This window comes from Rhodococcus sp. B50, assembly GCF_013602415.1.
GTDB lineage: Bacteria > Actinomycetota > Actinomycetes > Mycobacteriales > Mycobacteriaceae > Rhodococcus.
The window spans coordinates 288,054-518,739 of sequence record NZ_WPAG02000003.1; the positions used below are offsets into that span (position 1 = coordinate 288,054).

Sequence of the window (230,686 nt, forward strand, 5' to 3'; positions counted from 1 at the left end):
GCGCAGTGCTACTACTGCGCAGCAGCAGACACGTCGAACTGACCCCCGCCGGCCAGATCCTGCTCGACGAAAGCCGCCGGCTACTTGCGAACGCCGAACGAGCGATCAACCTCACCCGCGAGGCCGCCCACGGCATCAGTACCCGCAAACTGGTCATCGGCTTCCAAGGCAACGCAGCTGCCGAGCTCACACCCCATATCCTCAGCACATTCCAGTCCCTGCATCCAGACATCCAGGTCCAGATGCACTCCTACGACTTCTCCGATCCATATGTCGGGTTGGCCGACGGATCCTCCGATGTAGCCTTCGTCCGGCCCCCGCTGCTGATGCAGGACTGGCTGGGCATGGAAACCCTGTTCGTCGAACCCCGCGTGATGGTCGTGTCAGCCAATCACCCGCTCGCCCAGTTACCCGAGGTGAGCGTCCAACAAGTCACCAACGAGTTCTTCGTCGCACGGAAAGCACCCGAGAACTGGCGAAACTACTGGCTGGCCACAGAGTCACGACAAGGCGAACCCGTCCGGGTCGGCGCAGACGTCGCCACAGTCGACGAATGCTTCGAAGCGATCCTCGCCGAGCGCGGCGTCGCATTCTCGCAAGCATCGACACAACGCTTCTACAGCAGACCAAGCCTGGCATTCGTACCGGTGACCGACATCCCACCCACCGCCCTGTCCATCGCCTGGCGTACCGATGTCGCATCGAAGGCCGTGCGCGATTTCATCGACACAGCACATGCCGTGGCCTCACTCCACACCGTGCCCGGGGCGTGGTCCACCCGGCCTCACGACTCCCTCACCGATGTTGCTCACCGCACGACAGGCTGACTTCACCTGAGCCGTCGAGCCAGCGTTTCGGTCAAGATAGTGCCTTCTCGCAAGCTCGGTGCTCGATGCGCGAGACCTGGACCCACCGTGAATCCCCACCGGTCCTTCTTCGAGGCTCCCTCCGCCACCGGATTCGCCGAATACGACTACTCCGCCTCGTTCGACGGCTGTCGCGTCTCCTCGAGGCGTTGCCGCTGCCGGACCCCGTATGCCGCCTCTCTGACGGCGGCGTCGTCCTCGAGACCCGACCCGAGGGCCCCACCGATGGTCGCGATGGACGCCAGCAGCCAGGCGAGCGTGAGGTAGTCGGAAAAATTCACCCCGTGCCCGAGAATGCGGGACAGCAGTTCCGAGGGAAGAGTCAGACACGCGGTGAACAGCAGCAGGCCGAACAGGGCCACGTGGAGGACGATCACGCCGATAACCAAGGTGACTATGGTCGCGGTGTTGTACAGCACCGAGCGATTACGCTCCTCCGGCGACTTCGGCCGTTCCCACAGTTCGTGTTCGATGATCAGCCAGAGAATCATCGCCACGATCGACAGGACCGTCACCGCACTCATACGCCATGGGCCCATGGTGTCGGCGAACAACCAGATCGTGTTGGTGGCCAGCGCGATCGCACCCGTGGCAAAGGCCCCGACAAGCACCTTCGACAGTCCGGTGACCAGTCGCCACGGCCGATTCGCCCGCACCATCCCCGACAGCAGCCGCAGTCGCCGCAATCCCGAGGGCGCCAAGTACCGGAGACCATCCTCAGTCTGCACACACGGGAACCGTCGCGCCGCGCCAGGGGGCATGAGTTCCGGTTCACCGAGAACGCGGGCGATCGCGAGTTCGGTGACGGTGCGCACGCGGCGCTCGATGTCGATACCACCCACTCCGGCGACCGAGATGAGCGCGAATTTGTGGTCTGCACTGACGTCCGCCACCACCGGCAGGGTGTCTTCGCGGCGCGGCAGATCGGTGAGGTACACGACGATGTCTTCCTGTTCGGAGGACGGATCGACCGTATCGATGACATCTGCGAAATCCGCTTGCTCATCGGGGAGGTAGGGTTCGTTACGCACGTACGTCGTCCACTGGCGCTCGAGGCGGCCAGAATTGCGCAGGCGTTCCGGCAGGTCCTCCGCAATACGTTCGGCGAGCGCCGCTGGTTCGCCCGGATCCGCGATCAGCAACACCGAAACCTGCTCACCCCCGGTGCCGGAGCGCGATCCCTGCACGTGCTCGTTCGCCGTCACCGTCCTTGCGTACCCGATCGAAATGCCTGCAAACTCCAAGCAGGGAGATGCGTGTCGCATCGCAGCGCAGCCACGACGTCGGCTGCCCCCAGACAAACCCGCCAGATTTCTGCGATTCGAAATCTCCATCAAGAATCCTGGGCAAGGGCCGACGTTGCTGTGGGCGAGTGACGGCAGGACTCACCGGACACCGACATATGAGGTTGTACCCGGCACTGTCACGTGCACGTACGGGTGCACGCGGACATCCGGTCGCGGAGCAGTCGGGGTTCCGACTGGGTCAGCGTGTCACCGATTCGTATTACTTGGCGTAGTGCGGCCGCAGTGAGCTCCCTCAGTAATCACGAGATGCGCATGGCGCGGCACCTTGCGGCGATACACTATGAAAGATTTGCTCGCACAAAGGAACTGATCCAGATCAACATCGAAGATCTCGACCTGGCCGATCCGAGTCACCTATTTGTTACCGGCGAGCAGGTGAGCCACCCGCGAAATTGCCTGTTCGGATGACACGCCGTAACACTCTGATCTCGTGACCGATACACAAGCCGTGGCCCGATGACCCCCGCTATTGTCGGGCCACGCCTGGGCGCCCCCGCTCCTCTCCCCTGCAGGAACGGGGGCGGTCGGCTATATACACGGCTCGGCTCCCGCCGCAGTGTTATCCGAGGCCGCGGCGATCCATCTCCGCCCGACAGTCCTTGATCGAGTGGGCAATCTCCTCGAGTGTGGCGTCGTCGGCGTCCTCATCGGCGGCCGTAAGCAGCGCAGCGCGCAATCCGAGCAAATGAGCAGAGAGCTCGTCGTCATCCAGATCTCGCGGTGAGATGTCCACCGGTCGAGCATGATCGTGTGACACACATGTTTCAAGGGCTAATGGCTATCCCCGGTGCCGGAGTGCCCTACGCCAGGCAGAGCCCTCCGGCCGCGCCCTCACCAGGGTTCAGGACTCCAGAACAACCCGGACCCACCCACAGGGCGTACGCCAGGCCTTGCCGATGCCCAGATCCCGCGCCCCTGCCGTCGCGGAAATCTGTCCGCGACACTCCGTCCGCGACCGGTCTCGGATCAACGCCCAATCCCTCACTGAAAACACCTATCCCCATCTGTCCCGGGGCCTCGTTTCCAAGCGTCGTATGGCCTCATTTCGAGCGTCGCCGACAGGTGGTGGCCGCCCGGCCCGCCGCACTGTGCATATCCTCGGGCGTACCCTCCGACCGCAGTTTCACCCATCCACTGCCGACGAGCAGACCTACGACCGGGTGCCTCCGCCACCGGTCCCTTTTCAGACCGAAGATCGCTTCGAAACTGCGCCTGTGCACGAGCGGCCACCGCCGCCGAGTATGTTGCACCCTCCATATATACGCACAAGTGCGAGGCCGACACGATCGACTTCGGCAATGGAAACGTTCATGATGTGGCGCTGTCCCTCCCGGCATGCATCCGCGCACCACGCAGGGCCACAGCTGCAACTGCCCCGACCCCGAGAATCCACGGTCCGCCCACGACAAGCGGATCCATCCACTGATGAGCGGTGTCGACGCGCCGCCCTCCGAGGCGCGAGCGGACCCCTGCGTGCGTGAACTCGCTTCGGATGCCGGTCTCGGTGATCGGATTGTCCGGACGCCGGGATACGAACGACGCCAGGTGGGATTCGACGGCGTCGATCCGGTCGGCACCGAGGAGCAGCAGCCAGTGCGCAGCGCGTCCTTCACTGAATCGGCGATAAGCGTACTTGCGGACGATTCCCGACAGTCCCTTCGGTGGGCAAGAGGTGCCGAACACCGGGGTCAGAAAGGCATGTTCGACCGAGCGTTCGCGGGGCCAGTTCTCTTCCTGCCGGTCGGGGAAGTCCCAATGGGCTCCCGTGATTTCCGGCGCGAAACGCTCCTTCGGCACAGCCGGCCGGTCCTTCGGATCGAGGTCAACTCCCCATCCCGGTATCCGGGCTCGTAGATCGTCGGGGTTCCTACGCGATGGGGGGCTTGCGGTATATGCGGCCGGTGTCGACGACTTCGTCATCACACAGTCCTTTCATGCAGCGGCCGGCACGATGACCGGCTTGATGCACTCGTCGAGTTTCGCGGAGAAGATGTGATAACCCTCGGCAATGTGCTCCAGCGGAATCCTGTGCGTGACAATATCATTAGGCTTGATCACACCGTTCCGAATGTGCTCGAACAAGCGTGGCCACTGGCGGTGCACCGGGCACTGGTTCATCCGCAACGTCAGCCCTTTGTTCATCGCGTCCCCGAATTTCACGGCGCTGAACATCGGCCCGTAAGCTCCCATCACCGAGATCGTCCCACCTTTGCGGACCGAATCGATGGCCCAGTTCAACGCGATGGGTGACCCACCCTGCAACTTGAGTTTGGCCGAAGTCACATGCTGTAGGAGATTGCCGTCGGCTTCGGCGCCGACAGCGTCGATGGCCACGTCGGCCCCGAGATAATCGGTGGCCTTCTTCATCTGCACGACGATATCGTCGTACTCACCGAAGTTGTAGGTCTCGGCGTGCGCGAAAGTGCGCGCCTTCTCAAGCCTGTATTCGAGATGGTCGATGACGATCACCCGTCCGGCACCCATGAACCACGAACATTTCGCGGCGTACAACCCCACCGGGCCGGCGCCGAACACCACCACAGTGTCACCCTCGACGATGTCACCGAGTTGCGCCCCAAAGTATCCGGTCGCGAGTGCGTCGGTGCACAGCAGCGCGTCCTCCTCATCCATCCAATCCGGGATCTTTTCAGGCCCGACGTCGGCGAACGGCACACGTACGAACTCTGCCTGTCCGCCGTCGTATCCGCCGCATGTGTGCGAGTACCCGTAGATCCCCCCGACCGCGGTGGCGTTGGGATTGACGTTGTGGCAATTCGAATACAGGCCACGCGTACAGAAATAGCACGAGCCGCAGTAGATGTTGAACGGCACCATCACCCGGTCGCCGGGTTGCACGTTGCGGACGGACGGCCCGACTTCGTGCACCACCCCGATGAACTCGTGACCGAAGGTCATGCCGACCCGCGTGTCGGGCATCATGCCGTGATAGAGATGCAGGTCCGACCCGCAGATCGCCGCCCGCTGTACCCGCACAATCGCATCGTTGGGATGCTCGATGCGCGGAATGTCCTTTTCTTCTACCCGGACCTTGTACGGTCCTCGGTATACCATCGCCTTCAACGTGCCTCCCAGGGTCGGAGTTGACCTCGTTCTCGGACGCGTACCCGCTTCGGCTTCACCCGAAGCATGTTTCCGCCCTCCGGACGGCCCCCGGCCGTCACCTAACCAATCGGACTCCAGAAGTGCCCGGCAAACAAGACGAATAGGAACCGAATTCGGCCCGCAACAGGAGCCCTGCGACATCACCGATGGTACGCGGGTGCGCGGTCGCGACAGCGCCGGGTGGGCAGTAGTCCACAGTTGCGGTCGACAATCCCCGCCGGAGCTCGACCACACGTATCCATGTCCACTACACCGAACTGTCACCCTCGAACGCACCGAGCGCACCACCCAGCTCGACGGAACTCACGCAGTCACGCTCGAAACACTCTCTATCAGTGAGTTCAAACCCCGACTACACCACCGTCGCCGTACGCCTGTGTGGCATCTGGGACGAGGTGCTTCGCGCGGGCACCTTCGCTGTCATCAGCAACTTTGTTGATCCAGAGAAGTCCACTCGCGTCCTCGCACTTGACACACCACGTCCGCGACCTCGCTGAGTCCGCACTGCACCTGATCGATTCCCGAGGAGTACTTGGTCACGGTACCCACCATCGGAGCGGGCTTCGAATCCACGCTCACAGCCATGGGGATCGCGCAGCCCTCCGACGCGGTCAAACATGGATGGCGTAGGACCCCATAACGCAAAGGTCGTTCAGAGGGCCCTGCGCACGGCCGATAGCAATCCTCTTCGCCGAAGTGCCCTCTCCGGTTCCTCTCCTGCTACCGCAGGCGACGGCAAGCGCCCCTCCGCCTGGAAGGCCCTGACCACCAACCGCGACCTCATGCTGCTCTCCCTCGCCGGATTCGGATGGTCCTGGGGCACATACGGATTCGTCACCTGGCCCAACGCCCTGCTCATCAAGGGACGTGATGTCTCCGGCATCACCGCCGGGTTCATCGTGGCGATCTTCGCGGGCGTAGCGGTCGTCAGCAAACCACTCACCGGAATGCTCGGCGACCGGATAGGCAGTGCCCGAAAGCCAGCGATCGTCATTCTCGCGCTATTCGCCGTCATCCTGATCTTCTTCGGCACGCTGGACAACGTCCCCGCGCTCCTCATCGCAGCACCCATCCTCGGTCTGGCGGGTTACGGATACCTGCCCCTGATCGTTGCGACGATTCCCCGCCTGGTCTCGAGCCAGGTCACCGGTACCGGCGCCGGCGCGTCCAACGCCTTCTGGCAGATCCCCAGCACCCTCGCCCCCTCGCGAGCGGCGCGGTCTTCTCGGCCACCGGCCGTTCCTGGCAGCTTTCGCGGCCCTCGCCGTCGGACCGATGATCGGCGCAGTCATCCTGTACTTCGTCGACGAGAACGGCGGAAAGATCACCGCCGCCGACCCGGAACCGGAAACTCCCGACACCACCACATCCTGATCCCCACATCCCAAACGACACGACGGCCTCCCGAGGGAGACCGTCGTGTCGTTGATTGTGCGGTACACACTGCGGTACACACTGACGTGACCGACCGCGCGGATCACTGGATGTTCTTGGGACACAGCGCCGCGGGCTAACCTCGGTGCAGCCGAGTAACAGCCCCGGGCCTGGGCGTGCCCTGCCTGGACCGGGGTGACACCGCGAGTGGGTCGCCCTACGACAACCGGCCGTTCACCCGGCGGGGGATACCCCACGGGTTCGCATCGACGAGAGCAGGAGGCAGGTGCTCTTCGGGCACCGCCTGATAAGCGACCGGACGCAGGAACCGCCGAATCGCGGTGGCTCCGACGGAAGTGTGTACCGAGTTGGTGGCCGGGTAGGGGCCACCGTGGTGCTGAGCCCAACCGACGGCCACGCCGGTGGGCCATCCATTCCAGATGACGCGCCCCGCACGGTGTGCAAGCGCACCGAGCAGTCCCGCAGCATCGGGGTCGTCTTCGGTTCCGTGGACGGTCGCTGTCAGCGTGCCCGGCAGGACGGTCATCGCCGCGTACAGCTCCGCGATCGATGTGTAGGTCACGATCAGTCCGAACGGACCGAAGCATTCTTCGAGCAGGTCCTGGGGGTTTCGACGCAACGCCCGAGCGTCGGTCACGCCGATGACCGGGCGCACCGACAGATCGTCCAGACCACTCTGTTCGGGCGCTGCTACCGACCGAACATCGCGATGGTCGAGGATCTCCTGGGACACCTCGAGGAACGACTGTCGGATCCCTGCGTGCAGCAGACGGAACGAATCATCCGTGACCGCACTGCGAACGAGCCACTCGATCGAACTCTGCTCGGGAACGAACAGCAGCCCCGGCTTGGTGCAGAACTGACCCGCGCCGAGGAGTAGCGATTCGAGGAACTCGCCGGCGATCTTTTCCGACCGGTCCTCGGCGGCGGCGGGTGTCACGAACACCGGGTTGGTGCTGCCGAACTCACCGTAGAACGGGATGGGATCCGGTCGACCGGCTGCCAGATCCGCCAGCGCCCGGCCACCCGATGTCGAACCGGTGAACCCGACGGCGGTGATACGCCGATCCTGGACGAGCTGACGTCCAATCTCGGCGCCCTGCACAACTCCGAAGGTGCCGTCCGGGGCGCCGCACGCCTGCAGTCCCTCGTCGATCGCCCGTGCATAGGCGGCGGTCAATCGTGGCTGAGCAGGGTGAGCTTTGGCCACGACGGGGCAGCCGGCAGCCAATGCCGAAGCGGTGTCTCCGCCGCCGAGCCCGAACGCGAACGGAAAGTTGCTCGCACCGAACACTGCGACAGGTCCGGTGGGCACGAGCATCCGGCGCAGATCGGGACGCGGAGCAGGGTGCGCATCCGGATCGGCCGTGTCGATGAGCGCTTCCAGCCAGGAGCCCTCCTCAACGACCTCGGCGAACATCCGCAGCTGCGTCGTCGTCCGCGTGACTTCGCCGCGCAGGCGCGGCTCGGGCAGTGAGCTGTCGGCGGCCGCCAGCGGCACCAGTTCCGAAGCTGTGGCGTCGAGCGCATCGGCCACCGACCGCAGAAGGTGCGCTCGCTCGTGCAGGTCCGTACGAGCAAGAGGCGTCGCGGCGGCGTCGGCGGCGTCGAGAATCCGCTCGTAGTCCTGCGCGGTGGTGTCGGGGAGAATTTCTGTCGCAGTGGTTTCCATTGCTGTCCTGTCGAATTCGGAGCATCGCGTGCTGAGTGTGTGGATCTCAGTGTGCGGGAGAACCGATGTGATGCGACATCTCCACATGGAGATGGTGTGAGTGCAGTCACCGCCTCCAGGATGGGCATCACACGAGATACCGGATGACTTTGGAGGACGACGATGACCGCAACGACAGGACCACTCGCGGGGGTTCGGGTACTGGATATGACACGTCTGGCGCCCGGCCCGTACGCGAGCATGCTGCTCGCGGACCTCGGCGCAGAAGTGATCGCAATCGGTGGTGGTCGTTCCGGGCTTCCGGTGCCCGCGCTGTCGCGAGGCAAGGAATTCATCTCGCTCGATCTCAAGACCTCCGACGGCCTCGACGCCCTGCACACCCTCGTTTCGGAAGCCGACGTCTTCATGGAAGGATTCCGCCCCGGGGTGGCAGACAAGCTGGGCGCCGGCTACGCGGAACTGTCGGCCCTCAATCCCGGACTCGTCTACTGCAGCGTGACGGGCTACGGCCAGAACGGGCCCATGGCGCAGCGCGCCGGGCACGACATCAACTACCTGGCCATCGCCGGTGCCCTCGGAACCTTCGGCCCCTCGGATCAACCGCCGACACTGCCGCTGAACCTGGTCGCCGACTTCGCAGGCGGCGGATTGCTGTCGGCATTCGGCATCATGTCCGCCCTCTACGACCGCACGCGTACAGGCAAAGGCCGGTACATCGATGCCGCCATGGTCGACGGCGTGCTGTCGATGATGGGAATGAACTTCGTCGATTGGCAGACACCGACACTGCCCGGCCGTGGACACGGCGTACTGACCGGATCGATGCCGTTCTATCGGTGCTACCGCTGCTCCGACGATCGCTACGTCGCAGTCGGAGCCCTCGAGATCGCCTTCTTCGAACGATTGTGGACCACCCTCGACCTCGGTGCCGTTCCGAACCATTTCGACGAGTCCACCTGGGACCACATCGAAAAGTCGCTGACCACAGCATTCGAGACGAAGACGATGGCGGAGTGGACCACGGTGTTCGCCGACGTCGATGCCTGCGTGACACCGGTGCTCGAACCGCACGAACTGGCCACCTTCGATCAGATCGTGGCCCGGGACCCGGACTTCGCACTGGATTCGGTCCCTGTGGTCCCGGTGTTCTCCGACGGCCCGACACGGCGCGCCACCGACACCCACGTCAAGACCGAGGAAGTGCTGCGCCGTGCCGGTGTCGCTGAAGACCTCGCCCACCGGGCGGCCGCAGACGGTATCCCCTCGTCCGTGACCGGCCTGAGCTGGCCCCCACTGTGACCGTCGAACTTCCGAATCATCACCTTCCCCACACAGACCAGGAGTAATTCATGAGTATCGAATATCGCGAATTCCGCGAGAGCGTCCGCAAACTCGCGCAGACCAAGATCGCACCGCACGCCGCCGATGTGGACGACAAGGAACGATTCCCCTCGGAATCCTGGGCAGCCCTGCGAAGCAACGACCTGCCCGGACTCGCCTACCCCGAAAGCCTCGGCGGCAGTGGAGCCGACCTGCTCGCCCAGGTCATCGCTGTGGAAGAAGTCGCAGCCTCCTGTGCAAGCACGGCGCTGGTCATGCTGGTCAACTGGGCCGGCACCTCCACCGTGCTCCGCCAAGGCTCCGACGAACTCAAGCAACTGGTGGTACCGAATGTCGCGTCGGGCGCCGCCGGCGCCGCATGGTGCATGACCGAGCCGCGCGTGGGCTCGGACCTGTCGGCGATCGCAACGACCGCTATCCAGGATGGGTCCGACTGGATTCTCAACGGTCAGAAGCGGTTCATCAGCAATGCGCCGTGGGCCGACTGGTACGCCGTGCTGGCAAAGACCGGCGAGAAGTCACTCGGCATCTTCATCGTGCACAAGGACGACGCCGGCGTCAGTTTCGGCGCGCCCGAAAAGAAGATGGGTATGCGCGGCAGTCCCACGACCGACGTCATCTTCGACGAGTGCCGACTGCCCGCAGTCCGCGTCGTCAACGACCCCTACCAGGGGTTCGCGTACATCTCCGAGGAACTGAACGTCAGCCGGGCACTCATCGCCGCGCAGGCCCTGGGCATCGCACAGGGCGCATTCGACGCCGCCGTGTCGTACACGACCGACCGCGAGCAGTTCGGCCAGTCCATCTCCCGCTTCCAGCTTCTGCGAGGCATGGTCGCCGATATGGCCGTCAAGATCGAGTCGGCCCGCGCGCTGCTGTACGACGCAGCCCGTCTCATCGACGACGGGGAACCGGCGGGACGGACGAAGGCGGCCATGGCGAAGCTGCTGTGCAGCGACACCGCCATGTCGGTGACCACCGATGCGCTCCAACTGCACGGCGGATACGGCTATGTCCGTGACTATCCGGTCGAGCGGATGATGCGCGACGCCAAGATCACCCAGATCTACGAGGGCACCAACCAGATCCAGCGGCTCATCATCGCCAAGTCGGTTTACGGAAAGTAGGCGCACCGTGCACCACCCCCAGCAACAGCAAGCGCTGAGCGGCATCCGGGTACTCGATCTCGGCGAGATCATGCAGGCACCCGTGGCGGCGCAGGTTCTCGGCGACCTCGGCGCCGAAGTGATCAAGGTCGAGCGCGGTGTCAACGGAGACATGCTGCGAGGCCTCGATCGCGAGTCACTCGACGAAGGTCGCCCCAGTGCCTACTTCGCCGCGGTCAACCGCAACAAGCGCAGCATCGCACTGAACCTGAAAACTCCTGAGGGGCAGGATATTCTCCATCAGCTCCTCGCGGAGACGGATGTACTCATCCACAGCTACCGGACCGCGGCAGTCGAACGACTGGGCTTGACCTACGACGATCTGCACGAGCGCTATCCCCGGCTCGTCTACGGTACCGCGACCGGATTCGGCGAGACCGGACCGTACGCCCACAAAGCAGGCCAAGACATGCTCGCGCAGGCACTGAGCGGAATGGCACGCGCGTGCGGTGACCCGTCGATCTCGGCATACGTACATCCGGTACCGACCGTGGACTACGCCTCGGGTATGGCCCTTGCCCAAGGAATCTTGGCGGCACTGTTCGAACGCGAGCGTTCCGGCCGCGGCCAGAAGGTCAGCGTCAACCTCTTCGATACAGCACTGGCCCTGCAGACTCTCGAAAGCTCCACACTGCTGGCGTACCAGCGTGAGACCAACTGGGTCAGCGACTGGTACAGCGGCATCTTCGAAACGAACGACGGCCTGCTCCTGGTACTCGGCCTGTTCCGCGAGAACGCTCTGCGTCTGGCATGCAAAGCCCTCTGCATCGACGATCTGTCCGTCCAGCCGACGTTCGCAACACCACAGCTCCAGGCAGAGAACAAAGAGGCCGCCAACGCGGTTCTGCGTCCGCTGGTCGCACAGTTGAGCACCGCCGATGCGGCGGAGTTGTTCGACGGGGTCGATCTGCTGTGCGCACCGCTGCTCACCCTGCAAGAAGCGCTCGATCATCCCCAGACGCGTCACAACGGCACGCTCGTCGACGTCGATATCGAAGGTGTGCGCACCACCCGGCTGATGGGCAACCCCGTCACGTTGTCCCGTACACCCGCCCAGGTGCGCCGAGGGGTGCCGGCGGTCAGTGAACATGCCGACGAAATCCTCCACGAGCTCGGTATCTCCGAGTCCCATGTCCAGACCTTGCGCAGTAAGGGAGTGATCCGATGAGTAATGCGATGCAGACGGACCCGACGAGCCCGACCACCGGCACCGCCACCGCCACCGCCACCGCGATGGTGCTCGAAGGCTTCGGACAGACCATGACCGCGACAACATTTCCGCACGTGACCCCCGACGCCGGCGCGGTCGTCGTCGACGTCACGCACGCGGGAATCTGCGGAACCGACATCCACCTGCAGCAAGGTCGCCTGCCCATTCCGGTACCGATCATCCTCGGACACGAGGCGGTCGGTCGCGTACACGCCCTCGGCGAGGGAGTCACCACCGACGCCCGGGGCGAGCAGCTGCACGTCGGAGACGCGATCTCATGGGCGTCCAACATCCCCTGCGGGCACTGCTACTACTGCCAGGACCAGCACGAACCGTCCCTGTGCGAGACCCGCAAGGTGTACGGCATCAACCAGTCCTCGGCCGACTGGCCCCATCTGTCGGGTGGGTGGTCCGAACAGATCTACCTCCAGCCCGGCTCGACGATCATCCGCATCCCGTCCTCGGTGACCCCGCAACAGGTGATCGCACTCGGCTGCGCCGGCCCAACCGCCGTCCACGCCGTGAACGATATCGCCAAGCCGCAGACAGGCGATGTCGTCGTGGTCCAGGGCAGCGGACCGGTCGGTCTGGCCTGCGCCATGTACGCCACACTCGCCGGCGCGGCGAAAGTGATCATCGTCGGCGGGCCGGCCAACCGTCTCGAGGTCGCGCAGGCCGCCGGCATCGGCGACATCCACATCGACATCTTCACCGAGACCGATCAAGAGGCCCGCCTGGAACGGATCCTCGCGCACACACCGGACGGGCGCGGCGCCGACGTCGTCATCGAGGCCACCGGCGTCCCGACCGCAGTAGCCGAGGGCATCGACCTCACCCGCCGCGGCGGCAAGTACCTCGTCGTCGGGCAGTACACCGACCACGGCACCACCCCGATCAACCCCCACTACATCACCAAGAAGCAGCTGCAGATGCTGGGAAGCTGGGCGTTCTCTCCGCAGAACCACCTCGAATACGTCGAATCACTCCCCCGGCTGACCGCCCACTTCGATCTCGCGTCGATGGTCACCGAATACCCGCTCACCGAGGCGGACGACGCCATGGCCGATATGCGGGACGGGCGCACGCTCAAGTCGGTCCTCACCACCGGAGGTCGGTCGTGACCACCTCCCGGTACACCGCGGCCCGGTACACCGCGGCGATCGAGGCGATGCTCGAGCGGATCGACTCGACCGCCAAGCAGACCGACGGCACCTTCCCGCACTACGGTGACATCGAGTCCGGCGAATGGACCACCACCGCTGACGGAAACTGGACCGGAGGATTCTGGGGTGGCCTGGCCGCACTCGGCTTCGCCGCCTCGGGTGACAAGCGCCTGGCGCACCTCGCCGACGACATCACCGCACAGATCCTGCCCCGGCAGAGTTCCGACACCGCCTTCCGCGGCTTTCTCTTCTGGTACGGGGCGGCAGTCAACCACCTCGTCACCGGAAGCGACGACGCGGCGCAGACTGCATTGGCAGGTGCCCACGGACTGCTCTCCAGCTTCAACGATCGCGCCAGCATCATCCCACTCGGAGCAGAAGCAGAAGAAGCAGAGGCGGTCGGAGAAGGCGCAGCGAACATCGACGCCGTCCCGGGCACCGTCGCGCTGCTGTCGTGGGCCTCGGCACATACCGGCGACCCGCGCTTCCACGACGCCGCGATCCGCCACGCGCAGCGGCATATCGAACTGTGCATCCGAACCGATGGCTCGGTCTGTCAGTCGGCACGATTCGACACATCCAATGGTGCACTGCTGGATCGCTATACCCACAAGGGCATGAACGCCGACAGCACCTGGGGCCGGGCACAGGCGTGGGCGATGGTGGCATACGCCCAGGCGGCACAGTGGGCATCGCCGTCCTTCCTGCCGACCGCCGTGCGCCTGGCCGAGTGGTGGCTCGACCGCACACCGAACGGCGCCATCGTGTCCTGGGACTTCGATGCCGGCACCGGTACCGATGTTCCGATCGACACCTCCGCCACGGCCATCGCCGCTGCCGCGCTGCTCAAGCTCGATCGGCTCGTCCCTGAGCGGACCGACTTCCGGGACCGGGCCGTCGCCCACGTCGAGGCACTCCTCGATCACCTCACCCCCACCGGACCGCACGACAGCAGACCGGCAGGGATCCTGATGGACGGTTGCTTCGACAAACGCCGCGACTTCGCGACCCGAAACGAACTGATCTGGGGCGACTACTTCTTGCTCGAGTGCCTGATCAACCTGAACAACCGGTCCGATACGCTGAAGTTGTGACCGAGCCACCATGACGGGTCACCCGAGACCCCGGGAAGAAGATCGAGGAAAGCCGGTGTCGGAAAATACACCTACTGCAGCTCACGAGTTCACCCACTCGGACCTCAAACCGTCGATCCTCGACAATCTCGCACTTTCGCGCGCCGAGCTGCTGGTTCTGACCGACGAAGCGTCGGCGATGACCACGGCAGGCCAGCGGATCCGGGAGATCGGCGACTTCGACATGTCGCTCATCGGGCGCGTCGAGGTCGATGGGGTGATGGTTCACCGCAGTTGGCAGGGCACGAAGAGCAACGCTCTGCACCGACTGGTGGTGCCGGAAGGGATCGGGCTCGGCGGCAAGAGCATCATGCTCCAACAACCCGTCTGGGTACGGGACTATCTGTCCGACCCCGGAATCACCCACGACTTCGACGCGCTCGTGGAACAGGAGTCACTGCGAGGAATGCTTGCCGTGCCCATGGCCTACGAAGGTCATGTCCTCGGCGCCATGTACGTCGGCACCCGCGAATATTCGTCCTTCGGTGATCGAGTCATCGCAGAGATCCAATCGATCGCCGACACGGCCGCCGTCACTCTCCTCAGCGCCCAAAGGGCCGCGACCCAGACAGAACTCGCCCTCGAAGCCGAACGGAAACGGCTCGCCGAATCCCTGCACGATTCCGTGAGCCCAGTCCTCTTCCGGATCGGCGCCGAACTGCAGAGCCTGCGCGCCCTCGGTGACGCGCAGGCGATCCACGATCGCCTGCAGGAGATCACCGAACAGGTACACGCCGTCAATGCTTCCATCCGCAGATCGCTGACCGACCTCACCGCGCGGCCTCCCGAACGAAATCTTCCGGTCGGCATCGAGGAGGACTGCCAGGCATTCACGCTCCGGACCGGTATCCCGGCCCGTTTCGTGCCCCTGACCGAATCTCCCGACCTCGATGCCAGCCGCGTCGAGGCCCTCCAGCGCCTTGTTCGCGAAGCGCTGGTCAACGTGGAAAAGCACGCCGACGCGTCCACCGTGGTGGTCAGCTTGTCGGTGCGGTCGGGCAGGGTGACGGTCGTCATCAGCGACGACGGCCGGGGCGTCGACGGCACCGAGGATCCGATGCGAGGAAGCCAGCTGGGGCTCGGATTGGCTGCAGGGCGCCTCGAGCGGCTCGGGGGCGGCATGTCGGTCGTCAGCGACGACGAAAGCGGCACCACCGTGCGCGGCTGGGTAGACGCTCTGGAGGGACCGAACACATGACCGCGCCACCGAAGACCATCCGCATCCTCGTCGTCGACGATCATCCGATCGTGCGTGGCGGTGTGGAACTTCTCGCCCGCGAGGACACAGACCTCGAAGTCGTAGGAGGTGCACTGACCGGCGCTGCCGCGGTCGAATTGGCCCGCACCCTGCCCGTCGACGTCATCCTCCTCGATCTTCGGCTCCCCGATATCCCTGCGCCGGAACTGATTCCGCGTCTTCGGCGAGCCGCGCCGCACGCGCGGATATTGCTGTTCACCGCGTTCGCCGATCACGGTGCCATCGATCTGCTGATGGAAGCAGGCGCCGACGGCTGCCTCGTCAAGGACATCAGCGGACAGGACTTCGCCACAGCCATTCACCGTGTGTCCAGCGGAATTCGGGTGGTCGACCCGAGGTTGACGGGGCCACGAAAAGTCGTGACCTCCGAGGCGTTGTACCGGGCCGGCCTGACCCGGCGCGAGTACGAAGTGCTGCGTTTTGCGGCCATGGGTCACAGCAATCCCGAAATCGCTCAGGAACTGTCTCTCACCCGCAACACCGTGAAGACCTATCTGCAGAGCGCCATGCAGAAACTGAACGCGCGCAATCGCGTCGAAGCCATTGCACGCGCTCACGAACTTCGCTTGCTCTGAACCGAATTCGCATTCCCCGGAGCGCACTCCACCTCTCCACATGGAGATGTTGTGTGTTCTGGGTCACCCATATATTCGAGCCGCAGAAATCATCTCGCGCTCGCGGCAACGGAGGCCCCACATGCCAAAAATGTCCCAAACATCGAAAGTAGGATTTGCCAGCGGTGTCGGCACAACAGTCGAATGGTACGACTTCTTCATCTACGGCACCGCAGCCGGACTCGTCTTCAACAAGATCTTCTTCCCCGAGTTCGACTCTCTGATCGGCACTCTGCTCGCCTTCGCCACGTTCTCCGCTGCCTTCGTGGCGCGCCCGCTCGGCGGAGTGGTGTTCGGTCACTTCGGTGACCGGATCGGACGCAAGTCCATGCTCGTCATCACCTTGACCATCATGGGCTTGACCACTCTCGGAGTCGGGCTGCTCCCGAGCTACGAGACCATCGGCGTCGCCGCACCGATCATCCTCGTCACCTTGCGTTTCGTGCAGGGTCTCGCACTCGGTGGTGAGATCGGCGGGGCAATTCTCATGGCCGTCGAACACGCTCCCGCCGACAAACGCGGCTACTACGGCAGCTGGGTGCAAATGGGCGTGCCGGCAGGATTGATGCTCGGCAATACGGTCTTCCTGTTGATGGCCGGACTGTCTCCCGCAGCGTTCGAATCCTGGGGATGGCGAATTCCCTTCCTGATCGGCGGCGCATTCGTCGCGATCGGCCTGTTCGTCCGACTGCATGTCGGCGAAAGCCCGAACTTCGACCGCGTCAAGAAGAACGCACAGCTGGAAAAGCTGCCCATCGGGGTGGTCCTTCGCCACTACCCCAAGCAGGTCCTCCTAACCTGCGGCGCCTACTTCGCCATCGGCGTCACCTTCTACGGCACTACGGTATTCGGCCTCAGCTACGGCGTCACGCAGGTCGGCTACACCCGAAACCAGATGCTGACACTCGTCCTCGTCGCCATGGCGGTCACGTTCGTCGCACTACCGTTGTTCGGCAAGCTGTCAGACGCCTACGGCCGAAAGCCGGTCTTCCTCGCCGGGGTTCTCGCCATGCTGCTGTTCACCTTCCCCTGGTTCTGGCTGGTCAACTCCGGATCCTTTGCGCTGGCGATGATCGGGTTCGTGGTGTTCTGCCTCGCCTTCGCAACCTCCTACGGTCCCCTCGCAGCCTTCTTCGCCGAAGCCTTCGACACCCGCATCCGCTACACCGGAATCTCCTTCGGCTACACGATCGGCACCCTCGCCTCGAGCGCTCCCGCACCGATCGTCGCCACGTACCTGCTCGATCGCACCGGCTCGTACGTCGCCGTGGCGCTGTTCATGGTCGCAATGTGCGCCATCTCCGTCGTCTGCGTGATCGCCATGCGCGAGACCTACCGGCAGGACCTCTCCGACAACGACGAAACCTCCGGACAGGAACAGCTGTCACCGACCTCTCACTGAGCACGCTCACGCACCGGTCCCCGGTCGACGACACGCCCGCCCCTTCGGCCGGCCGTCGATCCGTCCGCGCATGATCCCACGGCCGTGGACCTCGACAGACATCCATCCCACCCCGATTCCCGGGGGCGCGGAACGCCTCCCCCCGCGCCCCCGGCACCCTCGAAACGAGTCCAGATGAGCATCGCCGAACCGTCGCTGCACCCGTTGGCTCTGCCCACCACCTCACTGCGTGTCCTGGTCACCGGCGTCGAACAGAACGAAGGTGCCCACGTGGCCCGAACGTTGGCGGCAGCCGGACACCACGTGTTCACGCACAGCTTCACCCTCGATGCTGCCGAACACCTCGCCGACCGAATCACCGATGACGACGGAATCGCTCATCCGGTCGCGGCCGATCTGACCCTCGAATCCGACGTCGACAACATGTTCACCCACCTCGAGCGACGACACGGCGGCATCGACGCGCTCGTGCACACCGCATGGCTACCCGGTCCGGAAACCGCATGCCACACGCTGAGCAGGATCCGCCCCGCCGACTGGGGCCGGTTCACCTACGACCACATGGCCTTGTTGTTCCACACAACCAGACGTGCTGCAGTATCCCTCCACCGCACCGGCGACATCGGATCGATCGTCACCGTCACCGGCCTGGACACGCTCCGCAGAATCACCGACACCGATCGAGGACCGGCGCGAGACTCCATGGACGGCGCAATCGAATCCTTCGCTCTCGCCGCCGGACGTGAACTCGGCAGTAACCTCTTGCGGATCAACAACATCCGTCTGGTACCCACCCCGACTCCGGAGACAAGTGTCACCGCTGCCGCCCCCATACGCCTCGAAGCGGTGCTACCGGAGCTGATCGACCCAGCATCCGATATCGGCTCCGGTGGCATCTTCACTGCCTACACCTCGTTCCCTGCACCTGTACGGTGACCGGCGTCGGCCCGATGTCCCCATTCGTTGTCATTGGCGCGTCGAATGTTGCCCGGCTCGTGTGCGCCTCGCTCACCCAACGCCGCTTCGATGTTCTCCACCTCGATGCACCCGACGACCCGGAACTTCTGCAGATCCCCCAGCACGATCCGGCTGGGGTCGCCGTCGTCACCCACGACGACGCGGTCGCCGTACGCTACGCCCTCGCCATCGCCCACATCAGTCCCCACGTGCCGATGGTCGTGACCATCTTCGACCGCACTATCGCCAACCAGCTCACCCGGTTGATTCCCCACTGTCAGGTCACCTCACCCGCAGAGCTCGCAGCCCCCTCGCTAGCCGGACCGTGTATCGCCCCCGCAGTCGACGCGGCGTACACCGGGCCCGACGGCACCGCGCGCGTAATACAACACCACCCCCACGGCGACCAACCGACCTGGCTGCCTCTACCCCACAGCCGCACCAGCAGAATTCGCCGCCGGTTCGTCCACTCCGTGGGCGCACTGCGATCCCACGACGCCGGCACCCGCATGCTGCTCACCGGCCTGACCGGCCTGCTCGCCATACTCCTGCTCGACTGGACATGGCTCACGTTCGGCAAAGGCCACCACTGGGTCGAGTCCCTCAAGGAAGCAGTCCAGGTCGTTGCCACCGTCGGTCCCGCCCCGGTTTCACACGGCGACCACGCCTACGACACATTCGCCGCCTTGGCGATGTTGGCGGCGATGGTGTTCACGGCCATGTTCACCGCCGGGATAATCGAACGTCTACTCGGAGCCAGCCTCATCGGCTTGATCGGTCAACGGGTTCTACCTCGCCGCAACCACGTCATCGTGGTCGGCTTGGGGCAGGTCGGACTCCGGCTGTGCCTTGAACTCCGAAAACTCGGCATCCCCGTCGTAGCCATCGAACGAGACGATCGAGCCCGCAACCTGCGCCTGGCCCGAGCACTGAACATCCCCACCATCGTCGGGCACGGCACCGACAGAACCCTCCTCGAACGCGCCCGCCTCGACCGAGCCCTCTGCCTGGCCGCCGTGGGCTCCGACGACCGCGACAACATCGCCATCTCCGTAGCAGCCCACGGCGTACATCCCGCAACCAGGCTCGTCCTCAGAGCCGGCGAAAACGAAGCCCTCACCGACACCGGATCCCTGATCCCGCTGGGGATTACCAGGAATGTCGCAATGATGAGCGCGACCTTCGTCGTCGCGCGTCTGCTCGGTCTGGACGCCCATCGAGTCGTAGTTGCGAATAGCACAATCCACCTCGAACTCAACGGGACTTTCGAACAGTTCGTCCTCTCCGCACGACACCATTGCCCCCACGTCACCAGAACAGATGCTCACTACCCCCTCATTTGAGGTGCGTCTTCGAAAGGCACCACGAGGTAGCGAACATCAATATGGCACGCATCCGGAACGGACAGGCCTATGCCCTGGTGATTGCCGAGTCATGCGGCCCTGTGCGATCTTTTCTTCGTTACGTCGTGACCGCCACCAGCATCCGGAACCCCTCGCATCCCTTATGTGAGCGCACCGCTCGTTTCGGCCCCAGTCGCCTTGTGCCCCGGTGCACCCTCAAGAACAGGAACGGTGGGCGCATCCAAGTACACCGTGCTGCCGGCGGCCCGGAACCGCGCGGACATGTGCTGCGTCCCGGCGACGGCGGCTTGGTCGGCGCCGTCACCGAACCTGGCCCGAATGTCTTGGGAGATGCGCATGGAGCAGAACTTCGGCCCACACATCGAGCAGAAGTGCGCGGTCTTGGCCGGTTCAGCCGGAAGGGTCTCGTCATGGAACTTCTCGGCCGTATCCGGATCCAGTGATAGAGCGAACTGATCCCGCCACCGAAACTCGAAACGCGCCTTCGACAACGCGTCATCACGCTCGACCGCACCCGGATGGCCCTTGGCGACGTCGGCGGCGTGAGCGGCGATCTTGTACGTGATAACTCCGGTCTTCACGTCGTCCCGATTCGGCAGTCCCAGATGCTCCTTCGGGGTGACGTAACACAGCATCGCCGTGCCGTAGCGGGCGATCTCGGTAGCCCCGATCGCGGAAGTGATGTGATCATAGCCCGGAGCAATGTCGGTCACCAGCGGCCCCAGTGTGTAGAAAGGCGCTCCATGACATAACTTCTGCTGCCGCTCCACATTTTCCCGCACCAGATGCATCGGAACATGGCCAGGACCTTCGACCATCACCTGAACGTCATAAGCCCAGGCACGGGTGGTCAGTTCGGCAAGGGTGTCCAACTCGGCATACTGCGCGGCGTCGTTGGCGTCGGCGATCGACCCGGGCCGCAACCCGTCGCCGAGGGAGAATGCGACGTCGTAGCGACCGAAGATCTCGCACAGTTCGTCGAAGTGGGTGTAGAGAAAATTCTCTTCGTGATGGGCGAGACACCAACCGGCCATAATCGAACCCCCTCGGGAGACGATGTCGGTGAGCCGCTCGGCCGTCAGCGGTACGTATCGCAGCAGCACCCCGGCGTGGATGGTCATGTAGTCCACGCCCTGCTCACACTGCTCGATCACGGTGTCGCGGAAGATCTCCCACGTCAGCGCGTCGGCCTGGCCGGCGACCTTCTCCAGGGCCTGGTAAATCGGCACCGTGCCGATCGGCACCGGGGAGTTGCGGATGATCCACTCTCGGGTGGTGTGGATATCTTCGCCGGTGGACAGGTCCATCACTGTGTCCGCGCCCCAGCGGGTGGCCCAGCGCATCTTGTCGACTTCGTCGACGATGGAGCTGGTCACCGCTGAGTTGCCGATGTTGGCATTGATCTTCACCAGGAAGGACTTGCCGATGATCATCGGCTCGGACTCGGGATGGTTGACGTTGGCCGGGATGATTGCCCGCCCTGCCGCCACCTCCGAGCGCACCAGTTCCACGTCGCAGTTCTCCCGCAGTGCCACGAACCGCATCTCCTGGGTGACGATCCCGGCCCGGGCATAGTGCATCTGCGTGACCGTCCGGCCGGTCTTCGCTCGTACCGGGACAGGTCGGGGCCCCTTCCACTCCCGGGACGCCTCTCCACGCCGCACCGCCGAGCGGCCATCGTCGAGCAGATCCCGCTCTCGCCCCGAGTAGTGCTCGACGTCGCCGCGAGCAGCAATCCAGTCGGCGCGCGCCGGCGGGAGCCCGACCAGCGGGTCGCTGCCGGGCCCTGCAGTGCGGTAGACCCGCAACGGCGGGTTCGGCACCCCGCCGGGAGAGTCGTCCAAACGGATCTCCGTGACAGGCACACGCACGTCGTGTTCCTCGTCGTGGACATAGCTCAGGGCATGCGAATTGGATGCACTCATCGGAATCGTTCCTACTTCCTTCGCCGGCATTACCCGGGCAGGTTCGACGGTCGCAGGCTGCCTCAGCCCGATCTCAGCCCCTGCAATAGGGCTCCCGTGGGGACGGCACCGACCCTAACACCCGCCTCGTCCCACTGCAGATGTAGCTGCCCCTGCCCTCCGAGGCCGCGAGCTCGGCCCCTCCTTTACGAGCTGCAAGGAGGTACTCTTCTATATGTCATTGACTGCTGACTCGAGGAGACCGGGACCTTGTCCGCACAGCTGGCCTTCGATGCCCTCGCCGACCCTGTACGGCGAGCCATTCTCACTGTGCTGGCAGAGCGCGATGAATGCAGTGTGAACGAACTGGTCGAACAGATCGACAGCGTGGGACGCACCGGGGTCTCGAACCACCTCCGAATCCTGCGGCATGCGGGATTGGTCACCGAACGTAAGGTTGGCCGCTTCCGCTTCTATTCGGTCGACCCCGCCGGTCCCGCCCGGGACGTCATCGCGATGTTGCACGACTTGTTCCGAGGAGCGCTGGCAGATGCCGTGGAGGCCGCAGACCGCACCGCTATCACCGACACAACCTTGCGACGCGCATAGCTTCCAGGGAACACGGTGACCCAGCTCGTACTGCACGCGGAAGAGTGGACCGCATCCCCACCCTCGGCGGCCTACAGTCTTTTCGGAGCAGGCGCGGAGGCGGGATGGCTGTTCGGCGCGGTATGCGATCGGGTCGAACCCGGTGCCGCCGTGCGTATGGCGGTCCACCTCAGCGGTTCCGGAGCAAAGCCGATCGAAATCCTCGGCCGTATTGCTGCCGCACGTCCGCATGCGTACCTCGATATCGTGCACGACCAGCCTTGGCGAGGGCGTATCAAACTCCGTTTCGAAGCCGCAAATGGTGGCACGAGGGTTCGGCTTATCGCCGAACTCGACCAGCCTGGATTGGAATGGCTGATGCGCCGTCGAGGGTTCCCCACCTCTCAAAACGCCTCTTCCCGTCCCCGTTTGGGCTTGTTGACGTCGAAATCCGGACCCGGCAGTCTTTTCGCCACCTCAATCGACAACGCTGCCATGCTGGCACTGGAGGAAATCAATGCTGAGGGCGGTATCCACGGCCGTCCAGTCGAGTTGATCGTGGGTGATGACGCCACAGACCCGGAGACCGGCGTCATGGAAGCGCGGCGACTCGTCCAGGCAGGTTGCCGGACCATCCTGGTCGCCGCCACATCGGCTACCTACACCGCCGTTGCCGAGGCACTCAGCGATGCACCCGTGCTGCTGGTGCAGCCGGTCATGAACGAAGGAGGGAGCGGCGATCGTCTCCGTCTCCAGCTCGGTGAGCGGCCGGACGACCAGTTGGCAGCAGCCGTGAAGCCGCTCATGCGGATGGAGGGGGTGCGACGATGGTTTCTGGCCGGTGACGATTATTGTTGGCCCCGCACGACACACGGCTTGGCTCGCCAACTGTTGCCCCGGTACGGCGCCCGAGTCGTCGGAGAAAAGTTCGCGTCCATGGGGACTCGAGACTTCGCCCCGATCATCGAAGCGATCCAGAAATCGGGTGCCGACATCGTACTGTCGACCTTCGACGGAGCTGATGCTGTTGCCTTCGAACGGCAGTGCTATGCAATGGGATTGCGGGATCAGTGCATTACACTTGCGCCGGCCTTGGAAGAGTCCACGCTGACGTATATCGGCGACGAAGCGGCCCGTGGCCTCTACACCGTCTCGGGGTACTTCCAAAGATTGCAAACGGATGGCAACGCCTCGCTTCTGAAGAGGTACCAGGCGGAGTTCGGTCCTTGGGCACCGCCGCTGTCGACGTTGAGCGAGTCTGTATTCGAGGCAGTTCACATATGGTGGCAGGCGGCCCGGAAAGCCGAGTATAGCGAGCGGATCGCCGCAGCAATGCGTCACGGCGAGTTTCAGCTACCTCGGGGCACCGTTACTTTGAGCGAGGACCGACTCAGACAGCAGCTCTATTTGACGAAAGCGACTGGCACGGAACTGTATCCCGCCATCGGGTAAGTTCGAGACCACGATTTCTGGTACCGAAGTCCAGGGTATGCGTCTTGATCACCTCGACGTGGTTGCGTCCGCCTACCGCTTCGATCTTCGGCGGGCGGATGCGAAACCTCCGGGACCGCCGTGTGCACCTCTCAGGTCGTCTATGCATCAGTGTCGTCAGGATTGCTTCCGACTACGATCAGGCTCCGCGTCATCGCTGTTTGGCGCGATGTCGATCCCGGTCAAGGCGACGATGACGGCTGCCAGATCCTCCTCTGTCGGATCGGGACCGGATGCGGAGGTCGAGACTTTCTGCCCCGGTGAGGTCTGGTTCCCTCTCGGGGGTGGCTCTGGCTTCATTCTCCATCCTCCTTTGTGCACGTCTCACTGCGGCACATCTGGCCACAGTTCAGCATCTTATGAGATACCTCCGAATGCAGACGGTTCACCGCTCCTTCCGACAGGAATAGACGAGCGTCTTCCAGTAGCCGAAGCGGGCAGCAGTGTGGTTGAATTTGTTGCCGTCGGCGCTGTCGACGGCAGAATGAATGCGCAGCAATTGAACTCAGGTTGGCGACCAACTGCTGGGCTGTCCATAGCGCGTCGGGGCAATACAAGCAAGAACAAGAATGACTGCCACAACGCTGTGCCGACACACGCGAGTGCGGCGCTCCACTGTACGCAGCCCGTCCACAGGATCGGTCTCCAAGATCGCGCCTCCAAACGGCTGACGGGGAGGTTCACTTCCTCCACGGAGCGACTCGCGCTGACGCCGCTACGTCCGGACAGCCCGCAGCTCGGATCGCCCTGTCCGGCGGTAACAAAACGGTACACGTCATTAGGTCATGACGTATTGACGCATTAGGCGAGGGCGCATAGGGTTGGTGACTCACGGCACAAGGAGAGCATTTCATGGATGGAATCCACGATCTCGGTGGCCGCGCCGGCCTAGGCCCCGTCAACCCCGAATCCGATGAACCTGTTTTCCACTCCGATTGGGAGCGGTCAGTTTTGACGATGTTTCCGGCGATGGCGCTGGCCGGCGCGTTCAATCTCGACCAATTCCGGGGCGCGATGGAACAGATTCCCCCGCACGACTATCTGACCTCGCAATACTACGAGCACTGGATGCACGCGATGATCCACCACGGCATCGAGGCAGGCATCTTCGATCCCAACGAACTCGACCGCCGCACCCAGTACTACATGGACCATCCGGACGAAACGACCCCCACGCGGCAGGATCCGCAACTAGTGGAGACGATCTCGCAACTGATCACCCACGGAGCCGACTACCGACGCCCAACCGACACCGAGGCCGCATTCACCGTAGGCGACAAAGTCATCGTGCGGCCGGACGCCTCACCGAACACCCACACCCGCCGCGCCGGGTACGTCCGTGGCCGTGTCGGCGAAATCGTAGCGACCCACGGCGCGTATGTCTTCCCGGACACCAACGCACTCGGCACCGGCGAAAGCCCCGAACACCTGTACACCGTGCGGTTCTCGGCGACCGAATTGTGGGGTGAACCGGCCGCCCCGAACGTCGTCAACCACATCGACGTGTTCGAACCGTACCTGCTACCGGCCTGACCAGGTCATCCGGTCCACCCAGCGAGACGACCCTTCACCACCGACAGAAACGAGTCCACCCCGATGACCGCCCACAATCCCGTCCAGGGCACGTTGCCACGATCGAATGAGGCGATCGCCGCACGCGTGAAGGCCATGGAGGCCATCCTCGTCGACAAGGGCCTGATCTCCACCGACGCCATCGACCACATGTCGTCGGTCTACGAGAACGAGGTCGGTCCTCAACTCGGCGCCAAGATCGTCGCCCGCGCCTGGGTCGATCCCGAGTTCAAGCAGCGCCTGCTCACCGACGCCACCAGCGCCTGCCGCGAAATGGGCGTCGGCGGCATGCAGGGCGAAGAAATGGTCGTGCTGGAAAACACCGACACGGTCCACAACATGGTCGTATGCACCTTGTGCTCGTGCTATCCGTGGCCGGTTCTCGGCCTGCCACCCAACTGGTACAAATACCCCGCCTACCGCGCCCGCGCTGTCCGCGACCCCCGAAGTGTGCTGGCCGAATTCGGATATACCCCTGACCCTGACGTCGAGATCCGAATATGGGACTCGAGTGCCGAACTTCGCTACTGGGTGCTGCCGCAACGCCCAGCTGGCACCGAGGAATTCACCGAAGAACAACTTGCCGACCTCGTCACCCGCGACTCGCTCATCGGCGTATCCGCCCCCACCGCACCCACCAAGGCCTGACATGTCCCGACTCAACGAGCAACCCCACCCGGATCTCGAAGACAGCCTCGGCGACCTGGTGCAGAATCTGCCGTTCAACGAACGAATCCCTCGCCGCTCCGGCGAGGTCGCCTTCGATCAAGCCTGGGAGATCCGCGCCTTCAGCATTGCCACCGCCTTGCATGCCCAGGGCCGATTCGAATGGGACGAATTCCAGTCCCGCCTGATCGAGTCGATCAAACAGTGGGAGGCCGAACACGCCACCACCGAGCAGTGGAGCTACTACGAGCGTTGGATGCTCGCACTCGAAGAGTTGATGCGCGACAAGGGATTGGTCGCTGGCGAGGAGCTCGAGCACCGTACCGAGCAGGTGCTGGCAACGCCCGCCGGCGCCCATCACCAGCACGCCGTGCGTGATCCCATCGCCGTGCACGCCACCGGCACACCCACCTCTGACTCCAACGGGTAGCCCGGAGCCTCGTCGTCGCGAGTTCAACGGGTTCACCGACGTCGAGTCGTTCGCGGAGGCGCGTTCCGCGTAACAGCGACTGTTGGTGTGAAGCCCCGGACGCCGCGACGTCGGCATATTCCCGGTCTTCAGACCCGGCTCCGCCGCGGACCGACGGCGCATCGCCGGTACAGCAGCTCCAACCGGGCCGGATCATGTCCGCACCGCACACGCGGACACCCCGAACATTTCAGCCTCAGGCGTATCCAGAAACGCTGCGAATCATCTGAAGGACAAGCGTTTGACCAGCACCACCATTACACCGCACCACATAGGTGGTGCCTGGACTCGAACCGAGCGTCGACGGCTGGCGTCCGTTGTCGGTGCCATCGTGATCCTGCACTTTTTGGGCGTGGCGCTGTACTTGGGATACTCGGGCAACCCGGCAGCTGCCGGGGGCCTCGCCGGATCCGGTGTGCTCGCCTACGTGCTCGGCGTCCGTCACGCATTCGACGCCGATCACATTGCGGCAATCGACGACACGACACGCCTGATGCTATTACGCGGACGCCGTCCCGTCGGAGTCGGATTCTTCTTCGCGATGGGACACTCGACCGTCGTCGTTGTTCTTGCTCTGGTCGTGGCACTGGGCGCCAGCGCCCTGACCTCAAGCGAACTCGAAGGGGTACAGGAGATCGGCGGGTTGGTCGCCACGATCGTCGCCGTCACCTTCTTGTTGATCGTTGCAGGACTCAACAGTGTGGTCCTACGCAATCTGCTTTGCCTGTCCCGACGGGTGCGGGCCGGGTCGGACATCACAGGCGATCTCGAGAACAGACTCAGTGAGCGCGGGCTGTTCACCCGACTGCTGGGCAACCGCTGGCGCGGAGTGGTTCGATCGTCCTGGCACATGTATCCCGTCGGCCTGTTGATGGGACTGGGGCTCGAGACCGCCTCCGAGGTCACCTTGCTCACCCTCACCGCCTCGGCAGCCACAGGGGGCACGTTGTCGATAGCCGCTGTGCTCAGCCTCCCGTTGCTCTTCGCCGCGGGGATGAGCACGTTCGACACGGCGGACTCTCTGTTCATGACCCGCGCATACTCCTGGTCGTACCAGGACCCCCAGCGTCGGCTGAACTTCAACATTGCGACGACCGGCACCACCGTGGTCATCGGCCTCTTTGTAGCCGGTATCTACGTATGTGCACTACTGGCACACCTGCCCATCTTCGCTGCACTGTCGCCGATCGGCAACATCTCCGATAACTTCGAATTCCTCGGCTATGCCGTCGCGGCCGCCTTCATCCTCACCTGGACAGGTGCTTTGCTGTTCAATCACCTGAAACCCCAACCGGACTGACGGCGCCCACTATCACCCCGGACACCCAGATGCCATAGCGCTGACAGACACGCACGACACAGCGCACCACCGAGCGATCCCCCTCCATCCCTCCCCCACTCGATGATGCTGTTCACATATGCGGAAGGAACCCCATGTCTTCGTTGACTCCACCCAATTCCCACCGAATGTCGGCACTGAACAACCACTTCCGATTCGGTCTGACGACACCGGAACTCAAGGAGTTCGCACCGGCCCTCGAAGCGACGCTCGCGTCCTCCGAAACCGTCGAACGCCTCTACGAGCGCACCGCGCCCGAGCCGCCTCAGCGGTCGTGGACCTCGCCCCCGGCGGATGAGAACCCACTGAGCGCCTGGTACGTCACCACCTCGATCAACGAAACCGCAGAAGGTCCCCTCGCCGGGCGAACCGTCGCCGTGAAAGACAACGTCGCAGTCGCCGGCGTGCCGATGATGAACGGCTCCCGAACCGTCGAGGGCTTCACCCCACGCTACGACGCCACCGTCGTACGCCGATTGCTCGACGCCGGCGCAACAATCGCCGGTAAATCGGTGTGTGAAGATCTCTGCTTCTCCGGCGCCAGTTTCACATCCCAACCCCAGCCGGTCCGCAACCCCTGGGACGAAAGCCGCATCACCGGCGGCTCGTCCAGCGGCAGCGGCGCCCTGGTCGCCAGCGGCCAGGTGGACATGGCAGTCGGCGGCGACCAGGGCGGTTCGATCCGCATCCCCGCCGCGTTCTGCGGCATCGTCGGACACAAACCCACCCACGGACTGGTCCCCTACACGGGAGCATTTCCCATCGAACGGACCATCGACCACCTCGGTCCGATGACACGCACGGTCAGCGACGCCGCCGCGATGCTCACCGTGCTCGCGGGCACCGACGGCCTCGATCCCCGACAGATCCACCAGATCGAACCGGTGGACTACCTCGCGGCGCTGACCCAACCGGCATCGGGTCTGCGCGTCGGTGTCGTCACCGAAGGCTTCGACACCCCTGTCACAGACGCTGCCGTCGACAATGCCGTACGCACCGCCGTCGACGTACTACGCTCGGCCGGACTTACCGTCGAAGAGGTCTCGATCCCCTGGCACCGCGATGCGATGGCAGTCTGGAATGTGATCGCCACCGAGGGAGCGGCCTACCAGATGCTCGACGGTAATGCCTACGGCATGAACACCGACGGTTTCTACGATCCCGAACTGATCGCCCACTTCTCCCGTCAACGACTCGAGCACGGTCACCAACTGTCGAAGACGGTCAAACTCGTCGGGATGTCCGGGCGCTACACATTCGAGGTAGGCGGCGGCAAGTACTACGCCATGGCCCGCCAACTCGTCCCCGAAGTCCGCGCCGCCTACGACGCAGCCTTGGCGCGGTACGACGTGCTGGTGATGCCCACCCTCCCCTACACCGCCACCAAGATCCCGACCACGGACATTCCGTTGGCCGACTATCTGGACACCGCACTGTCGATGATCATCAACACCGCACCATTCGACGTCACCGGTCACCCCGCCTGCAGTGTCCCCGCTGATCTGGTCCACGGTCTTCCCACCGGAATGATGATCATCGGCAAGCATTTCGACGACGCAACGGTGCTGCGCGTCGCCAATCTCTACGAACATGCAGTCGGCAACTACCCTGTCCCGCCGGCTGCAGCCAGCACCCTCGCGTAACCCATTCGCCCGACCGTAGGAGACCATGCACTGCGGACTCGTGCGGTCGGGCCGGAACCGGTGACTGTCGGACACCTCCCTCCCTCGACCCGGGCGCGCGTTCGGGGAGTGAGGACACTCAGGTCACCGTACATCCCTGCTCTGGAAGGACTTTCCCGAGGAAGGGCACCATTGCCGAGCGAAGGACCCAGCATGCAATCTTGCGAAGAACGCGTAGAGAACAGCATCCTGATGCTGCGCCCGATCGGCGTGCTGCGCGGCGCCTCGTCGGCTCGGCTGCGGCAGCGCCTGGACCGAGCCCTGGCCGACAATACCGATGTTGTCGTCGATCTCGGGAGCGTGACCGCTGTAGATTCCACCGGTCTCGGTGTGATGATCCATGCCACCAAGACGGCACGGACGCACTGTCGTTCCCTGACATTCGCCGCGCCCAGCAGCCGGGTCAAGGCGATGATCGAACGGACCCGCCTGCAGTCGGTAATCACACTGTCGCCGTCGGTCGAGGCAGCCATGGAACGCATCCGATGATCCGCCACGCTCGAGCAGGAACAGAAGCTCACCGCTGCAGATCTGCCGGACCACGGCCACCTCTGCACTCCGTCCGAATCATGGAATCAACAGCAAAACCCATATTCTCGAAAGACGCCCGTGGGCAGTTCACGTCGACAACTGTCACCGGTGCACCCGCGTCGACGCAGCTCGTCGACCGCACGCGTTCGACCTGCGCACCTGTCGATATCCCGATGCTCACCCGTCGAGTCGGGAAACCTAAAAATCTCGGGGAGGCACCAATATGACCTGGATGCGACTCGCCTGTGTGTCGGCGATGCTTCTGGTCGTGGCCCTCGCGAGCGCGTGCACCATCCCCGGACCCGGTGCGGCATCGCCAGGTGAGGAAACAAGCGCGCCGACCTCCGCCCCGTGGGTCTCGTATGCTCACCCGCTGCGGGTGACCACCACCGGCGGTACTTTGCATCTCGACGGTCGACCCTGGTGGCCGACCGGCTTCAATGCCTATCAACTGGCTACGGACTGGACGGTCAATGCTGGTTGTGGAGCGATGGTCGATCTGGATTCCTACTTCTCGTCCCGCCAGCCGGGGACAGTGACCCGATTCAACGCCTTTCAAAGTCTGGCCGTGGACAAGCGCAACGGGAAGCTGAACTTCGAACCGATCGATGCGGTGTTCGCGGCCGCCGAACGGCACAGGCAATTACTCATCCCGGTGCTCGCCGCCCAGGACGGCGCTTGCGAGGACGAGCAATACAAGACGCGCGAGTGGTATCTCGGCGGATGGAAGGAGGCCACGGACATGCCGCTGAGCTACAGCGAGTGGGTTGCTGCCGCCGTCGATCGCTGGGCCGGATCGCCTTCGATCGCGGCATGGGAACTACTCGGTGAACCCGAGGTCGGCGTCTGCACCATCCCCGACTGCGACCTGCACCAACGTCTGTGCCCGGAAGACTCGGCGCAGGTGCTGCGTGACTGGGTCGATGCGGCCGGGGCGGTGGCTCGTGAGCATGATCGGCGACATCTGCTCACGCTCGGTCTGCTCGGGGGCGAGCAATGCGGTCTCGCCGACGGCGGTTATGCACTGGTCGCTGCCTCGCCCTATCTAGACGTGGTTCAGTACCACGACCACGACGATGCTGCGCTCCTCCCACTGCGGCTCGAACAGACCGAAAAACCTGTGCTCGTCACCGAGTTCGGGATCCGTGCTGGAAGTTGCCTGCCGCTGACCGAACGCGCCGCCCGAGTCGGTTCCCAGATCGACCGGTATTACACGATGGGCGCTGCCGGGGCGCTGTTGTGGGCCTTCGTACCGGATCCTCGACCACAGGAATGCACGTACGACATCGGCCCCTTCGACCCCATCCACGGCTTGCCCCAGATGAGATAGGGACGCGCCCCGGGCCGGCGCGTCGGGGTGACAGTCGTCTCGGAGGCCACGGAACCGATTGCTCGGGCCGGCTTCCGCCACACTCACCCATGGTGAAGGTGATGAGTACCCGGCAGCCGCGGATGCCGGTATTCTGTGTCCGGGCTCGACGCCCCACCGCGTGAAGTCGTCTTCCCTCATTGCACGAATCGAACGCGATTCCGAAATTGTTTGTGCACTAGTACTTCTGATTGAAGTCGATTAGGTCGTATCGGGAGGCACCGTCGGTGCCCGCTTAGATTGTCGAGGCGGACACCGACGGCTCCCGTACCTGTCGCCGACAGGGGGCGGCGACGGTTCGTCGCAGAGCGACGAAACGGGGTTCTCGTTCTCGGTACTGCGCAGCGACTCGGACATAGTCGCGTAGCAACTCGGAACAGCAGGGGCGAGGTTCCAAGCACGGAGAACAGAATGTTGAAACAAGGCCCCGTCCTCCCCGATAGGGTGGCTCGCTCCAACACGCAAAGACTAACGAAAAACTATTCGTAACAGCAAATTACATGACTTTTCATCCGTTCCGACACTGCAGCGCCCGGAGCAACCGACCATGAGCACAGGTGACACTCCGCCCGGCTCCGATCTCCCGGACAGGTCACATCTCCCGCCAGCACCGCCGGCGACCGGCCCCGCCCATCCCGGAGTCCGGCACCAAGCACACTCCCGCAACAGTGGGTTCGGGCCGAACAGACACGGACGAGTTCCGAACACCTGGATCAGTGCCACGCGGCCGACTTCACTGCGGCCCGAACCCCGCCCCGTCACGAAACCCACTGGTAGCTACGCAACTCGTGGTCACGTGCAGGAACCCTGTGATATACACATACAGTTCACGGAGCATTGATGGTCGACAGTAGGCGTCACACTGCCAACCAACAACTTTCGTGACGCTCCAGCGTCGTTCCAGGAGAACACGGTGCGAACGGACGCGCGCAGACGCACAGCCTCGTCGACAGTGCCAACGCAAACCTCCCCGCCGTTCACTTCCGCCGGCTCAGCCGGACCGATCGCCTGGAATGGCATCGGCCGGAACGGCCCTGGTCCTGCAGAGGAGATGGAACGCTGCACGATGAATAGCATCGTGTTCCGCCACCGTGTGGATCGACAGGCCCTCGAGACGCCGGTGAACACACTGGACAAGGTGCGCACGCACCGAAGACAAGTCCAGAAGTTCCCGGTGTAGCGTTCTGGGACACTCCGAACCGGTGTCACCTCGTTTGCATAGAGTCCGTTCTCGCCGTGAGGTCTTCGGAGGTGGATGTGTGGTAACCGACCGGTTCCGTGAGCAAGCAGAAGAACACGGTTCCGACAGATGCGAGAATCTCATACCGAAAATGCGGCCGGAGATCGAACAGTCCTGGCGCCGCTGCCGCGCAATGGGAGTGACACCGGACGGTTCTCGTCTGCGTTATATCGACGACGCCCCCGCCGACTCGAAGCTTGTGCGTGCGGCGCGGCCGGTCCTCGATCGGTTGGCCGATCAACTCGCCGATGCGCCGGTGACGATCCTGCTCGCCTCCCAGGATGCGACCATCGTCGACCGGCGGGCCGGGCAGCGGTCGCTGCTCGGTCGTCTCGACCGTGCCCAGGTCGCCCCGGGGTTCATCTTCGCCGAGGAATGCGCCGGAACCAACGGGATCGGCACCGCCCTCGAAGAACGCAAAGCGTTCCGGGTCCGCGGGGAAGAGCACCTGCTCGAGTCGCTGCATCCGCTGGCCTGTGTCGGCTCACCGATCGTCGACCCGGTCTCGCGTGCGGTGACCGGCATCGTCGACATCACCTGCGAGGTCGACGATGTCAACGAGCTGATGGCACCGCTGGTCCTGTCGGCGGTACGCGACATCGAAGAACGACTGTTCGCCCTGTCCGCCCGCAGCGAGCAGAGCCTGCTGCGCGAATACATGCGCAGCAAACGCCGCGGCCACGCCGCGGTGGTAGCGATGAGCCGGGACACGGTGATCGCGACCCCGACGGTGTCACGGTTGATGGATTCGACCGATCAGATGATGATCTGGGACTGGATCAGCACCCATCTGGCCGCCAAGGACGAATGGGAAGGACCGCTGCGCTTCGCCGAGGGGATCGACGTGCGGGTCCATGCCCGCCGGGTCGGTGAGCCCACCGATCCGCTCAGCGCGATCATCGAACTGCGCCCGCTGGCCTCACCGGCCCCGCCGCGCCCCCGCGCCCGCCTGGCCCCCGCCCCGCCCGCCGGTGCGGCGCCGGCGGCGCGTATCGCCGGCCGCAGCCTGGCCGCGCACCGGCTCCAGGACCGGGTCGACGAGATCGTCGGCACCGTGGCGCCGGTGCTGATCGTCGGCGAGTCCGGTGTCGGCAAAACCCACCTGGCCCGTCAGATCCAGCACCGCTGGGGCCACCACACCCCGGTCCCGAGCGTGGACGCGTCGACGTTGACCCCCTCAAAGGTGGCCGAGCTGCGGGCGCGTCTGTCCGGCAGTTTCGCGTGCATCCTCGAGCACCTCGACGAGGTCCCCGACGATGCTCTCGCCCCCACCCGGCGGTTGCTCGACGCCGCCGTCGAGCTGGGTGCACCGGTGATCGCCACGGCCACCTCGAGCACCCCCGACGAGCTTGGTCATCAGGTGCAGACCCATGTGCGGCGCAGCGTGTGCATCCCGCCGCTGCGTCAGCGCATCGAAGATCTCACCGATCTCGCGCGTGAGTTGCTCGCCGCCGAGTTCCCCGACCGCCCGACTCCGCAACTGCAACCGGCCGCGCATCGGGCGTTGATCGACCATCACTGGCCCGGCAACCTGCGCGAGCTCGCCTCGGTGCTCAGTACCGCGGCGGCGCGGTCGATGGGATTCGACATCAAACTCGAACACCTGCCCGCCGACTACCGCACCCTCGGTGCCGGCCGCCGGTTGACCTCCCTCGAACGCACCGAACGCGAAGCGATCGTGCGCGCCCTCGACGAGTCCGACGGCAACAAATCCCTCGCCGCCCATCGGCTCGGTGTGGCCCGCTCCACCCTCTACCGCAAGATCCGCGCACTGGGCCTGGAAAACGAAAAGTTCGGATCCTGACCCCCGAAACACTCTGTCGCATAACGGGACATCCTCGCCGCTGAGTCTGCCGGGACACCCTCTTCCTCACGCCGAGCGGACGTCTCCCCACCTCTGTTCGGGACACCAATGATGCCGTTTGTACCTCGTCGTTGTGCACGGACGGTGTTGCAAAATAGGACACTCGCTGCGGCATCCGACGCCCTACCGTTCTCGAGTACGTATTCCATGAGGAGTACGCGCGTCGTTTCATGACCGTATCCCCCGAGGAGTGACCATGGCCCTGTTCGCTGTTATCTGGTCGTACACCACTGACGCATCCGTCAAAGAGGCCGCCCATGCCGACCACCTGGTCTTCGTCAAGGACGCGGCCGCCAAAGGCGTGCTACAGGAAGCGGGCGCCTGGGCCGACGGAGCCGGCGCGCTGCTCGTGTTCAAGGCGGACAGCGAAGACGACCTGCAGGCCCTGCTCGCCGAGGACCCCTATGTCACGCAGGGTGTTGTCGTCGACCAGAGCATCTACCAGTGGAAGCCCGTCATCGGACCCCTCGTGGGAATCTGACGACGAAGCGGCATGCCTAGCTTCTGTTGGTCACAGCATGCAGCATTTTTGCAGTTGACCAGACGACGGGACGCACAGTGTGTGCATTCGACGAAGGCGCGGATCGTATGTGGGGCCAGGAATTGCGTCACGTGACGTCCTGAGGCGACCGTCGATACATGGTGGAGTGAACGCGCAGACGGAGATGCAGCCGGCCGATCGAGTGCTCGCCTGATCGGGTCCAACCAGATCCACGGGTTCGAGAGACAATCAGCGCAGGGTGCGGCTGTCGATTCACACAACCGACGTGTCAGCGGAAACCGGTGTGACACGGCAATCTTGGAATAGATCTCTCTATCCTTGACGTGGACGCTACGCCGGAAGTCAGCCACGGCTGTTCCCGCGCCCTCACACTCGGTTTCTATGCCACCATCGCCCTTCAGCATGTCGCGCCCAGCGATCGCCGGGTCCTCGAAGCCTTCGGGATACCTGGGCGGGAGATCCGGGAGGCTCTGGCCAACGGAAACTGGACGTGTTCAGTAGATGTGCGCGGATGGTGCACGGCGAAGCCTTGGCCACCGAGCACATGGTCGAGACTCGGGTAGGAACTGTGCTCCACGCTCCGAAGCCACTGAACGAGCATCCAGAAATGATGGGGTGGCAAAGTCACGCAGTAGTGAACAGTACTGTTACATATATTGATTGAGCAGGTATCTTCCGTCGACAGTCATGCGGTCCAGAAACAGCGAACTACCTGTTGACGGTTCGTCTCATGAACATCCACCGAAAACCACGTGTCGGCCGATGGTGCGTATGCGGCATGGGCGAGGCGGCGTGCCTCCGCCACTGGGCACGGGCAGATCCCACCTGCTGCCTGTGCTCGGGCTGCCGGGACCCTGCTTCGGTGATCAAAGGCGATGATCGAAGCAGGGTTCTCCGTCCTCGATAGAACACCCCCTTCGCCGGCGAGCTGTTTGCAGCATGTCGACGTAGCGACGGATCGCCGCAGTGGTGTTCGTACTGGCCCATCCACGACCTGATTCGCTGACGCCGGTCAGAGTCGTCCTACCGATACCCATCGCGGTGTACGTTGCTGTCGTCGGCTCCGTATCGATGTGCTTACCCGGATCCGGCTTCATATCTCCAGTGAGAGAACGTATTCGCGCCGATTCCAAGCAGACCGAACACAAAGTGATCCGAGCTCGCCGGCCCGTCGCCGGAGATGGCGCTGAGTCAGTAACGACAGGAGGTCGTCCACACGATCATATGACAGGGGTCGTAGTGAAGGAGCAGATGCACGATGACCTTGTCCGGTCCGCACCTCGGGGTAATGCCTTCGGTTTGTCGTTCTCAACCTGAGTCCGGTTCCGACACCGCACCTGTCCATACGGCGGCGTCCCAGCGGAGCAGGACGGACGCCGCGGACCCGCGCGCAATTGCGTCCAACATCAATCCAGGAGAAGCTGAGTCGAATTCGGATATTCGGCGAGAGTCGGAGTTCGATGCTGCAGGGTTTGTCGAGTTCGCCGAACGTCACCTCGAGTGGCTCGATCGGCTCGACAGTGCCGAAACCGTCGCGTGGCACGAGGTGAGGTCCCGGGGTGGTCGGATATACACGTGTGTGCCTATGAACCCCGATGCCGAAGTCACCGAGCCGATCTGTATCGACCTTTTCAGCGGGGAATTATTGACATCACCGGCGCGCGAACACATTCAGGTTGCCACTTCTTCGCCGGCGATCAGGAAAACCTACGATCGCTGTGTCGCCACGATCGAGGCCGAACTTCCAGCCTATGACGTGCCCAATGCTCTCAGGTTCTCCACGATACTGAACACCTATTTCGGGTACGCCTGTCAGACCGACTTGGTTCCCCTCCTCGCGCGTATCCCGCCTGCAGTGTGCCCGAATCCCGCGTAAGCACCGGGGTCGACTCGGCCGAGATCAGCCCTTGGACCCGATACTTCTGCGGCAGTCCTCCTCACACTGCCGGGCCGCCCTTGTAGCCTACGTTCGCAGTCGCAACTACCGAAGTCGACTTGCCGTCGTGAAACTCCTCGAGCGTGGTCACGTTGCACGCCATGTACAGGGTGCGGAGATCGTCACCGCCGAATGCACAGGTGACCGACCAGGCCCCATCGATCGCAACCTTGTCGGTGATCTCTCCTCCCTCGACAACTCGGTAGAAGCCACTGTCCGACTCGAGGGTCAATGCGTTGCCGAACCACACACCGCCGTCGGCGTCGAGTGCGATGCCATCCGGGTGAACGGAATCGTCGAGCTGGGCCCAGATTCGCTCGTTGGCCAGGCTTCCGTCTTCCTGGATGTCGAACGCCGTGATGCAGTGCCGCCATGTCTGGGCGGTGAGAAGAACTCTGTCCGGGGTGATCGCCATGCCGTTCGGGAACAGAACTTCACCACCGACGGGGTTGATGGAGCCGTCTGCGGACACATGGACCAAGCGTGTTGTCTTCGGGTCTTCCTCACCGAGAGCGAAACCGAAGTTTCCGACGTACGCATCACCTTTGCCTGTGACGATCATGTCGTTGCCGATGCCACCGGCGTACTGGCTGAAGTCGGCGTGCACCGACTGCGTACCGTCGGGTTCGATCCGCACGACGGTTCGATCCATCTGTGACACGACGAGGACCGAACCGTCATCCAGGAAGCCCAGTCCCGATGGCGAGCCTTCGACCTCGGCGACGTCGGTGTACGAACCGTCGGCGTTGAACGTCTTCACCGTCTTGCTGAAGAAGTCACTGGCCCAGAGCTTGCCATTGTGCCAGCGAAGACCTTCGAGGAACTGGTGACCGGTCGAGAAAACGGCCGAGTGGTGCTCTCTCATGGTGTTCTCCATCCCGCCGCGAGGGATTCACGGCGATGGTCATTGCTCGAGGAATGAAGGGGGCTTGTGTCCGATGTGTCGGGTCCACTCAACGGTGGACTGTGCCTTTGGCGCGGTCCGCCGCGAGCTCCCGCAATTTGAACTTCTGGATCTTCCCGCTTGCCGTCCGCGGCAACTCGTCGACGACGATCAGGCTTTCCGGGAGCTTCTGCCGTGCGATGTTGCGTTCGATCAACCATCCGGTGAGATGCTCGAGCTCGATCTCGACTTCGTGCTCCGGTACAACGATCGCGCAGACTCTTTCTCCGAGGACGGGATCCGGCGATCCGACGACCGCGACGTCGGCAATCATCGGATGGGCGAACAGGTGGTCCTCTACCTCTTTGGCACTGAGATTCTCGCCGCCGCGGATGATGATGTCCTTCTTGCGGCCGACGATCTCGAGGTAGCCCTCGGTGTCGAGACGCCCGAGGTCACCGCTGCGGAACCAACCGTCCGCGGTGAACGCACTGTCGTTGAGTCGGTTGTCGAGATATCCGAGGAACATCTCCGGCCCGCGCAGCAGAATCTCGCCGGGAACCCCTGGGGTCACGTCCTGCATGTCGTCGTCGACGATTCGGATCTCCGCAGACTTGATGGCCCGGCCATCTGTCGTTGCTCGTTTGGTCAAGGGATCGTTGCGCTTGCCGGCCGATGCCGTCGGAAACTCCGTCGATCCGTAGACACGTGCAACCAGTGCATCGAGGGTGTCGGTGGCCTCGATGACCAGGTCAGGGGGAACATCGGCGCCACCACAAAGGAAGTTCCTCATCGAGGAGAGGTCATGTGACGAGCCGGTCGGGTCGTGGACGATCCCGTGCAGGAACGGAGTCGCAGCGACCGTCGTGGTGCAACGGTGCTCATCGATCAGACGCATGCCCGCCTGCGGACTCCAGACGTCGAGCAGCGCCACGCCGCTGCGCAGCATCGGTGGTAGCTGGATCCCGTACAGGATTCCGGTGATGTGTCCGACCGGCGACGGCATGAAGATCACATCGGATTCGCTCAGTTCGAGAAGGTCGGCGATGCTGCGGTTCTCGTAGTTGAGAGTGTTGTGGCTGTGCATCGCGCCCTTGGGATCGGATGTGGTTCCCGAGGTGTACAGCAGTAGCACCACATCGTCCGGTGAGCGGTCGACACGGTTCGGCTTTTCCGCACCGTCGACGAAGGCGTCGTACCGGATGGCGCCGGCTGGGCTCCCCTCACCGACTACTACGACGGTGGGTGGTTCGTCCAGTTCACGAGCGATCTCGCAGGCCATCGCCGCGTAGTCGAAGTTCCGGAAGACCGACGGGACAAAGACGATTTTCGAAGCAGACTGTCGCAGAATGAACGCGGTCTCGGTATGCCGGTAGATCGGGATGATCGGGTTGCTCACAGCACCGATACGTATGGCAGCCAGATGGACCACGCACGCTTCGATCCAGTTCGGTAACTGCCACGACACGACATCGCCAGGCGCAATGCCATGCGCTTGCAAGGCGCTTGCCAACGCGTTCACTGCTGCGTCGAACTCGGCGAAGGTCAACGATCGGGTCGGCTCGGCCAGTGCCATCCGGTCCGGTACCACGGCGGCTGCGGTCGCCAGATAGTCGTCGATGAAGGCGCCGTCCCAATCCCCGGACGCCACGTAGTCGCGAGTGGGAGCGACATTTCCACCTCGTGGGATCATCAGACCGCCTTCGTCGTGCTTGCGTGTTCTGTGGTCTGCGCCAATGCTGCCGCACCGACCATCTCTTCCAATGCCCGGGTATCGCCGTACCAAGGCCGTAGGGCGAGCGCTCGTTTGTAGAACCAGTGCAGATCGACCTCGGCGGTGAATCCGATTCCGCCGTGCACCTGGATCGCGTCCTGGCAGACCTCGACGACCACCTTGGAAGCGTGCGCCTTCAGCACAGCTGCGTCGACCGCTGTCGGCGCTCCGCTGTTCACCGTGTCCGCGAGTACGGAATCGCAGAGGTTCCGAACCGAGGCGGCATGTACATGCATATCGGCGATGATGTGCTTGATCGCCTGGTAAGACCCGATCGGCCGACCGAATTGCTCACGCTCCTTCGCGTAATCGATCGTGGTGCGTACGCAATGGGTTGCGATTCCACTCAACTCACATGCGACGAGCGTTCTGACCCACGAACGGATTTCTTCGATCAGCCTCGGCGCTGCAGACGGATCAGCGAGCGGCGTGCCTGCGACGCCGTCCAGACCAACCGAGGCGAAAGACGAGAGCGGATCTGCGTTGGCATCGGTCTGGATCATCTCGAGGCCTCCCGCATGGGGATCGACGAGCCATAACTGCTGATCATCCGAAACGACGACCAGCTGCGTAGCATCACCACCGAACCGAACGAGGTGACAGCGTCCGAAGAGTCTGCCGTTGCGGACGGTGATCGATCCGCCGTCCCAGTCTCCGGCGGCGTGCGGATCGACGAGGGCCAACTGTCCGTCACCGCTCATCGCTGCCTTGAACACTGCGCGGGCGGTCTCCGGTGCATCAGCGGCCAGAACAGCAGGAAGTAGCGAGTTCTCCAGCAACGGCCCCGGTACCAGGTACCTGCCGTACAGGGTGAACAACGGTCCGAGCGACGCCATCGGAAGCCCCAGCCCGCCGAACACCTCGGGTACAGAGGTAGCGAACACTCCCATCTCGCCGAGAACACCACCGAGCTCGGTGACCCTCCTCTCCGAGAGCACTGCGCGTCGGGTGGCGGAATCGTAACTGCGAGCGAGGAACTCTTCCAGGCTGTTGGCCAGTTCTGCAGTAGTGGTGTCGTCAGCCACGAGGGAGTCCTAGCAGTCGTTCCGAGATGATATTTCGCTGAATCTGAGAGGTGCCGCCATAGATGGAGGTCGCCCGCGAATAGAGGTGGTCATGTGCCCACCGATCTGATGCCAGCCCCAACGGCCGACTTTCCTCGACGGCCCGGTATGGACCGAGAAGCTCGGCGATCTCCCCGAAAATTATCTGCTCGACCTCGTTGAGCAGAAGCTTGTCGACGGAATCCTCCGGAGTCGGGACCTCTCCCGCAGCGAGTCGCGCGACCGTTTTCTGCGTTTGCGCGCCCAGGACTTTCAATGCAACGTGTGCCTTGCCGATCGCTATGCGTACACGGCGTCCGAGCCCGGTTTCCGGCGCGGGAAGCCCATGATCTCGAAGCGCAGCGACGGCGTCTTCGAACGCGATCTCGTAATCGACTCGCCGGCGCAACGTGTAGGCGGCGCGCTCGATGCCGAGAGTGTGCGTCGCAACAGCCCAACCGCCGTTGAGCTCTCCGACAAGATTCCGCCGCGGAACGCGCACTTCGTCGAAGAAGACCTCACAGAATTCGCGGTCGCCCGTCATCTGCTCCAGTGGCTTCGGCGTGATTCCCGGCGTGGACATATCCACTAGCAGGTAGCTGATTCCGGCGTGCTTGTGTGCCGCAGGGTCGGTACGAACGAGCAGCGCACACCATTGCGCCTTGTGCGCCCAGCTGGTCCATACCTTCTGGCCGGAGATGACGAACTCGTCACCGTCGAGCACGGCCCGGGTGCGCAGCGAGGCAAGGTCCGACCCGGCCCCGGGTTCGGAGAAGCCCTGGCACCAGATGTGCTCACCGGAGAGCAGCTTCGGTAGGAGTTCTTCTCTCTGCCACTGCTGGCCGAACTCGTCGATCGACGGTCCGACGACGTCGAGGCCGATCAGACCGATAGGCATCGGCGCCCGGGCATAGGCCAACTCTTCAGCGAACGCTAGTTGGTGCAGATGGGACAGCCCTTGGCCACCGGCCTCCTTGCTCCAGCTGATGCCCAGCCCTCCGGCTTCGAACAGCACTCGCTGCCAGTCGCGCAGAACATCGAATCGCTCGTCGAGATCGAGGGGAACGGTGGGAATGTCCGCGTCGGCCAGCCACGCGCGGACCCCGGACCGATACTCGGCCAGATCCGTCGTCATCCAGGTCACCTGCCCGTGTAGTGGGGAGTACGACGTTCGAGGAAGGCGTTGACTGCTTCCTTGGAGTCCTCGTAACCGGACAGTTCACCGGTGAGCGACTGCTCGTACTCGTAGCCGGACTTGAGGTCCATGTACTCGATGGTGTTCATACTCAGCTTCGCGAAGCGCAGTGCGGCCGGGCTGTGCCGGGCAAGTGAATCGGCGAGAGCCTGGGCACGAGTCATCAGCTCGTCGTTCGGGACGACCTCGACGATCCCACCGAACTTGTAAATGTCTGCGGCCGGCACCATGTCACCGCTCAGATGCATCAAGCGGACCATGCCTTGTGGGACGAGACGCGAGAGATGCTTGGCGCCACCCATAACCCCCACGTTCACTTCCGGCAATGAAAATCGCGCGTTCTCCGCAGCCACGACCAGGTCACACGAGGCTGCAATACACAGGCCCGTACCGACAGCCGCACCCTGCACCGCTGCCACCGTCGGCTTCGCACTGTCCCGGATCGAGAAGAACGCCTCGCGCACCTGCTTCATGCGTGCGGGCGAGTTCTCCGGCGACAGGGTCTTGAATTCTTCCAGGTCGTTGCCACCGCAGAAATGCTTGCCGCGGCCTGCGACGACGACGACACGCGCGTCGGGAAGGTACTTGTCGACATTGTCGAAGAACTGCTTCAGTTCGACGTACATGTCCTGGCTGACTGCGTTGGCCGGCGGGCGGTTGAGCCAGACCGTCGCAGTCGCTCCGGACTCCTCGAACTCGATAAACTCGAACGTTTCCATGCTGGTCCATCCTGTTCTGAACACCGTGAGCAAGCCTGCAGCGTCCGACATTAAGTCTATGAATGCTAATCTCTAGCCGGATGCTTGCCTCGTGAGATGAGAGCACATTAGGGACCTTATCCGCATTTTGTCAACGGCTACTAATTTTTCACCCCGCGCGGAGCACAGATGCAGTCTGCGTAGCCGCGCATCTCACTCCGGATCGGAATGCCCGCTCGTGCACCACCTTTCGTCCACAAGTCGCAATACGCACTACGAAGCCGCAGTGCGGCACAGTAGGCAGCGCGGCAATACATGCAGCCACCGGTCGGGTCGGCCGCTCCTTGCTCGACCGACCCGCTTCACCACCACTTCCCCACACAGCGTCATCCACGTCACAGCATGATGTCAAGGGACACTAACTTCAGGACCCTCTCCCAGTGCCACGCAATGGATCCACATACGTCGACGCAGACATCCCGAGCGGCCGGCAAAGCCCCAGCGGCGCCCAACAATCGCCGAGGACTTCTCCCCTAGCAGCGATGATTCGCGAAGAAACTCCGCCCCACCAGTGACAACAAGTCATCAAATGCTAAGAAGATCTCCTAAACCGACTCGAACCCCTCTCCTCGATCCCGAGAAGTAGACCGCTCACCGCTCGCGCAACGGCACACGGTCAGCATCGAGGAGAGGCGTGTCTTGAGATCGACGCTGGCGGTCTTTACGCGGCAGCCTGGACGATCCGGTTCTCCGCACGCCCACGAAACCGTCGTCCTCGACCCGTCGAGATTTCGGGCGCCTCGTCGTGAACCAAGAATCACTTGTCGGACGCTGCGAACCGATCAGCTCCATGCGCTCCGAACGATATTGGGAGGCTATGTAGGTCTCGATAAGGCCGGTCGGTGGGAGACCAACCCCTGACGCATCCGCGATACGCGGCGGGTGCGAAGAAGTTCGGGACCGGTCGACGCATTCCACCCGGCACCATTACGGGTTGACTCGGCACACCGTATGCGGGTCACGCTTTAGCGCGGGGTCTCGGGCCATCCCGGTGGACACCGGTCGCCACTTCGAGATCCCCGAGCCGCCTATGAGCTCAATTAAGTTAGCAATGATTACCAACAGCGAACGCTGCACCGTCCATACTTCGAGTCCGAGGCCGGCGACTCGCAGCCCACCGTGACCAACGACCTTGGAGGGCACCTATATTCACCACAGTCGTATGGACGCGTCGGGAAGGCGCGGGTACCAGATCATCGCAAACACGAATTAGTGATTCTTGACATATTTTGACGACGGGGGCACCATCGTCCCATTCGGAGAGTGCGCGTTAGCGCTCGATGACATTCGTGAACTCGGGACATCGAAGGGTGCCCGCTGCGGCGTCCGACATCGACTTTGTCCAGACCTGCGATCGATCAGATGAATCGAACAGCCCGAGGCTTCAGATCCAAGGTGCGAAAGGAATACACAATGGTCTCCCTACTCGAGGACACTCGTCCCGTAACCGAGGAGCTCGACGTGCTGGTAGTCGGCGGGGGGTTCGCCGGCGTCTACGCGCTCGAACGCCTGCGCGCGTTGGGGTTCACGGTGAAGCTGTACGAAGCAGGCTCCGAGGCCGGCGGTGTCTGGCACTGGAATCAGTACCCCGGCGCCCGGGTCGATACCGAGGCCACGGCGTACCAGTTTTCCGACGAGCGCATCTGGAAGGAGTGGGACTGGTCGGAGATGTTCCCCGGTCAGGAGGAACTGCAGGAGTACTTCCGCTTCGTGGTCGACAAGCTCGAACTCGGTCCGGAGATCAACTACAGCACTCGCGTGGTCGCAGCCCGATTCGACACCAGTCGCGATCAGTGGGTTGTCGAGTCCCGCAACGAGAATACCGGTGAGACCTTTCTGACCCGGGCACGGTTCTTCCTTCCGATGCTCGGTACGGGTTCCAAGATGCTCATCCCGAACATCGCGGGGCGCGACACCTTCGAGGGTGACATCTTCCACACCGCCGAGTGGCCCAAGGGCTACGATATGCGCGGCAAGCGCGTCGCGGTGATCGGCACCGGCGCCAGCGGTGTACAGGTCATCCAATCGATCGCCCCGCAGGTGGAGTCGATGACGGTCTTCCAACGCACGCCGTCGATGACGCTACCGATGTATTCGGCCAAGCTCGATCATGCCGCGAACGAGGAGCTACGCAAGAGCTACCCGAAGTTCTTCGAGTTCCGCAACCAGACGTTCGGTGGTCTCGCCTACGACCTGGTCTACAAACCGACAGCCGAGATGACCGACGAGGAGTTCACCGAAGGACTAGAGAAGCTGTACGCCGAAGGAGGCCTACAGATCTGGCTGGGCGGTTACGCCGATCTGTTCTTCGACGTCGAGGTCAGTAACCGAATCTACCGTTTCTGGCGCGACAAGACCCGCGGCCGGATCAAGGATCCCGTCCTCGCCGAGAAGTTGGTTCCGACCGAGCCTCCGTATCCCTTCGGCTCCAAGCGATGCCCGCTGGAATACACATACTACGAAGCCTTCAACCAAGACAACGTCGAACTCGTGGACGTCAACGACAACCGCATCGATCACATCTACGAGAACGGCATCGTCACCGCTGATGGTGTCGAGCGCGAATTCGACGTCATCGTCCTGGCGACCGGATTCGACTCATTCACCGGTGGCCTCTGCGACATCGACATCGTCGGCACGAACGGTGAGACCTTCGGCGAGACCTACGCGAACGGTGTTCACACCTTCCTCGGTCGTGCCACCTCGGGTTTTCCGAACATCCTCTTCGTCTACGGACCGCAGAGCCCGTCGGCTTTCTGTAACGGACCGACCTGTGCAGAGCTCGAAGGAGACTGGGTGATCGACTGCCTGGTCAGTATGCGTGAGCGGGGCCTGACCCGGATCGAAGCGACGCCGGAGGGCGAGAAGGAGTGGCAGCAGCACTTCGAGGAAGTCACCGCCGCCACGATCTTCCCGCTCGCGGACTCCTGGTACATGAATGCCAATGTGCCCGGTAAGAAGCGTGAACTGCTGGCCTACCCCGGTGGTCTGGCCCAGTATCTGAAGAAGAACCAGGAGTCGGCAGACAACGATTACGCCGGTTTCGTCCGCACCTGAACACAGTGATGTGATGGCACGGGTGCTGGGGTCGGACAACCCCAGCACCCGTGCCGTCACTGTTGAAGTAGATGGATGCGCCGCTCCACTGTGTGAGCTCGACGTTCGATCCCGACGTCACCGAATACTCGATCACGGCGACGAACACTGTGCTCGAGCAGTTCTCGGAACCTCGGCAGGTCCTCCGATCCAGACGACACGGTCGGGATCTGGCGGCATCCGACCGACGTCGACTACGCCCTCATGTCCGAACGCACCAACATGGACGACGTCGACGCCGATCTGTCACGTACGGCCCACCAGGCGGTCGTCACCAGCTCCGGTGCTCCGACCGGTCGAGAGCGGGAGAAGGGTCCGGTTCGAAAACCGACCTACGGATCGGAAGGCAGAGGCGTGCCTGACCCACGCGTCCCCAGCACGCCGGTCGACATCAGTCTGCAAACAGGGCATGCACTACCCGATCGAGCTCGGATTCGAAGTCCGGGGAGCGGAGGAAATGGGGAATCCGAACCAAGTCGTGCACCACGGTGACCGCGATGCTCACGAGCGACTGCGCGGCCGCCGGGTCGACATCCGGCCGGACCGAGGAGTACCACCGGCGCAGTTCGGAGACAAAATCGTCATTGATCCGCTCGAAGCGCTCACGATCCTCGTCTGGAAGGTAATGCCCTTCGGTCAGTGCCACGGCGAGGAGATCCACGGCCTCGATTCCGAGACGCACGTACCCGGAAATCAACGCGGACAACACTTCGGCCGGATCAATGGAGGTGCGCAGCGCTCGAACGACCTCCAATGCTCGCCACTCGGCGAATCGCTCCATCAATGCGACGAGGATGCTCGATTTGGTCTTGAAATACCGGTAGATCGCCGGACCGGCGAACCCGACATCCGCTCCGATATCGTCGATGCTGACGCCGGCATATCCGCTGCGACGAAAGGCTGCCGCCGCGGCCGCGAGCAACTGCTCGCGCCGCGCCATCGGCACGTTCTCGACAGTCGGCGTCTGCCGGCGACGCACAGGCTCGACTGTCGGCGCAGCGATGATCCGTTCGCATGCCGTTGCCATCACGGTAGCGAGACGAGACCGCGAAAGCGCGCTGTCGTAGAACGCCGGGCTGGTCAAGACGCTGACAACCGCCCAACTGCGAACATCGGTTGCGAACGCGCCGAGGCCGGGGTGGCACGGACGGATCAGTCGACCGGCAACGTTGTCCGAGATCCACACTGCCCTGCTTCGTACGGTTCGGAAATCATCCTCGTCGAGATGGCGTGCTTCACGCTGCCACAGCACCGACAGCCGGCGACTTTCGATACCGACACGCGCCAGGTAGTCGAGATGCCGGGCCAGCTCCTCATCCGACTCGACCTCTGAGATCGAATCCAGAGCGTCGATCCAACGCTGTTGATCCTCATCGATGATGCGGGCGAGGAGTTCCTGCTTGTTCCTGTAGTGCCGATACACCGCACGCGCGGTGACTCCACTCGCCTCGGCGATATGGTCTACGCGAACGGCGTGAAAGCCCCTGAGTGCGAACAGCTCGCGTGCATTGTTCGCGATCTGAACATTGCGGTCCTTCGGCCGACGTGACGTCGGTGCGACTCGGGCTTCAGCCCCCATGGGTCTCTCCGTTCATGACGGGCTCAGCTCCGGACCTCGCCTCCGGTAGACACGTCGCGTCGCTGTTGAGCATGTCGGTCCAACTACGCCCCAGCCAGGGCGCTCCCCCGTCGGGTCGTGCGAGACTGCTACGTCGCTCCGGTTGAACGAGCACAGACCTCCTCCAATCTTCCGGAGACACTTCGCAGCCACACACCGACCACGACAAGTTGTTACCTCAGGTTACCTAATTTGCGCCTGCGACCCGACATGAACCACCCGCAAGCACAGATCATGCAGGTTGTTTATCTCAGATGAGAGGTCAAACCACCATCTGGTGACGATCACTGACAGTTATGGTCCATTGACTTACCGTTCTATCGGTCAATAGGATCGGCCGAATGGACGTCCGAAGACCGAAGGCTGAAAAGTGAAGCTGCTCGGTATTCCCACACCGTCCTGGTCCGTCCGTTCCCGAGACAGACAAGATGCCAGAGGCGTCCTTCCACCGCCACAACCATCCCGAGCGGCACACGGTCAGCGTGAATCACCGCCCTGACCCGGCACCCTCAGATCCGGATTCTCGCTGACGATGTCGAGAAGAACCTCGATGACGGCCTGCACCCGTGCCAGGCGAGCCAGTTCTCGCGGAACAACCAACCAATAGGTTCTCTCGGCCACGAACTTGTCCGGGAGTACGGGCACGAGATCGGGATCGGCATTACCGATGTAGGTCGGGAGCGGCGCGATACCCACCCCGTACCTGACAGCCTGATAGTGGCCGGTGATGTTGTTCGTCTGGACATGCGCGCGATCTTTGGGCAGGAGACGCTCGAGTCGACGTAGCGGCTCGACGTCCAAGATGGCGTTCACGTACCACACCAACGTGTGGTCCTCGAGGTCGTCGAGGGACTCGATGGCACTGTGCGAGTCGAGGTAGCGACGTGATGCATAAAGACGCAGGTCGTAGTTGGCCAGCTTGCTGACGGACACCGATCGTGGTGACGGCCGTTCGAGAGTGACTGCGAGGTCGAAGTCGCGACCGGTCACCAGATCGTGCGTGGTCGACGTACGCAACTCGGTGAACAGGTCAGGGTGTCTGTCGCGCACCATGCCCAGTCCCGGAACCAACACATAGGCGCCGAAGCCGTCCGGAGTGAGAATCCGGACAGTGCCGTGAAGACTGCCGGATCCAGCGGACGATGTCGCGTCGAGTGCAGCCAACAGAGTCGATTCGACCGCTTCTGCGTACGGCACCAGACGCCGGCCGGCCTCGGTCAGTTGCCATCCCGCCGATCCCCGGTCGAACAGTCGCGCTCCCATGTCTTTCTCGAGTCGGGTGATCCTGCGCGACACCGTGGTCTGATCGACGTCCAGACGTTTGGCCGCGTCCGCGATCCGCCCGGTCCGTGACAACTCCAGCAGAAAACGCATGTTATCGGCGGTGAACATCCCACTCCCTCGCTGCTGCAAAATTGCAGTTCTCACTGCGAAGATACTCGTTGACCGCGGCACATCTGCACGGACAGACTCGAGAAAACCCCAGAGTCACAGGAGCACATAACCATGACCGTCATCCCACACTGGTTGGACAACAAGCCCTTCACCGGCACCAACGGCACATCGGCCCCGGTCACCAACCCCGCCACCGGCGCAGTGACTGCAGAAGTTGCACTCGCGAGCACAGACGACGCCCGCACGGTGATCGAGGCAGCCGCGGCGGCGTTCCCCGCATGGCGAGATACCTCGATCGCCAAGCGCACACAGATTCTGTTCGCATTCCGTGAACTGCTCAACGCCCGCAAGCAGGAATTGGCTGCGATCATCACCTCCGAGCACGGCAAGGTGCTCTCCGACGCGCTCGGTGAGGTCTCCCGCGGCCAGGAGGTCGTCGAATTTGCCTGCGGCATCGCCCACCTTCTCAAGGGTGGGATGACCGAGAACGCGTCGACCAAGGTCGACATGGCGTCGATCCGCCAGCCCATCGGGCCGGTTGGCATCATCTCCCCGTTCAACTTTCCCGCCATGGTTCCGATGTGGTTCTTCCCCATCGCGATTGCCGCCGGGAACACCGTGGTCCTCAAGCCGTCGGAAAAGGTTCCCACGGCAGCGCTGTGGATCGCCGAACTGTGGGCCGAGGCGGGCCTGCCTGCCGGCGTGTTCAACGTCCTGCAGGGTGACAAGACAGCCGTCGATGAACTACTCACCAATCCGGCGATCAAGGCCATCTCCTTCGTCGGGTCGACCCCCATCGCGAAGTACGTCTACGAAACCGCAACCGCCCACAGCAAGCGCGTCCAGGCACTCGGCGGCGCGAAGAACCACGCCGTTGTTCTGCCGGACGCCGACCTCGATCTGGCCGCCGACGCGATGGTGAACGCGGGCTTCGGCTCCGCCGGTGAGCGCTGCATGGCGATCTCCGCACTGGTCGCGGTCGGGGATATCGCCGATGAGCTGGTTGCAAAGATCAAGGATCGCACCCTGAGCCTGAAAACCGGCGACGGCACAAAGGACTCGGATATGGGTCCATTGGTGAGCAAAGCACATCGTGACAAAGTGTCTTCCTACATCGACGCCGGCGAAGCTGCCGGCGCCACCGTCGTAGTCGACGGCCGGGCCGTGCAGGCCGATGGCGGAAGCGACGGATTCTGGCTCGGACCGACCCTTCTGGATCACGTCACCACCGATTTGAGCGTCTACACCGACGAGATCTTCGGCCCCGTCCTGTCCGTCGTACGGGTCGGGACCTATGACGAAGCCCTCGAATTGATCAACTCGAACCCCTACGGCAACGGCACCGCCATCTTCACCAACGACGGCGGCGCAGCCCGCCGCTTCCAGAACGAAGTCGAGGTCGGCATGGTCGGCGTCAACGTCCCCATCCCCGTCCCCACCGCGTACTACAGCTTCGGCGGCTGGAAGAACTCCCTCTTCGGTGACACACACGCCCACGGCACCGAAGGTGTGCACTTCTTCACCCGCGGCAAGGTCGTCACCACCCGATGGCTCGACCCCAACCACGGCGGCATCAACCTCGGCTTCCCGCAGAACGACTAAGAGCATGTCTCATTTGGCAAGTTTCTTGAAGCAGGTCAACGCCGCAGCGAGTTGGAGAAAAGCGGCGAAGTGCTCACCGTGACGTTCGTAGCGAATGGTCAGCCGCCGGTAGCCGGTCAGCCACGCCAGGGTGCGTTCGATCTTCCACCGGTAACGTCCCAAGCGTTCGCTGCTGTCAACGCCGCGACGGGCGATCCGCGGAACGATGCCCCGTGCCCGCAGCCACCGGCGGTGTACGGGATAGTCGTAACCCTTGTCCGCCCGCAACCGGCCGGGCCGGCAGCGACGCGGACCACGACGCGATCGCACCGCTGGAATCGCAGTGACCATCGGCTGCAGCATCACACTGTCGTGGGTGTTTGCCGAGGTCACCGCCGTGACCAGTGGAATGCCGTCGGCGTCGGAGAGGATGTGGATCTTCGAGCCGTTCTTGCCTCGATCGACCGGGCTGGGACCGGTCAGAGAGCCCCCCTTTTCGCCCGCACGTGCGCGGCATCGAGGATCGCGGCAGACCAATCCAGGTCCCCACCGGCGCCGAGCCGATCGAGAACCCGGCGGTGCAGCTCGTCGAACACCCCAGCCTTGACCCAGGTCGTGAACCGTCTATGCGCGGTCGGAACACTGACTCCGAACGACGGCGGCAGGTGTCGCCAGGCACAGCCGCTGGTGAGCACGTAGACGATCGCGGTGAACACCGCCCGATCATCGATCGCCGCCCGGCCGCCGCCTTGCGGCCGCGTCCGGAAGCCGGGCAGCAACGGTTCGACGATCTCCCACAACGCATCCGGTACCAGCCGGGAAGACAACGCATCGACCACGACGGTGCATTATGCCGCACAAACGATCTAGCCCATAAGAGACATGCTCTAAGGACGGCACCATGAGTATCCAAATCGCCTTCCCACGGTTCATGCGAATCGGCGGGGGCACCATCAACGAAATCGGCGACGTGATCCGCCAACTCGGATTGCAGCGCCCGGTACTGGTGACCGACAAGTTCCTCACCTCGACAGGCGCATCCGAACGGATCTTGACCCTCCTGCGCGAAGCACGCATCACACCAGCCCTGTTCGACGACACCGTTCCCGACCCCACCACCGACTCCCTCGAAACAGGGCTCGCCCTGCTCGCCGATCACAACGCCGACTCGGTGATCGGCTTCGGTGGCGGCAGCCCGATGGATACTGCGAAGGCGCTGGCCGTCCTCGGAGTCCGCGGGGGCCGGATGCGGGACTACAAGGTCCCGCACGTCTACACCGGACCAGCGCTTCCCGTCGTCGCGATCCCGACCACCGCCGGCAGCGGCTCGGAGGCTACGCAGTTCACCATCATCAGTGACAGCGTCACGGACGAGAAGATGCTCTGTCCAGGCCTGTCCTTCCTGCCCATCGCAGCAATCGTGGACTTCGAACTGACAATGTCCATGCCCCCTCGCCTGACTGCCGATACCGGAGTCGATGCACTTACCCACGCAATCGAGGCGTATGTGAGCCGAAAAGCCAACCCTGTCTCCGACGGCCTCGCGCTCGCAGCCATGCGCACCATCGGCCAGAATCTGCGCACCGCGTATGAAGACGGCGAGAACAAGCAGGCACGAGAAGCCATGATGCTCGCCGCCACCCAGGCCGGCATGGCGTTCTCGAACGCAAGCGTGGCCCTCATCCACGGAATGAGCCGCCCCATCGGCGCGCACTTCCATGTCGCGCACGGACTGTCCAACGCCATGCTGCTCCCGGCGATCACCGCCTTCTCCGTCAAAGGCGCCGAGTCACGATACGCAGACTGTGCCAGGGCCCTCGGTGGTGCCACCGAAGCCACCGGTGACGGTATCGCCACGCAGTCCCTCGTCGACTCCCTGGCCGAACTATGTCATGACCTGGCTGTTCCCACTCCCCGCGACCACGGCATCGACCGAGCTCGCTGGAACGATCTAATCCCACTGATGGCGCAACAGGCGCTCGATTCGGGTTCGCCGGGCAACAACCCGGTTGTGCCCACTGTCGACGAAATCGCCGAACTGTACGTCGAGGTCTACGACTAGCGTGGATGCAATCCACACCCCGCGTCCTCCGACAAGTCAGAGGTGAGAGCTCGAGCGGCAGGACCCTTTCGGTCCTGCCGCTCAGCGGCCCCATCGCCGGGGAGCTCGCACCCCGGCGATGTCACCGTCATCAAGAACTCATGCACTCAGTCAGGACGTGAACGTCCCGAAACAGCATCGAGATAGGCAGAAGCTGTACCCGTGATCCGCGTACCCTCAACGATCATCGGCCAGGTCCCGTCCATACCGGCGTCGACGGCAGCACAGCTGAGCTGACGCTCCCAGAACGCAGCGGACCCGAACTCCGAACGCCACTGCAACGCAGGCAGGGTGAGCCGGTGGAGGGTGTGCTCATGGGTGGTGCCGATTGCACCGTGCACTTGGTGAGTGTTGCGCACCGCCACCGCCAGCGCTTGTGAGACCACACTGCGGGCCACCGCGACACGAAAGGCCGAGAAGTCGCCAGCAAGGTCGTCGGTAAGAGCGTCTGCGAGAGCGGTGTCAACGGCGGCACGGGCAAGGACGGACTCGGCTGCAGTGTCGACTACGAGATTCTGCACGGACTGGAACCGCGCCAGAGGGCGCCCGAACTGAGCGCGGTCGGTGGTATGTGCAACCGCCGAAGCCAGCATGCCCTCCATAGCGCCGACGCACTGGACCGCACGGATGAGAGCGCCGCGCAGGACGTAGCCCTCGACGGCACGGGTGTCCACCGGTGACCAGGTGACGTCACCGTCGACCTGGACCGACCCGAGGGGCACCTCGGAGATCCCCTCGACCGCCTCGACGGTCAACCGATCGGTGGGCACGTCCGCGATCTCGTAGCCCGCATCGACCCGACGCACGCAGACAACGGACCCGGTGGCACCAGCCCAAGGCACACGTCGCGCGAGGCCGTCCGCCCCCAGGACGGCGACGGTCGCTGTGTCCGACGACGAGTCGTCGAGGCCGGCCGCGCGCCGCAAGGGACCTGCCAACAGATCGGTCTCGGCGAAGGGCACGGCCACGCCACCAGCGGCGGTCGTGCGCAACAGAGCAGCGGCCTCGACCCAACCCGCGCCACTGCCCCCGGCCTCCTCGGGTGCGGTCAGCCTGGCCAGTCCGACCGCACCCAAGGTGGCCCACACAGCGGCCGGATCCGGCTCGATGTCCGGCCCAGAGTGCCCAGCGACAAGATCGTCCATGAGGTCCTGGAGATCCCGGTCTACGGCAAGATCGATTGTGATCGCGGTCGTGGTCATCAGCGCATCCCCAGTCCCCGCGCGATCACGCCGCGCAGGATTTCGTTGGTACCGCCGCGGAGCGTGAACCCCGGACGCTGGTGTAGTCCGGCCCTGCACAGAGCCTCGATTTCCGCTTGTCCGTCCATGGTCTCGTCGCCCAGCCGATCAGAGACGTACTCGACGAGGTCGCCTTCCATGCTGGTACCGAGGAGCTTGACCAGAGCGGCGGCGGTGTCGGCCTTCTCACCCCGCTGAAGGGCCCCGGCGATGTTCTGGCTCAGGGCGTGCAGTCCGACCGTCCGAGCCACAGAACGTCCCAGTTCGGTGCGCTCGGGCAGCAGTCCCTTTTGGACCGCGCCGATCTCGGCGGCCAGGAGCCGGAAGGTCGAAAGGAAACGCTCGGGTCCACTGCGCTCGAAGGCAAGCTCCGAGTTGACCTGTTCCCATCCATTGCCCAGAGTGCCGAAGACCATGGCGTCGGGAACGAAGACCTCGTCCAGAACGACCTCGTTGAAGTGGTGGTCGCCGGAGAGGGAAATGATCGGCCGGATCGTCACGCCGCGGGAACGGAGGTCAACGATGAACTGACTCAGTCCCGCGTGGCGGTGTGCCGTGTCGAGTGGTTCCGTGCGGGCCAGCACGATGAACGCCTCAGCGTGTTGGGCACCCGAGGTCCACACTTTGGTGCCGGTCACGGTCCAACCGCCGTCCACGCGGGTGCCGCGGGTCCGGACACTGGCCAGGTCCGATCCTGAGTCGGGCTCACTCATTCCTATGCCGAAGAAGCACTCGCCCGCCGCGATCCGGGGAAGGTAGTCGTGCTTCTGCTCTTCGGTGCCGTATTTCAGCAGTGACGGTGCAATCTGGCGGTCTGCCACCCATTGCGCTGCAACCGGAGCGCCTACCGCGAGCAGCTCCTCGGTGACAACGAAACGCTCGAGGTGAGTCCGGCCGTGCCCGCCGTACTCGGTCGGGATGGTCATTCCTACCCAACCGTGCTCGGCGAGGCGGCGGGTGAAGTCCTCATCCCAGCGGGTGAGCCAGGTGTCGATGCCCGGTGTCAGTGTCCCTGCCGCGGTTTCCTTCTCGAGAAAGGTGCGTACCTCGGCGCGTAGAGCATTCATTTCATCAGTGGTCACCGTCGTCAGCGGCGCGACCGAGGGATTCATAGTGCCTCCATAGGAAGTTCTGTGGAAGTTCTGTCCGGGGCGACGCCCGACATGCTCTGGTGAACTTCACCGCCGCCGAGTAAGTGGCGGCCGGTCGGATCGGGGGCGAACGCTGGCCCCATCTCGAGTGGACACTATCCAGTTCTAGACATCTACGCAATAGCGAATTATCTTACGTAATTATGTATCAGTTGAGGGGGTCCTCCCTGTTGATAGGCTCACGAAATGGCTGACACTCCTGGGTCCCCCGGAGCCGTGCCGGTCGAGAAGGTTCCCGGCCGTCCCCGGCACCGCATGGTCGATCGGGTGGCGTCGATCCTCGAACTCGTAGCCCGGTCCGAAAACGGCCTCACCCTCACCGCTATCGCAAGGGCACTCACCGCACCCGTCAGTTCGGTCCAGGGCCTGATCAACGGTCTCGTCGCCGTCGGCTACCTCGACGAGCGCGACCGGATCTACACCCTCGGCACCGCGCCCTACCTTCTCAACGTCATCGCCGGCAGACCCCCGGTCACCTCGATCGGCCATGATCAACTCGAGCAGGTCCATGCCGAGACCGGGTTGACCACCACACTGTCCACGTCCGTCGGTGACGACCTGTTCTACGTCGATCACGTCTCTTCCGACCCGCATTACGCATACCTGGCAGAAAACCGGGTGCGCCGATCTCTCCTGCGCACCTCTGCAGGATGGCTCTTGCTGGCCGATCGCGATCAACGTGACATCTGGGCGTATCTCAACTCTCGACCATCCTCCGATGCCGACTTCGTAGAACGCTTCCTGCACTCACTCGATGAACTCGAGAACACCGGCGTATGCGTGGCACCCGGTGTGGCCGTTGAACATGCAGACGGGGTGTCGGTCGCCCTGCGGGAACGCGGCCGGACCATCGCCACCCTCGGTGTGGTCGGGATGCGGGAGACCATCGTCGAGCGGCAGGACGAACTCGTCGAGATCTGCCTGCGGTACGCCACCAAGTGGGGCTTTCGCTAGCCTGCAACACGGACACTGGCTCCTCGATGAGTTGGTCGACCCGGGTCGACGACCGTGTCGACCGACGCCACTCCACCGCCATCCCCGCCTGACGTAAGAACAGACAGGGGTCGTCTCGGTCATTCTCGATAAGCGACCGCTTCCGTGAGCAACACGCGACGGTCAGGTGGCTGCCCTCGGGCGACCGTGACCCCTCACATCGCGATCAGACCCGCCTGCTCGATCTCTCGACCTGCCCTAACAGATGATCGACTCCAGGTGCGCCGCTCGGCCACCGGATCCATCGGGGGCGCGCTTCACGCGGCGCGACTTTCCGAAGCGAACGCCGCAGACCGTAACGGGCGGCCGGATCCAGCAGACGCCTTCGATCACAGCGGAGGGAACGTGCGCCTGAACATGTCTCGCACCCCGTAGCCACCATCCAGACTGCCGACATGCTCCGAATATCCGGCCGGCCGTAGGGGAAGGTCGCGCAAGCACTCCACGACAGCGGGTTCGCTTCGCTCACGTCGTCGCCGTAGCACCGTCTGCGAAATCGGGCGGAACCCAGGGTCCCGCACTCGTCGACGTGCCGCCGGCACCAAGCAACTCGGCCTGCACCCACCCGAGTGTCCATTTCCCCCGGTAACCACGAAGACCCCGTCCTGACATGGGCTCCCTTCGCTTCAGAAGACGCGCGGACATCGTCGCAGAGTCGGCTTCGTTATACGCATTTAGGTAATCTTATTTCTAGTTGCGGATTTTTTGATGGGTCGCTATTGTCGATTCATTCCATCTTCGTGACCCATGCCACACCACATACGCAACGAGGTCGCAACTCCGACAGGCCGTTTGACTTTCGGAAGCAAAGCCAGACACAACGCCCCGGAATTCTGCCCGCACCTCAGTCTCGGAAAGGTCTAGGCCCATGACATCAACCCATCTCCCTGAGCACGCCACGACGGAAACGCAGGATTACGACGTCATCGTGGTCGGCGGCGGTTTCGGCGGGATCTATCAGCTGCGCCACCTTCGGGACAGAGGGTTCTCCGTAATCCTGCTCGAAGCCAGCGGAGGCTTCGGTGGGGCCTGGAGCCTCAACCGCTACCCAGGCGCACGCGTCGACAGCCACGCACCCGTCTACCAGTTCACCGACGAATACCTTTGGAAGGACTGGAACTTCTCACAGATGTTCCCGGACCACGAGGAGATGCGCAGTTACTTCAACTACGTCGACTCCAAACTGGACCTGAGCAAGGACTCGCGCTTCAACACCAAGGTCGTCAGCGCGACGTTCGACGAGGACCAGCGGATGTGGACCGTCGTCTCACAGAACGACGAGAGCTTCCGCGCACGCTTCGTCGTGTTCGCAACGGGATCGACTACCGAACCCTACATCCCGAACATCCCTGAAATGGACGCCTACCGAGGTGAACTCGTCCACACCGCGCGGTGGCGAGACGATATCGATATGACCGGCAAACGAGTTGCCATCATCGGCACCGGCGCCAGCGCAGTCCAAGTAGTTCAGGAAGCCGGCCCTGTCGTCGAGAAACTCACCGTCTTCCAGCGCACGCCGAACCTCTCGTTGCCCATGCACCAGGAATACCTCACCGACGAGAGGCAGGCAGCCCTGAAAGAGACCATGCCGGATGTAGCGGTAAAGTGTCGCGAAACATTCGCTGCGATCGACTACGAGTTCGATCCCCGAAACGGCGTCGACACATCCGAGGAAGAGCGTCTCGCACTGTTCGAACGCCTGTGGAACCAGGGCGGATTCGCTTTCTGGCTCGGGAACTTCTCCGATTACCTCTTCAGCGAAGAAACCAACTCGATGGTCTACGAGTTCTGGAAGAGCAAGATCAAGCCGCAGATCCTCGACCCCGTCAAGGCCGACCTGCTGGTGCCTGACGTAGCTCCGCATCCGTTCGGAGCCAAGCGGCCGGCCCTGCACCAGAACTACTACGAGGTGATGAACCAGGAGAACGTCGAACTCGTCTCCATCCAGGAGTCACCGATCACCGGGTTCACGGCAACCGGAATTCGCACATCCGATGGTATCGAGCACGGAGAATTCGACATCATCGTACTTGCAACCGGATTCAACAATAATACCGGTGCGCTCACTTCGATGGAGGTCCGCAACTCCGCTGGCGTTACCCTCGGCGAGAAGTGGCGCAAGGGCGTCGACGCATACCTCGGCGCATTCACCGCCGGCTTTCCCAACGCCATGTTCGTGTACGGTCCGCAGAGCCCCGCCGCCTTTGCGAACGGGTCCACGAACGCGGAGCTTCAAGGTGAGGTCATGGTCGAGTTCCTCGAATTTCTTCGTTCGGAGGGCCTTACCCGGTTCGAATCGACTCCCGAAGCCGACCAGACCTGGACCGATCACATCAACGGTACCGATGACATGGCGCTGTTCAAGCATGCAAAGTCCTGGTACAACGGCAGCAACATCCCAGGCAAGAAGCCTCAGATGCTTCAGTATCTGAATGGGCTGCCCATGTACCTGGATTTCTGGCACAAGGAAAAGGCGGCAGGATACACCGACGGACTGCGGGTATCGTGAGGTTTCGCTCAATCGGATTCAACCTCGGAAGAAGTGAATAATGCCTGTCATCAACAGCATTGAACGTGAACGTTTCTTCATCGACGGCCAATGGCGCAAAGCGAGCACCTCCGATCTGGCACCGGTGTTCGAGGCAGCAACCGAGCGCCCTCTGGGTGTTGCTGCGATGGGCGGACCCGAGGAGATCGATGCGGCTGTGCACGCCGCACGGGCCGCACTCCAGAAAGGACCGTGGGGGCGCAGCACCCCCCACGAGCGAGCTGCAGTGATGCGGCGCTTCGCCGACAGCCTCGAGCGTCGAGGAAGATCGACTGCAGAGCTCGTAAGCCGGCAGACCGGAATGATTTCCTCCTTGTCGGTGAGCACAAGCGCAACAGCTCCGGTAGCGATCCTGCGGTCGATGGCAGATCTCATCGAGACGCGTACATTCGAGACACGCCGTCCCAGCAGCATGGGCTCTACCATCGTTCGAGAAGAACCCGTAGGAGTTGTCGGCGCGATCACTGCCTGGAACTATCCGCAGCTCTTGGCCATGGCCAAGATCGGGCCGGCACTGGCTGCAGGATGCACTGTAGTTCTCAAGCCGGCGCCGGAGACGTCACTCGATGCATATGTACTTGCAGAGGCAGCCGAGGAGGCCGGTCTACCACCTGGCGTCCTCAACATCGTTGCTGGTGGCGTTCATGCAGGCAAAGCTCTTGTAGCCCATCCCGATGTCGACAAGATCGCCTTCACCGGTTCTACTGCAGCAGGTCAAGCGATCGGTGAGGTCGCCGGCCGCAGTTTCAAAAGAATCTCCCTGGAGCTCGGAGGAAAATCCGCAGCCATTGTGCTCCCCGATGCCGACCTCGGCGTCTTTGCCAGAAGCCTCAAAGACGCCGTGCTCAAGAACGGGGGACAGACTTGCACCACCAATTCCCGCATCTTGGTTCCCCACGGTAGGTCCAGCGAGATCATCGACGTTCTGGCGTCCTACGTAGACGGCTTGGTCATGGGAGACCCACTCGACGAGTCGGTAACCATGGGCCCCATGGTAAGCGAGCAGCATCGGGAGCGGGTGAGGAGTTACATCCGCCTGGGTCAGTCCGAGGGATTCCGAACGATCCGTGGCGGAACCGACTCCCCTGAGCAATGTCCCCGCGGCTGGTTCGTGTCTCCCACCATCTTCGAGGGTGTCGATAATCGCAGTCCGCTGGCACAGGACGAGATTTTCGGACCTGTCATCTCCGTCATCCCTTATGAGACCGAAGAGGACGCCATCAGCATGGCGAACGACACACCATTCGGTTTGGGAGGAGTCGTCTTCACGGAAGACACCGAACACGGCTTGGACATCGCGTCACGTATTCGATCCGGAACCGTGGGAGTGAACTACTACTCCCTCGATACCGGCTCCCCGTTCGGCGGCGTGAAGAACAGCGGAGTCGGCCGCGAATTCGGGCCCGAGTCCCTGGACTTCTATCTCGAGTACAAGTCGATATACGTCTAGGATTCGCAACGCCCGCAGACCCTCCATATCGCCCCCGACAGTGCGTCCAGCCTGAGACTTCATCCGATGGAAGGACCGAGTAGCTACACGGGGCATGCCCGTAGCCTTCAGCCTCGCTGACTATGGGCAACTACCGGCGGTCGATGCAGGTCAGCGATGGCTGAAGATACCCCGTTCATGCTTTGTCCTTCCCTCCGGAGGCCAGCGACTTCCAACCGCACAGAATGAGTAATCATGCCTGAATCCTCATCTGCCATCCTCCCGGCCGAGACTCGAGAATCCGCATCCGAGACTCTACGTCCGCGGACCGGCGCACTCACCGACATCCGGGTCGTCGATCTTTCGCGGGTGCTGGCCGGCCCGCTGTGTGCGCAAGTGCTTGCCGATCACGGTGCCGACGTGATCAAGGTGGAGCCACCGACTGGTGATGACACACGCAGCTGGGGACCACCTTTCGTCAAGGATGACCACAGTGCCTACTTCGATGGCTTGAACCGCAACAAGCGGAATATCAGTGTGGATCTGCGTACCGAGGCCGGCCAACAACTGTTGCGCACCATGCTTGCCGAAGCCGACGTCGTCATCGAAAACTTCAAGGCAGGCACACTTGCGAAGTGGGGACTTGCCGACGACGTACTCGCCGCTCAATTCCCACAACTCGTGCACTGTCGAATCACCGGGTACGGAGTCGACGGGCCGCTCGGTGGTGCCCCCGGCTACGACGCAATTCTCCAAGCCTTGTCGGGGCTGATGAGCATCAACGGTGAGCCCCACGGTGATGCCATGCGGATCGGGATCCCTCTGGTCGACATCATCACGGGTCTCAACGCTGTGAACGGCATCCTCATGGCACTCCACGTGCGGCAAAAGACCGGACGCGGGCAACTCGTGGATCTGGCACTACTCGACAACGCTGTGTCGATCCTGCACCCACACGCTGGCAAGTGGTTTGCCACCGGCGTCGCGCCGGAGCGGACGGGCGTGGCACACCCGACGATCTGTCCCTATGAAACGTTCACCTGCGCCGATGGCCCCTTCTTCATCGGTGCCGGCAACGACCGGCAATTCCGCGCTCTGGTCGTGGCGCTCGACGCTTCAGACCTGGCCGACGACCCGAGATTCGTCACCAACTCCGACCGGATGGCAAACGCAGCTCAACTGCGTGACATCCTCGGCGGCCTCGTCAAGACCTGGCAGCGCGAAGCTTTGGCGGCCCGGTTACGTCGGGCCGGGGTGCCGTCGGGGTCGGTCAACAATGTCGGAGAAGCTCTTTCGCTACCGCAGGTCCGTCACCGCGAGATGGTGGTCGAGTGTGACGGCTACCGGGGTCTCGGCGTACCCGTCAAACTCGCTGAGTCCCCCGGTGCTGTGCGGTTCGGGCCACGCGACCGTGGCGCCGATACCGATGCTGTACTAACAGAACTCGGACTTCTCGAAGACGATATCGAGCAACTGCGCACTATCGGGGCACTGCCCGAGTAGCGGCCACCTACACGGCGGTCCTCGGCCACCTCTACCAGCAGAGCTCGTTCCACACACAGCTACCGGCAAGGGCACCGACCGTATGCAAGCCACACCGTCGTCCGGCCGTTCAACGCCGATCGCGTTCTCTCCGTTCTATATTCGCCGTCGTTCACCAACAGGTGTTGCAAAATAGGACACTGGTGACCTCATCCCTGCTTCTAGCGTTCTAAAGTGCGCATTCTCCTGAATATCCGCACCGTTTCACATCCCGTATCCCACTCAAGGAGTGACCATGGCCCTGTTCGCTGTTATCTGGTCGTACACCACTGACGCATCCGTCAAAGAGGCTGCTCATGCCGACCACCTGGTCTTCGTCAAGGACGCGGCCGCCAAAGGCGTGCTGCAGGAAGCGGGCGCCTGGGCCGACGGGGCCGGCGCGTTGCTCGTGTTTAAGGCGGACAGCGAAGCAGACCTGCAGGCCCTGCTCGCCACGGACCCCTATGTCACGCAGGGTGTTGTCGTCGACCAGAGCATCTACCAGTGGAAGCCCGTCATCGGACCCCTCGTAGGGATCTGAGGACGACCCGGCTGCTCCACCTCGATGGAAAGAAGTTGCAGCATCTCTACATTGAGTTGCAATCAGCACTCTCCCAGTAGCGTCGGCACAAACGACCCACACAACTTGCATCTGTGCGTTCGCATAGTGAGCGACGGATGCGAAAAGTTCGATCAACGACATCGCGGAACCATCACATCACCGCCTCGACGGCGCAAGCCTCGACGCCGAACCGATGTGGCGATCGATGAGTACCGACATTTCGACAATCCAAGGCAATCGTTGACCTTCCCTAGCGGCCTTTTCTGATCAGCCGACTGGGTGGGGTGACACCGTGCGTACGCGATACACCAGCTTCACGCCTTCCTGATCAGTCAATCTCCTTCTCGACCGGTGATGAAAGTGAGCAACACATGTCCGTGAGCAAAGAATCGCTGTTCCTCAACGACCTGTACTCGTCCTGGCTTCGACGGTCCGAAGGTATGGATCTCGCAGGTCAGCGAGACATGTTCGAAGAATGGCATCTTCCCACCATCGAACCCACCGATGTCACGTATGAAGAAGTGACAGCCAACGGTGTGCCGGCAACATGGGCCAAGCCGCTGGGCGCCGCCGAAGACCGGGTGATCGTCTTCACGCACGGCGGCGGATTCGTGACAGGTTCACGCTTTTCCCATCGCAAGCTTGCCGCACACCTCGCCAAGCTGGCAGGAGTTCACGCACTCGTGGTGGACTACCGACTCGCGCCGGAGGCAAAGCATCCAGCACAGCTCGAAGACTGCATTGCCGTGCACAAGTGGCTCCGTACGCAGGGCTACAAGGCAGAACATACGGCGACGGTCGGCGACTCGGCAGGCGCACATCTCGCCATCTCGACAGTGTTCGAACTTGCGGGTATGGCACTTCCCATTCCGGCCGCCGTTGTCGCTCTTTCGCCGTGGCTCGATATGGAGATCAAGGGGTTGACGATCGAATCGAACGACGCAGTCGACGTCCTGGCCAAGAGGGCAGTCCTCGAGATGATGCGGGAGAATTTCCTGACCGACCTCTCGGAAGCGACGGACCCGCGGGCAAACCCCCTGCTCAGGGACTACACAGACTTCCCTCCCGTCTATGTATCGGTCGGCGGCTATGAGACTCTGCTCGACGACTCGCGCCGGGTCGTCGAGTTGATCGAAAAGGCAGGGAGCGAAGCCGTGCTCGACGTGGTCGACGAACAGCAGCATGTCTTCCACTTCAACGCGGGACGAGCACCCGAGGCGGATCAGGCACTGAACCGGATCGCCCAGTGGCTACGGCCGAAGTTGGGGCTCGCCTGAACACCGCATGTAGGGCGTGCAACTGAAAGCAAAGCGCGCCGACGAAAGAGGACGTGTCTCGGCGGCGGTCTGCTTCGACCAGACCGCCGCCGAGTCCGTTCGCATGCCAGTCAGCAGTGCACTATCCGAACCATCGATTGCAGTGAAGATCGGGAAGACACATACATGGAAAATCCAGTTCTCGTAGAACGCGACGGATTCATCGAAACGTGGACGATCAATCGGCCGGCTGAACGTAACCCAGTCTCAGGGATGGATGTCGTCGACGCATTGGTCGCATGCGTGGATGCCGTCAACGCCGATTACGGGGTACGCGCTGTCATTGTCACCGGCGCGGGATCGACCTTCTCCGCCGGCGGCAACGTCAAGGACATGGCGAATCGCCGGGGACTGTTCGGCGGGAAGCCTCACGAACAACGCGATGGCTATCGCGCCGGGATACAACGGATCCCACGAGCGATGTACAACTGCGACGTACCTTTGATTGCAGCGGTGAACGGCCCTGCAATCGGTGCCGGGTGCGATCTTGCCCTCATGTGCGACCTCCGAATCGCCAGCGAAAAAGCGTTCTTTGCTGAGAGCTTCGTCAAGCTGGGCATCATCCCGGGTGACGGGGGTGCGTGGCTGTTGCCCAAGGCGGTCGGTATGGCGCGGGCGGCCGAGATGATTCTCACGGGTGACCGTGTCGACGCAACACAGGCTCTCGAGTGGGGATTGGTCTCGAACGTCGTTCCTCCCGATCAGCTGCTCGACGAAGCTCGTGCTCTCGCCAACAGGGTGGCCGCCAATCCTCCGCACTCGGTACGGATGGCCAAAAAACTCCTGCGTGAAGGGCAGCACCAGAGCCTCGACAGTCTCCTCGAACTGTCCGCTGCTCTGCAGGCGCTGGTTCAACAGACCACCGATCACACGAGAGCAGTCAACGCCCTCATGGAGAAGCGCACTGCCGCATTCACCGGCGAGTGACGATGCCTCACGTAGCAAGCTCCTCGATCAGCGGTGCGGACACGTGGACGTTCGGCAAGACAATCGCATCAACAGGAACGATGTCGTGAAGTTCGACGAGTCCTCTTCGATCGAGCACTGGTCTACTGACTGTTACCTCAGTGCCAGGGGCAGGACGAGGAGCATGTTGTTCACCCGCCCGAGTTCGGACGTCTCGACCTCCCTGAGTTGCCCGAAGAGGAACCGGACGACCGTATTCGTGTCTCGTGCACATCCAGCGCTCGAAGATTGTGTGCCGGCGGGCCCGCCACTTCGAGGAGCCCGCCGCTGGACCAGGCATGGGCTCCACGAGGACCTGAGTGCAACACGCCGGCGGGCACGCGCTGAGCGAGCAACGGGCGGCTGTGCTCGTAGCACATGACTGCGGCACAGCCACCGGTTACTCGTACTCAGCGAGCGAACTGTATGCCGAGGAATTCGACAACCGCGCTGTGCAATTCAGCGCTGCGCGGAACTGCACCGGTCATCCAGTACACGCCATGGACAAGACCGCTATACAGTTCGACCTGGACCGGGACACCCTGTTCGGTCAGCATCCGCCCGTAGTTCAGGCATTCGTCGCGGGTGACCTCGTACTCGTTGACCAACATCAGCGTGGGAGGAAGCCCCGCCAAACTCTTCGCCTTGGCCGGCGAGGCGTACGGGTTCTCGGCGTCTTCCAGTGTGGCCAGGTACTGCTCCCAGAACCAGCCGATTGCTGCCGCGGTGATCAGGTATCCCTCGGCATTCTCCTCCCATGACGGGAAGCGTGCCGTGCCGTCGATAACCGGATAGACCAACACCTGAGCGCATAGGGCCGGTGAGCCGGTATCACGTGCCCGAAGTGCGGTGACGGCGGCGAGATTGCCACCGGCACTGTCGCCCATGATGGCGACACGCGTCGCATCACCACCGAAGTCGGCGACGTTGTCGACTACCCAGTTCAAAGCAGCGAACGCGTCTTCGGGTGCGGCAGGGAACTTGTGTTCGGGGGCGAGCCGGTAACTCACGGCGGCCACGATGACTCGGGCGTCCGCGGCCAGCGCGCGACAAGGCTGCTCGGTAACGTCGAGGCTGCCCGCAACCCACCCGCCGCCGTGGATGTACACCACAACCGGCAGGGGCGCATCGGACTCCGGAATGTACAGACGCACGGCCTGGTCGCCATCCGGTCCGGGGTAGACCGTGTCGACGACACGAGCAAGATCCGCTTTCGGCGCCTGCAGTCCGCTGAAGGATTCGATGACCTCACGGACTTCAGCGACACTCATCTGCTCGAACGACTTCAGTCCCTGCTCGTTCAAGGTGTCTATCAACTGCTCGACTACAGGATCGAGTGCCATGGTGATCTCCTTGATGTGATAGGCGGACTTGGTCAATCGCCGATTCGGTGGAGTCACACTACGAGGAGGTCAGAGCGGACGAGTGTCCGAAAACAACACAACTGTCCGTCTGTCCCGGTTCTCGTAGATGTGTGTTGCACAATCGGACACACCGAAGGTCCATCACTGTTCTACCGTCACCCAAGTGACCCACAGACGGCCAGAATCTCACCATCACCGTTCGATGACGCGCCCGGCACCGCGAGGGACCCACCGGAGAACGGGTTCAACCTCGAGGTGCTCTCGAGAAATGGGTTCCTCTGTACGTCCGCGGGCTGCGGGGAGGAATTTTCGGTCGCCGCACGTCATGGTGAGGACACATCAGCGGCTCTGAAAAACGTGCCGCCCACTTCGGGTGTCGAGCTCGAATTATGCTTCCAGAGAGGAATTATCATGTTGCATCACGTCGTAACATTCATATGGAAGAAGGACATCACCGACGAGCAGGTCGAATCGTTCCACAAGGCTCTTGACGCGATATCGGCGAGCATTCCCCAGGTCGTCGAGTTTCGTTACGGAAGGGACCTCGCCCTCAAGCCCGGGATCGGCGACTATGCAATATCTGCGATTTTCGAAGACGTCCCCGCCTTTCGCGCATATCTGGCCCATCCCGATCATGTGCGCCTCGTTGAAGAATTTATCTCGGCGATGTCCGAATCGTACTCGTCGATCCAGTTCGAGTTTGCCTGACGACAGTGCCGGCCGCACGCTCACGAACGAAATGCCGGTCGACATGGTCGCTCGTTGCGGAAGGTTGTGATCAGTGGTGAACGCTGACGGTGTCGGGGGTGCCCTTCCTGGCGATGCCTTGAGTCGCCCTGTGGCGCTACGTGACGATGCGACCGCGCAGACTAGGGCATGGCCGGATGCGCGGCTGCTTCGCGTGAACGGTGCCGGTCAGGTTCGCATCATCGATGGACAACTGCTCCTCGAGTCGGCTGCCGACTATTGTTCCCAACCTCCGACACACGCGGTCTTGTTGGGAGTTGTTGGTACAGTGCATCAATGGGCTATACGGGACGAGTTTCTCACGGATGCCCCCATGGAGAGCGCGGGCATCGAGTTCGGCGACCTGCGGTCACACGGAGCGTTTCTCGATGCTGTTGATGCCGAACGGTATCTCACCGCGCAAGCCCTGCTGATGTGGCAGGACGAGTCCCACTTCTGCGCCAAGGACGGGGCGCCGATGACGATCACCTCGGGCGGTTGGACGCGTGTGTGCACTGCGTGCGGCCGGGAGGAGTACCCGCGGACCGATCCTGCGATCATTTGTCTGGTACATGACGGGGCGGACCGCGTGCTGTTGGCGCGACACGCGGCGTGGCCGGCGCGGAACTTCTCGACGCTGGCGGGATTCGTCGAGGCCGGTGAGTCGCTCGAAAGCTGCGTGGCGCGGGAGGTTGCGGAAGAGGTCGGTCTCGTTGTCTCCGACGTGGCCTACGTCGGAAGTCAACCATGGCCGTTTCCGCGTTCGCTCATGCTCGGCTTCCATGCCATCGCCGATCCTCGCGAAGCGCTCATCTTCAGTGATGGTGAGATCTGCGAGGCTGTATGGTGCTCCCGCGCGGAGGTGAAGGAGGCCCTCGCCGCCGGCGACTGGGCTAGTTCGGTCGATGCGCCCGTGTTGCTGCCGGGGAAGGTCTCGATCGCACGGCGCATGCTCGAGGCATGGGTGCGAACTGCTGGCTGAACGTCCGGATTGATCGCCGCCGTCCTGTCATCGGCCAGCGTGGCTTCGAAGGGATCGGCCTTTGTCGGGGTTCCGGGCCCGGCTCGGGGGGGACCTCCATGTGGCTGCCATCGTGATGTAAGGGTCGCTTGTGGACGACGATCCGGAGTCGCATGGCGAAAGGGCACGCGCTGCGACAGTCCTGATCTGCATCGTGCGCCCTTTTCCTCGGGTGTGTCGGTGCTGAGCCCTGTCAGCCGCCGCTGACATACTCCCATCGGCGACGATTGGCCGCTCACCCAAGGGGAGGTGATGCAGCTCAGCGGACGATAGGCGAATACTTGTGTTGTAGAACGCAATTGAGTACTATATTTGCGTCGACAGTATCGTGGTTGCCGGCTGGCGCGGCCCACCTGTCGGCGGTTCGTCCCACGAGCATCCACCGCGGGCAACATGGTCGCCCCGCGGTGTGCATGCAGTGGAGGCGAGGCGGCGTGCCTCCATCTCCGGGCACGGGCAGATCCCGATATCCCCCCTGCGTTCGGGCTGCCGGGTTCCCGCTTCGGCGATCGACCGATAGTCGAAGCGGGGCCTTCCGTCCACTTGTCGATGCCGCCTTGTCGGCGACCTTCGCTCGATCCCCGACACGTAAGCGCGGCTTGGGGCTCAGGGCTCGGAGGACCGGTGGTGTTCGTGGGCGGATCGTCGGGCGCCGGGATCCCGTGAGCCAGGGCTACGGGTGTTTCGATCTTCCCGCGATATCGACGGAACATCTTCGCTGCGATTTGCCATAGAAGCCGATGATGCGGGCTCTGCTCTGTCCGCCGCCCTGACGGTGTTACCGACCCGGCGACCAGCAGATCATGTATACGACTGCCCACTCGATGTCCCGGCGCCGGCCGGGCACCGCCGACGGGTGGGCCGGTTGTCTTCGGCCCTGGGAAATCGCAAGTCCCGGTGGCATCGGTCGCTGCCGCGACCATCACTGATGGCCGACACGATCGACCGGATCAGCCGGATATACCGCGACGACGGTGCCCACTTCGCGGCGGAGGAAGTTGACGACCTCGCCGGGATGCGTGCCGAACACCGCAAGGCTGCGCCCACCATCCGGTGCACCGGCACGAGAAGAGGGCAGCGGCTCCGTAGCGGGTGTGTGTGAGGCGCGTGCCCCACGAAGCTCTGACAGCAGATGAAGGCCCACCTCTGCCTCCACATCAGGCCGGTCCCGTCGTTCCGTCACAGCGCCTTCTTGCACGTCAGGGTCGTGGCAACACCCTTCCAGGTCCGTCATCGGTTCGGTTTGAACCAGAACTCTGGACAGTCGCAGATCCCGCTTGGGCGATCCACGTCGTGTTCGTGCGCTGCCGTTTGATTCGTCTCGCGTACATCGCGACCGCATCACCGATGCTCGCGCCCGCCTCGCCTATGGCGAAACCTGCTCGAAGACAATGCTCTCTCAGTTCCATCACTGCCCCATCGACGCAGTCGATGTCCATCGGGATCAGGGCAGCGAGCCCCGTCGAATGGATGCTTGGGCTACTGGGGACCCAGTAGCCCAAACGCATCCGTCTCGTCAGTCGGTCCCGTAGGTGTCGTAACCGTTGGCCTTGATTTCTTCCCAACGCGCAAAGTACTGAGGGACTCCCCCTGAGTAGTTGAGCATCTGCGCCGGCTTACCGGGCACGTTTGCACCCCAGTACCAGGAACGTGCCTTCGTGAACATCGAGTTCACGAAAAGCTCGTCGACGTGTGCGCGCCACTGCTTCTCGGACTCTTCGGTGTTCTCGAACCGTGTCGCCCCTTTCTCGCGCAGGTACTCGAGGAACTCGACGACGATTTCACCTTGGTACTCGGCAGATGTCGGGCCGTTGCAGAACCCGGACGGGCTCTGAGGTCCGTACAGGAACATCATGTTCGGGAATCCGCGGGTTGACAGGCCCAGGCACGTGTCGACACCGGACTTCCACTTGTCCTGAATCTTCAGGCCGTCGACGCCGGTGATATCGATGGCCATGATCCCACCACGGTTGTTGTCGAACCCTGTTGCCAGTACGAGGAGGTCGCATTCGATGACACCGTCGTCGGTTTCGACACCATGGGGCAGCACCCGCCGAATCGGCGTGACGTTGGAGTCGATGACATCGACGTTGTCCTGATTGATGACATCGAAGTAGTCCTGTTCGAGGGAGGGACGCTTGACGCCGTAGGGATGCGGAGGCGTCTCCGGTGCGACGATTGCCGCTTTCTTGGGGTCGGTGACCCGCTCGAGGACCTTGCCACGCCAGAAGTCGTAGAACGTGCGGTTGGCCTCCTCATCTACAAGGATGTCCTGGAAGTTTCCGAGCCACAGCTCGAAACCACCTTCTGCCCACATCTTCTCGTAGATCGCGTCGCGCTCTTCCTTACTCAGGTCGGTGGCGTTCTGCGGAATGAAATCGAAGTCGAAGCCGGCAAACGCCTTGTAGCGCTTAGCAAACCGCTCGGGCAGTCCCTTCCGGAAGTGATCGTTGTCGTCATGGGTGAGTTTGCGTTGTTGCATCGGAAGTGCCAGATTCGGGGTGCGTTGGAACACGGTGACGTGTTCGGCGACATGACCTGCCTCCTGGACGACCTGTACACCGCTGGCGCCGGTACCGATGACGACAACTTTGCGGCCACTCATATCCACGCCCTCTTGAGGCCAGCGCGCAGTGTGGTAGCACTCACCGGCGAAGGAATCGAGCCCTTCGAGATTCGGATACAGCGGCTTGGCGCCGAATCCTGTGGCAACAATGACCTGCCGTGCCTTCTGGGTCTTGCCGTCGGCGGACCGTACGGTCCACTGGCGGGTCTCCTCGTCCCACGTGCATGCTTCGGCGAAAGTGTCGAACACGACGTCGCGGGTGAGGTCGAGCTGTGAGTCGACGTAGTTGAAGTACTCACGGACCCCCTGGTGGCCCGGATACAGTTCGGTGAAGTCGTACTTCTTCCACAGGTCCTTGTAGGAGAACTGGTAGATCTGTCCGGTGCTGTCGGTACGGGCTCCGGGATAGCAGTTCCACCACCAGATTCCGCCCAGTCCACCCGCGGCGTCCCAGACTTTGACGGTGAAACCGAGATCGCGCAGTCGGTCCAATGCGTACAGGCCGGAGAATCCTCCCCCGATGATCAGAACATCGAGTACGTCATTGTTAGAGTGTGAGCCGCTGCGGGTCGCTGTGGCGACCTGGGATTCGGTCATGTGGTCCTCCTGGAGATTTCCCGGGACGGGTGTTTCCGCCCGGACATCTACGACGGTAGAAGCGAACATGTGATGTGAAGTGTCCGAAATCGAGTCAAGACAATCCGATACGACACATGTATTGATAAGCAGCACAAACTAATTCGCTTACCGTTCGACATTCGAACCTGCTGCACTCACGACAGAACGATCGGTACTCGACTCCGAGATCAGAAACCCAGATCGCGACCGATCAGTTCTTTCATGATTTCGTTCGATCCCGCCCAGATCTTCGTGACCCGGGCATCCCGCCAGGCTCGTGCCACTCGGTACTCGTTCATGTAGCCGTATCCCCCGTGCAGTTGCACGCAATGATCGAGGATCCGGTTCTGGATCTCTGCAGTCCACCATTTCGCCTTGGCTGCATCGGTTGGTGTCAACGTCCCCTTCGAGTGGGCTTCGATGCAGCGGTCGACGTATGCCTGTGTGACGTCGATCTGTGTCACCAGTTCGGCAAGCAAGAACTTGTTGTGCTGAAACGTTCCGATTGACTGCCCGAATGCTTTTCGTTCTCGGCAGTAGTCGATCGTCTCGAGCAGAATCTGCGCAGCGTGCGCGAGATTGGCTATGGCGCATCCGAGGCGTTCCTGGGGCAGGAACGACATCATGTGGATGAATCCTCGATCGAGTTCGCCGATCACGTCGTCATCGGTGACGCGCACCCGGTCGAGGAAGAGTTCAGCGGTGTCCGCTTCGTCCTGGCCGACCTTGTCGAGTTTTCGGCCACGCTCGAATCCGGGCAAGGAGGTGTCCACGCCGAAAAGGGTTATTCCCTTGGCCTTCTTCGATGGAGAGGTACGTGCAGGAATGATCACCAGGTCTGCCGAGTAGCCATTGGTGATGAATGTCTTGGCACCCGAGAGCAACCACCCGTTGCCGTCCCGTACTGCGGTGGTCTTCAGTGCGGCCAGATCCGATCCCCCACCGGGTTCGGTCATTCCGATGGCAGTGAGCACGTCACCGGAACACAGTCCTGGAAGCCACCTGGCCTTTTGTTCCTCGGTGGTCAGATGCACCAGATACGGCGCCACGACGTCACAGTGAATACTCACACTCGACGCCAACGCGGCGTTCATCTTGGCCAATTCCTCGATGAGGACCGCATTGAAGCGATAGTCACCTGCCTCGACACCTGAATATCGTTCGGGTACTTCGAGCCCCAACAGGTCGTGCTTGCCTGCGGCAAGCCAGAAATCTCGCGGCAATGCCCTGTCGGCACGAACGTCGGCGGCCAGGGGCTCGAACCATCGAGCGAGAAACTCGCAGACAGAGTGTCGGTAAGCCTTGTGATCATCACCGTACACCGTTCGCTTCATGATGGGTCATCCTTCGGATCGGGTGGACGTCACCATCCAGACGGACGGTGTGAGGAGGCAGGGATCGTGATTGCCTACCCCATCTCATCGTCTCGTGCGGCGCGCCGTGGGGGATGTCCCGTTATGCGACAGAGTGTTCCAGGGTCAGGAACCGAACTTTTCGTTTTCCAGGCCCAGTGCGCGGATCTTGCGGTAGAGGGTCGAGCGGGCCACGCCGAGCCGATGGGCGGCGAGGGATTTGTTGCCGTCGGACTCGTCGAGGGCGCGCACGATCGCTTCGCGTTCGGTGCGTTCGAGGGAGGTCAACCGGCGGCCGGCACCGAGGGTGCGGTAGTCGGCGGGCAGGTGTTCGAGTTTGATGTCGAAACCCATCGATCGTGCGGCGGCGGTGGTCAGCACCGAGGCCAGCTCACGCAGGTTGCCGGGCCAGTGATGGGCGATCACGGCGCGATGGGCCGCCGGTTGCAGTTGCGGAGTCGGGCGGTCGGGGAACTCGGCGGCGAGCAACTCACGCGCGAGATCGGTGAGATCTTCGATGCGCTGACGCAGCGGCGGGATGCACACGCTGCGCCGCACATGGGTCTGCACCTGATGACCAAGCTCGTCGGGGGTGCTCGAGGTGGCCGTGGCGATCAGCGGTGCACCCAGCTCGACGGCGGCGTCGAGCAACCGCCGGGTGGGGGCGAGAGCATCGTCGGGGACCTCGTCGAGGTGCTCGAGGATGCACGCGAAGCTGCCGGACAGACGCGCCCGCAGCTCGGCCACCTTTGAGGGGGTCAACGTCGACGCGTCCACGCTCGGGACCGGGGTGTGGTGGCCCCAGCGGTGCTGGATCTGACGGGCCAGGTGGGTTTTGCCGACACCGGACTCGCCGACGATCAGCACCGGCGCCACGGTGCCGACGATCTCGTCGACCCGGTCCTGGAGCCGGTGCGCGGCCAGGCTGCGGCCGGCGATACGCGCCGCCGGCGCCGCACCGGCGGGCGGGGCGGGGGCCAGGCGGGCGCGGGGGCGCGGCGGGGCCGGTGAGGCCAGCGGGCGCAGTTCGATGATCGCGCTGAGCGGATCGGTGGGCTCACCGACCCGGCGGGCATGGACCCGCACGTCGATCCCCTCGGCGAAGCGCAGCGGTCCTTCCCATTCGTCCTTGGCGGCCAGATGGGTGCTGATCCAGTCCCAGATCATCATCTGATCGGTCGAATCCATCAACCGTGACACCGTCGGGGTCGCGATCACCGTGTCCCGGCTCATCGCTACCACCGCGGCGTGGCCGCGGCGTTTGCTGCGCATGTATTCGCGCAGCAGGCTCTGCTCGCTGCGGGCGGACAGGGCGAACAGTCGTTCTTCGATGTCGCGTACCGCCGACAGGACCAGCGGTGCCATCAGCTCGTTGACATCGTCGACCTCGCAGGTGATGTCGACGATGCCGGTCACCGCACGCGAGACCGGGTCGACGATCGGTGAGCCGACACAGGCCAGCGGATGCAGCGACTCGAGCAGGTGCTCTTCCCCGCGGACCCGGAACGCTTTGCGTTCTTCGAGGGCGGTGCCGATCCCGTTGGTTCCGGCGCATTCCTCGGCGAAGATGAACCCCGGGGCGACCTGGGCACGGTCGAGACGACCGAGCAGCGACCGCTGCCCGGCCCGCCGGTCGACGATGGTCGCATCCTGGGAGGCGAGCAGGATCGTCACCGGCGCATCGGCGAGTTGATCGGCCAACCGATCCAGAACCGGCCGCGCCGCACGCACAAGCTTCGAGTCGGCGGGGGTATCGATGTAACGCAGACGAGAACCGTCCGAAGCCGCCCCGATGGCACGGCAGCGGCGCCAGGACTGCTCGATCTCCGGCCGCACTCGTGGCGAAGCATTGTCATACCTGTCGGAGTCATACCCGTCGGAATTGCGATCGTCTACGTGCATGCGAAGCCGCTCGGTCACGTCATCACCACCTCGAACACCTCATGGTCAGTACGAACATTATGTAATAGAGGTCACATGGGCCATGAGTGTCCCAGAACGCTACACCGCAGACTTCTGGGCCCACATCCGGCGCATACGCACCTTGTCAAGTTTGCCCACTGATGTCTTGGGGACCTCGTCCACCCGCACGAACGTGTCCGGGAGCCAGAACTTCGGCAAGGTCACCGCCAAGTGGGCCCGAAGCTGATCGTCGGAGACCTCCCCCGAAGTCCGAACCCACGCCACGGGGCGCTCCTGCCAGGTCTCGTGCGGTACCGCGATGACAGCGGCCTCCACCACCGCCGGATGCAGGAGCAGCTGGTTCTCGACCTCAACGGAAGAGATCCATTCTCCCCCGCTCTTGATAAGGTCCTTGACCCGGTCGCGGATCTCCAGCCGGCCGTCCGGATGAATCACCGCGACGTCGCCGCTGCGCAACCAGCCGGCGTCGAACGCCTCGGCGGCGCGGTCGTCGTCGAAGTACGTCCCGGTTACCCACGGCGAACGAACCTCCAGCTCGCCGGTGGTGAAGCCATTCCACGGCAGCTTCCGACCCTCCTCGTCGACGACACGCACCTGGAACAACGGCAAGGGCCTACCTTGGCATTCGGCCGAGTTGCTGAAAGTACCCATAGGGGAGGTTTCGGTCATCCCCCACCCGTTGACGGTCACCACTCTCCGCTCCGCCCACCACCTCACCAGCACTGGTGGCAGCACCTGCCCGCCCAACCACATGGTCTGCAAACTTCCGAGGTCGTAACGCTCGGGATCGGCATCGAACTGTGCACGCATGAGCGCTGCCACAGCCGGAGCGCCGACGAAGACATCGGGTGTCTGATCCGTGATGATGCGCAGAAGCTCCGCCGGCGAAGGGTGCGGCCCGGGGAGGACGAGACGTGCGCCCTGCAGCACCCCCGCGTACGGAACACCCCAACTGTGTACATGGGACATCTGCGTGGCAAGTAAGTACGAGTGCCTACCGTCGATCGCGACGCCCCCGGAAGCACTGATCGCCATCGCGTGCAGCACCGTACTTCGATGGCTGTACACCACCCCCTTGGGCAGCCCGGTGGTACCCGAGGTGAAGCAAATGGACGATGCGGTCGCCTCGTCGAACTCCGGGAATTCCTCGATCGGCACGGCATCGAGCAACAATCCGTCGAACGACCACCATGTCACCTCTGCAGATACCAAATACTCGGCCTGCTCGAGATCACCGATGACCACCACATGCCGGATCCGCGGGAGACGCGGGAGAATCTCGAAGAGAACGGGCAACAGATCAGCGTCAATCAGCACCACCTCGTCCTCGGCCTTGTCCATTGTGTAGGCGATGTGCTCGGGCGACATCCGATGGTTGACCGTATGCAGCACTGCCCCGCACGCAGGAACTGCGTAGTAGGCGACAAGATGCTCGAAGGTGTTCCATGCCAACGTCGCGACCCTGGTTCCGAACCCGATGCCCAGGTTCCCGAAGGAACCAGCAAACCGGCGTGCGGTCGCACCGAGATCGCGGTAGGTGAACTCTCGGTCTCCGCGGGTTGCGTCGCACGAGACTCCGACCCGGTCGGCAAAGACGTTCTCAGCACGCCACAGCAGCGAGCTGATCAGCAGTGGACGATCCATCATCGTGGTGAGCATGGCGCATTCCTCCGGATCAGGTGAGCGAGGGTACGACCAGCCTGCACACCAACCCTCGCACCGAACCGTCCGAATTTGCGACAGCGCCCGATGAACTCGTACGCACTGTTGCGTTGTGGGACACCTCGACTGCCGTGAGGATCCCGAGACTGGAGCCACCTCACCCGCATGGGCGCCCGGCCGACACCGGCCGAGCCCAGCGGGCAACGAGCGCCGGAAGAAAGGTACTCCCATGACAAGTCGTCCAATGACGGAAGTCGCAACAGGATTCACCTACACCGAGGGACCTCGGTGGCATGAGGGCCGACTGTGGTTCGTGGATTTCTACACCCACTCGGTCAATGCCGTGAACGCCGACGGATCCATCGAACAGGTCTGCACCGTCGAACACCAGCCGTCCGGACTCGGATGGCTTCCCGACGGGCGCATGCTCGTTGTCTCGATGAAGGACCGCAAAGTCCTGCGCCGCGAATCCGACGGCTCGCTCGTCGAGCACGCCGACATCTCCGAACACTGCCACGGTCACGCCAACGACATGGTGGTCGCCGCGAGCGGGCAGGCATACGTCGGCGAGTTCGGATTCGATCTCATGGGAGGAGCCGACCACGAGCACGGCGTTGTCGTCCTCGTCGACACCGACGGCACTTCCCGAGTCGCTGCCGAAGGATTGTCCTTCCCGAACGGTATGTGCATCTCCCCGGACGGAAGAACGCTGTACGTCAACGAACTGTTCGGCAACCGCGTCTCCCGATTCGACATCGAACCGGACGGCACACTCGGCCCCCGTCAGGACTTCGCCTCATTCGGCGATCTCGGCGACGAGGCGAGCGTGGAGAAGCGGCTCGCGGCGTGCACGATCGCGCCGGATGGTCAGGCCCTTGACGCTGAAGGTGCCATCTGGATCGCCGACTGCGTCAACCAACGTGCCGTCCGCCTGGCCGAAGGCGGAACCATCCTGGACGAGGTGAGTACGGCTCCGCTGGGAGTGTTCGCGGTCGCGCTCGGTGGCGATGACGGTCGCACACTATTCCTCTCGGTCGCACCGGATTTCGACGAAGCCAAGCGCAGCGCTGCGCGTGAAGCCAAGGTCCTCTCGACGAGAGTCGACGTTCCGCACGCAGGGAGGCCGTGATCGTGCTGCGCACACGTTTCACCGACACTTTCGGGATCGAGCACCCGGTGGTGTGCGGTGGCATGACCGGGGTCGGCACCGCGGAGCTGATCTCCGCGGTGGCCAATGCCGGGGGTTTGGGGTTTCTCACCGCGCTGACGCAACCCACCCCCGAAGCTCTCGTCGCTGAGATCGCCCGGTGCCGGGAGATGACCGATAAGCCGTTCGGTGTCAATCTCACCCTGCTGCCCACCGTCACTCCCGTGCCGTACGACGACTACCGGGCCGCGATCATCGACAGCGGCATCACCATCGTGGAAACCGCCGGCAGCAACCCCCAAGAACATGTGGCGGCGTTCAAAGCCGCCGGGATCAAGGTCATCCACAAAGCGGTAGCGGTCCGGCATGCGATCAAAGCACAGTCCATGGGTGTCGACGCCGTCAGTATCGACGGGTTCGAGTGCGCCGGCCATCCCGGCAACGAGGACGTCCCCGGCCTGATCCTCATCCCCGCCGCAGCGCGCGTGCTCGCCATCCCGATCATCGCCAGTGGCGGATTCGCCACCGGCGACGGATTGGCCGCAGCACTGGCCCTCGGCGCATGCGCAATCAACATGGGCACCCGGTTCGTGGCCAGCGACGAAGCTCCCGTGCATCCGAACGTCAAGGCCCAGATCGTTGCCAACGACGAACGCCAGACCATCCTCGTGTTCCGAGAGTTCCGTAATACCGCACGTGTGGCCCGCAACTCCATATCCGAGACGATCGCAGCCCTCTCCGCCCGCCCTGACGCCACGTTCTCCGACGTCGCACACCTCGCCTCCGGGGTACGCGGCCGAACGGAAGTGCTGGAGAAGGGGAACATGGAAGGGGGCATGTGGTGGGCCGGTCAATCCCAAGGTCTCATCGATGCCGTGCTTCCCTGCAAGACGATCATCTCGGACATCGTGAGCGATGCCGAAGCCGCCATCCGCAGGATTGCCGCCGACCTCGCCTGACAGGCAGACGGGAGAAGTCATGGAATACACCACCCTTCGCCACGAAGTCGAGGACGGCATCCTCACCGTGGTCCTCAACCGTCCCGACCGTCTCAATGCGTTCACCGTCGAGATGGCCGACGAACTCGAGCACACCTTCGTATCGGTGAATGACGACGACACGGTCCGGGCCGTGATCGTCACCGGAGCAGGGCGCGCGTTCTGCGCCGGCATGGACCTGTCGAGTGAAGGGAATGTGTTCGGGCTCGACGAGTCGAAACGCCCCACTCTTGCCGACATGAAGAATCTCGACGACCCCGAATTGCGCCGGATCCGCGACACAGGCGGCCGCGTCACCCTCGCAATCCATGCCTGCCGTAAACCGGTGATCGCCGCAATCAACGGTGCGGCCGTCGGAATCGGTGCAACCATGACGCTGGCGATGGACGCGCGCCTGATGTCGACCCGAGCGCGGTTCGGCCTGGTGTTCGGCAAACTCGGAATAGTGCCCGAAGCGTGCTCGACATGGTTCCTTCCCCGGCTCGTCGGCATGCCCACTGCGCTGGATCTGGTCTATAGGGCAGAGATCCTCAACGCCGAGGTCGCATACATCGGCGGGTTGGCGCAGGCGGTCCATGAACCCGAGATGTTGCACAGCGAAGCGCGCGCGTTGGCGAATGCCTGGACCCACGACCGCTCATCGGTCTCTGTGGCCCTGATGCGCCAGATGCTGCTGCGAAACGCGGCCGCTGCTCACCCCGCAGATGCCCACCGCGTCGATTCGCTGGCCATGTTCTACACCAGCATCGGCGACGGCGCCGAGGGAGTGCAGGCCTTCCGCGACAAACGCCCGCCCGAGTTCCACGACAAGGCCTCAGCCATGCCGCCGTTCTACGAAGAGTGGATCGAGACAACGACGCCGTGAACACCTACTGCATCCCCGCTCCAATCAACCGAACAAAGAAAGTCTCATGAAGTGCACTGTCCTTATGCATGAACTCCGCCAGGAAATCGGACTACCGCTCGGCGACGGCATCCCCGCTGATTCGTCCGCATCTCTGATGGTCTCAGCCGATGCTCTGAGCGCGTGGGGCGCAGAGACCGAAGCGGCCGCAACACGCGGGTTGGCAGCGATGCTCCATCAGTGTCTCTGAATACCGAGCCTTCCACTTCACCACCTCGGCTCGTGATGATCGGTTCGTGCAGGGCATCGAACTCTCAACGGATCAGGACTGGAGAAGCCCCGCGCCCGGTTGGAGCCCCCTTCCCGATCACGGGGAAAGTGGCCCGCCGCACTTCGCACGGAATGCGCCCGTGTGCGAGTGTTCGACGTCTCCTACCCGAAACACGTACTTACATCGGGGCTACTGTCCGTCGGCCGAGGAATTCGTCGAGCCCTTTCCTCACGCCCGCGGTGGGAATGGTGGTTGCGAACCATGCGGCCTCGACAGCGAGTCCTTCGTCGATGGGCACGTTGAGGCCGCGGGTGACGGCAGCGAGACAGGCATGCACTGCGGTCGGTGCGTACCGCCAACTCCAACGCGGTGGACAGCAGCTCGGTGGCCGGGACGACGTGATTGATCAAACCCATCTCGTAGGCGCGGTGGGCATCGACCGCGTCGCCGGTAAGGATCATTTCGAGGGCCCGTTTGCGGCCGATATGACGTGGTAGCCGTTGTGATCGGGAGTGTCGCTAGCTCCTCTGTCAAGCAGCAACGTCCATAAGTGATGATTGGTCCGCGACCATCGCTCGGAAGACGACGTCCGACAATCGGCGTTTGAGGACGCGGAGTGCTTCCATCCCGCCATCTCCACCTGCCTTTCGGCGAGCCAAGAGAGCGCGTGCGTCCTCGTGGCACCGTGCCTGAGTGAGCGCGATCCGGTGTATCGCGGCGTTGAGTTGTCGGTTTCCGGTGCGCGAGAGTCGATGTCGGGCATGATTCGATGACCACACCGGGATCGGTGCAGTTCCGTTGTGCCGGGCGAAGGAGTCCTTGGAACGGAACCGGTCGATACCGGCGGTCTCACCGATGATCTTCGCCGCCGTCAAGGCGGCGCAGCCGGGGATCGCCAGCAACGACGGCGCCAGCATCGTCGTCCGGGAAGTGATCTCTGCAGCGAGCTCATCGATCTCGACGGTGAGACGACGCAGGTGGTCGACGAGACGGACAGCCAGGTCCGCGACCAACCCGGAAAACGTCGCAACGTGCACCCCGATCTTGTCGAAAGCGCTGGTCCGATCCAATTTTGTGGGCGGTCGCCAGGCTGGGTCGAGCTCGTGCAGATGCCACCGCAGTCGGGAGATGATGCGGGTGCGTTCGGCGACGAGGTCCTCCCGGTGGTCGACCAGCAATCGAATCTCGCGGTCTGCGCCGTCGAGGCGGGCTATAGGTAGATCCGGCTCGCGCAGTGCTGCGCGGGCGACCGCGAGAGCATCGATGGGATCAGACTTGCCGTAGGTGCGGGCAGCATCACGCGAGTTCGCCATCAGTTTCGGCGATACCCGGACCACTCGCTCACCGGCGGCGAGCAGATCTCGTTCGAGACGGCGGCTCAGGTGCCGGCAATCCTCAATCGCCCAGAGGCGGTCGTTGCCTTGTCCGGTCGCCCATTGCAGCAGTGTCAGGTGGTCTTTGCTGGTGGTGCCAATGGTTTTCGTCGATAGCTGCCGACCTGCCTGATCGGCGGCGACAGCGGTATGAGTGCGCTTGTGTGCGTCGATTCCGATGACCATCATGATGGTATGTCTCCCTCCCAGCGACGGGTCGGTGGCATAGACCGGTCGATCGGCATATCCCAGTGGGGGCGACGCCACGCTCCTCTCAAGCCAGATCGGCCGGTCCGCTTTGTATCGACCGGCCGCACTACGGACACAAGCCACGAAGGCGTAGATAACGGTGGAGCGAACCGGTCGACCCCATCAAGCGTGACACTGGGATAACGGTTGATCCGGTTTTGGCCGACACGCGACGCGGCGCCCGGACTCGCCGACCAGGTGAACCTGCGTGGTGGAGACCACCGCGGACGAGCACGACCGCACGGGCTTGCTTGGCGAGAAGGCACCATCATGACCGAAACACTCGATCCCATGGATCAGCCGAAGATCGATCCCCAGCAGCTGGCGCAGCAGTTGCTCGCCCAATCCAAAGCCGACGGCGTCGAGCTGGTCGGCCCGAACGGCCTGCTCAACCAACTCACCGCCACCGTGCTCGAAACCGCCCTCGAAGCGGAAATGGATGAGCACCTCGGCTACGAGAAACACCAGGTCGAAGGGAGAAACAACGGGAATTCCCGCAACGGCCGGCGCACCAAGACCGTGCTGACCGAGATCGGCCCCGTGCAGATCCAGGTCCCGCGAGACACCGATGCCTCCTTCGACCCGCAGATCGTCAAGAAACGCCAACGCCGCCTGACCGGAGTCGACGAGATCATCTTGTCGCTGTCGGTGAAAGGGCTAACCACCGGTGAGATCGCCGCGCACTTCGACGACGTCTACGGCGCAACGGTGTCGAAGGAAACGATCAGCAAGATCACCGACAAGGTGCTCGCCGAGATGGCCGAATGGTCGGCCCGTCCACTCGACTCGGTCTATCCGGTGCTGTTCATCGATGCCATCCACGTCAAGATCCGCGATGGGCAGGTCGCCAATCGGCCCGTCTACGTCGCCGTCGGTGTCACCACCGCCGGTGAACGCGACATCCTCGGCTTGTGGGCCGGCGACGGCGGTGAAGGCGCGAAGTTCTGGTTGGCGGTGCTCACGGAGATCAAGAACCGCGGTGTCGAGGACGTGTGTATCGCCGTCTGCGACGGGCTCAAGGGTCTGCCCGAGGCGATCACCACCGTGTGGCCACCGACGGTGGTGCAGACCTGCCTGATCCATCTGCTGCGCAATACCTTCCGGTATGCCGCCCGACAGTACTGGGACGAGATGTCCCGGGATCTGCGGCCGATCTACACCGCTCCGACCGAGGCAGCGGCGAAGGAACGGTTCGGCGAGTTCGCCGGTAAGTGGGGACCGCGCTATCCGGCAATCGTCCGGATGTGGGAAACAGCTGGTCGGAGTTCGTGCCCTTCCTCGACTACGACGCCGAGATCCGCCGGGTGATCTGCTCGACGGATGTAATCGTCAAGGGTTCTGCAGGTTTCGGTGGGTTTCGCCTTGTTGAGGACGGTGGGTGCGGGCATGTGCTCATCGAGGGTGATCGTGTCCCGAAGTCAGGGCTGGCCGGCAGGCCACCGCGGAGCGGATCGCCTTGACGCAGGGCGCGATCACCCTAGGCTCGGCGGGGTCGAACACCGAAGTCGGCGGTGCCGGTGTGCGCGGGCCGGCGGGGCTGCCACCCGGCGATGAGGGTCTCGTAGGCGCGTTCGGCGACCTCGATGACTTCCCGTTCGTGCCGACGCAACTGTTTGTCGTTGTAGTCGTATCCGGGACCACGGTGGGCGTGTGCGCGAGGTGCGCCCGCGGTCAGCATTCGGTCCGGTGCGGTCATCCGACCGCCGCGAACTGTTGCGCCCCCGGGTTCAGTGGAGGCTCTCGACGACCCGCTCGGTTGTTCCGATTCAACTCCGCATGGACCTTGTGGGCTCCGTAGACGATGTCGTTTTCGCGGGGACTCGGTGGATCTACTTGTTAAGTCGCCGTCGCGAACCGTCCTGCCGTCAACATCGCGGGGCCTGGGTGCCACTCGTCCTGCTCGGGGTCGGCACGCTCTGCCTGCTCGCCTGGTGGCTGCACCCGAAGGCCGGTGAGCAGAACCCTGCGCACATGCGCCCTGGCGCCGAGCAGCGACGGTAGGACCAGCACCTCCCTGTTATGACTATGATTATCGCCATAACGCAAACATAGGCCTACTGTTCTAGCCATAGAGGACAAGGAGGAATGATGGCCGGGTACAAGATCGACCGACAAGTCGCCGCCTTCGGCGAGCACGTGCGCGGCTGGCGCATGGTGCTGGGCCTTACCGCCCAGCAGGTCGCCGAGCGCGCCGACATCACCCGCGACACCCTGCGCAAGATCGAGACCGGCGATCCGGGCGTGAGCTTCCGCAATGTCGTCCAAGTACTCCGGGCACTCGGCGTGCTCGACCGGACCGTCGACGCGATCGACCCCCTGAACAGCGACATCGGGCGGCTCCGGGCAGGCAACCTCACCAAGAAGCGCGCCCGATGACCACGGTCGAGGTCTTCATCGACGAAAAGGGCAGCGTCCGGACGGTCGGCCAGGCGCACGTCACCCGAAGCCGTGGCCGGATCTCCACGACATTTCTCTACGACCCCCAATACCTCTCGGGCGATGGCATGAGTATCGACCCAGCGCTTCCGCTTGTGGCAGGATCGCAACACCAAAGCGGCCTCGTGCGAGCCTTCGCCGACAGCGCTCCGGACCGGTGGGGGCGAAACCTGATCGAAAAGGGCGAGCGCGCCCGCGCCCGCGAGGAGAGCAGAACACCGCGCCGCCTGGACGACCTCGACTTCCTGCTCGGAGTCAGCGACGATACCCGCCAGGGCGCACTGCGCTTCAGGCTTGCTGGGGATAGAGCGTTCCTCGGAAAACCCTCGACCGTCCCTCAACTGGTGTCGCTACCCGAGTTGCTGCACGCGGCTGATGAGGTCGCCTCCAATGAGGATCCTGCACAAGCGATCAAGCAACTCCTCGACACAGGCACGACAGGCCTCGGCGGCGCACGTCCGAAGGCGTCGATTCGACTCGAGGACGGAGCACTGGCAATCGCGAAGTTCCCGCACGGCAGCGACCAGTGGGACGTGATGGCATGGGAGGCCACGGCGCTCGATCTGATGGAACGCGCCGGGGTCCGCACCCCCCACAGGAGGCTCACCCGCGTAGGAGAACGCAGCGTCCTGATCCTGCGCAGGTTCGATCGCACGAACGAGGGGCACCGCATCGGGTACATCAGCGCAATGACGGCCCTCGGCGCATCCGACGGCGAACACCGCGACTACGCCGACATCGCCGAGGCGATCCGGGACCTCTCCCGTTCCCCTAGGGCGGACCACCACGAGCTTTTCGACCGCGTCGTCGCCAGCGTGGTACTGGGCAACACCGACGACCATCTGCGCAACCACGGCTTTCTCGCAGACCACCGCTCGTGGACCATCAGCCCCGTGTTCGACGTGAACCCGACCCCGGACCCGTGGCGAGCACGGTCGACTTCGATCATGGGAGCCGACACGCATCCCGAAGAAGCCGAAACCCTGCTGGCTCTCGCGGAGGACTGCAGCCTGAACGCCGCACAGGCCCGAGAGAAGATGCGCCGCGTCGCTGGAGCACTGTCCAGCTGGCGCGACGCCGCGCGCAACAATGGCCTCCACACCCAGGAGATCACCATGATGGCCGAATCGATCCAGCCGCGGCTGGAGGCCGTGCTTGCAGCTGCAACCACCGGAGCAAGCACATGAACGGAACGCAGATCGGAGCAGACGACAGGCGAGACGGAAAGTCGTCCGCAGCACACCTTTCCTCATCCGTCAGCGCTCGTCATGCTCCATCCGCAACAACGACCCGCCCAGCGAGCGCGGAGCTCCCACCTCTGCCCATCCCGCCAGCTCCGCCCATCGCCGGAGATCCTCGACTTCACCGTGAAATGGGCACTGTTTGATGACCGTGGCGACGAACATATCCCGACCACCTTCGGCATCAGCGGACCAGCTCCGTCATGCGGATGTCACGGTCGAGACGAGCAGCGGTCGCAGCGCGGGGGTCGCCGACGAAGCCGGCTTCCTCGAGAACATCGGCGTCGTGGCGGGACGAGGCCGGCACCACCCGTCCCACCGGTGGCGAGACTGTGCAGGATCTGAAGGAAGTCGTCGCGGCCGAAGGGAACGCCGATCACCTTGCACAGGGCATCCGCGAAAGGGATCGCGCTGTTGCGGTAGCGGCCTTCGCCCGTTGCGAAACGGGGGCACCCCCTGATGAAACCGTCAAATCCGATCGCAGGGACGCGACTGGGTGCAGATCGAGATGCAGCCGCAGAGCTTTCGTCGAACGCGGCAAGCGTTCTCGTCGAGAGCTTCCCGACCGCGTCGCCGTCGAGACGACACACCGAAACCGAGCGAACCTGCTCCGCTCGAGCCTTCGACTCACGCGGCATACCCGATTCGTCAGGTTCGACGAGAACCTGAAATGCGAATACGTGTGCCGTGGTACTCGTCAACGGCTCCACAGTGACCGCCCCCTTGACCGAGCCGCTCCGCCGTCGCATTGGCGCGATCATTGCTCACCACAACGGCGGGTCGACGCTTGGCCGCCCCATCCCCTCTCAGCCGAACCATCACGATGCGCAGATGCTCTGAGGATGTCGAACCAGTCCTCGGGCAGCCGAAACTCGCTGCAAGGACGCCGATCCCGCGCTCAGATAAACGCCACGAGCAAGAATTTCTCGTAAAGGGCCGGCCTGCCGCGGCGCGCGTGCCGGCAGACCCCTGTTCGGGGACCGTCACCACCTCGACCCAGCCTCGGCGGTCGCTCGTGACAGGAGCAGCGTGGGCAGCTCGCTCTGGGCGTTCACCGCACGACCGGGCCGATCGAGCCATCAAGAATCAACTTTGCCGCCTCGTCCGAGCACCCCGGCCCGGCGGCCGCGATCACCCTCGACGCTACCGAGCACGCACCAGCTGGGGGCGGGTAGCCCGACGGGAACGTCTACCCCTGTACACCCGGCAGCGGGGAACCCACCGTGAACTTCGCACCGAACGGATCGGTGATCTCCGCGGTCCGCCCGTACGGCATGTCCACCGGATATCCGCGCTACCCCCACCGGCCCGGGCCGCGGCGACGACCGCGTCGGCATTGACGGCCTGGAAGAGCGTGCCCCACGAGGACGCCGAGGCGGATGGGTCGCCCACGATACCGCCGACCTCGTGCCCATCCGGTCTGCGCAGAAAAGTGAAGTCCACGCCGGGCAGGTCGTCGTTCCCGTCCAGAGTGAAGTCGAACACCGCCGCGTAGAACTAGAACTCCACGCCGGGCCAGGATTCGGGGTCACCAAATCGTTGCGTAACAACGTGTTCGGCTCGTTCACCAACACAACCCGTCGCCACCGGCCTCTTACAGTAAATCGCGCGTTCGAAAGCGTCGTGTCCTGAGCTCAACAAAGACGCGAGGACCCGCCTCATTGGCTCCCCACGATGGCCGTACCGCTCAACTTCGGACGCCGAGTCCAGCCCGCCTCCCTCTGCAGCCGGCACGCCACTCGACATCGGCAGCCTCCCCCGTTCAGTGGGTGTGTGAGCGATGGCCATGCCCCGCAACCGGATCAGACAACGACATAGCCGAGTTCGTGCGCCGCGGTATCAACGGCATCAGCCAGACCCGGATGCGACAGGGGAAGCGACAGCACAGGACGTTGCGGAAACGCATCGGCAGCACGTTCGACGACAGCAACGGACGTGCTGCCGGCAAACCGGCCGCGATAGATGACCCCGTCGAGTCCGGTGTGAGCGCGATGGATGGTGCGGGCCCAATGCTGCGAGAGACGGTGCGGCGCGGAATCGAGAGCATGGTTGCCTCCCACCCGAGTGGCCCATGCACCTCCACCGATACCGGATACGTCGAGCAACCGCAGAACACGGGTGAAGCGCACACCGGTCAAATAAGGGTCACCGCGATGGCGATCGATCACCCGCGCCGATTGAAACGCTTCCGCCAATGCACCTCGGGGGCTGGAAGCGCCGTACCACACGCCGTAGCCGGGATACTCCCCACGCGGGAGCGGATGCTGATCGAACCGCAGAATCGGCCCGAACTCACGCAACGCATTCCACGGGAGAACATGTGAGCCGGTCGTACGGTGCACGCGCCACACGATCTCGCTCGGCTGCCACTCGAGTACTTCCTTCGGCAGCAGACCTGCCGCACGAAGCTGCGCGATGGAGGGCGGCGGCGGAAGCATTGCCCCCATCTACGCCGATTCCCACTCGACGGCGGCAAGCACGTCGACCACAAACTCGATCTCTTCAGGTGTGCCGGCGCTGCCGGTCAACCACGCGATAATCGAGACCGGCCGGTCATCGACGACCAATGACGGCTGCGGCTGTGTGAGCAGTGTCTGAACCGTCAGCGGGTGCAGGTCCTTCGGGATGTGGGGCATGACTTTGTCGAGGTAAGGCACGGCCCCGCTGGCGGTGAATTGCGCCGGTGGCAACAAGCGGTTACGACCGGAGTCGAATGCCCACAGGGTACCGTCGGCGATTCGTTGCCTGATGCGAGCCGGCGTGACGCCGAGGCGGACTGCAGCGTCTGCAATGGACAACGAGGTCGCGACGAGGTTGGCCATCCGAACATCGCGATCAACTCGCGCAGCCGTGGCAGCGGCGGGACTCGCGGTGAATCCGGCATCGGTAAGCACGCGTGCGTCGTGCTCGGACAGTGCGGGCCCGGCGGGGTTCGCCGTATGGAGGCTCTTGAGGATCTGTACGAGTTGATCACGGCCAATGTCGACTCCGGTCACTTCACGCAAGGCATCTTCGAAATTGAGGTCGCCTCGCAGATAGCGGCTCTCTGTCGTTGCTTCGCTCACCACGACCTCCTGATTTGCGATGATTTGCGCCCGCAAATACATGATAGCGAACTCGGTCGAGCATGCACACCCTGGCGAATCCCGCCGGTGTAGCCGGTACCGACAGCACAAAGACCCAGTACGACGCGTCGTAGCAACCACAGGTCCCCTCCAACTAGACCAAGACACCCCGGACCGGGGTCGACGCCGCCAACACCTTCTCGTAATCGAACAGTGAAGATCGAGACCTCCCGATAGGGCTGCCGACCAGGGTGATCGTCCCCGCAACGACCCCTTTCGACGGCGCGAGCAAACGGTCGATCAGCCCATGGGGATGTACAGCGTTCCCTATCCGAGTCGCCGTGCCCCGGAATCGGAGACTCTGTCAGCGGTCAGGTATTTCCCCAGGTTGAGGGGTTGGTCCGTCACGTAATTCCGACTTGTACGGATCTCAGCGGTTCGTAAGCGGGTCAGCTACCCGTAACGTCCCGTAGCAGACCGGAAGGGCTGACTCGCGTAATTCCTGTCACCCGTCCCTTGGGTTGACCCTGGTGGGGTGTGTCCACCCCTTCCGGTCTGCGTTCGCGGAGTGACTGAAGAGAGGCGTGACCCAAGCTGCTGTGAGAAATACTTGAAGTCGGATTGTCCTCCGCGGATCCCCATCCCGACAGCGAAGGGAACCGCCTTCCATGATCGTCATCGGCATCGACCCGCACAAGTCCAGCCACACCGCCACCGCGGTCGACCCGGCCACCAACACCGATCTCGGCTCGATCCGCATCGACGCCACCCTCGCCGGCTACAGGATGTTGATCACCTGGGCCAAGACGTGGCCGCAGCGCACCTGGGCGGTGGAGAACGCCCACGGTCTCGGCCATCACCTCGTCCAGTGGCTGCTCGTCCTCGAGGAACTCGTCGTCGACGTCCCGGCCACCGCCACCGCCCGGGTGCGCGAGCTCTCCCGCGGCGGACGCCGCAAGAACGACCGCATCGACGCAGCCGCGGCGGCGTGTGTGGCCGCGATGCAGGGCGATGCCCGCCCGGTCGACCCGGAGGGTCCGGCAGAAATTCTCGGACTCCTCGGCGAGCGACGAACAAATCTGTCCAACAGTAGAACTCGCAGCATGAATCAACTCCATGCGTTGTTTCGACAGCTGCTTGCCGGGGGTGCTCCGACCTCGCTGACTGCCGCTGCGGCGACCGTCCTGTTGCGGGGTTTTGCGTGCCCGCAGCGCGGTCGACCGGATGCGGGTCGGGTTGTGTCGGGAACTCATCGCCGACATCCGACGCCTCGACGGGCAGCTCGCGGCGAACGAGAAGCACATGTCCCAGGCGCTCGACGAGCACGGGACCCGCCTGCGCGAGGTCGACGGGATCGGCGCGGTGACCGCGGCCCGGCTGATCGGCCGCACCGGCCGGCCCGATCGCTTCCCGACCGCGGCGGTCTATGCGAACTACAACGGCTCGGCACCGGTACAGATCCCCAGCGCAGATGCCGACCGGCACCGCCTCTCCCGCTACGGCGACCGACAGCTCAACAGCGCGCTCTACGCCGTCGCTGTGGTCCAGATTCGGATGCCCGCAAGCGCCGGGCGTGCCTATTACGACAAGAAAATCGCCGAGGGCAGAAAACCCGCTGCAGCGAGGCGCGCCCTCAAACGTCACCTGTCCGATCGCGTCTGGCGCATCATGCTGTCCGACGAAAAGCGTCGTCATCGACCCGGCGCGAATCAATCCGTCAAAGCCGCTTGACAAACAGAGAGGCACCCTTCCGGGCGACGACGAAGTGTGACCGCCCATGCTCCTGCCCTTGGCCCCGGACGACGTCGTCCGATCATGGACCGGTCGCCGAGTCTCGACCTCGAGGAAGTTCATTCGCAGCAGATAATCGCCCCACCTGCATGTTCGGAACAGAAACCTATCCGCATCCTGATCGACAGAACCACACAGATACCGGCAAACGGCTGGTGCCAAGTACCGCGTCCGGGAACACTGCCCGATGTGAACAACACACCGCATGGATCGGCAGGCGCCGAGATGCTGATCGCCCGCAACCCCGATCCACAGTCCCGCCTGCAGTACCTCCTGCGAATCCCGATCGACGAGGGACTGGTCTTCCGCACCTCGGATACATGGCCACGCACCAAAGCCCTGTTCTGCTATCCCGTCCCCACCGAACACTGGCCCGAGCACCCCGAGATCATCGAACGCACCCCGGTACGCTCGTGCGTACGACGCGGCGCAGCCATCGACCTGATCCTCGACCGAGGACGAGAAAACCGCTCCCAGATCGTGTTCACCACCGCCCGCGGCCGCGACGCGGTGTTCTGGCAATCTCCCCGCACCCGCAAACAGGCCCGCCCGAACGTCCGCACCCCCACCGCCCGCGCTGCTGGCCTGGCCGACCTGACTATCGTGATCGACACCCACGAGCGCTATCCCTACCGATTCATCGGCCAACAGGTCCACACCACTTCCGGCGCCCTACCCTGCGGCGACTACGCCCTACGGACCGGAGACCGACTCCTCGCCTCGGTCGAACGCAAATCCCTCACCGATCTCGTCTCCAGCCTGACCAGCGGAAAACTACGATTCGCGCTCGCCGAACTCGCCGCGCTCCCCCGCGCGGCAGTAGTAATCGAAGACCGCTATTCGAACGTGTTCAAACTCGAGCGCGTCCGCCCGGCGATCGTCGCCGACGGACTGGCTGAACTGCAGATCCGCTATCCGACAGTGCCGATCGTGTTCTGCGAGAACAGACAACTCGCCGAAGAGTGGACCTACCGTTATCTCGCCGCGGCCCAGCAATGGTGCGATACGAACAACGACGCCGACTACCGCGCCACCTCATCCACGCCACCCCAAGAGCCCACCATCATGGCGGACACGACCGGCAGCGCACCGTCGAGCGCCGAAGTGCGGGCCTGGGCCCGCACCGCCGGACTCGACGTTCCCGCCCGAGGGCGACTGCACCCCCGGATCTGGGATGCCTGGCGTACCGCCCATCCTGAGTGAACCTGCCGCATCTGCAGTTCCCCGCTCCGAGGGAGCGAACGACCGCATCGAACCGTGGACCGCGCTCACCGCGCGAGACCCCCATGAGCACTCAGCGGATCGACCTACCAGCAACCCGAACCCGGTGCGCCTGAAATAAGGGGCTCGGAGGTGGACACGACGTTGATGCGCACCGATCCGTTCCGCGAACTCTACAGGCTCACACAATAAGTCCGGGACACCGCGGGCCGTCCGGCAGTGATGACGATGGATGAAATCAACGTGCCTCTACTTTCAGCCGCGTCGCCGGTTTACTTCAGCGGCTGAAGGTTACTTCCCCGGCGCTCCCATGGATCTCATCCGCCCGTGTGATGAGACCCTCCACCAGAACCGGCGCGTAACAGTCCGCGCCGATCTCGGCATCACCTGCCTCTGGACGCTCCGAAATGAACAGTAGAGGTCGGAGGAAGCAGACGGCAGCCTCCGACCTCACCATGTGGTCACTTCAGCTTCGATGATGCCTGCACAAACGCCCTGCCACCCGCGCTGACAAGTCTCTCAAGGGGTGGGCCGGTCCACGTCGCCGCGCCATCCACCCGTTTCGTGCCCACGGCGCTCGATGAACTCTTTGAACTTCTGCATATCGCTCTTGATCCGTTTGCCGAGAACACCGAACTTGTCGGCAACATTCTCGACAAATCCTTCCGGATCGACGTCCATCTGGGCGGTCACGCGCGTCTTGTTCTCATCGAGACGATGAAACGTGATCACTCCGGCATGGTTCGGCCCCGAATCCGAGGTCCAGGCCACCCGCTCGTCCGGATGCTGCTCGGTGATGGTGGCATCGAACTCTCGGACCTGGCCCGCTATGTCGATCACCCAATGAACGTGTGTGTCGTCGATCTGCCGAATCTCACGCACGCCTTCCATGAAGTGCGGAAACGACTCGAACTGGGTCCACTGATTGTATGCGATCCGAATCGGTACATCGACATCGACAGCTTCTGTGATTGTGCTCATGACCATCGCTTACCCGACTGCCGGGAAGACCACACCCATGCAGGAGCATTTTGCTCGCACCGGGCACCATTGGGGATGATGGTCTGGTGAACCAGCCCTCCATCGGAGAGCCCCAGCTGGTCCTGACCACCCGCCGGATAGGGACCGTTACTGTCCTGTCCGTGCGCGGCGAGCTCGATCTGACCAATCTGTCCCAGTTCGAAAGGTACGCAGACGGTGTTCTCGAAAGCGACCCAACCGGTCTGATCATCGATCTCACCGACTCCAATTTCCTGGCCTCGATGGGAATTACCGTGCTGATAAGGCTGTCCTGGCGTTCCGCCGATCGTGTGGGTTTCGCGGTGGTGGCCCACAGCGGTGTGATGGCACGACGCTTCGAACTCCTCGGCCTTCTGGATGTGCTGGCCGTCCACCGGGAGATGGATCAGGCTCTGGCCTCCGTGACATCAATGCCGCCCATGCCTTGATCTCGAATACGAACTCCGGTCTTGCCCCGGGAGCGAGCTCCCGTCCGCCTTCATTGACTGAATACTCCTTATCGACGGCGTCTTCGTAATCAGAACTCTGATGGATTGCGACCGAACGAGCGGTGGGTGCTCACCGCCCGGCGATGGCTCGGCTTTGACCGTGCCACCGTCACCCCTGCACTGTCGGTGCTCGCCGCGGCAGTGATGATGGCGGCGGCGATGCCCGTCCTCAACGCTGCCAGACCCGTGCGGCAGCGTCTTCGGATGCGTCCTACGGCTGCGATCGGAAGCGGTCATGTGCGGGGAAAGACTCGAACAATTCCCTGCCTCGTCCGTAGACGGGACCCGTACAGGTCGCCAGTCCTGCACCCTCACAAGTCGATGTGCGATGCCGCCGCGTCAGTACTGTTCATTTTTCGTTCACGTCATCGTCGTGGAGGTCGGGAATGACTTTCGCCATGAGCGACATTCACACCGACCATGAAGCACACGGTCTCGAAACGCGCAGTCGCGTCACTCGTTCAGCAGTTCCCACAACTCCCTGAAACGGTGGTGCGCCAGGCCGTCGCAGAGGCTGTGCGCGCCTATCAGGGACGTCCTATCCGCGAGTTCATCCCCTTGTTCGCCGAACGCCGAGCACGCCGAGCACTTGCCGCTGACAGCCACTGATCCCTATCCGTGGGTCTACCCTATGCCGTTGGGCGACACGGAGCTCTCGACCGCCGCATTCGTCGCGCCGGTAAGCCAAATCCCCGCGCTGCCAACTCTGTATGGCGAAACCCGGCCTGGCAACACGCTTCACCATTCTCGGAACGTCGTCGTGGTGGCAACGCGGGACTCTCCTGGAAACTGGCACCGATTTATGGAACCTGCAAAACGGATAATCGGGTGCCAACGTGAACTGGGGCATACCATTCACGGTTTGCGCAGGGTCGGCGGGGTTCAGCCGTCGAGGATGCCGGAGAAGATGCGCCGCACGTCCCTCGAGCGCCGCCCGGCGCGTAGATGTCAGCGCTTCCGGTACTTGACGCCGAGCGCCAGAACGATCGCGCCGGCGCAGGCAAGCACCAGCATCGCGCAGACCATGCCGAGCGCCGCGACTGTCGGAGTCGATGTTCCTGGTACCACGAAAGAAGCAAGCACAACCGTCGTGAGCGATGTACCTACCGCCATCGCCGCGGTGCGCACCACCGACTGACTGCCGGTGACCTCGCTCGTGTTGTGCTCCGGGACGAATTCGACGAGGAGGTTCGGCAGCGCCGTGTACGCAAATGCTGTCGCCACCGACACGACGACAACCAGTGCGGTCATCCCGGCGACCGAGCCACGGAAGACGAAGAATCCGGCACATGCGACGAGGAACAGAGTGGCGCCGAGCAGCAACGATGCCCGCGCACCGACCGCTGCGGCGATCTTTCCCGCCAGCGGCGTGAACAACATGCCGATCATCGCTCCGACGAACGACAACATCCCCGCGTATGTAGCCGAAAGCCCCAGACCGAAGGGTGCGCTCGTCGGCGTCTGCATGATGATCGGGACGAGCATGGTTGTCACGCCGACCGGGCCGACGCCCAGGGCGATCGTCGCGAGCATGGTCAGGGCGATATTGCGTTCGGCGAGCAGACGGAGATTGACGATCGGTGACGTGCGGCCGAGCTCCCACCACACCCACCACGCGAAGATCACGACGCCGACCAGAAGCAGACCGAGCACGCGAGTATCACTCCATCCCCAGTTCTTGCCCTGGGTGAGTGCCAACAGAATTGCGGACACCGATACCGCGAGGCCGGCCGCACCGACGAAGTCCACCTGTCGATGCTCGGCGGCATTGCGACGACGCCACGGCAGCACCGCCTCGATCAGCACGATGCACGCGACGGCGTAGGCGGCGGTGACGACGAAGATGTACCGCCAGTCACCGAGGTCGATGAGAAGTCCGGCGACCAGAAGCGATGCCGCACCGGCGGCCACGGCAGATCCGGAGATCAGCGCGATTGCCATCGGCACCTTCTTCGCCGGCAGATGTTCGCGGGCGAGACCGATGCACAAGGGCAAGATGGCGCCGGCGACACCCTGAATCGCGCGTCCGACGATGATGCCCGCCAGCGTGCCGAATGCCACGCTGATGATGGAACCGATTGCAGCGCAGATCAGAACGATAATCAGTACGCGTTCGCGGCCGTACATGTCGCCGAGCCTGCCGCACACCGCAGCAGAGGCTGCGGCAACGAGCAGGAACGCGGTGACGGTCCACCCGACAGTGGATGCGTCGGCTTCGAAGACGCGGGCGAACGTCGGCAACGCCGCGTACATCATCGATGTTTCGAAGGCACTGATCACCTCCACCGCGATCAGGACGGCCACGATCATCCACACGGGCCGATTGCGCTCATACCGACGTTCGCTGCGTGTCGTCGGCCGTCGATCAACTGTGGCCACTGTGCTCATGGGCGCTCCTGTAGTCCTCTTGGTTCCCCGGGGCACCGTACGATTGTGTTGCCGATCACAATGCCCGAATACCGCTCAGCGGGACCTGCCACGACGCGCCCGCCGGACCTGTGACCACGATCCGATACAGCCACCGCGGCAGAAAATTCACCGCCACCGGACGCGAAGCTGCCGGTCGCCTCTACACACATGTCCACGGTCGGTCGCAGATCGATGCTGTCAGCGTGTGGGCATTGCCCACGCCGCCATGGACCGTCGAGGCCATGTCCACACCGGAAAACCCGCAAGCAGCAGCGGCGACGACCGCGACCCCGACCATCCCGCTCTGCGCACCACACCGGAACTCCTGCCGTCCGTCCTGTTCAACCACCCACGCCGTTCCTCGAGTTCCGCACCCCAATCCCCTCGCGGTTCTTTAACACTGCGCCTTTCCGTCACGAAAGATCACCAAGAGCACGAACGCGCAGGCGAACAAACTCGACAACGACCACGCCCTCAACCACGTCGGCATGTCCCGCAGCTGAACCTGGCCCGCAGCAGAAGCGATGACGGCACCGCTACACCGCCACCGTGCGTATCCCCGCGATCAATCACCGGCTGCGAGCAGCCACCTTGTGAAACACGTTCTAGAACAGCAATATTCACCACCGTTGCCATCGCGTCGGCGAGGTACAAGGTCCACACATATCTCCACGGAACGTTATATGACTCACATTCCAAGATCGTTAGTGACCGTAGTCATAGTCCGTGTTATCGTTCGTCACGAACTGAGGCCGCTGACCTTACAAGCGGCCACAGTACCCTCCGGGGTCAACCGTCACGCGCGTCGAGGTTCTGTGCACCACAGGACCTTTCGAACAAAGTGACCCACTGTCACATACACCTGTCGATCTCTGCTGCCCGGAGATCGGCATGCTCGACCGCGCCTTTCCGCAAGGACAGGCGCCGCACACACCTGAGTAGGGGTATCCATTGAGCAACAAGCACGCATCCGGCCTGCGCCGCGCCGGCCGGATCGGCGGCCTCGCCGCTGCCGCAGCCATCGCACTGGGGTTCGCCTCCGCAGGCGCGGCACACGCCGACACCTTCGTTCCCCTGCCCGACGGTGAGCAGATCGTCGGCAACCACAAGATCACACGAACCGCCGAAAGCGCGCTGATCTCGCCGTCGCTCGCGGCCAACGGCGCCGGCCGCGTCGCGTGGGTTTCGGGAACCGTCACAGCCACGGTGACCGGGCTTCCCGCCGGCCTCGAGGCCGGACCGACCAACGGCGGTATCGCCAAGGACGCCAACGGCACCCAGGGCACCTCCACCAACGGTGTTCCGCGTCTGACGACCGGCTATATCGTCGGCTGCCAGGTCGACGTCAGCAAGATGTCGGGGACCCTCGGTTTCAATATGGGCATGTCGGCGGACCTGGTCAAAGAATCCATGGGCGGCAACGTCGGCGGAACCGCCTCACTGGCGATCCCCCTCAGCGCCGGCCAGGTCAAGTTCGTTCCGGTGCAGGCCAGAGACATCAAGGCCGACGGGACGTACACGATCCAGTACCAGGACGCACAGCTCGAGGTCCAGGGCTGCGGCGGCTACGCACAGGCCCGCGCCTACACGGTCCTGGAAGTCACGGGCAACGACTACGTCAAGACCACGCTGTACGGCCAGCCGTTCAGCATCGGCTGACCCAGCCCGAGACCGTACATCCCCGACTCCTCGCTGCGCGCGAGACCCGACCTCGAGAGTAGAAAAACATGAAGACCAGCGTCATCAGCGGCCTTCGCCGCGGCCTCAAGGTGGCCGGCATGGGCGCGACGATCGCCGTTGCCCTCGGATTCGCTTCCGCAGGTGCCGCCAACGCCGATACCTTCGTCCCACTGCCGGACGGAAACATCTCCCAGACCCTGCCGGACGGCACCGTCGTGACCGTCACGCGCACCGGCGAGACGGCGAATATCTCCCCGTCGATGGGGGCCACGCCCCTGCACCGCAACGTCTGGGTCTCCGGCAACGCGAAGGTCGAGCTCAGCGGACCGGGCGCGAAGATCGGTGGCCGCATCCAGCCCGGCTACATCGTCGCCTGCCAGCTCTCGCTCACCGCGAATCTCAACGGTGGTCTGAACGCAGGTGGTGGCATCACCGGTACCGCGACCGCGACGACACAATCCGGAACCCTCGGCGCCAATGCCGGTGCGGGAATCACTCTCGCACCCAACCAGGCGTACGACTACAAGGTCATCGACATCACCACCACCGACGCGTTCGGCGCCGAGACGCACCGCAACTTCAACACCTTCAAGGGTGCGAGCGGCAGTGTCACCTGGGGCGACACCACCCTCGGCGTCACAGGCTGCGCGGGCTACGCTCAGGCTCGCAGCTATGTGAAGGTCACCGTCGACACTCCGACGGCCACCCAGCAGGTCACCCTGTGGGGACAGCCCTTCAGTATCGGCTGACCGACCATGGGGACTGCCCCGCTGCCGAGAACCCTCATCCTCTCGACAGCGGGGCACCCTCGCTCGAAACCAAAAGCATTCGTACAGATCCGGCACTTCTAGCGGCGGGCCTCGATAGTTGACGGACCATCCCGGACAGACCATCCCACATGTGCGGTCCCGGGTGCGGTCACGATCCAACCGGGCTCGTCGACGGCTGTGTGAACAAGTCCGAGCAGGGTCCTCTCGACACGTCCACCCAGCATTGCCGGCGGTACGCACCCTGCGTGTAAGGCGTGCGGCATCACGATCACCGATAACGCGGGCCTTATGTCAAGCGCGGCCTGTCGTCGGTGCGGGTCGGACACATGGCGGGTGACCTGCACCGACAGATCGCCTCGCTTCGTGGCGGCACGAGCGGTGGAAATGTCGGTACTTCGTGCCGCTGAGAGTTTCACCCGGACGGGCATACTCGCTGCTCGTCATCCCCGCGATCGTGTCCCGAAGCATGGTCGGGAATCGGCGAGGACAACGGAGGTACCCCAGCCCGCAGCGCCGCATCGTCACAGGGCGGGGACAAGCGAAATGACGACCTCGATCGCATGGTCGGGTGTGACTGTCACGACCGGCAGACCGAGGTTCGGATTTCCCAGAAACGTCAGGCCCGGGCGCAGTCGCCGCAGTTCGTCGTAGGCCTGGTCCAGGCGAGCAGCGGTGACTGCACGGCGTTCACACCGCCTCCGAACCCGAGGTATGCGATATCTCCGGGTGCGCTGATCCGGAAGGGGCAGCAGTATCCCCGTCCGGATATGCAGCGTCGAACAGTCGCGGGGTGTTCACCTCGAACACCACCGGGGCCGCGATCGACCGTTTCACACAGCGGTATCCGGACGCGGTGATGGTTCACACCCCGAAGCATGCCTCGTGGCTGAATCAGGTGGAGATCTACTTTCGATGGTGCAGCGAAAGGTGCTCACGCCCAAAGAGTTCCCTGATCTGGCGGCGGTTGAGCAGCGTTTGGCTGCGTCCGAGGAGCGCGATCAGGCCACGGCGGCACCAGTTCTACTGGCGCTACACCACAACTGATCTACGTCGACAACTGTCACATCTGGACGACTACGAGACCGCTATCGCTGATCGGTTGGCTGCATGCCCCCCGATGAACGTATGGGGAGGACTACTAAGGACCCGGTAGCGATCACACCCTGACTCGGTGAAGCGCTTTCGCAGCATCGACAATCCCCGGATGATCGAGATCCAACACCTCTACACGAACCACATCCGGACGCTGCCATGACGCCAGCACCGTCCACACCGGACGGTGATAAGACCACCACGACACCGCCTGCCACGCGCGATCATCCGAATGCGGATCCGTCTCCGACCAGATTTGATGCCCCCACCCCTGGGTGACCGACAGGTTCCGGGTCACCACCTGAGTCGGCCGCAAGCCGAGCCGCACCAATTGCGCCGGGTCATCGAGATCGAGAATCCGCAGATCGTCCGGTAACTCGAAGACCCCCAATGCACGGCGCGCACCGGGCACCTGGGGGAACTCGAACATCGACACATCCCAGCGAACGAGATTGCCGAAAGTCTCCCCGCACGCCGCCTCGGCGTAGCGCGAGACGTACCAGACGTGATAATCGGGGTGATCGATACGGCCGCCGCGCTGCGGACGATGCTCGTACAGCGGGTGCCCAGGCTCACCGGCCGCGGCAGAAGACAGATACGGAAAGACTCGGTAGACCAGCACGTCAGGCGGCCCCACCCCACGTCTCGGCATCCAACGCTTCCAACACCGGTGCCGGCCCCGACAGTTGCAGCACATCGATCGGGCGACCACCGTCGAGATAGACGTTCGCGCTCTCCAGCCAGGTCCGCGCCGCCTCCTCCCCCCACACCAGACGAGCCCGCGCCAGCACATGCTCGAGGTCGATCAGCAATGGCGCCGCACCCGGACCGGGCCGCTCCTCCCCTTTGACCCAGCGAGACGTTTGCGAACGGTTGACCCCCACGATCGCCGCCAAACCAGCCCCACCGAACTCCTCGGCTAGATACCGCACCCGCTCGGCAGACAACGGATCATCAGCGGCGACACGCCCCGACACCGCGCGACGAACCGCGCGGCCTCCAGCAGAGCGGGGCACATGGCCCGGTCCGGCGGCAGACGACTTCTTCTTCGTAGTGGACATACTCCCATACTACCCAACATTTCCGTTGGGCAGAAAGGCTGTCCTGACCAGAAGGCCAACAGAGGGGTCATTCGCGTTCCCTTCCGATGTCCGTCACATGTCGCTGACACCGCTGGCGGTTGTCCCCATCAGCTCGGCCACCTTGCCCGACCGAGGTGCATCTTCACCGGTGGCGGCGAGGGCCCTCAGGTAGCGGCGTTCCCTCTCCGTCGCCCGATTCCACCAGGAAAGAAAGAAACCCTCATCGAGGTGGCGTCGCCCGACCTCGACGGCAAGTTCTGCGTCGTCTGCTTGGAAGGGCGCCTCCGGTGCGAGGTTCCAGATGGCCTTGCCGTACTCCTGTAGAAAGTATGGGTAGCCACCGCTGGCGGTGACGAGCACGTCGAGCGCATCGTCGGTGAAGTCACCTCCGTGGTGACGAACCGGGATTCCCAGAGCATCGGCGGCGTCTTCATCGAGGGGACCGACTGTGCTGTACAGGAACTGGCGTTCCGCGTAGGAGCGGTTCTCGGCCAGGATGGCAGGCAGATCGGGAAGACCGGCGCCGATAAGGAAAACGGCCGTTCGCGTTGGCCGGCCCGGTGCTGGACGGTCAACAGCGCCGAGAGCAGGTCGGTGTCGAGGTCGATGTCACCACTCGAGGCGGCGGGTTGACAGGTGCCGACGTGACGGTGACCGGCCGGGGGCCGATTTCGAGGGAGAGTCCGTGGGCCAGCTCGATCAGGGGTCGATGAGTTTCTGGATCTTGTGCTTGCGGCTGTACCGGCGCAAGCCGACCGTCAGTTCCTGGCCCAGCTTGGCGCGCACAGCGGCGGTACCGGCAGCGTTGGGTCGTGCTTCGATACCGATAGTCAGCCAACCCTGCCGGTCGGCGTGCTCGGCGAGAGTGTTCAGCACGGTCGTCTTACCGACTCCACGCAGGCCGGACAGGACCATGCCTCTGTCGTAGTTGCGTCGTGCGCTTCGAGCGACGAGCAAGTCGAACGCCGCGATCTGCTTGCCCCGGCCTTCCAGCGCGGGAGGACGCAACCCTGATCCGGGCTTGAACGGGTTCAGCTCCAGATCCATAAGTCGGGTATGGAAATTTCCCATACCTGCCCATACAACCCCGAAGTTCCCCCATCTGCCGTCCTACACCAACTCGACGCGTTCCTGGACGCACCCCTGGATGGCGCGGACCGTCTCACGGATCTGCAGATTCTCGAGCAGCAGCATGTCGACTTCGTCGAGCTGCTCGGAGAAGACGGTCAGTCCGGAATCGTCGCAGGCGCCGAGGAACCCGGGTAGCTTCTCCGCAACCTGAGATATCTCGGAGGAGCTGGCGGCCGACGTCGTCGGTCATGCGGAGCAGGTCGGTGAACCGGATGAAGTCGCATGCCGTTCGCTGCCGAGCTCGATGCTGCCCCGACCCGGAAAAGAGACTCTCTGCGGCGCCGCGATCGGTCGATACCGCTCCGCGTTCGGAGGACATCCGGGTGAGAGTTCGGTGACTATCGTCGGCGTCCCACCATCAATCGGCCACGCTCCTGCCTTAACGCGCCGAGCGAAGGTACTGCGAAGATAGTCGCGGCGACGTGCCGCACAAGCGCACCGCGGCGAGCCGCTCGGCATGCCGGCCACCGTCGATGGTTCACTGGTGATCGTGGCGACCCCGGACGATCCCCGCGAGCACGCCGAGCAGTTGATGGCAGCGCTGACCCCTCAGCAGCGACAGGCTGTGGTGGAGGCGCTGCGCGCCCACGGCGCCCGGGACTGGCTCGACGACATGCTGCGCACCCCCGAACCTGTCATCGGTGAGCCACCGGCGCGCGCACGTGGCTTCCGGATCCGGCTGGATCTGCTCGGCACCACCCCGCCGGTGTGGCGACGACTCGAGGTGCCCGGCGATCTGACCCTCGACCGAGTGCATATAGTCATCCAGGCCGGGATGGGCTGGCTCGACAGTCATCTACACCGCTTCCGTACCGGTAGCGATCCCCGCTCCCCGTACTTCGTGACAGCCTTCGATATCGAGGAAGGCGAGGACGGTGTACTCGAAGACACCGTCCGACTCGATCAGCTGCTGACCGAGCCGGGCGACCGCCTCTGGTACGACTACGACTTCGGTGACGGCTGGCACCACGTCCTGAAAGTGGAAGCAGTACTCGACGAACCTCCCACCGAGGTGCGCTGCACCGCCGGCCGCAGGGCCTGCCCACCTGAGGACTGCGGAGGTTTGTGGGGGTATTCGGAGCTGGCAGCCTGGGTCCGGGGTGGGTGTGACCCGGCAGCGGTCCCCCCGCCGTTCGACGACATCGATGACGCTCGTAGGTGGCTACCGCTCGACTGGCATCCCGACCGGTTCGATGTCGCCGACGCCACCGCCGCGATCGCGGCGGCAATGACCGCACCGGTGCCCGTACCCGAAGAGCTCGCAGCGTTGCGCGCACGACTCGAACGCCGCGCAGACCCGACGCTGACCCACCTGCTGGAGCAGTCGGCATCGCACCCTGTGCTCCCGATCGGTGAAGTAGAAGCCGCACAGCTGCTCGAGCCATTTCTCGTGCTGCTCGACCTGATCGGCGACGGGGTCCGGCTGACCAACGCCGGCTACCTACCACCGGCGCTGGTCGAGCAACTCGCCGACCGGACCGGGGTGAGCAGCTGGTGGATCGGCAAGGCGAACCGCGAGGACCTGACTTGGCCGCTTGCACGTCTACGCGCCAACGGGCGCGCCCTCGGGCTGGTCGGTGTGCGACACGGCCGGTTGACACCGACTGCGGTCGCACGACGATCCCGTGATCGACCCGTGGCACTGTGGCAGCACATTGTGTCCCGACTGCCCCTCGGCAGGACCGACTTCGACCGACACGCCGGCTGGTCGACCTTAGCCGTCGTTGCCGCCGGTATCCCGACCGAGCACTGGCACACCGAGATCGGCGCCGTGCTGCAGGGACTCGGATGGCGCTCGGAAGGTCGTGGATTTCTCGCTCCGGCCGCCGTCGCCAACCCCACACTCGACGCTCTCGAACTCCTCGCCGGCACAACACGCCGCGGGCGGCTCACCGACACGCACCCGGCCGTTACGGCCACCGCCCGCGCCGCGATCGGCCTGTGACCACCACAAGGTCCACAAGACCAGCATGTATTCCCTACGCCGGCGCACCCGAGGTGGGCGCGGTCAGAGGATGGTGTAGCCGAGCTGGTGGGCTGCCGTGGCGCCCCCATCGGCGAGCGCGGGATGAGCAAGGGGCAGTGACAGTTCCGGCCGAGGGGCGAATGCGGCGGCGGCGAGCAACCGACGTCCACCAGACAGCTGACCATTCTCAGCGGAAGACATCCCGTCGCCCATGGCAGATCCACCACTTCACCGTCGTGAACCGACCGCGACCCGAGCCGACCGACGTCGATCGGTTCGTCAAAGGTCTCCCGGTCAACCAATGTTGACCAGACAGTAGGCCACCCGAACACCCCTCACCGGGAGATCGACAGCACAGCACAACGCAAGGTAGGCGCACGTCGCAATCAAGGAAACAAAGAGGTCGTCACCTGACCAGGCCAATCCGAGAAGCCAGCCACGATCTCGGGGACCGCGCCCTCGGCCGAGTCCTGTAGCTGCTCCCGGCGCCGGCGATACGGACGCTCGTCGAATGGCCCAGTGCAACGGACACCTGCTCGCCCTCATCAGCGCCCACGAGCAGATAACGCAGCTCCACCCGATCACCGGAACGGCGCGCGTGTACATCGAGGAAATGCATCACCTCCGCCAGACCAGCATCTTCACCGAGAGCCGGCGAGTAGGTGCGCTCTTCCCAGCGCACAGGGGATGCGAAAGGCCACATCCCGAAGAGTTATCGTCACCCGAGACCGGTGCTGCTGCCGAGCGGCTCCCCATGGCAGTCGAATCGACATCGAATACACCAGAACGCTGGGCCGCCGAGGACCCTATAGGGATGCCCGTGGGGTAGTCGCCGACGAACAACGTCATCGATTCGAGCACCGTACGCTCACGATCGAACGCCGCGCGTGTCGCCTTCTGCAATTTTCTGCACCGTTTGGGCATGGCCGGCCTGAGGTCGTGATTGGCTGTGTTCGCAGGTGCGTGCTCGACACGCGTCGGCGGAGTGACAAACAGCGCTGGGATCGTGGTCCGAACTGTGCTCGGCTGCGACGCTCCTGGCAGATCAGGAGTCCGTCGGTCGCGGCCGAAATGCCCCTGCTGGACGCGAGCCGCATCGACTCCTTCACCCTGAACGGAGCGTGAGATGGATTCCTGGCATTACTTATTCGTCTTGGCGGCCTGCTTGATCGTGACCGCTCCCCTGGAGTGGGGGGCACGGATCTATCGGCAGCCGGCCCGCGTCGTCCGAGCTGTCGCACCGGTGGCTGTCATCTTCCTGGCCTGGGATGTGCTGGCCGTTACTGCCGGGGTCTGGAGCTTCAATCCCCGCTACGTCACTGGGGTGGAACTACCGGGACACCTCCCGGTCGAGGAAGTCTTGTTCTTCGTCGTGGTTCCGTTGTGTGGGCTGCTCACCTACGGCGCTGTCGAATTCCTGTTGGATCGGGTACCGCAGGGTCGACGGCGAGCCGGGCGGCAACCGTCATGACCGGTCTCGGGTACACCCTGCCTGCAGCGATCGCGGTCCTGGTTGTATGTCTCGCCGAGGCAGTGATACTGCGTACCGGCCTGTTCCGTCGGCCTGCCTACTGGCTGAGCATGATCATCGTGCTCGGCTTCCAGATTCCGGTCGACGGCTGGCTCACCAAGCTCCATGCGCCAATCGTGATCTACAACGATCACCACATCAGTGGTGTTCGCTTCCCGCTCGATATCCCGATCGAGGACTTCCTGTTCGGCTTCGCATTGGTCACTGCGGTGCTGCTCGCATGGGAGCCACGCCGTCACCAGCGCGCCGACCGGAAACGGACAAGGGTGTCATGACGACCACCGAAACGCGATGTCGCAGGATCGATGGGCACCTGTCGACCATCTTCTCCCCGCCCGCATCGAGGACCGCCGGCGAAACAGGATCACGATGACATCCCATGCTCAGGCCGATCCGCGGTGTATCCGGCATCGCGCACCATCGGGTCTGCCCGACGCCGCACTGCTCCCGACGCGCCCGCACGTAGTTGTCGTCGGAGCCGGTATCGCCGGACTGGCGGCCGCGACCGGCCTGGCAGAACGCGGCGTGAGCGTGGACGTCGTCGAACGCGAACACTACCTCGGTGGACGGGTCGGAGGCTGGACAGACCACCTCGCCGATGGCACCCCGGTCGCGATGAACCGTGGATTCCACGCCTTCTTCCGGCAGTACTACAACTTGCGGGCATTGTTGCGCCGCACCGACCCTGAACTCCGCTTCCTGACACCACTCGACGATTACCCCCTGATCGATGCACACGGTCGACGAGACAGCTTCCGCGGTCTGCCCCGCACACCGCCGTGGAACGCGCTTGCCTTCGTGCTGCGCAGCCCCACATTCGGCGTGCGCGACCTGATGCGCATCAACCGTCGCGCGGCGGCACCACTGGCAGCGGTGTCGGTTCCCGACATCTATCATCGACTCGATCAGTTCGACGCCGAGACGTTTCTGGAACGGATCAACTTCCCTGCCGCCGCCCGGCACCTGGCATTCGAGGTGTTTTCGCGCAGCTTCTTCATCGAACCGGCGCACATGTCCGCGGCGGAGTTGGCCACCATGTTCCACATCTATTTCCTCGGCTCGAGCGAGGGCCTGCTCTTCGACGTGGCCGACACCAACTTCGATGAGCTGTGGTCGCCGCTGCGCGAGTACTTGACCGCAGGGCAAACCCGTTCCCTCACCGGCACTGTCCGGTTTCACACCGGTGTCGATATCGCCGCCATCGACACCACCACCGGCGCACCGTTCCGGCTCTTCGACACCACCGGCACCTGGGTGGACGCCGACGCGGTGGTCCTGGCCACCGACGTCAGCGCGCTCCGCCGAATCGTCGGGGCCTCACCCACCCTCGGCGACACCGCCTGGCGGGCCCGGATCGAACGTATGGGCACCGCGCCCGCATTCCTGGTGCAGCGACTCTGGCTCGACCGGCCCGTCAACGAGGACCGCCCGGCATTTCTGGGCACCGGCAGCCTGCGTCCGCTCGACAACATCAGCGTCGTCAACCGCTACGAAGACCAAGCCCGCCACTGGGCTCATCGCCACGACGGATCTGTAATCGAGCTGCACGCCTACGCTCTGCCCGAGACCGCGACCGTCGACCCCGGCCGGGCCGCACTGCGACAGCAGATGTTGGCGCGACTACACGCCCTGTATCCCGAAACCGCGGACGCCCGCATCCTCGGCGAACGACTGCAGTACCGACGCGACTGCCCCCAACTCGGTCCCGGAGACTTCGCCTCCCGGCCCACCGTGGCCACCCCGCACCGCGGACTGGTTCTGGCCGGGGACGGAATCCGAATCGACCTACCAGTGGCATTGATGGAACGTGCCGCCACCACCGGTTGGGCGGCAGCTAATCACCTGCTCGCCGAATGGGGCGTGCGCGGCCACGACCTGTATACGGTGCCCACCCATGGCCGATCGGCACTGCTCCGACGACTGGCCACTCGAGAAAGCTACACGCCATGAGCATTCTGGAACCTCTGTACCGGCGGTGGCCTCCCACCTGGCCGCTGCAACCGATCCCGCCGACCACCTGGGCCCGGCAACAACCCACCTACCAGGCTGCCGATCCCCGCTTGATCACAGCGGTCCTCGATCGATCGCAGCAACGACCTTCCGGTAACTGGTATGTATTCGCCGCCAGCGACACCATCCACAGCGATCGTCCGTTGGGCGCCACCGTCGCCGGCATCGAACTCGTCGCCTGGCGCGACTCTCGGCAACAACTTCATGTCGGGCCCGGCGCCTGCCCCCACCTCGGCGCGCCCCTGGCATCGGCGGTCCTCGACTGCGACACCCTGGTGTGCCGCTGGCACGGGTTACGCCTAGGCCCTGATGCCGGGCACGGTTGGGCCCCGTTTCCCAGCCACGACGATGGCGTCCTGGCCTGGGTCCGTCTCGACCACATCGGCAACGAACCCTCACTGGACGCGCCGATCATCCCGGCACGACCACCGGCCGACACCCACCTGGCAGCCGTGGCGACCCTCACCGGAGTCTGTGAACCGGTCGATATCATCGCCAACCGGCTCGACCCATGGCACGGCGCGTGGTTTCACCCCTACTCCTTCACGCACCTCGAGGTCCTCGACGCACCCAGCCGCCACGGCACCGACGACGACAACGACCGATTCGTTGTCGCTGTGACCTTCCGCGTCGGCGGCCGGCTCGGTGTCCCGGTGAAGGCCGAGTTCACCAGTCCCGAACCTCGTACCGTCGTCATGCGCATCGTCGACGGGGAAGGCACCGACAGTGTCGTCGAAACCCACACCACACCTCTGGGCAGCGGAACCGACGGACATCCGCGTACCTGCGTCATCGAGGCCGTCATCGCCGACTCCCCCCGGCCCGGCTTCGCCGTCGCACGCCGTGTTCACCGGGCCCTCTCTCCAGTGCTTCGCAGCGCGGCCATCCGACTGTGGCGTGACGACCTGGCCTACGCTGAACGGCGTTATCAGCAACGCAGTTATCAGCAACGCAGTCTGACCGGTCGCGGTATCGGTTCCCGATTGTCGCCGTAAAACGTCGACTCGTCGGCCAGTAGCGTAGGCATTGGTTTCTCGGCTCGCGTGGCGTAACAAGCTGTGCTCCGCCTGACCGGAACCGGGCTCACCTGCCCCTGCGAGTGTCGAGACCCGCTCCAAGGCTCCGACGAGCGAGGTCCGCGCAGGTTCAGGACCTGTGCTCGGCCAAGCGCACCGCATGCGCCACCGGCAGTGGACAAAGTCCGCGGCGGGACGACAGGCTGTTACAGCCAGTATGACGAGGCTCAGGGAAAATCCCCAGCTGTGCTCAACGAAAATCCCCACCTGTGAGCGGTGTTCACTGTAGCGGTTGTCGGGTTCCGGTGGTGGCTTTGCGGAGGTTCTCCGAGCGTGCGTGATGATCGCGCAGCCGGTAGGAATCGCCGTCGAGGTTGAGCACCACCGACCGGTGGAGGAGCCGGTCGAGCATGGCGGCGGCAACGGTCGTGTCACCGAGGACCTCACCCCATTCCCCGACACCCCGATTGGTGGTCATGACGATCGAGGTCTTCAGATAGCGTTGCGCAACAACCTGAAACAATGCCGATGCCGCCTCACCCGGCAACGGAAGATAACCGAGTTCGTCGATCACCAGCAGGGTCGGGCCGGCGAAGAACCGCATCGTCGTCGCCCACCGACCCTCGATCGCAGCGCGATGACAACGAGCGGCGAGATCGGCCGCGGTGGTGAAATAGGTGCGATACCCGGCATGGACCGCAGCGCGGGCCAAACCCACCGACAGGTGCGTTTTCCCGACCCCGGGCGGGCCGATGAGCAGCACATTCGTCGCCGTTTCCAGGAACCGGCAGATCCCGAGTTCGGCGATGAGCCGTCGGTCCAGGTTCGGGGCGGCATCGAAATCGAAGTCCTCCAACGAGGCCGGCGTCGGCAGGCAGGCGAACCGCAACCGCCCGGCCAACCGACGCGCCTCGGTGGCGTCGACCTCGATCGCCAGCAACTGCTCCAGAGCGGCGGTCATCGACAGGTTGTCCTTCTGAGCCCGGTCGAGCACCGACGGCAGCGCTTCGGCGGCGTCGTGCAGTTTGAGCACGGCCAGATGCCCGCGCAACCGCTGGTAGAGACTGGCCGCCTCGCTGGTGTTCGGCGGCGGGATCGGGTCCGTCGTGGCCGGTGTGCTGTTCATGCGAGGGTGTTCCTTCCGCGGGCGGCCCGCTCGTAGGTGGACAGGTCGATCACCGTCGAGGCGGAGGTGGCCGGCGCCGGATCGGACTCATCGGACGACGACGCTGCCACCTCGGTGGTGCTGCGGCGCAGTGCGTGTGCCGCCTCGACCGCCTCGGGTCCCGGTGGGATCCGTTCTTTGCGGCGGTGCGGGCGACCACCGGTGCCGGCGGCGGCCATCGCCACCTGTTCGAGCGCATGGACGTGACCGTGGTCGCGGACCATCACCCCGGCGCCGTCCGGCGCCAGGCGGTGTCGCGCGATGGTGATCTGCGAGGCGGTGACGATGTCGATGACCTCCGATCCGAGCACCCGGGTGACGGTCACCTGCGCCGACGCCAACTCCGGCGGCACCGAATACCGGTTGCCGCGATAGGACACCAACGCCTGCCGCGACACGACCCGGGACTCGGTGAGGATCGCCGGATACGGCACTGTCGGCGGCGGCGACAACGCTTCGGCGGCGGCCAGGGCGCCCACGGTAGTGCGTCCGTCGGCGGTGCGGCGGACTCGGGTGTCGCTGCGCACCCGGCAGAACTCGTCCAACCGCGCCTGTGCCTGCTCGATGGTGACGTCGTCGGGCAGGGTGCGCCACCAACGTTGGGCGGCAGTATGGTTGGCTTTTTCGACGACGCCTTTGCGGTTGCCGGCCCGAGCCGGACAGATAGTCACCGTCACGCCGTAGTGTTTCGCGACGCCGGCGAAGCCGGCGGTGATCCGCCCGCTGTCGGGATGACAGACCGTGCTCATCCGGTCGAAGCGCCAACTGCGGGTCAGGCCACCGAGACCGCGGCAGATGCGGTCGAGACCGTCGACCAGATGCGGCTGGGTCATCGCCGGCGCCAAGACCCCGCGCCAGCGCCCGGAATGCGCCAGCGAGCCGACCAACAGATGCGCCATCGACCCCCACCCCCAAGAGGCGGGTGGGGGTCGGCAGATCGACCCAGTCCCACTGGGTTTCCTCACCGGGTGGATGCTCGATGACCGCGTTCGCTCGGTCGGTCGCGTTCGCGCAGTGCTCGCATATCGGCCGGAGTTCGCGGTCGCGGATCTGCCGGGTCAGCGTCTGATAGGACATCCGGTAGCCGAGCTCTTCGAGTTCGTCGCACAGGGTCCGCGCCCACAGATGCGGATCTTCCCGCAGCCGGCAGGTGATGTAGTCGACGAACGGTTCGAACGGGTCCGGCGCAGTGCGTTTGCGCACGCCGGGGGTGCGTTCGTTGTTCAGATAGGCCCGGATGGTTTTGCGGTCGCGGCCGGTGTGCCGGGCGATCGCCGAGATCGTCCAGCCTCGTTTGTGTAGGGCGTGTACTTCCACATCGTCCTCCCGTGTCAGCATGAGAATGCGGGTCTCCTTCGGCTGGCTGATGTGTGGTCAGAGACCATCAGCATCGGAGGAGACCCGCCCTCGTTGGCGGTGCCACACGGGTGGGGAATTTCGATGAGCGTTACTGGGGAATTTCAGGGATCTGGCGCACTTTCCGTGATTCGTTTGGCGCACTTGTTCATACGTAATGGACGACGCGCTTGCGGAGCAGGTCGAAGTTGGCTCGCCCGTACATCTGTCGTTTGAGCATCTTGATTCGGTTGACGTGCCCTTCGACCGGGCCGGAACTGTAGGCCATAGTCAGTCCCGCGGTAACGGCATCGAGGTCACGGAGCAAGCCTGCCGCGAAGGACCGCAACGCGGGCGCGCCGTCGCGGCGGGCGCGGGCGATCCACTCCTGCACCTTGTGACCGCGTCGGCCGACCATGATCTCGGCGAAGTCCCGCACGAGCCGGCAGGTGGTGGCCAACGCCGGGCTGCGCGTAAGCAGGGCTTGTCGGCCGGTGCGGTCCTCGTCGGTGAGACGATCGGGATGGCGAGTGAGCCATCCGGTGACCTGCCGGACGCTCGGCGCGGCGGGGCGCGGCGGCGCTGGGGCGGCCGCATCGCGCAGCGGATAGACGAATCGTGCGACGGTCTTGGCGCTGCCCCGATATCCGAGTGCGGTGATCTCGCGGGTGAGCCGTGCGGCGTCGAGACACCCGCCATCGATGCGTTCACGCAGGTAAGGCGCGTACTCGTCGAGTATGCTGCGGCCCTTTCGCGCAGTGGAGATCAAGGCGTGGGCGTCGGAAGCGCGGGCGAAGCGGCGGACCGTCTTGGGATCCAGTTCCAGGATGCGCGAGACGTCGGAGAGTGTGCGTCCCTGGGTGAGCAACTCGTGTACGGCAGCGTGGCGTTCGATGGTGCGTGTGACGATACGGTTCTCGACCGGCCCGGTGCTCGGAGGCGGCGTCGTTCGGTTCGGTCCGACGACGGTGGTTTCGGTGGGGGTGTGCAGGTCGGCGCGGTGGCGAATGACGGTCTTCTCCACCGCACCCACCAGGTTGTGCCACAGGTGCCAACGATCGGCAACCTGGGTGGCCTCAGGAGCGCCGGTGCCGATGCCGTCGGCGTACGCGCCGGCCCGATCCCGGCACACGATCTGGACCTCGGGACGGCCACGCAACCACGTCGCGACGGTGTCCGCGGTGCGGTCGGGCAACAGATCGATCGGGGTACGGGTGGTCATGTCGATGACGACGGTGCCGTAGACATGGCCCCGGCGGAGCGCGAAGTCGTCGATACCCAGAACCGGTACCTCCTCGACGGGCCGATCGGGGATCGCCCGAACGGTTCGCAGCACGGTGTCGCGGCCGACCGCGACGCCGAGCTGGTTCGCGAGCCGGGCGCCGGCCCGTCCGGCCACCGCCAATCCGATCGCCTCGATCATGGCCGCCGCTGCGGGCGTGCGCCGGCTCCACGGAAGCGTCAAACCCGAAATTTGCTCGGTGAAGGTCTTTGCGGCGCAGTCGGTCGTGTCGCAGAAGAATCGGCGGACCCGAATGTCGATCAGGACCGGATACCCACCGATTGCGGTATCGGCCAGTTGCCGACGATACCGAGAATGCACGCGACGCGCTTCGCCGGCACAACGTGGGCACGACGCCCGCTCACCCCGCGGCCGAGCCTCGATGCGGATGGTCGCACCTACCCGCCGGACGTCGAGAACATCGACACTGTCCAAATGCGGGAACAAGTCCATCCCGCCGTCTTCAGCGCACCCGGACGATACTCAACCACCGATGTCGGTGCAGGTCAGCGACACGCCAGAGGCTTCACGGAAAGTGCGCCAGATCCAATTTCAGCGAGCGCCGTCAAGTACACAAGTGCCCGCTGCTTACGCTTAAAGATCTCGCATGTAGGCCGGTCGTCGGAGAGAAGATCTGTCAGCGGTCATGCAATTCCCCAGGTTGAGGGGTCGGCCCGTCACGTAATTCCTCACCCGGCCGTCACGTAATTCCCCACCTTTGGGGCGTGTCGGCCGGGGTGTGGGTGCTGCTGCAGGTTCGCTTCTTCCCAAGGTCCATCTCTAGGGCCTGGGAAGGGGCCCGACGGTGGCAAGGAGAACGTGGACGATGACCGATCTGATAGAGCTGTTCCGGCACTGGCATGCCGGCCGCTCCCAGGTGCAGATCTCGACAGCCCTGGGACTCGACCGCAAAACCATCCGCAAGTACCTGGCTCCAGCCGTGGCGGCGGGGTTGACCCCGGGCGACGGTGAGAAATTCGACGAGAACCTGTGGCGCGAGTTGATCACGTCGTGGTTCCCGGAAGTGGTGGACCCGACAGCGCGAGCGGTGACCTGGCCGGCCATCGCCGCCCACCACACCTGGATCGAGGGCCAACTCGACGAGTCGGTGACCGTGGCGACGATCGCTCAACGCCTGCGCGACGACCGCGGTGTTCCGGTGTCGGAATCGACCGTGCGGCGGTATATCGCAACACGATTCGCCGATCGGGTCGCAGCATCGAAAGCCACCTTTCCCCGTGGTCCGGTCCCGCCGGGCGACGAGGGTCAGGTCGACTACGGCAAGCTCGGGATGTGGCGCGATCCGGCCACGGACCGGCGGGTGGCGGTGTGGGCGTTCGCGATGATCCTGGCCTGTTCACGGATGCTGTTCGTCCAGCCGGTGCTGCGGATGGATCAAACCTCCTGGTGCGCCTCGCATGTGGCCGCGTTCGAGTTCTTCGGTGGCGTCCCGGCGCGGATGGTGTGCGACAACCTCAAAACCGGAGTGGATCGGTCCGATCTCTACGATCCGCAGATCAACCGGGCCTATGCCGAACTCGCCGACTTCTATCAGGTGCTCATCGATCCGGCCCGGGCCGGCAAACCCAAGGACAAACCACGCATCGAACGGCCCATGCCCTATATCCGGGATTCGTTCTTCCGAGGCCGCGAGTTCACCTCGCTGACGCAGATGCAGGCCGCCGCGCTGACCTGGTGCACCGATGTCTACGGCCGGCACCAGCATCGCGGCCTCGAGGGCGCACAACCGGCAGCGGTGTTCGACGCCGTCGAGAAAACCGCCTTGACGCCGTTGCCGCCGCGGCCGTTCGCCCCGGTGGTCTACTCCACCGGCAAACTCGCCCCGGACTGCCACGTCAAGGCCGGCAAGGCGTTGTATTCGGCGCCGTGGCAGCTGATCGGCCGACGATTGCTGGTGCGCACCAGCGGCGATGTGGTGCAGATCTTCCACGACGAGCAGGTCGTGGCCACTCATGTGCGTCGCCCGTCGGGACGGGCGACGAATCCCGAGCATTATCCGCCGAAGAAGACCGCGTTCACGTTGCAGACGGTGGTGTGGTGCCGGGCCCAGGCCGAGCAGATCGGGCCCGGTGCGGTCGCGATCGTCGACGAGTTGTCGCAGATCAACGCGATCCATCGACTGCGGTCGATCCAAGGCATCGTCCGACTGCGGTCGCGTTACGACGATGCTCGCATCGATGCGGCCTGCGCCCGGGCCCTCGAGGTCGGTGATCCGCGTTATCGCACGATCAAGGGCATTCTCGTTGCCGGCACCGAACACGACGGGCAGGACATCGCCGATGCCGGGATCACCGCGCCGGCGTTGCTCCGTGGGCCGGCTGCATTCGACACCGAACGTTCAGCGTGAGGTCTGTTGACCGACTACCTATTTCCCTTTTCAGGAGGACTCTGTCATGACGATTCACGATCCCAGCCTGCGTGCTGCACTGAAGACATTGAAGCTGACCGGCATGCTCGACACTCTCGATGCGCGCCTGGCGCAGACCCGCGATGGGCAGCTCGGGCACCTCGAGTTCCTGCAGGTGCTCTGTGAGGACGAGATCGCCCGCCGGGAAACCGCCGCCTTGGCCCGGCGGGTGCGCCGGGCCAAGTTCGAGCAGCAGGCCACCTTCGAGGACTTCGATTTCACCGCCAACCCGAAACTCCCGGCCGCGATGCTGCGGGACCTCGCCGCCCTGCGGTGGCTCGACGCCGGCGAGTCGGTGATCCTCTACGGGCCTGTCGGTGTCGGCAAAACACATGTGGCACAGGCACTTGGGCATCACGTGGCCCGCCGCGGTGGGGACGTTCGGTTCGTCAAGTGTTCCCGGATGCTCGCCGATCTGGCCGGTGGACACGCCGACCGCACCATCGGTCAACGGATGCGCGAGTACACCCGGCCGCTGGTGTTGATCATCGATGACTTCGCGATGCGCGAGCACACCACCACCCAGTCCGATGATCTCTACGATCTGGTGTCCGATCGGGCGATCGCCGGCAAGCCGTTGGTTCTGACGAGCAACAGGGCCCCGAAGGACTGGTATCCGCTGTTCCCGAATCCGGTCGTGGCCGAGTCCCTGCTCGATCGGTTGATCAACACCAGCCACCAGATCCTGATGGACGGCCCGTCCTACCGGCCACGCAAACGCCCCGGAAACCGCACCGCGGCCGCGAACTGAACCAACCCGGGCACCGGTCCGGCTACCCTCGACTCAGCACACCCGGACATGGGGAATTCCGTGACGGAAACCCCTGGGGAATTACGCGACGGTCGACAGAAGATCCAAGATCAGCTCTTGGTCGACCATGCTTCCCCCTGTGTGAGAATGGTCAAACTTCTTCGAAGGTGCCGGCGCTCAACGAACGCCGATCAGGCGTACTTTCCATGCGGCAGGTCCAGCTATATGACGGTTGACAGTCAAGCGGGGGCGGCATCTCGCCTTTGTCGCGGGCGCGGATGACACGACTGAAGACGACGGCGACGGTCACCGATATGGCGAGCCACGCGACGATCAACCAGAAAACCCAGTTCACATGGCTGACAACGATCCGAAGGGCCCTTTTGTTACCGATGAGTAGCTAAGTCACCCGCGAAATCACCCGCTCGGACGACACCGCCGCGACACCTTGATCGAATGGCCGATACGCCAAGTCGTAGCCCGATGGCCTCCGCTATCGTCGGGCCCCCGCCGCTCCTCACCCCCGCAGGAACGGCGAGCGGTGGGCTATTTATAGACCTGATCCGCTGGTCGCCGCGCTACACGAGGCCGCGGCGATCCATCTCCGCCTGGCAGTTCTTGATCGAACGGGCGATGTCCTCGCGTGTGGTGGTGTCGTCTGCGTCCCCGTCGGCGGTCGTGAGCAGCGCGGCGCATAGCCCGAGTAAGTGGGTGGGAGGGCTCGTCGTCATCCAGATCTCGCGGTGAGATATGCACACGTCGAGCATGGGCGTGTGGAACCCATGCTTCAAGCATCAGTGGCTATCCCCGTGCCGGAGTGCCCGATCCGTGGCCCCCTGCCCCAGGCAGAGCACCCCGGCCCCTCGAGTCTGCCAACGGGTTGCGCCGAAGTGCATAATTTTTCGCTGAGAATGCAACGGCCGACCCGGAAAGGGCCGTGTGACCTCAACAAAGAACCCCGCCGGCAGGGGCGTACCTGCCGGCGGGGCCTCGACCACCGCGCAGGGGGTGGCGGTGGTACTGGAGAGCCTACCGAAAAGGGCAGGAAACAAAAAGTGATCTTTCGGTAAAGCAATGATGTCTAGGCCGGCTTCTCCCGGGGTACAAAACGGGGGTTGTTGTCTCCGAACGGGCAAGCTCCCGAGAAAAGTGGCGGTATGTACGCGTGGCTCAGGGAGGCGCCGACCGCGGTGCTTCAGAGGGCGGAGGATCTTGCGGTCGAGCTGGCGCAGCGTCACTTCGAGGCGGATCACCTGCGGGGTGCGCTGGAGGAGTATCGAATTGCGCAGGTGTTCGGGGCCGAGTTGAACAGGCGTAGCGAACGTTGACCACACCATTCTCGGTGCCTGCCACCCGGACAGCCCGTCACCTATCCCACGATCGGTGATCTCGTCGCCGACGCCGGCCACATGCACTGTCGGCGTTGTTCACTTCCCCTGTCCGAGGTGCACGGCACCGCTAGGGTGACCGGATGTGGGCACGACCCTGCACGCACCCCAGCCCTGGCCACACATCACTGCGGCCCTGCGCAGCCACGGACCCCGCCGAGTGGCCATCGCCTATCTCGACCACACCGGACCCGAACTGCTGCCCCTGCGCGCCGGGGACCAGTTGATCGTCAACGCCGCCCGATCCGCCGTGCGCGCGCACGCCACCTCCCCCACCGCCCTCGCCCGATTCCTCGATGCCGGGGTGCAGGTGCTGTCCACGCCGAACCTGCACACCGGCCTGATCGTCACCCCTGTGAAGGTGATCGTCGGCCCGGCCAGTGCGTCCCACGCCTCCACCGTTGCGGACGAAACCGCGCTGGTCACCGACGATCCCGCCGCCATTGCCGCCGCCCACGCGTTCCTCGACAGCCTGACCGACACGATCGAGGTCGACGAGGTGTTCCTCGACAGCGCCACCGCGATCTGGCAGCTCGGCCGGGTGGTGCCGCTTGCCGGGATCGGCAGCCGCACCCGCACAGGCCACGACTTTCTTCCCACCCCGGTACGCCGGATGTTCCTGCTCCACACCCGCGACTACACTCCGACCGCGGAGGACGAGACCCGCTGGTCGGCACCGGCGCCGGGCAGGGGTGGGCCCGATCCCCGCTACCACCTCGAATGGATTCGCCGGAACACTCCCGGCGCCGATCGCCGTAGCCGTCTCGAACCTGGCGACGTTCTGCTTCGGATCAGCGACGACGACAGCCGGCTGTACCCGCCCGCGGTGGTCGAGACCGGCCCGCACCGCCTCCCCCACACCCGCCGCGCCGTGGTCTACCGGGTGCGCACCCGCACCGACCTCGACCCGATCGTCGTGGCGGACGCCGCACGCAGCCTTGTCGAGCAGGGTCACCCGAATCCCCGGCTGCACCACGACCACCGGGTCATCTCCCCACGTCTGCGGGCCGCGCTGCTGCGGTTGTGGAAGCTGTGACCGCAGGCTTGATCGCGTGAGGGTCCATGGCGGAAAAGTCCGGGTAGCGGACATCTTGCGACGATAGTGCCCCGTGGAGTGGTGGACTTCGGATCGGCCCGCGGCATGCGTGGTGATCGACGAGTCGCGGTGAATACTATGCTGTTTCGCTTGAACCGGTCAACGACACCACCGGCTCGGTAGCGTGCTGCTTGGCGGCGATCACCGCCCGGAGCTCGTCCATGCTTACATCCGAGACGTAGCGGCGGGTGACCTGCCATTCGTCGTGCTGTTCGATGACCACCGCGGTCGCCAGGCGCAGGAATGCCACCGGATTCGGGAAGATCTCCACCACATCGGCTCGACGCTTGATTTCCTTGTTCAACCGCTCGATCGGATTGTTGGACCAGATCTTCTGCCAATGTGCCTTCGGGAACGCAGTGAACGCCAGCACATCGTGTTTGGCCGCTTCCATCAACGCCGCGACCTTCGGAAACGACCCGGAGAAGGTGTCGGTGACCTGATCCCACTGCGCGGCCACCTCGACCGGGTCGGTGTGCGCGAAGATCGTCTTGACCGCGGCCATCACCGGCGGCACTTGCTTGGCCGCCACCGACGCCCGGATGTTGCGCATGAAATGCACCCGACACCTCTGCCACGACGATCCCGCGAACTGCTGCATCACAGCAGCTTTGAGCCCACTGTGCGCATCGGAGATCACCAGATGCACCCCCGACAGACCCCGGGCCTTGAGGCTGGTGAGGAACTCACGCCAGAACTCGAACGACTCCGAATCACCGACCGCGGTGCCCAACACCTCCCGGGTGCCGTCGATCGACACCCCGGTCGCGACCACCAGCGCCTGGGACACCACGTGCGCCCCGACTCGGACCTTGCAGAAGGTGGCGTCGAGGAAGACGTACGGAAAGCTCGTGTGCGTGAGCGTGCGCTCCCGGAAGCGAGCGATCTCGGCATCGAGGCCGGCGCAGATCCGCGAGACTTCCGACTTCGAAATCCCGGATCCGACGCCCAGTGCACCGACCAGGTCGTCGACGCTGCGGGTCGAGACGCCGTGCACATATGCCTCCATGACCACCGCGTACAGGGCCTTATCGATCCGCCGACGGCGTTCGAGCAGCGACGGGAAGAAGGAGCCGGACCGCAGCTTGGGGATCTTCACCTCGACATCGCCGCTGGTGGTGGCCACGGTTTTGGTGCGGTGCCCGTTGCGGTGGGTGGTGCGGGTCTCGGTGCGCTCGTATCGGCCGGCACCGAGCTTGTCGGTGGCCTCGGCTTCGATCAGCGCCTGCAGGCCGGTGCGGATCAGTTCGGCGAACACGGTGGCGCTGTCGGCACCGGTGAGTGCGTCGAGTTGAGCGAGCAGTGCAGAATGGTCGTGGGTCATCGCGTGGTTGCTTTCTGTGAGTCACTTTGGTCGGTAACTCGTTGATCACTACGCGATGGCCCACTCTCGGCGAGGGAGCGACACGCCACGGACCTGGCCCGATGCCCTCAACCGATTCCCACCACTCCCTGGGACTTACCCCTTGCGACTTCGTGTGACCGACCCGAAGACGCATAGGAACTATTTGGCTGACGCTCGCCGGAGCAGAATCCTGACGGCGGATCATGGCAGCGTTGAGTGCCTCTGCCCTCCTGGCGCTCCGGTTGCCTTGTCCGTCGGCCTCGCGGAAGCACGGCGAGCGTCGGCGCCGCGCCCCCGGCTGGAGGTCGGCGAAACAGTTCGGGGCCAACACTGTGCGCAGCGCTTGGAGTGACTCGGCCGTGGGCGCTGTCGAGGACGTTCATGCCACGCCGTTGGGAACGAGCGATGCCGAGCTCCGCCGCCCGCATCGACAATTCAGGATTTTCTGAATACAGAAACCAATGTACTGTTGGATTCATGGAGACGCTGATTCATCGCGACGCCCTCGCTCGCTTCGGATACGCCCTGTCCGACACGACCCGAACGCAGATCCTGTTGAATCTGCGTTCGGGTCCGGGGTACCCGTCGGAGCTGGCCGAACAGATCGGGGTCTCGCGTCAGATTCTGTCGAATCACCTTGCTTGCCTACGCGGCTGCGGTTTGGTCGTGGCGATTCCGGAAGGGCGACGTAACCGCTACGAGTTGGCGGATCCGCGCATCGGACGCGCTCTCGACGATCTGGTCGGGCTGGTGCTCGCGGTCGATCCGGCCTGCTGCCCCGATGCCGCCGACGACGGGTGCTGCTGATGCCCACCCCGCACAGTGTTCCCACTGCCCGGCCGCCCACGTCGGATCGGCGGGCGGTGCTGGCGCGGCGGATCCGGTGGCTTGTCGCCGCCACCATCACCTACAACGTGACCGAGGCCGCCGTCGCAATCACCGAGGGTGCGCGGGTCTCGTCGACCGCACTGGTCGGGTTCGGCCTGGACTCGGTCATCGAGGTCTCCTCCGCCGCCGCCGTCGCGTGGCAGTTCGCCGGCGAAGATCCCCAGGCGCGGGAGAAGACAGCGTTGCGGATCATCGCCTTCTCGTTCTTCGCGTTGGCCGCCTACGTCACCGTCGAGTCCGTTCGCTCGTTCGCCGGGACCGACGAGGCCGGCCATTCGACCGTGGGGATCGCCCTGGCCACTGCGAGCCTGCTGATCATGCCGGTGCTCTCGTGGGCACAACGCCGCGCCGGCCACGAACTCGGCTCCGTCTCGGCGGTCGCCGATTCCAAGCAGACCCTGCTGTGTACCTATCTGTCCGCGATCCTGCTGGCCGGACTCCTCGTGAACAGCTTGTTCGGATGGTCGTCGGCCGACCCGATCGCTGCGCTGGCCATCGCTGCGATCGCCGTCAAAGAAGGAATCAACGCCTGGCGCGGCCACACCTGTTGCCCCACAACGCTGACCACTGACGGAACAGAGTGCAGTGATCACTGCTGTGAGGACCGGAACGCCGCGTCCCGACGCCAGCACTGACGAGACGAACAAGGAAGGTTCGACGATGTCCCGGATGACCCCGGCCGCCCACCGCGTGTACCGACAGGAGATGGCCGCCGCGAAAAACGCCACCAGTCCACAAGTGCGGTGGCATCACCTCGAACGCGCCCATATCGCCTCCCAACCGGACCCGTGGCTGCACACCTGCAACCACGTGGCAATGCTGGCATCGGCACTGCGCCAACGGGACCGACGCGAAGCACTCGGTCAGGTACTGCGCATCGTCGTCGCGGCACCGGGATCGCTCACCGGCCGCTATCCCGACGGCAACACCGGCCGCGTCGCCGCCGGTCTCACCACCCCTATGCCGATTCCGGCCGATCTCGCCGCCGCACTGTCCCGCTGACCTCAGGCGCAATCACCATGCCGCCACATAGACGGGTGTATTCCGGTCGATCTCGAGTGAGTCATCCATATGCTCTACAGAAACACCGACCACACAGATCAGATGGACTGTGAGACCTCTTGGGCGCGATTGTCTTCCGCCCATGCCGGCACGCCCCGGTCGTTGGACAAGAATCGCGAAACGACACTGTGCGCGGTGAAGTGGTCGAGGACTTCGGGGCGGATCAGGCGTATGGCAAAGACCAGCTGACGACGCCGGGACTCAGGTGCGTCGAGGATGGGTTCGTGGTGAGCTACCCGATTGCGGAACTCCCGAAGATCCCTCAACGTGCTGTGGACCTCGGCGCGGTCGGTGTTCGGTCCCCCGCAGGCGAACGAAACCTACGGCCGGATAGTAGGCGAGGCGGAAGCGGTGACCCGCTCCAAATATCACGACGGTCGCAGCAGTGAACAGAGCCGGACTCCAGGACCGTTGCGCAAGGACACGCGCACATATGCCGAGCGGATCGACCGACATCACAGGGCGCAGGCCGATCCGCTGCTTCATGGCAGCCTTCACCGAGGAGCCGAAACTGCTCCTCCGGTGCGGCATCGGTCCCGCACAGACTTCCGGCCTCGGTCACTACTGAACCGGCGCAGGTATTCGGATGTCCCGATTCCCAGGCCGCCGAAACTATGGGGCCGTGCGCGAACCCCGAGCGCGGTCTCCGCAGTCGACTACTCGTCGCGGCATCGGCCTTTGAGTCGATCGATGCCCTATCGTGAGTCGTATCCCGGGATGGCAGAGCATCGCCGCCCGCCGTAGTCAGGAGGATTCGTCCCATGGGTACGTCCGACGACTGGAATACGCAGGTGATCGCCGAGTTCAGGGCCAACGAAGGTCGCGTCGGCGGCAACTTCGAGGGAGCCCCGATGGTGCTGGTGCACCACCGCGGACGCAAGAGCGGACGGGAGATGGTGACCCCGATGATGTATCTGCCCGACCCAGACGACGATGCGACGGTATATGTCTTCGCCAGCAAGGCGGGCGCGCCCAGCAACCCAGCGTGGTACTACAACCTCATCACCGCAGGTCGAGCCGAAGTCGAGATCGGCACCGAGACCTACGCGGTCACCGTGCAAGAGATCACCGCAGCCGAGCGCGACCGCATCTACACCGAACAGGCACGCCGCTATCCGGGTTTTGCCGACTACGAGGAGAAGACTCGCGGAGTGCGCACCATTCCGGTACTCGCACTCCGTCGCAGCTGATCGCATCCGGTCACAAGTCGTGAGTTTTCCTGGGCCCTCGGGTCACACCGAGAATTCCTATGAGTACAACCCGAGATGCATACGACAACAGCCGGAAACACGCATCTCTTCTCATCGTGCCCGGCGGTGCCCCCACCCTCGGTGCACGTCCGCGCACGATGTGTGTACCGGCGATCAGCAGCCCGGTTCGGGTGGATCTGCTGGTGCGGGCCGGCATCCCTACCGCTCATGGCGTCGGCGCGGTGTCTGTCAGCGGCGAGGAAGAAGGACTCGTCCCGGTCGACTGCATGCTCCGGCGACCTTCAGCTCCGCAACCCTCGAGGTGATCGAGGCCGGACACGACCTGGGCATCGAGTTGACGGGCGAGTCGGGCTGCCCGGGTCTGTGCCGCGCCGGATGCAGCCCAACGCACTTACCGAGTGAATCGTCGGCGGACTCGATCAGCAGGGGTCGTCGATGAGACAGGTTGCCCCCTTTAGCCGCGCGGTGTCCGCACTCTCCGGGTTCGTCGGCCGGAGCCCGAGGCTGTGAGCGGCATCGACAAGGGAACGCTGCCGTTCCTCGAGGGTGTCCCCTTGCCAGAGCATGTCCGCCCATAGGACGAGGTCGTTCAGCCCGCGGTCTCGGTATCGCTTGAGTTCGTCGGCGGAGGGTCGGCCACGCGAACGTAGCAGCGGAACTCGTCCGGCCTGCCGGTCTGTGCGCGTAAGGCGCTGAGTTGCTGGACGTAGCTGGTCGACTCGTCGAGAGTGGGGGTGCCGGAGGAGAACCAGGCGTCGCCGAGCCGTGCCGCGCGAGCAAGTGCCTTCGGTGTGTTGCCGGCCAGGACGATCGGGATCGGCGTCGGACGTGGGTGCACTTGCACTGTGTCGAACGTGAAGCGCTTTCCCGTGTGCGAGAATTCGGTACCTGACCATGCCTGACGAAGAATCTCGATGCATTCCTCCGTGCGCGAGTAGCGAGTTCGGAAGGGTATTTCGAACGCGGCGAATTCCTCCTGCAACCAGCCGACGCCGATCCCGAAGAGCACCCGTCCACCGCTGAGTTCCTGGAGGTCGATCGTCGTCCGTGCGGTTTGCAGGGGGTGTCGTACGCGACGGACCGTGGAGTACTGGCGCAACGAAACACTCGTGCCCGCACTGACCGGTTCGAAGCGCCGCCACACCAGACTGGAAGCACGTGCCCTGCACCATCTGCATACTCAGATAACCGACCCCGATCTACGGCAGGCTCTGACACCGTCCTACCGGATCGGCTGCAAGCGCATCGTCTTTTCCGACACCTTCTATCCGGCATAGTGCCGCCCCACCACCACTCTGGTGACCTCCCCCATCGCCGAACTCGCCTCCACCGCCGTCCACACCGCAGACGGCCGGCAGCACGAGATCGACGTACTTGTTCACGCCACCGGCTTCCATGTTTCCGCCGCTCTGATGAGAGTGCCGATCCACGGTCGAAACGGGACGAGTCTGCAGGAGATCTGGACTCGCAACGGCGCCGCAGCCCATCTCGGCACCACCGTGGCCGAACTACCCAACGCCTTCATCCTCGGCGGACCGAACACCGGAGTCGGCCACACCTCGATACTGTTCATGCTCGAAAGCCAATTCCGTTACATCGCAGCCGCACTCGACGCCGCCGACCGCGCCGGCATCGACGCTCTCGTCGTACGCGAGCAAGCACAACACCGCTACACCACCCACCTCCACCGCGCCTCGGCTGCGACGACATGGACCCGAGCGGTTGCCACAGCTGGTATCTCGACCGCGAAGGGATCAACCGATCACTATGGCCCGGACCCACATGGCGCTACCGGCTACACACCAGAACATTCGATTGCCACAACTACACGCCCATTCGAGCATCTCAGGGCGCGCCACAAAGAGCGGCACGAGGCGACCATCGCACGCAGAACTTGTAACCGAGCAGTTCCCGGTCCATTCCCTTCACCGGAGACGGACCGGCCTTCGAGTACGTCGCTCGTGCCGGCTCCGGCCGAAGACGCAGCTTCGAGCGGCCAGTGATTGTCGGCTCGCTCCCGCAGGGTGAAACGGCGAGGTGAAAGCGCAAGCGGAATTTTCGGTTCCGTACGCTCGGTGAACGACCGCCGCTTCTCCGCAAGCGCGGTCGAGCTGTAGCCCTTCGCGGGCCACAGCGCCGGGCTTACCGCCACCGCCCTGTTGTCGGTGTCGGGTCCCGGTCTGCGGCTTACCCCTCGAAGCCGCACCCCTTGTGTCCCGGATCCCTCCCCCTCCCCCACCTCCGGGACACAAGGGACCTCCAGCACGACCTACTGCCTTCGGGCCGACAACCAGGCGCAGCCGATCACATACCGGCAAAGAATGATCGGTACATCAGCTCGAGCGCCGGCAACAGGACGGGACCGGAGCGAGGAAACCCGGCGGCGGAACGGCGGCCGGCGGCGCCACACATCACACCCACCGAATCAGAGGTCTGTTCGACTGGGTACCCTGTCCTTGCTGATCCGGGGGGCCGAAATCCGCAGCCCTGCTCCGCCGGGACGGCACGCAGCCATCAGGTGCAGGTGTTTGCGCGTACCACGTGAGGAACACTGTTGTCGCACGAAATGCACCATTTCGACATGGGCCTGTGGGTGCTGCTCCTGGCCTACGGAACCTCGGTCGCAGGATCGTTCATCGGCTTGTCCTGCGCCCACCGGGTCGCCGAGCGCCCGCCCGGCCCCGCGCGCTGGGGATGGCTGCTGATGGCCGCACTGTCGATCGGCGGGGTCGGCATCTGGATGACCCACTTCATCGCAATGATGGGCTTGGCCGTACCGGGCACCCTCATTCGCTACGACCCGACGCTGACCGCCCTCTCCGCGATTGTCGCCGTGGCCGCGACCGCATTCGGACTTCGGCTGATCGATCTGCGTGTCCTGGCCGGACGCCCGATCCTGGGCACTGCGGCATTGCTTGTCGGCAGCGCGGTGATGGGCCTGACGGTGAGTGTGATGCACTACAGCGGCATGGCCGCGATCCGCATCCGTGGCGAATTGTCCTACGACCCGATATTCGTCGCTGCGTCGGTGGGCATCGGCATCGGGGCCTCCATCGCCGCCTTGTGGCTGGCACGGGTCGCTGTAGGCCGTTCGACCCGTGTCCTCGGCGCGCTGGTGATGGGATGCGCGGTCGCGGCGCTGCACTACACCGGTATGGCAGGGGTGCACGTCTCACTCGATCCGGCAGCTCCGGCTCCGGACGGTGTGACCATCATGTCGTTGATGCTCCCGTCATACGTGCTCGGCACGATCGTCCTTGCTGTGCCCCTCGTCGCCTTGTTGCTCACTCCGCGAACTGCCGAACCCGGTCTCGACGAGGCCATCGCGAAGTGGACCTCGGAAAGCTCCGGAACCGAACCCGTCCCCGAGGAGCACGAGCGGGTCACCACGACCAGGGCGAGGCTTGCGACCGGAGGTCGGCGCATCACGCCTCGCCGATATCCCGCCCATCACAACGTACGGTGAACGTGGATCTCCGGTGGAGGCCGAGGCCTGTGGACAGCGGATCCCCGTCGCTGCGGACAAGCACTGCTTTCGCAGGCACGATTCTTCAAAGGAAGGCGCGTCCATCGGACTTGGCGGCACTCTCACTGCGTCCGCGAGTGAACCGAGCTGCCACGGTTGTTCCATGCTGTGGGCTGGAAGCGGGCTGTTCCACAGCGGGAATGCCAGTGTCGATAGAAACTTGTTCCAGTCGGGGACGCTGAGAACCCCGGTCTGTTTCGCCCTGTGTTGGGGGAGGGCGAAACAGACCGGCGTGCCTATTGCTCGTCCCATCGTGTGGATGACTCGTCCACCGAAGGATGCCCGATCACACTTTCCGATCCCCGTCCCTTCGGTGACGTCACGCCATGAAGGACGCGGCGAACATGAGGAACACGACGAACAACGCCGCCGTCCCCAGGCCTGCACCGATCACGGCGTCACGCTGATTCGACGCCAATCCCTTCTCCACTCGGCCTACGCCTGTCCATCCACACACGACGGCGATCCCGTCGGCAGGGATGGTGACGAGATCTCCGACGAGCGGTACGAAAGCAATTACCACCGCGATGATCCCGGCGATCAATGCTGCGCTACCGACCATATTTCGATAAGGAACGTCGTCGCCGGTCATGGCGCTTCCGCCCGTACGGCGACCGGGCACTCACGGTCCGTCCGATTGTGGGTGCAGAGCTCGAACGGGTCACCTTCGGCCGGGAACCGGGGGCGCACAGGCGGCAGGCTTCGACACAACGCTGAGATCGGCCGGTAGCTCGTCACGTCGATACCAGACGTAGATAGAGCAACATGTCGTCCGCTCGCACGGTGCCGACTTCAGGGGAATCCACCGGGATCAGCTGCTTGTCACGAACGATGCCGAGCACGATCACGGACAGTTGTCGCGGGGAGAGACTGACCAATGAACGGGAACGAGTCCGATCCGAACACGACCACCCGCATGCGACTGAGACAGTCACCCGGCGTAATCGTCGATGCGCGGCCCTGACCGCCGAACGTGCACCACGTCAATCGCACTCTTTCGCGATACCACTCGCCGTGTGCTCACATCTCGGCTCGGAGCCAAGGACTCCTGCCGGATCGGCAACCACCTGCTCGACCCAGGGCCGGCACAAGCTCTTCGCGTTCTGTATTCGATCTGCACCTAGAGGAGTTCGAGTGCATCGATGAGTTTGCGGCGTTCGTCGTCGGTGAAGTGTTTACGCACCGCAGCGGCGAGGACATCCGGGTCGGCGCGTAGCCGTTTGAGGGCCTGCGCGATCTTGTCGGCCGCCTCGAGCGGGCCGGCGGGGTCTTTCTCCGGCTGCTGGTCGGGCTCGGCCGTGTCGGCCTGATCCGTCGTCGGGGCGGGATCGGGGTTCTGCGCCGCCTGCCAGGCAGCGACCTGCTCTTCGAGCGGAACCCGCGCCAGCGAACGAGCCTGCCGCACCGCCAGATCCCCAGCGCGCAGGGCTGCCTGCAGTTCGGGTGCGAGCTTGAGCAAGGCCCGGCGTTGGGACACCCAGCCCTTCGACCGGCCGAGCTTGTGCGCCGCCGCGTCGGCGCTGCCGAATTCGGCGACCATCAGCTCGACGGCCTTGGCTTCTTCGAGCACATCGAAATCACGCCGGTCGATGTTCTCACTCGTTGCCGCCCACAGGATCTCGCCCTTGTCGACGGCGATGCTGTCGCGCAGGACCACATCGAGTCCGGGGCGGCCGTACTTCTGGGCGGCGGCCAGACGCCGGTTGCCGTTGACGACGATGTACTGCGCTTGGCCGAGGTCGTCGGCGTCGTCGGGCCACAGTTTCAGCCAGGCGCTGCGGCTGACGACGGTGCCCGGTTGCAGCTGCCGGTCGACGATGGTGGCCAGATCGGACAGGTCTCCGAGTTCGTCGCGGGGATTGCGGGGGTTGGCGATGAGCTGGTCGACGGGCACATCGGCAAGCAACTGCCCCTCGACCGGCACCGGCGCGGAGGCGGGTGTGCTGGAAGCGGGTGTGGTCGGGGTGCGTTTGCGGTCGACCGGGGAGTTGTCGCCGACGGCGCCGACCAGAGAGGCGAAGTTCGCGCGCCCACCCTTCGGTGCCATCAGCGACCCTCGTCCGCGAGCTCGAGGCTGAGCTTGTAGAAGTCCTCCCGGGCCTGCAGCGAGACGCGGTTGGCTTCGTACTCGGTGACCACGCGGCCTTCGGCGGCGGCGCGGGTGTGCACCTTGTAGTGCCGGATCACCGTGCGCGCGAGCGGCCAGCCGTTGGCCTGGACGAACGCGCGGGTCTGTTCGAGGTCGACCTTGCCGTCGCGGGGATCCCAATTGTTCACCACGACAATAAAATTCTTGCCCAATGGTTCGATGACCTGCTTGATGGTCCGCGCGGTCGGATCGAAACACAGGGGTTCGGGTTCGATGGGGACGATCACCAGATCGGCGACGTCGAGCACGGCGCGCAGCGCGTCGGCGGAAGTACCGGTGCCGAGCACGTCGGTGCCGTCGTCGGTGCCGGACAGGTCGATCCAGCCGGGGGTGTCGACGTAGACGTGTTTGATGCCGGGCAGTTTGTCGAGATTGCGCAGCACGTCGAGGTTGTCGTGGACCTGGTCGATCAGGAAGGGGAGTTCTTCGACGCGCGAGGCCCACCACACCGCCGAGCCTTGGGGGTCGACGGAGATCGCCGCGACCGGGGACTGGACATCGTCGTCGTCGCCGGCGGTGAGGACATCGGCTTTGACGGCGGCGAGATTCATGGTCAGGGTGGATTTTCCGACCCCGCCTTTTTGGTTGAGCATGACGTGCACAGCCATCGGTTACCTCCGTATGCTTCACCCCCGCGGTGGGGGCTACTTCGGACTCGCATCGTCATCTCCTGGCCGAGAAGACGATTGCGCCTGCACCACTGTAACGATTGCGATCCAGGGTGTCTGCGGCGCGCCACTCGTACAATAGACCCTTACAGGTCTACCGAACAACCTTTTCGCCGTATCATCGCAACTGTGCTGCGCTACCTGACTTTGCACGAAGTTGCCGACCGGGTCGGCATCACCTACAACACCGCCAAAGGCTATCTACGCAAAGGCGTTCTGCCGCAGTCTAATACGTAACGTTGTTCTCAAATCTGATGCCGCTGAGGCTAGTGACGCATGAATAACTTACCGCTGCATGACCATTGCCGAGCGAGCCCTGTTTCATCCCTCCCTGCGGAGAGCCACGCCACCTACATGCGCAGGCATGCACTCTGGAGACGGAGACGTATCGCGGAAATCCTGACATTCAAGCGTTCGCTCATGCATGCCCCGCCGTTCGAAGCCTTTTCGTCACTGTGACACCAGCTGCAACACGGGACGCGCGCAGCCCACCTCTTCACCCAACCCGCACAGAACACCCGAGCCCGCGTTGGCGGATTCGTTTCAATGTCTCCGGAGGCTGGTTTACCGCGGTAAACCAGCTCCCGATAGCGCTCACCCACCACCTCGTCGCATATAGTTCCTCAGGCATCCGCGGGCTCCGGGAGCCGAAGCCCACACGGGGACGAGGACTTCATGCCCGGGGAGCAGTTCCTCAACCCTTCGCAACCGAGGCGCCCGACTGTTCGATGCACCTACCGCACCTCCCAGGTCAGCACGGATCTACGAAACCGACACGGCGCCAATGCAATACACCTTTTACTAAGACACCTTGGAGCGTTGCCGAGCGCAACGCGCCCCAGAAGCGACATCCTCCGCCGTTGTGGGTGCACAACATCGGACGTTACGGATCTGTCGGAGTGACCGCGTTCCAGAATCGCTCCGGCAGCAGGTGCCACTGGTTTTGCCGCCGCGCCGGGTCTCACGATCGGCTCGCACATCCTCGAGCAGGGCGACCAGGTGCGGCCCCGTCGAGCAGTGCGCAGCCCAAGCACCTGCGTCCAGGCGCTGCGCGGCCGTTGAGAGATCTCCTCGCGCCGCTTTGATACGGGTACCAGCTGTGTACCGGACTGCTTTCAGATCCACCGCACCGGCCTCGTAGCCCAGCAAGAAGCTCTCGTCGAGAAGTCGCTCGGCCTCATCGAGATGGTTCTGCTCGTAGAGCAGTTCACCGAGTAGCGAGCCAGCGAGTCGTGTCGCGGTCCAATACCCGACTGATGTTCGACCACCAGTACTGGACGAAGTTCGGCATCTTCGGCGTCACCCCCGGCGGTGAGGTACCCGAATACCTCTACCAGGCGAACGCTCTCGCCGACCTGGCGAACAAGATCGGTGTGGACGAGACGGGCTCGCTCCGCACGGTCGACCGGCTCGACCCCGACGCCACCCGCGGCTGTGACCCGTAGTTCCACCGCGGCGACACCCTGTTCGACCGTTCCGTCGAGGCGTACTACCCCCGGCTCGGCAAGTACTCCCCCGACAACCGCGTCCCCACCTCCACCGCGAAGGCCCGCACACTCCTCGCCAAGGCCATCGGTCCAGTAGTCGACAAGCTCGCCGGACGGCTCGCGCGGAAGAACGACCCGGACCGCCTGCGTTCGCTCGTCGTCGGCCCGTTGGCGAAGATCATCCGGCCGGTGCTCGACAGCCCGAAGTCGAGCATTCTCGGCCCGTCGATACCGCACCGTCTACGCACTGAAAGTCGAAGCCAGCGCACTCGGCACCGTCGGTGGCCCGAAGACCGACGCGAAGGGACGAGCGCTGGACACCGAGGGCGAGGTCATTCCCGGCCTGTATGCCGCGGGTAACTCCGGCGGCGCGCCCACCAAGGGCTTCTACGCCGGCGCCGGCGTTACGTCGTTCGCCACCGGTGTCCCGGCTCGAGGCCGCGACTCACATGATGGCCGCAACCCACGCTGTCGACCTGCGCCGCTTGCCGAAGACCGACTCATTAGCGCGAGCGCGACTTGTTGTCGATGTTCATCGATGCTCTGATCGGTGCCGTAGCCGACGCCCTGTGCGGTGCCGGCTACGGCCAACGGTCCGACGAATACGTCAACACCCGAACCGGCTACCGACATCGAGACTTCGACACCCGGGTCGGCACGCTCGGTCGGCACGATGCCTCGATGGGCGTGGACCCAGGCCGGCACCAAGGACGGATTCCCAGCATCGCCATGCCGACCCGCGACGTGTCCACCGAGGAGGTGTTGCCGGCGTATCCGCCCAAGGGGAATGACCCTCTCGCTCCCGTTACCTCATTACACCCGCACGAACGGAACCAAAAGGGACGGGACGCTTACAATCGGGCTATGTGGAAGGACCGTCCCGTACTCGAGGTCCCTGACGTGGTGGGGTTCGACGCGGACGACGCATGTGCGATGGTGCGCGGTGCGGGACTGGTGCCTACCGGGCCGGACGGCGCCGCGGCTCCGTCCAGCGGAGTGATCGTCGCCCAGCGACCGATCGGAGCCGCCGGATCCGAGCAGGGCGCCGAAGTGATCTTGTGGAGTCAGGACAACGGTGATGCGCACGGCGCACCGGCGCCTCACCTCGAGGAGTCCGCAGGCCTGGACCCGGTATAAACGTCGACCGCCGGTGCCTGCGATCACGCCGAAGACGACGACGCGACCGCCTGCTTTCAGGGCAGGCAAGGGCTGTTCCAGGTTGGCGCCGTAGGCCACGGCATCGAGGCCGCCTGCTGCATCGATATCGTGCTGAGACCAACTTCGGAGATCAGGGACTGGAACATGCACCTCTGATTACCAAAGACAGGGAATGCGTGTGTCCACGTTCCCCTGTCACCACGACTTTCCCCAACGAGGTGACACGCTTACTCGGCCGGATTACCGCCATCTGATCAGCCCTGACGACTTCACTGCAGAAGCGCCTGTACCACTTGGGAGAAGTAAGAAGCCTCAGAGGCTGCCGGGGATGTCGAGAACCACGATCCCCGCCTCATCCTCGAGTGCGTCCCACAGGTCCGGGCGATCGAGCAGGTTGTCCGTACCGAGCACCGTGAAGTCGGTGGGTGCGCGCATGGTTCCGGTGCGGTCGCCGCTGGCCGCGAACACCGCGAGGCACGCGTGGACGTGCCGCAGGTCGTGCCGCGCCCAGTACCGGATGCCGTCGAACCCGGCATCACGTAACGCCAGAGCCCATTGCTGGGTCAGCGCATAGTCGGTGGTGGTGAACAGCTCGGAGGTCACCCCGAAATGGATCGCCCGGTTCGACGTCGCGTCGGCAAGACGCAGATCCTCTGGACGGCCATCCTCGAAATGTCCCGGTTGGCAGGTTCCTTTCGGGGAATGACGTCGATGCCGCTCCACGCTTCCAGCAACGTGATGAGCGCCGCGTTGGCGGTATAGCAGGTTCCCTCCAGTCCGGAAAGGTCGAAACGGCCCCCGCTGTTGTTGCTGAACCACCATGGCCCCCGCTGTGCAGCATGGCTACGGTAGACCGTCGTGCCGGCGAGAAAGACGGTTTCAGGGAACCGCCCGGAGCTGCTCCGGGGGCGGGGTCGCCTTGAGATGTTGTTGTGCGCGGCGAGCGTTCACGAAGCGAGCCGCTCCGCTGCTTGACCTCGATACGTTCGAGGCCGTCCGCCGCGAGCATGCGCGGCTGCCGATCAAAGTCGATGATCGACTGCCCACGGTGCAGGGTGGCGCCTGGTCTATAACCGCTGAGCACGCGGGCGCATGTGCTTTTATCGCCGCTCAGGTACAACTCGGACTTCCGAAACGGGTAGAGGTAGCCGGTGAACAGGTAGTAGCCGATCGCCTTCAAAAGTTTAGCGGCACAGTCTCGTTCGCCCACACCGACTCCGCTGCTCCACCTGTGTTCGAGAAACATCCAGGGCTTCGTGTACTCCACCATGAGGTTCTTAGAACAGAAAATCAGCCCGCGCCTTGCGGCAACGGGCTGATCATGATGCGAGCGATCCTAGCACGCGGGCACCTGGCGAATCATTCGTAGCCACCCGCGCTCACCACCTGGCACGGCCGGGTCGTTGCAGAGAACCAGCGAGCAGCCCGAGAACGACCCGGCGCCCCGGCAGCCCACTCGTCTGGGGCTGTAGTGGTTGGCGCCCTTTGGTGTTCCGGGCTTCACGCGGGCACCGGTCACGGTTCACTCGCGTGCCTGTGGTTTGTCGAGACCACCTCCGACATCTCACGAACGCAGAATTGGATTAAGATACGCTACGCCCCGTTACAGAAGACGTCCAGGGGAATGTAGGGTCATAGTGGGCAAGGAACTGTTCACACGTCCAACTCGCACGGAGAAAGACGCTGGTGAGGCTCCGTGCAGAAGTGGAGTAACGACCAGGACGACAGGTCTAGGAGACACATGACCGAGAAGGCCACTCGAGAGAGTGACAGAAGGAATGGTCGGCCCCGAAGTGAGCAGTCGCGTCGGGCAATTCTCGATGCCACGCTAGACCTGCTCGGTCATGAAGTGCTGAGCGAGATCACTATCGCGTCGATCGCGAGCAAGGCCAAGGTCGGCAAGAGCACGATCTATCGTTGGTGGCCGTCCCGAACCGCGCTGATTCTCGAGGTGATCGACGGTCTGCCTCCGATCGTCGCCGTCGACACAGGAAGCTTGGTCAGCGACCTCTGCGAGGTCTCCATGCAACTCAGCGAGTTGCTTGTCGCCTCGCCTCTCGGCAAGGTCCTTGCGCACTTCGCGGCAGACCGCACCGCACAGAACGATCCGAGCGTTCGCGACTACTTCGCTTCACGCACCAGGCCGATCTCGGATGTGTTCGAACGTGCGGTTGCGCGAGGTGAGTTCCCCGCAGTCCCTGAACCCGAGATGTTGATCCACATCGCCATGGGACCGATTCTCAACCGGGTCTTCTTCGGTGCTCAGCCGCCCGATAAGGAATTCATCACAACCGCGGTGCGTACCGTCATCGCAGGCTTTCCGATTGCGCTCGCTTCTGACGGCGACGCTGGAAAATGAGACCATAACGACGCTCGACAATGACTGCCACCCGGACAGATCGAATGGGTGCTCTCAGTAGAGGATTGGGCGCGGATCCGACGACTGGTCGCGGACGGTGTTCCGCGACGACAAGTGACGCGGGATCTGGGGATCGGCAGGGCCACCGTCGACCCGGCAGTGGTCTCGGATCGGCCGGCGAAGTACGCACGCACAACCGGCCCGGATATCGTTCACACAGTTCGAGGCCAGGGCGCGGGCGCTTCTGCGCAAGTATCCGCCAGATGACCGCGAAGGTGATCGCCGAACGGGTCGGTTGGGAAGGATCGATCCCCTGGCTCCGGGACTACACGCGGATATGCCGATCTGGATCTGGCGCACTTTCCGTGATTCGTTTGGCGCACTTGTTCATACGTAATGGACGACGCGCTTGCGGAGCAGGTCGAAGTTGGCTCGCCCGTACATCTGTCGTTTGAGCATCTTGATTCGGTTGACGTGCCCTTCGACCGGGCCGGAACTGTAGGCCATAGTCAGTCCCGCGGTAACGGCATCGAGGTCACGGAGCAAGCCTGCCGCGAAGGACCGCAACGCGGGCGCGCCGTCGCGGCGGGCGCGGGCGATCCACTCCTGCACCTTGTGACCGCGTCGGCCGACCATGATCTCGGCGAAGTCCCGCACGAGCCGGCAGGTGGTGGCCAACGCCGGGCTGCGCGTAAGCAGGGCTTGTCGGCCGGTGCGGTCCTCGTCGGTGAGACGATCGGGATGGCGAGTGAGCCATCCGGTGACCTGCCGGACGCTCGGCGCGGCGGGGCGCGGCGGCGCTGGGGCGGCCGCATCGCGCAGCGGATAGACGAATCGTGCGACGGTCTTGGCGCTGCCCCGATATCCGAGTGCGGTGATCTCGCGGGTGAGCCGTGCGGCGTCGAGACACCCGCCATCGATGCGTTCACGCAGGTAAGGCGCGTACTCGTCGAGTATGCTGCGGCCCTTTCGCGCAGTGGAGATCAAGGCGTGGGCGTCGGAAGCGCGGGCGAAGCGGCGGACCGTCTTGGGATCCAGTTCCAGGATGCGCGAGACGTCGGAGAGTGTGCGTCCCTGGGTGAGCAACTCGTGTACGGCAGCGTGGCGTTCGATGGTGCGTGTGACGATACGGTTCTCGACCGGCCCGGTGCTCGGAGGCGGCGTCGTTCGGTTCGGTCCGACGACGGTGGTTTCGGTGGGGGTGTGCAGGTCGGCGCGGTGGCGAATGACGGTCTTCTCCACCGCACCCACCAGGTTGTGCCACAGGTGCCAACGATCGGCAACCTGGGTGGCCTCAGGAGCGCCGGTGCCGATGCCGTCGGCGTACGCGCCGGCCCGATCCCGGCACACGATCTGGACCTCGGGACGGCCACGCAACCACGTCGCGACGGTGTCCGCGGTGCGGTCGGGCAACAGATCGATCGGGGTACGGGTGGTCATGTCGATGACGACGGTGCCGTAGACATGGCCCCGGCGGAGCGCGAAGTCGTCGATACCCAGAACGGGCACCTCCTCGACGGGCCGATCGGGGATCGCCCGAACGGTTCGCAGCACGGTGTCGCGGCCGACCGCGACGCCGAGCTGGTTCGCGAGCCGGGCGCCGGCCCGTCCGGCCACCGCCAATCCGATCGCCTCGATCATGGCCGCCGCTGCGGGCGTGCGCCGGCTCCACGGAAGCGTCAAACCCGAAATTTGCTCGGTGAAGGTCTTTGCGGCGCAGTCGGTCGTGTCGCAGAAGAATCGGCGGACCCGAATGTCGATCAGGACCGGATACCCACCGATTGCGGTATCGGCCAGTTGCCGACGATACCGAGAATGCACGCGACGCGCTTCGCCGGCACAACGTGGGCACGACGCCCGCTCACCCCGCGGCCGAGCCTCGATGCGGATGGTCGCACCTACCCGCCGGACGTCGAGAACATCGACACTGTCCAAATGCGGGAACAAGTCCATCCCGCCGTCTTCAGCGCACCCGGACGATACTCAACCACCGATGTCGGTGCAGGTCAGCGACACGCCAGAGGCTTCACGGAAAGTGCGCCAGATCCGCCGATCTCCCTGTCGCCGGACACGTTCGTCCCTGCTGATGGACAGTTGACCTCCTTGTGGATGGACACGGGGCCGGCGGTGTGTCGGTCCGGCTACAGACGCCCTCCGGGGTTCTGCTCCAGGATCGTCCATCTTCGACCCGGCGCGTCAGTACCCTCTCGGCTATCTTCCGAACCGGGCATGGGCACCAATGATCGCGCCGCCGACCTCGAAGGCGACGCCATCCTCACCGCACCATCCAGAGATCGGCAGCCGGTCACCCGGAAAAACCGGGGCCGCGAAACGTCCCGACAACTGCGTCAGCTCGGCGGGGTGCACGCCGAGTTCCCGGGCCAGCGGCAGCGTGCTCGCCGCGAGGGTGCACAGTCCGTGCATGATCGGCCGCGGCTGACCGATCCGCGCGGCAGCAACGGGATCAACGTGAATATGGTGCATGTCACCGAGGAGGCGGTATGTCGCCGCCTGGTTTTCCCAGGTGACCAGTTCGGTGGTCAGGTCGGGGTCACCGACCGGGGTTGCGGTTCTGGCCGGGCCGCGTTCGCCGCCGAATCCTCCGTATCCCGGGGCGAACAGTGACCAGGTGGCGACGAAGTACTCGCTCTCGATGACGACGTCCAGCACCGCGGCGGCACCCTTGTCCCACACCTCGCCGACACGCGCCGAGAGCGTCACCTCGCCGGAGCGCGGCAGCGGTGCGAGCACGGTCAGTTCTTGCGCGCCGTGCAGGGCGGTCTTGGTGTCGAACGCGCCGCGCGCGCCGAGTTCGTCGGGTGCCCACTGCGCGAGAGTCAAGGCGAACGTGGGCAGCACCCGCAGCCGGTCCTCCACCACGAGATCCAAGTCGGTCGCCTGGGCGCCCACGGCGAGCGCGTAGAGGATCGCGTCGCGCTCGGTGTAGCGCACGGTGCGGGTGCCGAGGTCGACCCCCCGCCACGCATCGGCCGGTTTCTGTTGTATTGCTGTCATTGTCCGGTCCTTCCAGGTAGTCGCGTCCGAGAGCGCCGAGCGTCAGGGCACTTGGGAAACCACGGCTCCTGCCGTGACGCATCATGTTCTCGGAATACTCGGGCGGGTGGAGGCCTTCATGGATGAGGTTCTCGGTCTCCCCCGCTGGGCCAGAGGCTGAGTTTGTTTCTCGAGGTGTACGAGTGTCAGCGGGGTGCGGTGGTCGTAGGAGACCGCGAGGTAGATGGTGTCGGCGGCAGATGGTTCATCCCGGACATCTGTCGACCGTCGGGTCCGTCTTCGGTGTGCCGACGATGTCGGCAATCGAGTAGATGCAGGGGCCCGTGTCCACCGCCGGGTTCTGATGTCCTCGAACAGGATGGGCTTGCCGTCGAATCAGCGGTGGTCTGTTACAGGTCCAGCACGAGACGTTCGCAGGTCGCGCGCGAAACGCAGATCATCAGGCGGTCGTGGGCGGCTTTTTCGCTCGGTTCGAGGACGGTGTCGCGATGGTCGATGGTGCCTGACAGTACCGGTGTCTCACAGCTGCCGCAGGTGCCTTCTTCGCACGAGGACAAGACGTCGATTCCATTGTCGAGCAGTACATCGAGGATCGTCTTGTCGGCTGGGACGGTGAGCACGCTGCCGTCGGAGGCGATTTCGATCTCGAAGTCCACGTTGTTCGCGGTCTGTTCGCCGGTGATGGGCTTGAAGCTTTCGGTGTGGACTCGGTCCGGGAGCCAATTGCGGCAGTGCGTCCGGACTGCGTCGAGCAGCGCGGTCGGGCCGCAGCAGTACACCTCTGTACCGGGCCGGGGACGTCCCAGAATGGAGTCGAGGTCGAGCAGTCCTCTTTCGTCCTGCGGTATGAGCGTTACACGCGGCCCGTACTGCTCCACGAGGTTTTCGGCGTAGGCCATCGATGTCGCGGTCCGCCCGCCGTAGAACAGTGTCCAGTCCGCTCCAGCGGCATGCACTGCAGCCATCATGGGCAGAATCGGGGTGATGCCGATGCCGCCGGCGATGAAAAGGTAATGCTCTGCGCGCTTCAGCTCGAAGTGGTTGCGCGGTCCGCGAACACGGATGTTGTCGCCTTCGGCGAGGTGTTCGTGAACGTGCCGGGACCCGCCGCGGCTCGCGGGATCCAGGAGCACCGCGATCCGCCAGGTGGTGCGGTCGGCGGGGTCGCCGCACAATGAGTACTGGCGGGTGAGGTCGTCGCCGAGAACGAGATCGATATGAGCGCCGGGCGCCCAGGCGGGGAGGATCTCGCCGCGGGGGTCGGTGAGCTCGAGTTCGACGACGTCCTCGGCGCACACTCGTCGGCTTCGGACGTGGAGAAGCAGGTCGGAATCGGAATCGTGGGGCATGGTGATCTTCGTTCTCAGTTCGACGGGGTTTCGGCGGGTGTCTGTTCGGCGGCGGGTGTGCCGCTTCCGAGGCGACGGCGGGAGGGTGCAGTGACGGTCCATGCGGTGGTGATCATGCGTTCGGTTTCGCGGTCGAGATAGTCGTCGAGCGAGGCGGTGAGCGCATCGTTGAGATTGGCTTTCATCGCTCGCAGAGATTCCGGGCGAGACGCTGCGATGCCTTGCGCCATCGCAACAACCGATGGGAGGAAGTCTGCCGGATCGAAGACGCCGTTGACGAGGCCGAGACGTTCGGCAGTCTCGGCGTCGATCTTGCCGGGCATCAGGAATACCTCCCGGGCGCGTGCGGGACCGAGGAGGCGGGTCGCGAACCAGATGGCGCCCAGTTCGCCCGGTATCCCGTGAGCGAGAAATGCTGTGTTGAATCGTGCGTGTGTGGCAGCGAATCGGAGATCGGTGGCCAGTGCCAGCGCCAGACCCGCGCCTGCGCAACCACCGTTGACCGCTGCGATCGTGATTTTCGGCATGCGGTGGAGTTGCCGCACCACTCGCACGGCCCCTTCCATCTGCCGACGGTGCGCATCGGGTGATCGTTCCCATTCGGCAGGGGTGTCGTTCTTGCTGCTTGGCATTCCACCGACGTTGAAATGGCGTCCGGTGCCGGTGAGCACCAGGACGCGTATGGACTCGTCCGCCGCGACGTCCCCGAGTACGCTCTCGAGGTTCGACACCTGGCTGTCGGTGAAGGCATTTCCCAGTTCGGGTCGGTTGAATTGGACGAGTGTGACGCCGTCCGCGTCGGTGCGTCGAATTTCAGGGGTCATGGGGATCCGTTTGTGCCGTCGGGACTTCAGGACGCATTGGTAGATAATCCTGCTGCTGCAGAAGATATTTCGTCGAGTCGATCGAGCATCGGCATGCGGTCTTGGCCGATGCTTGCCGCGAAACGGTTGGCGATCTGCTCGGGTGTCCAACGCTTCTCGGCGTATGCGGTGCGGATTTCTCGCGGTTGTGCCCACAGCGCGATCTTCGGTCCGGTCACTGTGTACACCTGGCCGGTGATGTCCGCTGCATGCTCGGACAGGAGGTAGACGACCATCGGCGCAATGTCCTCGGGTTCGCCGATCTCTCCGACGTCGAACGGGATCCCGGCGGACATGCGGGTGTTCGCGACCGGTGCGATCGCGTTCGCGGTGACGCCGTACTTGTGTAATCCCAAGGCGGCGCTTCGGACCAGCGAAATCACCCCGCCCTTGGCGGCGCTGTAATTCGCCTGTGAGATGCTGCCGGTGAAAGCGCCGGAGGTGAATCCGATCAGCCGGCCCCCGCCCTGTTTGCGCATGACGGCGGATGCGGCGCGGAAAACGGTGAACGTGCCCTTGAGGTGGGTCTCCACGACGGGATCCCATTCCTGCTCGGACATGTTGAACAGCATGCGCTCTCGCAGGATCCCTGCTACGCACACGACGCCGTCGAGCCGCCCGAACTCGTCGAGTGCGGTCTGCACGATGCGTCCCCCGCCCTCCATCGTCGTGACCGTGTCGGCGACTGCGACGGCGGTTCCACCCGCGTCGCGGATTTCCTCGACCACCCGGTTCGCGACCTCGCTGGTGGGGTTGGCTCCGTCGATACTGACGCCGTAGTCGTTGACGACCACCTTGGCGCCCTCGGCGGCGCATGCCAGCGCAATCGCACGCCCGATACCTTGTCCGGCGCCCGTGACGGCGACGACCTTGTCCTGGAGGAAGGTGCCCATGTCTACTCCTGTCGTTCGTGGGGCGATCGTGCGGTCAGGCGAGGCGTTCGATGATGGTGACGTTGGCCAGGCCGCCGCCCTCGCACATCGTCTGCAACCCGAAGCGCCCGCCGGTGCGTTCGAGTTCGTGCAGCAGCGTGGTCATCAGTCGAGAACCGGTCGCTCCGAGCGGATGCCCCAGTGCGATGGCACCGCCGTTGACATTGACCTTCGCGTGATCGATGCCGAGCTCCTTCTCCCAGGCGAGCACAACCGACGCGAAGGCCTCGTTGGCTTCGAACAGGTCGATGTCCTCGACACCGAGGCCGGTCCGTTCCAGAGCGCGCTGCGTGGCGGGGATGGGCGCGGTCAGGATCAGCGTCGGATCGGCGCCCCGGCAAGAAACGTGGTGGATCCGCGCCCGAGGGCGGAGGTTGTGCTCGCGCACCGCACGCTCGGAGGCGAGCAACACCGCAGCAGCGCCGTCACAGTTCTGGCTCGCCAAACCCGCGGTGATAAGTCCATCGGGGGAAATGGAGCGCAGCGCCGCCATCTTCTCGAGTGAAGTGTCGCGCCGCGGGCAGCTGTCAGTGGAAACTGCTCCCAGCGGGATGATTTCGCGTTCGAATCGACCCTCCTCGATAGCGTGTACCGCGCGGCGGTGGCTCGTCAGAGCGAACTCTTCCATCTCGTCACGGGTGATCGACCATTTCTGCGCGATCTGCTCCGCCGCGGTGAACTGTGACGGCTGGACGCGTCCGTAGCGCTGTGTCCAGCCATCCGATCCGAGGAACGGCTCGCCGAAGGCCGGGTCGACCCGGCCGGCCGACGAGATCGGAACGGTACTCATGTTCTGGACACCGCCGGCGATGACCAGGTCGACGGTCCCGGACATGATGCCCTGCGCCGCGAACTGGACAGCCTGCTGCGAAGATCCGCATTGCCGGTCGATCGTGACCCCCGGCACCTCCTCGGACAGTCCGGCTGCGAGCCAGGAGGTGCGGGCGATGTTGAAAGCCTGCGAGCCCAGGGTGTTGAGGCAGCCGAAGACGACATCGTCGACCGCCGCCGAGTCGAGATCGGCCCTATCGATCAGGTTTTTCAGTACGTGAGCGCCGAGGTCGGCTGCGTGAACGCCCGAAAGGTCCCCGCCTGTGCGGGTGATGGGCGTGCGGACAGCGTCGACGATGTATGCCTCGTGCATTGCTTCCTTCTGGTATCGGTGCAGAGTGTGCTGGTGGCGAGTAGGGAACTCTGTGTGCCGGGGTGCAGGCGGGATCAGGCGGTGGTGAATCGGATGGGGACGGAGTTGAACCCCTGGACGAATTCGGCGTATTTGCGGCGGCAGCCGTCCCAGTCGACTTCGTACGTATCGATCGCCTCGAAGAACTCTTCGAGCATGATCGTGCCGAGCCGAAGTGCGATGCTCTCGCCGAGGCACTTGTGCTGGCCGTGCCCGAAGAGCAGGTGCCGCTGGTAGGTGCGGTGGATATCGTAGGTGTCGGCGTCCGGGAACTCGCTTTCATCGCGACCTGCAGAACCCCACATGAGGATGAGTTGTTGGCCGGGGAGGAGCTTTCGGCCGCAGACCTCGACCTCGTTGACCACCTCCCGACATAGAATGTCGGTCGGGTGGTCGAATCGCACGGTTTCCATGAAGGCATTGAGAAGCAGGCTGCGGTCGGCGCGAACCGCGGCAAGCTGCTCAGGATTTCGGGCGAGGTAGTACAGGGTCGCTGCGACGCTGATCTCGGTCGTTTCGGAGCCGGTGATGATCAGGGTGAGCAAGTTGCCGAGGATTTCCTGATCGGTCAGAGAACGACCCCGGACGGTGCCGTTGAGCAAGGACGCCAGATCACCTCGGGCGCTCGACGGGTCCCGACGAGCCTCGACGACCAGCTCTTGAAGGTATTCGAATACTTCGGCACCTGCTTCGGCATTGCTCGGGGACGTGCCACGCTGCCCGTATTCGCGGACGAAGAGTTGTTCGGCACGGTGCCGAATCCGCTCCGAGTCGGCGGCGGGAAGGCCGGCCTTGTGGCCGGCGAAGCGAGCGGCGACACGGCTGGCGTAATCGCGGAATACATCCATGGTGCCGTCGCCACCCTCGACGAGCGGTGTGATGACTTCACGAGCGAGCGTACGCATGTATGCCGCGTCGTGATCCGCCGCCGCCTTGTTGTAGGCGGGTTGGAGCAGCCTGCGAGCAGCAGCGTGCTCGCGCGGATCGGTCTGGGTGAAATTGGGGAAACTGGGTTCGCCGAGCAACGAATTCATCGGCGGCGAACCGCGATGCTCGGTCGTGAAGTTCTTCAGATCCCGGGTGACGCGCCAAACGGCTTCGAAGCTGCACAACGCCCACGCATCGTACTGGGGTAGGTAGTGCAAAGGACCTGCAGCACGGAGCTTTTCGTAGATCGGGCGAGGGTCGACCATGGCTTCGGGTGCGAACGGATCGTAGTCGACAGCTGCCTGATCGGTTGCCGAAATATCGGAAGTCATCTTGTCAGGGGTCCTTCGTGTCAGTAGCCGTGCACGAGATCGACGACATTGTCGAGAGGCTGGGCGGCGGTCCATCGGACGAGGTTGTCGGCGAAGGACCGCATGATCGCTTCCCACACGCCCCTCCCATTCCAAGAAGCATGGGGACTGAAACGTACTCGCGGATGCCGGTACAGCCAGTGACCGGCCGGTAACGGTTCGATGGGCGCAACATCGATCGATGCCAGTGCGATTCGTCCACCGTCGAGCGCTTCTCGGAGGTCTTTTTCGACGATCAGCCCGGCGCGGGCCACGTTGACCAGGTGGGCGTCGGGTTTCATCAGGGACAGGAACCGCGCGTCAACGATGCCCTCGGTGGCCTCGGTGAGGGGCGCGGCGAGCACGACGTGGTCGGCGTCTGCGAGCAGGGCTTCGAGGGTGCGCACGAGTGTCACTCCCGGAACCGGGCTCGGGGTGTCGCTGCGTCGTAGCGCCTTGACCTGGGCACCGAAGGCGAGCGCCCGAGTAGCCAGGGCGGTTCCGGTGGCACCGAATCCGAGGATCGCGATGGTGCTGCCGTGGATCCCGCCCAGTTCCGGTCCCCCCCACCGTTCGGGCGGTTCGTGAACCCAGGATTCGGGCAGCCGCTTTTCGGCGGTGAGGATCTGTGCCATCACCCATTCCGCGATCGGGACCGATGTCGCGCCGCGGCTGATGGTCAGTGTCCGGTCGCCGAGCAGGTCGACGGGGAACTCGTCGACGCCGGTGCCGACGGTGTGGATCCACCGAACGCCGCGGTCCAGGACCTCGGGCAGGTTCGGGGTCCCCTGCATGAGCGTCAGCAGGACCTCGCCGCGAGCGTTGTCGTCGATCGGCCCGTGCTGCGGGACCGCAACGATCTGGGCGTCGACCTCGGCTTCGGCCAGCATGTCCTGCAGCAGGGGCAGATCGCCGAGGTGACTGAGGATGCGGGGTGGGGTCATGATGCGTTCCCGGCGACCGACTCGGCGAGTGATTCGCTGGTCAGTCCGTGGTGCCCCCAGGCGTCACCGCCGGTGAACTCGTTGGTGATCCACGTTTCCTCGTCGACGAGGACCGGGTCGCAGCCGATCTCGACTTCGAAGCCCGCGGGGCTGCGCATGTAGAACGAGAGCATGCGGTCGTTCTTGTGGCGGCCGAGCGATGCGGTGATGGCCAGACCCGCTTCGGTTGCGCGGTCGAGTGCTGTGCCCACCTGATCGACATCGGCGACCTCGAGCGCGATGTGGTGGGTTCCCGAGACCGGACCGACGGCGCTGAGCGCGATGCTGTGATGGCGCGGGGTGCATCGCAGGAAGTGAATGGCCATGCCCTCGCCGAAGTTCATGAAGTCGGAGGTGCGCATGCCCAGCACGGACGTGTAGAACTCGAGGGCGGCGGGCAGATCCTGCACCATCAACACCGCGTGGCCGAATCCACCTTCAGTGACGAAGCCCGGCTCGCCCAGCGGAGAGCGGAATGCGCCGTCGACGGTCGGGCCCCAGAAGATCTCCAGTCGGGTCCCTGCAGGATCTTCGAACCAGACCATGGCCTGCACGCCTCGTTCGGCGAGTTCGGTTTCGGCGGCAGCCTTGGGTGCGGCGCCGGCTGTCTCGAGGATGCGGACCGCGTCGTCGAAGCTGGCGCGGTCGTTGACTTCGAATCCGATGAATCCGATGCCGGGGGTGTTGCTCTCTCGGGCCGCGATACGCCAGCTGCGATCATCGGCCTTGAAGTAGGACGCGTCGTCATCCCCGGCCGGACGGGCGACCTGCTCCAATCCCACGACGGTGGTGGCGAATCGGTCCCATTCCTGTCGGTTGGGGACGTCGAGTCCGATGTATCCGATGCCGCGAAGATTCATGTCGTTTCTCCTGGGTTCAGTCGAGCAGGTCGGGCTGCTCGAGGGTGATCTCGGTGAAGTAGCTCTGGAAGCCGAGCCAGCCGGCGTAGGACGAGCCGGCCTGCTGGTTGGTGTGCCGTGCCATCTCGTGGTCGATGACCTTGTAGGGGAGTCCGGTGGCCTCGAGTCGCATCTGCGACTGACAGGCTTGGTCGAAGAGCAGGAACCAGAAGACCGCTTCGTCGACGGTCTCACCGACGGTGATGTGGCCGTGGTTCTCGTGGATGACGGTGTTGACCCCGCCTGCGGCGGGTGACTGCTCGGCGAAGGCCTCGCCGATCCGGTCGCCGACACCCAGGTCGAAGACGACACCCTCGAACCCTTCGACGATCCGTTGGGACTCGTAGAACGAGCACGCATCCTGACTGGTGGGCTCGATGAGACGCCCGGTCGCCGACCACGGCCGGCCCCACGGGGAGTGCGAGTGACAGGCGGCGACGACCCGGGGATTGTGATGGTGGATGCGGGAGTGGATCGCGAAAGCCGCGGCATTGACCATCTTGTCGCCCTCGACGACGGTGCCGTTGCGGTCGACGAGCAGCAGATCGGACACTCGCATCTTGCTGAACGGTGTCGACAGCGGGTTGACCCAGAAGTGATCCAGGTGTTCGGGGTCGCGAACGGTGATGTGCCCGGCGATACCCGTCGTGAGGCCGAGCTTGGCCAGAACCCGGAAGCCGGCCGCCAAGCGCTCCTTGCGATGCCGGCGTTCCTCGGCGAGGTCGGTGAACGTCGGCGGGGCGATCCGGGACATCGTCTCCGCGACGGCGTCGCGTTCACGGGTCGAGGCGATGGGCTGGGCAGGCATAGAACTTCTCCTCGGTGGGTGGTGGAACCGATCGATCCGAGCGGGTATTGCAACGCTACGACTCGTATCGTAACCTTGAAGTGTGAGGGAGGCAACACCCCGTTTTCGATACCCACATCCATCTAATGCCTTGTCGCACAATGAAAGAGGTTTCAATGTCCGTTCACAGGGTCGAAATCGGCCTGGTCTCCGAGCGTGATGATCTGGTCGACTTCTACCGCGACACCTTCGCCTTCGAGGTACTCGAACCGCGCTCGGTCCCCATGGGAACCGTCCACCGACTCGGTGCCGGCGAGGCGATGGTGAAGATCATGGTTCCCGACGACCCACCAGCAATGGCGGAATCGGCGCGCGAGCAATTCTGGGACCGCGCCGGACTGCAGTACTTCGCGGTGTGGGTCGACGACCTCGACGCGGTGGCGACGCGGTGTGTGCGCGCGGGAGGGGTCGTTGCGGCGGGCCCGCTCGACGTGCGTCCCGGCCTGCGATCCGCGCTCGTACACGATCCCGACGGCAACGTCCTCGAGGTCATGGAGGCGACACCGTGACCCTGCTCCAGGCCGCAACCCTCTGGGAGCTGATCGACACGCGCGCGGCCGCAACACCGCGAAACATCTTCCTCGTAGACGACTTCGAGCGCACCATGACGTTCGCGGAATACCGCGACGCGGTGCTGAACACCGCCGCCGGACTGAAGGACCTCGGGGTCGAAGCCGGCGACACCGTCGCCTGGCAGCTGCCGACCTGGCTCGAATCCATGGTGCTCATGGGCGCGGTAGCACGACTCGGCGCCCGCCAGCTCCCGCTCCTTCCGATCTACCGAGAAGCCGAACTGTCGCGACTGCTCGACCGCTCGGGCGCGCAGGTGTGGGCACTGCCCTCGCTGTGGAAGGGCACCGACTACCACGCACTGTCCGAACGGGTACGGCGGACCAATCCCGGAATACGAACAGTGTTCTGCGACAACGACCTACCGGTCGGCGACCCAGCGATCCTACCGCCGCCGCAGGTATCCGGTTCACACGTGACGTGGCTCTTCCCCACCTCCGGCACCACCTCGGCTCCGAAGATCGTGATGCACACCGACCACTCGATCATGGCCGGAGGTGCGGCCTTCTGCCACGCACAGGGGCTGCGCCCGGACGATCGGTACGGCATCGCCTTCCCGGTCACACACATCGGCGGGGCGAACAATCTTGCCGGAGCACTCCGATGCGGATACTCACTGGCGCTCAGCCAATCCTTCGATCCGACCGAAACGACCGCGTCGTTCCGGCGTCACAACGTCACCATCGCCGGTGGCGGGCCCGCCTTCTACGCGGCGTTCCTCGCCGAACAACGACGCAATCCGAGCGAACCGATCCTCCCCCACCTGCGGTTCATGACCGGCGGCGGCGCACCCATGCCGCCGGCGATGCATCGACAGGTGCGCGACGAGATCGGCGGCGCCGGCTGCGCGCACGGCTACGGCATGACCGAGTCCTGCATCGTGGCGATGAACCACCCCGATGACACAGACGAACACCTGGCCAATACCGTCGGACGGCCGGTCCCCTACGTCGAACTCGACGTGCTCGGAGCCGACGGACCTGTCGCTGCCGGTGAGAGCGGGGAAATCCGTATCCGCGGCGAAGCCGTCTTCCAGGGATACCTCGGTGAACCGACATCCGGCCTGGACGCCGACGGATGGTATCGCACCGGCGACATCGGGCAACTCGACGAGGACGGCTACCTGCACATCACGGGCCGACTCAAAGATATCGTCATCCGCAAGGGTGAGAACATCAGCGCCACCGAACTCGAGGACGTGCTCTACGCACATCCGGGCATCGACGAAGTAGCGGTCATCGGCCTCCCCGACGACGAACGCGGCGAGCGGGTATGCGCGGTAGTCTGCGTAACCCCAGGCCAGCAGGTGACACTGTCGGACATCGCCGACCACTGCACCACCGCCGGACTGATGCGACAGAAAATCCCCGAGCAACTCGAGGTAGTCGACGCGTTGCCGCGCAACCCCGCCGGAAAGGTCCTCAAAAAAGACCTACGCAACCGCTTCGCGGCGAGCGTGGCCCGATGAAGGGCGGATCGTGTCGGACACGTTGAGAAATCGGTGCGCGATCGTCGGCATCGGGCACACGCGCTACACACGCGGAACCTCCGCATCGACGCTCGAGCTGCAACTCGAGGCCGCAACAGCGGCACTCGCGGACGCAGGCCTGACCCCGGCGGACATCGACGCGGTGATGCCGAACGACATGTCCGATCGGATCGCCGAGGAGTTCATTCTGAACCTCGGACTCGAGGACCTCGCATTCACCTCGACCATGCATACCGGCGGCGCGAGCGTCATCTCCGCAATCCAGAGCGCCTGTATGGCGATCACCACCGATGTGGCGACGTGTGCGCTGGTGGTCGCGGGACGGCGGGGCTACAGCGAGCAACGGGTGTCAACCACCAGTGTTCGCATCATGCCGGTACTGGCAACGGTGAACGAATTCGAAAAACCCTACGGCAACCTCGTCGCAGCCCAATGGTTCGCACAATCCGCACAGCGACACATGCATGAATTCGGCACCACGAGCGAACATTTCGGACACGTTGCCGTCACATGCCGCGAGCACGCCAACCTCAACCCGAACGCATACATGTACAACCGGCCGATGACCCTCGCGGACCATCAGTCCTCGCGGATGATCACCAGCCCGTTTCACCTACTCGATTGTTCCCTCGAAACCGACGGCGCAGCGGCGATCGTCATCACGAGCGCCCAACGTGCGACAGACCTGCCGCACGAACCGATCCTGATCAGCGGGGTGGGAGAGGGCCATGGATCGCCACCGACGTCGATTACACAGAAACGAGACATCACCTTCGTCGAAGGCATGCACTTCGCCGGCCGCCGCGCCTTTTCGATGGCCGGTATCGGACCCCACGAGATCGACTGCGCCCAGTTGTACGACGGCTTCACCTGGTTCGTCCTCGCAAGCCTCGAGGCATTGGGATTCTGCGGGCGCGGTGAGGCAGGTCCGTTCGTCGCCGACGGTCGGATCAAGCTCGGTGGGCAGCTACCCGTCAACACCCACGGTGGTCTGCTCTCCGAGGCCCACGTGTCCGGAATGAACCATGTCATCGAGGCGACACGGCAACTACGTCGCTCGGTCGAACCGCAGCGGCAGGTCGCCGATTGCGAGACCGCCCTGGTCACCAACGAGGGCGACTTCCACGAAGGATCGGTCCTCATCCTACGGAGAAGAGAACCGTGAATCGTGCACCCCTCCCCGACCCCTCAGCGCTGGCCGAGGGTTTCTGGGCTGCCGCCCGCCAGGGACGACTGGTGATCCAACGCTGTCACGCCTGTGGCGTGCTGCGCCACTACCCGCAGCCGCGTTGCCCGCACTGCCAAAGCAGCGACTGGGGCTGGACAGAGATCACCGGACGCGGCGTGATCCACAGTTTCACCGTCACCCACCAGGCATTTCACCCGAGCTGGGCGGACCGAGTGCCCTACGTCGTTGCGACCGTCGAACTCGATGACGCTGTCCGAATGGTGACCGACCTCGACGAACCCGCCGAAATGGTGGCCATCGACGCACCGGTCGAGGTGTTCTTCGACCGTATCGACGATGAGCACACACTGCCGCGATTTCGGATCCGACAACCCGACAACGCCGACGAACAGACCAGATAAGTGATCGGGCCCTCGCTCGGCAGACACTCGACCAGAAACAACAGGAGAAGTCGATGGACCCCACAGGTCTGCACGAAGTGGACTATCGGGAAGAAAACGGTGTCGCCTGGGTGACGCTGCACCGGCCCGACACGCTCAATGCTCTGAGTACCGCAATGCGCAGCGAACTGCGCCACATCTGGCGCACACTACGAACCGAAGACGACATCCGATGCGTCGTTCTCACCGGCTCGGGCAACCGATCCTTCTGCACCGGGATCGACCGGTCCGAGATCCTCGACAGTGACGAGCCGTTCGACCCGTACGCCTACGACGACCTGGGAGCGGAGATCGGTCCGAAATCCAACGGGCTGTGGAAGCCGGTCATCGCCGCGATCAACGGGATGGCGTGTGGCGGCGCGTTCTACCTTCTCGGCGAGTCGGAGTTCGTAATCGCCGCCGAACATGCGACCTTCTTCGACCCCCATGTCACCTACGGGATGGCGGCGGTCTACGAACCGATGTTCCTCAGCGGTCGTATGGCCTTCGGGGACCTCATGCGGATGTCGCTCCTCGGGCTCGGTGAACGACTCTCGGCCGACTCGGCTCGCGAGTCCGGATTGGTGTCACAGGTGGTGCCGGCCGAGCAATTGCACGAGACCGCCACATGGGCGGCCGAGACCATCGCCGCCAATCCACCGGCCGCGGTCCAGACGACGGTGCGCTCTTTGTGGGCAGCGCGCCGCCTGGGCGTCCCGGGCGCGATCGACATGGGCAACGTGCTGCTGGCCGCAGGCGACCATCCCGAGATGTTGCGAGCCGGCCAGGACCGGTTCCGCGGTCAATCCCGACCCGAGAGTCGAACTCGGTGACCTTCACACAGGAGTATGTAATGGACTTTTCGTTCAGTGACGACGAACAACGCTTCGACGCCGAGGTCGTCGAATACTTGGCGCAGGAGCGCCAACACCCGGACGCAGACGTAGTCTTCGCTGCTCACCACGAGTCGCATTCGCAACTTGCCAGCAAACCCCAACACAAGGCGTTCATGCGCCGTCTCGCCCAACGCGGATGGCTGGGGATGTCATGGCCGCGAGAGTATGGCGGCGACGCGCACGAAGGGCTCTACGAATACCTGCTCAACGAACGTTTGTCTCAGGCAGGTGCACCTCTGGTCGGCAAGGGCATCGGAATCATCGGCAAGACAATCATCCGACACGGCAGCGACGATCTGCGGGCCCGGTTCCTGCACCGGATCCGGACCGCCGAGATCGACTTCGCACTCGGCTACTCCGAACCCGATGCCGGCTCGGATCTGGCCTCGCTCAAACTCCGTGCCAAGCGGGTCGACGGTGGGTGGGAACTCAACGGTCAAAAACGGTTCAGCACGTCGGCGCACTTCGCCGACTGGTACTGGGTCGCGGCACGTACCAATCCGGACGCCCCCAAGCACAAGGGCATCACCTTGTTCCTGGTCGACCTGAGCGATCCTGGACTGACGGTGCTGGAACAGAAGACGATGAGCGACGACCGCACCAACGAAGTCTTCTTCGATGCGGTCTTCGTCCCGGACGAAAATGTCGTCGGGGAAGTCGACAAGGGCTGGACGTATGTGTGTGAGGCACTCGATTACGAGCGCTACACGATCTACACCGTCGGTGCACTCGAATCGAAGATGAACCGGATCATTTCGTGGGCGAAGTCGACCCGCCGGTCCGGCCGGCCCGTGGTCGACGAGCCCGAGATCCGTTCCGGCATCGCCGAGCTCGCCACCGACCTCGAGGTCGCGCGGATGCTGACCCTACGGATCATCGACAAGGCAGCCCGCGGCGAGGTGCCGTCCAACGAGGCCTCCATGTGCAAACTGACGCTGACCCGGCTGCACCAGAAAATGGCGAACTGGATGCTCGATCATTGTGGACCGGTCGGCGTCCTGGCCTCGGGCGAACCCGGAGCCGCCGACGAGGGCCGTTGGGAACACTCGTACCGCGCCACGGTGATCGAGACCATCGGTGGTGGCTCGTCCGAGATCCAGAAGAACATCCTGTCCCGCCGTGCACTGGGGCTGCCGACCTTATGACCGACACAGAAACCGAGCTCCACACCATCCTGACGGAAAAGATCACCCAGGAAGGTCGCGGACCGGTCGATGCTCCGTCGATCGCACTGTGGTGCTCGGCAAGCGAAGACACCAATCCTCGGCACTGGGCCAACGGAGACCGGTTGGTTGCCCCACCATCGATGGCAGGTACGTGGACTCAGAGCCCCCCGTGGACGCCGTCCGGTCCACCCATACGGTCCATGGAATTACACCACCGCCTCAAGGAGCGTCTCGGATTGCCGATAGCGGTGGTACGTGAGGTATCCCACCAATACGGCGTGCCGGTGCATCTCGGCGACCGGCTCACCGCGACCCACCGAATCGTCGACGTCGGTCCGCTGCGGCACAGACGCATGGGGCAAGGCCGCGACTGGTCCGTGGAAGTGGACCACCGCAATCAGTGCGATGAACCCGTCGCCCTCGAGAGGTGGTCCTTTCACGGCTATCGGCCGGCCGAGTCCAGCACCGGCTCGAACGAGGCGCGGCAACGTGGCGAGGCGGAGCAACCGGCGTCGGACGGGACCCCCTTGCCCGAGCTGAGCATCGACATCGACGCAAGCCGAATCGTGAAACTGGCGGCAGCAAGCGGAGACTGGACCCGATTCCACCACGACCCGGCATTCGCCGCCGCGGCCGGCCTGCCCGCCATCATCCTCAACACCCCGGGCCATATGGCCCTCGTCTCGCGGTGGATCACCGACAACGTGGCGCCGGGCGCGCGTTTGCTGCGGCTGGCGCTGCGGCTGCGCCGCTCGGTCGTCCCGGGGGACCTGCTGCGGATCGGCGGCGAAATCGTCGAGCAGACCATAACCCCCGACGGATGGCGACGGCTCGAACTGGTCTTCACCGAACACGTCGGGAACAACACCACCGTGACCGGTCGCGCCACCGCGGTCGCCACGACCGAATCCGCAGCGGCGGACCCGTGGGACATCCCGCTCGACCGCTGGCAGACGTTCGGCGACGCCGACAACCTTTAGGAACTGAAATGGATCTCACCCTGTCAGAAGAACAACAATTCCTCACCGACACCGTTCGGCAGATGTGCGAAGCCGGATGCGACAGCGACGCCGTCCGCCTCGCGGAAGAACGAGGGAAGGCATTCCCCGAGAGCCTGTGGAAGCACCTTTCCGCCAGCGGCCTACTGGGCCTGACCCTGCCCGAACAGTTCGGAGGCGCAGGTGTCGGACTGACCGAAATGTGCCTGGTAGCACAGGAACTCGGCCGATTCGCGGCACCCCTCACCCCGATCGTGTCGTCCGTGCTTGCCGGCGGCATCCTCATGCGGGCGACATCCGCCCACGAGCAGAACACCTGGCTACCGCGTATCGCCTCGGGTGAGGCCCTCCTGTCGGTGGCCTGGCTCGAAGAAGGCGGCAGCTACGGCGCCGGCGACATCAACGTCGTCGCGGACGTCGCCGGCGAACGGATACGACTGCATGGCAGCAAGACGCTGGTGCCGTTCGCCGATCGCGCCGCCGCGTTCGTCGTGCCGGTACGTAGCGGCCCCGAAACCGAAGACATCGACCTCTACCTCGTTCCAGCAGGACCCGGCGTGGCGAGCACCTCGCAGCGCACGCTCGCAGGGGAATCGGTACACCGCCTCGATATCGATGTCGAGCTCTCGGCCAGGGACCGCCTGAGTGAACCCGGACACGGATGGCAGATACTGCACCAGTCGATGACCGAGGCGGCGATCGTGTTCGCCGCCTACGCCTGTGGCGGCGCACGCAAGGTTCTCGAGCTCGCCACCGACTACGCGAAGACGCGCGAACAGTTCGGACGACCCATCGGCGCGAACCAGGGCATCGCGCATCCCCTCGCCGATACATTGGTCGCAGTCGAGGGCGCGTCGACACTCATGTTCGAGGCCGCATGGAGCCGGGACGCCGGACGTGACATCCGCCTCCTCGCCGCGATGGCAAAACACAGATGTTGCGAGGCCTTCCGTGACGCGACAGCCGTGGCCCACCAGGTGCACGGAGGTATCGGTTACACCCTCGACATCGACATCCAGTTGTACTCCCGCCGCGCAAAGCAACTGCAGCTCACCTGGTGGGACAACCGCTTCCTGTCGAGCCACCTGGCGAATCTGTTGCTCGACGAGAACGGCCCGGGCCTGCCCCCACCGGTGATCGAACGATGACGACGATCCCGGAAGGAATCCACGACATCTTGACCAGCAGATCGGTCGGCTTCCTGGCGACCTGCGCCACGGATGGCCGAGTATCGGTAACCCCGGTCTCCCCGATGTTCGACGGCACGCAGCTGCGGTTCAGCACCACCACCGATCGCGCGAAGTACCGCAACCTCCAGCGGGATTCGCGCGCCACGTTCTGCATGACGGATCCCGCCGATCCGGTGCGCTACGTGGAGGTACGGGGCACCGCAGTGATCGAACCCGACGACGATCGGTCGTTTATCGACTCGCTGGCTCGTCACCACATGGGCATGGACCGATACCCCTACGACGCGCCCGGCGCCCGTCGGGTCGTCATCACGCTGAAACCGGAGAAGGTGTCGGCGCCCACCGTGGCGGGGATCGTCGAGCCACAACTGACCGCAGTCCTGTTCGACGGCGGCTCCTTCCCGGAGCCGTCGAAACATCACTTGTCATTGCTTGCCGATCCAAGAAAGAACTCAACCGATGTGCATCACATATTGCGAAAGTCGTGAAACCCGCACGGTCAACAGGCGCGGCTTTCTCGGCGGCGCCGGCGCAGTGGCAGCCGCGCTGGGAATAGGGGTGATGACTGCCGGCCGCAGCACGGCGCAGCCGTTCTCGCTGCCGGGCTCCACGGGCTCGAGCATTCAGGACCCTGTGGCCGGAAACAAGCTGTCCGTCGTTCTCCTGGGGACTCAAGCGGGGCCGCCGATTGTTCCGGAGAGAACCGGCATCGCCACCGCTGTGGTCGTCGACGGAGATGTCTACGTGGTCGACTGCGGTCGAGGGTCAGCGACCCAATACGTCCATGCCGGATTGCGCTTCGACCGACTCAAGGCGATATTCCTCACGCACCTGCACGCCGACCATGTCGCTGATTACTACAACTTCTTCCTTCACGGAGGACACGTGCCGAATCGCTTCGGCGACCATATCGGCCAAGCGGTGGATGTCTATGGTCCAGGCTCGGCCGGAGGGCTTCCGCCGGCATTCGATGGCCGCGAGGTTCCGACCGTCGGAACGAACCCCACTCCCGGAACCGTGGAAATGACGGAACGTCTGCACGACGCGTACGCCTACAGCACCAACATCTTCATGCGTGACACCGGTATCCGAGACATCCGCACTGTCGTCAACCCGACGGATATCGTCGTTACTGAGGTCGGCGCCAATTACCTGGCGACCGCGCCGGGCATGGAACCGTTCACCGTGATGGAAGACGATCGCGTGCGAGTCTCGGCGGTTCTGGTCCCACATGGCGTCTGCTATCCGTCGTTCGCGTATCGCTTCGACACCGAGTACGGATCGGTCACCCTCTCCGGGGACACCACCTACTCCGACAACATTCTCACACTTGCCCAGGGGACCGATCTCCTCGTCCACGAAGCGATCAACCTGGAGGGCAGCGACCTGCCGCCGGTCGTCCGCTCGCACATGCTCGACGGGCATGTCGAGGTGCAGAAGGTCGGCGAGATCGCCGAACGCGCATCCGCACGTCGACTCGTACTGTCGCACATCGGCGACATCGCGCACGGCGTCGTCGACCCCCACGCTTGGCAGTCCTGGGCACAACGCGGCTACAGCGGGCCAGTCACCATCGGAGAGGATCTACAGAAGATCTCGATCGCATGATCAGAACCAACCGTGGGGGCGACTGCTCTGGTCCATCAGTCGGTGAGGAACCCGCTCACCGTCGCGCCGCAGTTTCGGGTCCACGTCGCGGGGCACGACGAGCACGATCTTCAGGTCCTCCCGAGCTCGGCGATCGCCGCCTCCAGCACGGGACGCAGCAGCCCAGCGAGACCGATACGATCAATCGTGACCCGCGTTATTCGATCGATCCGGTTCTGGCACATCGGTTCAATCAAGCCAAGAACCCAACCGGTGACGAGGATCAGGGAAAACTCGGCTCGCCGTCAGTACTTGCCGCGATGACCATTGCCGCCTCCTCTGCGCTGTGACCGTCACCGACACCGCCGAGAGATGACACCGGCGCTGACCGCCTGAACCGCCGACGAAGAATCGTGCGGCGACGTCACACACCACGTCCAGGGCGTTGATCCTGGGTGTCATTCGGCGCTGCGTTCAGCATCGAGTCGATCCGACCACCCCGCCACCCGCAACGGTCCCGGCATCGCCCGAGACGGACCGAGCTACCGATCAGGTCGCCGCCCCCAGCAACTCACCGTTGTCGACGTCGTAGACCACCAGTCGAACCGGTCGTCACTGCGGTCGGACACGTTGGTGGGCATAACTGCTCTCGGAGCACCTTTCATTCGAGTGATGGCATGCGGATCCGCTGCCTGTCGGACCGTCCGGACCAGCAGGAAACACGGCTCTGTGGTGGAATTCGCCGGTGCTCAGTTGGCGGTGGCAGATTCGGTGAGGATCCCATCCAGATCGTCCAGGACAGCGAGGCCACCGAGGGGACCGACTCCGGTGATCCAGTACGACATGTCGACCACGTGCATGTTCGGGAAGAGTTGCCGATCGTTCACGATCGACGGGACCGACGCCGGATCGTCCGGTGTCGCACTGGTGACAAGAACAAGATCAGCACGCGCTTCGGTGGCCAGTTCGTACGACAGGTCGACAGAGATGGAGTTCTCCCAGTCACGCTCCGGGATGGTGAACCCGGCACATTCGAGCGTGCTCCCGGCGAAGGATGTGGGGCCGTAGAGCGTGAGTTGTTCGTTACGAGGCCGGATCAGCTGTGCGGTCTTCCCCTCGGTGCCGTGTTCCGCTGCGACCTCGGCGCAACGGTCGGTGTACTTGTCGAGCAGCGCCTGCGCCTCATCGCTGCGACCGAGCGCATCGGCAACGAACCGCACATTGTCTTGCCAGGGGTCGGCCTGCGAGGCCATGTAGACCGTCGGTGCGATGGCGGCAAGCTGGTCGTACATATCGGCGTGCCGGGTTTCGGTCCCGATGATCAAGTCCGGATCCAGCGCGACGATCTTCTCCAAGTTCGGTTCAGGAACGGTACCGGCAAACGCCACCGACGAGGCCGCCTCACCCAGATATGCGGGCACGCCGGTTGCCTCGCTGAGCACCGCAGCACCGACGGGGACGACTCCGAGCGCGATGGAGGTATCGAGGTGGACAGGCTCGAGCACTACGACACGCTGGGGGTCGGTGGGCACCTCGGTGATGCCGTGAGCGTGCTCGACCGTACGAGTGGCGGATTGCTCTGCGACGTCGTCGGTCCCGCTACTACATGCAGAAAGCGCGAGCGCTCCGACCATCGCTCCGGCCAGCAGACGACCGACCCGCTGTGTGTTCTGATTCATCCTCGCTCCTCGGACCTACCTTGGTCGCGTCGAATTCGAGTGTTGCGACCGATGTGTACTATTCGAATTTGGTAAGGCTAACTTATCGAGCAAGGAGAATGCGTGCCGCCTCACAGTGGTACTCCGGTGGTCGACAATCACCAGGTCAGTCGGCGAGACGAAGCATGCACGCGACAGTCCTCCATAGCCGGCGAAACGATGCTTGCCCGCGCCGGACGCGCCTTACTGTGGGTCTTGGTCGAACATCCCGGCCCTTGGCCGAAGTCTGCACCGGACAGCGTCCTGCCGAGCGCGGTCGTCGAACGAATCGACGCGGTGAGCCACCCGACGCGACTCGTACTGATCCGACGACCACGCGACCGCAGCGGGACACGACCTCGATGGGTCCTCGCCTGGTCCAATGGTGTGCGGCAGTGGATGAGGGAGGGCACGCTCGACGACTACGAGGTTCTGGCGCACTTTCCCTTCGAGTCGAGTGCGCGTGGCGAAGAACCGGACGTCGGAGCCACTCGAGAGGCTCCGATGTTCCTGGTGTGCACGCACGGAAAGAAGGATGCCTGCTGCGCCGAACTCGGCCGACCGATCATGAACGCCGTGGCTGCCGTCGAAGAAGCAGACGTGTGGGAGTGCACTCATATCGGAGGAGACCGCTTCGCTGCGAACCTGGTTGCCCTCCCGGCCGGACTGTATTTCAGTCGACTGGGACCGAACTCTGCGGTGACTACGGTCCGAGATGCACTGGCCGGCCGGATGTCACTCGATCATCTCCGCGGCCGAGCGGCACTGTCGCCCTCGGCGCAGGTGGCTGAGCACGTTCTCCGCGAAACGACGGGTGTCGAAACTGTCGACGCGATCGAATACGTTCGTGAAACCGTGACAACGGACAACTCGACGAGGGTCGAGATGGGTCTTGCAGGCCGAGACTTCCGGGTGATGGTGCGTCAAGGCCCACCCGAGCCCTCCTTCCGGCACAGTTGCATTCCCGATTCAGCGGCCACCTGGCGGCGATGGATCGTCGATAGCGTCGACGAACGGTCCGGGCATCGTTCATAGCTGTCGGAGCGCTGCAGGTCGGGCGACAAAACTTCTAACGCATCTGCGCGGTGATTACTCCGGACCTGGGAACAGCAGGGGACCTGGACCTGCGGGCATACCGGTCGTTCCACGCAACGCGATGCTCAAAGCCATTTCCTCCACTTGAACACCACATACAAACCCACACCCATTATCAACATCAACGCCAACGCGAACGGATAGCCGAGCTGCCATCCCAGTTCGGGCATGGTTTCGAAGTTCATCCCGTAGACGGTGCCCACCAGCGTCGGTGCGAACAGGATCGCCGCCCACGACGAGATCCGCTTGACCTCCTCGCTCTGAGCGAGACTGGATTCCGACAACCGTCGCATCTCGTCGTTCTGCCGCTGCCCGACCACAGTGGCCTGCACGGTCAACGCATTGTGCAGCAATACCCGGAAGGAATCGGCACGTTCACTGATGCGGATCACATGGTCTTGCACATCTCGTAGACGTTGCTGCAACTCCTCCACCAACCCGTACTTCTGTGCTCCACGCTGGAGCGCGTCCAGCATCCCGACCAGGGGCTGAACCGCGCGTTGGAACTCGATCACCTCACGCGAGAGCTCGTAGATGCGGCGGGACACGTCGGCATGTCCCGTGAAAATTTCGTCCTCGATCTCGTCGATGTCGTTTTCGAGTCCGGCCACCACGGGGGCGTACTGGTCGACGATCTCGTCGAGGATCCCGTAGAGCACGGCCTGCGGTCCCAAGCTCAGCAATTGCGGATCGCCTTCCATCCGGCGCCGGACCCTGCTCAGATCCGGGGCTTCGGCCTGACGGACGGTGACTACGAAGTCGGAACCGACGAAGACGTGCACCTCTCCGAATTCGACCACTTCGTCTGCGTCGAGATAGCGAGCCGGCCGCAGAACTACGAACAGGGTGTCCCCATAGCGTTCGAGTTTGGCTCGCTGATGACCGCGCAGCGCGTCTTCGACCGCAAGCTCGTGTAACCCGAATTCCTCGGACACGGAATGGATCTCGGCAGGGTCGGCTCGGTACATCCCGATCCATGCCATCCCGGAACGTTGCCGCATCACCTCGAAGGTCTCGTCGAGGTTCGCCGGGTCCGCGGTCCGTCGCCCGTCCACGTACACCGCATTGTCTACCGTCGCCACAGCTGTGCCCGGTCTTCCGTCCTCGGCGCTGACCTGCCCCGGTGACAGTCACGACGCCGCAGATGACCGTACCGGGCATCCGCCTGAGTCGACCCGGCATGGTACGCGGCATGTTGATCGTCGGCTTCCCGGCACAACTCGTCGATCGGGTCACATCCATTCGTATGGACAGACACGACGTTCTCTCGGCTGACACCCACCGCGCCGCTACTGCTGCGCCAGCAGGTCACCGTCTACGTCGACGGCACCTTCCTCACGTGCCGCGCTTTCGTGCCGGCATGGTCGCTTCCCGTGAACCTTGCCAGTATCGCAGCCAAGGACGGCAGCCCGAACCAAAGCGCCTACTCTGCATCCAAAGCAGCCGTAGTCGCGCTGACGAAATCGCTGGGCAAAGAACTCGCCACCCTCGCCAACGTCGTAGCACCCGCCGCCGAAAGCCCGATGAGCGCCGGCACCAACTACGGCTGCAGTACTAACTGGGCATGACCGTACAGTTCCTTCCCGCGACCCCAGGTCAGCATCTTGCGGGGCTGTACCGGAAATGTCCTCATCGAAGCGCTCAGCGCAGTGTTCATCGCGACGGCGCCGCATCCACCGAGGGACAAACCGCACTTCACCGATGACTTTTCACCTCAGCCCTCCAGACGAGGCAAGCGCACGAGGACGGTGGATCGACTGCTGTGCTCGACGAGCGTGCCGGTCACGGTCGGTCACCGGCGGTGGGGCAGCCGCACCACCTGAACGAAGAACTCGTCGATTTGCCGCACCGCGCCGATGAATTGGTCGAGATCGACCGGTTTGGTGACGTACGCGTTGGCATGTGCCTTGTAGCTGCGCACGATGTCCTCCTCGGCCGAGGAGGTGGTGAGCACCACCACCGGGATGTCGGACAGGTCCGGATCGGACTTGATCTTCTCGAGGACCTGCCGGCCGTTGTACTTGGGCAGATTCAGATCCAGGAGGATGAGATCGGGTCGCGGCGCCTGGATGTGCGGGCCGCGCCGGTACAGAAAGTCCAGCGCTTCTTCGCCATCGCGGACCACATGCAACGCGTTGCCGATCTTGTTGTCCTCGAAGGCCTCACGGGTCATCAGCTCGTCACCCGGATCGTCTTCGACCAGCAGCACATCGATGGGCGAGGCGGCGATCATGCCAGGACCTCCTCGAGGTCGGTGTCGAACCGGCCCTGCAGGCTCAGTCGGGACCTCACGCGCCCGATCAGGGGTATGGACGTCGATGGGTCTGTCATGCACATGTCCCTTCTGCGGTGATGACCCGCGGGCACCGGGGCTTGCTCGTCGCGTCGCTGGGCACGACGACGGCCGAGATCCTCGTAGAGCACACGGACCATATCCCCGGGCTGGCTGCTGAACCCGGGGAGCGAACTGTATCCGACCTCGAGATCGGCACCCGGACCGGGATACCGATTCACCGTTCTTGCCCTTTGGAGGCGGTTCTGCGCCGATCAGGACATCCACCGTGGAGATGTCAGGTCGTTCTCGGCCATCGCCTCGACCGACTCGTCCGCTCCGTACACAACCGAAGGCATCACAGGTCACCTTTCGATGATGTATCCCTCAGGGGATCGCCGACGGTAAGGGGCATGTGTGCTCGTCGGCGACCGGGTATAGCCCATGGATATCGCTTCGGCGGTGGTCTCGCTATTTGCTATATGGACCGGGCGACCGATGAGCGGCCTCCTGACCGACGCCGATGTCGACACCGATCGCACACCTGCCTCATCTATTGTTCATCGATCCACTTCTGCAGATTCCGCCCCAGCGATACCAGCGACGTGTCGAGCACGGACAGCAGATCGCCGCCGAACGCGGGAATCTCCACACTGTCGCGCAGAGCAGCAAGCACAGCGCCCTGCACCGCACCCCCGATACTGGCCGGCACCACCGCCGTCGGACGAACACCGATACGGGACGCAACGAACCTCGCCACGACCTCGGCCCACGCCAACCACCGTTGCGCACCCTCGGCCTGCAACTCCGGCGAGGTATCCAGGATCCGAAACTGGGCCCTCCACAGACCCTCGTCGTCGAGCCGGGGCACCACCGAATCGAACACCCCGGCCCGGATCGCCTCCATCACCGGCACATCATCATCGACCGTGTCCAACGCGGATTGCAGATCGCGGGTGCCCTCCTCGAAAGGAGACCACACCAGTGCTGCTTTGTTGGGGAAGTACCGGAAGAAGGTGGTCCTGCCGATCCCCGCGGCCGCAACGATATCCATGATCGACGTCTCGGTATAGCCCCGTTCGAGGAACAACTCGAACGCAGCCGCCTCGACCTGTGCGCGAGAAGACACCTGCGGACGTCCGCGCCTGCCGGCGACCATCCTGTTCCCCCTTTTTTCTACCCAACTCTTGATTTTAGGTACCGAGTACCGTAAACATAGACGAGAAGCGCCGCGACCGACAATGCGACCTCCCATCCGATGCCACGACCCGTCATCCCCCCTGTAGGCGGATCGTGGCTCCCGGGTCGACGACTCGACCCCGCCCGGATGCCCTGCCTCCTCCATCCCCCCTGCAGGCAGGGCATCCGGGCCTCCCACCCCGGCAGGCGCAGGGTGTCAGCTGTCCTACCCGCTCGATCGAAAGCCCCGCCATGGTCCACCGACACCGATCGCCGCTACCGCGTACCGGCGGCCACCTTCCCGCATTGCCTCTGGTCCGCAGTCACATCCACAAGCCGACCATCCGGTTCGGAAAGCTCGTCATCTGGAAATGCCGAGGCTGCGCCACGGTGCTGGCACCGTCGACGACCACCTGCCACGGGTGCGGCTCCGACATTCTCGAGCCGATCGATGCGGCCGGCGCGGGGGTGATCGTCTCGTGCCGGGTCGTCGACGGCGCCCCCGATCCGCTGCGGGGTGCACCCTGTCCGTCGGTCCTGGCCATCATCGAACTCGACGAGGGCCCCTGGGTCTATTCCTGGATCGACGGTGAGATTCCGTTCCGGCCCGATTGCCCGGTGCGGGTGTCGTACCGATCCACGCAGCCAGGCCAGCGTTTCCCGAGCTTCGAACTACGCGACCGATGACACAGTCCGCTCCCGCTCGATCGGAAGAACAGCGTCGGTATACCAGCACCCGAGACCGACGCCGAGAGGTCCTCCGCGTCCCCATCGACAGCGTGAACGCTACGCAGGCGGCATGGCGGAACGAGAACCGAAACCCTCGAGTAAGCATGAGCCCCTGGGGAACTCGTCGGATCTGAATCTCACTGTCACTGTGTGTCACTGTCGAACACCGCCCGAGAGCAGCCTGAGTCGAACGCCGCACCGACCTACGGAGACCGGCTCTCCTCTCGCTCTGCAACCTCGATACGGTCCTGCATTCGCCTCATCGCACGCAACCATCTGTCCGGATCCGACGCCTTCCGGAGGAAGTACTCTCCTACCTCGGGATGCGGAAGGATCAGGAAGCGGTCATCGACGAGCGCCTCGACGATGTCGTCGGCAACTTTCTCCGCTGTGAGTACTCCGGTTTCGAAGATCACTCGACCCGCGGCGTCAGTAGGCAGGAGATCTGTCGCGACCCCTTGAGGACACACGCACTGAACGATTACGCCCTTGTGCCCGTAGGTCGCCGAAAGCCATTCCGCGTGCGCGACGGCAGCGTGCTTGGTGACGGAGTACGCCGGAGAGCCCAGCATGGTCAACAGTCCCGCCGCCGAGGCTGTCACCACGAACCGTCCGGCGCCCCGCTCGAGCCACTCCGGCATCAACGCCCGGGCGGCGCGAACATGGGCCATGACGTTGACATCCCAGGACACCTGCCAGTCCGCCTCGTTCTCGGCCACGCCCGTCTCGACACCGGCATTGGCGAACCACACGTCCACGGCGCCGAGAGCAGCACGCGACCGCTCCACCAGATCGGCAACGCCCTGCTCCCCCGCCGCGTCTCCCGGCGCCGCGATGCCCCCGATCTCCTCGGCGACCCGGGTGCACGCTTCGGCATCGAGATCGTTGACCACGACTCGAGCCCCGGCCCGCGTAAGACGGTGCGCAAGGGCACGTCCGATGCCGTTGCCGGCTCCCGTCACGACTACACCCGCGTCCCGGAGATGACTCGGTCCTGCTATGTACGGCAACTGTCGTCCTTAAGTTCTCAGGTGCAATTACTTCGTGAGGGTTTCGTCGAGCTGTAACCCGGGTGGGTCAGGTGAGGCCGACATGTCGTTGCCGACTTATGGATCGGCATGGCAGGACTTGCTACCCGATCCACCGGGGCACCCTCGGGCCGCTCCTCGGGATGCGCGATCTTCGCTGTTCAAGCAATGCCGGCGGAGTAATCAGGGGGATCAGGCTGGAGCACAAGCAAAAACGGGGAACAGTGCCCGGTCGCGAGTTCCATGCGACCGGGCACAACGATGACGTGTCGATTCGGTCGGTCACATCTTGCTGAGCGCGTCCGTCCCACCGACCAGCATCGCCGCAGCGACACCCACGGCGGTGACGCCCGTCATGACCAGGGCGACTGCCGCGACGAGCGGATACCCGCCGTTGGACCAGTACTCGAACAGGATGGTGCCCATCACTTGCGTCTGTGAGGCCCGCACCAACAAGGAGGCGGTGAACTCGTGGGTGAGCAGGACGAACAGCAGGGCTGCGGTCCCACCGAGGCTGCCACGCATGAGCGGCAGCAAGATCTTCAGGTTGGTAGCCACGAAGCCGGCACCGCTCACCCGGGACGCCTCGAGATAGGTGTCGCCGAGCGCAAGCATCGACGACAGCTGCATGCGAGTCGCGAACGGCAACATGAGCGTCACGTATACCAAGATGACCACCCACGGGGTGCCGTAGAGCACGATCGGTCCCTGCGTATAGGTCAGCAGGAACGCCGCGCCGAAGATGACCGCCGGCACACCGAGTGGCATGGAGACGAGCACGTCGACGACGACACGCAGCACCGGATATCTCGTGCCACGCACGATCAGGCTCGCCGCGACGAAGCCGAGGGGCAGAACGATCGCCATGGCGATCAGCGAGAACATCACGCTGTTGCCCACCGCGGCGGGTACCGCCGAGCCGGAGAAGATCGTCCGGAAGTTGTCGAAGCTCAGCGCCGAGAAGGTGATGGTTCCGCTCCAGTAGCGGGACAGGGCGACGAACACCAGTGCCAGCAGCGGCAGCACCGTCGACAGCAGCGAGAACAGCAGGATGATCGTCACGCCGGTCTTCGACGGGCGTCCCTGGGAGCGGAACGCTTTACCACCGTGCGTGACGAACCGACGCTGGTTGCCCAGCATCGCCTTCTGCGCGAACACCACGACGATCCCGACGATCAGCAGCGGCGAGCCGAGTGCCGCCGCGGTGGCGAACTGCGCCGGAGAGTCGCTGATCTGGAAGTACATCTCCGTGGTCAGCACGCTGACACCGGTGTTGGTGCCCAGCAGCAGGGGCCCGGTGAACTGGCCCAGACCGAGCAAGAGAGCAACCCCTGCGCCGTAGATCAGGGTGGGACGCAGCAACGGCAGGGTGATCTTGAAGAACACTTTCCATTCCGGCATCCCCGAGACCTGGGCCGCCTCGATCATCTCCGAGTTGATGTTCTCGAAGCCGGACCGCACGAACATGTACACGAACGAACTCAGCGAGAATCCGGTGATGATCACGATCCACTGGATCGAGTAGATGTCGATCGGGCCTTCCTCGAGATGTGACCACCACGGCAGGTTCCGCAGCAACGCGTTGAGGTAGCCGGGGCGGGGCGAGAGCAGGAACGCCCAGCCGACGATCGCGGCGACGGCCGGGATCACGATCGGCAGGATCGGCAGGATCTGCAGCGCCGCCAGTCGCCGCGGCAGCCGGTTCGCCGCCCACGCCAGCGCGGTGCCGAACACCATTGCAATCATCAGCGATCCGAGTGCCAGACCGACAGTGTTCCACAGGATCTGGCCGATCCTCGGCAGTCCGAACGCCCGTCCGTAACCAGTGGCTCCGCCCTCGAACGCCGTCGACTGCAGCCGTATGACCGGGAGCACGACGAGATAGCAGAGCAGCGCCACGAAGGCGACGACGCCCAGGCGACGCGCCGCGACGCGTACCGCTTCGTTCCCGGGTCCGCGAGAGACGTTCTCGGTAGTGGTGCCGACCTCACCGGTCGGCAATGTCATGACAGCCATATCCGCCTCACCCCACCAATGCGCCGGTCGGCGCGCCCTGCGGGACGGCGAGCGCGTTGCCGTCGATGTCGAATGTCCGGGCGTCGAGCGGATCGAACGCGAAGATCATCGACGCGCCACGGTTCACCGTGCGCGGCATGCGAGCCGCATCGAAGGTCGGGATCCGTGCATGCAACTGACGCCGCACCGCGCCGTCGCCCACCACTGAGCACATGACGTCGAAGTGCAGCCCGCCGTACTCGACGTCGTCGATGTGCACCGCCATGCCGGCCTCACCCGGCAGCAGGTCGGCGACATCGGTCACGAGCCGCACTTTCTCCGGCCGCAGGCGCAGGACGAACGAGCCCACCGAAGCCTCGGCCCGGGGCTGCATCCCGTGGATCTCGGTGCCGAGCGCGTACCACCGGCCGTCGACGTACTCGCAGGGCACACGATTCGACATGCCGGTGAATCCCGCGACGTACTCGTCGACCGGCTCCTCGAAGACCTCTCGCGGCGGCCCGATCTGCACGATCCGGCCGGCACGCATGATCGCCATGCGGGTACCCAGAGCCAGTGCCTCGCTCTGGTCGTGCGTCACGAACACCGCCGTGAACGGCTTGCGCTGATGCAGGTCGTGCAGTTCGGCTCGCACCTGATCGCGCAGGCGCGCATCGAGATTGCTGAGCGGTTCGTCGAACAGGACGAGATCAGGATGGGAGACCAGACCACGGGCCAGAGCGACACGCTGCTGCTGGCCGCCGGACAGTTCCGCCGGAAGTCGATCGAGAAGCCGTTCGCAGTCCACCAGGGCCGCGGTCTGCTCGACGCGGCCGCTCTCGAGCGCGTCGGTGAGCTTGCGGGACTTGAGAGGATAGGCGATGTTCTTGCGGACGGTCATGTGCGGCCACAGTGCGTAGGACTGGAAGACCATGCCGATGAAGCGCTTGTCCGGCGGCAGGTTCACTCCGCGGGCACCATCGAAGACCACTTGGTCGCCGAGCGTGATCGAACCGCTCGCGGGCTGCTCCAGCCCGGCCAGGCAGCGCAGGGTTGTCGTCTTGCCGCACCCGGACGGGCCCAGCAGCACGAGGAACTCACCGTCCTCGATCTCGAGGTCGAGGTGATCCACGGCCACCGTCGGGGGCTTGCCGTCGAAGTTCTTCAGCAGCTGGCGTATCGAGACATGGGACATCGTGTACTCACTTTCCGACCGTCGGAGATCAGGGCTCGGTGGCGAACAGGGCGACTGCCGGTTCGCGGACGGGTTCAGGGGACGGGGTGTCGCCTTCCCGGTCTGTGCGGCCGGTCGCGAGTCGATACAGCCGTTGTGCGTGTTCGTCGGCGGTGCCCCACAGCACGCTCGAGCTCAGGGCGCGGCGGTAGTACAGGTGGGCGGTGTGTTCCCAGGTGAAGCCGATGCCCCCGTACACCTGGACGTTGGTCGCCGCGGCGAGGCCGGCGGCGTCACTGCAGGCGAGCGCTGCGATGGCGGCTGCCTCGGCGAGATCGTCGGCGCTGCCCGCGTCGACCGCCCACGCCGCGTGTGCCACGGCGGAGTCGGCGAGTTCGACGGCCACGGCCACTTCGGCGAGCATGTGTTTGACGGCCTGGAACTCGCCGATAGCGCGGCCGAATTGGACGCGTTCCTTCGCGTAGGTGACCGCCGCGTCGAGGCATGTGCGGGCGACGCCGAGGCTGTCGCAGGCCAGAGCCACGAGAGCCTGATCGCGTACGCGACCGGGTTCGGGCCGGTCGGTGAGCAGGACGGCCGGGGCGTTCGCCGCATGAACACGCGCCAGACCCCGGGTGGCGTCGGTCGTCTCCATCTGCTCGACCGTCAGGTGGGTGCGGTCGATGGCGTACAGGCCCAGTGCTCCGTACCGGTCGACGGCATGGACCAGGAGCGTATCCGCCACGGCTGCGTCGAGAACGAATTCTGCCCGGCCTGCGAGGGTCACACCGTCGTCGCCGTCGATGACTTGGAAGGTGCCCTCACCGGGTGAATCGAACTCGTCTCCGGGGACTACGGTGGTGACGACCCTCGTTCCCGATGCGATCTGCTCGAGCAGGTCACGGGCGAAAGGGTGCTCCGCGCAGCCCGCGAGAGCGGTGGCGGCGATGACGCCGGCCAGCACCGGGACGCGGGTCAGTTCCGCGCCGAGGGTTTCGAGGACGGCCGCCACGGTGGCGTAGGAGGTTCCGAGTCCGCCGTGTACTTCCGGGACGGCGAGAGCGCCGACTCCGATCTCGCGGCCGAGCACGGACCACAGATCGTGGTCGAGGGGACCGTCGCGGTAGACCCGCTCGGACCGTCCGTCGGCCGGGTCGGTTCTGCCGACTGCGGCCCGGATGGTGTCGACGAGCAGTGCCGTGTCCTCTGCGTCGACCGCGCTCGAGAGAATCATGTGTCGCCTTTCCTGAGGATGCCGGGGCGGGTGGGCTGCTGTCCGGCGTCGGGGATCTGCTCAGTCCGAGGACGGGAGGGGGCGCGCCTGCTTCTCGGCGAGCACCGCGTCGCCGATCACCAAGGGACCGGCGCCGGGCCGTACGCACAGCACCTCGACGCCCCCGCCTTCGTATCGCTTGCCGATCAGCAGCCCCGGTTCCGTCGCCGCAGAGGCGGCCGGTGTCGCGTCGGCGGACATCGGCTCTCCCCCGCACAGCAGGGGTCCTGTCACGATGTCGTCCACTCGGACGACGACGACTTCGGCGCCACACACGGGGCTCTTGAGACGTTCTCCGACCTTCATGTTTCTTTCCTCTCGTGTCCGGGAGCGGATCGGCAACCGGAGGCTCGCCGGGCGCCGGGTGCGGCGCCACCGGCGGTGGGTGTTACTGGCTGGATCCGAACAGTTGCGCGAACTCGGCGCGGAAGGCCTCGGTGTCATCGGCGGTGACGATCCGGCTGTTGACCCAGATGTCGTCCGCGGACGTCGCGGCCGTGGAGATGTCGGGCAGGACGGAGCCGGCACGATCGGCGATGGCCTCCTGCCCAGCTTTGGTCACCAGGAAGTTCGCGAACAGCTGTGCGGCGTTGGGGTGCGGCGCGTTCGCCGAAACGCCGGTGAGGAAGGGGGCACCGAAGACCGGTGAGGGCAGACCCGATTCGACAGGAGCACCGGCTTCCTTCTCCGCGGTGAGCGGCATGGTGTAGATGGCTGCGGCGATCTCGCCGGAGGTCAGCGCCTGGGCCATCGCCTGTGCGCCCGGGTAGGTGCGGGGCTTCTGGGCCGCGATTTTTTCGACGTAATCGGGTGAGACCGTATCTTCCAGGAAGTCGTAGAAGTCCACGATGGCGGACGACACCGGAAGCATGACGCCGATCTTCCCGTCTGCGAGCGAGGGATCGAGCAGGTCCTCGTATCCGTCGATGCCGTCTGGGACCCGGCCGGTGTTCCAGCCGTAGGTGAGGACCGCCGCCGACGAGAGGAAGATACGGTCGTCGTCGCGCAGGAACTTCTCGCGGTCGAATTCGGCGGCGTCGAAGGCGGGGCCGGTGACCGGGACGAAGTACTCCTCGGCCAGACGCGTGTCCACCCAGGGTCGGGAGGCGCTTGCGATGACATCTGCCGTGTGGCGACCGGTTTCCGCCTCCGCCGCCAGCTTGGTCTGGAGGTTGGCGTCGTTGTCGCGGACGATCTCGACCTCGATGCCGTAGGCCGACTGGAACCGGGAGGCGAGTTCTTGGAGGTTGTCCGTCGGCTGGCCGGTGAAGTAGGTGACCGAGCCCTCCTGTTTGGCGGCCTCGACCAGTTCCTCCCAGGCACTGTCGCCGGCAGGACCGAGATCCTCGGCGGACACCTCGGTGGCACCGGATCCGCACGCAGCGACGGCGAACGTCGCTGCAGCAATACCTATTCCGGCAATCGAGCGACGAAGCGACGGAAATCTCATGGCAGACCTTTCGAGGGGTTTTCTGAAAGAGTCGAGCGACCGTGCGCCGAGGACGTAAGGGCGCATAGGCGATGCGGTGCAACGGCCGGGGTGCTCAGCGATCGGAGGTGGCACCGTTGGGAATGCGATTGCGCGCCTCACGCCAGGTCAGGCCCCGGTCCGCACGAGCTTCCGCGGGGAGTCCCAGAAGTCGCTCGGCGACGATGTTGCGCTGGATCTGATCCGATCCGCCGGCGATGCTGTAACCGGGGGCGCCGAGAACGTGCGCATTCCATTCGTAGGTACCGGGAATGCCGGTATCGGCGACCAGGTTGCGTCCCAACACTGTTCGTGCCGCAGCGGAGACCGCGGCGAGCTTGTCGACCCATTGGATCTTGCGGATCGATCCGATCGCCGAAGGCGCGGCCCCGCCGTCACGGGCCTGACGGTCGCGCAGCAAGTCCACCGCGGCGAGTTGCTGGCGCAGGTACACCCGAGCCAGGTGCTCTTGCACACGCGGGTCCTCGTCGCGTCCGAGGCGCCGGGCCGTGGCGACGAGCTGATCGAACTGCCCGCCGACGTTCGCGGTGTTGGAGCCGCCCTCCCGTTCGAAGGCGAGCGTGGTCAGGGCGACGGACCAGCCCTTCCCCACTTCCCCGAGACGAAGGGTATCGGGGATCCGGACCCGGTCGAGGAAGACCTCGTTGAAGCTGCTGCCCCCGGACATCTGCCGGATCGGGCGGATCTCGACCCCAGGAGCATCGAGGGGAACCAGGAACGCGGTCATACCCTGATGTTTGGGCTGGTCGGGATCAGTGCGGGCGATGAGTTCCCCCCATTCGGCGAACTGGGCCCCCGAGGTCCAGACCTTCTGTCCCGAGACGATCCAATCGTCACCGTCGCGCACCGCGCGAGTTCCGAGATTCGCGAGATCGGAGCCGGCGTCGGGTTCGGAGAACAGTTGGCAGGCAAGCAGTTCGCCGCGCAGCATGTGCGGCAGGAACTGCTGTTTCTGTTCGTCGGTACCGAGGAGCCTGATGGTGGGAGCGATGAGATGCAGGGTGACCGAGACGAGTTCGTGCGGTGGGAGCGGGCACAGTTCGTTCTCGATGCGTGCGAAGGCTTCTGCAATCTCGGTTCCCGCTTCCGTGCCGCCGTACTCGCTCGGCCATCCGAGCGCACCGTATCCGGCGTCGAACTTCTCGCGCTGCCAGGTGCGGTGGCGGTCGAGGAGTGCCCGCTCCTCGTCTTCGGGGAGATCGTGGAAGACCGAGACGTCGTATTCGTCGTTGCGGACGGTGAACGCCAGTCGAGCCAAGGTGTCGGTCACCCAGGCGCGGGCGCGGGTCTCGAATTCCGAGAGGGACATGAATACTCCACTGGCTGAGACTGTCCACAGCGGAACAGTCGGGCTACTGGTCGGTCCGCGGCCGGTGGCAGAAACTACCCGCTCGGCGTCCATTGGGAACATACGCATATTAACGGAGATTTAGGTCACAGTCCAGCGGTGCGGGAGATCCATGTCACCGCCGGCCGTCGGATCCGCTGCGGACCGCGGCGCCGGCCTGCATATCGGGCCGGCCGGCACCTGGGACTCGGGGACGTCAGTCCAGGTTGTACAGAGTGGCAGCGTTGTCGTGAAGAATCTTGCGCGCATCCGCTTCCGACAGGTGTGCGAAGTTGCGCCGGAGGTAGTCGTCCGGGCGGACGGCGTCGCTCGCCGGGCCCGGAGACATCGACGTCGGATGGGGGTAGTCGGTCTCGTAGAGCACGTTGTCGGCCCCGAGCTGCTCGATCGCGCTGCGCGCGGAGTCCTGTTCGAACCAGAAGCAGCCGTAGATCTGCCGCTTGAAGTATTCGCTGGGCAGCAGTTCGTAGTTCGGGTGTTCCTTGTGCACGCCGCTGTTCCGCCACTGCCAGTCCATGCCTTCGAGCGCGAACGGCATCCAGCCGATACCTGACTCGACGGACACGAACTTCAATTCCGGGAACCGATCACAGATGCCGCCGAAGATGAGCTGGGAGATCGTCCGGGCGTTGTCCATGAAGAACGAGATGCCCATCATCCCGTAGTTGGCCGCCACACCGTTGCTCTCGTGCCCGAAGCCGCTCAGGTCGACCTCGCCCGAGGCGATGTGGAAGTTGATCGGCAGCTTCTTCTCCTGCGCCGACGCCCACAACCGGTCCCAGTAGGGATCGGTCAGCATCGGCAACCCGAAAGCGGCCGGATTCTGCGTGAACACCAGGCCCTTGTGCCCCGCAGCCGCGACACGCTCGACCTCGGCGAGCGTGGCTTCCATGTCCCAGAAGGGCAGGATGCCCACCGGGACGTACCGGCCGGGTGCGAACTGGGCCCACTCGGTGAGGTAGTCGTTGTAGGCGCGGACGCACTCGAGCTGCAACTCGTTGGATCCGTTGGACTGCAGCGTTTTCTGACTGAAGACCGCGACGTTCGGGTACAAGATCTGCGCGTGGATGCCGTAGTCGTCCATGAGTGCCAGGCGCTTGCCCGGATCCCACGAGCGCGGATCGGTGTCGGCGAAGCGCGGAGGGCAGTTCGGCGGGTACTCGTGCCATCCCGCCATCGCCGGGGCCCCGACGGCGCTCATACGGGTACCGGAGACGAACCATGCCTCGTCGCCGCGCTCCTCGTCCCGCCGCACGTGAGGCACGAGGTCGCCCCATTTCTTCGACATCCGGGACGTCCACAGGTCCGGCGGTTCGACGACGTGCGTATCGGTGTCGATGATCTTGATATCTCGAAGGTCGTACACGAGAACTCCTCCTTGTGGAGATCGGGAAGGGAAATTGCGCGAGTGTGCGGCAAGCGCGGCGACTTCGGGTCGCAGCCGGAAAACCTGTCTACGCCGAAAGGTCGGGCCAGTGGGCGAAGACGCTCTACTTGATCGCGCCGGCGATCTTGAGTTCGACGATGTGGTCCCAGTCCAGACCGTGCTCGAGCAGCACCTCGTCGGTGTGCTCTCCGTGGTGCGGGGCGCGCGTCAGCACCGGGCTCTGCCCACCGAAGGAGGTCGGTGCCGTCACCATGTCCAGGGTCCGCCCGTCCTCATACTCGACCGTGCGGACGAGTCCGTTGGCCAGCGCCTGCGGATCCGACAACACGTCGATCGGCTTGCGGAAGACGTCCCACTGTCCTTCCTGCTTGCCGAGAATGTCGGTCCACTCGTCGAGAGTGCGCTGTTCGAAGACCTCGGTCAGGATCGTCGTGCACTCACGGGAATTGCGGGCGCGGTCCTCGAACGTCGCGAAACGCGGGTCGTCGACCAGGTGGGACAGGCCGATCGCCTCGCACAAGCCCGGCCAGAACTTCTGGCTCTGCAGCAGCGCGAGATGGATGTAGCGACCGTCGCCGGTTCGATAGATGTTCGAGACGGGGTTGACCGGGTTGTGCCGGTCCGGATACGGCAACTCGTCGGCGCCGATCATCTGGCAACCCGCGATCGTCGCCTGCATCGCCCAGGCGCCGACGGAGAACAGCGAGGTGTCCACCACGATGCCTTCACCGGTGCGTTCGCGGTGCAGGAGCCCGGCCGCGATCCCGCCGGCCAGGGCCATGCCGCTCTGGGAGTCACCGAAGGCAGGCCCGGGCATGTTCGCGGGCCACTCCAGGTCGTCCGGAGCGATGGACCCGGCCGCCCCCGAGCGCGCCCAGTAGGTGATGCCGTCGAAACCGCCTTTGTCGCTGTCCGGACCCGCCACGCCCTGGGCGGTGCCACGCGCGTATACGATCCGCGGATTGCGCGCAAGGATGTCGTCGACGTCGATCCCGAGTTTGGCGCGCGCGTCGGGCAGAAAGTTCGTCATGAAGACGTCGGCGTTCTCGACGAGTTTCATGAGGACCTCACGCCCCTCGGGGTGGGCGATATCCAGTGCGACGGCGCGCTTTCCGCGGTTGTTGATCTCGAACAGGCTCGCCAGGCCGTCGACCTGGGCAGGGACGCCCCAGGCGGCGGTAGACCGGGTGGGGTCACCGAAATCCGAGTGTTCGATCTTGACGACGTCGGCTCCCCAGTCGGAGAGGATCGCGGCCGCCGAGGGGACGAACGCGTACAGCGCCACCTCTACGACCTTGATCCCGTTCATCACCGTGGTCATCGAGTGTTCTCCTTCGTCGTCTCACGGCCGCGAGAGGCCGCGCGCAGGATGGAAGTCGGCGCCGACCGACTCCGTGAGATGCGGGTCGGGAACTCGGCGAATGCTCGAACGCGAGCTGAAAACACCGTAACTATAGCAATATTTTGTGCGTTGTACATCACAATTTTCGGGTGGTCGCGAGGCGACGCCGCGCCGGGTGGATCAGTAGAGCGATTCACCCCCGTCCACCACGAGGTTCGTGCCGGTGACGAACGCCGAATCCGCACTCGCGAGATACAGTGCGGCAGCGGCCATGTCCGCCGGCGTTCCAGCCCGGCCCATGGGTACCGTCGCAGCGCGCTCGTCGAACAGATTGTTCCGCTCCTGCGCGAGCGGGGTCGCAGTGATACCCGGCGACAGCGCGTTGACGCGCACCCCGGTGGACGCGAGCTCGTAGGCGGCGAGCCTGACGAGCTGGTTGAGCCCGGCCTTCGAGGTCCCGTACGGAACCAGCGAGGGGCGCGCGCCGAGTGCCCGGATCGACGAGACGACGATGATCGAACGGTTCTCGTCCGTGCGCTCGATCATCGATCGTGCCGCGGCCTGCACACAGAGGAACGTTCCCGTCAGGTTCAGATCGATACAGTCCTGCCACTGCTGCCGCGTGAGTTCGAGGAAGGGCACCACACTCCCACTGCCTGCATTGGCGACGAGCACATTGAGGGGACCGTTCCGGTCCTGCGCGGTCTCGAACATCGCCGCGATCGATTCCGCGTCACTGATGTCCGCGACGATGCCCGAGACTCGATCCGTGCGGTCGCACCGCGTCTGCAGTTTCTCGACCGCCGCGCCGAGTACCTCCTGCCGGCGGGCTGCGAGGGATATCGTTACGCCCGCGTCGAGTAGACGCTCGGCGATCCCGTAGCCGATCCCCTCGCTCCCCCCGGTGACCAGCGCGTGCTGACCGGCGAGAGACCTTGCATCCGTGTTCGTTGCCGAAATTTCGCGTGTAGATGTGTTCTGGGTCATACGGAGTGGTATAGCATTAACCAATCGAAACATACATATATTTGGGGGTAGCCTTGATCGTGGAGTTTCCTTCCTATACTCGGCCGCACGCTCACCCCGCCCGGACGAGCGCGGACCCTGTAGAGACGACGAGGACACCATGACCCGCAACTTCACGAGCTCGCAGTCGGACACCGCCGCGCGACGACGGGCGGTAGCGATGACCCGCACCGAGAAGGTCTCGCGCACCGTGGCACGCATGGTCGCCAAGGAGATCGCAGACCGGCAGCTGGCTCCCGGTTCGGCCCTCGAGGCCGAATCCGAGATGGCGCGCCGGTTCGGCGTCGGGCGTGCGTCCGTCCGCGAAGGGTTGCGGCTGCTCGAGACGCAGGGCCTGGTGACAGTACGGCAGGGACTCGGCGGCGGGCCGATCGTCTCCGAGCCCACGGGGAGCGAATTCGGCGACACGCTGTCGATGTATCTGCAGGCGAAAGGCGTTCGCTTTCGCGAGGTGGCCGAGGCCGCATTGGAGATGGAGGGCCTTGCAGCCGCGATGCTCGCCGATCGCGTCGCGGCCGGCGAGGACGTCGACCTGGACGCGCTCGCCGGCAGGCACATCGCGCCCGACATGACGAACGACGAGGTGATCGACACGGCCGTCGGATTCCACGAGACACTTCGGGAGCTGTCCGGCAACTACGTCCTCACCCTCACCGGGTCTGCGCTCGCCCACATCTACACCTTCCGCATGCTCGAGGTCCACCCCGATGTCTGGGACGATGAGGAGCGCGAAGGCTTCGAAGGACCCCACAAGGCGATCCACACCGCGATCGCCGCGGGCGACTCCGAAGGCGCCCGCCGCCTCGCCAGGGAACACATGCGTGAAGTGATCGATCGCCTTTCCGCCCTCAACCCCCGGATGCTGGACGAACGCGTGGATTGGCGCTGAGCACCGTCCTTTTCGGCTCGAGCCTGCATCTCGGGGATTCCCCTGTGACCTGAACATCGACCACCGGTGATCCGGCGGGCCGCACGCCCACCGGATCACCCGCGCAGGTCGTCGTACCGAACCGGAGATCAGCGTGCCGTCGAATTCCGCTTCCGATCCGGGGCGTCCACGCGGGCGCGCTTCGCTGCCCCGCGCGGGCTGGGCGGTCGCCTTCGCCACGGTCGGGGTGTTCATGGGTATCGGGGTCGTGAGCCCGATCCTTCCGTCCGTGTCCGCCGAACTCGGCGGATCTCCAGCCCAGGCGTCTTTGCTGTTCACCAGTTACATGGCGGTGATGGGCCTGGCGATGGTGGTCACCGGCTGGGTCTCGAGCCGAATAGGGGCACGCGCCACCTTGTTGATCGGCCTCTCGCTCATCGCACTGGCTGCGGTCGGATCGAGCACATCACGGTCCCTCGAACAGATCATCGGCTTCCGCGCCGGCTGGGGGCTCGGCAACGCCCTGTTCGTCGCGACAGCCCTGGCGGCGATTGTGGCGACGATGCCCGGGCAGCGTTCACGCGCCATCACCTGCTACGAAGCCGCAGTAGGTGCCGGCATCGCCACCGGTCCACTCCTCGGCGGCCTTCTGGGGCAGATATCCTGGCGAGCTGCCTTTCTCGGCTCTGCGGCCCTGGTTGCGCTGTCCTTCGTCGTGCTCGTGGCAGTTCTTCCTCGCACGCCGCGAGCGTCCGAGCCGACCGCGATCACCGCACCCTTTCGCGCCCTCGCTCATCGGGGGCTGTTCTCGATCGCCGCGGTGTCACTGCTCTACCATCTCGGACTCTTCTCGTTGTTCTCCTACGGACCGTTCGTGCTCGGATTCTCCCCCATTCGAACGGGTTTCATTTTCTCCGGCTGGGGTGCGTGCCTCGTCTTCGCCTCGGTCGTCGCCGCCCCTCGCCTGAGGACATCGAGAGGAGCCGTACCGACCGTCGCGGCCGCTCTCGTCCTGTTCGCGGCGACCCTCGCGCTCGTCGCCGTCTTCACCGACAACCGCGCGGTCGTGACGACCTGCATCGTCGTCTCCGGCCTGTTCGTCGGATTGCTCAACGTGCTGGTGACCGAGATCGGCATGCACGTCTCTCCTGTGGACGGAGCCACCGCAGCGGCAAGCTACAGCTTCGTCCGTTTCGGTGGTGGCGCCTGCGCACCGTGGCTCGCCGGGTGGCTCGGAGAGGCCACCAACGCGCACGTGCCGTTCGCGGCGGCCGCAGGCGCCAGCGCACTCGGATTGGGAGCCCTTGCATTCGGCCGACGGAGCCTGCCGGAACGGCCCGGGCCCCGGTCCTCCGGACGGCGGCGCCGCGGCAGACGCAAACCAACGGAAGGCGCGGCGATTGCTCCCGCTGCGGCCTCTTCTACCATTCAGGCGTGACGTAGGCCACTGATCGCGTTATACTTCGTAACATACGAAATATGGTGATGTTTTGCCTTCACCGTTCACCCCTCCCTACCACGACGGCAGCCACCCTCCCGGCATCGAAAGGCCTCGCCATGAGCCAACCCTCCCCCGAACCCGGTTCCATCATCGTCACCGGCGGAACCGGTGGCCTCGGCACCGCGGTCACCGAACGCCTCCTCGCGACCGGCTCGCAGGTCGTCGTCCCCTGGTACGACGAAGCCGAAGCCGACCGGCTGACACCCCACCCCGACCTCGTCCTCGTCAAGGCCGACCTGTCCGACGAGAACGACGTCGAGCGAATCATCGGCCGCGCCACCGCGGACGAATCCCGCCCGCTGACCGGACTGGTCAACCTCGTCGGAGGCTTCCACTCCGGTAGCCGCGTCCACGAGACACCCGTCGACGTGCTCGACGCCCAACTCTCCCTCAACCTACGGATCGCCTACCTCGTCACCCAAGCGGCGATGCCCGAACTCATCCGGCGCGGCGGCGGTTCGGTCGTGTGCATCGGTTCGGCAGCCGCGACGCACCCCTTCCCCGGCGCCGCCGGCTACATCGCCTCCAAAGCCGCTGTGGCAGCGCTGGTCCAAAGCATGGCGGTCGAGTACGCAGCCGATTCGATCCGCGTCAACGGCCTGGTGCCGTCCATGATCGACACCCCCGCCAACCGGCAGGCCATGCCGAACGCCGACACCTCCACGTGGGCCCGACCGGCCGACCTCGCCGAGGTCATCGCGTTCCTGTTGAGCGACGCCTCCCGCTCGGTCACCGGCGCGCTGATCCCCGTCACCGGAACCACCACCGGCCACTGATCACACCCCGTGCGGACAACGAGGACCCCGTGGCCGAAGCCACGGGGTCCCTGTGCGTTCGGTTCAGCGGAGAACCACAGGGGAGCGCACACCGAGCCGGTCCGCGAGAGCCGCCAGGTTCTCGCGTCGCTCCGCGACGGTCACACCCTTCCACCCAGCGTCCGCCCAGACGACGAGATCGTCGATTCCGTGGTCGCGGTAACGTCCGAGATCGGCCGCGGTGGTGGCCTCGGTGACCTCGACCCGCACATAACAGGGGAACTCCGCATTCGCATCCATCTCCGAACGATGCCGCCGCAGGACACCCACCAGCTCGACGGCTTCCTCGAAGCTCGGTGTTCCCGAGGAGATCCAGGCATCACCGAGACGCGCCGCCCGCGCAAGCGCACGAGGTCCGTTGCCTCCATAGACGACCGGCACGGCCACCGGCCGAGGATGCAACCGCACCTCGTCGAACCGATAGTGGATGCCCTCATGCGCGAACGACTCGCCGCCCCACGCCTTGCGCAGAATCTCCACACACTCGTCGGTACGCGAAAAGCGCTTGCCGAAGGGCACATCGAGTGCGGCGAACTCCTCTTCGAGCCATCCCGCACCGACCCCGAACAGCAACCGCCCGCAACTGAGTTCCTGGACGGTGATCGTGCTGCGCGCGGTGTGCAAGGGATGACGCAGAGCCGTGACGTACACGGCCGTGCCGAGCTTCACACGCTCGGTGACCGCCGCGATCGCCGCGTGCAGCGCGAGCGGATCGGTGAGCTCGGTGGTGTCGTCGACAATCGGCCCCGAATGATGTTGACGGGTCCCCGTCGACGGGTGCTCGCTCCCATACGTCGCCGGGTGCAGCACATGCTCCCCCAGCCACAGGGCGTCGAACCCGAGTTCGTCCGCAGCGCGAGCGAGCTCGAGCGCATCGCGGGGGGTCATTCCATAGGTGCACAATCCGATGGTGGGCACGGAATCTCCTCGAGGTCTGGGGACGGAGACGGAGCACGAGCGGGGGCGGTGCGCACCACCGGACGTACCCCGTGCGGACAAACTTCTTCGATCAGACAGCAAGCAACCCGAGCGCTCGGCGCGCGAGCGGCGCGACAAGCTCCCCTCGCTGGCCCATCCGCGGATCGGCGGTCTCTCCACGGACGAACCGCGCGTAGAGCTGCTGCAGAATGACCACGGTCTTCCAGCAACCGAAGGCCTCGTACCAGGCGATGCGCGAGAGGTCGAGATCGCTGCCCGATGCGTAGCGCTCGACGATCTCCGCTCGCGAGGGCAGATCGAGGGCGTGCATGCCGGGAACCACGATGAACGCCGCGTCCGACTCGGCAGCCGCGGTCCGGTCCGGCCAGTAGTTGAGCAAGGTGCCCAGGTCCACGAGCACGTCGCCGGTGGTGGCCATGTCCCAGTCGAACACCGACTTCACGCGGTCGGGATCGCCGTGCGGGAACTGGCAGTTGTCGACCTTGTAGTCGTTGTGCACGATGCCGGCCCGCTGACTCGCGGGAATGTCGGCCCGGATCCGACGACCGACCTCCTCGACGAGATCGGCGACATCCCGACCCGGTGCATATTCGGCGACCGCGTCCCAACGCGCCGACCAACCGGACACCTGCCGTTCCAGATATCCCTCCGGCCGGCCGAGCGCGGCGAGATCACACGATGCCGGGTCGACGGCGTGCAGATCCGCGAGCGCATCGACCACGGCGAAACCGATCCGTCGCCCCGCATCGATATGGTGCGCCATCGAATTCGGGATCTCGTCCCAGACCACCACCCCTTCGCGGTACTCGGAGACGAAGAACTCGGCCCCCACGACCGAGATGTCCGCGCAATGCAGCAACGCACGCGGAGCCCGGTCGTACGCGCGGTACAGACGAGAAAGCACCCGGTGCTCGCGCGCCATATCGTGTGCGCCGCGGGCGATCTTCCCGAATGGCGGTCGGCGCACGACCAACAGCCGATCCCCGAACGCGACCCGATAGGTCAGATTCGCCGAGCCGCGCGGGAACTGCAGAACGGAGAACTCCCCCTCGAGTCCGTCGATATGGGACCGCAGGTAGGTCTCGAGCGCGTCCCAGTCGAGCTCCTCACCGGCGCGGACGGGAGCAACCTCGACACGCGGTTCGTCTGCGATGCCCGTCATCACTGCACTCCCAACGCCGGCAGCCCGAACTTGGCTTCCGCTGCGGCGTCCTGGGCAAGCAGGTGCGTGGTGGGGAATAGTCCCGGGGCCGGCGTCGCCGTCTTCAGCAGTTGCTTGGCGATCTGCTGCTTGTGCAGTTCGGTCGCGCCGTCCGCCAAGCCCATGTGGTAGCTCTCGAGCAGCCACTTACCGAACGGCATCTCGGTGGAGATACCGAGCGAGCCGTGCAGCTGGATCGCGCGGGAGACGACATTGTTGAGGACCTTCGGCATCACCATCTTCACGGCGGAGATGTCGGCAATGACCTTCTTGTAGTCGTCGAGCTCATCGATCTTCCAGGCCGTGCGCAGCACAAGGAGGCGGAACTGCTCGAGCTCGACCCACGACTCGGCGATCATGTCCTGCACCATCTGCATGTCCGCGAGCGAGCGACCCCGCGTCTGACGCGACACGGCGCGTTCGAGCATCATGTTCAGCGACGCCTTGACCAGTCCGACCGTGCGCATCGCGTGGTGGATCCGACCGCCGCCCAGACGCGTCTGCGCGACCGCGAAACCCTCCCCTTCCTCCCCGAGCAGATGGTCGGCCGGGACCCGCACGTCGGTGTACCGGATGTAGGCGTGCGTGCCCTCGGACTCCTGGTGACCCCACACACCGACGTTCCGGACGATCTCGATGCCCGGCGTGTCCATCGGGACGACGAACATCGACGCCCGCTTCGTCCGGGGAGCTTCGGGGTCGGTCACGGCCATCACGATGAGGAAGGACGAGAACCGGGCGTGCGAGGAAAACCACTTCTCCCCGTTGATGACGTAATGGTCGCCGTCGCGCACCGCACGGGTGACGAAGCTGGTCGGATCGGACCCACCCTGGGGTTCGGTCATCGAGTAGCACGAAGCGATCTCACCATCGATGAGCGGCTGCAGGTAGCGTTCCTTCAGCTCCAAAGTGCCGTAATGCGCGAGGATCTCGGCATTACCGGAATCCGGTGCCTGACAACCGAACACCACCGGACCACTGTGGGTGGCACCCAGGATCTCGTTGAGCAACGCGAGTTTGAGCTGCCCGTAACCCGGACCGCCGAGCTTCGGACCGAGATGGCAGGCCCACAGACCCTTGTCCCGCACGACCTGCTGCAGTGGACGGATGAGTTTGTTGCGCGTCGGATCGGTCACATCCCAGGCGTGTTCGATCACGCGGTCGACAGGTGCCACTTCCTCGTCCACGAAGGTCTGCACCCAGTCCAGCTTCTCCTGGAACTCCGGGTCAGTTTCGAAATCCCATGCCATGTCGATCGTCTCCTACCGTGTGATGAAAGTTCTTCTCGGCGATCCGGTCGCCGATTCAGCGTGTGAGGACGGTGCACGCGCTGATGCCCGGCGCCCCGTACACATGGGTGAATCCGACCTTGGGGTCACCCGGCACCTGCCGGTCCCCCGCGGCGCCGCGCAGCTGTACGACGTTCTCGTAGACCTGGCGCAGACCGGTCGCCCCGATCGGCTCCCCGTTCGCGAGGCACCCGCCGTCGGTGTTGACCGGGATCGATCCGCCGATCTCGGTGGCGCCGGAGCGGATGAGCGTCTCCTGTTCGCCGTGCTTGCACAGGCCCGTCTCCGCCAGGTGCATGATCTCCGCGCCCGCCTCGGTGTCCTGAATCTGTGCCACGTCGATATCGCTCGGGTCGATTCCCGCCGTCTCGAAGGCCGCGCGGGAGGCGGTCACGGTCGGACCGTCGGCCCGGTCGGGTGAAATCCACGGGCTGAACACCTCGAACGAACCGAACAACCGTGAGCGCAGTTCCGCGGCATCGAGGAAGACGGGGGTGTCGGTGTAGCGATGGGCGCGGTCGGCGCGGGCGAGCACGAGCGCGACTCCACCCTCGGCCGGCGAGCAGAACATGTACTGCGTGAGCGGGTCGTTGACCATCGTCGACCCGGCGATCTCCTCCTCGGTGAGCGGGGTGCGTCGCCACGCGTGTGGAGCGAGCGAGCCGTTCCTGAAGGCCTTCGCCGCAACGGTCGCCAGCAGCGATTTCGGCAACCCGTGCTCGACGAGATAACGCTGGATCTTCATGGCGAAGAACTGAGTGGTGACCATCATCCCGGTCTCGCCGTACCAACGGCCGAGCCCGTTGTCCTCCGGGCGCGGGTTGAACGCTCCGCGGGGATGTTTGTCGAAACCGACGACCAGGCCGAGATCGGACTCACCGGACCGGATCCGGCTTACCGCCGAGGTCAATGCGCTGCCACCGGTGGCACACCCGTTGGAGACGTTGACGAACGGCAGGCCGGTGAGCCCGAGGGTCGACACCAGAGTGTCGGCGTTGCCGGCCGAATCACTGCCGCCGTATGCGAACTGGATGTCCTCGAACTCCACCCCGGCGTCGGCCAGCGCCTGCCGGGCGGCGTAGGCGCCCTGGTCGAGGCCGCTGACCCCCTCCGTGCGGCCGAATCTGTGGATGCCGATTCCGACGATCGCGACCTTCATGCCGTCTCCTCGTTGCTCGGCGCGAATGCGAAGGTGACCACCTCGGTGCCGTCGTCCTCGAGATGGTTGACGATGCGGCACAGCTGCATCGGCATCCCGATCCGCAACGCGTCAGGGTCGTTCACGGTGAGCCGGGACTCGACGATCACATCACCGAGGTCGATGTACCCGACGCCGAACGCGGTGAAGGGTTCGGTCGTGAGGAACGGCTTCTTCGGTGCGAAGGACTGGACGGTGTACGACCAGAGCACGCCCACGGTCGGCAGCGCCTCGGGATTCATCTCGGTGGCGCCGCAGCGGGGGCAGCTCTGCTGGGACGGGAAGGTGACGGTCGCGCATTGCGCGCACCGCGCACCGCGCAGCGCCGCGTCCGGCGTGACGTCGACGAACAGGCTCGGATCGGCGGGGCGGGGGGCTGTCGTGGTCATCATTCCTCCCCGCTTCCGGTGTTCTCGCGGTCGGTGTCGATTTCCCAGACCGGCAGCACGACGGGATTTCCGGCTGCGTCCTTACCGAGGTCCTCGAAGGTGCAGTGGACGCGGGTGCCGGCGGTGATGTCCGCGCGGCCGGGCAGGTTGCCGATCAGGCGTACGCCGGCCTGCTCTCCGTCGAGGTCGACGACGATCACGGTATACGGGACCGGGAACAGCGGGTGTACCTGATGTTCGACGACGGTGTGGCTGTACACGGTGCCGGTGTGGGGTGCCGGTTGCCACGACACCTCGGTGCTCGCGCAGTACACGCAGCGGGGTCGCGGCAGGTGAATACGCCGTCCACAGGCCTCACAGGTGAGGATCTCGATGCGCCCCTCGGCCGCGGCGGAGAAGAAGCCGGCGCTCCCCCGTTCGGTGACGAGGGGACGGAGCTGGGCGGTGGTCGCCGCGCTCGCGGCGGCTGCGGCGCTCATGCCGCCACCAGGATCAGCGCGGACGCCGCCGGCGGCGGGGCCGAGGTGACCAGGGAGACCTGCGCCCCCTCCACCTGGCTCGTGGAGGTGCCGCGGATCTGCCGCACCCCTTCGACGACGTGGTTCATTCCGTGGATGTATCCCTCGGACATGTGTCCTCCGCTGGTGTTGATCGGTATCGCTCCGCCGAGGTCGATCTGTCCCTCGGCGAGGAAGTCGCCGGTGTCGCCGCGTTTGCAGAACCCGTAGTCCTCGAGCTGGATGAGGGCGGTGATCGAGTAGCAGTCGTAGATCTGGGCGACGTCGACGTCCGCGGGACCGAGACCGGCCCGGCTGTAGAGGGTGTCCTGGCATTCCCGCGACGGCAGGGCGGTGATGTCCTCGCGCATGAGCGTCGGGTACATCAAGCCCGGCTGGGGGTGACGGCAGGTGGACATCGCAACCGACCGGATGAGCGCCGGCGCCTGTCGCAGGTCCTTGGCGCGTTCGGCGGTCGTGACGACGACCGCTGCGGCACCGTCGGTTTCGAGACAGTAGTCGAACAGGCGCAGCGGCGACGACAGCATGCGCGAGTCGAAGTAGTCGTCGAGCGTCATCGTCCGTTCGTACATCTGGGCAGCCGGATTCGCATTGGCGCGCTTGCGGGTCACCAGCGCGATCTGCGCCAGCTGCTCGGAGGTCAGGCCGGTCTCGGTGATGTAGCGCTGGGCCATGAGTGCGAAGTACTGGCCGGACGACAACAGCCCGTACGGACCGAAGAACTCCTCGAAGGTCTCGTCGCCGCCCACCTCGGGGGTGACGACCGGTGAGAGACCGAATCGGCGGCCCGAGCGTCCGTTGAGCGAACGGAACACCACGACGGTGGTCGCCTGTCCGCTCATGATGGCGGCGACGGCCTGGGCGACCATCGCGGCCGGGCCCGAACCGCCCGGCCCGGCCTCCCCCCAGTAGGTCAGGTGTGGAACGCCGAGGCCGTCCGCGAGGGCAGCGCACGAGACGAGATCCATATCGTTGCGGACGACGCCGTCGACGTCGGCCGGGGTCAGTCCGGCGTCCTCGAGGGCCGCCGCGGCGGCCTCGACGGCGAGCGCTGTGACGGAGACACCGGAGTCCTTGGAGAACGCGGTGGTTCCGATTCCTGCGATGGCGCAGGCATCTCTGCGCCAGGTCGGGTCTGTGGACATGTGTGGGTCACCTCTGTGTCGTGCCCGCGCGGCGGGCGGGGAGTCAATTGGCGGTCAGTCCGCCGTCGGCGGCGATCGCCGCGCCGGTCACGAAGGAGGAGTCGTCGGACAGCAGGAAGGCCACCACCGACGCCATCTCGGCCGGGTCCGCCGAACGTCCGAGCGCGGTGTTCTCCACCACCCGGCTGCGGGTCGCTTCGGGCTCGGGGCCCTGCAGCGTCTGCGAGTTCATGCGCAGGCCCGTTCGCACCAGGCCGGGGCACAGGCAGTTCGCTCGGATGTTCCGATCCGCGTAGCCCATGGCGACCGATCGGGTCAGCTGCAGGACACCACCTTTGGAGGCGTCGTAACCGGGAGTGTTCAGATTGGTCGCCACCAAGGATGCGACCGAACCGACGGTGACGATCGAGCCACCGCCCGCCTCGAGCAGGTGCGGCACGGTGGCACGCAACGGCAGGAAGGTGCCGGTGAGGTTGACCCGCAGGATGCGATCCCAGTGCGCGAGTTCCATCTCGTGGAGCATCGCCGTTCCGTTGATGCCTGCGCAGGTCACCACACCGTCGAGGCCTCCGAACTCGGTGACCGCGGCAGCCACCGCGTCGTCGACCGAGGTCTCGTCGCCGACGTCGCACCGCAGTCCCAGCGTCTGTGCGCCGGTCTCCGCGACCGAAGCGGACACCGTTTCGGCGGCCTCACCACGAGCATCGGTCACCGCGACCGCCGCACCCTCGGCGGCCAGTCGCTTCGCAACGGCCTCACCGATGCCGCTTCCACCGCCGGTGACGAAGATTCGGCGACCCTCGAGTCTGCGCAGCACCCGGGCGGTCTCGGGCCGGGTCTCGTTGTCCAGAGCGGTCACAGTCGTACCCCCGCGTCGACCGGCAGTGCCACGCCGGTGATGAATCGTGCTTCGTCCGAAGCGAGGAACAACACCGCGTTGCTCATGTCTTCGGGCGCCACCCAGCCGATGCCCATGGGATTGCGATCTTTGGAGCGCTCCCACAGGTCGTCCGGCCCTGGGTTCTCGAGATCGGGCCCGAAGATCCGGAAGGTCGCATCGTTGTGCAGCATCGGCGTCTCTACGGCACTCGGATTGACTGTGTTGACACGGATGCCGTGGGGGCCGAGTTCGGTCGCCAGGGTCCGCATGAGGCCGACAACACCGCTCTTCGAGGCGTTGTAGTGCCCGATATTGGCCGAGCCGAGCATCGCCTGGATGGAACTGGTGATGACGATCGATCCGCCGCGGCCGGCGCGGATCATCTCGGGGACGACGGCACGGACGGTGTGGAACACCCCCGTGAGGTTGACATCGAGCATGTCCTGCCATTCGGCGTCGCTCAGCTCCCAGGTGGGCCGGAAGCCGACGATGCCCGCATTGGCGCAGACGATGTCGATGTGTCCGAAAGTTCCGACGGCGTCCGCGACCGCAGCGTCGAGCTGTGACTGGTCCCGGACATCGGTGACGCGGGACAGGACCCGCCGGCCGGTCGCGGCAACGAGCGCCTCGGTCTCCTTCAGATCGTCCTCGGTGGCGAGGGGATACGGTACCGAGTCGATCGACCTGCACACGTCGAGGAGTACGACATCGGCCCCTTCCTCGGCCAGACGCACGGCGTGCGAGCGTCCCTGACCGCGAGCCGCGCCGGTTATCAGCGCGACCTTTCCTTCAACTCTTCCCATGGGTCTGGCTCCTTGTCTGGCGGTGCTTCCCGCGGCGCGGCAGGTGCTCACTGGTTGAACAGGCGGCCGAAGCGGGCCTTGAGTTCTTCGAGTGCTGCCGGTGTCATCGCGTCCGTGTTCTGCGGGGCGACCTTGTCGACGGTGGTGACGGCCGATCCGATGCCGGGCAGCACGGCGGCGTTACGGAACGAGACCGCTTCCTGACCGGCCGGGGTGATCATGTAGTTGGCCAGGACCTGCGCCGCATTGGGATGCACGGCGTCGGCGAGGATCGCGGTGTACATGGGTGCGCCCCACACGATGTCGCCGAAGGCCGAGTCGACGGGGGCACCGGTCTGCTGCTCGCTCTTCTGGTCCTGCACGAAGGCGGCGACGGCGATCTCACCGGACGCGAGGGCCTGTGCCAACGGCAGTGCGCTGGGATAGATTCGCGGGCGCTGCTGTGCCAACTTCTCGAGGAAGCCCTCCCCACCGACCGTCTCGAGATAGTTGTCGTAGAAATCCACGTGCGCGGTCGAGGTGGGAAGGACGATGCCGATCCGGCCGTCCGCGAGCGAGGGATCCAGTAGATCGCCGTAGCTTTCGACGCCGTCCGGGTAGCGCTGGGTGTTCCAGCCGAAGGTCAGAACGGATGCGTTGGAGACGAAGTAACCGGTGTCGTCCTTCAGGGTTGTGACGTCGTACTCGGTGGCGGAATCGGTGAAGGCCGGGCCGACCGGCTCGGCGAAGGCTCCGTTCGCGCCGAGGTCCACGGCCCAGGGCACACTCGCCTGGGTGATCACGTCGGCGACCCGGTTGCCGGTCTCGGCCTCCGCGCCGATCTTCTGGTGCAGATTCGCGTCGACGTCGCGCACGACGTTCAGACGGATGCCGTAGTCGGCCTCGAAACGGCGGCCGAGTTCGGCGAGCGCGTCCGCGGCATTCGACGAGTAGATCGTGACCTCGCCCTCCGCCTTGGCCGCCTCGACGATTTGCTGCCAGGCATCGTCACCGGCCGGACCGGTGGATCCGATCGAGTCCGAGGTGATGCGGTCGTCGCCGCCGCTCCCACCGCAGGCTGTGAGAGCCGCTGCGAGAGCGGCTGCGGTCACGGCCGACAGGAAGGCACGTCGGGTGCGGCGTCGGGTGCGGATGAAGTTCATGGGGGCTCCTGGTGGCCGGTCGGGTGGGACCGAGGTCTGTCAGGGGGTGGAGGTGCGGCCGCCGTCGACGGCAATCACGGCGCCGGTGGTGTAGCTCGATCCGGGTCCGGCGAGATACAGTGCTGCACCGATGATCTCGTCCGGATTGCCGGCACGCTGAAGTGGCATACCCTGGAACAGTTCGGTGGCCGAGTCCATGTCCCAGGCCTTGCTGATGTCCGTGAGGAAAGCCCCGGCCATGATCGTGTTCACCCGCACGGTGGGCCCGTAGGCCTGGGCGAAACCCTTGGTCAAGGTGTTGAGCCCCGACTTCGCGGCTGCATACGGCAGATCGGTGGTCATCGGCCGCTCGGAGGCAATCGAACTGATGTTGATGATCGACCCACCGGCACCGGCGGCCATTCGGGGCCCGACGAGGCTCGTGAGCCGGAACGCACCCTTGAGGTTGACAGCGATCACCTTGTCGAACAGTTCCTCCGACACCTGGTCGAGACTGGGGTACAGCGGTGCCATACCGGCGTTGTTGACCAGGATGTCCAGACGACCGAATTCGCTGTAGATCCGTTCGACGAGGGGTTCGTGCGCGTCCCAGTCACCGACGTGGAAGGCCAACGGAAGGGCCTTGCGGCCGGTGGTCTCGGCCACCTCGGCGGCCAGCTTCTCGCAGCTGTCGACCTTGCGGCTGACGATGACGGTGTCGGCGCCGGCGTGCGCAAAGGCGAGAACCATCTCGCGGCCCAGACCGCGGCTACCGCCGGTGACGAGCGCGACCTTTCCTTCGAGAGGAAGTGGATGCGAAGTCATGTGGCTCCTGTCGATGAGGTCGGCGCCAGAAGGTGCCGACAGGATGTGAAGGTGCAGCGGGACACCGGCGTCACCGAAGCGACGTCGGAACGGTCCCGGTGGGTCAGATGGAGGGGGCGAGTGGAACGAGTGCTTTGCCCGTGGCGGCGCCGTCGAGCATGCCGACGAAGGCGTTCCACGCACCGGCGATACCGCCGGGGAACTCGGTGTGGACGGGCCGGATTCGTCCGTCCCGAAGGAGTGCCGCCATTTCGTCCTCGAACTCCTCGCGCGCATGCAGGTGGTCGGCCAGCAAGAAGCCTTCCATGCGGGCGCGCCGCCAGATCAGTTTGAGGAGATTACTCGGGCCGGGTACGGGTTCGGCGGAGTTGTAGACGCTGATCATTCCGCACAAGGCGATGCGGGCGTGGTCGGCGAGGACGCGGATGGCCGCTTCGAGTTGCTGCCCTCCGACGTTGTCGAAATACACGTCGAGAGCGGTAGCCCCGATCTCGTCCATCGCGGTGCGCAACAGATCCTTCGCCGGACCCTCGTGATAGTCGAAGGCCGTGTCCGCACCGAGTTCTTTTGCGAGCTCGACTTTCTCCGGAGATCCTGCGCTTGCGATCACCACCGCGCCGCGCTGCTTCGCCAGTTGAACGGCGATGGATCCGACCGCGCCGGCCGCGGACGACACGAACACGACGTCGCCGTTGCGCACCTGCGCGATCCGATCGATCCCCACCCAGGCCGTCATTCCCGGGATGCCGAGAGCACTCAGATGAAGTGCCGCGGGGAGATCGTCGTGCCGGAGTCGGCGGCAGTCGTCCGCGTCGACGAGACTTTCTGTGCGCCAACCGTAATCATGGAGAACGAGCGATCCGATCGGTAGCTCCGATCGGTCGGACCGGGACACGACCCCGACCGTCGGGGCCAGCATGGGCGCATCGAGCTCGTAGGGTTCGGCGTAGGACGCCCCTCCTCCCATTCGGCCACGCATGTAGGGCTCGACGGACATGACGAGATTTCGGACGCGGACCTGCCCGAGAGCAGGCTCGCCGAGAGTCGTCTCGATCAGTTCGACGTCGGTGGGCAGGGGACGTCCGCTCGGACGTGCCCGGAGGACCCATTCTCGGTGGACGAGTTCGGTGACGGCGATGTCGGTCATGAGAATCCCTGTTCTCTACGGTGCGGACGTGGACGGCGGCGAGGTCAGCCGGCGAGTCCGGCCGTGACCTGCTCGACGAGGTCGCGGCGTACGAGCTTGCCTGTCGGGGTTCGGGGTAGATCGTCGACGAACACCACGTCGTCAGGAGTCCTCGAGCCGCGCAGGCGCTCACGGCACCACATCCGGATCGCGTCGGCGTCGTCGTGGGAATTTGTCGCCGCAACGACCACCGCGCAGATCCGTTCACCCCACTCGTCGTCGGGAGTGCCGATCACCGCGACCTCCCGGACATGGGGATGATGCGCCAGCACGTCCTCGATCTCGGCCGGCGCGATGTTCTCACCGCCACGGATGATGGTGTCGTCCGCGCGGCCGCCGATGTAGAGATAGCCGTCCTCGATCCGGGCGCGGTCCCGGGTAGGGAACCAGCCCTCCGCGTCGAGCACAGAGCCGTTGCCCATGTACTCGCCGCTGACCTGCGCTCCGCGCACCCACAGCAAGCCCGTCTTCCCTTCAGGCAATACGCGTTCGCCATCCTCCGAACGAATCTGCGCCTCCATACCGGGCACGATCCGGCCGGTCGAGCTCAGCCGGCTGCGCAAATCCGGATTCGCGAAGGCTTCCCGATGGTCTTCGGGTCCGAGAACCGCAATCGTCGAGCTGGTCTCCGTGAGGCCGTAGGCGTTGACGAATCCGGTGTCGCCGAACGCGGCGAGAGCGCGTTCGAGGACCGGCTGCGGCATCCGGGCGCCACCGTAGGCGAGGGACGCGAGTGTAGGGACCTCGGCGGGGGCACCGTCGAGATGGTCGACGATGCGAGCGAGCATGGTGGGCACCACCATCGCGCTCGTGACACCTTCTGCCCGGACCAGGTCGAGCCACCGCTGCGGTGTGAAGTCGGGCAGATACACCATGCGACGGCCCGAGTAGACGTTGCTCAGGACGGCTCCGAGACCTGCGATGTGATAGGGAGGCGTACTGACCAGAGCCGCCTGTTCCTGTGCTGCGGAACCGAATTCGACCGTGTTGATGAGATACGACAACAGGTGCCGGTGACGGAGCAGCACACCCTTCGGGGCCGACGTGGTGCCGGAGGTGAACAACACGATCGCCGCGCCCTCGTCCTCCGAGCGATCGATCTCCAGGGGCTCGGTCGCATTCGCCAGCCCGAGAAATTCGCCCGTCGAGACGATGCGGTGTGCACATCCGTCGAGTTTGATTACGTACTCGGCGTCCGCCACGACCACCGGGTCGTCGAGTCGGTCGATCAGTTCGAGCAGCTGCGGAGCAGGAAGGCGGTAGTTCAAGGGAGCCAACGGGATACCGACGCGCCCCGCGGCGAACAGGAGAGTCGGGAGCATCGGGCCGTTGACACCGACGAAGACGACATGGCGAGCACCGAGGTCCGCAAGCAGCCCCGCACCGCGCGAAGCGAGTTCGTCGAGTTGGCGGTAGGTCGTGCCACTCTCCCGCGGACCCAGAGCAATCCGATCGGGGGTGGCGGCAGACGCCATGTCGAGGACCATCCCGATGCCCATATGACCACCTGTCTGTAGATGCTTTTGTCGTACGAGAAGAGAGACGAGTGGGCCGTCACTCAGGTTCGTGGGCGGCGAAACCACTCTTACACCCCGACCACGAACTCGTGTGATGCACACCATAGCAATTATGCCTATATTTGTGAAGGTATCGCCGCACGATTTTTTCGACCTGGGGATTCTCGAGGAAGTTACGAGATTTGGATGGCGACCACGGCCTCCGCCAGGCCGAGGGCGTGTGATCGCATAACTTGCCCTTACAACTGAAAAGCCCTCGAACCCGCGGCGGGACAGTGCGATGTGATAGCAGCGACCAGGTGCCTGCCACAGTGCATGGCCACCGTCACTCTTCGCTGGGCACGCATCTGCGACTCACCCCCAATATGGATGGCCCCTCTCCTGCAACGAAGCTCGATCAGATCTGGGACCGGTGATGAACTCGACAGAGCGCCCAGCCGGGTCCCATAACCCAGCGCCGAACGCCGAGTCCGATGATGGCGGTCCTGGTTCAAGTCCCTGGTCGCCACGCGGGCGCGAGCAGCATGGGCCAGTGGTCGAGTTGTCGGTAGGTACTCATCGCACACCCGAAGCCGGAGCCACAGGACCGAGGGTCTTCAGGTTCGGTAGATGTAGGCACGGTGATCGATGTCGACGCCCAGGGCCGTGCGGCGTTCGTCGACGCAGAGCAGGATGCGGTAGTCGCCGCGGCGGTCAGCTCGTCCCGCGCCGACGCCCTGCTCGACGAACTACTCGCCGTGCTGGACGGGCTGTAGCCGGCCTGGACGTGGCCGCCACCCTCGATCGCTGGGTCATACCACTGGTGTACGGCTGCACCAAGACTCGGACGTCCGGTCAAGTCCCGTCCGGAACGTGGTGCTTCCTACCTCGGGGACAGCGGCGGCGGGTCCTTGGCGAGGACGCGCAGGGCAGCGTGTCCACGGGCGCGGTGTGCGGCCGGAACCACGGACCAGGACGGATGATCAGCCCTGACCAGAGCGTTGGCCAAGTACCGGACGCGTCTACGATCACTGCCGATCATACGAACCCGCTCCCGGACGGGATTATCGATGCTGCAGGCCAGTATGGCAGCGTCGTCGAGATGCCGGCCTCTGTCACGGCTGTCCTCGCGGAACGCTGCGCCTTTGAGGACGAGTGCACCAAGGACGTCGGGAACGCTGAGCTGCACGGTACGGCCGTCGAGGTCGATGTTGCAGTCGACGGTCTTGCGTAGCGCCGAGGTGCCGGCAGGGATCGCGAACACCGCCCGCCCTGCCACCGTCGGTCTGTGCGCGGGAGCGAGATTGTCGGCGACCATCACATCGACGTGTTCACTGCCGCGTACGAACCGGTGCGCCGGACCTGGCCCGACGGGCATCCGAAGCAGATAGCCGAGCTGTTCGAGACGGTCACGGACTCCGCTGAACGTGGCAGCGCCGGTTTCGATGTGGAGCACCATGTCGACATCGACTGTGGCTCGGGCGATCGGCAGCCCCGCTCGGGCCGCGTGCACCTGCACCATCAAGCCGCCCACCAGAGTCCACTGCTGCGACGGTATTGCCTGTGCCAGTTCACCGGCCTGCGGCCAAGGAGGTCCCCAGCCTCCGGCCGGCGCCGGGATGTGCCACCGGGGCCGTTCACCTGAGCGCATCGAGCAACTCCTGCAGTACACCCATGCCCGCCCCACGCTCACGGGTGTTCAACGAGTCCATGAGGTCAACCGCCACCACAGCGACGGGCACCACGCCCTCGGTACACGACAGGAGGGGGCGAGAGACCACACGGAGCGTCACCTCTCCTGCGAGATCAGGGACCAGACCGTACGCATCGACAAGTGTCTCGACGTGCGCGTCGAGAACATAACCGTCGACACCACTGGGGTGGCCTGTCGTCAGGCCGAACCTCGCCGCCATGCGCGGATCGGTGTCGAGTGCGGAGATGCCACCGGCGACCAGAGCAGCCCCAGGGCCGGTCATCGTGTCACCCCACCCGCGCATCCGAAGGATTCTGGTGAAACGGCGGCGAGCGAGGTAGGCGATCGCGTCGGGAGTCGAACTGCGCATCCGCTCGAGCAGCCGGTCCTGATGTGCTGACGAGATCCCGTCTGCTCGTAGGCCTGAGAGGATCGACAACGCCGCCCACGCTCCGTGCTCGCTCCAGGGCCGGCCGCGCCGGCGGCGTGTCTGTGCGCAGCGGTGTACCGAAGGCGCGTCGAGCAGCAACGCCCGTCCTACCCGTCGTGCCACGACGATGTCACCGGCCTGGGCGAGCCGCTCGACCTGACGCGTGCTCACCCCCAACGCGGTGGCCGCGTCCATGACCGACATCATGCTCATAAATATATGGTCGCATAAACGACCATATATTTCCATGCCTCCAGACCACGGAGAATACGAACCCGGACAGCGGGCGGGTCGGCGCACAACTTCCGGTCGAGTGGCAGCGAATACCGCCAGAACACTCCGCTGCACAATGACGGATCATGGGCGGACCTGCCCACAGCGGCTGTCAAACAGATGCATAGACAGGAACCGCCGCCGGGTGATGCACAGCCGCCACAACTCGGGCACGCTGACGACGTGACAGACCCTCCTGAGCGCTGTGGCACCCGCCGACTCGGTTGCCGGCGTCGGGGGCCACTGTGTCGATCGAAGACGGTGAGACACCACCGCCGGAAGTCGGAGCCATCGCCGAATTCCCACTGCAGCAGGCGGCCGACCTGCCGCGGACACCGCTTTGACCGGCGGCCACGCGAACCGGCCGTCAGGCCGGGATGAAACTACGCCATGACACAGAGGCGGGCAGCGTTCTGCGACACGCGCTTACCCCCCCCAGGACGGATCCGAACACGGTGTTCCCGTCAGGTGAACAACGCCGGTGCCCGCACCCCGACCGCGGCCGCACGACCGGCTACCGCGCCAGCATCGACACTGCGGTAGCTCCGACCCGGCGCCAGCACAGCAGCGGCGAGGCCGCGGCTGCGCGCCACCGATCCATGACTGCGCAGTCGGCGTCGACACTGGTGCGGGCACATCTATCGGGACGGGCGCCGCTCCGAAAACACTGTAGGTGGACGTGCTCGACCAGGCCGAAGTCTGGGTCGAGCCCGATGTCGAGCTCGACCCGACTTATTACGAGCGCGGCACCGCAGCCCGCCGCCGCAACCACAAAACCCTCGAAGAACTCGCCGACGTCTACGACGAGATCGAACACCGAGCCGAGGCACTGCTCAACGAGTTGTTGGGAGCGATGGAGGAGCTGTGACCGCACCGCCAATGCCGGAGTCCGTGAGCGCGGCCGACACAGTGACGTTGGTGCGTGCACGCCACGCACGCCGCACATGCACATCGCCTCGGACCCGATACGCGGTCCGCCCGGCCGCCGTCGTACCTCTGAGCAAACAACTCCCAGCTCGGATCGAAGTCCGCCCCTGCCCTCCCAGATCACGTCCGTGACTGTCATGGGCGTACCGCCCAGCTCGGGGATCCCTGAACGGACACGTCGGGGTGGATGCAATGCTCGAGACATGGCAGAGCTCGAACCCACGGACTACGCCGCGACGCTCGAGGAACTCAAGCGGCGTGTACACCAGGCGCGATATCAGGCGCAGCGGAAAGTGAACACCGAGCTGATCCGCCTCTACTGGCAGATCGGCCGCACGATCTTGGAGCGCCAGCAGACCGAGCGGTGGGGAAGCAAAGTGCTCTCCCGTCTCGCCACGGACCTACGCGCCGAGTTCCCCACCATGGAGGGCTTCTCCCGAGCGAACCTGTTCTACATGCGACGCTTCGCCGAGGCATGGCCCGACGAAGAAGCAATTGTCCAACGACCCGTTGGACAATTGCCGTGGGGTCACATCGCCGAACTTCTCGACAAGCTCGACAACCAGGACCTGCGCGAGTGGTACGCCGCCCGGGACGTCGAGCACGGATGGTCACGCTCGGTGCTCGCTCATCAGATCACCACCGGCCTCCACGACCGTCAAGGTGCTGCGCCCTCGAACTTCGGCTCCGCGCTCGAACAGCGGGACTCCGAGCTGGCGCAGCAGCTCACCAAAGATCCGTTCGCGCTGGAATTCCTGGCAATCGACAGCGATGCGAGCGAGCGGGAACTCGAGGAGCGACTGGTCGCGCGGATCATCGACACGCTGCGCGAGTTGGGTCGGGGATTTGCATTCGTCGGTCGCCAAGTACATTTCGACGTCGACGGCGACGACTTCTACGTCGATCTGCTGTTCTTCCACATCGAACAGTTGCGTTACGTGGTCATCGAGCTCAAGACCACGAAGTTCGACCCGCGTGATGCCGGGCAACTCGGCTTCTACGTTGCTCTGGTCGAGGATCGACTGCGAATCCACGACATACACCAGCCGACGGTGGGCATGCTCCTCGTGGCCGAGAAGAACGACACCGTCGTCCGCTACGCCCTGGCCGGCACCCCGCAGCCCGTCGCCGTTTCCCGATACGACCTCACCGCCTCCGCCCAGGCCGCTCTTCCCGCCGAAGAAGCCCTCACCCGGGTCGCCCTCGAGGTCACCTCCGACACCGTCGGCGAGGTTGCCACGGGGCCCGTGCCGCACACTGAACGCCCGTAGGACTTCCTACCCACCAGCCGAGAAGCGTGAGGGCTCGGTACTGCGATCAACCAACTGACAGGCGGTGCCCCCCTTCGGGTGCTGTGGCTGGGTTCCGTGCGATTGCCCGAGTGTCGCGGCGAGGCTCATTTCGATAGTGTGACTACTCAATTACCTATGACTCCCGAGCAGGTCGAGGTTCCCTGAGCGGGTCGAGCGATGACTCCCGACACCCTCACCGTCGGGGGTCGTCGTCACCGCAGCACCTCGGATCTGCTTCATCACGGGTCGGTGAATATGGTCGGTTCATGACCGGAACCAAGCAGGCTGTCGAAAGCGCAGCCGAGGCGATGACCGACGAGGAACTGGACACAGCGATTGCCGCGCTGCATGCCCGCGAACATGAACTTCTTACCGCTGGTCACGGCGAGGCGGCCTCGAGCCTGAACGACACAAAGATCGTGCTGCAGGCGATCCTGGACCGACGACACGGCCGAGACCAGATCAGCTAGTCGGGCATGTTGGCGCGATCCAGGACAGGCATGGGTAGATCATTCCGGCCTGCTGCGGTCGACCGTCCCGCGTATCGATGACAAGGCAACACACGGCTCGTCCTGGATCCGCATTCGTCAGCGCCCGCGCCCGCCCCACAGCCCGGTGCGGATCGCAGCGTCGACGACCCCTCAAGACCGGTCAGGCCGACTCATCCACGGCCGCCACCCAGTGTCGGCAGCGACAAGCGGCGGCACCCTGACCGACCATCGAGACTGCCGCATATCCGCTCTCGGGGCGCGAAACGGCTCGGATGAGGGCAGGCCCCGCGAGGAGATCGGCCGGGCAGGGCCTTCCGGGTGGCCGTCCAAGGGCATGGGGAGTCCGGATCGGTCGCCATCCACGGCCCTGCGGCACATCCGACATCCGGGCACGCCCACCGTCCACCCACCGGGTGTGGAGATCATGCTCCCCCGGCATCGGTGAGTGCGCTGTCGCGGCCGGTGCCCGGCCGATCGGAGACGCCCGATCAGTGCGGGTCATTCCTCGTCGAGGTGACCTGCAACGGCCGGCCCAGCGGAGTGACGTAAGCCGGTGGACGTACGACGTGGCACCAGCGGACAAAACTCGAGTTCCACGCTTCGGATGCAAAGTCCCACCGCTCGAAGGCACCCACCTTCCTTACGGGAACCCTTCGTGCACAGCGTCGGGAACACCTGCTGCATCATGTTCCTCGGCTTCGCAGCGGTCCTGTCTCGAGATCAGTGCCAGGTGACATCGAGCTTGTCGATCGCGTCGAAGTGGAACCCGAACTGGTCACCGTAGACGTCGAAACCTTTGTTCTCCGGATAGTCCAGCGTGGCATGCCGTTCGAGGATCGCAACGACCCGCGCCTGATCGTCGTCGGCCAAAGCCGCGGCCAGGGCCTTTGATTCCTCGGCGCTGAACGGTACATCCGAGTTACCGAAGTCCAGTGTGCGGGTGCGATAGTCGTATCCGGATTCGTCGCCGTTGCGCACATGCACGCGACCGGTGACCCGAATGGTGGCTATCTTCGGTGTGCCGTCGGGGTTGAGGACGCCGGCCTTGTCCATGACGTCCTTCGCTTTGACGTCCTTGAGCTTCGACCGTGCATCGTTACGCAGCTCATTGGTTTTGCCCGACACGTATTTACGCACGGAGGACGGGCTACGGCCGATTTTCTTCGCGACCTCGTTCACTCCTCCGAGCCGCTGAATTGCGGCCCGGCGCTGCGCTAATTCGGCAACCTCGGCATGAGGGATGCGACCTTGCTGCGCCCAGCGGCGCAGGGTCCGGTCCGAGGGTGGTGTCCGACCGGCATCGATCGCGGCCTGACGCACACCATCGTTGCCGATTTCGCTGCGAAGCTGCTTGACCGACACCCTGGATGTCAGACCTGCCAGTCCCCTGCTGGTCTCCTGCGCTTTCGCGATTCCGGCGGCCGCCGCAGCGGCGACGGTGACCTTCATACCGTCGAGACCGACAGTTTTCTGCGGGACAGACTTCGACCGCGGCTTCGGCAGGTGCAGAGCCATCTAGTCCTCCTCGTCCGGGGAACCGTAGGCCGCGGCAATCGCGAGACGAACGTCATGGGTGGTCTCGGCGGAGGCGAACGACAGCAGCATCTCGTCTGTCAGCTCGACCTTCTTCTCCAAGGTCATCTTGCCGAGCGCGTCGCTGTCGTCGGCAAGGTCCTGCCCCTCCCCCACCAGATACACCCAGGAATCGGTCATGGTGCGGATCGGCCAGCGTCCGGTTTCGCGGGCGATACGCATGGCGACGCGGCGACCGCGCCAGCGGCAGTGCGCCATGATTGCGGCCCGCCACAGTGGCTGGTGGTGATGTTGCATGCGAGTGGCGGTCCACATGTCCGGGTTGACCATCCGACCGACGTAGCCCTTGTAGCAGGCCCCAAGGAAGCGTTTCATCGCCATGTCATCGGTGTCCACTGCCACCGCGCGAGCTTCACGCAGCACCTTGGCCCACTTGTCCAACGCCCGGCCTTGCTCCTCGTAGACCCACGCTTCGGAGACATCGAGATCATCGATATCGAGGCCCATCCCACCGTCTGCGATCGGTGCGCACAGTCCTTCGAGACTGACCGTAGTGAGCCACGTCTGCACAGGCTGGTCGTCAAGCATCGCAGGATGCGGCAGTGGCAGCTTCTCCGGCAACGCATACTGGGCTGCCGCGGGTAGGCTCACCCGCCAAATACCGAAGGCAGGCTTATCGACTGCCGCGGCATTTGCGGCCTCGACGCCGGTGAGATTACGAACGCGGCCGTAGCCGAAAGACAACATTCCGGCCGAGGCAAGGTAGGCGGCGCGCTGGTCGATAGTGACCAATACCGTTGCTCCGTCGAGGTCGTCGACATCCGGGACCCGGGACCACCCGGCCGGCGGCTCGAAGTCTCCGCGGGGAGCTCCGTCGATCGGTGGAATCGGGCCACCCGCAGTGACGACGATGCCTTTGCCGGTGCGCAGGCGCTCACGGCGGATCTTGTCGAGGACCGCAGCACCGGTACGGGCCGGGGTCGGTCCCGGCAGGGTGCCGAGATGGTTGACGGACCAGGCGAGTCGACGGCCGAGTTCTCGTGCGGCGGATCGATCATCGTCAGGGAGATAGGTGCCGACGGTAGGGTTGCCGAGGATACCCATGTCCCCCACCCGGTTGCCCCAGCCGAAGTCCTTGTTCCAGTAGGTCCAGACATAGGGCTCGAGGACGAGATCGACCATCTGTGTGGCTTTTCCGACTTTGCGAGTCAGGTGCACGACGAAGCCGGGATCACCGCGTAGTTCCCAGCCGGAGGAAACCAGTGGGGGCAGGGTTGCGGCGATCGCTTGGGTCAGTTCGGAGGCAGCGCGCCGGCGCAATTGTTCGAGGTCGTCGACGTCGTCTTCGCTGCCAGGATCGATCGTCCAGCCGAGCTGGGCGCAGGAGTCGATGCCGACGAACCACACTTGCGCGGTGAGTCCGTGCGGGGTCAGCGCCGCCCAATGCAGCAGTTTGTCCAACTTCTCGATCGTGTTGACCGGGCCGGTCAGCCGGACGCCCGACGGCGTGTAAGTTGCCTCGGCGGTGACGATGATCGCGTGACCGTCTGCTTCTTCAGTGACAGGTAGGGACTCCCACGGCCGAACCTCGACCGGGGGATCTTCCGTCTCGGCGATGCGGGCAGCAACAACGGTGTCGGACTGGGCGGTGTCGACATCGACCGACGTGAAGTCTTCCGCTGGCGTACCCGGCGTCTCGGACGCAGGTTCTTCGGATACAGGTGTCTCGGCCGACGTCTTCGCCACTTCGGATTCGAGATCGAAAAGGGCGAACTGGTCGTCGATTCCACTCATCGGCTCACCACTGCAGTCCTTTGCGATCCACCGGTCGTGTTCCCCGAGTTGCACCTAGAGGAGTTCGAGTGCATCGATGAGTTTGCGGCGCTCGTCGTCGGTGAAGTGTTTGCGCACCGCCGCGGCGAGGACATCCGGATCGGCGCGGAGCCGTTTGAGGGCCTGCGCGATCTTGTCGGCCGCCTCGACCGGGCCGGCGGGGTCTTTCTCCGGCCGCTGGTCGGGCTCGGCCGAGTCGACCTGATCCGTCGTCGGGGCGGGATCGGGGTTCTGCGCCGCCTGCCAGGCAGCGACCTGCTCTTCGAGCGGAACCCGCGCCAGCGAACGCGCCTGCCGCACCGCCAGATCCCCGGCGCGCAGGGCTGCCTGCAGTTCGGGAGCGAGCTTGAGCAGGGCCCGTCGTTGGGACACCCAGCCCTTGGACCGGCCGAGCTTGTGCGCCGCGGCATCGGCGCTGCCGAACTCGGCGACCATCAACTCGACGGCCTTGGCTTCTTCGAGCACATCGAAATCGCGCCGGTCGATGTTCTCACTCGTTGCCGCCCACAGGATTTCGCCCTTGTCGACGGCGATGCTGTCGCGCAGGACCACATCGAGGCCGGGGCGGCCGTACTTCTGGGCGGCGGCCAGACGCCGGTTGCCGTTGACGACGATATAGCGCGCTTGGCCGAGGTCGTCGTCGTCTTCGGGCCACAGTTTCAGCCAGGCGCTGCGACTGACCACGGTTCCCGGTTGCAGTTGCCGGTCGACGATGGTCGCCAGATCGGACAGGTCTCCGAGTTCGTCGCGGGGATTGCGGGGGTTGGCGATGAGCTGGTCGACGGGCACATCGGCGAGCAACTGCCCTTCGCCCGGCACCGGCGCGGAGGCGGGTGTGCCGGAAGCGGATTTGGCCGGGGTGCGTTTGCGGTCGACCGGAGAATTGTCGCCGACCGCGCCGACCAGAGCGGCGAAGTTCGCGCGCCCACCCTTCGGTGCCATCAGCGACCCTCGTCCGCGAGCTCGAGGCTGAGCTTGTAGAAGTCCTCCCGTGCCTGCAGCGAGACGCGGTTGGCTTCGTATTCGGTGACGACGCGGCCTTCGGCGGCGGCGCGGGTATGCACCTTGTAATGCCGGATCACCGTGCGCGCCAAAGGCCAGCCGTTGGCCTGGACGAACGCGCGGGTCTGTTCGAGGTCGACCTTGCCGTCGCGGGGGTCCCAATTGTTCACCACGACAATAAAATTCTTGCCGAGTGGTTCGATGACCTGCTTGATGGTCCGCGCCGTCGGATCGAAACACAACGGTTCGGGTTCGATCGGCACGATGACCAGATCGGCGACGTCGAGGACCGCGCGCAGCGCGTCGGCGGAAGTGCCGGTGCCGAGCACGTCGGTGCCGTCGTCGGTGCCGGACAGGTCGATCCAGCCGGGGGTGTCGACGTAGACGTGTTTGATGCCGGGCAGTTTGTCGAGATTGCGCAGCACGTCGAGGTTGTCGTGGACCTGGTCGATCAGAAACGGCAACTCTTCGACGCGCGAAGCCCACCACACCGCCGAGCCTTGGGGATCCACGGAGATCGCCGCGACCGGGGACTGGACATCATCGTCATCACCTGCGGTGAGGACATCGGCTTTGACAGCGGCGAGATTCATGGTCAGGGTGGATTTTCCGACCCCGCCTTTTTGGTTGAGCATGACGTGCACAGCCATCGGTTACCTCCGTATGCTTCACCCCCGCGGTGGGGGCTACTTCGGACTCGCATCGTCATCTCCTGGCCGAGAAGACGATTGCGCCTGCACCACTGTAACGATTGCGATCCAGGGTGTCTGCGGCGCGCCACTCGTACAATAGACCCTTACAGGTCTACCGAACAACCTTTTCGCCGTATCATCGCAACTGTGCTGCGCTACCTGACTTTGCACGAAGTTGCCGACCGGGTCGGCATCACCTACAACACCGCCAAAGGCTATCTACGCAAAGGTGTTCTGCCGCAAGCGGATGCGTCGATCGGACCCCGGTTCGGTTGGCTCCCTGAGACTGTCGACGCGTGGATGGAAACGCGGCCGGGCCGAGGTCGACGGATACATCGAGGCACTCCCCCAACTCGCGTTCGTCTGCGTACTGGCCCGGATAATTTGTGATTGCTTTCGGCGTGTCGCGGGACGCCACGAGCGTGAGCGCGTGAGGAAAGTGGTACATCACTTCACCCGTCCCATCCGGGGGTATCCCGGCTATGGCACCGTTTCGTCACTGTGACGTACTAGTGGCGTTTGATTTCATCAAGACGAGTTTGCATTCGAACCAATCTTGTTGTGCCTGAGAGGCATCGACACGTTCCGGTCGGATGCACCGGAAAGCGCGTGCAATTCCGGCCACGTAGCAGTATGAACGTCCAGGTCTCAGTCTCTTCGGCCTGCGTCTGCGTCTTGTTTCGACCCTGCGGTTTACCGCGGTAAACCGCAGTCCCTTTCCCGGTTGCAGCTTTCTGGGAATCTCGAACTGCTCATTCGCCAGGAAGCGCGTGACCCTAGGTCGCCCGATCTCACCAGTTGACCGCCTGTTCGCGGTCTGCGGCCGTTGATGTGGAGCTCGTCCTTGCCACCCGCGTCGCAGAAGGTTCGCCAGCAACAACTTCTTTGATGGTTGTCTCGGCCGTACTTTTGTTATCCGGGCGATTCCGGTTTCTCCGGGGTCGGTGCTTCCGCTTTTAGCTTCCCCCTTCAGTGCTTCTTACACCCCCTCCCCCACTGGTGACGACTGTCTATTAAGAGCGGGATCGGCTTGGCATCTCCATCGACGATTGAGCCAAGGACTCGTTTACCGCGGTAAACTGCAGGCCTTAACCGAGTCTTATGCAGGCTTCTTCAGGCGGAGGTACCCGGGCTGGTCGAGGACTTCTTATTCGGCGCCAGAAGGTCGGCCCGGTTTACCGCGGTAAACCTCAGGGAGCTTGCAACTCCCAACGGAACCTACCGTGCGCCGCGAACAATAGGCACGGGCTCGGGCTCTATCGCGTCCTGATGGGCGAGAATGCCGAGATACGAACGCGGATCGGCATAGGTTTACCGCGGTAAACTAACTCCCGATTCCTCCCTGCAGCCTTGGGCACAACGTACGATCCGTGAGGCCACGACCGCAGCAGCGCCGTCTATGCGACACGCTTACGATCACAATTATGTCCGCGTTTCCCGCGCCGAGTCCCCTACAGAGCGGCAAGACACAGCTGACCATCACGGTTTACCGCGGTAAACGCGTCCCGGTACGGGCTCGACGCGATGCGCTCACAACCGACAACTGAGGAGCCGCGGCGAGGTACTCGCGGCAGCCCGCTCGGCACGATGGGAACACGCGAAGGCTCCAGCCCGTCATTGGACCCCTCGGGCCGACCGTGGTTTACCGCGGTAAACCACAAGAGAGCAGCGCGGTCGATACGTCTTCGTCCACCAGGCTCGGTTTACCGCGGTAAACAGGCGCTGTTGCGGCAGTGTGGGCGCCCGCCGGCTTGCGGTTCGGTAGATAAGCGCGAGATTCGTTTACCGCGGTAAACCGCGTAGTCGATTCGATAACGGACGTCCGCACGTCCACAGCCTGACGGTGATCTAGCACGCCAACAGCGGCACACGCTACACGAGCAAACCGCACCTTTTCCCTTACGCACTGTTGCATCCCGTTGAACCATTGCGTTCCGCGCACGTGGACGACGGAGGAAGTCATCTGTTCTCCAGTGGTTTACCGCGGTAAACCACTGGGCGATCTTCTCGCCTGGGAACCATATGACGGCGGCACACGCCGAGCAAGGGCAAATAACAGCAGTGTCGCTGTTTACCGCGGTAAACAGCGCGTGAACTCGCGGACGTTACCCGGCGGGGCGATCGGAACGCACCGACAAACAGTTCGCCGATTAGGTAAACGGGTTCGGAGAGCTGAACCTGCGCCTGCCGGTTAGGGGTAGACTCCGCGCGGTGGTTTACCGCGGTAAACCGACACATCCCTGTCCAGGAACTTGAGCACTGCCCAGTGGAACGTTCTTGAAGCGACTACCTGTGGACAGCTAGGTTTACCGCGGTAAACCTGGGACTGACGTAAACAGCCCAGACCTCAATCGTGATCTGCGGCACAATGCGTAGCCACTGAAATGTCGATGGCCAAGAGGATACGCATCCACCCCGCGTCCAGAGAATGTTGTGCACAAGGCATCCATCATGGTCCATCAACCCGACGCAAAGGGGGAGCGTAGGCGGTTTACCGCGGTAAACCGCAGCCGAAGCTTGAGGAGGTCGGTGGCGGGAGACCCCTGCAAGCTGATCGACCACAGTCGTTCCCGTTTACCGCGGTAAACCGCCTTACCTGAAAGGGTGTACCGCCCGAAGGCATGCGTGTGCAGGCGTCGTGGAGCGCACCATCGTCCGCATCGATTTCTCATACCACAAAGAAATCTAGTGATGTCCGTGTGTTGTCGAACGCTTGCCATGTAACAGGTTGCGGATGTGTGCCATGGCGGTTGCCCGCGCGACTCCCGAGGTCGCTGTCGCAGATCGTCCCGCGGCAGAGTGTGCAGCTGCGCGACGTTGGGCATCGCGGTCTTGTTTCGCGGCTTCGGCCCGTTCGGTGGGGGAGGGGAGTGACCAGTCGATCGCAGCAAGTCTCCACCGAAGGTAGCGCACGGGGTGCTTCAATGAGTCCCGCGTCGGCCACATCCATCCACGTCGACGGGTGTCCTCGTTGAGTGCAGTCGCGATGTCACGACCAGACCAGCGGTGAGGATCGACGTAATGGTCCCTGAGAGCGTCGCAGACGGACCCGATGTGCTCAGTGGTATCGAGACATGGAGTGAGCGCAACTAGGCCCGCAGCGGCCCTCTGGAGGCTGATCGGACGCGGTCCCTGCCCTCCTTCATGTGAGTGATCGGGCCTGCGCGCGCTCGCGCGCGTTGTCTTGTACTTCTTAACAGAAGTACAAGTACCAAAAGATAGAGCAACAGATTGGGGGTCAAGGCCACCGCTCTGTGGATAACTGGACCGATGGGGTTCGTCGGCTGCCAAGGACGTTCCGGTCCGGCGGCGCACGACGGACGAAGGCTGAGCTGCACGGGCGGGTGCGGTCTGAAGGACCACCGCTTTGGGGGAAAGGAGAGCCCAGACGCTGGTGGCCTTGACTTGTTTGCGTCCGTGGTGTGCTTCAGCGGCCCACTGTTCGAGGGTGCGAAGAAAGCGGCCGCGGATCATTTCGCGGGCCAGTCCGAGGGCGGCCAACACTCGGCGAGCACGCTTGAGCACGGTAACGGAGACCCCTGCACGTTCTGCGAGCACGTCACGAGAGGCTGTCACGCGTCGGCCTGTGCGCAAGTCCGCGAACGAGGCCATGCTCACAGCGACGGCAAAGACCCGTTCGGGGTCGGCGTGATGCTGCCGGCAGATATTTCTGCCTTCTTCATGGTTGAGCATTTCGCGGACCTGTCGTTGCCATTGCGCGCGCCCCGACCAAATGGGAGTAGTGGATTGCAATTGTGGCGGGACAGGAAGGGACCATGTGTAGCCGCGCTGATCGCTTTCTTCATTCATTTTTTCGACGCGTTCTATATTCGCTATGGCGCGCGAAACCGAATCGGAATATTCAATATCCTGAGAATCGGAAAGGGGAGAGGCGACCAATATCTGCTCCGGGCGTGAGATCCGCTCATCGGAGCTGGTCGAAAAGGTTGTTTGCGGTTCAGGGCATGGGGTACCCTGAGACGTACCAGGCACGGTAAGTCCCTTCGGGGAACTGGGGATTCGGCAAGGAATCCCTGGTGAAAGCACAAAATGGAGACGAAGCGGCAACTTCGGCCCCAAAAAGACGCCTAGCGGTGAAGGTGAAAACTAACGCCGTTAGGTGTTTGGAATTACGGTCGATCTCGGCAAAGTTCGACCGCATGACGAGCCCCCGCGAGGGGGCTTTGTCATGTGCTGTCAAGCATCATGTAGTTATGCGTGGAGGGTAAGGTTCGATCTCCTTCGGTCGACTTATATTTCTGACAGTAATTTCACCACATGATTCCCTTCATGTCGCGCACCGGCCCTAATTTATTTTCTCCGGTCGATCGCAGTGGGACGCGGACGGGAAACGCCGAAGCGTCGTATTTACGAATCGTGCCCTCCGGTCCCGCATTTCGGCCGGCACGATGAAACCCAGGCAGCATCGGCGCACCCCCCTGCCTACTGTCCCCGGCGCGCCGCAAGTCGTCTGAGCAGCACCATCGGCCCAGTACCGCGCTCGAAGGATGTCATCGCGCATGCCCGGAGCTCCGGTCCTGCCGTGTGTCGGACGCTGCCGGCAGCAACAGGGCCCGAGCAAGACCGTCGGTCCGTCACCTGCAGGACGGTGCTCCAGGCTGCAAGCGCGGACCGAAGAGATCAGGCCGGATGGCGTGGCCGTAGGACGCAGACGACGGTGCTGATCTGTACGAACGGACGCGCGGAGGATCGGCTGGCGGCAGGTCCCTGTGAGGACGGGGCGTTCGGATCCTTCGACGGAGCGCCGTCCTTTCTGCATCGACCCTCATGTGCCGCGTCAATGAGTCCCGGAAGTCGCACCCGTTTCGACGAAGCAATGTCAAGCCACCATCGGGAGGACGCTTGAGTCGTGTGGGCGAGAAGCGAGTGTCCCGCGCGCGGGCCTGGCCGCACACGTAACCATCACTGTCTCGATTCGGCCTGGGACGCGCATGTGGGTTGACGGGGGATAGGGCGTGTCGGCGATCGAGGGCGTAGGTGAGATGGGCGCGTTTGTGCGGGGCAGTTGCTTCATCTAGTCCAGTCAGTGACTGGCACACTGATCGAGTCGATGTGCGACAGTCGGCAGCGTGCAGTCCAGTGGTGCAGACCCGATGCTCAACACGAGACCGGATGCAGTTCGGTTGCGGAGGTCGGTGTCGCGTCTCGAGTGGTGTTCGGTCCATGTGCACATCTGCGGACGGGTGCTGACTACTCTCCCGAATGACCTTCGCGATAGGAACCTCCGTCTCAGGTTCGGTCGTGTCGGGATCGCGTTCGGCCAAGGCGCCGCTCTTCGGAGGGAGGGGGAAGCCATCGATCCATCCGTTCGCTGCCTAGCAGCGGAGCGTCCTAATGTTTGCGGTCTGTCGCGCTGTATCCTGTGCAGGACGTGCTCCTCGGCGGCATGCGGCCGCGACAGCAATGCGGGATGCTTCGGGATGTAGCTGGCGTCCGTGGGACGGACATACCGTCGCCTTGCTGATCATGTCGGCTTCTTCGTGCCGTCCCTCATCCGGATCGGTCGCGGTCCGTGCTTGTGGAACCGAAGGGAATCCCGGCTTCCGCCCGGATCGGCCCCGATGTTCGGATCGCACGTTGTCGTAGTCGTGAGAACGTGCGTGTTCGGGATCAGTAGTCCTCGATCGTCGAGATCGTGTCATGTGACGGATGAAACGAGCAGGACCTGTTAGGGCTAGTCGCTCGAGGAAACACGGCGTTTTCGGCAATAGCGAACTGCATCGGGTGATCCGCCGTGCGAACCGAACCAGGGCCCACTGTCGACCGGCAGCGAGGGTGATACTGCGGCCGGTGCCACATCGAGCGCTTGTGGCCGATGCGACATTCAGAGCGACGTACGACAGACACGTAGAGTGCGAAATCCCGTGTCGTGCTGCCTGATTCACGCTGTGCTGCAATGGGACCGGGTGCCACCGGCCGATGGAACTGCAGAAACCGAATGTCGTTGCAAAAGGGTCGGAAGATCCTTCGAGATAGAGACCTTTCCTGCTCTGAACAAGACCGAAGGACTGCCCCAACCGATTGGTTACTCCATGGAATTCACACCCAGGGTCCAGTCCGCCGCATGAGTCCCAGATCAGTGCCGACCGACAGCGACCACGGGGCGCTGGGAAGGAGCACCGAGGCGCGGGCAAGAAGCGGTATGGATTCCTGAGTTCCTTGCCCTCGACGGGTTCTGGGGCACCGTATCGGCGCGGACGTGCGACAATCCGTGAGTAGACTTGTACATGTCGGTGACGCTGGCATCGGAGTTGGTTTGCCTTGATTCTCGAGAGGCTACTTACAGTCCGGTCGGATGCATTTGAAAAGGAGATCAACCTGTGGCGCGTAGAACAATCGTTGAGACTTTCGACGACATCGATGGAACTCCGGTGGAGGACGGCGGCGAATCGATCAGTTTCGCAGTTGATGGGGTGGAGTACACCATCGACCTCAACAAGAAGAATGCTCGCGACTTCCGGAAGAAGCTCGACTACTACATCGAACATGCGACCCGCATCGGAGGACGTAAGAAGCGAGCGGGAACTGCCCGGGCGTCGGATGTGAATTCGCCGAACCCCAAAGAGATTCGAGAGTGGGCAATCGGAGAGGGCTTCGAAGTTCCTGCTCGCGGACGTCTTCCTCAGTCCCTTGTCGATGAGTACGTCGCTGCTCACTGAACATCGCCCCGTTCAGACCATTCCGGATGATCGAGCTGCCGATTCGGATCGGCTCCGCCCTCAATAATGGGCTCCGCCGAGGTGGCCTGAATTCAATCAGTCGGCGCAGTGTCGGTCGGTACCGTGGGATCGACCGACACTGCTCCACACGACGAGTAGCGCAAATGCGTCGTACTCCCTCAGATGGGAATGGTCGGATTTCTCGGTCCAATACGCTGGCGAACCAAAGCGGCAGGGCACGTCGGTATCTTCTGTCCTTGACGAAGTATCAGTGGGATGAACAGTGCGCGAGCGGCGCTTTCGTTGTGGGTCGGCAACCGGAACCAGCCGGACACGCAACATTGTTCGAGACCCATTCGGGTCCGTATCCCTTTCCGGGCGCACTCCCGGCTCGCTGACTGCGCTGAGCGATGATCTTGTACGCGGCTCTGTGACGGCAGGACACGCTCGCTGATAAACTCACCGACACGTGGTGGGGGAGCACAGCAATGGCGGCGGAATCCTCTTATTCGATAGACGTGACGTCGTCGGCCACGAAGGCGTCTCATCCGGGATGGATCGGGTTCTGAACTGAATGGGTGGCCCGCCTACACAGCACAATGGGACCGGTGAGCCCATTGCAAGGTCCACAGCTGTTCCCCGGAACGCCACGAAGGTTCAAGCTGATTGACCAAAGGGCATACTGCCCACATACGAGTACGCAACCGCCCTGAAGCCCCTTCCCGAACGCGTCCTGCCGTACCGGTCGATGTGTCGCCAGTGGTGCAACACTACGTCGAGCACTGCCGGCATGCAGTCGTCGACCGGGACTACGTGACCGACGACGGCTTTCATCTCGGCCGATGGGCCGACCGGCAACGAAACGGCCGTATCATCCGGACACTGCCGAAGGGACGTGAAGCCGAGCTGGAGGCAATCAATTTCGATTGGCAGGCAACACCTCCCGCAGGTGCCGACAACAAATACCGCAAAATGGTGCTCGAGCTCGCCACCTATCGCGAAAAGCACGGTAGCGGCGAGGTCCCCAGCACTTTTGTCTCCGATGACGGTGAACCGGTGGGGGAGTGGCTGTATCGGAAGGTCCGCAAATGGCGTGATGGGGAACTGCCCGTAGACGAGCAGTCCGTCCTGTCGTTTCTCGGCGTATCTCCAGCCCCACGAGCACGAGGGCCGCGAACCGCCACGCGACGGCCTACGGTCGCTGCACGCTGACTACGGAGCGTGGCAGGCCCCGGTCGAAGATTGTGTGACTATTCAGCGATGAGGACGTGGACTCCGAGTTCGAATGTCGAACTGACGCTTGCGGCGACCCGAGTTCGTACGCCCACACGAGAGGAGTCTCGAAAGTGTCATGGTCACCGGAAGGCTGCCTCGCCGGTCAGCGCCTTGCCGATGGTCAGCTAGTGCACCTCGGAGGTGCCCTCGTAGGTCAGCACCGATTCGAGGTTGTTGGCGTGCCGGATGACCGGGTACTCCAGCGTGATTCCGTTGGCGCCGAGGATGGTCCGGCACTCACGCGCGAGGGCGATGGCTTCGCACCGAAGACGATACCGAAGCGGGCCTCGCCGAGGGAGGTCAGCGGTCCGCGCAGACCCTTGGCCTTCGGCAGCATCGCCGAGGCGGGCAGGCGCACGCCGTCGAGGACGAGCTCCGAGGTGACCGAGGCGCGTAGCGACAGCTTGGAGTGGATCTCGGGAGCGGAGAAGCCGGGGGTGTCGGTGGGGACGACGAAGCCGCGGATGTCGATCTCTTCCTGCTCGAGCAGGGAGCCGAACGCTAAGAGTCGGGTCAGCGGTCGAGCGTGGGCTCAGCAAGCAGGGACGAGACTCAGGGACACGTGCTCGAGGTTGGTGTCGCAGTGAGTACCGATTGATGCGATATCGGCCACGACGTCGGAAGGCAAGGTAGAGCGGCTTCTACTCGAAGGAAACGACGACGTCAGTTCCGGGCAGCGGCGCCGGTCTCCTCCCAATCGGGCAACGGCGGCACCTGCGTGGCGAGAGCGGAATCGGCAACGATGAGCACGACTGCAATCGCCCGTGCCAACGGACGGACCACGAGGCTGGAGATCATAAGAAATCGCTCTTTCTTCTTCGTATGCCATCCAGCGGAGGAGTCGACGAGTTCCCGCCGAGAGAACAGTCCTGCCGATCGTGGCAGGACCTGCGACTCGCGTGCCGGAGACAATCGCCCGAGCGGGTCACTCAGACGACAGCAACGGTAATGTTCTGTTCAACCATAGTTATGCTACTCGGTGCCAAAAATCAAGATGAAGGTAGCCCTTGGCGGCCTGACAGGGGCAACATCCGGGCCATCGATCGTTCTGGGGCATCTATCGACGTCGGTTCGCCGGCACTATGTCCGTCGCGTTCGTGGGCGAGCCGCTTACGCTCTTCCTCAGCGTGCTGCGCCATTGCTGACGCGGTCACCTCCCGGTCTGGCCGAGGCCATCGATACCGGCGCCCGCACCCCGAACCCGGTGACATCGTCAGCTGACGGCTCCGACATCAACCGCACAGGCGCTGCCCCGTCCAACTGTTGAAACGGAGCGAGTCATCGTCGTTGCATCACTGCTCTGATTCGATCGTGCAGGTCATCGGCGGATTTTGCTGTGTCGGGCGTAGCTCCATCGGAGGTGGGGCCCATCTCGGCGTTGAGTGGCACAGGACCCTCCGTGGTGGCTTCCGGGGTCGGCCTCGCCGTTGGTAACGAACGCGATCTGTGTTCCGACCTATGATTCGTGAACCTTCACAACGCACCGCTTGCTGCCGCGTCCTCGGCCGTCGCGTGCGCAGCTGCCGGAGTCCTTTTCTATGGACACAGTGTCGCTGCCGTCTTCGTCGGGGCTGCGATCTTCCTGATTGTGGTCAGCGCAGTACTGAGCGTGGCTCGGGATTCTGCCGGTGATCTTCCGCCTCGATGTGCGATATGCCGACAGCGCACCGCCGATGCTGAGCACGGCGGACTGTGCTCATCGGCCTGTGCTGCGCAATACCGCGCGTTGATGGACAGGCAGGAGGAAGAGGACCAGTGGTGGCGCGCCATCGCATGACTCGAAGCAGCGGAAGGGGGCGTCGGTAGAAAACCCGCAGTGGTGCTCAGGAATCTGCGACGTGAAACGAGCCTCGACGGAGCGGAACAGGCGGCCCGGCTCACCGTTTCCTCCATACACGTGTCAGACACGATGACAGTAGCGCACTACACCATCGGCGCCTTCCCGTCACCGGGCGGATCGGACCCCGCCGACGCCACGCGCCGTTGGAAGGAAAGCGTGGCGCCGTCGCTCAATCGAGAGCGCAGACCCGTGGCGAGAGCGGCGGCGTCCGTGCTGTACCGCCACCGTTTGCTCGATCACTGGAGCGAAGTCGGTTGCACCGCGCAGAACCGTGCGACGCCGAACGCTTTCTCGTAGGTGTCAATTCGGATTACAGGCACCGTGGGTAACGGGGAAACTTTCGATAGGTCGGCAGGCGCCGGATCGACAGACCGAGCGCCAAGTCATCCCTACTCCAAGCTTGGAGTTCTGAATGATCAAGGCCAGCAATAGAATTGATCGAATTGAGGGGGTTCTCTACGGGCTCCGTGACGCCGTGCGGAGGCGTCGACGTCGAACGCGCGAGTATGCACCGCGTCCTATTGCTGTTCTTTGCCAAATTAATGTAATGTCTTGAATGTTCGGCGTGATCTCTTGCGAGGGAGGGTAAGTGATTCCCGAACGTGCACCCCAAGCTTGTCGACGGTCGCCCCCGGCCAGCATCGACACTGCATGGGGTGCCGCTGTGTCGATGCCCGCCCCTACGCATCGACATACATCCCGACGTTGTCTCTGTCGCGTCGGGACCCTTCCGTCGGCGCGGCTGTGTCCGTCGTCGCGCCGACGGAGCGGGGAGTGAGGTCGATGGCGCCGCGGGCCTAGTCTTCACATTCGTCCAATCCTGGTATGGCCGGCAATACCAGGCAAGAACCGAAACAGGCGCGCCGCCGGAATCGATCGTGGCACTCGGAGAGCGGCACCCGACCTTCAGCCGAGGAGGCATGGCAGAGTCACCGAACGCCCATCAATGAATCGTGGGATTCGCGGTTGAGAAGTCGTCTATGACGGAAACGCGCTCTCGTCGAGATCCTGGAACAGCCCCGTTTCGCCCTCGATCGGGGAGGGCAAAACGGGTCGTCCCCCGCTCGCCAAGGCCTGACTCATCACGAGGTGTTAGCCATCAAGCGGTTCCACTGCGTCCTGTGCCCGGATCATCGCTGACTCAGGTAGTGGACTATGGGCTCCGACCCCTCAGCCTGCGACAGCGCCTCGCCTCGACGACCACGTCCAAGTGCGGAATTTTTCAAGGCGATTGAGTCCACCGGGTGTTAAGCGGCGACTTCCTCGGTGTCCGGTTCGGTCGCCGGGTCTTGGACGGGTTTGTTGATCCAGGCGTCGGCGGGTAGGGCCAGGATCGTTGGGTATGGGTCCGTCGTACCGAAGCGCGCGGGGTGGGTGCGGCGGGCGTCGGCGAGCACTCGAGCACGCTCAGTCGCCTTGGGTGCCGCGAGACCGAAGTGCACATCGGCCGGGGTGTGCAATCCGATTCCGGTATGACGGTGATCGTGGTTGTACCACGCGACGAACGAGTCCATGAACTCCCGGGCGTGGTGCACCGAACTGAACCGCTCCGGGAAACCCGGTCCGTATTTCAATGTCTTGAACAATGATTCGGAGTATGGATTGTCATTGGACACCCTCGGCCGCGAGTGCGACCGGACCACATCGAGGTCCGCGAGCAAGGTCGCGACCGACTTGCTCGTCATCGATGTGCCTCGATCCGCGTGCACCACCTCGGGGATCCCGTGGGTGGCGAAGATATCGGTCATGAACTCGACGGCCAGCAGCCCGGATTCATGGGTCTGCACGTGCGCTCCGACGATGTATCGGGAGTAGATGTCGACCATCACATACGCGTCGTAATACACACCCTTGGTTGGGCCGGGCAGTTTCGTGATGTCCCACGAGTACACCTGCCGCGGGGCTCGCGCCACCAATTCCGGACACGCCCGAGCCGGATGTCGCGCCTGCCGACGCCGGTCGCTGACCTGCCGGTTCTCCCGCAGAATCCGGTACATCGTCGCCACCGAACACAGATAGATGCCCTCGTCGAGCAGGGTGGCGTACACCTCGAGCGGCGCCCGGTCGACGAACCGATCCGAGCACAGCACCTCCACGACCCGGCGGCGCTCGAGCGCGGACAGCTTGTTCGCCGGCGCACGCATGACCGCTGAGACGGATGGGACGGAAGCGGCCGGGCGTTCCCGGGTGCGGATCGCTGTCGAGCGGGCCACAGCGGTCAATGTTGTTGCGGCACGGGTGGTCACACCGGCTGCGGTGAGGGCGTGGTGGGCGGCTGTCAGTGCTTCTTCCGCGTCTCGTCGGCGTCCGCGCTCTCGGAGAGTTGTTCCAAGAGCGCGTGCGCTTTTCCCATGATGGACAGTGCGGTCTCGGTAGTGGCCAGCTTCTTGTTCGCCCGTTCCAGTTCCCGCTTGAGGCGGGCGATCTCCGCCTGTTCGGGGGTCAGTTTGCCGATCTTCGCGCCCGGCTTCTTGCCCGTGAGGACGCCGGCGTCGCGTTGGCGGCGCCATTCGACGATCAGCGACGAGTACAAGCCTTCGCGACGCAGGTACGCCCCACCCTCGTTGGTCTCGCAGGCCTGCTCGTAGGCGTCGAGGTGCGCGAGCTTGTCCGCCGGAGTGAACGTCCGCCGTGGTTGCGGACCGCCGGCCCTGGGATGGTTCGCCTCGTCCTCCATACGGTCATTGTCCAGGACTGTGATCGAGTTGGTCATGATCGCGGTTGGTCCTTCTCTCGCCCTCTATCGTGGGTTGGCTTGCAATGACCCGATGGACTCAACTCACCCTGACATAGAGGGGTTCGGCAACAAAATGGATGACCAAATGTTCCGGGTGCCCGCGGTGCTTATCGGCGTGGCTATCTTGGGGTCATCGCGTTCCTCGTTGTCGTCCTGCCGTGTGTCACCTCACTGAAACGGAATGCCGTGCAAGCGGGAATGTTCGGGACTGCGCGTATACGAGTCGATCGACTCCGAACTGTGTGCCGATTCTATCTGCGGTAGGCGAAAACTTCACGGACAGTCATATGGAAACTGCTGTGGAACTGCGGTTTCCGATAATGTCTGGTGCCGGACGGTGTCATGGGTACACCATCCGGCGGTTGTTTCGCGTGGCAGCGTCATCGTCCCCGTGCCACCGACACATCGTGACCATGGCGTCCGATATCCGGATGGGTATGCGTTCGGTAGGCGGTTCGGAACGCACACTCCGCATGAGACGAACTAGAAACTGCTGAAGTATTGCCCGGCTACCGAAAGGGATCCGACTTCGCGTCTCGATCGGGAGCCCGGAAGGACGCAAAAGAGTGCGGAATCGATCAGCGGACACTGTCGGGCAGGTAGTCGAATCATCGACGTCTTCGCCTCGGGCGCCCCGGTCGGCCCCGCGGAATCACGACTATGACGCCAGTTCGATGCGATGGGGCAGCACAGGCTCGAGGAGCGGGGCGACGGGGACGCGTCCGAAGCGGCTGTCGCACCCCTGGCCGGCCGGAGGCGTCCGACCGGTCGGCGCGCACCCCTGCGGCCGGAACAGGAGTCACATCAGGATGATGGCGAGTGCCACGCAGACCCACACGACCGTACCGGCCGCTGTCGACACCATCGGTGATCCGCTGACCACAGCGCTCGGCACGCTCGCGGCGGCGGCTCCGAGACGGACGCCTGCGTGGCACCGTGCTCCGTCCCGCGGGATCCCGGAGCGGCGGTCGGCGCGGCCGCCGGTGCCGACGATCGGTTCTTGCACAAGGCCCCCGCGCAAAAAAACGCCACGGCTGGTACCCCAGGTGCGCACCCCGCCGGTGACCCGCAGAATAGAAGCCCGAGGGTACCGATACCGGGATCAGCCCGTCGCCGACACCGTCCACGACGCAACCACAGGACAGAGGTGGGGCCGGGGCTCGACCTCAGGGCGTAGGTTCGATACATGGCCGGTCGGATCACGCCCGGCGTCGTACCGCATCGCCGACCCACCGACGCCGGTCAGGGGGGCACATCGCCTCCGCACTCGGTTTCCTTGACGGTCGCCGCGCCGATGACTCGCCGCTGCGGGTTCGCGCGGAGAGTCTCGTCCTTGGTCCCGGCGATGCCGCCCGCAGGCTGTCTTGCCGCACCGCAACTACGATGCGTAGCCGAGCGGACAAGTGCCGGGTGGGCAAGGCCCTCTGATGCTGTGCGGTCCATGACCGGTGTCCGCTCGCCGCGGCCCCCGCGAATCCTTGCCACGTGCTGCCGGCTCCATTCGGAAGATCGCCGCTGAGAGTCGGCCAACTGCAGAACTGCACCGACCGCACCGCAGTGCCGATGCGCCCCTGCCGAGGCAACGATGATGCGCTGCAGTGATTTCACGTCCGGTTGGGCCGACTCTTCGCCGCCTCCTGTGAAGCTTTCCGATCATGGTGATTCCATACGATGACCCGCTCGATGAACGCCGTTAAGTTCGACCACCGAATACTTGTGCGTTCTAACGAAAGTGTGGATCAGTGCGGAAAAGAAACCGTCTCGCGGTCGCGTCGGCAGGGTTGGCGGCGGTCTTGCTCCTCGGGGGATGCGCGTCCGGCGGGGCGACCGCCGACGCGGGAACCGGCCCCGTCGACGGCGGTGAATTCGTCACAGGGCTGTACCTCGAGCCGCGTGGACTGGACCCGCACCGACAGGTGTTCTGGGAGACCTACCGCGTCTCCCGCAACATCTTCGAACCGCTCGTCGGGGAGGACCTGACGACCACCGAGGGCACCCCCGACCTCGTCCCCGTGCTGGCCACCGGTTGGGAGCACAGCGAAGACGGACGGACCTGGACCTTCCAACTACGAGAAGGCGTCACCTTCCACGACGGCACGCCCTTCGACGCGCAGGCGCTGCACAAAAACGTCCGGCGCGTGTGGGATAGGTCCTACGAGTTCTTCGACGAGGAGAGCGCCGGCCGGGTGAAGGTCTGGTTCGGCAATCTCACCAACGCCACTCCCACCGGCGATCACACGTACACCTTCGAATTCGATCGCCCGTTCCTGGGGTTCCCGCGAATCCTTGCCCAGTCGATGTACACCCTGCCCATCGGCAATCCGGTCGTGTGGGAGACCTACGGCAACGACGGCTTCGCCGAGCATCCGGAGGGCACCGGACCATATCGCTTCGTCTCGCGTGCGATCGGTGACCGGATCGAACTCGAACGCAACGACGGCTACTGGGGCGAGCAGCCGCATCTGGACACACTCACCTTCCGCATCATCCCGAACAACCAGACCCGTGTCGCCTCCTTACTGAACGGCGAGGTGGACCTGATCAGTTACGTGCAGCCCGACGACGTCGAGACGCTCGAGAACGCAGGCATCGACGTGCCCGAAGGTACCGGCGCGGAACTGATCTACTTCTCCTTCAACCGGCGCAACCCCGTCTTCGACGACGACCGTGTCCGTGAAGCCCTCATCCACGGTCTGGACCGGCAGGCACTCGCCGACGAGGTCTACAACGGTTACGCCAGCCCGCAGTACTCCTTCCTGCCCCCGGGCAACGAGGCGTACCGCGACGACGTCGTCGACTTCGAATACGACCCGGAGCGGGCACGGCAGCTGCTCGCCGAAGCCGGTTACGGCCCGGGCGAACTGCGCTTCAACCTCGTGGTCGACGTCGCGAACGAGAACGTCGGACAGTGGCTGCAGGCGCATTTGAAGCAGATCGGCGTGGAGACCGAAGTCGTGAGCCTCGACCGCGTCAACTACTCCGCTCGCGTCTACAACCCGCAGCCCGGAGACGGCCTGAACATCGACGAATTCGGTGAGACGAACGCCGAATGGCTGTACAACGGGTACAACGGCCTGAAGAACCGCGGCCTGAATCCCGAGCAGTACGCCGAAGTCACGCAATCGATCGAGACCGCGCTCTACACAGCGGACCCCGACCAGCGCATCGCGCTGTGGCAGGCTGCCGAGGAGCAATTGCGCACGAAGGCACTCGTAATCCCGGCTGTGAATCTGAACCGGTACTACGCCACAGGACCGAATGTCGAAGGATTCGATTTCGCATCCACCAACTGGTACGACCTGACCGACGTCTGGCTCGCGGACCAGTGATGAACCACCTGCGGCGACTCGGCGTCCGGGCGCTCAACATCGTCCCGATCCTGGTGATCGTCTCGGTGCTGGCGTTCTTGTTGGGTGCACTCACACCGGGAGATCCCGTCGAGGCGCAGTTCGCGTCGAGATTCACCCCCGAACAACTCGATGAAATCCGTGCCACCTACGGACTCGATCGGCCGTTGTGGGAGCAGTACTTCGTGTGGGTGAAGAATCTGTTCGCCGACGGTGGCGGACTGTCTCTCACGCTCGGGACCCCGGTGTTCGACATCCTCGTACCCAACTTCGTCAACACGCTCATCCTCACGGCCGCTGGGGTGGTCGTCTGCCTCGTGTTCGGTACCGCCATCGGGTTCGTAGCCGGCGTCTTCCACAACACGTGGATCGACCGGCTGGTGATGCTGGTCGTGCAGATCGGCAGCAACCTGTCCGTCTACTGGTTCGGCCTCGTCCTGATCAGCGTGTTCGCCCTACAGCTGAAGTGGCTGCCGGTGGGAGGCATGGAATCCCGCGGGGGCGGTGGTGTCGGTGACCTCCTCCAGCATCTCGTCCTTCCGGCGGTGTCGGCGGCCCTGATCTCGATGCTCGTGCTGGCGCGCTTCGTGCGCGTCGGAGTGATCCGTGAACGCTCCTCCGACTGGTTCCGCACCTTCCGCTCTCAAGGCATCAGCCCGCGGACCCTCTACGGCCGAAACGTCTTCCGGAACATCTTGCCGAGCATCGTCAACATCACAGGCCTCGAGATCGGCACGCTGATCACCGGTGTGTTCTTCGTCGAGATCGTCTTCAACTGGCCCGGCATCGGGACCCAGCTGGTGAATGCGGTCAACGGCAAGGACTATCCGGTGATCCAGGGCGGCATCGTGCTGGTCGCCCTGTGTTATCTCGTCGTCAACCTCGTCACCGACGTCGTCGTCGACGGTCTCAATCCACGTATGAGAGGTGCCTGATGGCAACACTTCTCGATGACGTGGTCGCCAGGACGCGATCCTCGTCCGGCTATGGCCGCCACCGCGCCCAGCTGATCGCCGGCCTCGCCGTCATCGCGGTGGTGGCGGTGTGCTCGCTGCTCGCGCCGCTGCTGGCCCCCTACGATCCGATGCTCACCGACCCCACGGCCAAATTCCTCCCGCCGGGCAGTTCCGGCCATCTGCTCGGTACCGACGAACTCGGTCGAGATCTGCTCAGCAGGCTCCTGTGGGGAGGCCGCACCTCACTGTTGCTCGCCGTCGTGGCTGTCGCCGCGGCAACCGTCCTCGGATCGTCCGCAGCGCTGGCCGCCGGCTTCGCCGGTCCGCGCCTGTCCGGCCTGATCATGCGGGTGGTGGACGTGCTGTTCGCCTTCCCGGTCATCCTCGTGGCGATCGCGCTCGCGGCGCTGCTCAGTCCCGGCGCCGGTGTCGTGGTCTTCGCGATCGGCTTCGCCGTCGTCCCCTACATCACGCGCGTGGTGTTCGCGGAAGTCAAACAACAACGCGGACGCGAATACGTCGAAGCCGCGGTCTCGCTCGGAGCGGGACGCTGGTCGTTGACGGTGCGGGAGGTCCTGCCCAACGTCGTCGGTCCGATCATCGTCTACGCGACGAGCCTCGTGGGAGCGATGGTCGTGTTCTCCGCCAGCCTCAGCGCCGTGGGCATCGGCGTCCAGCCGCCCGCGCCGGACTGGGGCCAGATGATCGCGTCGGGCGCCAAGGTGGTCATTTCCGGTCACCTCTACGTCGCGCTGATCCCCGGCCTGACGGTCCTGCTCGTCGCGCTGGCTTTCAACTGGCTCGGCGACGGACTCAACGACGTCTTCGATCCCCGATCACGGCGAGGAGTCCGGCGATGAGCACACTCCATGACACCGGCCTCCTGGACGTGCCCGGCCCGAATACGTCCGAGCGGATCCTCTCGGTCACCGACCTGCGCATCGCCTTCCACGGCGACCCGCACGACGAGCCGACCGTCCGCGACGTGTCGTTCGACATCGCGCCGGGACAGGTCCTCGCCCTCGTCGGGGAGTCCGGCTCGGGCAAGAGCCTCACGGCCTCCGCGCTGCTCGGCCTGCTGCCGCCGGGGGCGCACCTCGCCGGCGGATCGATCCTGTTCCGGAGCAAGTCCGGCGAGGTCGTCGACCTCGCGGGACTGAGCGAGAAGCGGCTCGACACCTTCCGAGGCTCCGGCATCGGGATGGTCTTCCAGAATCCGCTGAGTTCGCTCGATCCCTCCTTCCGGGTCGGCAGTCAACTCGACGAGGTGCTCGTGCGGCACCGTCCACGCCGCCGCCGCGCCGAGCGACGGGAACTTGCCGCCGAGTGGTTGCGCCGGGTCGGCTTCGACGATCCGGAGCGGGTGCTGAACTCCTATCCGCACGAGCTCAGCGGCGGGATGCGGCAGCGCGTCGTGCTCGCGCTGGCCGGTCTGGCCGAACCCGCCCTCCTCGTCGCCGACGAGCCGACCACCGCACTCGACACGATCGTGCAGCGGCAGGTGCTCGACCTGCTCCGCGACGTGGCCTCCTCCACCGGCGCGTCCCTGCTGCTCATCACCCACGACTTCGACGTGGTGGAGCACCTCGCCGATTCGGTGGTGGTGCTGCGCAACGGTGCCGTCGTGGAGTCCGGAACACGCGACGAGGTCCTGTCCTCGCCCCGCGATTCCTACACGAAGCAACTGCTCGCCGCCGTTCCCCGCCTGGGGAAGCGGCGCAGCCTGCCGCACTGGCGCGGTGCCCGCTCGTTGTCGGGCGGTGCGGTCACCCAGGCGGTGACGGAACCCGTTGCGGTGAAATCGGATCCGATCTCCCCGGTGCTGAAACTCGAGAACGTCACGCGCAGTTTCACGATCGGTGGCTGGGGCACCGGCACACGCCGTTCGGAGTTCGTCGCCGTCGACGACGTGTCGCTCGAGGTGCAGCCCGGCGAGATCTACGGGCTGATCGGTGCATCCGGCTCGGGCAAGTCCACGCTGGCTCGGCTCATGGGAGGCCTGCTGGACGTGACCTCCGGGACCGTACACTTCCAAGGGAATCCGCTCTCGGATACCGACCGTGACACGCTCCGCGCCGCCCGCCCGCGCCTGCAGTACGTCTTCCAGGACCCCGTCGGCTCACTCAACCCCGCCGTGCGAGTAGGCGAGCAGATCGCCCGCCCGCTACGACGTTTCGGGACCGTGCCCGACAAGAGCGGAGTGCCGGACGCGGTGGCAGAGGCCCTCGAACTCGTCGGTCTGCCGACCGCATTCGCCGACCGCTATCCGCATTCGCTCTCCGGAGGCCAGGCTCAGAGGGTCTGCCTGGCGCGGGCACTGGCCCTGTCACCGGATCTGCTGATCCTCGACGAACCGACCTCCGCCCTCGACGTGTCCACGCAGGCCGGGGTCGTCGACCTCGTTCTCGATCTGCGGGAGCGACTCGATCTCACGTGCGTGTTCATCGGGCACGGACTGGGCCTCGTCGAGTGGATGTGCGACCGCATCGGGGTGATGTCGCGAGGATGCCTCGTCGACACGGTCCCCACCCAAGATCTCTACGACACCGACAGGGCGCCAGAGGTCCACAACCTGCTGCGCGCCGATCTCGGCTCAGGAAAGGTACTCGACAAGCCATGACATCACATCCGGCCCGCCGGCCGATCGTCGCAGTCGGCCTCACCGGAGAGGAAACGCTGCGCATCCTCGACGACGCGGCGCTCTCCGAGCGCTGGGCCGCCACCGGCGCCACCTTCGGGGTAGTCGGCATCGACCGCATCGCCCGCAACCCGCAGTCCGAGATGGGACGCAGGAGCCCCCGTCCCACCGACATCGATCCGTCCCTCGCGGCGACCGCCCTGGCCGGCGCGGGCGGTCCGCCGCTCGCCGTCACCGGCGCGGCGCACCACGACCTGCCCTACAATCTGGCGCGCCGTGTGCTCTCGCTCGACCACCTCACCCACGGGCGCACCGGGCTGCTGTTCGGCGCGTGCGATCCGCGCGGCCACGGCGAGACTGCCTGGCACGGCAGCGCCGAGCTGGGCGCCGTCACCGCCGCCGACGCGGCGCTGGCCATCGCGCGGTTGTGGCAGAGCTGGCCGCTCGACTCCATCGTCGCCGACAAGGAATCCGGCATCCTCGTGCAGTCCGACCGGATCAGGCGGGTCGACCACCACGGTGTCGTCGACATCGCCGGACCGCTGAGTGCACCCGCGTCGGTGCAGGGCGCACCGGTCCTCGCGTGGTACGCCGACGACGACGATCTGCTCGCCGAGATCCCGGCGGTCGCCGATCTCGTCGTGCTCGGTGGCGTTACCGATCCCGTGGATGCCATGAGTCGGATTCGGATCGAACGCGGCTCGCCGAATATCCCTGTGCTGATCGAGGTTCCGGTCGGAGCAGATGCCAATGGCACCGATACCGCCGTCACCGCGGCGCTCGACGCGGGCGCAGACGGTGTGCTGCTGCGCTCGGCGGAGTCCGCACCCGACGATCCGGCTCGCCTACTCGACAGGGCCCGCGCGGTGTCCGGTGCATCCGGGAAGGCAGCCCCGGCCGACCCGGAGAGCACCCTCCGCGTCCTCCTCGAACTCGGCGCACCACCTCCTCTGCTCGAATCCGCCGCCCCGGCCTTCGCCGCACCTACGACAAGCGTCTACCGCTGAACTCGACGCCCGCGTCTCACAGACGCCGTCATATTCGACCTATCGAGAAAGTGAACACAATGGTCGCCCCCACTTCCCCCGACATCCGCACGCTCCTCGCAGGCCCCTTCGCGGAGTTCGACACCCTCGCCGCGACCTACCGGCCCGTCTTCGCCCGGATCGCCGAAGGGAATCTGCAGCGCGAACGGACACGCGAGTTCCCCTACGAGCAGGTCCGCCGGCTGATCGACGCCGGATTCTCACGGCTGCGCATCCCGCGCGAACTCGGCGGCGACGGCGCCACCCTCCAGCAGGTCTTCCTGCTGCTCGCCGAACTCGGCGAGGCGGACCCGAACGTCGCCCACATCTTCCGCAACCACCTCGCGTTCGTGGAGGACCGGCTCAATTCGCCCGACCATCCGTCGACGGAGATCTGGCTGGAGCGTTTCCGCCAGGGGCAGTTCGTCGGCGGGGGATGGACCGAAGCAAGCAACACGAAGTTCGGTGAGATCGGCACCCGCATCACCACGTCCGAGGGCGTCACTCGCATTACCGGCAACAAGTACTACGCCACCGGAAGCCTCTACGCCGACTGGCTCGACGTCATCGGTCGTAACGAGAACGACGAGCTCGTCACGGCTCTCGTGGCGCGGGAGCAGCCCGGCGTCACCCTGCTCGACGACTGGGAGGGCTTCGGGCAGCAGACCACTGCCAGCGGATCGGCCCGCTACCAGGACGCGGTCGTCGACGAGCACGGAACCTTCCCGGCCGAGCAGCGATTCGCGTATCAAGGACTCTTCTACCAGACGGCGCTGCTGTCGGTGCTCGTCGGCATCGGCCGCGCGGCCTTCCGCGACGGCTCCGACGGCCTGCGACGCCGCACCCGCAACTACCCGCTCGGCGTGAACGAGGTACCGCCGCAAGATCCGCTCCTGCAGCAGCAGATCGGACGCATCGCCACGCGACTTTTCCAGGCAGAGGCCGCCCTGGAGAAACAGAGCGCGACCCTCGACGTCGTCGCCCGCGCACACGCTCGCGGCGACGCCGAGCGAGAGAAGTCGGCACTGGTGGACGCCACCGTCCGCACCCACGAGGCCCAGTCCGTCATCGTCGACTCCGTTCTCGAGATCACGGCAACGATCTTCGATGCCCTGGGCGCCTCGGCGACCGCGGTCTCGTCGGCACTCGACCGGCACTGGCGCAACGCCCGGACGCTGTCCTCACACAACCCGCGCGTGTTCAAGGAACGTGTCCTCGGCGACTACTACGTCAACGGGACCGTGCCGGTCGGTGGCTCGAATCCGTATGCGCATCCGCAGGGACAGGGGGTCTAGACGATGGGCAACCGACGTGAAGGTCATGTGCTCCTGGGCGTGAACGTCCTCGTCTACGGATACATCCCATCCGCGTGGCGTTCCCCGCTGCTGGGCGCCCGCGACTTCACCGAACGCGCCTACTGGGAGCGGATCGGCCGACTCGCCGAACGCGCGACGCTCGACGCCGTCTTCCTCGCCGACGCGCTGAACCTGGGAGATCCGGCCTACGACGCGAACCCGATCCGCCTCGACCCGACAGTGCTGTGGGCGCACGTCGCACGGGCCACCGAACGGGTCGGTCTCCTCGCCACCGCGTCGACGACCTTCAACGATCCGGTGGAACTGGCGAGCCGCATCCTCACCCTCGACCACATCTCCGGGGGTCGTGCCGGGTGGAATCTGGTGACCACCCGCGACAACCGCTCGGCCGCGAATTTCGGTCTGCCGAACATCGTGGCACGCGCCGAACGGTACGAACGGGCCGCCGAATTCGCCGATCTCACCCGGCAGCTGTGGACCGCGGCGGAGACCGGTGAGACGGTGCACTTCCACGGTTCACACTTCGACTACGACGGCGATTTCGTCGCCCCCACCTCACCGCAGGGACGCCCGGTGCTCTTCCAGGCGGGCGGGTCACCCGCCGGCCGCGACATCGCCGCCCGGTATGCGGACGGCGTGTTCACCGCGGAAATCACCCAGGAGACCGCCCGAGACCACTACCGGCTGGTGAAGTCGGCCGCGGCCGGACACGGACGCCGGCCGGGCGAGGTGAAGATCATGCCCGGTCTGCTGCTCACTCTCGGTTCCACCGAGGAGGAAGCTCACCGCCGCGTCGACGAGCTGTACGACACCAGCCCCTCCTGGTACTCGGCCGCGTGGCTCACGCACGCGATCGGGGTGGACGTCACCACCTTGGAGCTGGACGAGCCGTTCCCCGACGAGGTAATCAACGGCCCGATATCCGAAACCTTCCAGGGCAGCATCGGTTTCCGCGAGTCGATCCTCGAACAGATCCGTCAGACGCGCCCCACGGTGCGCGAGTACCTGCGTCAGACCCGCTACTCCGGTTCCGGGCACGGCGGATTCGTCGGAACACCCGAGCAGCTCGTCGACCGGATCGAGCAGTGGTATCTCGCCGGTGCCTGCGACGGTTTCAACCTGCAACCCGACATCCTCGTCGAGGGCCTCGAAGTCATCGCCGACGAGGTGGTCCCGCTGCTCCGCGCGCGCGGCCTGTACCGGCACGAGTACGAGACGTCGACGCTGCGCGACCACTTCCGGGCGGCGGAGCCGAGTCGCGACGAGGCCCTGCACGCGGTGGGCTGAGCACCCCCGCTGGCGCGGCCGGAGCGGTCCGTCCGCACCAGCACCGGATCGGTCGGCCCTGACATGGACCGTGGCGGCTGTGGTGGGATCGCCACGGGCCTGGACACGGACGCGGCGCCTCACTCCACTGCCGAACCGTGACTTGATCTCTTCGACTATCGAGCGGTGAAGCGGAACTGAACCAGCAGGCCGGAACCTACGACCGGCATGGGTGGGCATCGTCGTACTCGTCTGCGCTCGTGCCGCACGTATCCGAAACAAGTGTTTGTGCTGATCAACCGGTAGATATTTCATCGAAACAGCGGTTCACCGCCTTGGCGAGAACGCGGCACTAGGTGAACGTAGCCACGTACGCTTCCATCCGGTTATCAGAGGTGCCGATGCCTGTCCGACGTCCGAGGTGCTGCCGCACGGTCATGCTGATCGCTGCTACGACCATTGCCGGAGGTGGCACTTTGTCCGTCGTACCGGCGATTGCGCAGGCTGCACCCACCGACTGTGCCCCCACGTTCAGTCTGTTCATTCCTGGGACGTGGGAAACCGACGAAAGCGCTGACCCGAGTCAGCCGGTAGGCATCCTTGCCCCTGTTGCGGATGCGCTGAAGAACGCTTACGGCGACGGGGTCGAGGTGCACACGCTGCCGTACATGGCGCGTGCGTTCGACAACGGACGCACCTACGCCGACAGCAAAGCCGACGCGGTAGCTAGGGCCACACGAGTGCTTGCGGACGTCGCGAAGTCCTGTCCCGATACGACATTCACAATCGTCGGCTACTCCCAGGGTGCTGACGCCGCGGGGGACATCGCCTCCGATATCGGCAACGGCAAGGGACCGATCGAGGCGAGTCGTGTGCTTGCGGTCGGGTTACTGGCGGACCCCGGAGCCGGCACACAGGGTACGGCGACAGTCGGACCGCGTACCTCGGGACAAGGCATCGCCGATCCCCGACCTGAGGGGATGGGCGCCCTGGCAGGACGAGTGGCGTCGATCTGCGACCCCGGCGATCTGTACTGCTCGATCGAGAAGAAGTCGAACCCGCTGCTCGGCTCACTCGGCTCGATCCTCAGCAGCAGTCCCGGGACTGGCGACACCGACGGGACCGCTGCTGGCAACACGCAGTTGAGCGCCGCTGTGACCTCTGATTTTTCCAGCGCGGAGCTGCCGACCTTGGCCGCCGCCGTAACCGAACTTGGGCAGCAGTTCACCGCACCGAATGTCGACCTCGGACAGGTCGCGTCCACAGCACGTTCGATCGCGCAGACCCTTGCCCCGCTGACCGACCTTGTCGACTCCGGTGCGGCGAATCGGGCGACGAACGGGCAACTCGGTGCTGCCCCGGACGGGTCGGCCGAACACGCGGCGGCCGACGTCCTGACCCGGGCGGGAGAATCCGATCTCGCAGGCGCCGTCGACGCCGCGGTCGAGATCGCCGATGCGGCGGATACGCTCGCCAGAGGCGAGTCGGTGAGCCCGCCGACCCGTGCTTCACAGGTGCAGACGCTCGCTGCGAACGTGAACGCGTTGACCGGACAGATCGCGCCGCTGGCATCTACACCTCCCGACGTGCTCCGATCGGCCGACAGTGTGCTGTCGGTGCTCAAACCGACAGTGATGGTCGACCAAGTCCTCACTGTCGCAACTGGCGTGGCGTCGTTGGACATGCCCGGCATCCTGCACAACCTGACGGTGTTGCCACAGAAGGTCGCGGCACTCGACGCCCGCGGCGCCCACCAGATCGCGGGTGAGTTGAACAACCAGTTCTCACCGTTGGTGACGATGGCCGCTGCAGTCGACTTGCGTTGGGTCTCGCAGGTTCTCGCGGTCATCCCGGACCCCTCCGGTGCCGCGCAGGTCACGGCGATGGTTGCGTCGATTCTGTCGAACGTCGACGTGTTCAGGCTGGCCGATCTCGTCGGTCGGATCCAGGAGATCGCCTGGACCGCGGTCGAAAAGTTGCTGCCGCCTCCTGGTATCGCGCCTGATCCGGTGGGAGCTGGGGCGGCGATGACCGGGCTGCTGCCGGTCGGGCTGGATCTCGCGTCGGTGGCGGTCGACATGCTCTCCGGTAGGGCCACCAAGACCGCACCCGAACTGTTGGGAGAACACGGCGACGTCGCGTCGACGAACACCGCGGCCGGGGCCGCTGCGGGACCGGACCTACCGCAGCTGTCCGATTCGCTGGTTGCGCTCGCCCAATCCTCGGGAGTGGAGGATCTGGCGTTGCTGGTCGGTGACGGGCTCAGCGCGGCGAGCTTCCTCATGTCAGACGCTCACACCAACTACAACGAACTCGTTGTCGACAATGCCGGTCGCAGTGCTGTTCAGTGGCTGTCGGATTGGCTCGAACTGCAGATCGGACGTACCATATGACTCCCCGTGCTCATAACCCGTCCGGCCGTTGGATCTGGTGGGGGAGTTGCGAACACCGCGGATATCTCACGCGCGGGGATGCGAAGAAGGTCCGCAAACGCTACCGCGGGGAGAAGGGTATGGCGGTGTTCGCGTGTCCCCACAACGAGAGCTTGTTTCACATCGGTAATCGACCAGTTGCTGTGAGCAGTAGGGAAGTCGACCGAGATCGGCTACGCGCGCGACTGTGAGGGGGCAGCCTTATGTGCGAGCTAGCAGGGAGGGGACGACGAATGCGAGGAGCTTCGTCCGCAGGTGGTCGAGCGACCCCGCATCGGCGCCGAGCGAGCTGATGTAGGTCATCTCGAGTTCGGAGATCTACTCACACAGCAGGTCCAGGTCCACGTCGGCGCGCATCTCTCCGACTGGATCGCGGACCTGGCGGAGACGTCGTCGGTGGTCGGGCCCCCACCACTCGATCATGGCACGCTTGAGTTCCGTCGGACATGGTGCGGCAGCGTGGATCGCCACCTTGAGACTTCCCAGGTCTGCACTCTCTCGAGAGTGCTGATCGAGTTTCAACATCCGAGCCAACATTGTTGGCACCCACTGGCTGTGCGTGACGCGTTATCGCTCGATGACAGACAGTGCCCGCGCTGCATCGAAACGCTCCATCATTACCACCGTTCCGCCCAAGGCGTGAACGACGCCCCCGAATCGAAGGGGAGCGGCATGATAGATTGGTGCAGGCGAGAGATACACCGTCTCGGGTCCGAAATCATATGCTGGTCCGAACAGTTCAACATACGTGTCTCCCGGCTCATGGACTTCCCGATTGGGTAGGTCGGGCTTTATTCCCTTCGGTCGGCCGGTGGTGCCTGACGAATAGAGCATGTCCGCGCCCCTGGGTTGTATCTCCAGTGGCCTCGGCGAAACCTCCGCCACCTCGTCTTCGTAGGACAGGAAGCCGTCGACGCGGCCGCCGGAACTCAATCGGATCTCGATATCAGGGGTGCTGGCGCCGAGGTCGGCGACGACATCGCCGAGGTGCGCGGCCGCTATGAGCGCGCGTGCACCCGAATCAGTCAGTATGTAACTGATTTCGTCGCGAGATAAATGGCTGTTGACCGCGGTGATGTAAAGACCCGAGCGCAGGGCGGCCCAGTACACTTCGAATGCTTTGGGCTGATTGTCGGTCAGGAGCGCGATGTGATCTCCGTGGCGGAGACCTCTCGAAGCCAGGTACCGCGCAAGGCGCGCCGATCCCTGCTCCAACTGCAGGTACGTCAAGGTCTCGCCCGACTCGGCCATGATGACGGCGGGTTTGTCGGGGTTCTTCTCGGCGTGGGTGCCGGGGTAAATCGCAAAGCTCCTGACTGACGCGGGTGGTGATGGTTCAGATGGCTCCTCTCGTGCGACTCGGACAGTTCGAGGTGCTCGTGTACACCGTTGGTGGCGGCCGAACAGCGGCGGTGCTCCCACCCCGGGGTAGATGACGAACCCCTGCCGGTCAGCACCGCTGACCTTCCAGTCTGCGAAAGCAGAACGAACGCAGCGACCCGATCGGATCGGACACCCATCTCGCTGTGGATCTGCGAAGACGACCCCGACGATCGAGGGGCGTCATCGGGGTCGTCACTCGACCCGCTCAGGGAATAGCTCACCTGTCCGGGGAGTCTTGCGTGCTCGCGGCCATCGCCGTAGCGACAGCACGCCCCAGCGCACAGCAGGTGGGCACCAGCATGATGCCGCACACAAGATTCGCTCCATACGAGACATGCGCTCAGTGGTGTGCTCATGGCGAAACGCGGACCGAACGGGGTGCTGTCCGTTCGCGGAGCGCGACAGCGAATCCCGCGGCTCTGCCGTCGAATGTCGGTGCCGCGGGCTAGCGTCGAGTGGATATCCGCCAGAGGGAGGAGTAGCGATGAGCGTGGTCACGAGGAATCAACCACTCGGCACTCCCACCTGGATCGACCTGGGCATTCCGGATCTGGACCGGGCGATGGCCTTCTACGGGTCGGTTTTCGGTTGGGAGTTCGATGTCGGTTCCGAGGAGTACGGCAGGTACACGATGTGTCTGCTCGGCGGCAAGAAGGTCGCCGCGTTGATGCCGAATCCCGACGAGAGTGCCAGCAAGTTCTGGTGGAACGTCTATCTGGCGACCGACGATCTCGACGCGACCGTCGCTCGGTCCACAGACGCGGGTGGCACGCTGCTGATGGAGCCGATGGACATCGCCGACCAGGGTCGGCTGGCGATGGTGCGGGATCCGTCCAGTGCGCAGTTCGGCTTGTGGCAGGGGTGGGCACACGTCGGTTGCGAGCTGGTGAACGAGCCGAATACCTTGTTACGCAACGACTTGGTGACCCCGAATCCTGGCCCGGCGCGGGAGTTCTACGCGGCGGTGTTCGACTTCACCCTGGACGGGAACGACGACCTGCCCGGCGTGGACTTCACTTTTCTGCGCAGACCGGATGGGCACGAGGTCGGTGGCATCGTGGGTGACCCGACCGCCTCGGCGTCCTCGTGGGGCACGCTCTTCCAGGTCGTCGATGCCGACGTGGCGGTCGCCGCGGCTCGGGCCGGCGGGGGTACCGCGGACGATCCGACGGACATGCCGTACGGGCGGACCGCGGAGGTTACCGATCCGTTCGGTGCGAAGTTCACGGTGGGTTCCCCGCTGTTGGGTGTGCAGGGGTAGGGGCGTCCGTCGGCTCACAGCTGGTGTGCTCGGTGGCGCGGAGGGTGACCGCGCGCCGCCGGCCAGGGTTCACGGACGAGGCGGTGCTTCGACTCATCATCGGATCTGGAACCTAACTATGGCGCAGGTCAGGTGTTTCCCTCGCGGCACAGCTATAGTTATAGGATTAGATTGATTTTTGTAGGTTCGCGGGAGGACGTTATGTCGGTTGGAACGGAATCATCGCTGGTACGCGTTCCGAAAGCGGGGGAACTGGTTGCAGCTCAGCTTCGGCGCCAGATTGTGACGGGCGAGCTGAAGGCCGGTGATCCTCTCCCGAGCGAGACTGCCCTGATGGAGCATTTCGGAGTCTCTCGGCCGACTCTGCGCGAGGCGTTCCGCATCCTGGAGTCGGAATCGATCATCGTCGTCCTCCGAGGTGCCCACGGTGGCGCGCGTGTTCTGGCTCCCGACGAGTCGGTCGCGGCGCGTCATATGGGATTGTTGCTGCAGTACAAGGGTGTGCCGCTTGCGGACGTCTATCGTGCCCGGGCGGAGGTCGAGGTTGCCGCCCTGCGCGCTTCGGCGGATTCGGACCTGGCCGAGCTTGAGGGTCTCGTCGTGGAGGCTGCCGAGGCGATCGGTGATCCCGTAGCCTTCGCCAAGATCGATACCCGCGTCCATCAGGCCATTGTGGACCTGGCCGGTTCGCAGACGATGTCGATCATGATGGGGATGCTGCTTCGGATTCTGGATGCCCACAACACGCTCTTCATGTCGATGAGAGGGCCTGATCGTGAACGGGCCATCGACGAGGTAGCGCTGCGCTCGTATCGACGGCTGTTGAAATTGCTGGCTGCGGGTGATCAGGAGGGTGCCGACGCGCATTGGCGTCGGCATCTTCGCAAGGCGGAGGCGCACATGCTCGACGATGCTGCGCCCACGCTGGTCGAGGTGCTTTCCTGACCTTCCATCGTCAAACGATTGCGGACGCAAGGCTGTACGCCTTGCGTCCGTTCGTTTTTTGAGGGGTCACGTTCAGGCTTGGCATACGCGGATGTAGTTGTATTATTCGACTGTTCAGGCGCGATGGTCGACATAGTGCCTTCAAGATCCGAGCGATGTGGTGCACAAATGCAGGTTTCTCAGCTGCCGGCCCTCAACGACAGCGCCGAAGTCGGATGGTCGTATCTGCCCCTCGGCACATCCGTGCCCTTGATGGATGCGGACGGGATCACCGTCGGACAACGTCTGGCGTTGGCCGCTCGACGTCATCCCACGAGGAACGCGATCGTATGGATCGAGGACGCGGAGGTCCGGGGAGTCACGTGGGGTGATCTGTTCGAACGCGCCTCGGTGATCGGAGAGCACCTTCGGCACACGCATCCGTCGAATTCGAGGGTGGGGATCCTCGGACGTGATCGGTTGCAGTGGATTCAGGCATTCTACGGTGCTGCGTGCGCCGGATTCGGTGTGGTCCCTCTGCCGAACGATGGTGCGGACACGGTGGCTCGATGCTGCGGTGCGGTCGGCGTAGACCTGATTCTGGGAACCGACGACGTGGGCGTGCGCGCGAAGGAGTTGGGAGACGTACGGCTGGTGCGGATCGGCAGTGTGCCGACTGCGGGCGTCCCGTCCTATGGGATGGACGCGGTAGTTGCGGGCCCTGCCGGCCCGTTCCTCTATCAGTTCACGTCGGGAACCACGGGGCGGCCGAAAGTTGCCGTGCTGTCCCATCGTGCCGTGCTCGGAGCCGCCGCTGGGTACGCGCTTGCCACTGGCGCATGCGACGGTGATTCGATGTTCAATCCACTCCCGTTGGAGCATGTGGGTGGGTCGGTTGCCGGACTGCTCGGTGCGCTCAGCATCGATGGCACATATGTGTCGGTGGATCGATTCGACGCCGTGGATATCGCGCAGGTGGTCCGGAACGCTGCGCCGAGTGTGGTGGGGCTCGTTCCAACCATGCTCATCGACCTTCTGGACCGTGGGGTGGTCCGGCCCTCGGATTTCGCCTCGGTGTCGTCCATCGTCGGAGGGGCAACCAGCGTGGACCCGGCGCTCATCGACCGGGTGGAGGCAGAGCTCGGCATTCGTTTTCTGGTCGGTTACGGGCAAAGTGAAGCTCCGTGCCTGACTGTCAGCGGAGTGGACGATCCGGCTGTGCTGCGTACCCGTACGATCGGCCGCCCTCTGCCGGGTAGGGACTACTGCATTGCGTCGAAGGGCTCCGTGGTCCGGGACGGTGAGGTCGGGGAGCTCTGCGTCCGCGGTCCGTTGATCATGTCGGGCTATCTCACCGAAGGTGGTGACATCGCACAGGTAACGGATGAGAACGGTTGGATGCGGACAGGCGATCTCTGCTCCATGAGCGAGGGAATCATCACTTTCCATTCCCGGCTGCGTGACGTCGTCATCCGGGGTGGAGAGAACTTGTATCCGGCCGAAATCGAGTCGGTGGTACTCGAATACCCTGGTGTGCAGGATGTTGCGGTGTTCGGGGCTCCGGACGCCCGGCTGGGGGAGGTTCCTGCGGCTGCCGTGATCTGCGGCGCAGACAGTGCTCTCGACTTCGCCGACCTGGACCGATTCGTGGCAGAACGTCTTCCCCGCAAGAAGCGTCCGACCCAATGGTTCCCTGTCGGCGACTTCCCTCGGACCTCGACCGGGAAGGCGCGAAAAGCGGAACTGGCGGAACGGCTCCTGACGCGCGTGGTTGACGAGGTGCCCCAATCACCGGATATAGTTAATTAATTGTACGGAAGGGTCGGGACGTGGAGTCCGATCGTCGACATTGAGGAGAAACGATGCGGGACGCAGTCATCGTGGCACTGGCTCGTACGCCGATCGGAAAGCGTGGCGGTGCGCTTGCAGAGGTGCATGCGGTCGATGCATCGGCTCAGGTGCTGACCGGGCTCGTCGAACGAGCCGGTGTGGACCCGTCGATCATCGACGATGTCCACTGGGGCAATGTGATCAGCATCGGGCAGCAGTCCGGGAATATCGGACGCATGGCAGTGTTGGCCGCGGGTTGGCCCGAGAGCGTTCCGGGCTTCACGGTGGATCGGCAATGCGGTTCGTCGCAGCAGGCGATCTCCACCGCAGCAGCCACCGTAATCGCAGGTCACGCCGATGTCGTGGTCGCCGGGGGCGTGGAAATGATGTCGCAGGTACCCATGGGTGCTGCGACGGTCGAGGGTACCGGCGAGATGGGTGGCCCGGCAGTCGACAGGTATGCCGATGCGCTGACCGCCCCCGGGTTCGGTGGTCGATTCAATCAGGGCGCGGGCGCCGAACTCATCGCCCGCGAGTGGAACCTTTCGCGCACGCAGCTCGACGAGTACTCGGTGCGGTCGCACGAGCGGGCAGCGCACGCGCAGGACGACGGCTTCTTCGACGACGAAATCGTCCCGATCCGTACTCCCAAGGGTGAGGTGTCCGCGGACGAGGGAATCCGTCGTGGTTCCACGGTGGAGAAGCTTGCCGGCCTGAAGACGCCCTTCCTCGAAAACGGTTGCATCACAGCCGGGAACGCCTCCCAGATCTCCGATGGCTCTGCAGCGGTGCTCATCATGACGTCGGAGAAGGCTGCTGCGCTCGGCTTGCGGCCTCTCGCACGCGTCCACACCGCCGTGGTTACCGGAGATGACCCGGTGAAGATGCTCACGGGTCCGATTCCTGCAACGCACCTGGCGCTCAAGCGTGCGGGGTTGTCGATCGGCGACATCGATGCTTTCGAGGTCAACGAGGCGTTCGCATCCGTTCCGCTCGCGTGGCAGGCGGAGACCGGCGCGTCCGACGACGCTCTCAATCCCGTCGGCGGCGCGATCGCGCTCGGGCATCCCCTCGGTGGGTCCGGGGCCCGCCTCGCAGTGACCCTGATCAGTCACCTGCGCCGGACCGGAGGACGATTCGGTCTTCAGACCATGTGCGAAGGCGGCGGCACCGCGAACGCGACAATCTACGAGAATCTGACGTAATCGACGGGCATCCACGGGTATCGGTCCCGTGGATGCTCCTATCGCGCCCGGCTCGGGGGACGGCCGGTGAGGAGCGAATTCGTTCGGCAGCCCGGGGATGGCCGGGGGGGGCGAATTCGGTTCGGCGGCCCGGTCTCCGGTGAAAGGAGGCCGGGCCGCTTCGTGTGTCGGGGCCGTGCTGATTCTTCACGAAACGCACGTGTGCGAGCAATCTCAACCCGTTTAATCAGTATAAATGTGTTACTCTTTGCGTATGGCCGAGTTCGTGTCGCCTCCCGACCTCTTCCGGGTCGACGGCGAAAATGTTCACCTGTTGGCGTCGACGTCGTCGACCTCGCAATATCTCGTCTTTCCGGCGGAGCCGGGCCGCCCGGTGGTCGAACTGAGCTCCGAGGGGACGCTCTACACCTGGACGAGCCAGGAATTTCCTCCGCCCTCCCCGCCGGCATTGAAGGACGGGGACTTCCGTGCCTACGGAGTGGGGTACGTCGAGTTCCCGGAAGGCCTGCTCGTAGAGGGGCGGCTGACCTCGTGTGATCCCGAAGCGCTCACGATCGGCGGTCGCATGCGGGTGGTCACCATTCCGTTCGCCGGGGGCGAGACCTTCGCCTTCGAACCGGTCGATGTCAACGAGTCGGACAGGGGACAGTAATGGTGGACGTGGCAATCATCGGCGTGGGTATGCATCCGTTCGGGCGCTTCCCCGGAAA

194 protein-coding genes, 10 pseudogenes and 1 riboswitch (2 of these 205 only partly in view) are annotated in these 230,686 nt (G+C 64.4%); of the genes and pseudogenes, 109 read left to right on the forward strand and 95 right to left on the reverse strand.

Annotation, left to right across the window (positions count from 1 at the left end):
• Positions 1-827, forward strand: the 3' portion of a protein-coding gene (locus GON09_RS25780; protein WP_213934839.1) for a LysR family transcriptional regulator. Its footprint begins 142 nt before the window's first position; only the last 827 of its 969 coding nucleotides appear in the window; the start codon falls outside the window, past its left edge; its stop codon occupies positions 825-827.
• Between the two features lie 146 nt (positions 828-973).
• On the opposite strand, the gene GON09_RS25785 is transcribed toward GON09_RS25780, so the two are convergent.
• The 4 genes from GON09_RS25785 to GON09_RS25800 form a co-directional block, all read right to left on the reverse strand.
• Positions 974-2,071 (reverse strand): hypothetical protein, encoded by a 1,098-nt coding sequence (locus tag GON09_RS25785; RefSeq protein WP_213934840.1) that lies wholly within the window; start codon positions 2,069-2,071, stop codon positions 974-976.
• Positions 2,072-2,732: 661 nt separating this feature from the next.
• Positions 2,733-2,906 carry a hypothetical protein gene (locus GON09_RS25790; RefSeq protein WP_213934841.1) on the reverse strand — a complete coding sequence of 58 codons (174 nt, stop codon included), beginning with the start codon at positions 2,904-2,906 and terminating at the stop codon, positions 2,733-2,735.
• A 575-nt stretch (positions 2,907-3,481) separates the two neighbouring features.
• Positions 3,482-4,093 (reverse strand): hypothetical protein, encoded by a 612-nt coding sequence (locus GON09_RS25795; protein ID WP_213934842.1) that lies wholly within the window; start codon positions 4,091-4,093, stop codon positions 3,482-3,484.
• 12 nt (positions 4,094-4,105) lie between these two features.
• Positions 4,106-5,254, reverse strand: a complete 1,149-nt coding sequence (locus GON09_RS25800; protein WP_213935222.1) for a zinc-dependent alcohol dehydrogenase — start codon at positions 5,252-5,254, stop codon at positions 4,106-4,108.
• Between the two features lie 824 nt (positions 5,255-6,078).
• Between GON09_RS25800 and GON09_RS25805 the strand changes: the two are divergent.
• Positions 6,079-6,441: pseudogene (locus GON09_RS25805) on the forward strand (MFS transporter); the annotation flags it as partial.
• 446 nt (positions 6,442-6,887) lie between these two features.
• Here GON09_RS25805 and GON09_RS25810 read toward each other — a convergent pair.
• A complete protein-coding gene (locus tag GON09_RS25810; protein WP_213934843.1) occupies positions 6,888-8,363 on the reverse strand; it encodes an aldehyde dehydrogenase (NADP(+)) in 1,476 nt (491 codons plus the stop codon).
• A gap of 162 nt (positions 8,364-8,525) precedes the next feature.
• Here GON09_RS25810 and GON09_RS25815 point away from each other — a divergent pair, with 162 nt between their 5' ends.
• The 10 genes from GON09_RS25815 (at position 8,526) to GON09_RS25860 (ending at position 19,950) form a co-directional block, all read left to right on the forward strand.
• On the forward strand, positions 8,526-9,662 hold the full coding sequence (locus tag GON09_RS25815; protein ID WP_213934844.1) for a CaiB/BaiF CoA transferase family protein: 1,137 nt from the start codon (positions 8,526-8,528) through the stop codon (positions 9,660-9,662).
• Between the two features lie 50 nt (positions 9,663-9,712).
• The gene (locus GON09_RS25820; protein ID WP_213934845.1) at positions 9,713-10,831 is read left to right on the forward strand and encodes an acyl-CoA dehydrogenase family protein; all 1,119 of its coding nucleotides are present in this window, start codon (positions 9,713-9,715) and stop codon (positions 10,829-10,831) included.
• A 7-nt stretch (positions 10,832-10,838) separates the two neighbouring features.
• The gene (locus GON09_RS25825) at positions 10,839-12,038 is read left to right on the forward strand and encodes a CaiB/BaiF CoA transferase family protein (protein ID WP_307854544.1); all 1,200 of its coding nucleotides are present in this window, start codon (positions 10,839-10,841) and stop codon (positions 12,036-12,038) included.
• Positions 12,035-13,201, forward strand: a complete 1,167-nt coding sequence (locus GON09_RS25830) for a zinc-binding dehydrogenase (RefSeq protein ID WP_213934846.1) — start codon at positions 12,035-12,037, stop codon at positions 13,199-13,201. Before GON09_RS25825 ends, GON09_RS25830 begins: the two co-directional genes overlap by 4 nt.
• Positions 13,202-13,248: 47 nt before the next feature.
• A complete protein-coding gene (locus tag GON09_RS25835) occupies positions 13,249-14,337 on the forward strand; it encodes a glycoside hydrolase family 88 protein (RefSeq protein WP_213935224.1) in 1,089 nt (362 codons plus the stop codon).
• Positions 14,338-14,392: 55 nt separating this feature from the next.
• Entirely contained in the window at positions 14,393-15,574 is a 1,182-nt protein-coding gene (locus GON09_RS25840) for a GAF domain-containing sensor histidine kinase (RefSeq protein ID WP_213934847.1), read from the forward strand.
• Positions 15,571-16,209 carry a response regulator gene (locus GON09_RS25845; protein WP_088898949.1) on the forward strand — a complete coding sequence of 213 codons (639 nt, stop codon included), beginning with the start codon at positions 15,571-15,573 and terminating at the stop codon, positions 16,207-16,209. Before GON09_RS25840 ends, GON09_RS25845 begins: the two co-directional genes overlap by 4 nt.
• A gap of 130 nt (positions 16,210-16,339) precedes the next feature.
• Entirely contained in the window at positions 16,340-17,650 is a 1,311-nt protein-coding gene (locus tag GON09_RS25850; protein WP_244867031.1) for an MFS transporter, read from the forward strand.
• 174 nt (positions 17,651-17,824) lie between these two features.
• Positions 17,825-18,586: an SDR family oxidoreductase gene (locus GON09_RS25855; protein ID WP_213934849.1), complete on the forward strand. Its 762-nt coding sequence runs from the start codon at positions 17,825-17,827 to the stop codon at positions 18,584-18,586.
• A gap of 14 nt (positions 18,587-18,600) precedes the next feature.
• Positions 18,601-19,950: a potassium channel family protein gene (locus GON09_RS25860; protein ID WP_213934850.1), complete on the forward strand. Its 1,350-nt coding sequence runs from the start codon at positions 18,601-18,603 to the stop codon at positions 19,948-19,950.
• A 161-nt stretch (positions 19,951-20,111) separates the two neighbouring features.
• Here GON09_RS25860 and thiC read toward each other — a convergent pair whose 3' ends face one another.
• On the reverse strand, positions 20,112-21,896 hold the full coding sequence (gene thiC / locus GON09_RS25865; protein ID WP_213934851.1) for a phosphomethylpyrimidine synthase ThiC: 1,785 nt from the start codon (positions 21,894-21,896) through the stop codon (positions 20,112-20,114).
• Positions 21,895-22,004, reverse strand: a riboswitch (TPP riboswitch). It overlaps the preceding gene by 2 nt.
• 141 nt (positions 22,005-22,145) lie before the next feature.
• Here thiC and GON09_RS25870 point away from each other — a divergent pair.
• The 12 genes from GON09_RS25870 to GON09_RS25925 all read left to right on the forward strand — a co-directional run bounded on the left by GON09_RS25870 (position 22,146) and on the right by GON09_RS25925 (position 37,064).
• Positions 22,146-22,484, forward strand: a complete 339-nt coding sequence (locus GON09_RS25870) for an ArsR/SmtB family transcription factor (RefSeq protein WP_213934852.1) — start codon at positions 22,146-22,148, stop codon at positions 22,482-22,484.
• A 15-nt stretch (positions 22,485-22,499) separates the two neighbouring features.
• Entirely contained in the window at positions 22,500-23,915 is a 1,416-nt protein-coding gene (locus GON09_RS25875) for a substrate-binding protein (protein ID WP_213934853.1), read from the forward strand.
• Positions 23,916-24,806: 891 nt separating this feature from the next.
• Positions 24,807-25,487 carry a nitrile hydratase subunit beta gene (gene nthB, locus GON09_RS25880; RefSeq protein WP_213934854.1) on the forward strand — a complete coding sequence of 227 codons (681 nt, stop codon included), beginning with the start codon at positions 24,807-24,809 and terminating at the stop codon, positions 25,485-25,487.
• Between the two features lie 63 nt (positions 25,488-25,550).
• Complete coding sequence (gene nthA / locus GON09_RS25885) at positions 25,551-26,174, forward strand: nitrile hydratase subunit alpha (protein WP_213934855.1); 624 nt, start codon at positions 25,551-25,553, stop codon at positions 26,172-26,174.
• Position 26,175: 1 nt separating this feature from the next.
• The gene (locus GON09_RS25890) at positions 26,176-26,622 is read left to right on the forward strand and encodes a nitrile hydratase accessory protein (protein WP_213934856.1); all 447 of its coding nucleotides are present in this window, start codon (positions 26,176-26,178) and stop codon (positions 26,620-26,622) included.
• Positions 26,623-26,902: 280 nt separating this feature from the next.
• The gene (locus tag GON09_RS25895; protein WP_213934857.1) at positions 26,903-27,961 is read left to right on the forward strand and encodes a HoxN/HupN/NixA family nickel/cobalt transporter; all 1,059 of its coding nucleotides are present in this window, start codon (positions 26,903-26,905) and stop codon (positions 27,959-27,961) included.
• Positions 27,962-28,095: 134 nt separating this feature from the next.
• Positions 28,096-29,643 (forward strand): amidase, encoded by a 1,548-nt coding sequence (locus GON09_RS25900; RefSeq protein WP_213934858.1) that lies wholly within the window; start codon positions 28,096-28,098, stop codon positions 29,641-29,643.
• Positions 29,644-29,835: 192 nt separating this feature from the next.
• A complete protein-coding gene (locus tag GON09_RS25905) occupies positions 29,836-30,171 on the forward strand; it encodes an STAS domain-containing protein (protein WP_213934859.1) in 336 nt (111 codons plus the stop codon).
• A gap of 274 nt (positions 30,172-30,445) precedes the next feature.
• Positions 30,446-31,543, forward strand: a complete 1,098-nt coding sequence (locus GON09_RS25910) for a beta-mannosidase (protein ID WP_213935225.1) — start codon at positions 30,446-30,448, stop codon at positions 31,541-31,543.
• 1,370 nt (positions 31,544-32,913) lie between these two features.
• Positions 32,914-34,626 carry a sigma-54-dependent Fis family transcriptional regulator gene (locus GON09_RS25915; RefSeq protein ID WP_213934860.1) on the forward strand — a complete coding sequence of 571 codons (1,713 nt, stop codon included), beginning with the start codon at positions 32,914-32,916 and terminating at the stop codon, positions 34,624-34,626.
• Positions 34,627-34,882: 256 nt separating this feature from the next.
• Entirely contained in the window at positions 34,883-35,167 is a 285-nt protein-coding gene (locus GON09_RS25920) for a YciI family protein (RefSeq protein ID WP_120284944.1), read from the forward strand.
• A gap of 1,279 nt (positions 35,168-36,446) precedes the next feature.
• Positions 36,447-37,064: a hypothetical protein gene (locus tag GON09_RS25925; protein ID WP_213934861.1), complete on the forward strand. Its 618-nt coding sequence runs from the start codon at positions 36,447-36,449 to the stop codon at positions 37,062-37,064.
• Positions 37,065-37,125: 61 nt separating this feature from the next.
• Here the strand turns inward: GON09_RS25925 and GON09_RS25930 are convergent, their stop codons facing one another.
• The 5 genes from GON09_RS25930 to GON09_RS25950 all read right to left on the reverse strand — a co-directional run bounded on the left by GON09_RS25930 (position 37,126) and on the right by GON09_RS25950 (position 42,738).
• Positions 37,126-37,989 carry an SMP-30/gluconolactonase/LRE family protein gene (locus GON09_RS25930; protein WP_244867032.1) on the reverse strand — a complete coding sequence of 288 codons (864 nt, stop codon included), beginning with the start codon at positions 37,987-37,989 and terminating at the stop codon, positions 37,126-37,128.
• Between the two features lie 88 nt (positions 37,990-38,077).
• The gene (locus tag GON09_RS25935) at positions 38,078-39,700 is read right to left on the reverse strand and encodes an AMP-binding protein (RefSeq protein ID WP_213934863.1); all 1,623 of its coding nucleotides are present in this window, start codon (positions 39,698-39,700) and stop codon (positions 38,078-38,080) included.
• Positions 39,700-40,599 (reverse strand): acyl-CoA dehydrogenase family protein, encoded by a 900-nt coding sequence (locus GON09_RS25940; RefSeq protein WP_213934864.1) that lies wholly within the window; start codon positions 40,597-40,599, stop codon positions 39,700-39,702. Before GON09_RS25940 ends, GON09_RS25935 begins: the two co-directional genes overlap by 1 nt.
• A gap of 199 nt (positions 40,600-40,798) precedes the next feature.
• A complete protein-coding gene (locus GON09_RS25945) occupies positions 40,799-41,959 on the reverse strand; it encodes an acyl-CoA dehydrogenase family protein (RefSeq protein ID WP_213934865.1) in 1,161 nt (386 codons plus the stop codon).
• Positions 41,960-41,964: 5 nt separating this feature from the next.
• Entirely contained in the window at positions 41,965-42,738 is a 774-nt protein-coding gene (locus GON09_RS25950; protein ID WP_120284936.1) for an enoyl-CoA hydratase-related protein, read from the reverse strand.
• Between the two features lie 1,452 nt (positions 42,739-44,190).
• Here GON09_RS25950 and GON09_RS25955 point away from each other — a divergent pair.
• Complete coding sequence (locus GON09_RS25955; protein ID WP_213934866.1) at positions 44,191-45,834, forward strand: flavin-containing monooxygenase; 1,644 nt, start codon at positions 44,191-44,193, stop codon at positions 45,832-45,834.
• 430 nt (positions 45,835-46,264) lie between these two features.
• On the opposite strand, the gene GON09_RS25960 is transcribed toward GON09_RS25955, so the two are convergent.
• The gene (locus GON09_RS25960; RefSeq protein ID WP_213934867.1) at positions 46,265-47,452 is read right to left on the reverse strand and encodes a TetR/AcrR family transcriptional regulator; all 1,188 of its coding nucleotides are present in this window, start codon (positions 47,450-47,452) and stop codon (positions 46,265-46,267) included.
• A 516-nt stretch (positions 47,453-47,968) separates the two neighbouring features.
• Positions 47,969-48,883, reverse strand: coding sequence for a LysR family transcriptional regulator (locus GON09_RS25965; protein ID WP_213934868.1), 915 nt, complete (start codon positions 48,881-48,883; stop codon positions 47,969-47,971).
• A gap of 114 nt (positions 48,884-48,997) precedes the next feature.
• Between GON09_RS25965 and GON09_RS25970 the strand changes: the two genes are divergently transcribed.
• A complete protein-coding gene (locus GON09_RS25970) occupies positions 48,998-50,488 on the forward strand; it encodes a CoA-acylating methylmalonate-semialdehyde dehydrogenase (RefSeq protein WP_213934869.1) in 1,491 nt (496 codons plus the stop codon).
• A 9-nt stretch (positions 50,489-50,497) separates the two neighbouring features.
• Here the strand turns inward: GON09_RS25970 and GON09_RS25975 are convergent.
• Positions 50,498-51,294 (reverse strand): IS5 family transposase gene (locus GON09_RS25975; protein WP_374195420.1). Its coding sequence is split into 2 segments (ribosomal slippage): positions 50,498-50,958 and positions 50,958-51,294, totalling 798 coding nucleotides; the frame shifts between segments, so codons are not numbered across the junction.
• A gap of 74 nt (positions 51,295-51,368) precedes the next feature.
• Between GON09_RS25975 and GON09_RS25980 the strand changes: the two genes are divergently transcribed.
• Entirely contained in the window at positions 51,369-52,529 is a 1,161-nt protein-coding gene (locus GON09_RS25980) for an iron-containing alcohol dehydrogenase (protein WP_213934870.1), read from the forward strand.
• 146 nt (positions 52,530-52,675) lie between these two features.
• On the opposite strand, the gene GON09_RS25985 is transcribed toward GON09_RS25980, so the two are convergent.
• Together GON09_RS25985 and GON09_RS25990 are read right to left on the reverse strand one after the other, a co-directional pair.
• Positions 52,676-53,770, reverse strand: coding sequence for an acyl-CoA dehydrogenase family protein (locus GON09_RS25985; RefSeq protein WP_213934871.1), 1,095 nt, complete (start codon positions 53,768-53,770; stop codon positions 52,676-52,678).
• On the reverse strand, positions 53,770-54,921 hold the full coding sequence (locus GON09_RS25990; RefSeq protein WP_213934872.1) for an acyl-CoA dehydrogenase family protein: 1,152 nt from the start codon (positions 54,919-54,921) through the stop codon (positions 53,770-53,772). Before GON09_RS25990 ends, GON09_RS25985 begins: the two co-directional genes overlap by 1 nt.
• A gap of 294 nt (positions 54,922-55,215) precedes the next feature.
• Here GON09_RS25990 and GON09_RS25995 point away from each other — a divergent pair, with 294 nt between their 5' ends.
• From GON09_RS25995 to GON09_RS26025, 7 genes are all read left to right on the forward strand, one after another.
• Positions 55,216-55,914, forward strand: a complete 699-nt coding sequence (locus GON09_RS25995) for a helix-turn-helix domain-containing protein (RefSeq protein ID WP_374195421.1) — start codon at positions 55,216-55,218, stop codon at positions 55,912-55,914.
• 907 nt (positions 55,915-56,821) lie between these two features.
• Positions 56,822-58,462, forward strand: coding sequence for a flavin-containing monooxygenase (locus GON09_RS26000; protein ID WP_213934874.1), 1,641 nt, complete (start codon positions 56,822-56,824; stop codon positions 58,460-58,462).
• Positions 58,463-58,502: 40 nt separating this feature from the next.
• A complete protein-coding gene (locus GON09_RS26005) occupies positions 58,503-59,951 on the forward strand; it encodes an aldehyde dehydrogenase (protein WP_213934875.1) in 1,449 nt (482 codons plus the stop codon).
• Positions 59,952-60,185: 234 nt separating this feature from the next.
• Positions 60,186-61,433, forward strand: a complete 1,248-nt coding sequence (locus GON09_RS26010; RefSeq protein WP_213934876.1) for a CaiB/BaiF CoA transferase family protein — start codon at positions 60,186-60,188, stop codon at positions 61,431-61,433.
• A 274-nt stretch (positions 61,434-61,707) separates the two neighbouring features.
• Entirely contained in the window at positions 61,708-61,992 is a 285-nt protein-coding gene (locus tag GON09_RS26015; RefSeq protein ID WP_213934877.1) for a YciI family protein, read from the forward strand.
• A 392-nt stretch (positions 61,993-62,384) separates the two neighbouring features.
• The gene (locus tag GON09_RS26020; protein WP_024102268.1) at positions 62,385-63,290 is read left to right on the forward strand and encodes an alpha/beta hydrolase; all 906 of its coding nucleotides are present in this window, start codon (positions 62,385-62,387) and stop codon (positions 63,288-63,290) included.
• A 165-nt stretch (positions 63,291-63,455) separates the two neighbouring features.
• Complete coding sequence (locus tag GON09_RS26025) at positions 63,456-64,256, forward strand: crotonase/enoyl-CoA hydratase family protein (RefSeq protein ID WP_213934878.1); 801 nt, start codon at positions 63,456-63,458, stop codon at positions 64,254-64,256.
• 428 nt (positions 64,257-64,684) lie between these two features.
• Here GON09_RS26025 and GON09_RS26030 read toward each other — a convergent pair whose 3' ends face one another.
• Positions 64,685-65,617 carry an alpha/beta hydrolase gene (locus GON09_RS26030; RefSeq protein WP_213934879.1) on the reverse strand — a complete coding sequence of 311 codons (933 nt, stop codon included), beginning with the start codon at positions 65,615-65,617 and terminating at the stop codon, positions 64,685-64,687.
• Between the two features lie 432 nt (positions 65,618-66,049).
• On the opposite strand from GON09_RS26030, the gene GON09_RS26035 reads away from it, so the two are divergent.
• From GON09_RS26035 to GON09_RS26045, 3 genes are all read left to right on the forward strand, one after another.
• On the forward strand, positions 66,050-66,346 hold the full coding sequence (locus tag GON09_RS26035) for a Dabb family protein (RefSeq protein WP_213934880.1): 297 nt from the start codon (positions 66,050-66,052) through the stop codon (positions 66,344-66,346).
• 130 nt (positions 66,347-66,476) lie between these two features.
• Positions 66,477-67,346, forward strand: a complete 870-nt coding sequence (gene nudC / locus GON09_RS26040; protein ID WP_307854549.1) for an NAD(+) diphosphatase — start codon at positions 66,477-66,479, stop codon at positions 67,344-67,346.
• Between the two features lie 967 nt (positions 67,347-68,313).
• Positions 68,314-68,487 (forward strand): hypothetical protein, encoded by a 174-nt coding sequence (locus GON09_RS26045; protein WP_213934882.1) that lies wholly within the window; start codon positions 68,314-68,316, stop codon positions 68,485-68,487.
• Positions 68,488-68,901: 414 nt separating this feature from the next.
• Here GON09_RS26045 and GON09_RS26050 read toward each other — a convergent pair whose 3' ends face one another.
• The 4 genes from GON09_RS26050 to GON09_RS26065 all read right to left on the reverse strand — a co-directional run bounded on the left by GON09_RS26050 (position 68,902) and on the right by GON09_RS26065 (position 75,503).
• The gene (locus tag GON09_RS26050) at positions 68,902-70,548 is read right to left on the reverse strand and encodes a flavin-containing monooxygenase (RefSeq protein ID WP_213934883.1); all 1,647 of its coding nucleotides are present in this window, start codon (positions 70,546-70,548) and stop codon (positions 68,902-68,904) included.
• Positions 70,549-70,757: 209 nt separating this feature from the next.
• Positions 70,758-71,903 carry an acyl-CoA dehydrogenase family protein gene (locus GON09_RS26055; RefSeq protein WP_213934884.1) on the reverse strand — a complete coding sequence of 382 codons (1,146 nt, stop codon included), beginning with the start codon at positions 71,901-71,903 and terminating at the stop codon, positions 70,758-70,760.
• Positions 71,904-72,047: 144 nt separating this feature from the next.
• Positions 72,048-73,757 carry a sigma-54-dependent Fis family transcriptional regulator gene (locus GON09_RS28905; RefSeq protein ID WP_213934885.1) on the reverse strand — a complete coding sequence of 570 codons (1,710 nt, stop codon included), beginning with the start codon at positions 73,755-73,757 and terminating at the stop codon, positions 72,048-72,050.
• A gap of 165 nt (positions 73,758-73,922) precedes the next feature.
• Complete coding sequence (locus GON09_RS26065) at positions 73,923-75,503, reverse strand: long-chain-fatty-acid--CoA ligase (RefSeq protein WP_213934886.1); 1,581 nt, start codon at positions 75,501-75,503, stop codon at positions 73,923-73,925.
• A 232-nt stretch (positions 75,504-75,735) separates the two neighbouring features.
• Between GON09_RS26065 and GON09_RS26070 the strand changes: the two genes are divergently transcribed.
• From GON09_RS26070 to GON09_RS26080, 3 genes are read left to right on the forward strand one after another with little or no spacing between them, the layout of a single operon-like run.
• The gene (locus GON09_RS26070; RefSeq protein ID WP_213934887.1) at positions 75,736-76,635 is read left to right on the forward strand and encodes an SMP-30/gluconolactonase/LRE family protein; all 900 of its coding nucleotides are present in this window, start codon (positions 75,736-75,738) and stop codon (positions 76,633-76,635) included.
• On the forward strand, positions 76,632-77,612 hold the full coding sequence (locus GON09_RS26075) for an NAD(P)H-dependent flavin oxidoreductase (protein ID WP_213934888.1): 981 nt from the start codon (positions 76,632-76,634) through the stop codon (positions 77,610-77,612). The genes GON09_RS26070 and GON09_RS26075 overlap by 4 nt, the downstream gene beginning before the upstream one ends.
• A 19-nt stretch (positions 77,613-77,631) precedes the next feature.
• The gene (locus GON09_RS26080) at positions 77,632-78,516 is read left to right on the forward strand and encodes a crotonase/enoyl-CoA hydratase family protein (RefSeq protein ID WP_213934889.1); all 885 of its coding nucleotides are present in this window, start codon (positions 77,632-77,634) and stop codon (positions 78,514-78,516) included.
• Positions 78,517-78,927: 411 nt separating this feature from the next.
• Here the strand turns inward: GON09_RS26080 and GON09_RS26085 are convergent, their stop codons facing one another.
• The gene (locus tag GON09_RS26085; RefSeq protein ID WP_213934890.1) at positions 78,928-79,227 is read right to left on the reverse strand and encodes an enoyl-CoA hydratase/isomerase family protein; all 300 of its coding nucleotides are present in this window, start codon (positions 79,225-79,227) and stop codon (positions 78,928-78,930) included.
• A gap of 69 nt (positions 79,228-79,296) precedes the next feature.
• On the reverse strand, positions 79,297-80,328 hold the full coding sequence (locus GON09_RS26090; protein ID WP_213934891.1) for an IS110 family transposase: 1,032 nt from the start codon (positions 80,326-80,328) through the stop codon (positions 79,297-79,299).
• 330 nt (positions 80,329-80,658) lie between these two features.
• Here GON09_RS26090 and GON09_RS26095 point away from each other — a divergent pair.
• A pseudogene (locus GON09_RS26095) lies at positions 80,659-81,716 on the forward strand (IS256 family transposase); the annotation flags it as partial.
• Between the two features lie 149 nt (positions 81,717-81,865).
• Here GON09_RS26095 and GON09_RS26100 read toward each other — a convergent pair.
• Complete coding sequence (locus GON09_RS26100) at positions 81,866-82,084, reverse strand: hypothetical protein (RefSeq protein WP_213934892.1); 219 nt, start codon at positions 82,082-82,084, stop codon at positions 81,866-81,868.
• Between the two features lie 392 nt (positions 82,085-82,476).
• Here GON09_RS26100 and GON09_RS26105 point away from each other — a divergent pair, with 392 nt between their 5' ends.
• Both GON09_RS26105 and GON09_RS26110 read left to right on the forward strand, forming a co-directional pair.
• Entirely contained in the window at positions 82,477-82,764 is a 288-nt protein-coding gene (locus tag GON09_RS26105) for a helix-turn-helix domain-containing protein (protein WP_213934893.1), read from the forward strand.
• Positions 82,761-84,011, forward strand: a complete 1,251-nt coding sequence (locus GON09_RS26110) for a type II toxin-antitoxin system HipA family toxin (RefSeq protein WP_213934894.1) — start codon at positions 82,761-82,763, stop codon at positions 84,009-84,011. Before GON09_RS26105 ends, GON09_RS26110 begins: the two co-directional genes overlap by 4 nt.
• 238 nt (positions 84,012-84,249) lie before the next feature.
• Here GON09_RS26110 and GON09_RS28805 read toward each other — a convergent pair whose 3' ends face one another.
• The 4 genes and pseudogenes from GON09_RS28805 to GON09_RS26125 form a co-directional block, all read right to left on the reverse strand.
• The gene (locus GON09_RS28805) at positions 84,250-84,384 is read right to left on the reverse strand and encodes a hypothetical protein (RefSeq protein ID WP_280521706.1); all 135 of its coding nucleotides are present in this window, start codon (positions 84,382-84,384) and stop codon (positions 84,250-84,252) included.
• A gap of 180 nt (positions 84,385-84,564) precedes the next feature.
• Positions 84,565-84,884: pseudogene (locus GON09_RS26115) on the reverse strand (type II toxin-antitoxin system PemK/MazF family toxin); the annotation flags it as partial.
• Between the two features lie 983 nt (positions 84,885-85,867).
• The gene (locus GON09_RS26120) at positions 85,868-86,503 is read right to left on the reverse strand and encodes an RES family NAD+ phosphorylase (protein WP_213935227.1); all 636 of its coding nucleotides are present in this window, start codon (positions 86,501-86,503) and stop codon (positions 85,868-85,870) included.
• Positions 86,504-86,512: 9 nt separating this feature from the next.
• Complete coding sequence (locus GON09_RS26125) at positions 86,513-87,130, reverse strand: hypothetical protein (protein WP_307854551.1); 618 nt, start codon at positions 87,128-87,130, stop codon at positions 86,513-86,515.
• A 668-nt stretch (positions 87,131-87,798) separates the two neighbouring features.
• Between GON09_RS26125 and GON09_RS29125 the strand changes: the two are divergent.
• Both GON09_RS29125 and GON09_RS26135 read left to right on the forward strand, forming a co-directional pair.
• A pseudogene (locus GON09_RS29125) lies at positions 87,799-88,861 on the forward strand (IS110 family transposase).
• A gap of 285 nt (positions 88,862-89,146) precedes the next feature.
• Positions 89,147-90,124, forward strand: coding sequence for an ERCC4 domain-containing protein (locus GON09_RS26135; protein ID WP_213935229.1), 978 nt, complete (start codon positions 89,147-89,149; stop codon positions 90,122-90,124).
• A 537-nt stretch (positions 90,125-90,661) separates the two neighbouring features.
• Here the strand turns inward: GON09_RS26135 and GON09_RS26140 are convergent.
• Positions 90,662-91,123, reverse strand: coding sequence for an SRPBCC family protein (locus GON09_RS26140; protein ID WP_213934895.1), 462 nt, complete (start codon positions 91,121-91,123; stop codon positions 90,662-90,664).
• A gap of 86 nt (positions 91,124-91,209) precedes the next feature.
• Here GON09_RS26140 and GON09_RS26145 point away from each other — a divergent pair, with 86 nt between their 5' ends.
• Both GON09_RS26145 and GON09_RS29040 read left to right on the forward strand, forming a co-directional pair.
• Positions 91,210-91,590 (forward strand): STAS domain-containing protein, encoded by a 381-nt coding sequence (locus tag GON09_RS26145; RefSeq protein WP_307854552.1) that lies wholly within the window; start codon positions 91,210-91,212, stop codon positions 91,588-91,590.
• A gap of 480 nt (positions 91,591-92,070) precedes the next feature.
• The gene (locus GON09_RS29040; RefSeq protein WP_374195409.1) at positions 92,071-92,259 is read left to right on the forward strand and encodes a three-helix bundle dimerization domain-containing protein; all 189 of its coding nucleotides are present in this window, start codon (positions 92,071-92,073) and stop codon (positions 92,257-92,259) included.
• A gap of 339 nt (positions 92,260-92,598) precedes the next feature.
• On the opposite strand, the gene GON09_RS26150 is transcribed toward GON09_RS29040, so the two are convergent.
• Positions 92,599-93,960, reverse strand: a complete 1,362-nt coding sequence (locus tag GON09_RS26150) for an MFS transporter (RefSeq protein ID WP_213935231.1) — start codon at positions 93,958-93,960, stop codon at positions 92,599-92,601.
• Positions 93,961-95,010: 1,050 nt separating this feature from the next.
• On the opposite strand from GON09_RS26150, the gene GON09_RS26155 reads away from it, so the two are divergent.
• Both GON09_RS26155 and GON09_RS26160 read left to right on the forward strand, forming a co-directional pair.
• A complete protein-coding gene (locus GON09_RS26155) occupies positions 95,011-95,718 on the forward strand; it encodes an MspA family porin (RefSeq protein ID WP_213934896.1) in 708 nt (235 codons plus the stop codon).
• A gap of 68 nt (positions 95,719-95,786) precedes the next feature.
• On the forward strand, positions 95,787-96,488 hold the full coding sequence (locus GON09_RS26160) for an MspA family porin (protein ID WP_213934897.1): 702 nt from the start codon (positions 95,787-95,789) through the stop codon (positions 96,486-96,488).
• A gap of 1,177 nt (positions 96,489-97,665) precedes the next feature.
• On the opposite strand, the gene GON09_RS26165 is transcribed toward GON09_RS26160, so the two are convergent.
• The 4 genes from GON09_RS26165 to GON09_RS29050 all read right to left on the reverse strand — a co-directional run bounded on the left by GON09_RS26165 (position 97,666) and on the right by GON09_RS29050 (position 99,730).
• The gene (locus GON09_RS26165) at positions 97,666-98,223 is read right to left on the reverse strand and encodes an RES domain-containing protein (RefSeq protein WP_213934898.1); all 558 of its coding nucleotides are present in this window, start codon (positions 98,221-98,223) and stop codon (positions 97,666-97,668) included.
• A gap of 1 nt (position 98,224) precedes the next feature.
• Positions 98,225-98,662 (reverse strand): antitoxin Xre/MbcA/ParS toxin-binding domain-containing protein, encoded by a 438-nt coding sequence (locus tag GON09_RS26170; protein ID WP_213934899.1) that lies wholly within the window; start codon positions 98,660-98,662, stop codon positions 98,225-98,227.
• 93 nt (positions 98,663-98,755) lie between these two features.
• On the reverse strand, positions 98,756-99,043 hold the full coding sequence (locus GON09_RS29045) for a hypothetical protein (RefSeq protein ID WP_244867035.1): 288 nt from the start codon (positions 99,041-99,043) through the stop codon (positions 98,756-98,758).
• Positions 99,044-99,382: 339 nt separating this feature from the next.
• Positions 99,383-99,730, reverse strand: coding sequence for an ATP-binding protein (locus GON09_RS29050; protein WP_244867036.1), 348 nt, complete (start codon positions 99,728-99,730; stop codon positions 99,383-99,385).
• A gap of 9 nt (positions 99,731-99,739) precedes the next feature.
• On the opposite strand from GON09_RS29050, the gene GON09_RS26180 reads away from it, so the two are divergent.
• The gene (locus GON09_RS26180; protein ID WP_213934900.1) at positions 99,740-99,949 is read left to right on the forward strand and encodes a hypothetical protein; all 210 of its coding nucleotides are present in this window, start codon (positions 99,740-99,742) and stop codon (positions 99,947-99,949) included.
• Between the two features lie 349 nt (positions 99,950-100,298).
• Positions 100,299-101,759 (forward strand): plasmid pRiA4b ORF-3 family protein, encoded by a 1,461-nt coding sequence (locus GON09_RS26185; protein ID WP_307854553.1) that lies wholly within the window; start codon positions 100,299-100,301, stop codon positions 101,757-101,759.
• 63 nt (positions 101,760-101,822) lie between these two features.
• On the opposite strand, the gene GON09_RS26190 is transcribed toward GON09_RS26185, so the two are convergent.
• Entirely contained in the window at positions 101,823-101,981 is a 159-nt protein-coding gene (locus GON09_RS26190) for a hypothetical protein (RefSeq protein WP_213934902.1), read from the reverse strand.
• A 925-nt stretch (positions 101,982-102,906) separates the two neighbouring features.
• Here GON09_RS26190 and GON09_RS26195 point away from each other — a divergent pair.
• The 4 genes from GON09_RS26195 (at position 102,907) to GON09_RS26210 (ending at position 106,316) form a co-directional block, all read left to right on the forward strand.
• Positions 102,907-103,251, forward strand: coding sequence for a lycopene cyclase domain-containing protein (locus GON09_RS26195; protein WP_213934903.1), 345 nt, complete (start codon positions 102,907-102,909; stop codon positions 103,249-103,251).
• Positions 103,248-103,586, forward strand: coding sequence for a lycopene cyclase domain-containing protein (locus tag GON09_RS26200; RefSeq protein ID WP_213934904.1), 339 nt, complete (start codon positions 103,248-103,250; stop codon positions 103,584-103,586). The genes GON09_RS26195 and GON09_RS26200 overlap by 4 nt, the downstream gene beginning before the upstream one ends.
• Positions 103,587-103,680: 94 nt before the next feature.
• Complete coding sequence (locus GON09_RS26205; protein WP_213934905.1) at positions 103,681-105,261, forward strand: FAD-dependent oxidoreductase; 1,581 nt, start codon at positions 103,681-103,683, stop codon at positions 105,259-105,261.
• Positions 105,258-106,316, forward strand: coding sequence for a DUF5914 domain-containing protein (locus GON09_RS26210; RefSeq protein ID WP_213934906.1), 1,059 nt, complete (start codon positions 105,258-105,260; stop codon positions 106,314-106,316). Before GON09_RS26205 ends, GON09_RS26210 begins: the two co-directional genes overlap by 4 nt.
• Positions 106,317-106,617: 301 nt before the next feature.
• On the opposite strand, the gene istB (GON09_RS26215) is transcribed toward GON09_RS26210, so the two are convergent.
• The 3 genes and pseudogenes from istB (GON09_RS26215) to GON09_RS26225 form a co-directional block, all read right to left on the reverse strand.
• The gene (gene istB / locus GON09_RS26215; protein ID WP_213934907.1) at positions 106,618-107,463 is read right to left on the reverse strand and encodes an IS21-like element helper ATPase IstB; all 846 of its coding nucleotides are present in this window, start codon (positions 107,461-107,463) and stop codon (positions 106,618-106,620) included.
• Positions 107,460-108,840, reverse strand: a pseudogene (locus GON09_RS26220) (IS21/IS408/IS1162 family transposase). Before GON09_RS26220 ends, istB (GON09_RS26215) begins: the two are co-directional and overlap by 4 nt.
• 166 nt (positions 108,841-109,006) lie before the next feature.
• The gene (locus GON09_RS26225) at positions 109,007-110,572 is read right to left on the reverse strand and encodes an ISL3 family transposase (protein ID WP_213934767.1); all 1,566 of its coding nucleotides are present in this window, start codon (positions 110,570-110,572) and stop codon (positions 109,007-109,009) included.
• A gap of 373 nt (positions 110,573-110,945) precedes the next feature.
• Between GON09_RS26225 and istA the strand changes: the two genes are divergently transcribed.
• Complete coding sequence (gene istA / locus GON09_RS26230) at positions 110,946-112,487, forward strand: IS21 family transposase (protein WP_213931741.1); 1,542 nt, start codon at positions 110,946-110,948, stop codon at positions 112,485-112,487.
• Between the two features lie 46 nt (positions 112,488-112,533).
• On the forward strand, positions 112,534-113,298 hold the full coding sequence (istB, locus tag GON09_RS26235; RefSeq protein ID WP_064257733.1) for an IS21-like element helper ATPase IstB: 765 nt from the start codon (positions 112,534-112,536) through the stop codon (positions 113,296-113,298).
• Between the two features lie 578 nt (positions 113,299-113,876).
• Here istB (GON09_RS26235) and GON09_RS26240 read toward each other — a convergent pair.
• Complete coding sequence (locus GON09_RS26240) at positions 113,877-114,029, reverse strand: hypothetical protein (protein ID WP_213934908.1); 153 nt, start codon at positions 114,027-114,029, stop codon at positions 113,877-113,879.
• Positions 114,030-114,455: 426 nt separating this feature from the next.
• On the opposite strand from GON09_RS26240, the gene GON09_RS26245 reads away from it, so the two are divergent.
• Positions 114,456-114,626 carry a hypothetical protein gene (locus GON09_RS26245; protein ID WP_213934909.1) on the forward strand — a complete coding sequence of 57 codons (171 nt, stop codon included), beginning with the start codon at positions 114,456-114,458 and terminating at the stop codon, positions 114,624-114,626.
• Between the two features lie 145 nt (positions 114,627-114,771).
• Positions 114,772-115,722 carry a phosphatidylserine/phosphatidylglycerophosphate/cardiolipin synthase family protein gene (locus GON09_RS26250; RefSeq protein ID WP_213934910.1) on the forward strand — a complete coding sequence of 317 codons (951 nt, stop codon included), beginning with the start codon at positions 114,772-114,774 and terminating at the stop codon, positions 115,720-115,722.
• Between the two features lie 136 nt (positions 115,723-115,858).
• Here the strand turns inward: GON09_RS26250 and GON09_RS26255 are convergent, their stop codons facing one another.
• On the reverse strand, positions 115,859-117,106 hold the full coding sequence (locus GON09_RS26255) for an IS256 family transposase (RefSeq protein ID WP_213934911.1): 1,248 nt from the start codon (positions 117,104-117,106) through the stop codon (positions 115,859-115,861).
• 498 nt (positions 117,107-117,604) lie between these two features.
• Between GON09_RS26255 and GON09_RS26260 the strand changes: the two genes are divergently transcribed.
• The 4 genes from GON09_RS26260 (at position 117,605) to GON09_RS26275 (ending at position 120,267) form a co-directional block, all read left to right on the forward strand.
• Positions 117,605-117,934, forward strand: a complete 330-nt coding sequence (locus tag GON09_RS26260) for an ArsR/SmtB family transcription factor (protein ID WP_213934912.1) — start codon at positions 117,605-117,607, stop codon at positions 117,932-117,934.
• On the forward strand, positions 117,934-118,650 hold the full coding sequence (locus GON09_RS26265) for a cation transporter (RefSeq protein WP_213934913.1): 717 nt from the start codon (positions 117,934-117,936) through the stop codon (positions 118,648-118,650). The genes GON09_RS26260 and GON09_RS26265 overlap by 1 nt, the downstream gene beginning before the upstream one ends.
• A 25-nt stretch (positions 118,651-118,675) precedes the next feature.
• Complete coding sequence (locus tag GON09_RS26270; protein WP_213934914.1) at positions 118,676-119,017, forward strand: DUF3703 domain-containing protein; 342 nt, start codon at positions 118,676-118,678, stop codon at positions 119,015-119,017.
• A gap of 821 nt (positions 119,018-119,838) precedes the next feature.
• Positions 119,839-120,267, forward strand: a complete 429-nt coding sequence (locus GON09_RS26275) for a nitroreductase family deazaflavin-dependent oxidoreductase (RefSeq protein WP_213934915.1) — start codon at positions 119,839-119,841, stop codon at positions 120,265-120,267.
• Between the two features lie 610 nt (positions 120,268-120,877).
• On the opposite strand, the gene GON09_RS26280 is transcribed toward GON09_RS26275, so the two are convergent.
• Positions 120,878-121,432 (reverse strand): LLM class flavin-dependent oxidoreductase, encoded by a 555-nt coding sequence (locus tag GON09_RS26280; RefSeq protein ID WP_307854555.1) that lies wholly within the window; start codon positions 121,430-121,432, stop codon positions 120,878-120,880.
• Between GON09_RS26280 and GON09_RS26285 the strand changes: the two genes are divergently transcribed.
• From GON09_RS26285 to GON09_RS26295, 3 genes are all read left to right on the forward strand, one after another.
• Positions 121,371-121,565 carry a hypothetical protein gene (locus tag GON09_RS26285; RefSeq protein ID WP_213935270.1) on the forward strand — a complete coding sequence of 65 codons (195 nt, stop codon included), beginning with the start codon at positions 121,371-121,373 and terminating at the stop codon, positions 121,563-121,565. The two genes, GON09_RS26280 and GON09_RS26285, sit on opposite strands and share 62 nt — an antisense overlap.
• A 21-nt stretch (positions 121,566-121,586) precedes the next feature.
• On the forward strand, positions 121,587-122,291 hold the full coding sequence (locus GON09_RS26290) for a hypothetical protein (protein WP_213934916.1): 705 nt from the start codon (positions 121,587-121,589) through the stop codon (positions 122,289-122,291).
• 551 nt (positions 122,292-122,842) lie between these two features.
• On the forward strand, positions 122,843-123,754 hold the full coding sequence (locus GON09_RS26295) for an MHYT domain-containing protein (RefSeq protein ID WP_244867038.1): 912 nt from the start codon (positions 122,843-122,845) through the stop codon (positions 123,752-123,754).
• Between the two features lie 379 nt (positions 123,755-124,133).
• On the opposite strand, the gene GON09_RS26300 is transcribed toward GON09_RS26295, so the two are convergent.
• The 3 genes from GON09_RS26300 to GON09_RS26310 form a co-directional block, all read right to left on the reverse strand.
• Complete coding sequence (locus tag GON09_RS26300) at positions 124,134-124,406, reverse strand: hypothetical protein (protein WP_213934917.1); 273 nt, start codon at positions 124,404-124,406, stop codon at positions 124,134-124,136.
• Between the two features lie 528 nt (positions 124,407-124,934).
• Complete coding sequence (locus GON09_RS26305) at positions 124,935-125,861, reverse strand: ParB/RepB/Spo0J family partition protein (protein WP_213934918.1); 927 nt, start codon at positions 125,859-125,861, stop codon at positions 124,935-124,937.
• Positions 125,861-126,571, reverse strand: coding sequence for a ParA family protein (locus GON09_RS26310; RefSeq protein WP_213934919.1), 711 nt, complete (start codon positions 126,569-126,571; stop codon positions 125,861-125,863). Before GON09_RS26310 ends, GON09_RS26305 begins: the two co-directional genes overlap by 1 nt.
• Positions 126,572-127,863: 1,292 nt before the next feature.
• On the opposite strand from GON09_RS26310, the gene GON09_RS28575 reads away from it, so the two are divergent.
• From GON09_RS28575 to GON09_RS26330, 4 genes and pseudogenes are all read left to right on the forward strand, one after another.
• Positions 127,864-128,076: a hypothetical protein gene (locus tag GON09_RS28575; protein ID WP_244867039.1), complete on the forward strand. Its 213-nt coding sequence runs from the start codon at positions 127,864-127,866 to the stop codon at positions 128,074-128,076.
• A gap of 289 nt (positions 128,077-128,365) precedes the next feature.
• Positions 128,366-128,665 carry an FAD-binding protein gene (locus GON09_RS29060; protein ID WP_374195422.1) on the forward strand — a complete coding sequence of 100 codons (300 nt, stop codon included), beginning with the start codon at positions 128,366-128,368 and terminating at the stop codon, positions 128,663-128,665.
• Positions 128,632-128,781, forward strand: a pseudogene (locus GON09_RS26325) (transposase); the annotation flags it as partial. The gene GON09_RS29060 and the pseudogene GON09_RS26325, both read left to right, overlap by 34 nt.
• 201 nt (positions 128,782-128,982) lie before the next feature.
• On the forward strand, positions 128,983-129,255 hold the full coding sequence (locus GON09_RS26330) for a PASTA domain-containing protein (RefSeq protein ID WP_213935271.1): 273 nt from the start codon (positions 128,983-128,985) through the stop codon (positions 129,253-129,255).
• Between the two features lie 333 nt (positions 129,256-129,588).
• On the opposite strand, the gene GON09_RS28585 is transcribed toward GON09_RS26330, so the two are convergent.
• On the reverse strand, positions 129,589-129,879 hold the full coding sequence (locus tag GON09_RS28585) for an RES domain-containing protein (RefSeq protein ID WP_307854556.1): 291 nt from the start codon (positions 129,877-129,879) through the stop codon (positions 129,589-129,591).
• Entirely contained in the window at positions 129,812-130,546 is a 735-nt protein-coding gene (locus tag GON09_RS29065) for an Abi family protein (RefSeq protein WP_374195410.1), read from the reverse strand. The genes GON09_RS28585 and GON09_RS29065 overlap by 68 nt, the downstream gene beginning before the upstream one ends.
• Before the next feature lie 471 nt (positions 130,547-131,017).
• Here GON09_RS29065 and GON09_RS26345 point away from each other — a divergent pair, with 471 nt between their 5' ends.
• Both GON09_RS26345 and GON09_RS29070 read left to right on the forward strand, forming a co-directional pair.
• Complete coding sequence (locus tag GON09_RS26345) at positions 131,018-131,635, forward strand: TetR/AcrR family transcriptional regulator (RefSeq protein ID WP_213934920.1); 618 nt, start codon at positions 131,018-131,020, stop codon at positions 131,633-131,635.
• 48 nt (positions 131,636-131,683) lie between these two features.
• Positions 131,684-131,902 (forward strand): helix-turn-helix domain-containing protein, encoded by a 219-nt coding sequence (locus tag GON09_RS29070; protein WP_213934921.1) that lies wholly within the window; start codon positions 131,684-131,686, stop codon positions 131,900-131,902.
• Positions 131,903-132,022: 120 nt separating this feature from the next.
• On the opposite strand, the gene GON09_RS26355 is transcribed toward GON09_RS29070, so the two are convergent.
• The 10 genes from GON09_RS26355 to GON09_RS26400 form a co-directional block, all read right to left on the reverse strand.
• Entirely contained in the window at positions 132,023-133,588 is a 1,566-nt protein-coding gene (locus tag GON09_RS26355) for an ISL3 family transposase (protein ID WP_213934767.1), read from the reverse strand.
• A 258-nt stretch (positions 133,589-133,846) separates the two neighbouring features.
• Complete coding sequence (locus GON09_RS26360) at positions 133,847-134,650, reverse strand: MaoC/PaaZ C-terminal domain-containing protein (protein WP_213934922.1); 804 nt, start codon at positions 134,648-134,650, stop codon at positions 133,847-133,849.
• 389 nt (positions 134,651-135,039) lie between these two features.
• Positions 135,040-135,999 carry a PDR/VanB family oxidoreductase gene (locus GON09_RS26365; protein WP_213934923.1) on the reverse strand — a complete coding sequence of 320 codons (960 nt, stop codon included), beginning with the start codon at positions 135,997-135,999 and terminating at the stop codon, positions 135,040-135,042.
• Between the two features lie 14 nt (positions 136,000-136,013).
• Positions 136,014-136,823: an enoyl-CoA hydratase/isomerase family protein gene (locus tag GON09_RS26370; RefSeq protein WP_213934924.1), complete on the reverse strand. Its 810-nt coding sequence runs from the start codon at positions 136,821-136,823 to the stop codon at positions 136,014-136,016.
• 26 nt (positions 136,824-136,849) lie between these two features.
• Positions 136,850-137,755 (reverse strand): SDR family oxidoreductase, encoded by a 906-nt coding sequence (locus GON09_RS26375; RefSeq protein ID WP_213934925.1) that lies wholly within the window; start codon positions 137,753-137,755, stop codon positions 136,850-136,852.
• Positions 137,756-137,789: 34 nt separating this feature from the next.
• The gene (locus GON09_RS26380) at positions 137,790-138,938 is read right to left on the reverse strand and encodes an acetyl-CoA C-acetyltransferase (protein ID WP_213934926.1); all 1,149 of its coding nucleotides are present in this window, start codon (positions 138,936-138,938) and stop codon (positions 137,790-137,792) included.
• A gap of 74 nt (positions 138,939-139,012) precedes the next feature.
• Positions 139,013-140,236, reverse strand: a complete 1,224-nt coding sequence (locus tag GON09_RS26385; protein ID WP_213934927.1) for a cytochrome P450 — start codon at positions 140,234-140,236, stop codon at positions 139,013-139,015.
• Positions 140,237-140,256: 20 nt separating this feature from the next.
• Positions 140,257-141,198 (reverse strand): NAD(P)-dependent oxidoreductase, encoded by a 942-nt coding sequence (locus GON09_RS26390; RefSeq protein WP_213934928.1) that lies wholly within the window; start codon positions 141,196-141,198, stop codon positions 140,257-140,259.
• Positions 141,195-142,097: a VOC family protein gene (locus GON09_RS26395; RefSeq protein WP_213934929.1), complete on the reverse strand. Its 903-nt coding sequence runs from the start codon at positions 142,095-142,097 to the stop codon at positions 141,195-141,197. The genes GON09_RS26390 and GON09_RS26395 overlap by 4 nt, the downstream gene beginning before the upstream one ends.
• A gap of 16 nt (positions 142,098-142,113) precedes the next feature.
• Positions 142,114-142,944, reverse strand: a complete 831-nt coding sequence (locus GON09_RS26400) for a class II aldolase/adducin family protein (RefSeq protein ID WP_213934930.1) — start codon at positions 142,942-142,944, stop codon at positions 142,114-142,116.
• Between the two features lie 155 nt (positions 142,945-143,099).
• Between GON09_RS26400 and GON09_RS26405 the strand changes: the two genes are divergently transcribed.
• The 10 genes from GON09_RS26405 (at position 143,100) to GON09_RS26450 (ending at position 152,508) form a co-directional block, all read left to right on the forward strand.
• Complete coding sequence (locus GON09_RS26405; protein WP_213934931.1) at positions 143,100-143,492, forward strand: VOC family protein; 393 nt, start codon at positions 143,100-143,102, stop codon at positions 143,490-143,492.
• A complete protein-coding gene (locus tag GON09_RS26410) occupies positions 143,489-145,021 on the forward strand; it encodes a class I adenylate-forming enzyme family protein (protein WP_213934932.1) in 1,533 nt (510 codons plus the stop codon). Before GON09_RS26405 ends, GON09_RS26410 begins: the two co-directional genes overlap by 4 nt.
• A gap of 10 nt (positions 145,022-145,031) precedes the next feature.
• Positions 145,032-146,207: a thiolase C-terminal domain-containing protein gene (locus tag GON09_RS26415; protein WP_213934933.1), complete on the forward strand. Its 1,176-nt coding sequence runs from the start codon at positions 145,032-145,034 to the stop codon at positions 146,205-146,207.
• Positions 146,204-146,632: a Zn-ribbon domain-containing OB-fold protein gene (locus GON09_RS26420; protein WP_213934934.1), complete on the forward strand. Its 429-nt coding sequence runs from the start codon at positions 146,204-146,206 to the stop codon at positions 146,630-146,632. The genes GON09_RS26415 and GON09_RS26420 overlap by 4 nt, the downstream gene beginning before the upstream one ends.
• A gap of 53 nt (positions 146,633-146,685) precedes the next feature.
• Positions 146,686-147,483, forward strand: coding sequence for an enoyl-CoA hydratase/isomerase family protein (locus GON09_RS26425; protein ID WP_213934935.1), 798 nt, complete (start codon positions 146,686-146,688; stop codon positions 147,481-147,483).
• A 20-nt stretch (positions 147,484-147,503) separates the two neighbouring features.
• Positions 147,504-148,691, forward strand: coding sequence for an acyl-CoA dehydrogenase family protein (locus tag GON09_RS26430; protein ID WP_213934936.1), 1,188 nt, complete (start codon positions 147,504-147,506; stop codon positions 148,689-148,691).
• Positions 148,692-148,912: 221 nt separating this feature from the next.
• The gene (locus GON09_RS26435) at positions 148,913-149,692 is read left to right on the forward strand and encodes a MaoC/PaaZ C-terminal domain-containing protein (protein ID WP_244867041.1); all 780 of its coding nucleotides are present in this window, start codon (positions 148,913-148,915) and stop codon (positions 149,690-149,692) included.
• 8 nt (positions 149,693-149,700) lie between these two features.
• A complete protein-coding gene (locus tag GON09_RS26440; protein WP_213934938.1) occupies positions 149,701-150,858 on the forward strand; it encodes an acyl-CoA dehydrogenase family protein in 1,158 nt (385 codons plus the stop codon).
• Positions 150,855-151,388 carry a PPOX class F420-dependent oxidoreductase gene (locus GON09_RS26445; RefSeq protein WP_213934939.1) on the forward strand — a complete coding sequence of 178 codons (534 nt, stop codon included), beginning with the start codon at positions 150,855-150,857 and terminating at the stop codon, positions 151,386-151,388. Before GON09_RS26440 ends, GON09_RS26445 begins: the two co-directional genes overlap by 4 nt.
• Positions 151,360-152,508 carry an MBL fold metallo-hydrolase gene (locus GON09_RS26450; protein WP_280521719.1) on the forward strand — a complete coding sequence of 383 codons (1,149 nt, stop codon included), beginning with the start codon at positions 151,360-151,362 and terminating at the stop codon, positions 152,506-152,508. The genes GON09_RS26445 and GON09_RS26450 overlap by 29 nt, the downstream gene beginning before the upstream one ends.
• 728 nt (positions 152,509-153,236) lie before the next feature.
• Here GON09_RS26450 and GON09_RS26455 read toward each other — a convergent pair.
• On the reverse strand, positions 153,237-154,166 hold the full coding sequence (locus GON09_RS26455) for an ABC transporter substrate-binding protein (RefSeq protein WP_213934941.1): 930 nt from the start codon (positions 154,164-154,166) through the stop codon (positions 153,237-153,239).
• A 198-nt stretch (positions 154,167-154,364) separates the two neighbouring features.
• Between GON09_RS26455 and GON09_RS26460 the strand changes: the two genes are divergently transcribed.
• Positions 154,365-155,219: a sucrase ferredoxin gene (locus GON09_RS26460; protein ID WP_213935234.1), complete on the forward strand. Its 855-nt coding sequence runs from the start codon at positions 154,365-154,367 to the stop codon at positions 155,217-155,219.
• Positions 155,220-155,344: 125 nt separating this feature from the next.
• Here GON09_RS26460 and GON09_RS26465 read toward each other — a convergent pair whose 3' ends face one another.
• The gene (locus GON09_RS26465; RefSeq protein ID WP_307854559.1) at positions 155,345-156,361 is read right to left on the reverse strand and encodes a magnesium and cobalt transport protein CorA; all 1,017 of its coding nucleotides are present in this window, start codon (positions 156,359-156,361) and stop codon (positions 155,345-155,347) included.
• Between the two features lie 195 nt (positions 156,362-156,556).
• Here GON09_RS26465 and GON09_RS26470 point away from each other — a divergent pair.
• Positions 156,557-156,820, forward strand: a pseudogene (locus GON09_RS26470) (SDR family NAD(P)-dependent oxidoreductase); the annotation flags it as partial.
• A 5-nt stretch (positions 156,821-156,825) separates the two neighbouring features.
• Here GON09_RS26470 and GON09_RS28590 read toward each other — a convergent pair.
• From GON09_RS28590 to GON09_RS26480, 3 genes and pseudogenes are all read right to left on the reverse strand, one after another.
• A pseudogene (locus tag GON09_RS28590) lies at positions 156,826-157,059 on the reverse strand (IS30 family transposase); the annotation flags it as partial.
• 12 nt (positions 157,060-157,071) lie between these two features.
• The gene (locus tag GON09_RS26475) at positions 157,072-157,512 is read right to left on the reverse strand and encodes a response regulator (RefSeq protein ID WP_213934942.1); all 441 of its coding nucleotides are present in this window, start codon (positions 157,510-157,512) and stop codon (positions 157,072-157,074) included.
• Positions 157,513-158,104: 592 nt separating this feature from the next.
• Positions 158,105-158,680, reverse strand: coding sequence for an acyl-CoA-like ligand-binding transcription factor (locus GON09_RS26480; RefSeq protein ID WP_307854560.1), 576 nt, complete (start codon positions 158,678-158,680; stop codon positions 158,105-158,107).
• Between the two features lie 440 nt (positions 158,681-159,120).
• Here GON09_RS26480 and GON09_RS26485 point away from each other — a divergent pair, with 440 nt between their 5' ends.
• Positions 159,121-159,417, forward strand: a complete 297-nt coding sequence (locus tag GON09_RS26485; RefSeq protein ID WP_307854561.1) for a Zn-ribbon domain-containing OB-fold protein — start codon at positions 159,121-159,123, stop codon at positions 159,415-159,417.
• Between the two features lie 245 nt (positions 159,418-159,662).
• Here GON09_RS26485 and GON09_RS26490 read toward each other — a convergent pair whose 3' ends face one another.
• The 10 genes from GON09_RS26490 to GON09_RS26535 all read right to left on the reverse strand — a co-directional run bounded on the left by GON09_RS26490 (position 159,663) and on the right by GON09_RS26535 (position 171,482).
• Complete coding sequence (locus GON09_RS26490; RefSeq protein ID WP_307854562.1) at positions 159,663-160,421, reverse strand: SDR family oxidoreductase; 759 nt, start codon at positions 160,419-160,421, stop codon at positions 159,663-159,665.
• 348 nt (positions 160,422-160,769) lie between these two features.
• Entirely contained in the window at positions 160,770-162,503 is a 1,734-nt protein-coding gene (locus GON09_RS26495) for an ABC transporter permease (protein WP_213934945.1), read from the reverse strand.
• A gap of 7 nt (positions 162,504-162,510) precedes the next feature.
• Positions 162,511-163,677 carry an ABC transporter ATP-binding protein gene (locus tag GON09_RS26500; protein ID WP_213934946.1) on the reverse strand — a complete coding sequence of 389 codons (1,167 nt, stop codon included), beginning with the start codon at positions 163,675-163,677 and terminating at the stop codon, positions 162,511-162,513.
• 28 nt (positions 163,678-163,705) lie between these two features.
• On the reverse strand, positions 163,706-164,890 hold the full coding sequence (locus GON09_RS26505; protein ID WP_213934947.1) for an acyl-CoA dehydrogenase family protein: 1,185 nt from the start codon (positions 164,888-164,890) through the stop codon (positions 163,706-163,708).
• Between the two features lie 60 nt (positions 164,891-164,950).
• Positions 164,951-165,235 (reverse strand): hypothetical protein, encoded by a 285-nt coding sequence (locus tag GON09_RS26510; RefSeq protein WP_213934948.1) that lies wholly within the window; start codon positions 165,233-165,235, stop codon positions 164,951-164,953.
• A gap of 82 nt (positions 165,236-165,317) precedes the next feature.
• The gene (locus GON09_RS26515; RefSeq protein WP_213934949.1) at positions 165,318-166,379 is read right to left on the reverse strand and encodes an ABC transporter substrate-binding protein; all 1,062 of its coding nucleotides are present in this window, start codon (positions 166,377-166,379) and stop codon (positions 165,318-165,320) included.
• A 94-nt stretch (positions 166,380-166,473) separates the two neighbouring features.
• Positions 166,474-167,727 carry an acyl-CoA dehydrogenase family protein gene (locus GON09_RS26520; protein WP_213934950.1) on the reverse strand — a complete coding sequence of 418 codons (1,254 nt, stop codon included), beginning with the start codon at positions 167,725-167,727 and terminating at the stop codon, positions 166,474-166,476.
• A gap of 235 nt (positions 167,728-167,962) precedes the next feature.
• Positions 167,963-169,132 (reverse strand): amidohydrolase family protein, encoded by a 1,170-nt coding sequence (locus tag GON09_RS26525; protein WP_213934951.1) that lies wholly within the window; start codon positions 169,130-169,132, stop codon positions 167,963-167,965.
• Between the two features lie 124 nt (positions 169,133-169,256).
• Complete coding sequence (locus GON09_RS26530; RefSeq protein WP_213934952.1) at positions 169,257-170,474, reverse strand: CaiB/BaiF CoA transferase family protein; 1,218 nt, start codon at positions 170,472-170,474, stop codon at positions 169,257-169,259.
• A gap of 201 nt (positions 170,475-170,675) precedes the next feature.
• Positions 170,676-171,482, reverse strand: coding sequence for an SDR family NAD(P)-dependent oxidoreductase (locus tag GON09_RS26535; protein WP_213934953.1), 807 nt, complete (start codon positions 171,480-171,482; stop codon positions 170,676-170,678).
• Positions 171,483-171,621: 139 nt separating this feature from the next.
• Between GON09_RS26535 and GON09_RS26540 the strand changes: the two genes are divergently transcribed.
• The 3 genes from GON09_RS26540 to GON09_RS26550 all read left to right on the forward strand — a co-directional run bounded on the left by GON09_RS26540 (position 171,622) and on the right by GON09_RS26550 (position 174,666).
• Positions 171,622-172,410, forward strand: coding sequence for a FadR/GntR family transcriptional regulator (locus GON09_RS26540; RefSeq protein WP_213934954.1), 789 nt, complete (start codon positions 171,622-171,624; stop codon positions 172,408-172,410).
• A 133-nt stretch (positions 172,411-172,543) separates the two neighbouring features.
• Complete coding sequence (locus GON09_RS26545; RefSeq protein ID WP_213934955.1) at positions 172,544-173,827, forward strand: MFS transporter; 1,284 nt, start codon at positions 172,544-172,546, stop codon at positions 173,825-173,827.
• A gap of 119 nt (positions 173,828-173,946) precedes the next feature.
• Positions 173,947-174,666, forward strand: a complete 720-nt coding sequence (locus GON09_RS26550) for an SDR family NAD(P)-dependent oxidoreductase (protein ID WP_213934956.1) — start codon at positions 173,947-173,949, stop codon at positions 174,664-174,666.
• A 63-nt stretch (positions 174,667-174,729) separates the two neighbouring features.
• Here the strand turns inward: GON09_RS26550 and GON09_RS26555 are convergent, their stop codons facing one another.
• The 13 genes from GON09_RS26555 to GON09_RS26615 all read right to left on the reverse strand — a co-directional run bounded on the left by GON09_RS26555 (position 174,730) and on the right by GON09_RS26615 (position 187,698).
• Entirely contained in the window at positions 174,730-175,623 is an 894-nt protein-coding gene (locus tag GON09_RS26555; protein WP_213934957.1) for a TIGR03619 family F420-dependent LLM class oxidoreductase, read from the reverse strand.
• Between the two features lie 91 nt (positions 175,624-175,714).
• A complete protein-coding gene (locus tag GON09_RS26560; protein ID WP_213934958.1) occupies positions 175,715-176,806 on the reverse strand; it encodes a phosphotransferase family protein in 1,092 nt (363 codons plus the stop codon).
• Positions 176,806-178,095 carry an acyl-CoA dehydrogenase family protein gene (locus GON09_RS26565; RefSeq protein WP_213934959.1) on the reverse strand — a complete coding sequence of 430 codons (1,290 nt, stop codon included), beginning with the start codon at positions 178,093-178,095 and terminating at the stop codon, positions 176,806-176,808. Before GON09_RS26565 ends, GON09_RS26560 begins: the two co-directional genes overlap by 1 nt.
• A 55-nt stretch (positions 178,096-178,150) precedes the next feature.
• The gene (locus tag GON09_RS26570) at positions 178,151-179,293 is read right to left on the reverse strand and encodes a thiolase family protein (protein ID WP_213934960.1); all 1,143 of its coding nucleotides are present in this window, start codon (positions 179,291-179,293) and stop codon (positions 178,151-178,153) included.
• Positions 179,290-179,721 (reverse strand): Zn-ribbon domain-containing OB-fold protein, encoded by a 432-nt coding sequence (locus GON09_RS26575; protein ID WP_244867045.1) that lies wholly within the window; start codon positions 179,719-179,721, stop codon positions 179,290-179,292. The genes GON09_RS26570 and GON09_RS26575 overlap by 4 nt, the downstream gene beginning before the upstream one ends.
• On the reverse strand, positions 179,721-180,200 hold the full coding sequence (locus GON09_RS26580; protein ID WP_213934962.1) for a Zn-ribbon domain-containing OB-fold protein: 480 nt from the start codon (positions 180,198-180,200) through the stop codon (positions 179,721-179,723). Before GON09_RS26580 ends, GON09_RS26575 begins: the two co-directional genes overlap by 1 nt.
• Positions 180,197-181,384: a thiolase C-terminal domain-containing protein gene (locus tag GON09_RS26585; protein WP_213934963.1), complete on the reverse strand. Its 1,188-nt coding sequence runs from the start codon at positions 181,382-181,384 to the stop codon at positions 180,197-180,199. Before GON09_RS26585 ends, GON09_RS26580 begins: the two co-directional genes overlap by 4 nt.
• A gap of 43 nt (positions 181,385-181,427) precedes the next feature.
• Positions 181,428-182,243 carry an SDR family NAD(P)-dependent oxidoreductase gene (locus tag GON09_RS26590; protein WP_307854563.1) on the reverse strand — a complete coding sequence of 272 codons (816 nt, stop codon included), beginning with the start codon at positions 182,241-182,243 and terminating at the stop codon, positions 181,428-181,430.
• Positions 182,240-183,067: a mycofactocin-coupled SDR family oxidoreductase gene (locus GON09_RS26595; protein ID WP_213934964.1), complete on the reverse strand. Its 828-nt coding sequence runs from the start codon at positions 183,065-183,067 to the stop codon at positions 182,240-182,242. Before GON09_RS26595 ends, GON09_RS26590 begins: the two co-directional genes overlap by 4 nt.
• Positions 183,068-183,114: 47 nt before the next feature.
• Positions 183,115-184,209: an ABC transporter substrate-binding protein gene (locus GON09_RS26600; protein ID WP_213934965.1), complete on the reverse strand. Its 1,095-nt coding sequence runs from the start codon at positions 184,207-184,209 to the stop codon at positions 183,115-183,117.
• Positions 184,210-184,248: 39 nt separating this feature from the next.
• Positions 184,249-185,013 carry an SDR family NAD(P)-dependent oxidoreductase gene (locus GON09_RS26605; RefSeq protein ID WP_213934966.1) on the reverse strand — a complete coding sequence of 255 codons (765 nt, stop codon included), beginning with the start codon at positions 185,011-185,013 and terminating at the stop codon, positions 184,249-184,251.
• Between the two features lie 103 nt (positions 185,014-185,116).
• Positions 185,117-186,160, reverse strand: a complete 1,044-nt coding sequence (locus GON09_RS26610; protein ID WP_213934967.1) for an NADP-dependent oxidoreductase — start codon at positions 186,158-186,160, stop codon at positions 185,117-185,119.
• A gap of 44 nt (positions 186,161-186,204) precedes the next feature.
• Positions 186,205-187,698 (reverse strand): class I adenylate-forming enzyme family protein, encoded by a 1,494-nt coding sequence (locus GON09_RS26615; protein ID WP_213934968.1) that lies wholly within the window; start codon positions 187,696-187,698, stop codon positions 186,205-186,207.
• A gap of 638 nt (positions 187,699-188,336) precedes the next feature.
• Between GON09_RS26615 and GON09_RS28810 the strand changes: the two genes are divergently transcribed.
• Positions 188,337-188,471: a hypothetical protein gene (locus GON09_RS28810; RefSeq protein WP_280521707.1), complete on the forward strand. Its 135-nt coding sequence runs from the start codon at positions 188,337-188,339 to the stop codon at positions 188,469-188,471.
• 107 nt (positions 188,472-188,578) lie between these two features.
• Here GON09_RS28810 and GON09_RS26620 read toward each other — a convergent pair whose 3' ends face one another.
• Positions 188,579-189,346 (reverse strand): hypothetical protein, encoded by a 768-nt coding sequence (locus GON09_RS26620; RefSeq protein ID WP_244867046.1) that lies wholly within the window; start codon positions 189,344-189,346, stop codon positions 188,579-188,581.
• Positions 189,333-190,031 (reverse strand): hypothetical protein, encoded by a 699-nt coding sequence (locus tag GON09_RS28595; protein ID WP_244867047.1) that lies wholly within the window; start codon positions 190,029-190,031, stop codon positions 189,333-189,335. The genes GON09_RS26620 and GON09_RS28595 overlap by 14 nt, the downstream gene beginning before the upstream one ends.
• 733 nt (positions 190,032-190,764) lie before the next feature.
• On the opposite strand from GON09_RS28595, the gene GON09_RS26630 reads away from it, so the two are divergent.
• The 3 genes from GON09_RS26630 (at position 190,765) to GON09_RS26640 (ending at position 192,780) form a co-directional block, all read left to right on the forward strand.
• Positions 190,765-190,959: a hypothetical protein gene (locus tag GON09_RS26630; protein WP_213934969.1), complete on the forward strand. Its 195-nt coding sequence runs from the start codon at positions 190,765-190,767 to the stop codon at positions 190,957-190,959.
• Positions 190,960-191,221: 262 nt separating this feature from the next.
• Positions 191,222-192,289: a PDDEXK nuclease domain-containing protein gene (locus GON09_RS26635; RefSeq protein WP_213934970.1), complete on the forward strand. Its 1,068-nt coding sequence runs from the start codon at positions 191,222-191,224 to the stop codon at positions 192,287-192,289.
• Between the two features lie 287 nt (positions 192,290-192,576).
• On the forward strand, positions 192,577-192,780 hold the full coding sequence (locus GON09_RS26640) for a hypothetical protein (RefSeq protein WP_060655196.1): 204 nt from the start codon (positions 192,577-192,579) through the stop codon (positions 192,778-192,780).
• A gap of 741 nt (positions 192,781-193,521) precedes the next feature.
• Here the strand turns inward: GON09_RS26640 and GON09_RS26645 are convergent.
• The 4 genes from GON09_RS26645 to GON09_RS26660 are packed head-to-tail and all read right to left on the reverse strand — an operon-like array spanning position 193,522 to position 197,819.
• Positions 193,522-194,316 carry a hypothetical protein gene (locus GON09_RS26645; protein ID WP_213934971.1) on the reverse strand — a complete coding sequence of 265 codons (795 nt, stop codon included), beginning with the start codon at positions 194,314-194,316 and terminating at the stop codon, positions 193,522-193,524.
• Positions 194,317-196,128, reverse strand: a complete 1,812-nt coding sequence (locus tag GON09_RS26650) for a hypothetical protein (RefSeq protein WP_213934972.1) — start codon at positions 196,126-196,128, stop codon at positions 194,317-194,319.
• 54 nt (positions 196,129-196,182) lie between these two features.
• On the reverse strand, positions 196,183-197,109 hold the full coding sequence (locus GON09_RS26655) for a ParB/RepB/Spo0J family partition protein (protein WP_213934973.1): 927 nt from the start codon (positions 197,107-197,109) through the stop codon (positions 196,183-196,185).
• The gene (locus tag GON09_RS26660; RefSeq protein WP_213934919.1) at positions 197,109-197,819 is read right to left on the reverse strand and encodes a ParA family protein; all 711 of its coding nucleotides are present in this window, start codon (positions 197,817-197,819) and stop codon (positions 197,109-197,111) included. The genes GON09_RS26655 and GON09_RS26660 overlap by 1 nt, the downstream gene beginning before the upstream one ends.
• A gap of 3,447 nt (positions 197,820-201,266) precedes the next feature.
• Here GON09_RS26660 and GON09_RS26665 point away from each other — a divergent pair.
• From GON09_RS26665 to GON09_RS26675, 3 genes are all read left to right on the forward strand, one after another.
• Entirely contained in the window at positions 201,267-201,779 is a 513-nt protein-coding gene (locus tag GON09_RS26665) for a hypothetical protein (RefSeq protein WP_213934974.1), read from the forward strand.
• 2,423 nt (positions 201,780-204,202) lie between these two features.
• On the forward strand, positions 204,203-204,541 hold the full coding sequence (locus tag GON09_RS26670; RefSeq protein WP_213934975.1) for a histone-like nucleoid-structuring protein Lsr2: 339 nt from the start codon (positions 204,203-204,205) through the stop codon (positions 204,539-204,541).
• A 759-nt stretch (positions 204,542-205,300) separates the two neighbouring features.
• Positions 205,301-205,753: a helicase associated domain-containing protein gene (locus tag GON09_RS26675; protein ID WP_244867048.1), complete on the forward strand. Its 453-nt coding sequence runs from the start codon at positions 205,301-205,303 to the stop codon at positions 205,751-205,753.
• Between the two features lie 188 nt (positions 205,754-205,941).
• Here GON09_RS26675 and GON09_RS26680 read toward each other — a convergent pair.
• From GON09_RS26680 to GON09_RS26690, 4 genes and pseudogenes are all read right to left on the reverse strand, one after another.
• Positions 205,942-206,282, reverse strand: a pseudogene (locus GON09_RS26680) (acyl-CoA dehydrogenase family protein); the annotation flags it as partial.
• A 197-nt stretch (positions 206,283-206,479) separates the two neighbouring features.
• Positions 206,480-206,614, reverse strand: coding sequence for a hypothetical protein (locus GON09_RS28815; protein WP_280521708.1), 135 nt, complete (start codon positions 206,612-206,614; stop codon positions 206,480-206,482).
• Positions 206,615-208,903: 2,289 nt separating this feature from the next.
• Positions 208,904-210,333, reverse strand: a protein-coding gene (locus GON09_RS26685; protein WP_374195386.1) for an IS3 family transposase whose coding sequence is annotated in 2 segments (ribosomal slippage) — positions 208,904-209,967 and positions 209,967-210,333 — 1,431 coding nt in all. Because the reading frame shifts where the segments join, the coding sequence is not laid out codon by codon here.
• Between the two features lie 859 nt (positions 210,334-211,192).
• On the reverse strand, positions 211,193-211,399 hold the full coding sequence (locus GON09_RS26690) for a hypothetical protein (RefSeq protein WP_213934977.1): 207 nt from the start codon (positions 211,397-211,399) through the stop codon (positions 211,193-211,195).
• Between the two features lie 736 nt (positions 211,400-212,135).
• Between GON09_RS26690 and GON09_RS26695 the strand changes: the two genes are divergently transcribed.
• The 8 genes from GON09_RS26695 to GON09_RS26730 all read left to right on the forward strand — a co-directional run bounded on the left by GON09_RS26695 (position 212,136) and on the right by GON09_RS26730 (position 223,334).
• Positions 212,136-213,722 (forward strand): ABC transporter substrate-binding protein, encoded by a 1,587-nt coding sequence (locus GON09_RS26695; RefSeq protein ID WP_213934978.1) that lies wholly within the window; start codon positions 212,136-212,138, stop codon positions 213,720-213,722.
• Positions 213,722-214,675, forward strand: coding sequence for an ABC transporter permease (locus tag GON09_RS26700; RefSeq protein WP_213934979.1), 954 nt, complete (start codon positions 213,722-213,724; stop codon positions 214,673-214,675). Before GON09_RS26695 ends, GON09_RS26700 begins: the two co-directional genes overlap by 1 nt.
• Positions 214,675-215,556, forward strand: a complete 882-nt coding sequence (locus tag GON09_RS26705; RefSeq protein WP_213934980.1) for an ABC transporter permease — start codon at positions 214,675-214,677, stop codon at positions 215,554-215,556. The genes GON09_RS26700 and GON09_RS26705 overlap by 1 nt, the downstream gene beginning before the upstream one ends.
• Positions 215,553-217,316, forward strand: coding sequence for a nickel ABC transporter ATP-binding protein NikE (gene nikE / locus GON09_RS26710; RefSeq protein WP_213934981.1), 1,764 nt, complete (start codon positions 215,553-215,555; stop codon positions 217,314-217,316). Before GON09_RS26705 ends, nikE begins: the two co-directional genes overlap by 4 nt.
• Positions 217,313-218,341, forward strand: a complete 1,029-nt coding sequence (locus tag GON09_RS26715) for a hypothetical protein (protein WP_213934982.1) — start codon at positions 217,313-217,315, stop codon at positions 218,339-218,341. Before nikE ends, GON09_RS26715 begins: the two co-directional genes overlap by 4 nt.
• A 50-nt stretch (positions 218,342-218,391) precedes the next feature.
• Positions 218,392-219,654 carry an acyl-CoA dehydrogenase family protein gene (locus tag GON09_RS26720; protein ID WP_374195411.1) on the forward strand — a complete coding sequence of 421 codons (1,263 nt, stop codon included), beginning with the start codon at positions 218,392-218,394 and terminating at the stop codon, positions 219,652-219,654.
• Positions 219,655-219,657: 3 nt separating this feature from the next.
• Entirely contained in the window at positions 219,658-220,962 is a 1,305-nt protein-coding gene (locus GON09_RS26725) for an LLM class flavin-dependent oxidoreductase (RefSeq protein WP_213934984.1), read from the forward strand.
• Positions 220,963-221,342: 380 nt separating this feature from the next.
• On the forward strand, positions 221,343-223,334 hold the full coding sequence (locus tag GON09_RS26730) for a cutinase family protein (RefSeq protein WP_213934985.1): 1,992 nt from the start codon (positions 221,343-221,345) through the stop codon (positions 223,332-223,334).
• Positions 223,335-223,775: 441 nt separating this feature from the next.
• On the opposite strand, the pseudogene GON09_RS26735 reads toward GON09_RS26730, so the two are convergent.
• Positions 223,776-224,675 (reverse strand): annotated as a pseudogene (locus tag GON09_RS26735) (AMP-binding protein); the annotation flags it as partial.
• A gap of 565 nt (positions 224,676-225,240) precedes the next feature.
• Between GON09_RS26735 and GON09_RS26740 the strand changes: the two are divergent.
• The 6 genes from GON09_RS26740 to GON09_RS26765 form a co-directional block, all read left to right on the forward strand.
• On the forward strand, positions 225,241-226,017 hold the full coding sequence (locus tag GON09_RS26740) for a VOC family protein (RefSeq protein WP_213934986.1): 777 nt from the start codon (positions 225,241-225,243) through the stop codon (positions 226,015-226,017).
• A gap of 201 nt (positions 226,018-226,218) precedes the next feature.
• Positions 226,219-226,962 (forward strand): FadR/GntR family transcriptional regulator, encoded by a 744-nt coding sequence (locus GON09_RS26745; RefSeq protein WP_213934987.1) that lies wholly within the window; start codon positions 226,219-226,221, stop codon positions 226,960-226,962.
• A gap of 18 nt (positions 226,963-226,980) precedes the next feature.
• Positions 226,981-228,750, forward strand: a complete 1,770-nt coding sequence (locus tag GON09_RS26750) for a class I adenylate-forming enzyme family protein (RefSeq protein WP_213934988.1) — start codon at positions 226,981-226,983, stop codon at positions 228,748-228,750.
• Between the two features lie 53 nt (positions 228,751-228,803).
• Positions 228,804-229,976 carry a thiolase family protein gene (locus GON09_RS26755; RefSeq protein ID WP_213934989.1) on the forward strand — a complete coding sequence of 391 codons (1,173 nt, stop codon included), beginning with the start codon at positions 228,804-228,806 and terminating at the stop codon, positions 229,974-229,976.
• A gap of 253 nt (positions 229,977-230,229) precedes the next feature.
• Entirely contained in the window at positions 230,230-230,628 is a 399-nt protein-coding gene (locus GON09_RS26760) for a Zn-ribbon domain-containing OB-fold protein (RefSeq protein WP_213934990.1), read from the forward strand.
• A protein-coding gene (locus GON09_RS26765; protein WP_213934991.1) for a thiolase family protein crosses the window boundary here: on the forward strand, positions 230,628-230,686 show its 5' portion. Its footprint extends 1,087 nt past the window's final position; the window shows 59 of its 1,146 coding nt (coding positions 1-59); it begins with the start codon at positions 230,628-230,630; the stop codon falls past the right edge of the window. The genes GON09_RS26760 and GON09_RS26765 overlap by 1 nt, the downstream gene beginning before the upstream one ends.

What these genes read in the sequence shown, in the direction of transcription:
- GON09_RS25795 (WP_213934842.1), bottom strand. Translation starts at nt 4,093, where the DNA reads ATGACGAAGTCGTCGACACCGGCCGCATATACCGCAAGCCCCCCATCG.
- GON09_RS25810 (WP_213934843.1), bottom strand. Translation starts at nt 8,363, where the DNA reads ATGGAAACCACTGCGACAGAAATTCTCCCCGACACCACCGCGCAGGAC.
- GON09_RS25815 (WP_213934844.1), top strand. Translation starts at nt 8,526, where the DNA reads ATGACCGCAACGACAGGACCACTCGCGGGGGTTCGGGTACTGGATATG.
- GON09_RS25820 (WP_213934845.1), top strand. Translation starts at nt 9,713, where the DNA reads ATGAGTATCGAATATCGCGAATTCCGCGAGAGCGTCCGCAAACTCGCG.
- GON09_RS25830 (WP_213934846.1), top strand. Translation starts at nt 12,035, where the DNA reads ATGAGTAATGCGATGCAGACGGACCCGACGAGCCCGACCACCGGCACC.
- GON09_RS25835 (WP_213935224.1), top strand. Translation starts at nt 13,249, where the DNA reads ATGCTCGAGCGGATCGACTCGACCGCCAAGCAGACCGACGGCACCTTC.
- GON09_RS25845 (WP_088898949.1), top strand. Translation starts at nt 15,571, where the DNA reads ATGACCGCGCCACCGAAGACCATCCGCATCCTCGTCGTCGACGATCAT.
- GON09_RS25850 (WP_244867031.1), top strand. Translation starts at nt 16,340, where the DNA reads ATGTCCCAAACATCGAAAGTAGGATTTGCCAGCGGTGTCGGCACAACA.
- GON09_RS25855 (WP_213934849.1), top strand. Translation starts at nt 17,825, where the DNA reads ATGAGCATCGCCGAACCGTCGCTGCACCCGTTGGCTCTGCCCACCACC.
- GON09_RS25860 (WP_213934850.1), top strand. Translation starts at nt 18,601, where the DNA reads ATGTCCCCATTCGTTGTCATTGGCGCGTCGAATGTTGCCCGGCTCGTG.
- thiC (WP_213934851.1), bottom strand. Translation starts at nt 21,896, where the DNA reads ATGAGTGCATCCAATTCGCATGCCCTGAGCTATGTCCACGACGAGGAA.
- nthB (WP_213934854.1), top strand. Translation starts at nt 24,807, where the DNA reads ATGGATGGAATCCACGATCTCGGTGGCCGCGCCGGCCTAGGCCCCGTC.
- nthA (WP_213934855.1), top strand. Translation starts at nt 25,551, where the DNA reads ATGACCGCCCACAATCCCGTCCAGGGCACGTTGCCACGATCGAATGAG.
- GON09_RS25890 (WP_213934856.1), top strand. Translation starts at nt 26,176, where the DNA reads ATGTCCCGACTCAACGAGCAACCCCACCCGGATCTCGAAGACAGCCTC.
- GON09_RS25900 (WP_213934858.1), top strand. Translation starts at nt 28,096, where the DNA reads ATGTCTTCGTTGACTCCACCCAATTCCCACCGAATGTCGGCACTGAAC.
- GON09_RS25905 (WP_213934859.1), top strand. Translation starts at nt 29,836, where the DNA reads ATGCAATCTTGCGAAGAACGCGTAGAGAACAGCATCCTGATGCTGCGC.
- GON09_RS25910 (WP_213935225.1), top strand. Translation starts at nt 30,446, where the DNA reads ATGCGACTCGCCTGTGTGTCGGCGATGCTTCTGGTCGTGGCCCTCGCG.
- GON09_RS25915 (WP_213934860.1), top strand. Translation starts at nt 32,914, where the DNA reads ATGCGGCCGGAGATCGAACAGTCCTGGCGCCGCTGCCGCGCAATGGGA.
- GON09_RS25920 (WP_120284944.1), top strand. Translation starts at nt 34,883, where the DNA reads ATGGCCCTGTTCGCTGTTATCTGGTCGTACACCACTGACGCATCCGTC.
- GON09_RS25925 (WP_213934861.1), top strand. Translation starts at nt 36,447, where the DNA reads ATGACCTTGTCCGGTCCGCACCTCGGGGTAATGCCTTCGGTTTGTCGT.
- GON09_RS25930 (WP_244867032.1), bottom strand. Translation starts at nt 37,989, where the DNA reads ATGAGAGAGCACCACTCGGCCGTTTTCTCGACCGGTCACCAGTTCCTC.
- GON09_RS25935 (WP_213934863.1), bottom strand. Translation starts at nt 39,700, where the DNA reads ATGATCCCACGAGGTGGAAATGTCGCTCCCACTCGCGACTACGTGGCG.
- GON09_RS25945 (WP_213934865.1), bottom strand. Translation starts at nt 41,959, where the DNA reads ATGACGACGGATCTGGCCGAGTATCGGTCCGGGGTCCGCGCGTGGCTG.
- GON09_RS25950 (WP_120284936.1), bottom strand. Translation starts at nt 42,738, where the DNA reads ATGGAAACGTTCGAGTTTATCGAGTTCGAGGAGTCCGGAGCGACTGCG.
- GON09_RS25955 (WP_213934866.1), top strand. Translation starts at nt 44,191, where the DNA reads ATGGTCTCCCTACTCGAGGACACTCGTCCCGTAACCGAGGAGCTCGAC.
- GON09_RS25960 (WP_213934867.1), bottom strand. Translation starts at nt 47,452, where the DNA reads ATGGGGGCTGAAGCCCGAGTCGCACCGACGTCACGTCGGCCGAAGGAC.
- GON09_RS25965 (WP_213934868.1), bottom strand. Translation starts at nt 48,883, where the DNA reads ATGTTCACCGCCGATAACATGCGTTTTCTGCTGGAGTTGTCACGGACC.
- GON09_RS25970 (WP_213934869.1), top strand. Translation starts at nt 48,998, where the DNA reads ATGACCGTCATCCCACACTGGTTGGACAACAAGCCCTTCACCGGCACC.
- GON09_RS25980 (WP_213934870.1), top strand. Translation starts at nt 51,369, where the DNA reads ATGAGTATCCAAATCGCCTTCCCACGGTTCATGCGAATCGGCGGGGGC.
- GON09_RS25985 (WP_213934871.1), bottom strand. Translation starts at nt 53,770, where the DNA reads ATGACCACGACCGCGATCACAATCGATCTTGCCGTAGACCGGGATCTC.
- GON09_RS25990 (WP_213934872.1), bottom strand. Translation starts at nt 54,921, where the DNA reads ATGAATCCCTCGGTCGCGCCGCTGACGACGGTGACCACTGATGAAATG.
- GON09_RS25995 (WP_374195421.1), top strand. Translation starts at nt 55,216, where the DNA reads ATGGTCGATCGGGTGGCGTCGATCCTCGAACTCGTAGCCCGGTCCGAA.
- GON09_RS26000 (WP_213934874.1), top strand. Translation starts at nt 56,822, where the DNA reads ATGACATCAACCCATCTCCCTGAGCACGCCACGACGGAAACGCAGGAT.
- GON09_RS26005 (WP_213934875.1), top strand. Translation starts at nt 58,503, where the DNA reads ATGCCTGTCATCAACAGCATTGAACGTGAACGTTTCTTCATCGACGGC.
- GON09_RS26010 (WP_213934876.1), top strand. Translation starts at nt 60,186, where the DNA reads ATGCCTGAATCCTCATCTGCCATCCTCCCGGCCGAGACTCGAGAATCC.
- GON09_RS26015 (WP_213934877.1), top strand. Translation starts at nt 61,708, where the DNA reads ATGGCCCTGTTCGCTGTTATCTGGTCGTACACCACTGACGCATCCGTC.
- GON09_RS26020 (WP_024102268.1), top strand. Translation starts at nt 62,385, where the DNA reads ATGTCCGTGAGCAAAGAATCGCTGTTCCTCAACGACCTGTACTCGTCC.
- GON09_RS26025 (WP_213934878.1), top strand. Translation starts at nt 63,456, where the DNA reads ATGGAAAATCCAGTTCTCGTAGAACGCGACGGATTCATCGAAACGTGG.
- GON09_RS26030 (WP_213934879.1), bottom strand. Translation starts at nt 65,617, where the DNA reads ATGGCACTCGATCCTGTAGTCGAGCAGTTGATAGACACCTTGAACGAG.
- GON09_RS26035 (WP_213934880.1), top strand. Translation starts at nt 66,050, where the DNA reads ATGTTGCATCACGTCGTAACATTCATATGGAAGAAGGACATCACCGAC.
- GON09_RS26045 (WP_213934882.1), top strand. Translation starts at nt 68,314, where the DNA reads ATGGCCGACACGATCGACCGGATCAGCCGGATATACCGCGACGACGGT.
- GON09_RS26050 (WP_213934883.1), bottom strand. Translation starts at nt 70,548, where the DNA reads ATGACCGAATCCCAGGTCGCCACAGCGACCCGCAGCGGCTCACACTCT.
- GON09_RS26055 (WP_213934884.1), bottom strand. Translation starts at nt 71,903, where the DNA reads ATGAAGCGAACGGTGTACGGTGATGATCACAAGGCTTACCGACACTCT.
- GON09_RS26065 (WP_213934886.1), bottom strand. Translation starts at nt 75,503, where the DNA reads ATGCTCACCACGATGATGGATCGTCCACTGCTGATCAGCTCGCTGCTG.
- GON09_RS26070 (WP_213934887.1), top strand. Translation starts at nt 75,736, where the DNA reads ATGACAAGTCGTCCAATGACGGAAGTCGCAACAGGATTCACCTACACC.
- GON09_RS26080 (WP_213934889.1), top strand. Translation starts at nt 77,632, where the DNA reads ATGGAATACACCACCCTTCGCCACGAAGTCGAGGACGGCATCCTCACC.
- GON09_RS26085 (WP_213934890.1), bottom strand. Translation starts at nt 79,227, where the DNA reads ATGATCCTTACCGGCGACGCGGTCGATGCCCACCGCGCCTACGAGATG.
- GON09_RS26090 (WP_213934891.1), bottom strand. Translation starts at nt 80,328, where the DNA reads ATGATGGTCATCGGAATCGACGCACACAAGCGCACTCATACCGCTGTC.
- GON09_RS26100 (WP_213934892.1), bottom strand. Translation starts at nt 82,084, where the DNA reads ATGACCGCACCGGACCGAATGCTGACCGCGGGCGCACCTCGCGCACAC.
- GON09_RS26105 (WP_213934893.1), top strand. Translation starts at nt 82,477, where the DNA reads ATGGCCGGGTACAAGATCGACCGACAAGTCGCCGCCTTCGGCGAGCAC.
- GON09_RS26110 (WP_213934894.1), top strand. Translation starts at nt 82,761, where the DNA reads ATGACCACGGTCGAGGTCTTCATCGACGAAAAGGGCAGCGTCCGGACG.
- GON09_RS26120 (WP_213935227.1), bottom strand. Translation starts at nt 86,503, where the DNA reads ATGCTTCCGCCGCCGCCCTCCATCGCGCAGCTTCGTGCGGCAGGTCTG.
- GON09_RS26135 (WP_213935229.1), top strand. Translation starts at nt 89,147, where the DNA reads ATGCTGATCGCCCGCAACCCCGATCCACAGTCCCGCCTGCAGTACCTC.
- GON09_RS26140 (WP_213934895.1), bottom strand. Translation starts at nt 91,123, where the DNA reads ATGAGCACAATCACAGAAGCTGTCGATGTCGATGTACCGATTCGGATC.
- GON09_RS29040 (WP_374195409.1), top strand. Translation starts at nt 92,071, where the DNA reads ATGAAGCACACGGTCTCGAAACGCGCAGTCGCGTCACTCGTTCAGCAG.
- GON09_RS26150 (WP_213935231.1), bottom strand. Translation starts at nt 93,960, where the DNA reads ATGATCGTGGCCGTCCTGATCGCGGTGGAGGTGATCAGTGCCTTCGAA.
- GON09_RS26160 (WP_213934897.1), top strand. Translation starts at nt 95,787, where the DNA reads ATGAAGACCAGCGTCATCAGCGGCCTTCGCCGCGGCCTCAAGGTGGCC.
- GON09_RS26170 (WP_213934899.1), bottom strand. Translation starts at nt 98,662, where the DNA reads ATGTCCACTACGAAGAAGAAGTCGTCTGCCGCCGGACCGGGCCATGTG.
- GON09_RS29050 (WP_244867036.1), bottom strand. Translation starts at nt 99,730, where the DNA reads ATGGATCTGGAGCTGAACCCGTTCAAGCCCGGATCAGGGTTGCGTCCT.
- GON09_RS26180 (WP_213934900.1), top strand. Translation starts at nt 99,740, where the DNA reads ATGGAAATTTCCCATACCTGCCCATACAACCCCGAAGTTCCCCCATCT.
- GON09_RS26190 (WP_213934902.1), bottom strand. Translation starts at nt 101,981, where the DNA reads ATGTCTTCCGCTGAGAATGGTCAGCTGTCTGGTGGACGTCGGTTGCTC.
- GON09_RS26195 (WP_213934903.1), top strand. Translation starts at nt 102,907, where the DNA reads ATGGATTCCTGGCATTACTTATTCGTCTTGGCGGCCTGCTTGATCGTG.
- GON09_RS26200 (WP_213934904.1), top strand. Translation starts at nt 103,248, where the DNA reads ATGACCGGTCTCGGGTACACCCTGCCTGCAGCGATCGCGGTCCTGGTT.
- GON09_RS26205 (WP_213934905.1), top strand. Translation starts at nt 103,681, where the DNA reads ATGACATCCCATGCTCAGGCCGATCCGCGGTGTATCCGGCATCGCGCA.
- GON09_RS26210 (WP_213934906.1), top strand. Translation starts at nt 105,258, where the DNA reads ATGAGCATTCTGGAACCTCTGTACCGGCGGTGGCCTCCCACCTGGCCG.
- istB (WP_213934907.1), bottom strand. Translation starts at nt 107,463, where the DNA reads ATGAACAGCACACCGGCCACGACGGACCCGATCCCGCCGCCGAACACC.
- GON09_RS26225 (WP_213934767.1), bottom strand. Translation starts at nt 110,572, where the DNA reads ATGGACTTGTTCCCGCATTTGGACAGTGTCGATGTTCTCGACGTCCGG.
- istA (WP_213931741.1), top strand. Translation starts at nt 110,946, where the DNA reads ATGACCGATCTGATAGAGCTGTTCCGGCACTGGCATGCCGGCCGCTCC.
- istB (WP_064257733.1), top strand. Translation starts at nt 112,534, where the DNA reads ATGACGATTCACGATCCCAGCCTGCGTGCTGCACTGAAGACATTGAAG.
- GON09_RS26240 (WP_213934908.1), bottom strand. Translation starts at nt 114,029, where the DNA reads ATGACGACGAGCCCTCCCACCCACTTACTCGGGCTATGCGCCGCGCTG.
- GON09_RS26245 (WP_213934909.1), top strand. Translation starts at nt 114,456, where the DNA reads ATGTACGCGTGGCTCAGGGAGGCGCCGACCGCGGTGCTTCAGAGGGCG.
- GON09_RS26255 (WP_213934911.1), bottom strand. Translation starts at nt 117,106, where the DNA reads ATGACCCACGACCATTCTGCACTGCTCGCTCAACTCGACGCACTCACC.
- GON09_RS26260 (WP_213934912.1), top strand. Translation starts at nt 117,605, where the DNA reads ATGGAGACGCTGATTCATCGCGACGCCCTCGCTCGCTTCGGATACGCC.
- GON09_RS26265 (WP_213934913.1), top strand. Translation starts at nt 117,934, where the DNA reads ATGCCCACCCCGCACAGTGTTCCCACTGCCCGGCCGCCCACGTCGGAT.
- GON09_RS26270 (WP_213934914.1), top strand. Translation starts at nt 118,676, where the DNA reads ATGTCCCGGATGACCCCGGCCGCCCACCGCGTGTACCGACAGGAGATG.
- GON09_RS26275 (WP_213934915.1), top strand. Translation starts at nt 119,839, where the DNA reads ATGGGTACGTCCGACGACTGGAATACGCAGGTGATCGCCGAGTTCAGG.
- GON09_RS26300 (WP_213934917.1), bottom strand. Translation starts at nt 124,406, where the DNA reads ATGACCGGCGACGACGTTCCTTATCGAAATATGGTCGGTAGCGCAGCA.
- GON09_RS26305 (WP_213934918.1), bottom strand. Translation starts at nt 125,861, where the DNA reads ATGGCACCGAAGGGTGGGCGCGCGAACTTCGCCTCTCTGGTCGGCGCC.
- GON09_RS26310 (WP_213934919.1), bottom strand. Translation starts at nt 126,571, where the DNA reads ATGGCTGTGCACGTCATGCTCAACCAAAAAGGCGGGGTCGGAAAATCC.
- GON09_RS26330 (WP_213935271.1), top strand. Translation starts at nt 128,983, where the DNA reads ATGTGGAAGGACCGTCCCGTACTCGAGGTCCCTGACGTGGTGGGGTTC.
- GON09_RS29065 (WP_374195410.1), bottom strand. Translation starts at nt 130,546, where the DNA reads ATGGTGGAGTACACGAAGCCCTGGATGTTTCTCGAACACAGGTGGAGC.
- GON09_RS26345 (WP_213934920.1), top strand. Translation starts at nt 131,018, where the DNA reads ATGACCGAGAAGGCCACTCGAGAGAGTGACAGAAGGAATGGTCGGCCC.
- GON09_RS26355 (WP_213934767.1), bottom strand. Translation starts at nt 133,588, where the DNA reads ATGGACTTGTTCCCGCATTTGGACAGTGTCGATGTTCTCGACGTCCGG.
- GON09_RS26360 (WP_213934922.1), bottom strand. Translation starts at nt 134,650, where the DNA reads ATGACAGCAATACAACAGAAACCGGCCGATGCGTGGCGGGGGGTCGAC.
- GON09_RS26365 (WP_213934923.1), bottom strand. Translation starts at nt 135,999, where the DNA reads ATGCCCCACGATTCCGATTCCGACCTGCTTCTCCACGTCCGAAGCCGA.
- GON09_RS26370 (WP_213934924.1), bottom strand. Translation starts at nt 136,823, where the DNA reads ATGACCCCTGAAATTCGACGCACCGACGCGGACGGCGTCACACTCGTC.
- GON09_RS26375 (WP_213934925.1), bottom strand. Translation starts at nt 137,755, where the DNA reads ATGGGCACCTTCCTCCAGGACAAGGTCGTCGCCGTCACGGGCGCCGGA.
- GON09_RS26380 (WP_213934926.1), bottom strand. Translation starts at nt 138,938, where the DNA reads ATGCACGAGGCATACATCGTCGACGCTGTCCGCACGCCCATCACCCGC.
- GON09_RS26385 (WP_213934927.1), bottom strand. Translation starts at nt 140,236, where the DNA reads ATGACTTCCGATATTTCGGCAACCGATCAGGCAGCTGTCGACTACGAT.
- GON09_RS26390 (WP_213934928.1), bottom strand. Translation starts at nt 141,198, where the DNA reads ATGACCCCACCCCGCATCCTCAGTCACCTCGGCGATCTGCCCCTGCTG.
- GON09_RS26395 (WP_213934929.1), bottom strand. Translation starts at nt 142,097, where the DNA reads ATGAATCTTCGCGGCATCGGATACATCGGACTCGACGTCCCCAACCGA.
- GON09_RS26400 (WP_213934930.1), bottom strand. Translation starts at nt 142,944, where the DNA reads ATGCCTGCCCAGCCCATCGCCTCGACCCGTGAACGCGACGCCGTCGCG.
- GON09_RS26405 (WP_213934931.1), top strand. Translation starts at nt 143,100, where the DNA reads ATGTCCGTTCACAGGGTCGAAATCGGCCTGGTCTCCGAGCGTGATGAT.
- GON09_RS26425 (WP_213934935.1), top strand. Translation starts at nt 146,686, where the DNA reads ATGGACCCCACAGGTCTGCACGAAGTGGACTATCGGGAAGAAAACGGT.
- GON09_RS26430 (WP_213934936.1), top strand. Translation starts at nt 147,504, where the DNA reads ATGGACTTTTCGTTCAGTGACGACGAACAACGCTTCGACGCCGAGGTC.
- GON09_RS26435 (WP_244867041.1), top strand. Translation starts at nt 148,913, where the DNA reads ATGGAATTACACCACCGCCTCAAGGAGCGTCTCGGATTGCCGATAGCG.
- GON09_RS26440 (WP_213934938.1), top strand. Translation starts at nt 149,701, where the DNA reads ATGGATCTCACCCTGTCAGAAGAACAACAATTCCTCACCGACACCGTT.
- GON09_RS26445 (WP_213934939.1), top strand. Translation starts at nt 150,855, where the DNA reads ATGACGACGATCCCGGAAGGAATCCACGACATCTTGACCAGCAGATCG.
- GON09_RS26450 (WP_280521719.1), top strand. Translation starts at nt 151,360, where the DNA reads ATGTGCATCACATATTGCGAAAGTCGTGAAACCCGCACGGTCAACAGG.
- GON09_RS26455 (WP_213934941.1), bottom strand. Translation starts at nt 154,166, where the DNA reads ATGAATCAGAACACACAGCGGGTCGGTCGTCTGCTGGCCGGAGCGATG.
- GON09_RS26460 (WP_213935234.1), top strand. Translation starts at nt 154,365, where the DNA reads ATGCTTGCCCGCGCCGGACGCGCCTTACTGTGGGTCTTGGTCGAACAT.
- GON09_RS26475 (WP_213934942.1), bottom strand. Translation starts at nt 157,512, where the DNA reads ATGATCGCCGCCTCGCCCATCGATGTGCTGCTGGTCGAAGACGATCCG.
- GON09_RS26495 (WP_213934945.1), bottom strand. Translation starts at nt 162,503, where the DNA reads ATGGCTGTCATGACATTGCCGACCGGTGAGGTCGGCACCACTACCGAG.
- GON09_RS26500 (WP_213934946.1), bottom strand. Translation starts at nt 163,677, where the DNA reads ATGTCCCATGTCTCGATACGCCAGCTGCTGAAGAACTTCGACGGCAAG.
- GON09_RS26505 (WP_213934947.1), bottom strand. Translation starts at nt 164,890, where the DNA reads ATGATTCTCTCGAGCGCGGTCGACGCAGAGGACACGGCACTGCTCGTC.
- GON09_RS26510 (WP_213934948.1), bottom strand. Translation starts at nt 165,235, where the DNA reads ATGAAGGTCGGAGAACGTCTCAAGAGCCCCGTGTGTGGCGCCGAAGTC.
- GON09_RS26515 (WP_213934949.1), bottom strand. Translation starts at nt 166,379, where the DNA reads ATGAGATTTCCGTCGCTTCGTCGCTCGATTGCCGGAATAGGTATTGCT.
- GON09_RS26520 (WP_213934950.1), bottom strand. Translation starts at nt 167,727, where the DNA reads ATGTCCCTCTCGGAATTCGAGACCCGCGCCCGCGCCTGGGTGACCGAC.
- GON09_RS26530 (WP_213934952.1), bottom strand. Translation starts at nt 170,474, where the DNA reads ATGACCACGGTGATGAACGGGATCAAGGTCGTAGAGGTGGCGCTGTAC.
- GON09_RS26535 (WP_213934953.1), bottom strand. Translation starts at nt 171,482, where the DNA reads ATGACCCAGAACACATCTACACGCGAAATTTCGGCAACGAACACGGAT.
- GON09_RS26540 (WP_213934954.1), top strand. Translation starts at nt 171,622, where the DNA reads ATGACCCGCAACTTCACGAGCTCGCAGTCGGACACCGCCGCGCGACGA.
- GON09_RS26550 (WP_213934956.1), top strand. Translation starts at nt 173,947, where the DNA reads ATGAGCCAACCCTCCCCCGAACCCGGTTCCATCATCGTCACCGGCGGA.
- GON09_RS26560 (WP_213934958.1), bottom strand. Translation starts at nt 176,806, where the DNA reads ATGACGGGCATCGCAGACGAACCGCGTGTCGAGGTTGCTCCCGTCCGC.
- GON09_RS26565 (WP_213934959.1), bottom strand. Translation starts at nt 178,095, where the DNA reads ATGGCATGGGATTTCGAAACTGACCCGGAGTTCCAGGAGAAGCTGGAC.
- GON09_RS26570 (WP_213934960.1), bottom strand. Translation starts at nt 179,293, where the DNA reads ATGAAGGTCGCGATCGTCGGAATCGGCATCCACAGATTCGGCCGCACG.
- GON09_RS26575 (WP_244867045.1), bottom strand. Translation starts at nt 179,721, where the DNA reads ATGACCACGACAGCCCCCCGCCCCGCCGATCCGAGCCTGTTCGTCGAC.
- GON09_RS26580 (WP_213934962.1), bottom strand. Translation starts at nt 180,200, where the DNA reads ATGAGCGCCGCAGCCGCCGCGAGCGCGGCGACCACCGCCCAGCTCCGT.
- GON09_RS26585 (WP_213934963.1), bottom strand. Translation starts at nt 181,384, where the DNA reads ATGTCCACAGACCCGACCTGGCGCAGAGATGCCTGCGCCATCGCAGGA.
- GON09_RS26595 (WP_213934964.1), bottom strand. Translation starts at nt 183,067, where the DNA reads ATGGGAAGAGTTGAAGGAAAGGTCGCGCTGATAACCGGCGCGGCTCGC.
- GON09_RS26600 (WP_213934965.1), bottom strand. Translation starts at nt 184,209, where the DNA reads ATGAACTTCATCCGCACCCGACGCCGCACCCGACGTGCCTTCCTGTCG.
- GON09_RS26605 (WP_213934966.1), bottom strand. Translation starts at nt 185,013, where the DNA reads ATGACTTCGCATCCACTTCCTCTCGAAGGAAAGGTCGCGCTCGTCACC.
- GON09_RS26610 (WP_213934967.1), bottom strand. Translation starts at nt 186,160, where the DNA reads ATGACCGACATCGCCGTCACCGAACTCGTCCACCGAGAATGGGTCCTC.
- GON09_RS26615 (WP_213934968.1), bottom strand. Translation starts at nt 187,698, where the DNA reads ATGGGCATCGGGATGGTCCTCGACATGGCGTCTGCCGCCACCCCCGAT.
- GON09_RS26620 (WP_244867046.1), bottom strand. Translation starts at nt 189,346, where the DNA reads ATGCGCTCAGGTGAACGGCCCCGGTGGCACATCCCGGCGCCGGCCGGA.
- GON09_RS28595 (WP_244867047.1), bottom strand. Translation starts at nt 190,031, where the DNA reads ATGAGCATGATGTCGGTCATGGACGCGGCCACCGCGTTGGGGGTGAGC.
- GON09_RS26635 (WP_213934970.1), top strand. Translation starts at nt 191,222, where the DNA reads ATGGCAGAGCTCGAACCCACGGACTACGCCGCGACGCTCGAGGAACTC.
- GON09_RS26640 (WP_060655196.1), top strand. Translation starts at nt 192,577, where the DNA reads ATGACCGGAACCAAGCAGGCTGTCGAAAGCGCAGCCGAGGCGATGACC.
- GON09_RS26645 (WP_213934971.1), bottom strand. Translation starts at nt 194,316, where the DNA reads ATGGCTCTGCACCTGCCGAAGCCGCGGTCGAAGTCTGTCCCGCAGAAA.
- GON09_RS26650 (WP_213934972.1), bottom strand. Translation starts at nt 196,128, where the DNA reads ATGAGTGGAATCGACGACCAGTTCGCCCTTTTCGATCTCGAATCCGAA.
- GON09_RS26655 (WP_213934973.1), bottom strand. Translation starts at nt 197,109, where the DNA reads ATGGCACCGAAGGGTGGGCGCGCGAACTTCGCCGCTCTGGTCGGCGCG.
- GON09_RS26660 (WP_213934919.1), bottom strand. Translation starts at nt 197,819, where the DNA reads ATGGCTGTGCACGTCATGCTCAACCAAAAAGGCGGGGTCGGAAAATCC.
- GON09_RS28815 (WP_280521708.1), bottom strand. Translation starts at nt 206,614, where the DNA reads ATGATCTCCAGCCTCGTGGTCCGTCCGTTGGCACGGGCGATTGCAGTC.
- GON09_RS26700 (WP_213934979.1), top strand. Translation starts at nt 213,722, where the DNA reads ATGAACCACCTGCGGCGACTCGGCGTCCGGGCGCTCAACATCGTCCCG.
- GON09_RS26705 (WP_213934980.1), top strand. Translation starts at nt 214,675, where the DNA reads ATGGCAACACTTCTCGATGACGTGGTCGCCAGGACGCGATCCTCGTCC.
- nikE (WP_213934981.1), top strand. Translation starts at nt 215,553, where the DNA reads ATGAGCACACTCCATGACACCGGCCTCCTGGACGTGCCCGGCCCGAAT.
- GON09_RS26715 (WP_213934982.1), top strand. Translation starts at nt 217,313, where the DNA reads ATGACATCACATCCGGCCCGCCGGCCGATCGTCGCAGTCGGCCTCACC.
- GON09_RS26725 (WP_213934984.1), top strand. Translation starts at nt 219,658, where the DNA reads ATGGGCAACCGACGTGAAGGTCATGTGCTCCTGGGCGTGAACGTCCTC.
- GON09_RS26730 (WP_213934985.1), top strand. Translation starts at nt 221,343, where the DNA reads ATGCCTGTCCGACGTCCGAGGTGCTGCCGCACGGTCATGCTGATCGCT.
- GON09_RS26740 (WP_213934986.1), top strand. Translation starts at nt 225,241, where the DNA reads ATGAGCGTGGTCACGAGGAATCAACCACTCGGCACTCCCACCTGGATC.
- GON09_RS26745 (WP_213934987.1), top strand. Translation starts at nt 226,219, where the DNA reads ATGTCGGTTGGAACGGAATCATCGCTGGTACGCGTTCCGAAAGCGGGG.
- GON09_RS26755 (WP_213934989.1), top strand. Translation starts at nt 228,804, where the DNA reads ATGCGGGACGCAGTCATCGTGGCACTGGCTCGTACGCCGATCGGAAAG.
- GON09_RS26760 (WP_213934990.1), top strand. Translation starts at nt 230,230, where the DNA reads ATGGCCGAGTTCGTGTCGCCTCCCGACCTCTTCCGGGTCGACGGCGAA.